Genomic DNA, 175,355 nt, shown 5'->3' with positions numbered 1-175,355 from the left:
ATCAGGTTCCCAGGTATTCATCACACAGCGATCGCAAAACTTTTCGGTCTACTGAAAGTTGTAGACATATTTACTTAGTGGACAACAAAAATCAGAAAGAATTTATCTAATTAGTTGTGCTGAGATTCAAGACGTTTTTCAGATGTTTGTTTTTTGTGGAATTTCTATGATAAATGCAGTTCACAAAACACACAAATTTGCAATTTTAAAGAATAACAGCTATGGCAAATATTGTTGGAAATGACGCGAATAATATCTTGTCTGGTAAAGTCTCCAATGACTTTATTGATGGCAAAGGAGGAAATGACTTTCTCTACGGAAATGCGGGTAATGACACTCTTGAAGGCAGAAATGGAAACGATAACCTTTATGGTCATACAGGCAATGATGTTTTAAGAGGCGGTAATGGCAGTGATTTCTTAGACGGTGGTACTGGTGTTGATATACTAACGGGCGGAGCTGGCCTACTTTTGGCTATTACGATCCCCCATTTGCTAATGGTTCCCCAGTACAAAGCCCCAACGGTATTAGAGTGTTGAATCAGCCAGATAAAATCACTGACTACCAAATCGGTGTAGATAATTTCGTCTTTGAAACTGGCAAGCTTGGACTTGATTTTAATGCCCAAGTTAAATACAAAGAAAGGGTTAGCTCTAAACTATCGGGTAATGCCAATGTACTAGTGTTGCTCGATGCATTTCCAAATGCTGCTGCTGCCAAAGCTATTGCTAATAACAATAAGATTACATCTGATGAAGGATTATTTGTCTATTACAACTCTACACTTGGCTTTTCAAGAGTTGTCTATTCTACTGATTTAGGTGACGGCGGCCCTATTAGTGTCCTGGCTAATCTGACTAATCTAACAAGCTTGTCTAACCAAGCTAAGTTTTCGCCCCAAGATTTCACTTTTTATACCCTAACTTAATATCAACTACCTCTATTTGAAACAAACTAAGGAGAGCTTTATAAGCCTCTCAACAAACTATATAAAAGCCAATTAGATAGAGTAATAACTCAGTTTTTTACTTTATCTAACTGGCTAATTTTCGCTAAGTTTTGATGATCTATTTTTCTGGTGGTAAATCTACGCTGTAAATAATTTTTCCTACCAAGTTACGCAGTGTTACCGTCATCACTTTTGTATTTCCATTAATTTTAACTCCTCCAAAGAATTGCAAACCTTCACTTGGGGGGCGATTTGCTTTCGTACCTGGAGGAAGGCTTTGAAATATTAATTGTGGGCCAAAGGTATTTTCTAATTCGTTTGGCCCAAATGTGCCAGAGTTAAGAGGCCCGGCGACGAACTCCCAAAAAGGCTTAAAGTCGGTAAACTGTGCTTTAGCCGGGTCATAATAATGGGCTGCTGCATAATGTACATCAGCAGTTAACCAAACAACATTCTGGATATTTTTATTTTTGATAAATCGTAGTAAATCGGCAAGTTCTAGTTCTCTTCCTAAAGCTGGGCCATTTCCATTAGCCCAAGCTTCAAAATCAGTGCTACCGTCTTTAACTATCAGCCCTAAAGGCATATCACTTGCAATCACTTTCCATGTTGCTTTTGATGACAGCAATTGGCTTTTCAACCATTCCACTTGTTTTTTGCTCAAAAAGTCTGTTTTTTTACTTGGTACTGGCTGATTATTGGGAGAGTTGGGCCCCCGGTAAGTGCGCTCATCCAGCATGAAAATGTCTAATAATGGGCCATAGTTGAAGGAGCGATAAATTTTTGCTTTATCTGGATTATTTGTTTCATATCCAATAGGCAAATATTCCAAAAATGCTTGTCTTGCCCTTTGGGCTAGTAAGTTAACATCCTTAACTGTGTAGCGGTCATCATTCTGGATAGTTTGCCCAGGATACCAATTGTTCCTTGTTTCGTGGTCGTCCCACTGTGCCAATATGGGAACTTCAGCGTAGAAACGCTTGATGTTTTGATCCAGTAAATTGTAGATATAGTTACCACGATATTCTGTGAGAGTTTCTGCTACTTTGGATTTTTCTGGTGTGGTGATGTTTTTCCAAATAGTGCCGTCGTCTAAAGTTACTTCTGATTGAATGGGGCCATCGGCGTAAATATTATCCCCAGAATGAATAAAAAAGTCGGGGTGAAGTTGCCGCATAGTTTCGTAAATTTTCATTCCACCAAACTCAGGATTAATTCCCCATCCCTGACCGGCGGTGTCACCACCCCATACAAAGAATACATCTCGCCCAGATTTGGGAGGAGTTCGGAAAGTGCCTTTGACAGGAGCGCTGTAAGTGCCTTTATAGTTTAAATCTTGGAAAATTACCCGATAAAATAATTGTTGGTCTGGTGGCAGGTTCGTTAAATAAAGTCGTGTTGTAAAGTCGCTATTTTTTAAAGCATTGGGCCCCACAACTCGCTGCACATTTTTAAAAGATTCACTAGTAGAGTATTCTACGATCATTTTGGCGGAGCGATCGCTACGGCTCCAAATAACAATACTGTCTTTAGAAATATCTCCGCTAGCTACACCATAAGGTATAGCAGGACGCATTTTGTCAGAGGTAATAATTGCAGGCGCTTGGGCAAAAACTTTTGATTTCCATACAAGATTTGTGGCAATAATTCCACCTGCTGTGATAGTTGAACGGAGCAAAAACTGACGGCGATTTAACTGTGATGGGCGATTAGATTCCATGATAAATAATGGCAAGCTTAAAAAGTATTACAAGATAACCTTTTAGCACACTCTCTTATATCAAAAAGTAAAGATTGGGTTATCTAATGGTTAATATAAAACTATTTTTTAAGAAAACTTAAGTAAAACGTCTTAAATAATTAAAGGTTTGTAGTAATGACTTTAGTCTTTTTTTAGGGCTGAAGTCCCTACTAAAAACTCCATGATGAAACCACATAAAAAGTACGCATAATTTTTATTGGATAAATTACAAATGACTAATGATAAATAACTAATAAAGTACTCTATATTCCTGCATCTACCTTGTGAATTTTGGGTAGCAATCTGGGAAAGATAAGTTTGTCAGGATTAAAAACTTTAAAATTATTGAGACGGATATTCAGAATGTTACCAGAAATATTACCTCAGCAGCCAAGGTTTGAGAGTATGCTGGCTATGCATGACGTGACAAATGCTAATAAGCCAAACTTGCGATTAAAGTCAACTTTGCAAGAATTACCCTTTTGGCAGGTTCACATCGAAATAGAGCGTCCCGGCAATGATTTGGCTATGCTCTTTAAGGAAGAGCCTTTATTACCGGGAATTATCTTAACTAATAATCAACAGTATGTAGGAATAATTTCACGGCGGAAATTTTTTGAGTATATGAGCCAAACCTATAGCTTGGCATTATTTTCTATAAGACCGATTAAAATTCTTTACAAGTTTTTTCAGCAAGAGGTATTAACACTTTCGGAAGATATGCTTATTGTCAATGCTACTCAGTCAACTTTACAACAACCACCTGAAATTGCTTATGAGCCAATTTTAGTTAAAACTACGTCTGGAAAATATAAGCTCGTCGATTTTCATCAATTACTTTTAGCCTACTCCCAAATTCATGCCTTAACACTTATTGAACTACAGCAGGTAGAGGAACAATCTAGAGTTGCTAAAGCAGGCTTTCGCGATCTTCAACAAAACTATACGCAATTGATCCAGAATGAAAAAATGGCTGCTTTAGGACAACTCGTTGCTGGTATTGCACACGAAATCAATAATCCCGTAAACTTTATTTCTGGTAATATTGTCCACGCCATTGAATACAGCCAAAATTTACTCGCTCTGATTAGATTGTACCAACAATGTTATCCTGAGCCAAAAGCGGAAATTCAAACTGCGATCGCACAAATTGAACTAGACTTTTTAAGTACCGATCTCCCTCGTCTTCTCACCTCTATGAAAGTTGGTACTAAGCGAATCAAGGAAATCATTCTTTCTTTAAGAAATTTTTCTCGTCTTGATGAATCTGATAAAAAATTAGTTGATATTCATGAAGGAATTGATAGCACTCTGGTAATTTTACAAAGTCGTTTCGACCAATTAGGTGAAAGCATAAATATAATTAAAGAATATGGTGATCTTCCCAAAGTTGAGTGCTACGCTGGGTTACTCAATCAGGTATTTATGAATATATTAGTGAATGCTATTGACGCTATAGAAGAGTCATTAGTTATTACTCATCCTTCATTGGTAAAGGATAAAGCAAAAATTTGCATTCGGACTGAACTCACTGATGACAAACAAGTAATTATCCGCATTTGCGATAATGGGATGGGAATTCCAGAAAGTCACCAAAACCGATTGTTTGATCCCTTTTTCACCACTAAACCTGTTGGCAAAGGAACTGGATTAGGTTTATCTATTAGCTATCAAATTGTTGTGGAAAAACACGGTGGTCAACTGCAATGCATATCGGTTTTGGGCGAAGGGACTGAGTTTATTATTAAAATTCCGGTTCAAATGAATTCTTAATAAATTTATGACACCTTACCGTAATTGAGGTTACAAAACAAGCAACAAACAAAGAGTAGACATTTTTCTAAATACTCAACATTGCCAATTTGCCTTAACTTAAAAATTGAATTTTAACTATAGGTTCCTGCTGTCTTACTTGTAATCTTTATTGGCTCTGTCACGATATCATCTATCTTGTTAAACTCTCCAGCCCTCCAGCTATCTGTTATATCCTTGATAAAACTGGCAATAGGAATCGCAATTAACAAACCCAAAACTCCCCCCAACTTTGCTCCCAAAAGCAAAGAAATTACTACCCAGACTGGGTTTAGTCCAGTTAAGTTGCCAAGAATTCTCGGTGCTATAAAATTAGAATTAACTTGGTCGATCGCAACAGCTACACCTAAGACTTCAACTCCTAACCAAAAGTTTTGCAAAGCTACCAATAAACTTACTATAGCGATACCTACTCCAGTACCAAAGGGGAAGAGAGAAAATAAACCAATACCGATACCAAAAAGTAGAGCTAAGGGAACTTGCAACGCCAAAAACGCTAGTGTAATTGTTACTCCTAACACTGCTCCTAATGTTGCTTGACCGATGAAGTAATTGTGGAAATCCTCTCGCAGTAATTCGCGCACTCTTAACCCAATATTAGGGGGAAGCCACTGAAAAATTCCGTCCCAAAGACGTTCACCGTTCAATATTAGGTAAATAGTCAGCACTACCGCCAGCAGCACGTTCAGCACAATACCAATGGTATCGACAGCAAAACCAAGAATTCTACCAGTGAAGGACTGAAGCTGGTTAGATAATCTCTCCAGAACTTGGGTAAATAAACCACTTAAATTAATCGGAAGTTGTTGCTGACTTAATGCCCAATCTTGAAAAGTTTGCAACTGTTGAGTCCCAGAATCAATCCAACTGGGCAATATATTAGCTAGCTCAACGAGCTGTTGGATAATCAAGGGAACCAAAGTGATGCCTAAAGCCACTAAAACCACTAGAGTCAAAAGTAATACCCCTGCGATCGCCAGGTTGCGTTTTACCCCCTGTTCCTGAAGAAACTGAATTGGATAGTTTAAGACAAAAGCTAGCAGGATGGCGGCGGCGATAACGCTGACTAAGGGTTGAAAATATTGTATAACCTGGAGCAATAGCCAGCCGTTAAGAATAATAATCGGAAATGCCAATCCTATAGTTAACCATCGCGGTAGTTTATTTGCTGATTGCATTAGTTATGACTCCACAAGAGTTCTAACTCTATTTTGGCTTTGATTTTGATTCATGAAAAAGCATATAATTATTTACGAGATCGTGCTGCAATTGCAGTATACCCAAGTAGGGTAAACTAGTACGCCACAGCGTAAATATAGCAAGCATTTAAAATCTTTCAAAATCCCATCTCATAATACTTTTGACTTTTAAATTTTGACTTTTGACTTCCCCCAAGGGGCTGATTTCCGCCTTGCGGCACTATGTTTGTTGGTATGTCTGAATAAAATCCAACATAATTTTTTGATGCATATTTCCCAAAGGTCGCACTTCACCCGCGTTTTGCGAATAACAATTACCTTGGTGAATATTTTCTAAGGTCAATAATCCCATATCCCAGCCTTCATTCAAAACCAGTTGATTTAATTCCACCAAGAGTGGTGCATGAAAGACATGACGAACAACTCTTTCGTCGGGATAACAGCCAAATTCAACAAAGGGTGGTAGATTATAGCCGATTTCTTCTAAAATTTCTCGCTTCACCGCTACCTCTGGTGTTTCTCCAGGTTCGATATGACCGCCAAATAGCGCCCAGTAACCAGGGTAGAGAATACCGGGGATGTTGTCTCGCAGTTGCATGAGAAACTTGTTTTTTTGGTAGAGAATGGCGATCGCTACATGTATCGGTTGATTGTTCATGTCTTATTTTTAATTGCCAATTACTGTTCTTCTAGATAAACTTCCCCCAATTCTTTCCCAGCTAAAGGGATACTTCGGTAGCGAATTTTACCTTTAATCACCACTTGTGCCCCCTCGTTCAGATTTTTTTGATTGGTGACAACCCAAATTTGGCCAGTTGAGTCACTAATTTGATAAGCCCACTGCTTCATCAAAGGAGCTTTCTTTTCCACCTTACCTTGGATGTAAACTGTAGCCTTATTGTCTTGTTCTGGTTTAATTTCTCTAATTGGGGTGACATTAGTACCAATTGTCAAATTAGTCCCATTCAAGCCAGACGAGGTTAAACTACCACAACTACAAAGTCCCACCACCAATAAAAAAACTAACCCCAGGCGGTAGGGAACAATACTGCGTCCGTACAACAGACCTCTTGCAATCAAAAATAAGAATCCCACCCCGCCAAAGCTACGCTTTGTCTCCTCTCCCCCTGCTAAGGCTACGGTGTACACACAAGTCTGAAGTAGTTTAAGAGGCTGGTTTTTACCCCACCCTAACCCTCCCCTTATAAAGGGGAGCCACTGCGTTGGGCGGCTTTGCCGACTTGAAGCATGTGGCGTGAAGGAATTAGATTTTCGGCTTCCCCCCTTTCCAAGACCGTCAGCTTCAGGAAGTGCCCATAACAATCCCAGGAGGGAACTAGATTTTCGGCTTCCCCCCTTTCCAAGGGGGGATTGAGGGGGGTAATTCGACTTGTGTGTACACTCTCCCCTTGCTAAGGGGTGGGGTATTGGGGACTTTTGCAAGAGGTCTAAGAATGAAAGAGACATTCTCGTTTGTTGCATGAAAGCCACCAATTGAGCAAATTTTTGCTTCACTGCTTGTGTCGCCAGTTTCATCATGTCTGTTCCCATCTATACTATTCTCTGCACTTTCAGAAACACACTCTTAACTGAGCAAAAAATGTTCTGAATTTCATCCTTAACTCTTTATTCTTCAGATAACGCCATTGATCTGAGAAAATAAAAATTATGGATTCACTGTGAGAAAAACGCTACGACACCAATTAAAAGGCAGGGGGCAGAGGGAAAGACTTGTTGCAAGTGTTTTGACAAAAGGCGAATATAGCTAGGAATTCTCATGGAAACAAAAACTGCCAAACTCCTTGATGGTAAAACAATAGCCGCAAAAATTCAGCAAGAACTTTCTGTTGCCATTACACAATTACAACCAAAAATTGGGCGATCGCCTGGTTTAGCAGTACTGATGGTTGGCGATAATCCAGCCTCAGCTGCTTATGTTCGTAACAAAGAAAAAGCTTGCGCTAAAGTTGGGATCGCCTCTTTTGGAAAGCATTTTCCCGCCCAAACAACCTTTGAAGAGTTAGAAAAAGTCATAGCTGCACTAAACCACGATGAACGAGTGGATGGCATTCTCGTGCAGCTGCCCTTACCTAACCACTTGGATGCTGTAGCTCTGCTACATCAAATTGATCCCGATAAAGACGCTGATGGACTGCACCCAGTTAACTTGGGGCGATTAGTCCGGGGAGAAACCGGTTTACGTAGCTGCACCCCGGCTGGTGTGATGCGGCTTTTAGAAGAATATGAAATTTCTTTGCAGGGAAAACAGGCAGTAGTGGTGGGACGTAGTATTTTGGTGGGTAAACCAATGGCGCTGATGCTATTAGAAGCTGATGCCACAGTCACGATCGCTCATTCGCGATCGCATGACCTCAAAAGCATCACCCAAAATGCTGATATTCTAATTGCAGCAGCAGGTCGTCCCGGACTAATCACTGCTGATATGGTAAAACCGGGCGCTGTTGTGGTAGATGTGGGAATGAATCGCGTCACTGATGCTAATGGCAAAAGTCGCTTAATTGGCGATGTCCACTTTGAGTCAGCAGCTGCTGTAGCAGAATTTATCACCCCCGTTCCTGGTGGTGTTGGCCCTATGACTGTCGCCATATTGTTGCAAAATACATTTGCCAGCTATTCTAGGGCGGCAAGAGAAAAAAGTGAGGAGTGATGAGTTAAAAGTTAAGAGTTATTAATCCTAACTCCTCTACAGACGCGATTGATCGCGTCTCTGCTAATTCTTCATTTTTTCAGCGCCACAGCACCTTAAAATTGTGACGTATAAGACAAAAATCGCAAAATGTCAGGAATTTAAGAATGGTAGCAACTGATAACGTTCAAAAGACACCACCAGAGGAAGCCACGTTTAACTTAGCAGCTTATCTGAAAGAGCGCCAAAAGCTTTGTGATACTGCTTTAGATCAGGCTATCCCCATCATTTATCCAGAAAAGATTTATGAGGCGATGCGCTACTCGTTATTAGCTGGAGGCAAGCGTGTACGTCCCATTCTTTGCCTTGCTACCTGTGAAATGATGGGTGGCACTATCGAAATGGCTATGCCAACAGCTTGTGCTGTGGAGATGATCCACACAATGTCATTGATTCATGACGACCTACCGGCGATGGATAATGACGATTACCGTCGTGGGAAGCTGACGAATCATAAAGTCTATGGCGAAGATGTGGCGATTTTGGCTGGCGATGGCTTGTTGGCTCTCGCTTTTGAGTTTGTTGCCATTGCAACCCCTCAAAGCGTTAAGAGAGAGCTAGTCTTGCAGGTTATTGCCCGTCTTGGTCGGGCGCTGGGGGCAGCTGGTTTGGTCGGCGGTCAAGTTGTCGATTTAGAGTCGGAAGGTAAATCAGATATTTCCCTAGAAACGCTAAATTTCATTCATAGACACAAAACATCTGCCCTTTTGGAAGCTTGTGTAGTTTGTGGCGGCATCATCGCTGGAGCATCACCCGAAGATGTACAACGACTGACCCGTTATGCTGAAAATATTGGGCTAGCATTCCAAATCATAGATGATATTTTGGATATCACTTCTACAAAAGAGCAATTAGGCAAAACTGCGGGTAAAGACCAACAAGCGCAGAAAGTCACCTATCCTAGCCTTTGGGGACTTGAAGAATCTCGCTCAAAAGCCCAAGAGTTAGTTAAAGCAGCTTGTACAGAACTAGAACCATTTGGAGAAAGAGCCAAATCACTCCAAGCGATCGCTCATTTTATCATCAGCCGCAATAACTAGTGGCGCTTTGGATAATTCCTAATTCCTAAGCGATTGATTTGGAATGGGTGGTTAATTGACACCATGCTATACTACACCGTCTAGCGAAATTCAAAATTCACTCATATCAAAATCCAAATAGCTTTTAAGTAAGCTTTTGGGTGAATTTGAATAGTTAGTCTGTTTCTACCGTAATGTACTAGGTTAATTTTGGATTTTGGGTTGAATCTAGATGTTTCCTCAACCAACAACTGCTGCTAATATTTACTAACCTAACCAAAATACCATGCAGGACATAGGCAACATTTTAGACAACCGGGTGCTGCTGGTTGCTCTGATAGCTTGTTTAATTGCTCAAGCCCTAAAGCTCGTAGTCGAGATCGTCAAACATCGCAAACTGAATATACGTGTTTTGGTGACAACCGGAGGTATGCCCAGTGCCCATTCAGCTTTAGTTACAGCTCTAGCCGCAGGTGTAGGGCAAACACTCGGTTGGGCATCTCCTGATTTTGCCGTTGCAATGATTTTTGCCATCATCGTCATGTATGATGCAGCCGGAGTTCGCCAAGCAGCTGGTAAGCAAGCTCGTATCCTAAATCAAATGATTGATGAATTATTTCATGAAAAACCAGACTTTAGCCAAGACCGTCTGAAGGAATTACTTGGACATACACCAGTTCAAGTAATAGCTGGGTCGGCTTTGGGTATAACCATCTATTGGTTAGCTAGGTCTGCTTATTAGTCAATAGTCTACAGTCTACAGTTTATTAACGAATGACTAATGACTAATGACTAATGATTAATGACTAATGACTACAACCGTACAGTTGAACGCAGCAGAATTACCTTACGACTATCTACTATGCTGGCAACAAAACCGCCATTGTTCAGCTTCTGTAAGGTATTGTATGCTTCAGTTTGGTTAGTCGTATAAACTGCCAACAAGTAAGGGCGTTGTCCATAAGAAACAAAACCTACGTTCCCTCCCACTACTTGTTGCACACTATTTACTAGTTCTGGACGGTTGTAATAATCTACCAGCACTGCATAACCTTCTCCTAATGCTTGAGGATTATAGTTAACTGTTTGCTGAGGTTGCTGTAGCTGTTGCTGTGGCTGCTGTAGCTGTGCTTGTTGCTGTGGCTGCACATCCGGCGTTGTTGGTCGAGTGGTGATAATGGCAGACAAGCCAACAATATTGCTGACATACCTTGCCCATCGATTGGCATCATCAATTTTATTAAAGCCCCCTATCCGCGTCACAGTTTCGTTCAAATATTTACAGGTAATCGTTTTCAGTTCCGGCGGTAAAGCACTACGCAACTGTTTTTGATTATCTGCTGTGGGACTGACTACTAATAAAAGATACTCACCAGCAGTTGGTGGTTGACAAGGGGGAGTGGTTTGTTGGGCAAAAACAGGACTCATGCCATCAATAAACCCTGCGTAAGCGAAGCTCATCGTAGACATCGCTAATCCTAAAACACTTGGTAAAATCTGAAATCTATGCACAAAAGTTAGATTATGTAAATCAAGGTGTCTTAGAAGATTTTATAAGAAAAAAGCTAAAAACCCAGTTACTTCAGTATGGAGATAAAATGAGTGTCAAAAAATATATTTTTTCGCTCAAAAATAAAATTAGGGAGTGGGGAAGAGGCAGAGGGGCAGGGAGCAGGGAGCATGGGAGTAGAGGAGAATAATAAATAATCAATACCCAATGCTCAATGCCCAATACTCAATGCCTAAGAGACGGTAGCAAGGGATGCCAATGCATCGGGTATTGTCTCAGAAGGAGCTTGGAATTCACCAGTGATGACGTACTCTAAACGCAGTTTTAACCAAGTAATAAATTGAGGATTAGTAGAAATAATTGCTACTGCTGGTTGAGGACACTTCGCCTTTAGCTCTGTAAACTGCGGTGTTTCTAAGAAAGCTGGTTGCTCAACCAACCAAAAATCTATTTGTTTTTCTTGTTCGTGGTAGTGGCGGGTGCGTTCTTTGAGAACTTCGTGTGTCGGTTCTTCTTCGAGAAGAAATTTTTTACTAGCCAAAACGTAATAATATGTTTGCATTTTCATCCTCTGGTTACTATGTGAATAATTTAAGGGCACAGTACTGCACTCTGTACCCCTAAAAACTAACTCTTGTGCTTCTTGAACCAAGAACTGAACGGACAAGCACTTCCCTGCTTTTGAGCATTTATCTGTTTGCCACCAGATGTTAGCTTTTCCAAGAACAAATTATTGTCGAAGTAATGTTCCAAGGAAATAACCTTCAAGTCATCGGTAACTTTTGCAATGCTCATGCCGATAATTTCTACTGTCTCCCCAGTAGGTGCATGTCCTTTGTATTCTCCTTTAAAATGTCCCCAATGCCGCCATTTGAATGTGACATTTGGTGGCCCTGAGAAAACTTCCAGCACTTCCCAAGGAAATCCTTGAGGAAATGTTGTGTGGAAGACTTTTGCGGATGATTCAAAGCTTTCTTCTGAAGCCTTGTAGTGTTCTGAATCAGCCATAAATAAATTGTAAGTACCTTGGGCTGATACATCTGCTGCTGTGTACTCGACTCCGCCATTAGTACTTACACGAAACTTGTCATTCACAATAGATAACCACTCTTGCGGGTTAGCTTTAAAAGATACCTCCATCTCGAAGGTTCGCACCAAGTTTTGCACGATCGCTTCTAGTGTACCTTCAAGGTGATTATAGGTACTTTCTTGAGCGAGATTCTCTTTGGAACGGGAATAATCAGGCGGTGTCTGATAGCGCCACTCGACATCAGTGCTTTCTGCTATCACCTTATCTCTATCCTGTACCCAAAGTGGCAGGTCGTTAGACTGTGTTGCGCTCATAGAAGTTTTTGCTGAAGGTTTGCTCTCAATTTCTAGATTTCGCAGTAGACAACCCTCTTTTAAGATGTGGGAGTGGGGAGTGGTGAGTGAGGGCAGGGGGAGCAGAGGAGAATATTTAATTATCAATGCCCATTCCCCATTCCCTACTCCCTATTCCCTCTTATAGCTTCTTTCATCTCGCGGACTGCCCTTTCCATACCTACTAATGCTGCCCGGCTGATGATGGTATGACCAATGTTCAGTTCTTCCATACCTGGAAGCGCAGCTACCGGATAGACGTTCCAGTAGGTGAGTCCATGACCAGCGTTGACTCGCAATCCAGCTTGAATCGCTTGCTCACACCCTTTAGCTAATATGGCTAATTCTCGCTGGCGATTTGTTTCATCTTTAGCCTCAGCATATTGTCCGGTGTGCAATTCAATAAATTTTGCCTGCACCTTGACAGATGCTTCGATTTGTGCTGACTCTGCGTCGATAAATAAACTAACTGGAATGTTAGCGCTTTGCAATTTATTGACTATCTCACCTATTCTAGCAATTTGCCCGATAATATCTAATCCGCCTTCTGTTGTGACTTCTTCGCGCTTTTCGGGGACTAAAGTTACATAATCTGGTTTGATATCGAGAGCGATCGCTAGCATTTCATCTGTAGCGGCCATTTCTAAATTAAGATGCGATCGCACTGTTTCTCGCAATATACGCACATCCCTATCTTGGATATGCCGCCGATCTTCCCGCAGATGCACCGTAATGCCATCTGCACCCCCTAATTCTGCCAGTACCGCCGCCGCTACAGGGTCAGGTTCCACTGTCCGCCGTGCTTGCCGGATGGTGGCGATGTGGTCAATGTTAACGCCAAGTGTAGCCACCCAAAATTTCTCCCAAATCCACAGTCCTCAGAATTTGATTTTACCGGAAATACTGGTCTTAGGGACTTCTAACTAAAAAAATATCCCATTGCATTTAGGGCAGGGGGAAGAAACTAATCGTGTTGAGTCCAGGAATTGGGATAATTTATTTTTTGGAGTTCTCTTACATAGCAAAGTGGTTAGTATAATTCATTATTTGGTCAAATCAAAGGCTAAATATAGCAGAAAGCACAAGAGTTAAAGTTATGCTTTGCGTTGGTAAAGTATCAAAGACTTAATGAAGTTCTAATAGGATTTAAACACGACTTAAAACAATGTCTGCAACAATATAATAATTCTGGGACGATCGCACTTCTAGAATGCACAAATTTGCTCACTTTTCTGTTGAACATTATTACTAGATTCTTTTTTTACTTTGTACACTGTATAAATGCTAGAATCCTCAAGTAGACAGTTAGGATACTTAGATGCCAGTTGTAACTAACTCAATCAAGTTTGGTACAGACGGCTGGCGGGGCATTATTGGTGACGAGTTCACCTTTGAACGCCTAGCCCTGGTCGCACCAGTTGCCGCAAAAGTATTATATGATACATATTTTTCTACGGTGGGTAGCCGGACAATAATTGTCGGTTACGATCGCCGATTCATGGCCGAAGATTTTGCTCGTGCTGTTGCTGATACTGTCACCTCTGTCGGATTTGATGTGCTACTGAGCGAAAACTTTGCCCCAACCCCAGCTTATAGTTGGGCAGCAAAACAACTCAACGCTTTAGGGGCGCTAGTCATTACAGCTAGCCATAATCCTGGTAAATATTTGGGGTTAAAAGTCAAGGGTTGTTTTGGTGGTTCGGTGCCGCCAGAAGTCACAAAAGAGATCGAAGAGCAGTTGTCGGTTGGAGTCCCATTAGCAGCTACTCCAGGCAAGCAAGAGAAATTTGATCCTTGGCCCAGTTATACTCAAGCATTAGAACGTAAAGTTGATATTGCCAAAATTCGAGAAGCGATCGCCTCTGGCAAATTGACATTGTTTGCCGATGTTATGCATGGCGCGGCGGCTGGCGGATTGGCGAGACTACTAGGTAATCAAGTCAAAGAAATCAACTCAGAACGCGATCCCCTATTTGGTGGTGGTGCGCCAGAACCCCTGCCCAAATACCTTTCAAAGCTATTTGAAGTCATTAAAACTCATCGAGACACAGATAAATCAGCTTTAACGGTGGGGTTAGTATTTGATGGAGATTGCGATCGCATTGCGGCTGTAGATGGAGAAGCCAACTTCTTAAGTTCCCAAGTCTTAATTCCAATATTAATCGACCATTTAACTTTGCGGCGCGGCTTTAGTGGTGAAATAGTCAAAACTGTTAGTGGTTCCGACTTAATGCCCCTGGTAGCAGCACTACATAACCTGTCGGTATTTGAGACAGCAGTTGGTTATAAATACATTGCTGACAGAATGTTAGTCGCAAAAGTGTTGCTGGGTGGCGAAGAGTCGGGAGGGATTGGCTATGGTAGTCATATTCCCGAACGCGATGCACTGCTGTCAGCATTATACGTTCTAGAGGCGATTGTAGAATCTGGTTTTGATTTAGGTGAGTATTATCGCTACTTGCAGAAACAAACAGGGTTTATTTCAGCTTATGATCGCATTGATTTACCCTTAGCAAGTATGGAAGTGCGATCGCGTCTTCTGCAACAACTACAAACTCAACCCTTAACCGAAATTGCTGGGTTAGCAGTGATTGATTGCCAGACAATTGACGGCTACAAGTATCGCCTCGCTGATAAAAGCTGGTTAATGATTCGATTTAGCGGTACTGAGCCAGTTTTACGCCTCTACTGCGAAGCCCCGACAATTGAGCAAGTGCATCAAACTCTTGCTTGGGCGAAACACTGGGCAGAGTAAAATTAATTATTAGTCATTAGTCCTTTGTCCTTAGTAAATGACCAATGACTAATGACCAATGACCTAATGACTAATGACCAAATTACTCGTAGTAGCTACAGGGAATCCAGGTAAGTTGCGGGAAATGCAAGCTTATCTGGAAAATTCTGGTTGGGAATTAACCCTCAAACCTGAAGAATTGGAAATTGAAGAAACGGGCGAAACCTTTGCCGCTAATGCTTGTTTGAAAGCATCACAAATTGCTAAAGCGACAGGAAACTGGGCAATTGCTGATGATTCAGGCTTGCAAGTAGATGCTCTAAATGGCGCACCAGGGGTATATTCTGCACGTTATGCCAAAACCGACTCAGAACGCATTGCTAGGCTATTGAAAGAATTAGACAACGAGGTAAATCGACAAGCTCAATTTGTTTGTGCAGTAGCGATCGCTCGTCCTGATGGTGCGATCATATTAGAATCTGAAGGTATTTGTCGCGGCGAAATTCTCCATGCACCGCGTGGTGAGGGTGGTTTCGGCTACGATCCAATTTTTTATGTCCAAGAGTTGCAATTGACCTTTGCGGAGATGACACGGGAGATGAAAGGGTCAATTAGCCATAGAGGCAAGGCTTTTACAGCTTTACTTCCACAGCTAGAGAAAATTAAGAGTTAGAAATTGGGAGTTTAGATTTATGAATTGTACTAAATCATCACTCATTTAGTCTTGACTCACAAATCATAACTCCTGTACAGACGCGATTAATCGCGTCTCTACTCATAACTTTTTTAAACTGCTTCTGTGTTCTTTTCGCCGGTGCGAATCCGAATCACTTGCTCAACAGGCGAGATGAAAATTTTACCATCGCCGATTTCACCAGTGCGGGCAGCAGCAATAATTTTGTCTACCACCATATCAACTTGATTATCATCAACGACGATTTCCACTTTGAGTTTCTGTAGAAACTCAACGGTGTACTCAGAACCACGATACCGTTCAGTTTGACCTTTCTGCCGTCCGAATCCCCGGACTTCAGAAACAGTCATGCCGACAATACCAGCGTTAACCAAGGCAATTTTTACCTCATCTAGCTTGAATGGGCGAATGATAGCTTCTACTTTTTTCATCTTTTTGACTCCTGACTTCTAGTAGCTTCGTTTATATATCTAACCAGATCCGTTGTCTGAAGCTGTAACTAGCAGTGCTTTTCCTAAAATATATGTAATAATTACCACTTTTTTAAAGTGTAGAGGGTTTGGGACATAAAAAGCGGCAAGGATTTATTAATTAGATAATCTTTAAGGTCGTAACATAAAGAAGTTGCTGTAAATTAAGCATTTTATGTAGCTTTTATAACCTAAAAATAAATAAATTCCGCCATTTAGCAAATATGCTCAGATATTTTAGAAAATGATTGCAGAGGAATTGCTTGGTAGCTCGAAAGCTTGGTGCTGCTGACTGTGAGAGTGTCAACTAACGTTTCTGATGTTCAAATAAGGGACGCACAACGAAATATCCAGCACTAAAGGCAGTAAGCATGATTAACAATATGGTGATAATTAGCCACCAGCCATTGAGTTCCTTGGCATCTGGCTCGGTAGTAGGATAATAACTTACTTGTTGCTCTTCTATATAAACTGGTTGTGGTATTGGGAAATTTATTTCCATTACAGGTGGAGAAAAATCTTGGCGACGGCTTTTTTCGGGTGGCGTTTTGAGAGTAACGGGTGAATGAGAACGAGACTGCTGAGGTGGACGCGCTTGTGTTCCTGGCACTTGAGCGGCATTTTTGTCATTAGAGGCTTGGGGAACTTGGTAATAACCAGGCGCAGTATGGGAATCCACAAACTTTTGCAAATGAGAAAAAGACTCAACAACTTTGGTAATTTCTTGGCGTAATAGTTGATTTTCTTGTGCTAATTGCTGATTTTTGGTGGTAAGTGCATGTAACTTCGCCTGTGTTGCTTGTAACTCTGTTGACAATTCCCTATATACAGAAAGTGGTACAGAGGGAGGGGAAGCTTGAGTAGTCGGTGTTGGCGAATTCCTGTGAACTGAACCTATGGTTGTTCGCATCGGGGACTTGGTATTAAAAATCAAAGTAAGTAGGTCGTACAGAGATGCTAACAAAGATAGTCAGCCCTGAAACTATGCCCAAGAATAATAGAAAAATGCCGAAAGAGCAAAGATTTATTATTGAGAATTGAGAATTGAGAATTGGGAATTGGGCATGGGGCATGGGGCATTCATTGGGCATTGGGCATTAGTTATTCTTTCTCCCCCTGCTCCCCCTACCTCCCCACTCTCTACTCCCTACTCCCTACTCCCCATAATGGGAAGAAATGTCCTACAGGGCCTTGCCCTTCGCCAATATCTAAGGCGTAAGTGAGTGCAGTAGTCACATACTTCTTTGCCTCTTGCACTGCCTGCCACAAGCCTTGTCCCTTGGCCAGATTAGCAGCGATCGCAGCCGATAGTGTACAGCCAGTACCGTGGGTATTTTTTGTCTCTACCTGTTGGCAAGTCAAAACTTCCAACTTGTCCCCATCAAACCAGATATCAACACCACGTAAATCTCCTTGCATACCTCCGCCTTTGACTAAAACAGCCTTCGTCCGTAAAGTCTTGTGAATAACTTCAGCAGCAGCTTGCATATCCTCTAAAGAATTAATTTGTAAACCGCTTAAAATCTGGGCTTCGTAGCGATTCGGCGTGATCATAAGTGCCTTTGGAATCAGGGCATGGCATAGAGTCTTCACAGCATCATCATCAATCAATTGTGCCCCTGTACGTGACACCATTACCGGATCAACTACTAAATTATTGATTTGTAAAGCTTCCACCTGCTGGGCAACAGCAAAGATAATTTCCTGATTAAGCAACATTCCGGTTTTGGCAGCTTGTACGCCAATATCCTCAACTACTGCCTGAATTTGCGCCACGACAGCCTCTATTGGCATGGCATCAACCCTTTTCACTCCTAAAGTGTTTTGTGCCGTAATGCAGGTTATAGCACTAGTACCGTGGACACAGTGAAAAGCAAAGGTACGTAAATCAGCTTGAATTCCTGCACCGCCACCACTATCTGAACCAGCAATAGTCAAAGCGACGGGTATTCTGGAGTTTATTTCAGTTTTCATATTATGAAGATTAAGTAAGTTGGCACCATCAAACCAAACTATCTCAAAGATTGATCAACTAGACCAAAACCTTGTTCTTTCCAGCCTCCTTTGCGATCGCAACCACAAAGATTTACGATAACCTGACTTAAAAGTGCTGTTAGGGGTAGCGGGGCGTTTAGTAAAGAGGGCATCGCTTCTTCAAGAATTTTTAGAGAAACTTCATCAAAACCTTGCACAAAGCGCTCTTTGCTCCCATATTACTCTCAAAATTAACAGAACTTCAGCACGACATCTCCATAAAAATTTCGCTTTTGCTGTAAAAAAAAATACTAAATTCAGAATATTTACTGATTCTTGTCTTCTGTGTAAAGGTTAGTTTTAATACATGAGTTCACAAGCCTCAGTTACACCGCTTACAACAAGTTCGACCAAGTTGTTACATTAGTTCCCTTTAAGTTAAAGGTAAACCTACTAAAGTTTCAACCAATTCAACTTTGATCACTCAATAAAACGCAGAGATGACAGAAAACTGCTTTGGCTTTGCGCTGCCTTGTCTGCGTGCAAATTGTCCGATTACCCTCAATAAAACAGTGACGATTGACGGTATCGACATCCCTACTTTAACCATCCACGGTTAATAGGATAAAGATTTTCAGTTTTATAACTGTCTTTCTACAAAAAATGCAATTTAAAGTTGCGATCGCCTACGCCATCGCATAACTGCAACTGTCTTTAAAAGTACAGATAAATCATCCATTCAAATAACTACTTAGCAACTTAGTTTATTGCTGAGAACTTACTAACAATTCCCCTTATAAACATTAGGAGTTAATCTTATGGCTGGCAACATATACTACGTTTCTGGAACAGGCAATGATAAAAATAATGGTTTGAACGAAGGATCTGCATTTCGTACCCTCCAAAAAGCTGGGGACTTAGTGAAGGCAGGTGATACCGTCTACGTCATGAATGGTACTTACACAAATATTTACCCTAATATTCTGAGTATTTCAGATAAGCACGGTACCGCTAGTGCGCCAATCACATTTACTGCTTATCCCGGGCACACACCTGTTCTAGAAGCACACAAAAACAATTGGAATGCTATCTCAATTACAGGGTCTTCTTATGTAGTTATTAATGGGCTGACGCTGGTAGGAGCACGAGATGAAACTACATTAGAATATGCGCTAGAACATAAAGACAACCCAAATTCAGAAACATCTGGGAACGGTATTAATATTACATATATCGATGGCAACGAAAAGGAACGTTCACATCACATCACAATTAGCAATAACAACGTTTCTAAGTTTCCAGGAGGCGGGATTGCAACAATGGAAGCAGACTACATTACAGTAAAAAACAATGTGGTTTCTGGAAATGCTTGGTACTCACCTCATGGAACCCAAGGAATTACAATGCTTAACCTTTGGAATTCCGATCAAAACGTAACAGATTATAAAGTAATTATTAAAGATAACATTGTCTTTAATAACAAACAATTAGTTCCTTGGGTTACTGTAGGAAAAATAACAGAAGGTCATGGAATAATGCTTGACACTTCTTTTATTGGAGATGTTGCTTACACCGGCAAAGCTTTAATCAGTAAGAACTTAATTTATAACAATGGTGGTGCAGGTGTTCAGATTTTCAAAGGAGAAAATCCTGTCGATATAGTAAATAATACAATTTACCAGAACTCTCAAGAACTCTCATCTGGAGAAGTTTTCCTTAACAGAGCTAACAATGTTAGGGTTTCTAACAATATTTTGTATGCAAAGGACGGAGAGTCTGCTAGTTCTATTGTTAGTTCTAGTAATACTTCATTTGATAATAACCTTGCTTATAACGGAACTTTTAAAGGCACAGGAACAGGAAATGTTTTAAATAAAGACCCGTTGTTTGTTGATGCAGCAAATGGTGACTTTAGGCTTAAATCTGGAAGTCCTGCGATCGATGCTGGTTCCAATACCTTCAATAGCATCACCAAGATTCTTCCCCTAGATGGCGATGGCAACGGCAGTGTATTGACTGATATTGGTGCATACGAAGCCCCCACTATTAAGACTCCTACCCCCGAAATTGAAGTTCTTGATGGCACAGTTGACATTGCAGATAACAGCACTACTGCCATTAACTTTGGTGAGGTCGTTGTTGGCAGCACCGTGACCAAAACTTTTACCATTAAGAACACAGGTATAGCTGCACTCACTCTGAGTAATCTTAAACTCCCCGACGGTTTTAGTTTGGTAGGAACTCTTCCAGCTAGTGTGGCTGCTAAGACTTCGGCGAATATAACAGTGGCACTAAATACGACTATTGGCGCAACCTACACTGGCAACTTCAGTTTAACCAACAACGATAGTAACGAAAGCCCTTTTGACTTTGCTATTAGTGGTAAGGTTAACGCTCCCGAAATCCACGTTTTCGATGGCACTGTTGATATTGTAGATGGCAGCACTAATGCTATTGACTTTGGCGAAGCCGCTTTTGGCAGCACTGTAACTAAAACTTTCACCATTAAAAATACGGGTAAAGCTCCACTCAATCTGAGTAATTTAGAACTCCCCAAGGGCTTTAGTTTAGTAGGAACTCTTCCAACTAGCTTGGCTATCAACAATTGGACGAATATAAGGGTGGCACTCGATACGAAAACACCCGGAACATATTCTGGCAGATTCAATTTGATCAACAACGATCCTAACGAAAGCTCCTTCGACTTTGCCATTAGCGGTAAAGTTCAGCCCGCTCCTACCCCTGAAATTCAAGTTCTCAATGGCACAGTTGACATTGCAGATGGCAGCACTACTGCCATCGACTTTGGCAACGTCGCTTTCGGTAGTACCGTAACCAAAACTTTCACCATAAAGAACATCGGTACAGCTACGCTCAACCTGAGTAATCTTAAACTCCCTAACGGCTTTAGTTTAGTAGGAGATTTTCCATATACTGTGGCTGCCAACGATTCAAGAAATATAACGGTGGCACTCAATACGAATACACCTACACCTGGAACATATTCTGGCAGTTTCAGTTTGACCACCAACGATAGTGACGAAGGTCTCTTTGACTTTGCTATCAGTGGCACAGTTAAACCCCCTGTTGCTAGCGAAATTTATCTTCTTAATGGCACTGAAAATTCTGAGTACTTAAAAGGCAATGCCCCATCTAACAAGATTTATGGGTTTGGGGGTGCAGACACCATCGTAGGTAATCTAGGAAATGACCAAATTTCAGGAGGCGATGGAAACGATACTCTCTGGGCAGGTGATGGTGATGACCTGCTCTATGGCGATAGCGGCAATGACAAGCTTTCGGCTAGCAACGGTAACGATACGCTATTTGGTGGTGTCGGTGATGACCAACTATTAGGGGAGTCAGGTAATGACTGGCTTTATGGGGGCACAGGCAATGATGTACTTACAGGGGGTTATGGCGCTGACACCTTTGTGTTCGCTTCTGGTGACGGCACGGACTCCATTACTGACTTTGAAATAGGTAAGGATAGAATTGCCTTGTCAGGAGGTCTCAAGTTCGGTCAATTATTGATACAGCAACAAGGAAGTCAAACTTTCATTATGGATAGTTCTGACAATCAAGTGTTGGCGAAGTTGGACAATGTTACTGCAAGTATACTTTCGGCTCAACCTTCCGCTTTTATCACTATTTAGTTATCTCTTTTGATAACCAAGTCTCTTCTCTTTTCTTCTTAGGCTACGCCAACGGAGCAGGTGTAGAGGAATAACTACACAAAGAAGATTTAATATTGAGTAACTAAATTCTTTGCTCGGCTTCCTTACACCTTATGCTTGTAAGGGGTTGTGTTCAAAAACTGGCATTAGTCTGTTGATCCCTGACCTTGAGGTACAGGGATTTTAATTATCACTTTCATTGAGTTCCCTTGTAAGGATAGGCTTCACCGATTGAGGGCTAGTCTCTACAGAGGATATGTTTTCACTCCTACGTCTGGAGACAAGGCTTAACTTTTTCTAGGGTAATTACGCTCACCTGTAAGGTTATGAAGTTGTCATCTACAAGGGATTAAAGTGCGAACTCAATCCTAATGGATTACCCTGTAGAAGCCAGTCATCTTCCGATTATTCGGTTTCGACTGAACAAATCGCACTTCAATGCTGTGTTTACTTCTCGGTTTTTGCTTGCACAACTAAGGTGAATCAAACACGCCCATTGGCCCAAGCCTAATCGTGAATATTTCTACATCCGTGATGGCTATGTGAGGCCCTTGTTGGGTGTGGGCTGGCGTAAACCAAAAAATTCCAGCAGAACAACTCTTTCCTCCAGTTTCCACAACTCCCTTCATCACATAAACATACTCATCACAAGGATGAGTATGAATGGGAATTGTTGTACCCGCTTTCATCGTTAACAAGTGTATTGAACCCTGAGATACAGGCTCGGCTAGAGGGAAAAACTTAGCACCAGGAAACTGCTCAATGTCCAGCATTCGCTCAGAGTCAGTTTGAATAAAGGTCTGTTCTAGCATGTTCTTTACCTATTTAAAACTGATAAGTGTTCTAGCATTATGTAAATGTAAGACAAAAAACACTCTTTGCAAGAGAATGATGAATCAAGAACTTGATCTAAATGAATACAAGCAACAGATTGCCGATTTATACAGTCGCAGAGGCCAAACTTATGATCAGGGCGATTGGCATCCTCGAATTGCTCATCGTCTGGTTGAACAGGCACACATTAGCCAAGGACAGCATGTTTTAGACATTGCAACGGGAACAGGTATGGTGGCGATTGAAGCAGCACAGCTTGTCGGTTTTGCAGGTCGAGTTGTTGGAGTGGACATTTCAACTGGGATGCTTGAGCAGGCAAAACGCAAGATTGAGGCGTTAGGGCTGAATAATATTGAGTTTGTACTCGCGGATGCCGAGGAACTGAATTTTCCAGCCAACAGTTTTGATGTTGTCCTATGTTCCTCAGCCCTAATTTGGATGTCTGACATTCCCAAGACATTACGCCTTTGGTATCAATTGCTTAAACCTGGTGGGCTAATTGGCTTTCATGCATTCGCAGACACCGCTTTTGTGGAAGGTGTGACTATGCAAAAAGTCGCCGAAAAATATGGTGTTTCACTTGCGTTCAGTAAACCAACAGGCACTATTGAAAAGTGCCATGACCTAATAATAACAGCAGGCTTTGAGGCGATTGAAATTAAGTCTGAGCAAGATGGTAGCTACATTAGCATAGAACAGGCAAAGCAAATGTGGGCTAGAAGTTCTCATCCAGCACCTGGGCAATTTCCAAATCCTATGAAGCAACTCTCATCTGGGCAACTCGAGGAAGTTAAGGCGGAATTTGAAGCAGAATTGGCAGCATTAGTTACGGAACAAGGCATTTGGAACGATCTGACAATTTTTTATACCTTTGGTCGCAAGCCAATAGGCTAATACAGTTGAGATCAATAAATTCTCTTTTGGTAGAAAAAACTTGACAGCGAAATTTTTTATTAGTATATTTGTACTAATAAACTACTTACATGTTGTATAAAACTTTAAACACTCGACTACGCCAACAAGAGAGTACAAAATTAATGAAGCTATCTAAGGTAGACTTGAGCAGTTTAGTCGCGATCGCTCACTCTGATGGATATTTGCAGTTATTGCTTGATCGAGGTGACGAACTAGAGTTTTTGGAAATTCCAGCACCAGTACAGGCTTATGAAGGATTGCAAGAACTGAACGAGGCGATAGCTGAACCGACTGCATTACTTTTTGAAGAAGAACCAATTGCGATGTTACCAGTTAGCTCATCAATGGCGATCGCTGTAGGCTATGATCGCGACGAACAAATTTTGCAAGTTGAGTTTCAAAATGGAGGTGTTTATCAGTACTTAGGCGTAAACGAGGATACTTGGGAAGATTTACATTCCTCTGACTCAATTGGCAGCTTTTTCAATCAAGCGATTAAAGGTAGATATGACTGCGATCGTCTAGATCATGCAGATTATACTATTGACGAATAACTGCATGTAAGGTTTTTAATAATTCTTGCGTCGTGTAGGGTTTGGGTAAAAAGGCTGTATGTTCATCTATTTTGTCAATTGATACTTGATCACTTGTTACAAGTCCACTCACAACAATAATCGGCAATAATGGATTGATATTTTGCAATTTCCGAATAGTAGTTTCTCCATCCATCTTAGACATCATCATATCGATAATTGCAGCACTAATTTTATCTTTATGCTGGGCATAAATTACTAATGCTTCGATGCCATCACCAGCAGTCATTGCCGTGTAATTATAATTTTCTAAAGATGTTTTAGTAATTTCCTGAATGGCAGTTTCATCATCTACAACCAAAATACATTCTCCACATCCAGTTAGTATTTCCGTATCTTCTAACAACTGAATTGGCACTTGATTAACTGCTGGTAAGTACACCTTAAACTTTGTTCCCTTGCCTACAAAACTTGATACAGTGATAAAACCACCGTATTCTTTAATAATTCTCATTACTGTTGATAACCCAAGTCCTGTACCTTGACCCAACTCTTTTGTTGTAAAAAATGGTTCAAAAATTCTATTTAATATTTCACTATTAATTCCAAGCCCGGTATCAGCAACTGTCAGAACAATGTAAGCACCAACCGTAGCTTCTATATGCATCCTGACATAAGTTTCATCAATCCAAATATTCTCGGCAGATATTGTTAAAGTTCCGCCTGTAGGCATGGCATCCCGCGCGTTGAGACACAGATTAATCAGTACCTGATGGAGTTGGGTACTATTGGCACAAATAGGTAACAAGTTCTCCTGAATTTCTGTGTCCACTGTGATTGATTTCGGAAATGTTTGTGAGATAATTTGCTGTATTTCTAAAATCAGGTGTTTAACTTGAAGCACCGTGCATGGGCGTGCAGCGGTTTGTCCTTGAATATTGCTTTCAATTCCCCGAGAAAAAGACAGCACTTGTTTTACCAAATCAGCACCACGTTTGGCATTACTTTCTATTATTGACAGCATCTGATCCATCTGTTGATTGCAGCTTTTAGATTTGAGCAGATGCACTGCCATCAAAATTGGTGACAACACATTATTTAAATCGTGAGCAATACCACTAGCAAGAGTGCCTATACTTTCCATGCGTTGAGCACGTAAAAATTCTTGTTCTAGTTGTTTTTTTTGGGTAATATCAGTATCAACAACAAAGATTGATTTAGCTTGAGAATGTTCATCATTTATCAGCGTCCAGCGACTTTCAACGATGAGTTTTTTACCAGATTTGCTGGTTTTCTGTAACTCACCTTGCCAAGATCCATCCTTTAATAGAGTCTGATAAATTTCTAGGTTTTGCGACAAAGGTTCAGTGGAAAAAAGTTCATCTGACTGCTTACCAATAGCTTCTTTTGACTTCCAACCGTAAAGTTCTTCAGAATTTTTGTTCCATAATAAAATTTTGTTGTCCAAATCTTGCACGACAATTGCATCAGTGACAAAATCCAGCAATGCTTCTTGTTCCTGCTTGTACTCCTGTTTAAGGCTTGCTAGTTCAGCTAAGTTCCGCCGGATTTCTAGTTGTCTAACTACTAGGCGGCTAAGAGTTTCCAATGCTTCCACTTGTTTGGGACTGATTTGACGTGGTATGCGATCGCTTATACACAGAGTCCCGATCGCTTCTCCTCCTGGTGCTAACAAAGGTACGTCTGCATAAAATCTTACGCAAAGTCCTTCATAAGTAACTATAGGATTCGTAGCAAAACGTTCATCAGCTAAGGTATCGGGAATAATTAAAACTTCGCCACTTTCTATACAAATCAATCCGAACCCTGTATCTCGTGGCATTTCCTGTACATCTAACCCCACTCTGGCTTTAAACCATTGACGGTTAGCGTCAATTAGATTAATCAAAGCGATCGGTGTGTTACAAATCTGTGCGGCTAAGAATGCTAGATCGTCGAATGCTTCTTCTGATGGAGTATCGAGAATCTGGTACTGATGCAGAGCCTTAAGCCTTACTGCTTCATTGTTACACACTAAAGATTTCATTAAATCGTTCCTAACTATTGTTGAATGACAACTTACCCTCGTGTTACTAAAAAACGTCGATTTACAGCGCTTTCTGTAGAGGATTTATCTGTCACTGCACTTGATAGCTCAATGAAGTCACTATCAGATAATTTAAATAACCGACCAAGCATATAGCTTGATGATTTTAATTATACTAATATGCCTTAAGAAAGATGAACAAGAATTTTTGTAATTTTAAGTAAATTTTAGAAGATTTACAGTCTTATAATTTTTTGTTAACAGATAAAATTACTTCTACTTAGATTAAGTATGCGGTAATATATGCAACTAATGCCACAAGGAGTATAGCTCACATATAACGATAAGCGCTATAGGGCATTGCTGAATTGAGGCATGAATCCGGATGTAGAGACGTAGCACTGCTACATCTCTACAAGGATTTTGGTATTATGCAAAATTATTTTGATACATGGAATCAGCAACGCCCGTTATAGCAAGAGCAACTAAACATACACCAGCAGTGTTTTGTTCAGGGACAATAGAAAAAGCCCACATAATACAATCGCAGTTATGACGACTACACTTAACTCTGCTGTTAAACCAAAAGCCGAAGATAGTTTTGCTATCAGCTTTGCACCATTGTCTCTTGAAGAAATCTATGCTTTGTCTAACGATCCAGCCAACGGTGCTGTGGTTATCATGAGTGGCGTAGTTCGTAATCAAACTGATGGTAAACCTGTAGTTGCTCTAGAGTATCAAGCTTACGAACCTATGGCATTGCGGATATTTTATCAAATTGCTGCTGATATTCGCTTATCTACGCCTGATGTGAATCGGGTAGTGATTCATCACCGCACTGGACGTTTGCAAGTTGGAGAAATTAGCGTTTTAGTCGCAGTAGGTTGTCCTCATCGAAGCGAAGCTTTTGAAGCTTGCCAGTATGCTATTGATACCCTCAAACATAATGCCCCCATTTGGAAAAAAGAACATTGGGAAGATGGTTCTAGCCGTTGGGTAAGTATTGCTGCTTGCGAAACATCAGGAGAAAATTGTTAAAATTTCTGAGATTATTAAACACGCTTGATTTATCCAGCAATTAGCGAACTATAACGTATGCCGCAGCTATGCCTGTCTTAGGGACTTCCAACTAAAAAAATATCCTATTGGTGTATAGGCAGAGGGGCAGGGAGCAGGGGGCAGGGGGAGAAAGAAGAATATTATCTGAGTAAATTGGATAATTTATTTTCTGCAAGTCCCTTAGACATTGCTAAGTGCTGGATGGCATCAACCAGTACATCACTATTTGAGCTTTAACTTTCCCAAATAGTAAAAAATACACGAGTTTTTTATTTGTTCAAAATTTAAACCAATCGGTAATACCAATTCGCAATGGGCAACTCTTGGAGACACTAAAAGCGAACGCCCCGCTACGCTAACGCAATGATGCTCGTTCCTGGCTAACGCAATTAAGAAACTTATATCCAGCAAGACTTTCCTGATTTACATCTATTGTGTTGCCCTTTTTTGAAGAATTGGCATAATCTCTAATTCCCAAACCTACTTAACAGAAATATTTAATCTTTAATAAAAATATTTCTATTTGCAAAAAAACAATTTATGTTGCATTTGTTTACAGAAAATGCATGACTCTATTGAGGTTTGTAAATAATTTGTATTTCTAGAAGGAATATTCCTTTAGACTGATCTTCAACAGAAAAATGTGGGGACAAACACAAATGCATTCGTTAAATATATTTTGTCACGAATTTGTAGTTGCTGTTTCCTTTCTAGCTTGCATTGTTGGGCTGGTGTTACTGTGGGACAGTAAGCAGCAAAAAAATGATGTAGAAGAAACAGAGCGGATTTTATTTAGAATGAGCTTTACTTACTGGCTAGTTTATTGTGTAGCCTTTGGTATAGAAAAAATAGTTTTACCCGACTGGGAATCTGTACTCATGACTTTGAGAATAACTACGGCTCTGTCATATTTCTTAACTTTTTCTTGCATTGTTAGTCTGCCACTACACAAATTTGCAGTACACCGTGTTGAAGAATAGTTATAGGGCATGGGAAATTGGGAATTAGGCATGATTATTTCATAGCGATCGCTAATGCCGTTTCTAATTCTGACTGCGCCAAAGAAGTTAAAATAAAGACCTCTTGTACAGTCTTTCCCTGCCGTGCAATTACTTTATAGCCGCCGCGAATCGGTACTGAAACGCGCAGTTGCATTTTCGGGCAATGGCCTTTTGCCCGCCCAATCACTCCGGGCGTCACAGTTTGAATATTGTCCTGCTGACAAAGACGTTCTAAAATGGGGATGAGACCATCAAGGTGAGTCGAGTGATTCCAAACCAGTCTGCCAGCTTTTTGCGTTCGCGTAGCGTCTCGTAGAGAAGCCGATCGGAGGGAATCTGGGGTGGGTTTGCCCATGATAATTAAGCTGCTTCTAGAGGTGCCATTGTCAAACCTGCTCGATGCAGCTGCTGGTGATAGAGTTCCGCAGGTTCTTGGGGCCCGACCCAGACGATCGCTTGACCTTCATAGTGTACCTGATTAGTTAAATCCCATGCGCGATCGCCAGTCATTCCTGGAATATATTTCATCAAACATTCACTCACATGTTGAAATGTATTAAAATCATCGTTTAATACAATCACTTTGTAATTCGGATAAGTCTTACGGGTAACTTGATTAGACCGTTCAGGAGCTTTAGTTGGTGCTGTGGCCATCCCGTAAACATCTGCTGAAAGTGTCATAACCATAGAACAATTAAGCAAGATAATTTTACAAAACTACACTACAAACAACTAGTTTAGTCGATTGTCAGTTGTCATTTGTCATTTGTGCATTGTCTGTTGCCCTCAACAAATGACCAATGACAAATGACCAATAACTATCTATCGCCAATTATCCCAGTTTTCGTTAAAAATGGATGTATCGGGGAAGGCTGTGGGGTTGCCATTTTGTTCCAAAAGCCGTTTGAGTGCTTCTAGTTGTAGCTCTTGTTTGGGTAAGTCATCGACTAGTTGGTAGGGTGCGATCGCATTTTTTAGGGCAAAACTAGCCACAGTTCCCGCAGCTGCGCCAGACGACCATTCAAAGGAATGGACTCGATAAGCAGCAGCAGCAATATGACTACTAGCAATGCTTTTGCCTCCTACTAGCAAATTATCAATTTTTTGGGGAATCATTGCCCTCAAAGCAATTTGGAAGGGATAAGCTTGGCCTGCACCACGTCTTTCACCTGGACGTTCTGTATTACCAGGAGCTTCTGGGGGGCTATTCACCATGCAAGGATGGAAATCTATAGCGTAGTGACCAATACCTACAGCATCGGGGAAGATGGTAGAACGAGTCCGTCGCATTGCTTTTTCTGGTGAGACTTTACCTTCAATTACTGATACTGCTTCCAAACCTGCAAGTGCTGCTCGTAGCCTCCGATACATATCTGCTGGCAGAGTCTGGGAGTAATACTTATCATTGTAATCTCGGCGAGAAATATCAATTTCCCAAATACCAAAGCCACCAGGTTGTCCCCAACTAGGGCGTCCAATAATCCGCCGTGCTTCGCGCATATAGGGATATTTCGATAAGCCATGTACTGTCCCCATCGGGGAATTTAAACCTGAGACAAAGCGGTTATTGCTTTGCTGCTGCTTTACACCTTCCCCCAGTTGGGAATCTGTAGTCCCAGCTACTAACCAATAATAGAAAGATAGGGCATTTTCCTCAGCTTTGCGGAGGGTTTCTGTTCGCAATCCCCCCATCCAACCCCCTGGTTTTAACTGTCCAGTACTTTCTAACTGTTGGCGACTATAAATCAGGTTATCTTGGGCTGTTCCAGGGCGGTAATCGTTACCCCAAGTCCAGTTTTGCATCGAGATATCCCCTGGTGTAGGAGCATCAAAACTTACACCACCGAATTTTTCTGTTTTCCCTTTTTTTGGACTTAAAATGCGACGATAGGTGAAAACTAAGTCAAAGTTAGCCAGTCGTTTTAATTCATAGCTGAAATATGGAGCGTATTGTGGATAAAATGCTGGCATCGTCTGCGGTTGCGGTTCCTTAGTTGCCTCCATTGCAAAGGTGTAGGTAAAGCCTTGAGGGCAATAAGGGTCGTTGTTGGTGCTAGACGCAGAAGGTTCTAGGTAAGAAAGGGCATCAATACCCAATCGGTAGGGGACATCAGCAAGGGCGATAATTTCTCCAGTTTCGCTCGCGTCTACGACGTACCATTTAGGAGCATCCCCTTTATCTGCCTTGGGAAGGAAACGGATAATAGTTTTGGTAAACCGAGATGAGTTTTCGTAGCTATAAGAATCTTCAATACTTTGAGATAAAGTAAAGGTATTGAGTGGTGGTGCGCCTTTTGCTGGTTGATGTTGGATTGCGATCGCACTATCAATTATTTTGCCATCAGCAGCGATTTCCAAATCCTTAATTACCGTGTTGGGAAACCATTGCAACTTCCCTTTGCCAAGCTTTTCGGCATCTTTGAGCATCTGGACTAAAATGTTGTGAGCATCGTGGGGAAGAAAGCAAGATTCACTTACCCAACAGTCACCGGGGTTAAGTTTACCGTATTTGCGCCCAATCCGCTTTCGCAATTCTAGATAGCCGCGAGAATAGAATTTTAGGGCACGCTGAGTTGGGCGTTCATCTAACGCAGATGTCCCTTGAGAAGAAATTTGTCCTCCCAGCCAATCAGTAATTTCCGTAAGGCAAACTGTTCGTCCTGCGAGTAACCCCTCGTAAGCGGTGGCGACACCCGATAGTCCACCACCTACAACTAAAATCTCGCAATTGACAGTTTTATCTGGGGTTCTTGGTACTGTGGCGATCGCCTTTGATGTTGGCGCTGCGATCGCTCCATCAAATCCAATTAAGGTAAATATTAAATTGAGACTGAACAGCGATGTCAAGCTATAGGCTACTTTGTGTCTGCGCTTCATGGTAAAAAAAACTGCTCCAAATCCTGTGTCATCTTGTAGAAGGTAGCATCCAGGAAATGATCATCACAAGTTTATAAGAGTAAATATATTTAAATACAATTTTTACACTTCAAATACTGAGTATGTATGCTAAATTCACCCTGAAGTTATTAAAAGCTCTTATCTGTGGTTTATAGTAGGAACGTTGCTCAACCGATCGCCAGTAACGCGCCGCTAGTTGGCGTACTTTTTCAGCACGTTGTACAATTCCGTCTCCTTGTTGCCATGCTAAAAAGTCTGCTTTATCCGCCCAGTCTAAAGCGCGACGGTTCATTTCTTGGGCGATCACTTGTGTATCATGTGGATGTGGATATGGGCGAGTCAGAAAGTAAATAGCACCAAATGCCGCTTTACCGTTGGCATTCAAAATATTGAAACCACGCCCGATCGCACTCATCGGAGCAACAAGAATCTTTCCCTTAGCCTGCTCAAAAGTTTCAACATCTGCACGATTGGTTTTAGAGATAGTCAGCAAATTAGAACCACATTGACAACTTTAGTAGTCAATAAGCGGCAAAAAGTTACATTTTTGACAAAATATAGTTCAGATGTATTATTATCTATAGTTCAAACGTATTAACACTGAGTTATGACTGATTCTCCGCCAAGATCCTGGTTTGATTCCAAAACAATTTATGAACAAATCAAATACTACTTTCCAAAGTGCCAATCAAAAATACGTATTGCATCTGGCTATTTTACTATAAACGGCTGGGATCAGATTCGGGATGTTGTAAAAGGAAAGTATGTTGATCTGTTGGTTGGAATTAACGAACGAACTCAAAGACAAGACGAAAGATACGCACAACATCTTCTAATCCAAGAAATCAAGAAAGATTTAGCAACAGGATCATCACCAGGTAATCGCCGTCAAGCTGTAGCAGATTTAGTTAATAAAATTCGGACGGGTCAATTGCGGATTGTTGATGCACGCGCTATGAAACATCATGCAAAACTTTACTTTGTTGACTGTAAGGTTGTCATAGTTACCTCAGCCAATTTAACGAAACATGGCTTAATGCAACAGGTTGAAGCTGGTAATCCACTGAGTCGGAAGAAGGAAATTGTAAAACTTGTCAAGAAATTTGATGGATATTTTGCTGAAGCAGTAGATTTAACTCAGAGACTACTTAAAGCTCTCGAAGATTGGTTGAAACTTGCTTCTCCGTGGGATATTTACCTCAAAACCTTACTTGCTTTTGAGGATCTAGAAATTGATAACAGATATACTCCGCCAACGAATTATCAAAGAGCAATGATTGCTGAAGCTTTACAGAAAATAAGCGATCATAGCGGAGTCATGTTGGTTGCTTCAACAGGACTTGGAAAGACGGTTGTTGCTACTCACCTCGCCTTGAAACTTTTTAGAGCAGATAAAATTATACATGTAATGATTATTGGTCCCAAATTAGTAAAAAGGCAATGGAAGTCTGAATTTATGGATGCGGGTATCCCTCAGACCTATATCGGCTATCAAGCTTTAGATAAAGAAGATCCAAGCCATGATCGTAATCTTGAACACTTTATCGAAATAGAAGAAAAAATAAATAAGCAATGGCTCATTATTATTGATGAATGCCATCTATTCCGAAATTGCCATGATAGTGCAGAAGGTCCTAGAAGGCGCTCATTCCAAAGATTGATTTCACGAATTAAAGAAAGTGGCTGTAAAGTCTTACTTCTTACTGGTTCACCTTATTCTAAAGATATTAGGAATCTCAATCACCAAATTTTGCTTCTACCTCACACTGCGGAAATTGAAACTTTTTCGGATAAACAAAACAAGAAAAATTTCAATTGGCATACAGATAGTATAAAAGGATTTATTAACTTACCTGTTGTGTCTCAATTAACTACACCTTATGTTGCACAACAGTATGGACAGAAGCTAGAGAATGGCGTATTAATTGAGTTTGGACAGCAAAAGCGATATATTCCGCTTGTCAAGTTATATCGAGTTAATTTCCATCTATTCATGGAAAGCGAAATCTCTCAAGTTTTTAGGGATGGTTGCTTTACCGTTACAGATCCTCCAGAGTCACGCAAGTTTATAGAAACGCAAGCAGAAGTTGCCTGGGCCAGTTCACCGTGGGCACTTCGTGAAATTATCAAAAAAGTTATAAACACCCCAGGCAAGCGAAACTTGTCATATGATTTTGAGTTTGAAATGCCTCAATCTCAGCGCCGTGAAATATTAGAGCCGCTCCTAAGTCGATTAAACCAAATGCAGTTTACTGATGATCAGAAGCTTGCATCTCTATGTAGCTTTCTCCAAGAAGTTCACTCTAATAATAAAAAAGTTATCATTTTTTGTGAGCGTCGTGCAACAGTGGTCTATTTGGTGAGAGCCGTTAATGCTTTACTTCCCTATCTAAGAGTATTTGGCACAATGAAGCGCATAAGTAAGCAAGGAAAAAGTCAATACGTACCTAAAAGTGAGCGAGAGATTTTACAAGCAATTAAAAAATTTGCCCCAGTCGCAAACCGAGCCGAAGGAAAGTACGAAGAGACTTACGATGTTTTTATTTCAACTGATGCTCATGGTGTTGGCATTAACCTACAAGATGCACCTGTAGTTATCAATTACGATTTAGCTTGGACAGCAATTGAGCCTACACAAAGAGCAGGTCGTGTTCTAAGACCCTGGATTGAACCGCGTACTGTGGAGCTTTACACTTTTGTTCCACCGCTAGAAGGTGATGCTTTACGAGATTTAGGCATTGCAAAACGTTATAGTAACCTGGCAAATCGCCACAGTCAATCTCAAGAAATTATGGAGCTTCCTGTTCTCTCTATAAATGAAAAAGAAGAAGTTAATTTTTTCAAAAATGCATCCAAAGTAACAATTCAATCAGGTGTACTTGATTTAGAGGCTTTAGTCGATGATAATATATCACCATTTTATCACCATGCATCTAAGCTATATAATAACCGCGACTACGCCCGTAATATTCGTGACGATATTATTAGTGCAAAAATTTATTCAGGGCGAACAATTTTAATTTATGTGTTGTTTAAACACGAAGATGAATACAAATGGGCTGTTTATGAACCTAAGTCAAAAAGCTTGCGGAACATATTACGTAATCAATTACTTGATTTGCTAGAATGTGAGGAACATACTGAGCGTGCCCTTGTTAATGCTGATGAAATTGAAGAACTTAGCTATGCTTGCATAAAAGAGTGGTCTAAACAAAATAATGCTAATTTAGATGATGTTGTCAGAAAATGTGCAATGTATCTCAAGCCAGCACATCAGCCTGATGATGTTGAAAGTTTAGCTAGATATTAGTACTTTATATCTACTGGCTAGAAGTGCCACCAGCTAAGTTGTTTAGAACCACACAAGAGGATCAACTGGATACACTTGAAGCGATCGCTATTCAACTACGCGCTGACAAAAATCTTGATCCAGCGATCGCTAATGCTTTAGCATCTTTAGTTAAAGCAGCGTATCGTGATCTCTCTCAAAATGATGGCGAATTGAAGCAAGATCCTTAAAGATATGTCATTAATTCAAAGTCTATCGCCGGAATTTAGGCAACGCTGTGAAGCGATCGCAACTGAACAACGAAGCTTACTTCGAGTGCGATCGTTTGAACCGTTACCCGCAGACATTCTAGCAACCCAGTTAGGAGCAAGACTTTTTACGCCCGATCGGGTTCCAAATTTAGAGCCAGAGCAAGTAGCAGTATTACTTGCTAGCGATGGGTGGTCAGCAGGGATTATACACTATAACCCACTATGGATTGTATACAACCCACGTCATGCACCTACACGGTATGAATCAAATCTGATGCATGAAATAGCTCATGTGTTGTTCAATCATAAGGCTGTTGGCTTTGATTCGGTAACTGGACTACCAAAACGTAAACAAAACAACGAAGATGAAGCAACTTATCTAGGGGGATGCCTGCAAATTCCCAAACGTGGTTTATTATGGGCGACACAACGAAAGATGCTGTTACCTCAGATTGCAGCATATTTTGGCGCTAGTGAAGCGATGGTGAAGTTTCATAGCAATGTAACTGAAGTGTCTGTCAAATGCTAATGTATTACAATATTTTCTCTGCCAACAAACAGAACTTATTAATCAATAACTAATAATCTTTAGCTGAAACTGTAGAGATTTCGTCTTTTTTTCTTCAATTAAAAACTGCTCTTGCTGAAAGTAGACAAGAGCAGTTTTTAATAGCAAAGCCCAAAATTAATAATTTAGGCATCTTCAAGTTCAAATTGAGCCACCGTAACAGCGTTAAAAGCGAAAGCCAAAACTAATGGCATTGGTGACTGCAACCAAAAGGTAAAAAGAACAGCTAGGATTGTGCCAATTACTGCGGACATCGACCACAATCGTTCTTCAAAAGTCAATCCCTTCTCGGCTTTAATCACTCTGAGAACGTGAACTGGAATTGGTTCTGGCATTACCCCACCCGGAGGGAAAGCCCAGAAGTTATTACGTCGCTCGACAAATAAATCTGTCCAGCCATTTTCTTGGCACCATGCCTCAATCCATTGAAGTGAGTAATGATTCATCATCGGGTTTGTTTGGGAGTTCGGTTTGTGTAAGTTGTGTACTTGGCGAATGTAAACTCTTGGAGATTCCTGAAAAACTAACTAACCGCTATAAAATTAACGCTAATTATCCAACTTTTAAGCTTTGTTAAGCACTTGAGACGCATATAATTACGCTCAAACCTTGCTTTCATTAATTAAAAGACTAACAGTTGATGGGGTCTGTTGAATTTAAAAGACAATAAACTTTACTTTAAACATTGAAAGTCAAGAATTGTAAATAAGCCCATGAGTATTACTGCTTAAAAAACTCTTTATATCCAGAAATTAAAATTTTAAAATGAAGAATTGTAAACAAATCAACGAGCGTAGGCTCAGTCATAGGGGAAATAGAATTGCGGTTAACAGCAAAAGGTAAATTTTTAATTAATTTTCTTTCTTAAGAAAGATGATTTAAATTTCTAGACCTCTCTGAGGGTAAATAGAATCAAAGTGAAGCTAGAAGTAAAATATCTAAAGAAATAAAAACTTACTTGGTTAAAATCAAATATATGTTGAGTATACTTTGGGGTATTGTTGTTGTACTGATTGCTTTTTGGGGATTAGGACTGGCACTTCATATTGCCGGAAATTTAATTCATGCAGTCTTGCTTATAGCGATCGCTCTTGCTATCTATAATTTTTTCAAAGCGCGTGATGTGTAAATATAGTGGTCGCCGATCTGATAAGGTAGGTTTTCAAAGTTACTAACCTTGTCAAAAAAGATTTGAGTGTACATAAGCTGCTTAGGAAACGCTATATTGCGGTCTACTAGCTACTAAGGGTGAGAAGCAATGTCTACCACAGGCTACGCATCCACCCTTTTTGCGTTACAAAATATTAAGCTAGGAAAATACATGTTCACCAAGTCCAGTAACAAGGCTGGGAGTCTTAATTAAGATGCTCCAATCTTGCTAATATTCAAATGCGGTAATTAAATGCAGCGATTAGACACCAAATTAGCTTTCAATATGTTGTGGCGGCAAGGGTTGGCGTTCCTTCTAGGAATTATTATATGGTGCGTGGCTGACTCCGCACTGGCAGTAGACTGGACTCATCCGCTTTCATTTAGCAATGCAGAGTTGTCAAGGCGTGATTTTTCTGGTGACAGCTTGCAAGCTGCGGAGTTTTCTAATGCCAATATGGAACTGGCTAATTTTTCTAACGCTGACTTGCGGGGAGCAGTTATGAGTGCTTCGGTGATGACAAATGCAAATCTCCACGGAGCAGATTTAACGAATGCAATGGTCGATCAGGTAAACTTGACTAAGGCAGATTTGAGCGATGCAGTTTTCAAAGAAGCTCTTTTGCTCCGCGCCATATTTAATGATGTGAATATAGACGGTGCAGATTTTACAGATGCAATTTTGGATAGAGCGCAAATCAAAGAACTGTGCGGTAAAGCCAGTGGTGTGAATTCCAAAACAGGCGTGCAAACTCGTGATTCTCTAGGATGTCAATGAAACGTGTTGGTGTAATTGGTGGCGGACAACTTGCCTGGATGATGGCGGATGCAGCACAGAAGCTAGGAGTAGAATTAGTAGTACAAACTCCAAGTGTTCACGACCCGGCCGTGTCAATTGCCAAAGAAACTCTTTTTGCCCCAGTTGATGATGCAACTGCTACGGAAATATTAGCTCAAAAATGCGATGTCATCACCTTTGAAAACGAATTTGTTAACTTAGATGCTTTATCTGTTTTAGCATACCAAGGCGTTTGTTTTCGTCCCAGGTTAGAAGCTTTAGCTCCTCTTTTAGATAAATATCATCAGCGTTGCTATTTACGCGACTTGGGCTTACCTGTTCCCCAATTTTTAGCCTTTGACGAGGTAGAAAATCTCAAATCACAAATAGAATATCTAGGTTTTCCAGTAGTTTTAAAATCCCGTCGCCACGGTTATGATGGTCAAGGTACTTTCATAATCCAGGATTTTACTAGTTTAGAGCAAAAGCTAAGTGATGAAACCACAACAAAAACTTTAAATCAATCACTTTTCTTGTTAGAAGAATTTATCCCTTTTGAAAGAGAACTAGCAATAATTGCAGTTCGTTCTGTAGAAGGAGAAATTGTAACTTATCCAGTGGTAGAAACCCAACAAGAACAACAAGTGTGTCGGCGGGTAATTGCGCCTGCTGAAATTACACCCAATCAAGTAGCAGAAATAGAAGCGATCGCACATACTCTATTAAATAGCCTAGAAGTCGTAGGTATTTTTGGAATTGAGCTATTCTTGGGTACTAATGGCAAAATCCTGGTAAATGAAATTGCACCCCGTACCCACAATTCTGGGCATTTTTCTATTGACGCCTGTGAAACTTCGCAGTTTGAGCAGCACCTAAGAGCTGTTTGTGGTTTACCTTTAGGAAATCCGGCTTTGCAGTGCGTCGGCGCTGTAATGGTGAACCTACTGGGGTATGAAAACTCTCATAACGACTACCAAAGCCAGCGTCAACAAATAGCACAGATTCCCCAGGCGCATGTTCACTGGTATGGAAAGACAGAATCACGTCCTGGGCGGAAGTTGGGACATGTTACCGTTTTGCTAGATAATCAGAATCGAGAATCGGTAAGTGCTATCGCCAATGACATCGCCCACAACATAGAATCTATCTGGTATCCCAGGTAAATAGATCGGAAAGTTTCGATATTGAACACACAACATCTTTTGAAAAGCTATAATGAGTGAGTTGCACTACGACGTTGGTGACTGCCATCAAGTTTTTTGATCTATGCCTTTAATGACAAGGGAGTCAACTGTTCTCGTGGCAGTATACCGGGCATGTACCCGGAAACTTTAAACGAGGAATTTAGGTTCCCACCTGGATAAACCCAGGTCATAAACTTAGGTAAAACGGCGTCGCGGTGAACTTAAAATTATCAGCTCCCAAAGTCACTTAGAATTTGGGAGCTTTAATTATTTCAATCAGTTTAAAATGAGCGAACTGACAGTAAAGATTGCCATGTTTTTGGGAAACCTAGATACTGAGGTCTCAAGAATTAAGTCCTATGGTCAGCATTCCCGGATATCACGTTAGCAAAGAACTCTACAACGGTTTTCAAACCTTGGTTTATCGCGCTAATCGAGAAACTGACCAAAAATCTGTAGTGATTAAGCTGATGAAAACTGCTTATCCTAGCTTCAGCGAACTAGTAGAGTTCCGCAACCAGTTCACCATTGCCAAAAATTTGAATCTACCTGGAATCATCCAAACCTATAGTCTGGAACCCTATCAGAATGGCTATATGTTAGTGATGGAAGACTTTGGGGGAATTTCTCTCAAAGATTATTTGACCTCTGTAGAGACACGATATATGGCGTCTCTACAAGAATTTTTACAAGTAGCGATCGCCCTGTGCAATACATTAGATATTCTAATTCGTAATCGGATCATTCACAAAGATATTAAACCCGCCAATATTTTAATTAATCCAGAAACTAAAGAAGTTAAGTTAATTGACTTTAGTATTGCATCTCTGTTGCCACGAGAAACTCAAAGCCTCATGAGTCATAATGTATTAGAAGGAACACTTGGCTATTTGTCTCCAGAGCAAACTGGGCGAATGAATCGGGGGATTGATTACCGGACTGATTTTTATTCTCTGGGTGTAACTTTTTACGAATTGCTAACAGGGCAACTACCATTTCAATCGCTCGACCCGATGGAATTGTTGCATTGTCATATTGCCAAAATTCCGCCTTTAGTACATGAAATTAATCCGCAAATTGCACCTGTACTCTCATCTATTGTCAGCAAATTGATGGCAAAAAATGCCGAAGACCGCTATCAAAGTGCGTTTGGGCTGAAATATGATTTAGAAAATTGTTTAGCTCAACTTAAGGAAACGGGGAAAATTGTCAGTTTCCCAATTGCTCAAAGGGATGTGTGCGATCGCTTTATTATCCCAGAAAAACTCTATGGTCGTGAGCATGAAGTCGAAACTCTGCTTAAAGCTTTTGATCGCGTTGCCAACCCCCCTGAGTCCCCCCTTACCAAGGGGGGACTCAGGGGGGTAGAACTAATGCTGGTGGCTGGTTTTTCTGGTATTGGTAAAACTGCTTTGGTCAACGAGGTTCACAAACCCATTGTCCGGCAGAGGGGCTACTTCATTAAAGGTAAATATGACCAATTTAATCGTAATATTCCTTTCTCGGCTTTTGTACAGGCATTTCGAGGCTTAATAGAACAATTGCTTAGTGAAAGTGATACTCAATTGTCAACTTGGAAAAATAAAATTTTCCAAGTGCTGGGTGATCAGGGGCAAGTCATTCTTGAGGTAATCCCCGAACTAGAACAAATTATTGGTCAACAACCACCTGCAACGGAACTTTCACCAAGTGCATCACAAAATCGCTTCAATTTACTCTTCCAAAAATTCATTCAGGTATTCACCACAAAAGAACATCCATTAGTAATATTCCTCGATGATTTACAGTGGGCTGATTCTGCATCGCTCAAATTGATGCAGTTGCTGATGAGCGAATCAGGAAATGGATATTTACTTTTAATTGGGGCTTATCGAGATAATGAAGTATCTACCACGCATCCGTTAATGTTGACTTTAGCAGATGCTCGCAAAGCCAATGCCACAATTAACTCTATTACTTTAGCTCCATTAACTACAGCTAGTTTAAATCAATTATTAGTTGATACATTGAGTTGTTCAGCCAAAATTGCCCAACCTCTAACGCGGCTCGTCTATCAAAAAACTCAGGGAAATCCATTTTTTACGACGCAATTTATTAAAGCTATATATGAAGATAGACTGATTACTTTTAATTCTGAGCAAAGATACTGGCAATGTGATATTGCTGCTGTTAAAGCACTTGCTCTTACTGATGATGTAGTAGAGTTTGTAGCACTACAGTTACAAAAGTTGCCAGAAGCAACGCAAAATATGTTGAAATTAGCCGCGTGTATTGGCAATTCTTTTGATTTGTTAACCTTAGCAATTGTTTCTGAACAATCTGAAGGCGAAACCGCAGCATCTTTATGGAAAGCTTTGCAAGAAGGATTAGTTTTACCTACTACTGAAGTTTATAAATTATTTCAAACTAATGGGCATGATGCTTATTTAAATCCCTTAAATCCCAATTTCCAAGTTCCTATCTACAAATTTTTACACGACCGAGTACAACAAGCTGCTTACTCTCTAATTCCGGATGAGGAGAAACAATTTACTCATTTTAAAATCGGTCAATTACTTTTAAAAAATACGTCTGATTCTCAGCAAGAAGAGCGAATTTTTGAAATTGTCAGTCAGTTAAATTGTGGAATAGCACTAATTACCCTACCAAGTGAACGTCAAAGATTAGCTTATTTAAATCTGAATGCTGGTCAAAAAGCAAAAGAAGCTACCGCTTATAGTGCAGCAATTCATTACCTAAATTATGGAATACAGTTGCTGACAATCAATAGTTGGGAAATTGCCTACAAACTAACTCAAAAATTATACGAAGAAGCCGCCGAAGCTAGCTTTCTCAACAATGAGTTTGAGCAGATGGAATCTCTTATCCAGGTTGTTATTCAAAAAACAACTACCTTACTGGATAGAGTGAAAGTTTATGAAATCCAACTCCAAGCTTATCAGGTTCAGGGTCAAGCATTCCGAGCGATCGCAACTGGGCGTGAACTTCTGGCTCAACTTGGGGTAACATTACCTGAATCAGTAACACCTTCAGATATTCAGCAATATGTAGTAAACACACTCTCCACCTTAGCAGGTAGAAGTATTGAGGGCTTAGTTGATTTGCCATTGATGGATGATACCAAAGCTTTAGCTGCCTTGCGGATTATGGCTTGCATTGCTCCCGCCATCCATCAGGATTGCTCGTATCTGTTTCCAATTTTGGCCTGCGAAGAAGTAAATTTATCTCTTAAATACGGCAATGCAACACTTTCTGCACCAGGTTATGCAGATTTTGGAATTGTACTTAATGCTTGTAACCAACTAGAGTCAGGCTACGAATTTGGTAAGCTAGCTTTAATGCTTTTAGATAGATTTCAAGCAAAATCTGTTCAAAGCATGACTATATTTAAGGTAGCTGCATTAAATCAATATAATAAACAACATATTCGCACCTCTATAAGTTTATTACAGGAATCCCATAATATTGGATTAGAGACAGGCGATTTTTTTCATGTGATTACATCCATGATTTTCAAGTTCTTCTATGTCTATTTAAGTGGGACAGAAATTTTGGAAATCTTGTTAGCAGATATTAAAGCCTACGAGTCTAATTTTGCCAAAAATCAGCGCTTATTAAATTGGTCGATCATAATCTGTCAAAGCATTAAAAATCTAACCGAATATAGCAATACTCCAGAGTTCATCATTGGTGAATATTGTCAAGGGAAACAGCTATTATCTACACTCCTTAAAGAAAACGATGAATTTACACTCCATATATTTTTCCTAAGTAAATTAACACTCAGTTATCTGTTTGAGAATTTTCCGGCGGCAGTTGAGAATGCAAATCAAGGAGAGCAATACCTCAACGGTCGCGCTGGAATGCTATCTGTGCCTGTTTTCTACTATTACGATTCTTTATCTCGTCTGGCTGTCTATCCAACGGCTGAACCATCTCAACAGGAGCAATTACTTTTAAAGGTTGGCGAAAACCAAGAAAAATTGCAGTTTCAAGCCAAATTCGCACCAATGAATTTCCAGCACAAATTTGATTTGGTGGAAGCAGAACGCCATCGAGTTTTAGGCGAAAAAATAGCAGCAATAGAATTGTACGATCGCGCCATCACTCTAGCGAAAGAAAACCAATACATCCAAGAAGAAGCCTTGAGCAATGAGCTAGCTGCCAAGTTCTACCTCGACTGGGGCAAAGAAAAAATCGCCCAAGCTTATATGCAAGAAGCTTATTACTGCTACGCTCGTTGGGGCGCTAAAGCCAAAACTGAAGATTTAGAAAAACGCTATCCTCAACTCCTTGCTCCCATCTTACTAGCGCAACTTAATCACTTTCAACTGAGTTCAACCGTCGATGGATCATCATTTCCACATCAAACCATCCACACAAATCTTTCTAGCAACAGTATTTCTCAAGCCCTCGATTTTGCCACCATCTTTAAAGTCTCGCAAGCTCTTTCTAGTGAAATTCAATTAGAGCAATTGCTCACTACCCTCTTGCAAGTGGTGATGGAAAATGCTGGAGCGAAAAAAGCTGCCCTACTTGTACTCGAACAGAGCAACTTAGTGGTTAAAGCTGTAGGCACCATCCATGAAGGGGTGACTCTAGTATCTGTACCATTGTCAAGCAGCCAAAATATTCCGATCGCATTGATAAACTATGTCAAACACAGCTTAAAAACTGTGGTGCTGGATGATGCAACAGCAAAAAACGATTTTATTACTGACCAATATTTGATGCAGCAACAGCCCAAAAGTGTGTTGTGTACGCCGATTTTGCGTCATGGCCAATTAATCGGGTTACTATATCTGGAAAATAAGTTGACCATTGGCGCATTTACGAGCGATCGCCTAGAAGTTATCCAACTGCTATGCGCTCAAGCTGCCATTTCTCTAGAAAATGCCCATCTTTATCAAGAATCTCAAAATTATACCCAAGAGTTAGAGCGATCGCTACAAAAACTTGAGCATACCCAATTACAAATGGTGCAAAATGAAAAAATGGCAACCTTGGGTAATTTGGTTGCTGGGGTGGCACATGAAATTAATAATCCGATTGGATTTCTCAAAGGCAGCCTTAACAATGCCGAAGAGTATATTCAAGACTTACTCGCACATATCCAATGCTACCAAGAACATTATCTCAATCCGGCGATCGGAGTCATTGAGCATAGCGAAAAAATTGAACTAGAATTTCTGACTGAAGACTTACCAAAGCTAGTAAATTCGATGAAGGTAGCAAGCGATCGGATTGAAGACATTAGTACCAGCCTCCGCACCTTCTCTAGAGCCGATACAGCTGAAAAAGTTGCTTGTAACCTCCATGAAGGGATTGAGAGTACGCTGTTGATTTTGAAGTATCGCCTCAAAGCTAACGAAAAACGTCCAGCAATTGAAGTCATCACGGAATACGGAAAATTGCCATCAGTTAAGTGCTTTTTAGGACAGCTAAATCAAGTATTTATGAACATCCTGGCTAACGCAATTGATGTCTTAGATACTTGCTGCGAGGGGCTTTCTTTTGCCCAAGTGAAAGCTGAACGTCAGCAAATATTAATTCACACCGAAGTATCCAGTGACCAAAGTATGGTGACAATTCGCATCAAAGATAACGGTCAGGGGATGCTAGAGGAGGTAAGAGTTAGGATCTTCGACCACCTATTTACAACAAAAGAGGTTGGAAAAGGAACAGGATTAGGACTAGCGATCGCTCGTCAAATTGTCGAAGAAACCCATGATGGACGGTTGAGTTGCAATTCTGTGCTTGGTGAAGGAACAGAATTTGTTATTGAGATTCCAGTCTTTTAAGTAATTTACGATTTTCCTCGCAATGCATAACGCTTCTAATTTTTCGGTAATGTGGAGAACAGCAATAGCATAATTCTACTAAATCTGTATACCTTGATTCTAAATGAGGTATCATTCAGAGTTAAAATGACACAATTGCCTTAAATTGTGGTTAAAACTACAAAAAATTGTTAAAACAACTAACTAATACCGTATTTCCAGCCTCGGTCTTCCGACTAGAGAGTGGTTTAACTTTTATTCATCAAGAAATTCCCACAACTCCTGTAGTTGTGGCGGATGTTTGGGTGCGTGCTGGAGCCAGCTTAGAGCCAGAACCGTGGTTTGGCATGGCGCACTTTTTAGAACACATGATTTTTAAAGGTACAGCGACGCTACCCCCTGGAATGTTCGATTCCAAAGTTGAAAACCGGGGAGGCGTGAGTAATGCGGCGACAAGCTATGATTATGCTCATTATTCACTCACCACAGCTGCCCCTTACTTAAAAGATACTCTGCCCTATTTGGGAGAACTCTTGCTCAATGCGGCAATTCCAGAAGATGAATTTAGCCGCGAACGAGACGTAGTGCTAGAAGAAATTCGCTCTTGTCAAGACGATTCCGATTGGATAGGCTTTCAAGCACTGATTCAAAGCATTTATCCGCATCACCCTTATGGACGTTCGGTGTTGGGTACTGAGCAAGAACTGATGCAGCAATCGCCAGAAGCAATGCGTTGTTTTCACCGCACTCACTATCAGCCGGAAAACATGACGGTGGTAATTGCAGGGGGTATAGCCCAGCAACCAGCTTGGGAAATGGTAAATCATTCATTTGCTGATTTTGCTGAACGCTCTAATTGTCCGCAGTTTGAGAAAGTGACAAAGCCAGTAATAACGGGTATTCACCGTCAAGAACTCTATTTACCACGCATAGAACAAGCGCGATTATTGATGGCGTGGCTGGTTCCTGGAGTAGAAGAAATCCGCGCTGGCTTTGGTTTAGATTTGTTGTCAGTGTTATTAGCAGAAGGGCGGACTTCGCGTTTAGTGCGTGATTTACGAGAAGATTTGCAATTGGTACAGGGGATTTACAGTAATTTTTCTCTACAACGGGAATCGAGTTTATTTACAATTACTGCCTGGTTGGAACCAGAAAATTTGCAGGAAGTTGAGTCCTTAATTTGCGCTCATTTGGATGATTTGCAGACTACAGGAATTAGCGAACAGGAACTTGCTCGTACACGCAGACTGCTATGTAATGAGTATGCATTTTCTACTGAAACGCCAAATCAGCTTACAGGGCTTTATGGATATTACAATACCATCGCCCAAGCTGAATTAGCTGTGACATATCCCCAGCAGATTCAGTCTTTTGATGCCAAAGAACTACAAAAATTAGCTAAACAATATCTCTCGCTGGAGAATTACGCGGTTACTGTACTTAAACCGTGTTAGTTATCGGGCATTGGGGAGCCAGTGCGGTCTTGGGGTTCCCCCAAGTGGAGCATCTGGCGTCATTGGGCGGGGCATTAGTTTTTGACAAAGGACAAATGACAAATAACAAAGGACAAATAATAAATGACAACCTTGCTGCAAAAATCGCCTATCCATCGTACTGTATTGAATAATGGTATTGTCGTGCTGGTGGCAGAAAATCCTGCTGCGGATATTATTGCAGCGCGAATCTTTGTACGTGCCGGTAGTTCTAACGAAAACCGGGAGCAAGCAGGGTTAGCACATTTGCTCTCAGCAGTGATGACCAAGGGATGCGATGGTCTTTCTAGTTTGGAAATTGCAGAAAAAGTCGAGTCTGTAGGAGCGAGTTTGAGTGCAGATGCCGGCACTGATTATTTTTTGCTATCTTTCAAAACTGTAACATCCGATTTTGGAGAAATTTTAACATTAGCAGGGCGAATTTTGCGATCGCCTACTTTCCCCGAAACTCAAGTGGAACTAGAACGGCGTTTAGCACTCCAAGATATTCGTTCCCAAAAAGAGCAACCGTTCAATGTCGCCTTTGAACAAATGCGGCAGGTAATATATCAAAATCATCCATACTCCATGTCGGTGCTGGGAGATGAAACCACTATGAGCCGCTTAACTCGTGCGGATTTAGTGGATTATCACCAAACTTATTTTCGTCCAGATAATGTAGTAATTAGTATTGCTGGTAGAGTCACAGCCACAGATGCAGCTGCGTTGGTAGAAGAAGTTTTTGCTGATTGGCAAGCACCAGCCCAAGCACTACCAATACTTAACTTACCTGAGATTAAGGTGGAACCACAGGTAAGGCTGAAGCCAGTACAAACACAACAATCAATTGTGATGCTTGGGTATTTAGGAACATCGGTGAGTTCTGTTGACTACGCCGCACTGAAGTTGCTGTGTACCTACTTGGGAAATGGGCTTTCTAGCCGCTTGTTTGTCGAATTGCGGGAAAAGCGCGGTTTAGCTTACGAAGTATCCGCCTTTTACTCCACAAGGCTATTTCCAGCCTCGTTTGTGGTTTACATGGGTACAGCACCAGAAAATACCAGCATTGCTTTAGAAGGACTGCGTACAGAAGTAGATTTATTGTCTACCACCGAAATAACCGAAAGCGCACTCAAAGCTGCTAAAAACAAGATACTAGGGCAGTACGCCTTAGGTAAACAAACGAACGGACAAATTGCTCAGATATACGGTTGGTATGAAATTTTGGGATTAGGAATTGATTTTGATACAAAGTTCCAAGAATTGATTGCGGCTGTGAGTGCTAAGGATGCCATCGCTTCAGCTCGTAAGTATTTAAAAGAGCCTTACTTGTCTTTAGTTGGTCAAGAAGAAGCAATTAATCGAGCGATCGCATAACTGAAAATGTAGAATCGTAAAATGCAGCAGCTGTTTTTTAAACCAAGCGGCTGTACTATTAGCATGAGAATATTCTGGGAGTAAATTCCATGCAAAGCAGCCTGACAGCAAGTATTTTGAGTTACTTAAAATTACTAGACCCAACTGTAAATCGCTGTAGAATGGAAAAACGGCCAAAGGGTCGGTGGCCACAGAGGTCTAAATCTTTATTAGCCATTGAAATACTCTTGTTCTCCACTACGCCTCTAATTATTGCCTCAACGGCTGTAGTATCAATAGCAGCGCCACAAAAAATTGCCCAAGTAAATCCTCAAGATAGCATCAACCGCCCTATCCTCAAACTTGGTAGCCAAGGCGAACGTGTATCTGAGCTTCAAGCAGCTCTGAAACTTTTGGGTTTTTATTCTGGTGCCGTAGATGGTACATATAGTCAGAATACAGCCAATGCTGTTTCCCGGTTTAAACAAGCTGCTGGTTTGAATCCAGACGGCATTGTGGATGCCAGCACTTGGCAACGACTTTTCCCTAATCAACCAGTAGCAGCATCAACCATCCCTTCATCTCAGCCAAGATTTAACTCAGCTAACAATTTTCCTGTTCCAACCCAGGCTAGCAACCTTACTAACGTTGCAAATCCCAACCCTCCAAGACAAGCTGTAACACAAGTTCCAACGACTAACCCTGAACCAAGACCTACTACCCCGAAAAAAGCTGTAACAAGAGTTGCAACTAGCCCTGAGCCAAGACCTGCTACCCCAAAAAAAGCTACAACTTCAAGCACACAAAAAACGCCGAATCGTAATACATCAACTACTCGAAAGTCAACTACACGCACTGGACAAACTACTCGAACTCAGCCAAACACAACTACTAAGCGAACCCCTGGTATTCAATACACCTCTGAAGGAATGCCAATTTTGCGTATAGGATTACGTGGTTCTGAAGTTGTTAAGTTGCAACAACAACTGAAAAAGCTTGGTTTCTTAAAAGGTGATGCCGATGGAGACTTTGGCGAGACAACCGAAGCAGCTGTGAAAGCTGCACAAAAGCGCTATGGTTTAGAAGCTGACGGTGTAGTTGGTGGCTCTACCTGGGAGGTTCTTTTGCGGCGTTAGTCCCAACAGCATTAGGCTGATATTAAAGTTGCCATCCCCTATAGTGCAATTTTGGCAGTTCCCTAAATGAATGACTTTGGAACTTGCTAGTGGTAAATACCCTCTTTTAGGTACAGAGGTTTCTCGACCGAGAGAAACCTCTATAAAATTTTTGCTGCTCTATTAGTTTTTGATGAATTTAATTCATGGTACATCCTGCAATAGGATAAAGATACACCGATTAAAACTATCTGTCTATGCCAGCACTGAAAAATTACATTGCTTTTGGGCTGACAAAAAATGATGGCAACTTTAAGAGTCAAGCACAACGACACCTGATAGTGTTACAGATCACAACTGTAAATAGTGAAATTAATTAAACTTACTGCTAATTCTTCTAAAAAACTTATGCAACACTTTTTATTAACTTGGCTCGGTACTGCGGTGGCGTTATTTCTGACTGCTAATATCGTTCCGGGATTCTTTATCAAGAATTTTGTGACTGCCTTGATAGCTGCCCTTGTTATTGGTCTAGTTAATGCATTTGTTAGACCAATTTTACAGATTTTGACGTTTCCGATTACCTTACTCACCTTTGGTTTATTTACATTGGTAATCAATGCTTTAACCCTTTGGTTAGCAAGTGCCTTGACTCCTGGTTCTGGTTTTGAGATTCAGGGCTTTTTACCTGCTTTATTAGGTTCCATTGTGCTGGCTATTGTTTCTAGCGTAATTAACTATTTTTTGAGAGTTGTTGACTAGAAAAATTAGTAAATTGTAATATTCATATTTGAGGCTTGGGCAACAGCTAGCGTTACCGCTCCTGGTTGCCCTTGTAGCGAGAAAATCTGTTTAGGAACTAAGAACCTTACTCCCAATCCTTCTGTGCTGTTAAAAGGGGAAGCAGTCAACAATGGAGTTTGAGTAGCTGCAAGAATAGCAGCTGCTTCTGCTACGCTAGGTGTACCTACTTTGTGGTCTGTAATTGTCGCAGGGTTGGGGACACAAACACAGCGAAGGATTTGGGCAGAAAAGGTTTTTAGGGACAAATTGCGTAGGTTGCAAAGTTCTATTAAACCAACTTCCGAAGCTTTAGTGTCAATGGTAGCAAAACCTGCGATCGCACTTTGAAAAAGTTGATTTTCTCGAAACACTTGCTCAATTGCTTGATCAATCAACTGCCATGAGGTTCCACGTTTACAACCGATTCCTACCCATAAAACCTGTTGCACTTGGTGTATTTCCTTGTTCAATTCGTTAGGATTTGGTTTACTCCAACAGCCAGCCAAATAAATCTCCCACCGTCAGCCTCAACTCATTTGCAAAATCTGGGACAGGGAGTAAAGCTTCTAATTCATCCAACATAAGTGGCTGTTGATTGCGGATGTACACAAATACCGTTTGTTCTTCTGGGTCAATCAGCCAACCCATTTGTGTTTCATAATTCAGGCAATGCAGAATATTTTTTGTAACTTTCGTTTGTCTTTGATCAGGTGATAGAATCTCGATAGTCCAATCAGGAGATGCTTTGAATACATTGGCAACTTGACCATTTTCGTCACGAGGAATTCTTTGCCAAGTAAACACGGAAACATCTGGTACTATTGACCTTCCACCAAAAGTACACCGCAGTTCTGGATACGCTCGTGCAACGCGCTTGGGCTTTACCGTTAAGTTAATAGTGCTAACCATTTCACCTTGAATTGTACTATGCTTTCCCTGTGCCATTGGTTTTTGAATAATTTGGCCATTGATGTATTCACTAGCAGGCTTTGTTTCTGGTAGCTTCAGAAACTCTGCCAAAGTTATGCTTTTTGATGGTGTCTGTACCATTTGCGATCGCCTCCAAGTCCAGCAATTCTAATTAAAAAACCGCAAAGTACACAAAGAAAAAATCAGTTTAACTCTTACTCTGCGTACCTTTGCGCTACCTTAGCGTTCCTTTGCGTTAAAAAAAATTACATCCTCTCCAATACCTGAATTCCCAACAACTCCAATCCCAACTTCAAAGTTCTAGCAGTCAAATCACATAAAACCAAACGTGATGTCCGTTGCGGTTCCTCCGCCTCCAAAACCTGAACTCCCTGATTACGGTCATAAAACTGATTAAACTTTTTACTCAGTTCATACAAATACTCACATAAACGATTGGGCAGCAAATCTTGCTCTACACTACTAATAACTTCATCCAATTGAAGTAAATATTTTGCTAGTGCTAATTCTGTCTCATGCTGTAACAAAACAGCATTGTTTCCCAACTCCTTAAAGTTAATATCACCCTTGCGGCTAATCCCCTGAATCCGCGCATAAGCATATAGCATATATGGCGCAGTATTACCTTTGAAATCCAGCATTTTGTCGTAGCTGAAAATGTAGTTACTAGTGCGGTTTTGGCTCAAGTCTGCATACTTAACTGCACTGATCCCAACTACCCTAGCAACTTCATTAATAAATTCTTTAGTTTCTTGGCGTTCTTCTTCTTGTAATCTAGTTTTTAGATCAGCATGGGCACGAGCGATCGCTTCATCTAATAAATCCCGTAACCGCACAGTATCACCAGAACGAGTTTTGAATTTCTTCCCATCTTCTCCTAACACCAACCCAAAGGGAACATGCACTAATTCCACATCATCAGGAATCCATCCAGCTTTGCGTGCAACTTGGAAAACTTGAGCAAAGTGATTTCCTTGTCCAGCATCTGTTACATAAATTATCCGCTTTGCCTGATCCTGCTGAATCCGGTAGCGGAGAGATGCTAAATCTGTTGTGGCGTAGTTATAGCCGCCATCTGATTTCTGCACAATTAAAGGTAAAGGTTCACCTTCTCTATTTGTAAACCCTTCTAAGAAAACGCATTTTGCCCCTTGATTTTCTACCAGTAAGCCAGATTTTTCTAAATCTTCCACAACTTGTGGTAGTAAGGGATTATAGAAAGATTCGCCCCGTTCAGTTAACTTGATATCTAGCAACTCATAAATTATTTGAAACTCATGCCGTGATTGTTCACACAGCAGTTTCCAAGCATGAAGTGTATCCTCTGCACCTGCTTGTAATCTGACGACTTCTTGACGTGCTGTTTCTTGAAAAGCTTCATCGGCATCAAAGCGCAATTTGGCTTTGCGGTAAAAAGAGACTAAATCACCAATATCTAAAGCATTAGCGGTGGTAAGTGCGTCTGGGTAAACTTCCCGCAGATAAGCAATTAACATCCCAAACTGCGTACCCCAATCACCTATATGATTTAACCGTAAAACATCATGTCCTTGAAATTCTAAAATCCGAGCGATGGAATCACCAATAATCGTAGAACGCAAGTGTCCAACGTGCATTTCTTTAGCAATATTCGGACTGGAAAAATCGACAATTTCCCGCTTGAGTGTTTTCGCGGCTGGAACTCCTAACCTGGGATCGGCTTGAATCTCGTTCAGTTGTGCTTCCAGATAGGCCGTTTTCAGTTTCAGATTGATAAATCCCGGCCCAGCAATTTCTGGCGGTTCGCAGATTTCGGATACATCTAGTTTCTCAACGATCGCACCTGCGATCGCTCTTGGTTGCTTTCCTAACTTTTTACTCAGGGATAAAGCCACATTCGCCTGATAATCACCAAATTTAGGATTGCTAGCAGAAACCAAAATTGGATCTACTCCAGCAAAATCAGCGCCAAAAGCCGCAACTATTGCGGTTCTTAGCTGAACTTTTAGTTTTTCTTGTGTAGCGTTCATATATAAATTTTATCTGGGAGAGAGAATGTAGCTCTAGAAAAGCTTGATTATTAACTTTAGCATTTCATTTTGAGCCACTCGATTCATGAAGTGATTTTGACTATATTGAGTGATTGCTTTAAAAATGATTCAGTAATGACTTTTTACTATCACTATACTACATATCAACTACAAAGCTGATTCTAATTTTTCAGAGGGTTTTGGAGTGTATGTCGGCGAAGCCCCAAGTTTTATCTCGCCAGGGATCTAGTTTCGGCATAGCTCCAAAAACTGCAACCATTCAGCGAGGGCATATAAAAGCCAGTAGTTGGTAACACTTTAAATCCTGTGAACCGCTAGGTTGTGTGTAGGTCATTTCGTTGCTTACACTACCTATCCATAGCTTGTATCGGCTCAATAAGTAGGGGTAAGATAAAAAATTTGTATCTCATAGGTACAGGCTGCATCATAATAATATCAAAATATGCAAAACACTATTATTTTCCGTTCTACTTGAGGAGTAATATGTCTACTCATTTTTTAGTACAGCAGATTAAAAAAACTAGTAGTAGCTTTTTTGTAGGTGTATCAATAGCAATAGGAATGATTACTCCTATTCTCTTAACTTCTTCACGGGCTTTGGCTGGTTATGCTTACACAAATATTCCTATCAATGCAGGTAACGAAATTAAGACTCTAAATAATCAAAGCATATATCCTAAAATTATTGCGTTCACTCCTAATGGAGGGTATGCAATTCTCTATGGCAAGAATAATTATTATACAAGTAATATTCCACAAAAGGCTCTTAACGCACTTTCCACTCTAAACAAACAAGGTTCAATTATCAATACTATCGCATTTACTCCGAAGGGAGAGTGGGTGATTATCTATAACAACAATGGTGTTTATTGGAGTCCTAATCTTCCGCAAGATGTTAAAGATGAACTTGTGAAAATAAATCAACAAAATTTGAATATCAACAATGTTGCGTTTACACCTAATGGAGCGTGGGTAATTATTGCGAACAATGGTTATAATGCTTATTGGAGTTACAATTTACCACTTGTGGTTATTAACGAAATTAAAACCATATTTAAAAAATATTCTATCCAGAGTGTTACCTTCGCTCCAAATGGAGGATGGGGAATTATCTATAATGCTGGCAGTAATTTTTCTTCGAGTAATATTCCACCACAGCTTGCTCAGATAATCAATCAAAATCTTCAACTATCGAACCATCCATTAGATGTCGCTTTTACCCTTACAAATGGTTGGGTGTTAGTCTATGCATTGATCTACTATAAACCAGCATACAACCCTCAGCAATTCCCATTTTGAAAACAAAAAAAGATAAAGTACTCTTCTTCACCTAGAGAACTTATGTCTAATTATGATTTATTTGAAAGATAATCATGATAATTAACTGGAGAGAAACAATTTAAAAAATCTACCCATGAAAAATATATTTCAACTTATAAATATAGCTGAAACTTCGACCTACTTTGTTTAGTTACAGTTCCAGGTAAATTGTCTGACGACTTAGCCCCTGGTACTCTTAGTAGTATTTGGAGGCAAGCACAGTTATAAGGAGAACGGCAATGCATTACGTAGTGGTGATTGAAAAGGCGGATAGTAATTACTCTGCTTATGTCCCTGATTTACCAGGTTGTGTAACTACAGGTGCAACCTTAGAAGAAGTCAAACAGATGATTGCAGAAGCTATTGAATTTCATCTAGAAGGAATGTTAGAAGATGGTTTACCTATTCCTAAACCTACAAGCATCGCTCATGAGGTTGAAGTTGTAAACTACATCAAAACATAATTATAGGAAACCACGAAATTAGTTCTAAACAATCCTTCTAGAATATTGAAGTCTATATGATGATGCGATCGCACCGCACTTTTAACTTACAATTTTACACCGGATACACAGCAGCTATTTGGTGTTGATGCTGGTGCTATAGTTTTTAAATAACAAACAGCACTAGCACCTTGCACTCCTGGCCGAACATAGGTATAAGCACTACACCTACTATCATTAACACAAGACTGCTGACAAACTGAAGCGAATGGTTCAATAGGAAATCGAGAGTAATCGCTACCTGCTCTATCTCTACCAAATTCAGCAGTTACGGTAAAACGTGAAATAGTGGTTGAGAGTGGACTCACTTGAGCTATAGCAGGTTGACCCAATGGGATCAAGTTTACAGCTGTGCTAAAACCTAAAATTAGCAAAAGTACCAACCCAAAAAATATAATATTTCTTGGGAAAACAAAATTTTTCTTTGCATATCGCCAAGCTGTGACCATTTTGAATTTCATAAATCTCTCCTGGCTGCACAGTATTATTATCATCTGTGTATAGTACAGTTATTTGCTATAAAATACCAAAATTGTTAATAATTTTACATAATAAATTCACTGTGTGATTTGTAGCTACACAGTGAATTAGTGGCGTTTCTAAATTGAGGTATGAAAATGATTTTGCGTGATTTCAAAACTTTTGTAAAAACGTTATGTTGCAACGTCTCTACACCCAGATTCATACATTGTAATCAGCAACGCCTGAATTAATTAGCTAGAGGAGATGAAAGAATCGAATTGTATTGAACCTTCTCTACTTCCGCCCAAGCAAGGCACAACTGACGGAAACGATCGCCCCGCACCTCAAAATTCGGGTACTGATCGAAACTCGCGCAAGCCGGAGATAGCAACACCACAGGCGCTTCATACTCCCTAGCTAATTCCGCCGCTTTAGGAACTGCCCTTTCCATTGTTTCTACAATATGGTAAGAATAATACCCCACCTCTTGGAGACGTTGGGCAAATTTGGGTGCAGCAGAGCCAATCAATAACACAGCAGCAGCTTTGGTTTGAATCTGTGCTAGCCAGCCAGTATCATCACCTGCTTTAGCTTCTCCACCAGCAATTAAAATCGCTGGACTTTTCACGGATGCTAAACCAACTTCGGCAGCATCATAGTTAGTAGCTTTGCTGTCGTTAATGAAATCAATACCTTCCCAAGTGCAGATATGCTCCAAACGATGAGCAACGCCAGGAAATTCCCGAATTGCAAGTGCGATCACATCACGATTAATTCCCGCTAATCGTGCCGTTGCTACTGCCATCAAGAGATTTTGTTGGTTATGTTCTCCCACCATCCGCAAAGTAGATACTTTCACAATCGGTTCTGGTGCAGAGGTTGCAGTCAATTTTTCCACAACCCAGTCATCCTCGATGTAAAAGCCTTTTTCGCTAATCAGGAAATCTTTTCCTTTAACACTTGTCCAATAAGCATCAGGCCAAGCACTTAAACCTTGCTGCCTCAAGTAGGCATCGTCACCATTGAACACTTGCAATTCGGACTGACGCAACAGCTTGGCTTTGATGTTGTAATAGTTTTCTAAAGTCTTATGTCGACTGAGATGATCCGGTGTGAAAGTCGTCCAAACACCGATACGCGGCGCAAGAGAACTCGAAGACTCTACTTGATAGCTGCTAATTTCCGCAATCACCCAATCGAGTGAAGGGTTAGGAGTAGAGACGCGATTAATCGCGTCTGTACAGGAATTATCAAATGCTCCCCCTGCTCCCTGCTCCCTGCTCCCTGCCCCTTTCCCCGTCCAAGATAGGGCTACATCACAAGCGGCGTAGCCAATATTACCGCAGGCGGGTGCATTTAAGCCTGCTGCTTGGAAAATGGCAGCAATTAAAGCTGTGGTAGTAGTTTTACCATTAGTGCCTGTAATTCCTACCCAAGGTAGCGAGCGCAAATTTCGCCAAGCAAGTTCCATTTCCCCAATGGTTTCAATACCTAATTGGCGTGCCTTGATTAATACCGGAATATCCCAAGGTACGCCAGGACTAACAACTATTAATTGGGGTAAATTAGCACCATTCAATTCTAGGGATTGGCCTAGTTTTACGGTTATTTGCTCGGCAGCGAGTTCTTGTTGTTGTAGTAGGAGGGTTTCGGAGGTGTTGCTATCAGTTAGCTCTACCTCCCAACCTTCCCGTTTCAACAATCTCGCCGCAGCAATACCGGACTTTCCCAATCCAATTACAGTAGCTCTGGACATAGATTGCAGCAGAGTGTCCCTGGTTAAGCACTCCCTATACTAGCGTCTATTGGCAAAAATTACACAACTTTTTGTTGACTTACGCTACAGATTTTTGACGATCGCCCCAAAGTCAGCTAAAACACGGGCATGATTGCGAACTAATCCAAGTAAGTGCAATCGATTACGTTTAACTTCTGGATCTGAGTCCATAACTAATACGCTATCTGGGCCATCAAAAAAGTTATTAACTGTCGGAGCAATTTTTCCTAGTGCTGCTAATAACAGTTGATAATTTCGTGTCTGCTGTGCTGCTGAGGAAAGCGGTACTGATTCGATTAAGGCATTATACAAAGCGAGTTCAGAGGGCTTTTGGAATAATTCTTGACGGACTACGGTTGTCGGTTCTAGCTCTTTTGTATCCAAATCACCTTGAGCGGCTAATCGTGTGGAACGGTTAACGGTTTCGTAGATGTTATCTAAGCTACTGTCGTTGCGGATTTGTTGTAAGTATAAGGCGCGATCGCGTACATCCAATAAATCTTTTAACGCCCGTTCTGTATATTCTGGATCGTTTTCTCCCAAAACGGCATTTACTAGATCGTAATCAATCTGCTTTTCTTCTTGTAGTAAAGTGCGGATGCGTTGTAAGAAAAACTCTTGCAATGCTGCGGTTAATGATGCTTGATCTTTGTGATATTTCGCTGCAAAATCTGTGGATATTTGCGCTAATAAATCATCTAGATTTATCGGCAAATTATAAAACCAAGTAATTTTAACTACAGCATTAGCCGCACGACGCAAGGCGAAGGGATCAGAGGAACCAGAGGGAATTAAACCTAAACCAAAGATACTTACTAAAGTATCTAATCTATCTGCCAAAGCGACAATTTGACCCGTGAGCGTTTCGGGGAAATTATCACTGGCTCCTGTGGGCAAATAATGTTGATAAATTGCCTTTGCTACTTCGGCGTCTTCACCACTGGCTAAGGCATATTTTTCGCCCATAATGCCTTGCAATTCAGGGAATTCATACACCATTTGAGTAACCAAATCTGCTTTACATAATAAAGCAGCACGTTGGATTCTTTGGCTTTGATTTTGGGCTAATTCTAATTGGGTGGCTATTAGCTCGGCGATTTTAACTATCCTATCTACCTTGGTACGCACCGAACCCAATTCTTCTTGGAAAGTGACTTTTTCCAGTTGCGGTAAAAAGCTATCTATTGGCTTAGTTAAATCAGCTTCGTAGAAAAATCTACCATCAGCTAATCTAGCACGAATTACTCTTTCATTCCCAACACCAACAATATCTGATTTCTGGGGATCAGCGTTAGAAATAGTGATGAAATTGGGCAATAACTCTTGCTCAAAACTATCAGGTTTGAATACAGGGAAATAACGCTGATGAGTAACCATGACTTCAGTAATTACCTCAGTTGGTAATTCCAAAAATTCTGGTTCAAATTTACCGACAACTGCGGAAGGATATTCTACAAGGTTGGTTACTTCCTCTAATAAATCGGGGTAAATTACTGTATACCCGCCTAAATTCCCTGCTACTGTCTTTACTTGCTCTTTGATAATATTTGCCCGTTCTTCTGGGTCAACGGTAACATAAGCAGACTTGAGAGTGGTAACATAATCAGTAGCTTGAGCAATTGTCACAGGATCAGGATGTAAGACCCGATGACCTTGAGAAGTGCGATCGCTCTGAATCGTTTTAGAACCATTCACTAATTCTAGAGGTAGCACTGTTTGATCTAACAAAGCTACCAACCAGCGAATTGGTCGGGAAAACCTGGCATCTCCATTTCCCCAACGCATCAACCGCTTACCTTCTAAACCCCAAATCCATTGGGGAATAAGTTCTGTCAAAATTTCCGCCACAGGACGACCGGGGATTTTTTTTTGTACAAAAACAAATTCTCCTTTGTCAGTGGGACGAAGGAACAGCGCATCTATTTCCACACCTTGCTTTTTGGCAAAGCCGATAGCAGCAGCAGTAGGCTGACCATCTTTAAAGGCGGCTTGGGCGGGGGGCCCTTTAATTTCTTCTTCTCGGTCTACTTGCTGGGGTGGTAGACCTTTAATCACTACCGCCAAACGCCGGGGAGTACCGTACACCTGGACACTTTCGCCCTTAAGGCTGTTCGCTTCCAGGCTTTGGGGAATACGTTCCTGCCATTGCACTAAAGCATCACTGAGAAAACTTGCAGGTAGTTCTTCTGTACCAACTTCTAATAGAAACGCAGGCATATAACACTGTTTTCAACTTTGCGTAGCTCAACTTTATCAGTTATTCTCAAGCGATCGCTCGTGATTTTTAGTCAGCCTTGCCAGATATATCTTGCTTGATAAAGTCGAGCTTAGGTTTGTTAGATAGATTTGGTATTTTATCCAAAACTTCATAAAAAAGTGTTGAGCTTCATGAATTTATTACATTTGTTACCTTACTTTTATGCGGTATTTACGGATAAATATTTATATCGTAAGCTTAATTGTGTTTAATGCATTGATATTTGCATTATTTCAACAAATTTTGGAGTTATGACCATGAAAAACATTTTCACCAAAATCACTGCGATCGCAGCCACCAGTGCTGCTTTTAGTGTTGCGATTGCTGCTAACAACCCAGCCCAAGCTATTGAGTTAAACTTTAATTGGCAAGGTGATGCTGGTTATTCAGCAATAGGTTCATTTAGCTACGACGAAACTACAGCGCCTACAATTATTTCAGAAAGTGGTAGTGGAGCAACCAACTTTTTACAATCCTTGAATGTCTCCTTCTTAGACCCATCTAATAATCCTCTAGGAACTTATAGCACCGTTAGTGGTGGGGTGTCACAATCTGATTTCTTCGCTTTCAACTTTGATACTTCCACTCAAACACTGTTCGGCCCGTTTGATGTAGCAGGAGGGACGGGTGTAATTGGAGAATATTTCCTTCAGGGAACTATTGGCGACTCTTTGGTCTTCCGTCAGGATGTCGATCAACAGGGAACGTCAATCACACTAGATCAAAATTCTGGCTCTATTCAGGTATCCAAAGTTCCTGAACCTGCTTCTATGTTAGGTTTGCTAGCATTTGCTGCCTTGGGTGTAGGTTCATCTTTAAAGAAAAAGCAAGCCTCTTGCTAGAAATTAGGGCTTTCTAGTCAGAGCTTGCTCAATTTACTGAATCTCTATTCTAGCCCTACTAGTTCACTGAACTGGTAGGGCTATCATTAAAACTATTAATTCTCATCAAGGCTATGTGCCAGTTTAAAGGGCGGAATGTGGGTTATATGCACGAGCTTGAATATGATGGTAGAATCCCCCAAGTGTAAATTTACGCATTAATTAAGAAACAACCAGGACAAATATTCTCATAAATAACTAGAAACTAAAAACTATGCCTTGAAGAGGATGTTTTAAAAGGGTATTTTACTCTCATGGTGAACACAGCGAAGCATTTCAGTACATAACTGAAAGTTGATGTTTTCGTTATAGTTTATCCAGACCAGAACCAGAAATTATACTTTCTGGAACTTTTAAAACAACTTCTAAAAACCTAAGCTGTTTACACACAAAGATATTAGAATTTTTAATTGCATTATGCAGTATAAAAATTGTCTTTTAAAAGCAAAAAAAATTCATCAACAATGTTTAACGCACTGTTAATGAAGCAAATTTAAAAACTTAAATCATAAAAGTAGCAGCCTATACTGACTGACTATTAAGGAATAAATCCGATTATATCCGGGTATCTTCACAAAATTCATAAATAGCTCATGCACATACTGATTTATTCCTATAACTATCATCCAGAGCCGATTGGTATTGCTCCGTTGATGACTGAATTAGCAGAAGGACTAGTAAAGCGAGGTCACCAAGTGCGCGTGATTACGGGAATGCCCAACTATCCTCAGCGCGAAATTTATGATGAGTATCGGGGTAAGTGGTACACTACTGAACAAATAAATGGCGTCATCATTCAACGAAGTTATTTACGAATTAAGTCTAAACCTAATCTCCTAGATCGGCTGTTGCTGGAGTTGAGTTTTGTTTTCACAAGCTTACCCCAAATCTTTAAAGACAGACGCCCTGACGTGATTATTTTAACAGTTCCACCTCTTTTCGGTACTTTACCAGTAACAATATTTAGTTGGTTATATAACTGTCCAGTAGTTTTGAATGTGCAAGATATTCTACCAGATGCTGCGGTACGTATCGGGCTATTGAAGAACAAGTGGATGATCCGAACTCTTGCAGGTCTAGAAAAATTTGCATATCGGTCTGCACATACTATTAGTGTCATTGCCGATGGGTTTCGTGAGAATTTGGTGAATAAGGGAGTACCTACTAATAAAATCGTTTGTATTCCCAATTGGGTAAATGTAAATTTCATCTGCCCTGTACCAAAACAGAACAACTCCTGGATATCTAGCCATCAACTTAATGGAAAATTTGTAGTACTTTATTCGGGCAATATTGCTCTAACACAAGGTTTGGAAACAGTAATAGAAGCAGCAGTTTGCTTGCGTCATATAAAGGAGATTGTCTTTGTTATCGTTGGCGAAGCAACAGCATTGCAAAGGTTGCAGAAATATTGTCTTTTAAATGAAGCAGATAATGTTTTGCTGCTACCGTTGCAGCCGCGAGAAAAACTACCCGAAATGCTAGCAGCATCTGATGTAGGGTTGATTGTGCAAAAACGCAATGTGATTTCGTTCAATATGCCTTCAAAAATACCACTATTGTTGGCGAGTGGCCGCCCGATTGTGGGTTCAGTTCCCGCTACTGGTACTGCCGCAAAAGCAATAAAACTTAGTGGTGGTGGGATAATTGTTGAGCCAGAATCACCCGATGCAATGGCTGCTGCGGTGCATGATTTATATACTAATCCTACTCTAGGGACGAATCTAGGTAACGCAGGAAGACAGTTTGCCGAAGAAAACTATTCCTTGGAACAAGCACTTAATCGATATGAAGGGCTGCTTTCTCATATTGTTACTAACCAAAAGTCACTTCTAGGTATCTTGCCAAAATTAAACTCCAAGAAATCAGTTGTAGATGGTTGATATGGCTGGATAGTGGAGATTTTTTTCCAAAATGAGATGCTTCTGAATTAGCAAACATTAAGTAAGTCGGTACAATAGAACCAAACTATGTAAACAAAAGTAAATAAAGCTCAAACTCTTTCTCCCCCTGCTCCCTGCCCCCAGCAATAACTGCCTTATTGCAACAATAATTATTTACGCGCCGACCTACTTAAGCGGTTGAGAAAACAAAACCATAATTATGAAAAATTAAATCACCCATTCGGGTGAGTTGAAAATCAACCGATCGGGTGACCTAAGTGTAGGAAGTTGAGACTGCTCAAAAATAGGAATCTAGACAACACTGGTTAAATTGCACGTCGTTTCTTGATGAGGATAACTCGATGAAACTTGCAACGTTACTTAATAAAGCTGAGTTAATAGCATTGGCGTACTATTAGGTCGAAGCAAGCTACGCGCAGCGTGTTGCAGACAAGCTTCTCCAAGAGTTGGCATTGGTTCATACTTTTTTCTTCCTTAAGATCAGTATTCACTACTACTTAAGAGCGATAAACTCATCTGTAACTTATGCTAGTCTCGTGTTCTATGTGATTATAATGCAAGCAAGCACTTGCAAACGCTTATGGAAAACTTAGCATCAAGGACGGCACAAACTCATGCACGCTTGATCAAAGCAGCAACTCAAGTGTTTGCAAGAGCAGGTTTAACAAGAGTGATAACGCAAGAAATTGCTCGTGTTGCTGTGGTCAATGAGGTAACTTTATTTCGTCATTTCCAGACCAAAGAGCAGCTATTAGCTGCTGTGATTACGAAAGCGATGCCTTCGGCGGGCTACGCCTACGCTTTACAGACAGAAGCTGTAGCCCATCACAACAATTGGACTCAAGAGCTACACATTGAACTCAAGAATTATGCAAAGCTTTGCAACCAAATGATAGAGGAGCATGAAGACCTGATTCGGACATTTATTGAGGAAGCAAAGCGACATCCCCAAGCCACCCGTCTAATTTTATACAAGAATGACACATCGCTGCGCGAACAGCTAGTTGGGTACTTACAAAAGAATCAAGAGAAAGGCACGATGCCCTCAGATATAGATTTGAAAGCATCTGTGGATAGTTTTAAGGGTATGTTGCTTCACGGTATGTTGCGTTTTAGCCATATCCCCACTGCACTAGAATACAGTCGTGAATGCTACATAGAAACTTGTGTGAATTTATTTGTGCGTTACAGGAAGATAGCAAGTTCAGTTGATTCTTTTGTAACAAGATCAACCCTGTTTTATCTTTGAACTAAGGCACTGGGTTTATACTATCTAAAAAAGTTTTATAAATTACACCTTGAAAATGATTTTAGCTAAGTAATGTACAAAATATTCACAATATGCTGTGGAGCATTTATTCCAGGTGCTAGACAACGTAAGCGATCGCCCAGATATCCAAATATATATTTGTTACCAAAATCAAGAAAAAAAGGTTAAAAAGCTATTCAAATAATGCTTTTTTAGCGAAGAGTAGATTGCCCAAGTCTAAATCCACAAGACGAGAAACCAAATATTATGTCCAATTCTGAGTTCCCTGATTCTACCCTACCTATTGAAACACAACAGGATTCTGTTACTGATTCTAATCAAGAGTCGCAACCATTGTCAGAGCAATCGCCTAAGCCACCTAAAAAGCGGCGTTGGCCCTTGCTGTTGGGAATCATACTGTTAGTTGCAGGTGTTGGTATTGGTTGGCGCTGGTGGCAAACTAGTAATGCTAGCAATGCACCACCGGGCGGGCCTGCTGCTGGTCAACCGATGGCAATTCCCGTTAAGCTAGCAACTGTGCAAACTGAAACTGTGCAGGAAAGCTCAGAGTTTATTGGCTCCTTAGAGGCTCCACGGGCAGTAATCATCAAGCCGCAGGTTGATGGACGAATAACCCAGATTTTCATCCAAGAAGGCAACCGTGTTCAACAAGGGCAAGTTATTATTAGCTTAGAAAGTGATAATGTCCTAGCTCAATTATCACAAGCAAAAGCCGGATTACAACAAGCCCAAGCAAAGCTTGCTGAACTTATTGCAGGTACACGAAAAGAAGAAGTTGCCCAAGCTAGAGCGCAGTTAGCCCAAGCCCAAGCTAAATTTAGAGATGCCCAATCGGGATCACAACCACAAGAAATTGCTCAAGCTGAGGCTCAAATTCAGTCAGCTAAATCTGATGTAGAACTAGCACAGTCAAGAGCCAAGCGATACACACAATTGAGAAAAGAGGGTGCTGTTTCCCAAGATACCTTAGAAGGATATGTCAAAGAACAGCAAAGTGCTGAAGCTGCCCTTGTCGTAGCTCAGAAACGCCTAGATCAACTCCGCCAAAGCAGAAATTCTAGTATCAATGAGCTAGCTGGCGCCCTAGAACAACAGAAACAAAACTTAAGGCAATTAGAAAATGGTTCGCGTCCAGAAGAAATTGCCCAAGCGCGATCGCAAGTAAGTCAAGCAGCAGCCCAAGTCCAAGCAGCCCAAGTGCAAGTGCAATACACTAAAGTCCTTGCACCTTTCACTGGCATTGTTGGTGATATTCCAGCAAAGGTGGGAGATTATGTGGAAAAAGCAGACCAGCTTACTACACTGACTAGAAATGACTCTTTAGAACTGAATATTTCCGTTCCCCTAGAAGAAGCCAAAAAGCTGCGCTTGGGATTACCAGTGCAAATGCTGAATGCCCAAGGCAAACCCGTAGCAAGGGGTAAGGTGAACTTCATCTCTCCAAATGCCAGTTCAGATTCGCAAACAGTTTTGGTAAAAGCCAACTTTGGTAATAATTCTAGAAGTCAACTGATCAATCGCCAGTCAGTTCAAACCAGAGTGATTTGGAACCAACGTCCAGGAATTTTAATTCCCGTTACAGCAGTATCTCGCCTGGGTGGAGAGACTTTTGTGTTTGTAGCTGAAGCACCAAAAGAAGAGAAAGCTGAAGCACCAGCAGAAAAGAAAACTGAAGTGCCAGCAGAAAAGAAAGCTGAAACACCGTCTTTAGTTGCTCAACAAAAACCTGTGAAATTAGGAGTTATTGAAGGGAATAATTATCAAGTTATCGAAGGATTAAAAGCTGGAGATAAAATTGTTGTTTCCGGTATTCTCAGTCTAACCAATGGCGCTCCCATTACTCCTGCACCGGAAGAAGTAGGTAGTCGCAAGCTTTAGTTGAAGATGGGAGATGAGAGAGTAAGGGGGCAAAGGGAGCAGGGGAGGCAGGGGAGGCAGGGGAGACAAGGGGACAAGGGGACTTAAATCAGAACTTGCAACAAGTGTTTCCCCTTGCGCCCAATGCCCAATGCCCCATGCCTAATACCAAATACCCAATGCCCAATTTTTTAAGCTATGTTTGTTGACTTCTTTAATTAAGCGGCCAATCTTTGCATCGGTCTGTGCGATCATCATCCTTTTAATAGGATTAATTAGTATTCCCTCACTACCGATCGCTAGGTTTCCAGAAATTAGTCCCACCCAAATCAGTGTAACTTCCAACTATAGCGGAGCTAGTGCTGAAGTTGTAGAAAGTGGGGTGACAAATATTTTAGAAAGGCAAATCAACGGGGTTGAGGGACTAAGATATCTTACTTATAGTAGCAGTAACGATGGTACTAGTACCATTACAGCCACCTTTGATTCATCACGGGATAAAGATATTGCGGCTGGTCAAGTTATGAGCGATCGCTTACCTTTCTAACATGCATCAACAATTGCAGACAGAGGCAGTTCCCTTGGATGGAAAAACTGTTGCATATTCAACAAAATCTGAGGATTGAGTCTCTATTTTTGCTAGTTAATTTTATCCAATTGTAGCGGTAGTTTATCACCCTTTATAACTGCCGCTACATATCATATCGTGTCCGGTTAAAGACTTATCATTTAAACCGCAGGAGGAAAGAGGCTTTTGCGCTTTTTGCATAGATGCGGGAATTATAACTAATTAGGCGGACATGATATTAGACATCTCCATAAATTAATTATGCGTTACTCAAACCCTTGTAGAGACGTTGCAATACAACGTCTCTACATTCATTGTCGCAGATGTCTATTGTAAAATAAAGTTTTAATTGTTGTGCCGCCGCTTTTGTAATTAGCTTAGTACAGCTGTGAAGGTATTAATAATTCAGGTAAAATCCCTTTCTATACAGAGCTTATAGATGACAGTGGTAAGACCATCAGGGGTGTTTTCTGTGCCGACCCAGTTTCTCAATCAATTCCCGAATCTACTTCTATATTCGGTCTACTAGCTTTTGGCGCTTTAGGCACTGGTTTAAATCTTAGGAATGAGGATTAAATAAGATCCAGAAATAGGTTATGCAATAATTAGCTGAATCTGTACTAAGCTATCTATCTTTAAACGTATATTGAAAGTTTGAGATTACACACGATATACTTTTATATTACAAAACCATCTATTGTTTTAAAAGGACTCTGACAATACTCTGATAGATTTCTGAAATAAGGAACCACTGGCTAGGAAATGTGTTGAGTGCGATCGCAATAAAGCAGATGACAAAAACGCTGTTGCTGGTGTATTGCCTAGCTTACATCCAAGAGTAGGAGCATCATACTCTGCGGCAAAATTATCACCAATCAAACACCAGAGTTATCAAGGAGTCAAAGCCAAGTGAATCCCAATGACAGCAACATTAACAAACCATCTCTAGAAATCAACGCTTCTCGCCAGTTTACCCCTTGGCTGTATGAGCAAAACCTGAGTTTGTCCTTCACTACCTATCAAGCGGGGAAGTTATTCTTTATCGGCTTGCAACCAAACGGCAAATTATCTGTATTTGAACGTAGCTTTGAGCGGTGCATGGGATTATATGCCAATGGCAATAGCCTCTACATGAGTTCCCTGTATCAACTGTGGCGATTTGAAAACATCATCCAACCCGGACAAAACCACCAAGGCTACGATGCTCTTTATTTGCCTCAGCTGAGTTATGTGACGGGAGATTTGGATATTCACGACATCGCTTTGAGTAAAGCAGAAGAAAAAGATTTAGATTCACAAAAATTAGTATTTGTCAATACCTTATTTAGTTGTTTGGCAACAGTTAGCGAAACCCACAGTTTCGTTCCCTTGTGGAAGCCAAACTTTCTCAGCAAGCTAGCGGCGGAGGATAGATGTCACCTGAATGGGTTGGCAATGCAACAAGGAAAACCTAAATACGTCACCGTCGTTAGCCAGTCAGATGTAGCAGAAGGCTGGCGGGAACATCGGGCAAATGGCGGCTGTGTCATTGACGTAGAAAGCAATGAAATTGTATTGCGCGGATTATCCATGCCCCACTCCCCACGATGGCATCAGGAAAAACTCTGGCTGCTCAACTCAGGCGCGGGAGAGTTTGGCTTTGTCGATTTAAAGCGGGGAGTGTTTGAGCCAGTGGCTTTCTGTCCGGGATATCTGCGCGGTTGTGCATTTCATGGCGACTTTGCAATAGTGGGAATTTCGCAACCCAGGCATAATAAGACCTTTAGCGGCTTGCCTCTAGACGATAAATTGCAACAAAAAAACGTTGAGCCTCGCTGTGGGTTACTAGTGATTGATCTAAGAAGCGGCGATATTGTCCATTCCTTGCGAATGGAGGGGGTAGTTCTGGAATTGTACGACGTAGTAGCACTTTTGGGGGTACGTCGTCCAATGGCGATCGGGTTTCGCAGCGACGAAGTTCGGCGGGTAGTAACGGTGGGATGAGAAGTAATTCAAAATTCACAATTTAAGAGGAATCATAAACAATGGCACCTAATCCAGCAGTTTTCAACCTTTCTGACATTAACGGGAACAATGGTTTTGCGATCGCTGGCTCTAATCTTGGAAAATCTGTTAGTAGTGCCGGAGACATCAATGGTGACGGTTTCGATGACCTGATTATTGGGGCAGAGTATGCCGGCGATTTGAGTAGGCAGGGGCAGACCTATGTGGTGTTTGGCAAGAGCAGTGACTTTGAAGCAAGCTTCAACCTGTCCACCCTCAACGGCAGCAACGGCTTCATACTCAACGGCGTTTATGCATATAACTTTTCAGGTTTCTCCGTCGATAGTGGCAAAGATGTCAACGGTGACGGCTTCGATGACTTAATTATTGGGGCATTCTCTGCCTCCTCTAACAACAACGCTGGTTCTGGACAGAGCTATGTGGTATTTGGCAGCAGCAGTGGCTTTGAAGCAAGCCTCAACCTGTCCACCCTCAACGGCAGCAATGGCTTCATCCTCAACGGCGTTAATATAAATGACTACTCAGGCAGCTCAGTTAGTAATGTTGGAGATATCAACGGTGATGGCTTGGATGACCTGATTATTGGGGCAGACCTTCAATCAACTAAGTTTCGCTGGTAACAACATCATAGTGACTGCTACTGATGAAATCTTGGCAACGCTAACTGGCATTAGTACCACAACGCTCACTGCCGCTAATTTCACTATTCTCTAATATTAAGGGAAGCAAGACCTTGCTCCCCTTAAAAACTAATAATTACTAGATAGCAATACGTTTGAGTTAAGGCTAAAACTCTTTATCAAAGTCAAATTTTTTAACGAACCGCAGAGGCACATAAAGAACAGAGAGAAGAAAAAATACTTATAAATATCACAGTTAGTAACAGAAACTACAAATCTTTTATAAGCTATAATTCGACACCTCAATGCCATACTACCCGATTTACTAATAAGCTACCGAGTTAAGATTTTGGATGGTAATGCGATCGCTTCTAAAAATCTTTGTAACAGATGAATTGACTGTAAAGGCGCAGATTTGTACGCTTTTAATCAATGTGTACCATGAATATTGTGAAATCGTATAACTTCTCACGAGATGGGAAATCAGAAAAATGGTGTGTGCAATTTCAGTATTAAAGCGGAAATAACATAAACTTACTTACTGAAATTCCGCAATTGCCACCAGGACAAGTGCAAAAACGCAGTGTAGCCTTTAACTAGAAAAACAACATCAGGCAATTGTTAAACAAAATGCCAACTCTCACCACTAAACTTTTATAATATTTGTTGTTCTTATGACTCCAAATCCAAAATACACCAAAATTCAATTTCCCCTTTGGCAGTATCTAAATCAGCCTTTATTTAGTCAGGATACTAAATTAGTATTGAATCCCCAACGCTTTGCATTAATCTGGCGTCTTCGACTTCTAGAACGCTGCTGGGCTAAAGAATGTGATGCTAAAGGGCCTCAACAGCATTAGATATTTCAAAAGCCATAAAACTAAGCCTCGTCTACAGAACGAGGCTTTTTACCATCAAGTAAAGCACTGACAGTCATATCTCCCATAACATTAATTGCAGTGCGGCAGCGATCCAGAAACCAGTCTACAGTAACTAGCAAAGCAATGTATTGGGTAGGTAAGCCTACAGAAGTGAACACCAGTGTCATCGTTACCAGTCCAGCATTGGGAATATTCGCCGCACCTACAGATGCAAAAATTGAGGTAAGGATAACAATTAACTGCTGTCCCAGACTCAGATGTTGCCCAATCAGTTGGGAAATATACAACGCAGACATTGCTTCATAAAGGGCAGTGCCATCATTATTGAAATTTGCCCCTACTAATGACCCCAAGGCAGCAGAAGATTCCCTTAAACCGACTTTTGTTTGCAAAACCTCAAAGGTTACTGGCATTGCCGCCGCAGAGGAAGAAGTCGAAAAAGCTGTCAAAAAGGCATCAGAACCGCCAGCGAGGAATTTTAGCGGGTGTACCCAAGAACCAAATTTTACTCTGGTGAGGTAGTAGCACGCCTGCAATACCAACGCTAACAGCACCGCCACGATAAATGCACCCAAAGATTTAAAAGGTGTAAATCCTTGCATCGCAACTGTTTTAGCAACAATCCCAAAGACTGCAAACGGCACTAAGGCAATTACCCAGTTGAGAATGCGGACTACTGCTTCAAATAAGATTCCTATGACATCCTCTATAGGCTGGTATCCATTCTTGCCTTGAGCAATTTGTTCAGATTTTAATGCCCGCAGAACGATGCCAAAACTCAGGGCAATCACAATTAGTTGAATGACATTATTATCAACTAACGGCTTTAGAACAGCTTCCGGTACAGCATCTTTGACTATTCCCCAAGGATCAAGACTTTGAGTAGTTACTTCTGTAGTTGTTGAGGTGGCTACATTGCCCCAAGTTCCAGGACGCAGCACATTCGCTACGAGAAGCCCCACTAAAATAGCTACGGTAGTATTAGTTAAAAGTAGTACTGCTAACCGCCGTCCGGCTGTACCAGGTATATTCGTAGTCATTAAGGTATGCAGCACCGCTACCAAAATCAGGGGCGTAGCTAGGGCGCGGAGAGCCTTTAGCACTAACTCGGCTGGAATTGCTAAATTATTGATTAAGGTGGCATTGCTGGGATTGGGATTCCCCGCACCAAGGGCAATTCCAACGCTGACTGCGGCTACTAGGGCGATGAGAATTTGCAATGTGAGAGGGATACGCTGCCACCAAGGGCTAGCTTTGGTTTTAGCCGAACTAGTACTCTCTGTTTGACTCATTAGTTAGATGCTGATTAACTGCTGTAACTATTAAAACAACACTTATGACAGTGATAATTTCGGAAAAAGAACAGCTTTAATTTTAGGTAAAAACTGTTAATCTAAGATTCCATTGGTTTGCAAAATCTAGCTCGAAAGGGTACACCACAAGGTAGGCCCCTAGAGATATCTTGGCTTGTGGTTGGAGATGCTTATGTCTTTTGTGCCTTTACATATTCATAGTGACTACAGTTTACTTGATGGAGCAAGTCAGCTACCAGAGTTGGTAGATCAAGCGATCGCACTAGGAATGAAAGCGATCGCCCTTACCGATCATGGTGTCATGTATGGAGCTGTTGAACTGATCAAAATCTGCCGTAGTCAAAATATTAAGCCGATTATCGGCAATGAAATGTATGTAATTAACGGCGATATTGAAAAACAAGAACGCCGTCCCAAATATCATCAAGTCGTTTTAGCTAAAAATACTAAAGGTTACAAAAATTTAGTCAAATTAACTACAATTTCTCACCTCAAAGGTGTTCAAGGTAAAGGAATTTTTTCTCGTCCTTGTATCAATAAAGATTTACTAAAACAATATCATGAAGGTTTGATTGTTACCAGCGCTTGTTTGGGTGGAGAAATTCCTCAAGCGATTCTCAGTAATAGACCAGATGCAGCCCGAAAAGTTGCTCAGTGGTATAAAGATGTATTTGGTGATGATTATTATCTAGAAATTCAAGATCACGGTTCCCAAGAAGACCGGATTGTGAATGTTGAAATTGTCAAGATTGCGCGAGAGCTAGGGATTAAAATCGTTGCTACCAATGATTCGCATTTTATTTCTTGTTTTGACGTTGAAGCCCACGACGCTTTGCTATGTATTCAAACTGGCAAGTTAATTATTGAAGATAAGCGGATGCGTTATAGCGGCACAGAGTATCTCAAATCGGGTGAGGAGATGCAACAGCTATTTCGTGACCATTTGCCGGATGATGTAATTGCCGAAGCTGTAGCCACTACTGAAGAAGTCGCTGATAAAGTCGAGCCTTACCATATCATGGGTGAGCCTCAGATTCCTACACCCCCAATTCCCTCCGGCCATACTGCTGACACTTACGCCGAAGATGTTGCATGGAGTGGACTTTTAGAACGCTTAAATCGCAAATCTCGCCAAGAAGTCGATTCCGTCTATAAAGAAAGATTGGAATACGAACTAAAAATGATTCAACAGATGGGTTTTTCCAAATACTTTTTAGTTGTATGGGACTACATCAAATTTGCTAGAGATAATAACATTCCTGTGGGGCCAGGTCGCGGTTCTGCGGCTGGTTCATTAGTTGCTTATGCAATGCGAATTACTAATATTGATCCTGTGCATCATGGACTACTATTTGAGCGCTTTTTGAACCCAGAGCGTAAATCCATGCCTGATATTGATACGGATTTCTGTATTGAACAACGCGATAAAGTAATTGATTACGTTACTGAGAAATATGGTGCAGATAGAGTTGCCCAAATTATTACTTTTAACCGCCTAACTTCTAAAGCTGTTTTGAAAGATGTCGCCAGAGTATTAAATATCCCTTATGGGGAAGCTGATAAAATGGCGAAATTAATTCCTGTGGTGCGGGGGAAACCAACGAAGCTCAAAGTAATGGTTTCCGATCAAACCCCAGAACCAGAGTTTAAACAGAAATATGATAAAGAACCCCATATTCGCCATTGGCTTGATATGGCGATGCGAATTGAAGGAACTAATAAAACCTTTGGTGTTCATGCAGCAGGCGTGGTAATTTCAGATGAACCACTTGATGAAATTGTGCCGCTACAGAAGAATAATGACGGTTCCGTAATTACCCAATACTTCATGGAAGACTTGGAATCAATGGGTTTGTTGAAAATGGATTTTTTAGGTTTACGGAATCTGACATTGATTCAAAAAACCCTTGATTTGATTCAAGAAACTAAAGGATATCGTGTTGATCCTGATGAAATTACTCACCAGGAAAGAAAAGCCCAGAAGATATTAGCTAAAGGTGAACATAGTAATCTGCCAAAAGATGTACAAAAAACTTATGAATTATTAGAAGCAGGTGAGTTAGAAGGGATATTTCAATTAGAATCCTCTGGAATGCGTCAGATAGTGCGAGATTTGAAGCCTTCTAATATAGAAGATATTTCTTCAATTTTGGCACTTTATCGACCGGGGCCATTAGATGCAGGGCTGATTCCTAAGTTTATTAACCGCAAGCATGGTCGAGAAAATATTGATTATCAACACACTGTTTTAGAACCAATTTTAGACGAAACCTATGGAATTATGGTCTATCAAGAGCAAATCATGAAAATTGCTCAGGATATGGCTGGATATTCCTTAGGACAAGCTGATTTGCTGCGTCGGGCGATGGGTAAAAAGAAAGTTTCTGAAATGCAAAAGCAGCGAGAAAAATTTGTGGATGGCGCAGCGAAAAATGGTGTTCCGAAAAAAGTTGCGGATGAATTATTTGAGCAAATGTTAAAGTTTGCTGAATATTGTTTAAGCTATGATACGGAAATATTGACAGTAGAATATGGATTGTTGCCGATTGGGAAAATTGTAGAAAAACGCATTGAATGTACTGTGTACAGCGTTGATAATAATGGAAATATTTATACGCAACCTGTAGCACAGTGGCACGATCGCGGACAACAAGAAGTGTTTGAGTATTGTTTAGAGGATGGGTCATTGATTCGGGCAACAAAAGACCATAAATTTATGACTGTTGATGGTCAAATGTTGCCAATTGATGAAATATTTGAACGAGAATTGGATTTGATGCGGGTTGATGGTTTGCCGAGTTAGTTAGAATAAAACTTTAGTAGTATGAGATTATGCTGTTGAATTAGCAGCGATCGTATTTGCAAGACAAATACTTTTATTTTTATGGTTGCTGAAAGCCTCAAACAAAACCCATTGCCTGAGCAGTTACTTTGGTCGGGTGAAGTGCATCGAACAAAGTGGAAAGTCTACTGCATAGAGGTGAATCATCCCGTTAGGGAAGAATTTGATGAGCAGAAGCTTGGCGAATATAAATTAGCAGATTCAAGCGATCCATTCTGGCGGTTACGGTTTGAGAGCCAAGATGGTGAATCTTTTGAAACAACTTGGTCTTCAAAAAATTGAATTATCTTCGGCACATTAAGTGGATGGTCGAAGTCAGCAATTGGGGATTTGAAAAATGCTCTCATTCAACACCGATGGCAGGGTTCTAAACAGTTTTTTGGGTGCGATCGCTCCATTGATGGGTGTTCATGACGCTGATTTTTCTAGAGAAAGGGTGATGCTATGCTTGCTATAAAAAGGATTGAGGATACAGTACGATGAAAACTCGCAGCTTTGCAGTCCTTATTTATAAAGAGGACGATATGTATATAGCTGAGTGTCCCGAAGTTGGTACGGTTGATCAGGGAGAGACTATTGAACAGGCAATTGCTAGCTTGAGAGAGGCGACGCAGCTTTACTTAGAAGAATTTCCTCTACCTGAAACATCTCCAAGGTATATGACCAGCATTGAGATCACCTATGCCTAAGTTGCCACGAATCTCAAGTAGAGAGGCCATTCGAGCACTGGAGCGTTTGGGTTTTGAACAAATTCGACAAACAGGTAGTCATGTTGTAACGAAGAAGCAAACGCCGGAAGGCACAACTGGCTGTGTTGTACCCCTACATCAAGAATTGAAGGTAGGGACATTGAGTGGCATTCTTAAGCAAGCGCAAGTTACACCGGAAAAGTTCATAGAAAATCTGTGAGCGATCGCTTTGAAAAATGATTCAACAAAATTTTAGCGATGGAAGCGTACCTTTGCTACATATTATGCCTATAGGGTAGAAGCATAAAGTTACACTTGCTGACATGATCAAAAGAGGTCATGTTTTTATGTTGTCGTATGAAAATATTGGTGCTGAATGCCGGATCGAGCAGCCAAAAGAGTTGTCTGTATGAAATTGCAGATGAGGCTTTCTCCACCGAAGCAGCCCAACCTCTATGGGAAGGGAAAATCAACTGGACTCAAGATCAAGGTGTGGCAGAAATTGAAGTAAAAACTGGTACGGGTGCAACACTACAAGAATCAATCTCTGGTGATTCCCCACAGGCACACCTCAGTTATATGCTCAATACACTTAGTGAAGGTGCTACCAAGGTAATTGATCAGTTGTCAGAAATTGATGTAGTGGGGCATCGGATAGTACATGGTGGACAGGATTATCGAGATAGTGTAGTAATTACTGAGGATGTTAAAAAGGCGATCGCTCGTTCATCTAACCTAGCTCCAGCACATAATCCAGCCGCTTTATCAGGCATAGAAGCAATTGAAAAAATCTTAAAAGATGTCACCCAAATAGCAGTTTTTGATACCGGATTTCATGCCACTCTACCCGATGCAGCAGCAATTTATCCCGGCCCCTATGAGTGGGTAGAGCAAGGAATCCGTCGCTATGGGTTTCATGGTATCAGTCACCAATACTGTTCTCAACGTGCTGCCCAAATTCTCGGTCAAGATGTTCCCCCTGAGCGCTTAATTACTTGTCATCTGGGCAATGGCTGCTCTTTGGCGGCGATTAAAAACGGTCGTAGCATTGATACCACAATGGGATTCACGCCCCTAGAAGGATTAATGATGGGTAGTCGTTCTGGTTCACTCGATCCAGGAATTCTGATTTATCTGTTGCGTTACTGCAATTACTCTGTTGAAAAATTAGATCATATATTAAATAAAGCTTCTGGGTTAAAGGGAATTTCAGGTGTATCTAGCGATATGCGTGAGGTGAGAGAAGCGATAGCTCAAGGTAATTCCCGCGCTCAACTGGCATGGGATATCTACGTCCATCACCTACGTTCTGGTATAGGTGCAATGCTTGCTAGTTTAGGCGGATTAGATGCTTTATTATTCACAGCAGGCGTAGGTGAAAATTCCCCAGAAATTCGCCAAGCCGCCTGTGAAGCTTTTGGATTTATAGGACTGAAACTTGACATTGAAAAAAATCAGCAGCAGCCTGTGGATGAGGATATTGCCACACCCGATTCAGCAGTACGGATATTAGTTATTCATACTCAAGAAGATTGGGCGATCGCTGGGCAATGTTGGCAGTTATTAAATGAAAAGTTATGAATACTCATAACGAGAGGAACCTACGTATAATAAATTTCCAAACTCGCGGCCCGATAAAACTTAAAATGTACTCTGCAAGTTTTGGTGCGATCAAAGAAAGGATTAATAATAAAGCATTAACTTTACTAAAGCTATTAGTAGCACCAGCAATAACACTAGGAATGACACAAATTAGTGTCCATATAAAACTATTTATAAATTTAGAGTTGATAGAAGTATTTTTTTGAAGTTGATTAACAAGTACATAGCGGGTAGTAGCAAATAATACAGTTAATCCTAACCAAGCAAATATTAATATCATCCAATTTGCCAGATAGAGATTCCAAACTACAAAACCAGCAGGAAACAACGAAGCTAGTTCCCAAGCTAATAGATTTAATTTAGCCCGAAGACCGCTTAATATTTGTTCAATAAGCCAATAATGTACATAAACAATATTTAAGCACTCAGGAACTTGGATAAAATCACTCCTGATTTTGTGAATTATGTCGCCATAAAATAAGACATTGCTTTGTAAGACAATATCCTGCTCTTTCCAAAAATATAAAGCTGATGCATCTTTTTTATAATAAGAATTAAAAGTAAGTCCATACTGTAATCTCGATTTATTTTGTAATGCTTTACTCCATAATAATTTAATAAAACTTACTATGAAAATATTATCAAAAATTTGAAACTTTTTTTTAGTAATCACTAATTTAGTGGATTCTATAGTATTATTATTAAAGCAAATCTTATCGTTAAAGCAGTTGTAGTACCAAATATAAGCTAATAATTTTGGCGGTATATACAGAGAGCAGCCTATTTCTCTTGCTTGCTCAATTTGTTTTAAAATTGCCTGATTTAAATAAAAAGTATACTGTCCGGGATCAACTTTAATTCCAAGTTCAATAGGAGTACCTTGAGGGATTTGCAGAAACAAAGATAGCTGAACATCAGCTTGAGGATATGTGTGTGTTTTATAAGCGTTCATTGTCGGGATAATTTTGCAATATTTTGTATAATATTAATCAGAAAATCTAGTGTTCCACGCCACTGTTTTTCTCCAGCAACTATCCCTTCATTATGTATTTTTAGGATTAAATCTCTATCTCCTTCAGGTAATTCAAATACTTTTTTATGGTAACGGCTGATAATATCTCCGTCTAACTGCATAACCGTTTGAGCATAAATAATATCAATATCTACACTGGTAATATCACCACCATTTAGTGCAGCTTTCAGTTCAGACATTTTCCGCAATGTACGAATAAATTTATCATTATTCAAAAGTTCTTCAATTTCTTGCCACCTTTGCCGTAATGTTTTTTGATCATTATTTTCTTGATCTGGAACAGGAGTCGGAGCAGGCAATATTGGTCGAGCTAATTTTATGTATTCCTCATCAGTTGGAACAATATTTGATTTATGTTCTACCTGATATTTAAGACGTTGCTGATATTGTATTATTCTGGGGTCTGGCTCACTAGTATCATTACTTCGTTCAAGAAGAATGTAAAAATATTCTCTTTCAAGTTGCGAAAATAGACTTATATAACGTTCGCGTAGCTCTTGAGCTTGAGTTTTTTGAGGTTCTGGCAAATCGTCTGGATTTGGAATTTTTTTAACATCAAAGTAGTCTTTGTCATGTATTGAATAAATATCTTCATAGGCTTGCCAAGCATTAAACTTTGCACCAGTAATTTGCTCTACAACCATTGTATTTACTTCTAAAGCTGTAATGTCATCGACTAATCCGTGTACAGATGAGACTAGTTTCTCTAGTAAATCTTTGGCTTGTTCTTGAATGTTAGGCATAGTAATAACTTTCTTAATTTACCTAAAGCAAATTTACCTACAGGTTTGGACAGATTCATATTCTGTAGGTATTTTAGTGTAACTATTAATAAATAAAAACTACTATGGACGGGATGGGGATTGTTGTGAGGTTTTACGAGATTTCATAATCTCTATAAAAAATCCATATAACTTCTGCAAACTTTCTATATTTTTTTGCATAATTTCCCGACTTTCTTTGATTTGACTTAGATGAAATTCACGAAGTTCTGTATATGAACCACTCCCAACAAATTGACTACCAACTTCATTATTTATATCACCATCAATTAAATTAATTATTGTATACATTCGATTACCTGGTTGAGCAACTTGTTGCTCTTGTGGTTGTTCTACCTGAATAGAAGAGTCTGGAACCCAAGTGGTTATTTCTAACTCTACAACTTCAACTATTGCTGTTTTAATAGCATCAATAACATCATCAATATTAAATCCTTCTCCTTTAGTATTTAGCTTGTTAACTTTTCTTTTAAATTCACTACTTGGTTTGCTTAATTGACTATTGTTTTCACCATTTTCAATGGATTGTCTATTACTTCCCGTGTTTTCGTTAATAAGATTATTTACCATAGTATTTTAGAGATTACAGAATTTTAACTATAGCAATCCTATCTAATTTGTGAAAATTTGCAGTGTCTAGATCCCCGACTTCTTAGAGAAGTCGGGGATCTAACTTTTCACGAATGATTTAGGATTGCTATATATACAATATACAATCAATTTTAGATCCTTTCCAAAGTTTTGTAACCTTTACTAAAAAAGTAACCAAAGTCAAAATAACTTAATAAATTAATAAAAATTTTATTAAAAAATTTATGATTTTCTAAAGCCAATTTTATTTATAAAAATAATAATATTGTTTTAAATTTTAAAGTTACTGGGTTGCAGTGAGTCTATCACTGCGGTAGCGATTTACCAATTACTTAAGTAGCGTGATTCTGCAAATAATTATTTAATTAGCTTTTAAGTGTTTCGTTTCAATCGGTATAAATTAAATATTATTTTTAGACAAAGAGGGTTAAAGTATATCTCCAAATAAAATAAATTTTAGTATAAATTAATACTTTGTATATAAATAAATTTATTTTAGTCAACCTGTTTTTTATTTTGTCTAGCAAAGCTTAGACACGCAAGTGCAGCCTGAAAATTTTTATACTACTATGTATACAATGATATGACTCTGATGATAAAGACAAGGATAGTATGTTGTTATCTCGTCAAGGTTTTGCTACACCTTTTATAATTTGTGTATGTATATTTGGAGTTGGCTTGATTCAATTCCCTCAATTGCAAAAGCTAATAAATAGCAAGCAATTTACGTCTTTAGAAACTTTAGAAAAAGAAATAAAAGCCGAAAATCTCCGTCTTAATTTTCTTAAAATTACACCTAGTTTTGGTTATAATAACTTAATTGCAGATTTAGTATATCTCAACTTTCTCCAATATTTCGGAGATGATGAAGTTCGAGATAAAACAGGTTACAGTTTAAGTCCAGAATATTTTGAAGTAATCCTAGAACGTGATCCGCGATTTTTAGCAGCGTATCGCAGTCTTTCTATCAGTACTTCATTATATGCTGCTATGCCAGAACGTGCGATCGCATTATCAGAAAAAGGCTTAAAATCATTATCTCCTTCAGTTCCCGAAAAGTCTTATTACGTATGGCGTTATAAAGGAGTTGATGAGTTATTATTTTTAGGCAACGCTAAAGCTGCCGAACAGTCTTTTGCAACGGCGGCGAACTGGGCTAGTAACTTTTCAGATCCAGAAAGTCAGATGATCGCTCATACCTCGCAAAAAACTGCTGAATTTCTGAATCGAAATCCTAACAGCAAATATGCTCAAATTGCTACCTGGGCAATAGTTTTAAATAATCACGTTGATGAAAGGACTCAAAAACGCGCAATTAGGGAAATTGAAACTTTGGGAGGAAAAGTAATTACAACTCCTGAAGGTACTCATAAAATTATATTTCCCCCCAAAGATTAAATTATTAGTCATTTTTCTTGCAAATATATGTAGCGAATTATATTCGCTCAATTTTTCCACACATGATTGAGTAGGTTAACACTGATGTCAATACAATTGGCAGAATCTGACTTTCAAATCTTAGGGTGTTTTCCTGTTATTTCACAGTTGCGCCCTCAACTTGAGCAAGATAAGTTTGTAGAACAAGTTCGATATCAAATGAAAGAAAGATATCAACTTGCATTCTTGAAAATAGAGGAACAAACTCTGGCAGTGGCTGGATTTCGCATTTCTAATTGTTTAGCATTGGGAAAGTTCTTATACATTGATGATTTAGTCGTTGATGAGTTTAATCGCTCACATAACTATGGTCAACAGTTATTTCAATGGTTAGTTCAATACGCAAGAAATCATGAGTGTAAACACCTAAGTCTTGATTCTGGTGTTCAGCGATTTGCAGCCCACAGGTTTTATCTCATGCAGCGTATGAGTATTACAAGTCATCACTTTTCAATGGAATTATAGTGACAAATAATATTTATTGGTATGACGGTAAATTAATTCACTCCCAAACCCTAGAGTTAAACATTAATGATCCGGGCTTACTTTATGGGGCGACTGTTTTTACAACATTGCGGGTTTATCAGAACTCGCTAAATAGTAATTTAACTAATTGGCAAGCACACTGCGATCGCCTACTTTTCTCAGTACAATCTTTTGGTTGGCAACAACCAGATTGGAACCGTCTACGTCAAGGCGCTCAAATTCTCCTCGCCTACTTCCCCATTCTCAGAATTACCCTCTTTCCCGATGGACGGGAGTGGATAACTGGCAGATTATTACCACAAGATTTGACAGAAAAACAAAAGAATGGTGTATACTGCGCTGTTGCAAGTTCGGAATTTTATCGTTCTCTCCCCTCTCATAAAACTGGAAACTATTTGAGTGCTTGGTTAGCAAAAGCTAGTGTAGATGCTCAAGAAGCAATATTAGTTGATGCTCAAGGAAATTGGCTAGAAACCAGCACAGGCAACCTTTGGGGATGGCGCGATCGCAACTGGTACACGCCACCAATAAAGTCCGGAATTTTGCCGGGAATTTTGCGATCGCAACTTGTAAACTGGTTGCAAAACCACCAGATGCCAGTGCAGGAAGAACCTTGGAGCGTGGAGTTAGTGCAGGGGTTTGAAGCGATCGCCTACACTAATAGTGTGGTAGAGATTATTCCCATTCATACCGTTCATCAGCCTTCAGGGTCGCTACAATATAATCCCTACCATCAAAGTTTTCAGCTAATAAAGGAGCTTTTTTTAGCATGACAACCACGCCAAATTTGTTATATCTTAAGATAAGTTAACATAATTCTTAATAATCACCTTTGTGATCAGAGACGCTAGGCGACCGCGCGAAAAATACCGGAGGATAGACCTTAGTGAATAAAAGATGGAGAAATGCAGGGCTGTACGCACTGCTGTTTATTGTCGTCATTGCGCTGGGAACAGCATTTTTTGACAAACAACCCCAAAGTAGAGAGACATGGCGATATAGTCGCTTTATTCAAGAAGTTCAACAAGGCAGAGTAGAAAAAGTCAGTTTGAGTGCAGACCGCTCCACAGCACTGGTTACACCCAAATATGACCCAGCTAAACGGATTGTTACCTTAGTCAACGATCCAGACTTGATTAATACTCTGACTTCTAAAGGCGTTGATATTTCTGTTTTGCCCCAAACCGACGAAGGATTTTGGTTTAAGGCACTAAGCAGCTTATTTTTTCCTGTATTGCTTTTGGTTGGCTTATTCTTCTTGCTACGTCGCGCTCAAAGTGGCCCAGGCAGCCAAGCGATGAACTTTGGCAAATCTAAAGCCAGAGTCCAAATGGAACCACAAACTCAGGTAACATTTGGCGATGTAGCTGGTATTGACCAAGCCAAGTTGGAACTAAACGAAGTTGTAGACTTTCTGAAAAACGCCGATCGCTTTACCGCCGTTGGTGCAAAGATTCCTAAAGGTGTACTGTTAGTTGGCCCTCCTGGTACAGGTAAAACCCTCCTAGCTCGTGCCGTAGCTGGTGAAGCAGGTGTACCCTTCTTCTCAATCTCTGGTTCGGAATTTGTCGAAATGTTCGTTGGTGTGGGTGCATCCCGCGTCCGCGATTTATTTGAACAAGCTAAGACCAATGCTCCTTGTATCGTCTTCATTGATGAAATTGACGCTGTAGGTCGTCAACGTGGTGCAGGTTTAGGTGGTGGTAACGATGAGCGGGAACAAACCCTCAACCAGTTGCTTACAGAAATGGATGGCTTTGAAGGTAATACTGGCATCATCATCATTGCCGCTACCAACCGTCCTGATGTTCTAGATGCAGCCTTATTGCGTCCTGGTCGCTTTGACCGTCAAGTTGTGGTAGACCGTCCCGACTATGCCGGACGCAGCGAAATTCTCAAGGTTCACGCCCGTGGCAAGACCTTGGCGAAAGATGTGGACTTGGATAAAATCGCTCGTCGTACCCCTGGATTCACTGGCGCAGATTTATCTAACTTGCTCAATGAAGCCGCAATTTTGGCAGCCCGTCGGAATTTGACTGAAATTTCGATGGATGAAATCAACGACGCGATCGACCGCGTATTAGCTGGCCCAGAGAAGAAAGACCGGGTAATGAGCGAAAAGCGCAAAACCTTGGTAGCATATCACGAAGCTGGTCACGCTTTGGTTGGTGCTTTGATGCCAGACTACGATCCTGTGCAGAAAATTAGCATTATTCCTCGCGGTCGTGCAGGTGGTTTAACTTGGTTTACCCCCAGTGAAGACCGGATGGATACAGGTTTATACAGCCGCGCTTATCTGGAAAATCAGATGGCTGTAGCTTTGGGTGGTCGAATTGCTGAAGAATTAATCTTTGGTGAAGAAGAAGTTACCACTGGTGCTTCTAATGACTTGCAGCAAGTAGCACGGGTTGCCCGTCAAATGATTACCCGATTTGGCATGAGCGATCGCTTAGGCCCTGTTGCTCTTGGTCGTCAACAAGGTAACATGTTCCTCGGACGAGATATCATGTCAGAGCGTGATTTCTCTGAAGAAACTGCCGCCGCTATCGATGAAGAAGTCCGTAAACTGGTGGATGTAGCCTATACACGCGCTAAAGAAGTGCTAGTGGGCAACCGCCACATTTTAGATCAGATAGCCCAAATGTTGGTTGATAAAGAAACGGTAGACGCTGAAGAGTTGCAAGAGATTCTGTCAAATAACGATGTGAAAACTGCTGCCTTTGCCTAATTTAATGAGAAGTTAGGAGTTAAGAATAATTTCTGACTCGTAATTATCAAAAAAGCCCGGTCATGAAGACCGGGCTTTTAATATGGGGTTATATACCCCGAAGATTTCGTTATAGAGTTTCAGTATAAATCGCTTGTCTGATAGAGACTACCACTTGAGCATAATCAATTCCGGAAAATTAGAAAAATTTTTTTAGATACACCAAAATAAAAAAGCTAGAACTTTGACTTTAAAAGGAAAAAGATACAATCTAGCTGCAATTTAATAAATCTATATGGTTAAAAAAATCACCCTAGTTTACTTAAAAACTTAGTAGCTATGTCCCAGGTAGATCGAATGGATTGGTTTTCAGGGCTGATATGGCTGTTTAGTATGACCCAAATCTATCAGTAATGTCTACGCCTACATGCCAGATGGATTTTTAAGCTTGCGAGTCGAGCAATTTTTTGATGAAAATCTCCGCCTCTGTTATGAAATTTGGGAAGAAGAAAAATTTCCCATATTGTTGCTGGAGATAAGTCTCTGAATCTTGACATGACTAGCGTTAAAAGTGACCCGATACTCAACCATTCGCCGCTCTTAAACTCTAGATGTCGGTTTCAAAAATAGCCACGCCACAAAGAACGTAGCGGCTGTGAATATTTGCGTCAAATCCAAAGCAGATAGATAGCCATCCGCAAATGAAGCAATACTGCGATCGGTAATGCCGAATACCCAGGATGACAAGCCAAACAGCCAGATTCCATTCTTGAGATTTCCGACGAATTCCTTAGAGTCTGATGGTTCTTTGTCTTTCATAATCTTCTGTTCTATTGGTGAAAAATTTAATGATTGATGCAAACTACCTGCCATGAAGAATTTTTTCTGACTCCCGACGCTAAAATTACACTTCCTATTAATAATATTAATAAATATTTCGTCTACTTGACTTCACCGCCCAATGGTACATCTCCTTATGATGACATTCCTCCTTTGGTTGTGTCACCTTCGATAGATGGCAATGTGTTGAGTTATCAGCTTTACAACGTCAGTTTTGAATACTGAAATTACATAATCTTTAAATAACTATATGAACATTTATTAATATTTTATTTAAAATCCTTCATGGGATAGATGCTTTACCGATAAATACTCATATTTAAATTGCCTAAATACATAGTAGTAGCGCACAGATATGTGCTACTACTACGCTATAAGCTAGATTTGAGGGTCAACCAAGCGGGTAGTGGGGCGACTCTGATACAAATCTTGAACGACTTGGACAGCAGAAACTACAGCGACAAGGCCAATGACTGCAACAGGTAACAAACCTTTGCCAAAAATAGCGATCGCTAGCAGCACTACTGCACCCCCAAGTCGATACTGGGAGCGGATTTTGCAATAACGGATTACCCCAAATCTGTGGAGAAGACTGACAGCTAGAGAGCATGATGCTACTGAAGCACAGATGAGCCATCGCTGAGAATCGGGTAACGCTAAAGTTGCCTTACTCAACAAAATTTGTTCTACGCCGACTCCAGCAGCAGCAATCCCAATCACTAGCGGTAGATGAGTGTAGAGCCAAATATAGACAATACCAGCTTTTCCATGAGTCCGCGCCATCTCAATAGGTTTACCACCCAAGTTATCAAAATAGACCCACCACCAGCTAAAGGCGATAATTAGACCAAACACGCCTGAAATTACAGTTAAAGTATCCCATTTTTGCTCAGAAACACCATTGACTACTGCAATAATTGCTTCACCTAAAACAATAATGGTAAACAGCCCGAAACGTTCTGGTAAGTGAGAGGCGTGGGGAAGTAACTCAACCTGAAACTTACGTACTGTTAAGGGTGTAGCAAAATCAATCATGATTCCCAGTGTCCAAAATGCGAACCGCCAAGGGATGGGTACAAATGCTGATATTAACCAAAGCAAGGCTGCGATCGCAAAACCTATAGCGTGGCGAGTAGTCAAAGCACGCGCTATAGGGATATGCCTTCCAGCACGGACATACTCTATTACCAGCACACCTCGACCGAGAGCATAGGAAATTGCAAAACCAGGGGAACTTTCACCCAAACCGTGGTGGATGTTAATAGCCATCGCTGCTGCTGTCAGCATTTGTATAGCAATCAACAGCCTATGTCCCACATCATCGCTGTCAAAGCGGTTGGCATAGAATGTGGTGCCAATCCATGACCACCAAACTGGTATAAATAAAACTACAAACCCAAATAATCCTGATAAAGAGATATCTTCGTTGAGATTATGGGCTAGTTGAGAAACTGCAACTACAAAAACCAAATCATAAAACAGTTCCAGCCAAGTGGCGCGTCGTTCTTCTTCACTGTTTTCACCAATACGTAACCTTGGTGGTTGCAGAAAATTTGCCATAGTGCTAATTGCGAATCGTTAATAGTTTTTACCATTAACTGTGATCTATTAGCGAATGGGTAGGCATTTGTGTGTAAATTTCTAAAAACTTGCTGAAAAATTACCAATAGAAGTATCAGTTTATCAGTAAACCAAAAAGTTTTTCCCAAAGAGCGATCGCTAACGCAATCGACGGAAACCGCCAGACGCTCGCGGACTCGCTAACGCTGCGCTATCGCTTTTAGCGTCTCCCCTTGGGAGAAGACTGCGACCCCTTCACCGCTTTGCGTCTATATGAATTGCTCCTACATTTCCTACTTGATGCGTAAGTTCTAAATTCTATTGCTTTATAGGTAGAGTATGCCCCAATTCTGTATTCTGACCGGAGGCGGAGCGTCTCCGACTTTGCTCCTGTTTATTACGCAAAATGTCCCTCTCCGATAGGCGAGAGGGACAGATTTAAATGAAAGTTTAGATAGTGAGAGGTTTATTGAACTCAGGTTAACTATTCTGTTGTTGGGGTTGTTTACGTGCGCTTCCAAACCTCCTTCCTCTTTTTTTAAGTACCCGTCGTAATCTATCTGCACTCAAGTTGACTTGACGTTCAGATGCTAGTTTACTTGCTAATTGTTTAGAGTTATAAGTCTGTGACTCTTGAGCTAAACAATTTTCTAAATAAGCCAAGTCTGATTCTGAATATCGGGGTTTTCCTCCTCGGCCTGGAGCATCCCACAAACCTGCTAAACCCATCTTTTCCCAGCGATGAAGGGTTTGACGTACTGTTGAAATCGCCCAGTTCAAGCCTTTAGCAATTTGCTCATTTTTTAAGCCGCGAGTATTCAGTAGTAAAACTTGAGCACGATCCTTGGTACGTTGAGGAACATCTTTAGCTTTTCTTAACTCTTCTAAAGTCAGCTTTTGTTCATCAGTTAGAAAGACTTTTAATCGGCATCCCATAAACAATAACCTTTTACACAGTCAATTTTTGCGATTTTTTATGTCTATTCACACCTTTATACTTAATTGCTTAGGTGTTTAATAGCACCCTAGAAAAGCTGAACTATAAGTATCAAGAATGTCGGCGTTTAGAAGGCTGCTACGTGAAAAATATTGGCTTGAGAACACGATCAAAGTTTGCAATTTATCATTGAGAATGGATTTCTATAACAAGTTAGGTACATCATAGATGACACCATTAATCTACATAGGTAAATTTATTAGATAGCTAAAAGCTGTAGCTTTGAGTTATGACAATAAGAGTTTATTGGTGTTGTCCTGATTAATGTTTAAACTCTATGATAAAGGACTGTATCATTAAATTTATTAGATCATTCGCATGGTTAGAGAGATTTATCGAAACTTTAAAAATGATTTTTACGCTGGTTTATACTTGAATGTCCAAAAAAAGGTATACAGACCTAGTTCCTTTTTCTTCTACTCGTATCTAGAAATTTGCCTTGGTTATCTCTATAAAAATATTTTTTCTCATCTTTACATAAAATTTATATTTCCCATGAACATATTTTAGTTGAGACAAAAATCTATTCGCTATCCATTACTAAAAACAGTGCTGACAGATGATTCTAAGCTGGATACAAACAGAATTTATCTTACTTTTCCTACCTTTCCTACCTTTCCTACTTTTCCTACTTAATAATAGAGGGCTTTAAAAAAAGTAACTTTTGATGAGCGACATCTAAATCTATTCTCTTAACACCTCGATTCTGCAACATATAAATATTTTATACCACAATTAAAAAATATACTTGTGAACTCTGTTATTTCTTTGGTATGCATACATTATCTAAAAAAAGGTTACAATAAAAGTTCTGGGTATATTCTTATAATCTTTAATATAATCAAGACGAATCTTTTAAAATTAGGATAAAATCAAATAAGTAGCAAAATCAAATACTCAGTAAACTCTGAAGAATAATATAATAATTAGTAGATTTTTTGAGTCATATTTTTTGCTAAAAAACAGCAATAATTGATACAAGTTAAAAATCTCAAAAACTGATATTTATTACAACTTAAACAAAAAATAATAGGGACAATGGAGGCAGAAGAAAAACCTGTTAATTTGCGCTCGGAGACGGATAATGGTAGCGATCGCAGAGAACGTTCAACATCGGTTAACTATACAAACTGTAGAAATTGCCCCTAACACAACGGCGATTCGCTCTCTTGATTGGGATCGCGATCGCTTCGATATCGAATTCGGACTGCAAAACGGCACAACCTACAATTCATATCTAATTAGGGGTGAACAAACAGTTTTGATCGATACTTCTCACCAGAAGTTTCGTGATCTGTATTTAGAGACTCTAAAAGGTCTTGTTAACCCTAAAACAATTGATTACATAATTGTCAGCCACACAGAGCCAGACCATAGCGGCTTGGTGGAAGATGTTCTTCAATTAGCTCCTAGAGCTACCGTTTTAGCCTCAAAAGTTGCGCTTCAGTTTTTAGAAGGCTTAGTCCACGATCCATTTTCTAAGCGAGTTGTCAAAACTGGCGATCGCATAGATATAGGTAAGGGACACGAAATGGAATTCGTGAGTGCGCCTAACCTGCACTGGCCGGATACGATCTTTAGCTTTGACCGCAAAACCCAAATTCTCTACACCTGTGATGCTTTTGGGATGCACTTCTGTGACGATCGCACCTTCGACGAAGATTTAGAAGCGATCGAAGCTGACTTTAGATTTTACTACGACTGCTTAATGGGCCCTAACGCTCGTTCGCTGCTGAATGCGATGAAGCGGATGGGTGATCTTGGAAAGATTAATATTATCGCCAACGGTCACGGGCCATTATTATACCACCATTTAGATGTTCTAACCGGGTGCTACGAAAATTGGAGCCAAAGACAAGCTAAAGCAGAAACAACAGTTGGCTTATTTTTTGTCTCAGATTATGGATATGGCGAACGCCTTGGTCACGCAATTGCCGAAGGTATATTGAAAACTGGCATTGGCGTAGAAGTACTGGATCTGAGTACTGCTGAGAGCCAAGAAATTCAAGAACTAGCCGGGAGAGCAGCTGGCATCATTATTGGTATGCCCCCGACTACTTCCGCCGCCGCCCAAGCTAGTATCAGTTCGGTGCTAGCTGTCGCCAAGAACAAGCAATTGATTGGGCTGTTTGAATGTTACGGTGGGGATGATGAACCCATTGATACACTCCGCAGACAATTTCTTGACTCTGGCATCAAAGAAGCTTTCCCACCCATTCGGATTAAAGAAGCTCCCAGCGCATCTACATTCCAGTTGTGTGAAGAAGCGGGTAAAGACATTGGACAATTGCTGGTGCGCGATCGCAACATCAAGCAAATCAAGTCCCTTGATGTCAACATGGAAAAGGCATTGGGTCGGATTAGCAGTGGACTATATATAGTCACTACTAAAAAAGATAATGTCTCAAGTGCAATGCTGGCATCCTGGGTAACTCAAGCGAGTTTGCAACCCTTGGGATTGACAATTGCCGTTGCCAAAGACCGCGCCATTGATTCCTTAATGCAAATAGGCGATCGCTTCGTCCTTAACGTTTTGGAAGAAGGAAATTATCAAGAACTCAAAAAGCACTTCCTCAAACGTTTACATCCTGGTGCTGACCGCTTTGCTGGGGTAAAAACTCAAACCGCCAAAAACGGTTCCCCAATTCTAACTGATGCTCTGGCATACATGGAATGTGAAATCCAAAGCAGCATGGAATGCAGCGACCACTGGATTTTATATTGCACCGTCCAAGAAGGTCGTGTCTCCAAAAACGATGGATTGACAGCCGTTCGCCATCGCAAAGTAGGTAATTACTACTAAAAGATTAGGGATTGGGGATTAGGGATTGGGTATTGGGAAAACTTTTCCCAGTCCCCAGTCCTTAGTCCCCATTCCCAGTTCCTAGTCCCCAGTCCCCAGTCTCTGTTCCCCAACTTTTAACAGCTATGACCAATTCCAAGCCACGCGACGTACAAGTTCTACCAATTGCTACAAATACTAAGGCGATCAGAGCACGTAGTTGGTCACGTCTGCGGTTTGAAATTGAATACGCACTTGAAAGAGGTACTACCTCCAATTGCTATTTAATTGAAGCTGATAAAACCGCACTTATTGATCCACCGCCAGAAAGCTTTACCGAAATTTATTTAGAGGCATTGCGGCAGACTTTAGATTTGCAAAGTCTGGATTATATAATCCTGGGTCATTTTAGCCCCAATCGAGTTGCAACTCTCAAAGCAATTTTAGAACTGGCACCACAGGTAACTTTTGTCTGTTCTCTTCCTGGTGCGAACAATTTGCGTGCTGCTTTCTTAGATCAGGATTTGAAAGTTTTGGTGATGCGGGGGAAAGAAACTCTGGATTTAGGCAAGGGTCATGTTTTAAAATTCTTACCCACTCCCAGTCCACGTTGGCCGGAAGGACTTTGTACCTACGATCAGCAAACCCAAATTCTCTACACAGATAAGTTATTTGCAACTCATCTCTGTGGTGATGAAGTGTTTGATGATAACTGGGAAGCGCTTAAAGAAGACCAGCGTTACTACTTTAACTGCTTGATGGCTCCCCAAATTCCTCATGTGCAGGCAGCTTTGGAGAAAATATCAGATTTGCAGGTGAGAATGTATGCTGTGGGTCATGGGCCTTTAGTACGCACCAGCTTAATTGAACTTACTAAAGCTTATGGAGAGTGGAGTCGTTCTCACAACGATCGCGAAATTTCTGTTGCTTTACTTTATGCTTCAGCTTACGGGAATACGGCGACTTTAGCACAAGCGATCGCTCTAGGACTAACTAAAGGTGGAGTCGCAGTCAAATCAATCAACTGCGAATTTGCTACCCCTGATGAAATCCGCATCAACCTAGCACAGTCAGAGGGTTTTATCATTGGTTCTCCTACCATTGGTGGTCATGCGCCAACTCCCATTCATACAGCTTTAGGGATTGTGCTATCAAGCGGTGACAACAGCAAACTCGCTGGAGTTTTTGGTTCCTACGGCTGGAGTGGCGAAGCCTTTGACTTAATTGAAGGTAAACTCCGGGATGCTGGATATCGCTTTGGCTTTGACACCCTGAAGGTGAAATTTAAACCTGATGATGTCACTCTCAAGTTCTGTGAAGAACTAGGTACAGACTTTGCCCAAGTATTGAAAAAGGCTAAAAAGGTACGCGTACCACAACAAGCCGCTACTCCAATGGAACAGGCTGTTGGTCGGATCGTTGGTTCCGTCTGCGTGGTGACAGCTAAACAAGGTGAAGTTTCTACTGCAATGCTAGGCGCTTGGGTTTCTCAAGCCACCTTTAACCCACCCGGACTAACTGTTGCGATCGCCAAAGACCGAGCGATCGAATCTTTGATGTATCCAGGCGGTAAGTTTGCCTTAAATATTCTACCTGAAGGCAATCATCAAGATTACATGAAGCATTTCCGTAAATCTTTCGCGCCTGGAGAAGACCGATTTGCCAACTTTAGTACAGCAGTTGCAGATAACGGTTGCACCGTCCTCACCGACGCCCTAGCATATTTGGAATGCTCAGTCAACCAACGTATGGAATGTGGCGACCATTGGGTTGTGTATGCAACTGTGGATGAAGGTAAATTACTCAAGCCTGATGCTGTGACTGCCATTAACCATCGCAAAACTGGCACTCATTATTAGATAGTGAGAAATTTAACTTAGCAACAAAGGCGGAAGGCAGAAGGTAATTCTGATTCCTACCCTCTGCCCCTACCTTCTTCACGGGAAGCGCTTTAGCTTAAATATAGGCTAATACGCTTGGGTTAAGGCTAAAAAATAAAACTAGTGTAGGTTGGGTTGAGGAACGAAACCCAACATTATCAAGGCTTTGTTAGGTAACACTAAAGTTCAACCCAAGCGTATTGAAATATAGGCAAAGAACTCTTTACCTCCCCTGCTTCCCCTGCTTATCCGAACCGTATTGCCGCAGACCCCATAATTATGGATCTTATTTTATCCTCATTCCTTAAAGGAAAACTAAAACAGATTTGAACAAGAATTCAGGAGTCAGAATAAATACTTTGGCTCCTTTCGACTTCGCTTAGAGAAAAGTGCTTTATTTCAGCAATCTTAGACCACTGAGGGTAACTAAAACTGTAGAACCTTCATGCCCAATGACGCCGATGGGTAGGTTAATATTGCCTAGAAAGTTGCCTACCAAAAGCAACATAATGAAACCCAACGCTACGACTATATTCTGTTTTACTATAACTTGCGATCGCCTGCCCAAATGCATCGCTACAGCAATTTTTTCTAACTTGTCTGCCATCAATACTATGTCTGCGGTTTCTAATGCCACATCACTACCAGATACTCCCATAGCTATACCTACAGATGCTTGGGCTAGAGCTGGTGCATCATTAATTCCATCGCCCACCATTGCTACAGTTTGATATTCTTGCTGTAGACTGCGGATAACATCAAGCTTATCTTCTGGTAAAAGTTGAGCATATACTCGATCAATTCCCACTGCTTTGGCGACACTGTAAGCAGTTTCTTCATTATCCCCAGTTAACATAATAATTTGTTCAACTCCCAGTTTCTTTAACCGGGTAATAGTTGCGGCTGCTTGCGATCTTACTTGATCTGCGATCGCAATTACACCCATCACCTCGCCTCCCCTGCTTCCCTGTGCTACCCAAACCACAGTTTTACCTTGTTGCTCTAAAGATTGAGCCATTTCTCGCAACTCTTCAGGTAAATTTATTACATACCTTTGCACAAAAACGGCATTCCCCACAATTACCTGTTGTTCTTGGGCGATTCCCACAATTCCTTGACCAGGTATGGCTTGCACTTGAATTGCACTAACCCAATTCAAATTACTAGCCGCCTTCACAATTGCCTTACCAATGGGATGTTCTGAATAAGATTCCACACTAGCGGCGGCTTTTAATACATCTGCTTGAGTGTATTCACTACCTGAAATTACCTGGAATACCTGTACTTGCCCTGTTGTTAGAGTACCAGTTTTATCAAATGCGATCGCTCGGACTTTGCCAATTTTCTCCAGCTGCGCCCCATTCTTAAACAAAATCCCCTGTCTTGCACCATTGGCGATTCCCGAAAGCAGGGTGGGCATAATTGCAGCCATCAGCGCACAGGGAGAAGCCACCACAAGGAAGGTAAGAGCGCGATAAATCGTTGTTTCCCAATCCCAACTCCAGAGGAATGGCGGTAAAGTTGCCAGCAATATCCCAACTACTACAATGACTTTGGCATATCCTTTCTCAAAGCGATCAATAAACTCTTGCGAAGGAGGAGCTTGAGTCTTTGCTTGTTCTACCAAGCGAATCACACGCACAATCAAGCTACTTTGGGCTGGTTTGTGTACCTTAATCTGTAATGCACCATAGCCGTTGAGTGTTCCAGCAAATACTTCTTCGCCCACTGTTTTCTCGACAGGTAAAGACTCACCTGTAATTGCAGCTTGATTGAGAGTGCTGTAACCAGATAAAATTATCCCATCAGTAGGAATTAGTTCTCCGGGTTTGACGACAATTTCATCATCGACTTTTAGCTGACTGATAGGAATTTTCTCTTCCTTTCCCTGAAGCAAAATCCTTGCTGTATCTGGTGTCAAACTCATCAAACTCCTGATACTCCGCTCAGTTCGCTGCATTGCATAGCCTTCTAGTGCGCCACTGATGGCAAAGATGAGAATCAAGATTGCCCCATCAATAATTAGATGATATTCTCTTCGCCATAAGCCGAGACTAGCAGCACCAATAGCCGCCACAATCATCAGCAAATCTACATCGAGTTCTTTTTCTTTGAAAAGAGTAGTCAATCCTTCCCGCGCACTTTCGTAACCACCAATTACATAAGCGGCGGGTAGCAGCAAGAAGGCCAATCCGAAAGCGCCGAGATGTAAGGCGAACCATCCGAGAAATAATAAGAATCCACACAAAAGCGCTGCTATGGTATCTGCGTGTTCTCTGGTGAATTGGCTAAAACGTTGGGGGTAGAGCATGAGAGGTGAATTAACAGGGACTCTCTCAGGCTAAACCTTGACATTGATGTTAATGTCAAGGTTTATAATGATTTTGAAACGCTCCAAGGGCGCTGAGGGAGGCGCAAAGGTACGCAAAGCGAAATCTTTATCTGCGTTTTTTGAGTGTTTTTCAAAAGCGAAAAGAAGGTAAATGCGACGATTTAACTGTTACGTTTAAAATTGCACTAGTAGGAAAAAATCTATGCTAAAGCGAATATATATTGATAACTTTCGCGGTTTAGTAAATTTTGAGATGAATTTTGACTCGATTAACTTGTTTCTTGGTGGTAATGGAACAGGTAAATCAACAGTTTTTGAAGTTTTACGAAAAATTCAAATTTTTATAAGTGGTGACGAAAAAGTAGAAGGAATTTTTAAATTTGCTGACTGTACTCGCTGGCAGACTTCACCAATTCAGCGTTTTGAGCTAGAAATTGCTGGAAATGGTGGTAGTTATAAATATGAATTTGCTATTAGACATAATCAAGAAAAAAGTCATGTTGAATATGAACGCTTATGGTTTAATAATCAACTTGTATTGAAAATAGAGAAAAATCAATTTCAACTATCTCAAGAAGATGAAATAATAATGAAATCACCCATTTATGAATCGCAATTTTCTATCCTATCTTTTTTTGTAGGAAATTCAAAGCTAAATTGGTTCAAAAATCGCCTTGAGCGATTTATTATTGTCCAAATTATTCCTAGCTTGATGATTGATGGTAGTGAACATGAAGAAATACAATTGACTTATAGAATGGAGAACTTTGTTTCTTGGTATCGCTACATTTCCCAAGATCACGGTAAAATTGCTGAACTGATGAACGTTTTAAAAAATATATTAGATGGTTTTGTAAGTTTCAAATTTGAAAATTTCGGTGAAAGGTATCGAATTCTAAAATTACGATTTTCAACAGATGAAGATAAAAAAAGGATTATTGATTATCGCTTTAGTGAATTATCCGATGGTCAAAAAGTGGTAATTGCCCTGTACACCATTCTCTATTGCACTGAATCTGAAGACTATACACTTTGCATTGATGAGCCAGAAAGTTTTTTAGCTCTGCCGGAAATTCAACCTTGGCTAATTCAACTTTATGATTTCTGTATTGACGGAAAAATACAAGCTTTACTAATTTCCCATCATCCTGTATTAATTAATTATCTCTTAGCTTCACCTATAGGTTATTGGTTTGAGCGTCAAAGTAATGCACCTGTACGAGTAAAACCAATTAGTAATCAAGAAGCTGAAAATTCAGGATTACCAATTTCAGAATTGATTGCACGGGGCTGGCTGTATGACCCAGAATAGAGTACAGATAGTAATTTTGTGTGAGGATCTACAACAGCAAGTTTTTGCATATCATTTTTTGAAAAAGCGAGGTTTTAATATAAATCCAAAAAACATCACAATTAGGACTTCTCCAAAAGGTAAAGGTGCAGGAGAGCGGTTTGTTATAAAGCATTATGCAGCAGAGGTTAAAGAATACCGGAGAAAAAACCATCGTTCAGGAATGCTAGTAGTGTTGATTGATGCAGATACTGCGACAGTAAAGGCAACACTGAAAGAATTAGATAATGCACTGATAGAAAATTCACAGGAACTCCGTCACCCTGATGAGAAAATAGCAATCTTCGTGCCCAAAAGAAATATCGAAACTTGGATACATTATTTACAAACGGGAGAAGTTGTTGAAGAAGAAGGAGAAAAATCCAAATATCCAAAATTCTCTAAAAATGAGGCAATTTGTAAACCTGGTGTTGAACAATTAGCAAACCAGTGTTCTCAAGGGAGTTTAGATGAAAATGCACCGCCATCTCTTCAGGCGGCTTGTGGGGAATTACAAAGAATTCTGCCGTTGTTGGAGTAAATTATGAACGCTGGTTGCTTAACTATTAAAGAACTTACCGATACAGTGGGTAGCGGTTTAACTCCGCGCATGGTGCGCCATTACCATCAATTGGGGCTGTTACCGCAACCAGTACGATCGCCTAGCAATTACCGTCTCTACACCAAGAAAGATGTTCTTCGCTTGCAAAGGATTGTCGCACTCAAGCAACAAGGGTTTCAGCTAAACCATATCCGCAATATTTTGGAGGTGGAACCAGAAGTTGACACAACGCTTAACCTGATGGGACAACTCCAGCAGCAATATCGGGCGGTGATGCAACAAATTTCTCAACTGCGACAAACTGCATCAGCATTAGAGGGATTATTGGGGCGCGATCGCCATTGTCAAATTATGCAGGCGGAAGTTTTGGCGCAACTCAAGTTACTTGATGTTGAAACTCAAGCTGGATTGGGAGGATTGGAAAATCTCTGGAGTGGTTTGGATGCAGAAATTCATACCCACTCGGAAGCTTTTTCAGAATCGCTACAACGCTTATTACCTGATTTATCTCACCGTTCGGAAATTGAACAACACTTAATTTCTCAGCTGGTTTTAGCTTGTGGCGATGTGAGTTTGGTATCTTTTATCAAGTTGAGCCGAGATGCGATCGCAGCTAGTCGAGAAGCTTTATCTTCAAGCTGTCAAATTGTTGTCGATACCCAAACGGTTGCTGCTACTTTGGATCGAACCCGATTACTTCACTTGGGATGCCACATTGAAACCTTGATTGATAATCCCCATATTACCACCGCCACAGAGGCAGAAGTTGCCTTTTGGCAGCATCAAGAATGGCGAGAAAAATTGCAGCAAGTTAGTAAGGGTTGTGTCTTGGTAATTGGTTATGCTCCCTCAGTGCTTGTAGAAGTTTGTGAGGCGATTACCAACCAGAAAATTCAGCCTGCATTAGTAATTGGAATGCCCATTGGCTTTAGTCATGCTCCCGCAGCCAAACGACAACTGATGCAACAAGAGATACCTTTTATTACAGTTGCAGGCACTTTAGGAGGTGGCGCTTTAGCTGCTACTGCCATGAATGCCTTAGTGGAGTCATTGATTGATAAACCAGATTGTCATTGTTATCTCAATCAAAGTAATTCATAGAATAAATTATCAATTTTTAGTAGCTCTAATCTTACTGTTTTTGATAGAGAACATAAGATTTATTACGGTAAGCAACTGGCAGATATAGTTGATGTTGAATGCGAGTTACTAAATACGAAGCATGATATTTTATGATTAGTGCCTTAGCCTGCTCAGTTGTCAAATTATTGTAGCCGTCTGTAAGTAGTTGTTCATTAAATTTAGTTAATGGATCAACCCCATTAAAGTTACCACTCAAGTCACGCATCCGTGAAAACCATTCTAATGTCCCAGCTTTTGTCTGAGCCATGAGCTTATATTTAGCAATGGTTGGACGCTCTGTCAGCCAAATAAAGTTAGCAAATTCAACCGGTGGAGATATGAATACGGCATTTTTTGGGGTATTTTTTCGCACCCAAGCAGCCATATCTTTCCACTGCGGATCTACCTCCTGCACTTCGTTAGGAAAATTAAGTGTGGACTGAAAATCTTTCTGAAAGTTATCGAATCCTTTGACAATGCTTATACTCAGCACCAGACTACATAGAAATAACAAAACTTTTTGTTGTTTTCTACTTGTGAAGATTTGATCCAAAGCACAGACAAACAAAAAGCAAGCATTTAGGTGCAACATTACGTCACCTACGCGGAAAAGGTAATATTGTAGCAAGCTTCCTTGAGAGTCGAATGGAGCAATGACTACTCCCAGTAAATATGGGATTAGGCTGATCAGCGTGAACTCAAATAGTCCTATACGAGCTTCGTACTGTTCAAACTGTTCAAATAGCGCTTTAGTTGGACGATTGAACCAAAGGACGCCAGCACTGCTCACAAGCATTACAAGAAAAAATATAGGAGTTATCCACCAATGTGCAGGCCATGATAAAGGATTCAGATGGTGGGGCATCCTGAGAAAGACATATATATAAGAAATGGGGATGGAGCTTGTAGGGGTTGGATTGGACAACTCTTCGATTATCGCTTTTAGACCGAATACACTTGCTATCAGGTATAACGGAACAATAAACCCCAATTCTCGCATACTAGGAAAACGAGTTTTTCGTCTTAAAATTACCCACCCTAGTACAAACAGACTTGTATAACCGCCTACCAAAACATGGAATGAAGTTCCTAGCCCTAATAAAAAAGCCGTCAGTCGATAACGTTTTCTTAGCATGAACGCTATGGCCAACAAAACCATAGCATAAGCAAATATTTTTGTTTCTAGCGCTCCTATGATCCTTTCCCCAGCAGCAACACCTTGATTTCCTAAGAGGAATATTGCAACCGCCAACATCAGCAATAGCAAATTCAATCCTAGTTTTCGACCTATGAGTACTAGCCCCCAAGCTATCAAGCTGTAGCAAAATAACCGTCCTATTATCGAACTAGCCAAAAACCCCAATTTTCCTATGATCCAGCCAAATAAAGTTTGGAACAACACTCGATAAACAGGTGGTTGGTTAACAGACCAATCTCCCGGAACCCAGCTATGATCGGCGAACTGTCTTGCTAAAGGTAAAGCGTCAATATCATTTCGTGCCATGATATCAAACAACAAATCCTTAAGACAGATTAATGCCAAGACTGCGATGATTTCTAATACTAGCCTAGTTGGATCTGCCAAAGCTGATTTTTTGTCTAGATTTTTTTGACTTATCTCTGGCAATTTAACCATCTTAAAAAGACCTAAATTGTATGATTATTACACTATTTAAGTAAAGCTAAGTAAACCTTAAACTAGTGAGCATTTAACAGTTATCAAGCGTGTAGTAGAGGGGTTAAAACAGTTATCAATTAACTGTCTACTGATATATTGGGGTACTTAAGCCCAATTATCTTAACTAATAACTGTTTACTGAGAACTGATAACTGTTGAATTTGATACCAAATAGCATATTTAATCTATTTATAGCGATATCTCGTTTCAATGGATACTGGGTAAAGACTCGGCATTGCCGTGTCTTTTATGAGTATGTGTGTTCATTGGTGGTTAATTATTTTTTCTGTACCTTACTCATGCGGGAACCGCTATATACTATCTTTATTATTTATTTAGCTAATTTTTCCAGCATGACTATGATTCACTAATACGTAATCTAAGTATATAAAGTAACCTGTAAGGACAAAACTTATTTAACTAAATTTTGTCTTGTAAAGTAAAAAGAGTTAAAGTCAGACCAAGTATATAATGACACAAATATTTACAATGACTGATAAGAAATATAACAGGGATGTATAATTAGCGCGTCTCCTGCATAATCCATAAAAAGATAATGATTAAGGCTGGCAGGCTTTCTATTTTTTACTTTAATAAAGGGCATATGTGGCAACAAGAAAAAAAAGATATTTCGATAGTGAGACTGGTATTATGGCTTACCTTAGCTACCACGCCTATGGCAGCAAGTTTACTGGTGTCAGAACCCATGCTGGCACAATCTAAACCTGAAGCCCCCTCTTTTACACTGCCGCAAACAGTGCAGAATGGAGCAACAGTGCGGATTGATGGTTCAAGTAGTTTGGGTGCAATCAACCAAAGCCTGAAAGAAAATTTTGAAAAACAGTTTTCTGGTGCAAAGGTTGAAGTTGCTGCTAACGGCACTGATACAGCACTGAAAGAATTGCTAGATGGCAAAATCGACATAGCAGCAATGGGGCGTGGGTTGACGCCAGCAGAAAAAGCCCAAGGATTAGAGCAACTTCGCTTACGCCGTGAGAAGATTGCGATCGTGGTTGGTGCAGATAATCCTTTTAAAGGAAACTTGACTAGTAAGCAATTCGCCCGGATTTTCCGGGGACAAATTACAAATTGGTCACAAGTAGGAGGCCCTTCAGGGAAGATTCGGTTAATCGATCACCCTAACACGAGTGAAACTCGCAATACTTTTCGGACTTATCCAGCCTTCAAGACTGCTGAATTTGCTACAGGGCCCAATGCTACCCAACTAACTGAGGATAATACCGCAGAAATTATCAAACAACTGGGCAAAGACGGCATTAGCTATGTATTAGCTAATGACGTGTCAAAATTGAAAGGTGTGCGAGTTCTGCAATTAGATAAAGCCTTACCAGGTGATGAGAAATATCCCTTTTCGCAACCTTTAGTCTACGTTTACAAAAAAAATCCGAGTTTAAGCACAGTAGATTTTCTCGGCTTTACCCTTGCAGAACCAGGAAAGAAGGCTATAGAACAAGGTAGAACTGCCGAAGCAGAGGCGATCGCAACCAGCGTATTACAACCTGTCACGGCTTCTCCTGCTGCTACGCCTTCCCCAACTGCAACTAGTTCTGTATTTGGAGAACAGCCATTTGTGGCTCCTGCCACTGCACAACCCACTCCGATTGTCAATAGGGAAACACCATTTTGGTTGCTCCTACCTTTGTTTTTTGCTCCTGTAGCTGGAGCCTTCTTATGGTGGATTTTGGGAAAACGCCCATTGTCTAGTGACAAAATAGACAACTTAACAGAATCAGATCCTCGTCCACCCAGCACAGAAGATGGAGAAATGGCAGTGCTCAACGCCAGCACATCTTCCTCCATTAACAAAGCGATGCTTGAGGAGCAACCAGTGCCACACTTCCAAGAGCAAGAAAGCCCCGATCGCACTCCTTTCAACATCTATGCTCAAGAATCTGACCTAACCCAAAATGCCACTCAAGGGACATCAAATTTAGTCCGAGAGGGAACTAATGGCACCTCTAATTCCCATGAAGACACAACATCAGGTGTAGCTAATGGCTCAGAAAATAACAACTTAGGAGCAGCATCTTTAAGTAATGGTGCGGCTCTATCAACGGGCATCGGGGCGGCTAGCTGGTCTGCATTTAATAACAAAGAAACAGAAGCAGATGCAATTTCTGAGACAAATAACCAAAGTAATTATGCTGAGGCGAACAATCCTAAGCCTGATTCTGAGGAAATTGCCTGGGATTCTGATGAAATTGAATGGGACATAGAAGCCCCAGCAGCTGTAGTAAATACTTCATATCCTCACCTGCCTAATATTCCAGAATCTGATGTGGAACTGCCTTTATCTGAAGAGACAGCCTCACTCCCAGAATTACCAGATGTGCCGGAAGTAACATCTGATTTTGGATATTGGGACACAGAAATTAATCAAGATCAGATCGATCAGCAACTTCAGGCAGAATTGAACTGGTTAGAGAGTATTACCTCAACTGAAGATACAGACTCAGTAGATGAATTACCCTCACTAGAGTCTGAAGAAGTGACAGCTAATGTAGAACCATCAACGTCACAAACATCCTCACTGCTCGATTTGCCAGAATTATCAGAAGAAGATGTATTCAATGTGGTAGCGGACGCTGCTGAACCCACTGTCAATTTGCCAGAGGAAGAACCTCAAGCAGAGCCTATTGTTGAAGAAAGTATTGCTGAAAACTCCACAGATTTAGCGGGTGCTGCGGTAGCAGCAGGCGTAGGAATTGCAGGTTGGACTACCATTTCTGGATTAGATGCCCAAAAAGAAACTGATACTACAGTTGAAAATGTCCCAATCGCAGCCGAAACAACTTTTGATTTGATAGATGCAGAAGAAGAAAGCAATATTTTGCTCACCCCGCATACTTCTACATCGGCTCATGTTTCTTGGGAGATATCCGAAACCAAGAAGGCAAGGCTGCTTCAAGAAGGTGGCTCTCAATTGGTAGTGCGGCTTTACGATGTAACTGGCATTGACTTGAGTTATCAAAGTCCTCACCTGGTACAGCAGTATGAATGTGACGAGACAGCACACGATCGCTTGGTGGAAATTCCCATCAGCGATCGCGACTACATAGCTGAAATTGGCTATGTCGCTTATGGCGAGTACTGGTTGTTCATCGCCCGTTCGCCAATTGTCCGTGTCTTCAGTCCTGTGCATCCAGATCCCATAGTTGATCATGTGGCGATTGCAGATGAAACAGATATTCACTTAAAAGACGCCCCAGAAGAGATTAGTGAAGAAGAGAGCAGTATTTTGCTCACCCCCCATACTTCTACATCGGCTAATGTTTCTTGGGAAATATCCGAAACCAAGAAAGCAGCGTTGCGCCAACAGGGTGGCTCTCAATTGGCAGTGCGGCTGTATGATGCAACTGGGATTGACTTGAGTTATCAAAGTCCTCACCTGGTACAGCAATATGAATGTGATGAGACAGCACACGATCGCTTGGTGGAAATTCCCGTTAGCGATCGCGATTATATAGCTGAAATTGGCTATGTCGCTGATGGCAATCGCTGGTTGTTCATCGCCCGTTCGTCAATTGTCCGTGTCTTCAGTCCAGTGCCTACAAATCCTACCGTTGAAGATGTAGCATTAACAAGCGAAACACCTATTGTTCATACAGATTCCACTGTTGAAGATATAGCATTAGCAAGCGAAACACCTATTGGTTTGCTAGATGTCGAAGAAGAGAGTAGTGAAGAGGAGAGCAGTATTTTGCTCACACCCCGCACTCCCAAATGGGCTTATGTCTCTTGGCACATCCCCAAAGCTCAAAACGAAGCACTGCGACAACAGCGCGGCTCTCAATTGGTAGTGCGGCTGTATGATGTGACTGGGGTTGACCTGAGTTATCAAAGTCCCCAGCTTGTACAGCAGTATGAATGTGAAGAGGTAACATGCGATCGCTTTGTGGCTATTCCCGTCAGCGATCGTGACTACATGGTTGAAATTGGCTATATCGCCGATGGCGATCGTTGGTTACTCATAGCTCGTTCACCTAATGTTCGGGTTTTCAGTCGTTCTCACGAAGATTTTTGGTTTGTAGCAGATGCTGAGTTGATTATTCACGGAGCAACTCAACCAAATACAAGCGTAAACATTGGTGGTAATTCCATCAAAATTAAACCCGATGGTACTTTCCACCTACGTCTTCCCTTTTCAGATGGTTTAATGGACTATCTCATAACGGTAGCTGCTGATGGGGAATCCACTAAAACTATCCATAAAAAGTTCTCTCAGGAAACTTCCGAAAGCTAGCAATTTCTTAAATTATTCCCTCGAACCCCAATATGGTTCGGATAAGCAGGGGAGGTAGGGGGTGTAGGGGGGACAGGGAGGGAAGAGAGTTATTATCAAGCAATGTCTCTCCCCCTGCTCAAGAACAGCTAGCCTCAACAGATAACTTTGTTACCCGAACCGTACTGAGAGGTAAGGAAGAGAAATTTAAAACTGATTTACTCCTCATAACTAATGCGATAGACCAGGGTTTATCGCATTAGTTATGAGGGTTGAAAAAGTTCGTAGTAAGGACTTTAGTCTTAGATTTTGAGGTGCTGAAGTGCTTACTACGAACCCAGCAAAATTAATGGGACAGACTGACTACTAGTGGGCAAAGTTCAAAATTTAAAAAGCTTTTGGGGCACACAATGGATGAGATGAGCTTATGGTATCAATTGAAAAAATTAATCACTGCTAATTAGTTTACCGTTAAATACCTGCTAAGAATTTAGCAGAGTTATTTACAGATAGATAATTTTAATTTTGAAATCCTCTTTGCCTTATGACTTTACTGAAACCATCTCCACTTGGCGGGCAAAAAAATACACGTACAGTCGGACGGAGTTTCCAGCCAATATTTTTAATTATATTTACTCTATTCATGCTGACAGGAATCAGCATTCGTTTGGCATATTTGCAAATTACTGAAGGAGCAAGCCACCGAAAACAAGCTGAGTCAAATCGAATTCGGATGATCCCCAAACAACCAGAACGAGGCAATATTTTTGATCGCAATGGCAAACTTTTAGCCAGTACTCGCTATCCCCGCTCTGTATATTTGTGGCCGATGGCACATACCAAGCCAGCATGGTCAGTTGTGGGAGCGCGTCTATCTCAAATTCTCGACGTTCCCCAAGAAGAGATTGAAAAGAAACTAGAAGAGGCAAGTGCTAACTCTTCTTCACTTATACGAATTGCTCGTAACTTGAACGAAGCCCAAATCACAGCATTAAAAGAGTATCAAACCGAACTTAAAGATGTAGAAATTCATACAGAAGCTGTTCGTTACTATCCCCACAGTAAGCAATTAGCTCACGTACTAGGGTATACGCGAGAACTGACCGCCGAGCAGTTAAAAGAAAAGAAGCAGGAAGGCTACAGATTGGGTGATGTGATTGGTCAAATGGGAGTTGAAAAAGCTTATGAGAAAACTCTGCGGGGCGAATGGGGTGGTCAGCAGGTAGAAGTGGATGGTGCAGGTAGGCCACTCCGGGTTTTAGGTGAGAAACAAGCGAAACCTGGTCACGATTTGCACTTGACTATAGATTTAGATATGCAAAAGACAGCAGAAAAAGCTTTAGGCGATCGCGACGGTGCGATCGTGGCACTTGACCCAAAGAATGGTGCTGTTTTAGCAATGGTATCTCACCCCACCTTTGATCCAAATATTTTCTCGAAACAGAAACTTACCCAAAAAGATTGGGAAACTGTACAAGGTGCAGATCATCCCTTGGTTAATCGCGCCCTCAGCGCCTTTCCACCCGCTAGCACCTTCAAAATTGTCACCACCACAGCCGGGTTAGAATCAGGTAAATTTTCTCCTAGCACAGTCCTGCAAACTTACGGTTCCTTAAACTTTGGCGGCACGCAATTTGGTGAATGGAACCACGCCGGATTCGGCCCATTGGGTTTTGTCGGTGCATTACAGTGGAGTAGTGATACCTTCTTCTATCAAATTGGTCGCGGAGTCGGTGGCCCAAGTTTAATTGAATGGACTCGTAAATATGGATTTGGTAAAAAAACTGGTTTTGAGTTTGCCAATGAAGAAGCAAAAGGTTTAGTACCAGATGATGCATGGAAGCAGAAAGCTTGGAAGATGCCTTGGACTGTAGGCGACAGCATTAATATGTCAATTGGTCAAGGTGCTTTACAAACTACACCTTTGCAAGTCGCCATTATGTTTGCTGTGCCTGCTAATGGTGGCTACAAAGTTCAGCCACATTTGCTTAAAGACAATGAAGAAGCAAAAAGCTGGCGAGAATCTTTAAATATGAAGCCGACAACCATAAGTATTCTCCGTCAGGGACTACGGAAAGTAGTAGCTGAAGGTACGGGTAAGGCTTTGAAGCAGCCAACAGTTCCCCCAGTCGCTGGTAAGAGTGGCACTGCTGAAGCGTGGAAGGGGCGTGTTAAGCAAAATCACGCTTGGTTTGGAGCCTATGCACCTGCCCAACAGCCAGAAGTTCTAATTGTGGCATTTGCTGAACATTCTGGTGGCGGTGGTGGTAGCATTGCTGCACCGATGATCTTACAAATTATGGAAGAATATTTTCAGCGCAAATATCCAGGTAAGTATCAGAAACCAGCGCCTAAAAGTCCAGAAAACAGCAGACGAAACTAGGCGTGGGGGGCATTGTACACTTGTACTGAGTGTTGCCGATTATGATTGACGACTATATTCGAACCATAATGACTCAAAACCAGATTCCTGGCCTTTCTGTTGCAGTGGTGCAGTCAGGTGTACCTGTTTTAGTTAAGGGCTATGGACTGGCGAATATTGAACACTCTGTTCCAGCGACTGAACATACAGTTTATGAAATTGCGTCTGTCGGTAAAACTTTCACCGCTACAACCATAATGATGCTGGTGGAACAAGGGGTAATTTTGCTGGATGATGCGATGCCTGCGGCGGTAAACTACGCAGACTATCTCGATTATCTACCCCTAACCTGGCAAAATGTCACAATTGGGCATATTCTGTCTCATCAGTCTGGAATTCCTAGCTATACCGATGCCCCAAACTACTGGGAAATTACTCATCTTGATTTATCTAAATCTGAAATTTTGGCTCTAGTTATTCATCTACCCCTCAAGTTCCAACCGGGTGAGTTTAGCGCCTATGACAATACAGGCTACTATCTACTGGGTTTGATCCTAGAAAAGGTAACTGGACAATCTTATGGAGATTTGTTATAAGAGCGGATTTTTGCTCCTTTGGGAATGAATGCAACCGTGATGAATGATCCCAAAGACATAGTGCCACACCGGGCTGCTGGCTATCGGTTGCCAAACAGCAAACTCGTTAACAAACCTTACTACAGTCCTTCTGTTACCTATTCTGCTGGAGGCCAACTTTCCAGCGTAAAAGACATGGTGAAGTGGGAACAGGCGCTTTGTAGTGGAACTCCATTAAAGCAATCAACCCTTAATAAAATGTGGACTCCTCATTTTCCCGATAAAGGAGATGATTGGGAAAAATTAAGGTATGTTGCAGGTTTAGGTTGGTGGGTATTTAATTATGGCGATCGCCGAGTAGTTGGTCATAATGGTTCAATTTTAGGATTTGCAAGTAACATTACCCGCTTTATTGATGACAAAATTACCGTGATTTTACTTTGCAATCTAGATAAAATTTCTCGACCAGATGCGATCGCTAAGAAAATTGCTGAATACTACTGTCCAGTTCTTACGGAACTAGTGCTTCAGCCTCCATTAAAAGAGAGGGAGTAAAACCAATTACTTTTGAGCGAATTATTTTGACTCCTGTCGCCTATGGTGAAATCTTAGCGGGTTTCAGATTTCTGGCTTTGTAAAACATCTCCAAACTATCGCGATCGCCGACAAAACGCCAGTGCCACGGCTCATAACTCACGCCTTGAGCATTATCTTTAGGAAATGACATTTCAAAGCCAAAACGCGCTGCATTAGCTTGCAGCCACTGATAAGCCTTAGTATGGTCAAAGTTAGTTTGGGTATCAGTTGCTGGTACTGCTCCGTCTCCAACATCCACAGCATAACCTGTGTGATGTTCGCTATGACCAGGAGGAGCGCTGAGGGCGGCTCGTTGTGCTGGCGTTTGATTTCGTTGGGCACCGACAGCAAAAAATAACTGCTCCTGGTCTTTGACTGAGCGAAAGCCAGAAAGTGGCACTATTATTACACCTGAACGCCGCGCTGCTGCTACCATCTCCTCAAACTTTTGGGCAGCAGGTTTTCGCATTCTAATGCCCCTGTTTGCGGAGATAGTTACTAGTTCTGACTCAGGCGCTTCTGGGTATAGAAAATGCCCTAACACAGTATCGCTGGAATTATTAGCTGCTGCTGGACTTGCAGGAGCAGAAGTGGCTGGTAAAGGTTGAGAATCGACGGTTTTTTTAGGCGCACTGACGAAATACAAAAAACCGCTAATTAAAGACAGGAGGATAAATCCTGCAACTCCCCCAATCAGCCAAATTCGGGGTTGCAACCAAAATTTAGGTGTTGCATCAGGGGTATCGCGTACAGCCACTGGAATATCATCGTCAAAATCATTCGATGAGTTTTGCGGTTTTCCAGAAAACCCAGCCTTATTCAAGGGTAAACTCCTGTTTTTGTGGGATAACCATAACAGATTTTGCACTGGACAAAAGTAAACGTAACAGGTAGCATTTTACATCTGTGGTTCTTAGGCGCAATCTTGACAAACCTCTTAGAACTATACGTCAAGCTGGGTGGATTAGTCCTGGTAGGTTTTATTCTGGGACGCAAACTTCCTGTGACAGTTCCTACACGTTTGGGACAGTTTCTTTTTTGGGTTGGAGTACCCATCAGCATAGTATCGTTTTTGCGTCAATCTAGCTTGTCGGGGCAAATTTGGATTGCACCTGCCTTCGCTTACCTCGCCATTTTATTGGGAGCATTTTTAGCTTGGTTAGGGATTAAAGGACAAGCCTATTTTAGAAATACTGTCCCTCAAGCACCAACTCAGGCTAGCTTGATATTAGCAGCAATGTTGGGTAATACAGGTTATCTTGGCTTTCCGATTACTTTAGCAATACTAGGCAAGGAATACTTTGCTTGGGCGCTATTTTATGATTTGTTAGGTTCATTCCCAGGAGCTTATGGCTTGGGTGTTCTAATAGCAGCCCGTTTTGGCGGCGGTGTCCAGAATCGTTGGCAGATTATTAAGGCCATTTTAATTAATCCTGCCCTATGGAGTTTCGGATTTGGCTTGCTGGTTCGAGAAGCGACAATTCCCACAGTAGTAGAATTCTGTTTGGAGAAATTTGCTTGGAGTAGTGTAGCTTTATCTCTAGTGTTAATAGGAATGCGACTAGGGCTGCTCAAATCTTGGCGTAGTTTACCACAAGCAGGGATGAGCTTGGGAATCAAAATGCTGCTAGTTCCCTTGATATTGGGGAGTATTTTACCACTGTTTGGATTAACTGGTTCTACAGCAAAGGTAATTGTCTTACAAATGGCAATGCCTCCAGCTTTCGGCACACTGGTAATTGCTGAGACATTCAATCTTGATCGCGATCTGGCAGTTACTGCCTTAGCCGTTGGCGCTATATTATTGCTGCTTACTCTCCCACTTTGGCTGTGGCTATTTTGATTTTAGATTTATGGATTTTCAGAAATTAAATTATTCAATTTTGGGAGTGAAGATGATTGTTAGATTCTTCCTCCCCTGCAACGCCAGCTCGCCAAAGTAATGGGATATTTTTTTAGTTGAAAGTTCATTAGAAGTATTATGTATCTTGTACTGGATGCTGCCCATAATATGGTAGAGCCTCTGACCAATTAGGACACTTGCCCTCTTGCCAATCGAGATTAGCTAGTTCTAAAATACTTATCACCGTCTCTGCTAACCCAGATTGAGCTTGAATTAACTGATAATTAGTGTTCCAATTAGCTAAAGTTTCCTGCCATGCTTCTGGTGTCAACACTCTATCTGACAAACACGCTTTTAGTTTAGAAACATCTGGCTCAAACTGATAAATAGCAGCAAAAATTTGACCTCGTTGTGCTGGCATTTCCACAGCAATAGTTTTTATATTTTGACTTTTGCCTGCTTCTGACCAAGCTACCGCAGCCAAAGTTGAAATTGCAAACACGGGGATATCTAACTGTTGCCCTAAAGTCCGAGCAGTGACAACACCAATTCGAGTTCCTGTAAAGCCGCCAGGCCCTTTTGCAACTGCGATAAAGGACAAATCTGCCCAAGTTTGCGGTTTGATAAATTCAATTAAATATTGATGCACTAAGCTTGATAATTCACGCCCTAAATTCCAAATTTGAGAGCGATTTTCACCAGCAAAGTTACTAATTGCCAAACCTAATTCTGGTGTGGTGGTATGTAGTCCTAAAGCGTATTTATTTATTGCAAGGTCTTTTAGTTCCGTTGTCAAAATTATTTAAAATATCTATTTTTATAAAGTTAACCTTATTTATTTAAATATATAACATAGCGGTTCTTAATTAAATAGACTACAGAAAGAAGTCTCATGGCAAAGGTCTTACTATTTCAACAAAATTAGAAGACAATGGAGCAAACACCCGTCGAAAACGATCGCAAATATTCACTTGCTGTTCACTTTCTAATAGCGATCGCTTTCCTGACATCTCCTCCCTTTACCATAAATTCGCTGATAAATAAAATTTCATTACAGTAGTTTTCATGTATTTGAACCACATCTGACATAAGAGCACAGCATTGCTGTGCCCCTACCGCCTGTCTATTTACCTGAAAATAGCTGTAAGATACACCAATCATTTTCTGTCAAGTCGGCACTAATTCACCAGGACGCAACTTCGACCATTTACCCGTTTCTCGCTTAAAGCTCAGACAACCAACAACATCCCATTCCATTTCAATGACATCATCTTTAGTCCGAATGTTGACATTGATGGAAGGTTCATTCGGATCAAAACTTGGTGTTTCGGTCAAATGAGGCTGTTGGTGCTGCCCTTCTACAGCATGATAGGTAACACATCGGTCTACATAGTGGCAATTCACGCAAATACACATAATAGAACCAACTCCAGGGGCCTTTATTGTTAATCTAACGTAAGCCCAACTGTTATTCATGAGTTGCTGGGTTGATTTTTATTACAATGCTTGAAGAAGAATTCAGAATTCAGAAGTCAGAATTCAGGAGTAGAGCAAGGAAAGTCCGCCTTTGGTCAAAATCAACAGCGTGGGGGATCTAAACCTGCCACTGACAGCGTAGCCTCTACTCTTCTCTACAAGATGCTACTCTTAGCTTGCTTTACCGTAGGAGTACACAATCTAAAATCTAAAATCCAAAATGGTATTAGCTCCCGAAAATTGGCCTTTCAGCTTGGAATTTTTACCACAACCAGCTTACATGGTAGGTGGCGCTGTCCGAGATGCTATCCTTGGCAGAACTCGCGCATATCTGGATTTAGATTTTGTTATACCATCTAAGGCGGTAAAGGTAGCGAGAGCGATCGCTCATCATTACAAAGCTGGTTTTGTGTTACTCGATGCAGAACGACAAATTGCGCGTGTGGTTTTTCCCCACGCTACGGCTGACTTTGCCCAGCAGGAAGGAGATAGTATAGATGTTGATTTGCACAGACGGGATTTTACAGTAAATGCGATCGCTTATAATCCCCATACCCAAGAAATCATCGATCCTCTGCAAGGTTGTGCAGACTTGCAACAGGGCATTTTGCGAATGGTATCACCTGCAAACCTAGAAGATGACCCTTTACGGCTAATGCGAGGTTATCGCCAAGCCGCCCAACTAGGTTTTACTATTGAGCCAGCTACCCAAGCCGCAATTCGTTCTTTAGCATCACATATCAGCCAAGTTGCAGCCGAACGAGTTAGGGTAGAAATTGGCTATCTGCTGGCAAATTCTCAGGGTACTCCTTGGATTACAAGTGCTTGGGAAGATGGTTTACTTGCGCCTTTCTTCAAAAATGCCACTCGTGAAAGCTTGATAAAACTAGCAGCAGTTGACGAAGCAGCAGCTTTACTCAGCCAAAATTGGCAACAATTAGGGGAAAAACTGCAAGAATATGTCCGCGATAGTGTTAAAACTACTTGGTTAGGTATTGCCAAACTTGCTTGTCTTGTCAACCCAGCGCCAGAGTTAGCAGAAATAGAACTACAGGAACTAACTTATAGTCGTGCCGAAATTCGGGGTGTAACCACTGCCTTGAAACTGTTACCACAGCTTCAAGTAGTTGATATGTCCTTGCGAGAACAATATTTTTTCTTTCATGACGCAGATATTGTGTTTCCCGCTATGGCAGTCTTAGCTGTAGCACTTGATATTTTGGTAGAGGCGATGTCTGGTGACAAGCCACTACACACAGCAGTGGAAACCAAAGCAAAATGCTGCCAAGTTTTAGCACCTTTGATCAACCGCTACCTGAACCCTGATGATCTGGTCGCTCATCCCACTCCACTAGTGAGCGGGAAGGAGTTGATTATAGCATTAGATATTCCAGCTTCGCCAATTATCGGCCAACTGTTGAGAGAAATTGGCGTAGCACAAGCTGAGGGGAAAGTTTCAACAGCAACAGAGGCGATCGCTTATGCACGTCAGTTATGTAAACTACCCCACTTGCCTAGCAGCTGAGTAGCGACTGAGGTGCGATCGCCTCTGTTGCCCTGAGAATAATATCAAGTAACGTTAGTTGCACCAACCGCCATAACTTCAGACCATTGACTTACATGGTTATCATCTAAGACCGCTCGGACTCGATAACCAAGCTGAATTTTATGCATCAACAAGATTAATTCACGGTTGAGAAGTCCTTGTGATTTTTGGTTTTCATTAGATGCAGCTTGGATACGAAAGCAGCGATCGCTTTGACGTCGCAATTTTGGAGACTTGCCTTCCATAAACACCGCTTGTAGTTCGTACTCTTTAGCTTCGGGATATGGTTGCCAGCAAAGTTGCCAGTAAGTTGACCAGCGAATTAACTCTGTAGGTAATTCCTTGACCTCATCCGACAATGTAGAAGTAAGTCCGGTGATTGGAGGTTCTACCACCTGAACCTGATTAGAAGTGATGTCAGCATTTACAAGGTCAAATCCAGGTTTCCCAACCTTCTGTGCGGCTATAGATGAACCGTCATCAAGACTTAGCATCAGTCCGAATATCAAAGTAAACAGCAGAATCAATCGTAGGCACTGTAATTGCACTAGCGGCAAGATTTTCAAATTCATAATTATGCAAAAGTTATTGCTTACCACTCCACAGATGAAATCTTGCCGTTGTCAGCATAGATTGTTCGAGAACCGATAGCCGTTCTCGGAGCTACTGTAGAATTAAAGACTGCGCTTTTTTCCCCAACTGCTGAGTTGTTGCCAATAACTGAGCGGAATATAACGGAGTTCGGTGCTAGCCCTACGGAATCATCTATCCTGGTTTGAGGGCCATTAGCAACACCATTGACAACTTGTCTACCACCATGAACTAGAACACGAGGCCCGTAGCCAATATTATCACCGAGAGTCAAGCTAGTTGTTGCTAAAGCGTGAAAGACAACATCGTTTGCCATCCCAGCAATTTTCCCGACATTAAAAGGTTGACCCTCATCAGCACGCAGGGAAATTCCATTACCTATTTTGTCAGTCAGGCCTATTTTGTCATTCAGGGTTGCGAAAGAATCTTCCAGAACGACATTACCGATGATGCGATTACGGAAGGTAAAATCGCGAGTTACAACCCCACCTATCTGCGGCAGACCTCCGGGGTTAAAAGATGTGACTGGAGCGAAATTTATGCCTTGTACATTTGACAAGTCTATTCTGGCCAATTCTGTGTAACCTTTGGCAAATGCTTCATTGACTTCAATGATGCCTTCAAGCAATGCAACGTCGGCTTCTGTCAGGTTTGCCACCTTCCCTAAACTACCGCTAGTAGCTTCTAGGTTCGTTGTGACGTTTTTACCTGGCAGGACAACTTTACCAGCAGGTAAGGTAACACCAGGGCCAACCCGCGAGAGAAAGTTGACTACCGTGTTGCTTTCTATAGTTGCACCATCTACTTCACAGTTGAAGCTGAGAAATGTCTCTGGAATATCGTTCTTGAACTGAGCATTGGTAATCGGGTTGCTAAAAGGCCCGGTTGAGCCTTGAGTCCCGATTTTGGCTGCACCTTTGATAGTGGCCATGTGTGCCATAATTACTCGCGGCCCAATATCCACTCCCGTTCCCGAAGCTATAATTCTCACTTGGTCTTGGACGTTAGAATCATCCGCGATGCTAATGGGGGCAATAGTAGCGTCTAACTTGGCAAATGGCGCTACGTAGACTTTTTTACCCAAGCGAATATTTGTTGGATTGATGATTGTCGCAGTAGGATCAAGGAAACTAGCTGACTTTGACGGTGCTGTGCTTGGGCATATAGGTAGGTTATGTGAAGTTGGATTACACCCTCCTCCAGAAGCAACGGCGGGTTGTTTATGCACCTGTGTACCTATGACAAGTGCAAGGATAATTGCAGCTAAGGCGCTAAAAATTGCGCGAGGTTTGAACATGAAAAACTCCTCACGGTGTTTGAAATATTTGGTTACGGCAGAATCGGAGTTAACGAGTTAGAGATATAGTCAGGTGGGGAGCAGGCGTAGGAATTACCAAAAAATCACAATTCCTTACTCTTGATTCTCAAGCTAAATCTACTCAGAACTTTTTCTAGCCAAAGGTCTAAGCATTCCAAAAACCCGCCAAATTGAAAAACTTTAGTGGGCTATAAAGGTCGAAGCTGTAACTGTCGTTGTTGCCGAAGCAACCGCCTGATTGTAGACTGTCTGCCAAGCTTCTGGCCCAGCAGTGGATTGTCCATAGACTTGTGTGCTAAATGCTAACGTTAAGCCAAATGCAAGTAGACCGAATAATATCGTGCGACGTTTAAACACTATTCCTCCATACCTAATAGTTCACCAAGTTACTTTGGCAAGGTAAACCGAAAAGATAAAGGAATAAACCTTTAACTTTTCCTTTTGCCTATAACCGACAATTTTGGCTTGATGAAATATCATTGCTATCAACTAGCATCCTACTATACACCTACTTGCTGTTTCATGCTAGAGCTTTTGATATTGATAAAAATTATGTTGAGCATAAGACTGTTATCCAAGATTAATCAGAAGGAGTCAGAGAATGCGTGAATTACTCAAATGAGAAAGCAAACTGGGGTTTGAGTAACTAAAAGCACCTTTTGAGAAAGTAAAAGCTGCTTTTGTTTGCGGAAAACATTAAAATAAGAAAGCAAACTGGGGTTTGAGAAAGTAAAAGCTGCTTTTGCTTGCGTAAAACACTAAAATGAAAAACCAAAAGCTTCTTTTGTTTGTGGAAAACACTCAAATGCAACATTAAAAGCTGCTTTTGAAGAAGTAAAAGCTGCTTTTGTTTGTGGAAAACACTCAAATGCGACATTAAAAGCTGCTTTTGAAGAAGTAAAAGCTCATATTGAATAAGTAATCAGGCATTTTTACTTATTGAATATGAATTTGAGTATAAGCGATACCTTTGGTGAGCTTCTCTACGAGACGCTCCGCGATCGCTAAGGTGCTTTTCAGTTTTATCACGGTACGCTTTGTACAAAACTAGCTTATTCTGGATTTGGGGGGAGGCGATCGCGCAAATATTTCAGATTTTCACGGAAAGTAATTGTATTGGGATGATTTACCCCTAAACTAAGTTCAGCAATTTCCAAAGCTTGGATGAAAAGGGGTTCAGCTTCGCTATATTTGCCTTGGCAGTTATAGAGTCCCGCTAGGTTGTGGAGGCTAGTAGCGACATAAGGATGTTCTTCTCCTAACAGCTTGCGGTAGAGTGCCAAAGCTTGAATGTAAAGGGTTTCGGCTTCGCTGTATTTGCCGTGAGAACGGTAGAGTCCCGCTAGGTTGTTGAGGCTTTGGGCGACATAAGGATGTTCTTCTGGCAGCATCTGGCGCATAAGTGCCAAAGCTTGGATAAAAAGGGATTCGACTTCGCTGTATCTGCCTTGGCAGGTGTAGAGTTCTGCGAGGTTGTTGAGACTTTGGGCGACATCTGGATGTTCTTCTGGCAGCAGGTTGCGTCTGAGTGCCAAAGCTTGGATAAAAAGGGGTTCGGCTTCGCGGTATCTGCCTTGGGAACAGTAGATTCCCGCAAGGTTGTTGAGGCTTTGGGCGACATAAGGATGTTCTTCTCCTAGCAGCTGGCGCGTAAGTGCCAAATCTTTGATGTAAAGGGGTTCGGCTTCGTCGTATCTGCCTTGGCAGGTGTAGAGTCCCGCTAAATTGTAAAGGCTAGTGGCGACATCTGGATGTTCATCTCCAAGCAGCTTGCGTCTGAGTGCCAAAGCTTGGATGTAAAGGGGTTCGGCTTCGCTGTATCTGTCTTGGCAAGTGTAGAGTAACGCTAGGTTATTGAGGCTTTGGACGACATAAGGATGTTCATCTCCAAGCAGCTGGCGTCTGAGTGCTAAAGCTTGGATAAAAAGGGGTTCGGCTTCGCTGTATCTACCTTGGGAGTTGTAGAGTTCTGCTAGACCGTTGAGGCTAGCAGCGACAGATGGATGTTCATCTCCAAGCAGGTTGCGTCTGAGTACCAAAGCTTGGATAAAAAGGGGTTCAGCTTCGCTGTATCTACCTTGGGAATGGTAGAGTTCTGCGAGGTTGTTGAGGCTAAGTGCGACATCTGGATGTTCTTCTGGCAGTAGCTGGCGCATGAGTGCCAAAGCTTGGATAAAAAGGGGTTCGGCTTCACTGTATCTACCTTGGAAATGGTAAAGTTCTGCGAGGTTGTTGAGGCATCGGGCGACAGATGGATTTTCTTCTGGCAGCAGATGGCGCATGAGTGCCAAAGCTTGGATAAAAAGGGGTTCGGCTTCGCTATATCTGCCTTGGGAACGGTAGAGTAACGCGAGGTTGTTGAGGCTAGCAGCGACAGATAGATGTTCCTCTCCCAGCACCTGGCGCGTGAGTGCCAAAGCTTGGATAAAAAGGGGTTCGGCTTCGCTATATCTGCCTTGGGAACGGTAGAGTCCCGCTAGTTTATCGAGGCTATTAGCGACAGATAGATGTTCATCTCCGAACAACTTACGCGTGAGTGTCAAAGCTTGGATAAAAAGGGGTTCGGCTTCGCTGCATCTGCCTTGAAATTCGTAGAATCCCGCTAGTTTATTGAGGCTAGTAGCGACATCTGGATGTTCCTCTCGGAGCAACTTACGCATAAGTACCAAACCTTGGATGTAAAGGGGTTCAGCTTCGCTGTATCTGCCTTGGGAGTTGTAGAGTTCTGCAAGGTTGTTGAGGCCTTGTGCGACAGATGGATGTTCCTCTCCCAGCACCTGGCGCATAAGTGCCAAAGCTTGGATGTAAAGGGGTTCGGCTTCGCTGTATCTGCCTTGATAACGGTAGAGTTCCCCCAGGTTGTTGAGGCTAAGTGCAACATTTGGATGTTCATCTCCCAGCACCTGGCGCATGAGTGCCAAAGCTTGGATAAAAAGGGGTTCGGCTTCGCTGTATCTGCCTTGGTGATAGTAGAGTCCCGCTAGGTTGTTGAGGCTAGTGGCAACATCTGGATGTTCATCTCCGAGCAGCTTGCGCCTGAGTGCCAAAGCTTGGATAAGAAGGGGTTCGGCTTCGTTGTATCTGCCTTGGGAGTTGTAGAGTTCCGCTAGGTTGTTGAGGCTAGTGGCGACATCTGGATGTGCATCTCCCAGTAGCTGGCGCATAAGTGCCAAAGCTTGGATGTAAAGGGGTTCGGCTTCGCTGTATCTACCTTGGGAACGGTAGAGTTCCGCTAAGTTGTTGAGGGTAACACCGACATCTGGATGTTCATCTCCGAGCAACTTACGCCTGAGTGCCAAAGCTTGGATAAGAAGGGGTTCAGCTTCGCTGTATCTGCCTTGGTAATAGTAGAGTCCCGCAAGGTTGCTGAGGCTAAGTGCGACCTCTGGATGTTCTTCTTCCAGCAACAGCACCTTGAGTACCAAAGCTTGGCTGTGAAGGGATTCGGCTTCACTATATCTGCCTTGGTAACGGTAGAGTTCCGCTAAGTTGTTGAGGCTTTGTGCGACATCTGGATGTAGTTCTCCCAGCAGCTGACGCCTAAGTGCCAAAGCTTGGATGTAAAGGGGTTCGGCTTCACTGTATCTGCCTTGGTTACGGTAGAGTAACGCTAGGTTGTTGAAGCTTTGGGCGACATCTGGATGTTCTTCTCCTAAGCACTTTTTAGTGACTTCTAGACATTGTTTACACCAGAATAAAGCTTGGTTATATAAACCTTGACCCTTGTAAAACCAAACGTTGCCGAGGAAAGGCCAAATTAAATCATCATTGCTGAGGTATTGAATGAGATGATTCGCTACTTCAGCTATATGAGGTATGGTGGGGGAAACAGCAGTGATTTGCTCAAGAGTGGGCGAGTCAGAAATCTTCTTGGCATCTACTATTATTACTCCACAAAGCGATCGCTTTAATTCCTCCACTTGATTGAACTCAGCTTGCTTGAGTTGAAAAAATTCCCGAATGAGTTGATGTAGTTGGTAGCTATCCTCACCTTGAAGCAGATGCAAATCTTCTAAATCAACTCTACTTTTTTCCAACTGTGTAGTATTTTTCCCAGTTTCTACACTTTCTACCAGTCTCCAGGGAATAGGAGCTAAAGCAAATAAACTCAGTAAAACACCTAACTCCTTGGCATAATCATTTAATTCTTCCCAACTTAACTCAAAAGCAGCAGCAACACCTCGTTTAACATTCAGCGTCCAAGCGCGGTCTTTTTCATCCCGTGCTAAAGATTCATGAGTTAACTTTTTTTCTTCTAACCGCCGCAACATTTCTGCTAAAGAGAGTCTCCGCTTTTTCACATACCTCCCCACCAAATTCAGCGCCAAAGGCAAATAACCTAAACGCTGACAGATTTCTTTCGCATCTTCTAATTCCTGTGCAACTTTTTCTGTTCCCACCCACTCTTGTAAAAGTTCTAGTGCTGCGGACTCACTTAAAACATCTAGAGTAAATGACTGGGGAAAATCTAACTGTAACCTGCTGGTAATTAGCAGCTTAAACCGGGGTGATTGTGGTGGTAAATATTGTTCTACTTTGGGGTAATCGTTGACATCATCCAGTACTACCAACACATTCCCATCGTGCCAGCGTGACCAACAGAAATCAACTTGCTGTGGTAAATCCCAATCTTCTGGTGGTTTTAATCCTAACTTAGCTATAGCAAACTGCAATATCTGAAGCCCAATATCTTCATCTCTAGCGCGTAACCAACAGATACCACCGGGGTAAGTGTTGAGTAGTAGGTGAATCAGTGCATACTGAGTTGCTAACTCTGTTTTTCCGACTCCTCCCATACCCTCAATTGCAGCAATCACCACCTGAGAACTGTGTTGTAGCCTTTCGTGCAGATTCACTAAAGTCTCAGCACGTCCGACAAACTTGACTACGCTACCACGAGGAATATTTTGAGGAATTTCCTTTGGTTTGAAAACGTCTGGCTGTTGAATAATAACCAGTAAATTCAGGATTTGGGTAATATCGCCTGTAGTCAGATTGCCGCCTACTTGAACATTTCGGAGAATGCTCTGTAAAATTTCTTCTGGGCTGTGATTTTTGCTCATAATTTTAGGCTTTCATGTCCACATTACCAAGGTCAAGATCGCCGCCAAATTGAGAATCAACCACCGCTTCTTGATTCACTGAACCGTCTCTTGTGGCTGACAAATTTATATTGCCGACTTTAGCCTTACCTTTTACCAGAATTCCTTTTATAACTATTTGATTAATCTGCGTTTGTGCCTCATTAGCTACAGCTTCCACAGCTTGGGCAATTTCAGGATCTTTCTTTGCCGCTTCCTCTACCTGCTGCCCAATGAGATAAGCTTGACCATAATCTAAAGGTTGTGTTTTAGCCTGTTCGATAACCTTCGCCGTGCTAGGTTCCTTGCGCTTCAGCAGAACTAACAACTTTTCGCCTTCATTCCAAGCCTTTTCACCGATGATTTCCCCAGTTTTTTCAAAGGCTTTGACGATTACCAAGGTTGCGATCGCACCTGCTGTCAGCGATACTGGCTCCATAAGTTTGCCAAAGTATACGAGATTTTACTTATGGCTCTCAGTTTAGCAGCCTCTTACCAGTTGTACAAAATTCATTCTTAATTCTGACTCCTGACTCCTGAATTCTGTTTTGATAAAACAATTTAAGGGACGACTCCAACAAGTGAAATCGTCCCTTTAAACTTATAAAAGTGAAATATTCCCTATCTACTTACCCTTGCAGGTTCAACCCACTCATCCCAAGAGCTATCGTAGCCATCATAAGTAATTTTATAAAGATCGTTACTAACTTCTAAAACCTGCCCTGGATACCATTTTCCTTTCCACAAAATTCTCACTGCATCGCCAACTTGAAATGATGCCCGAAAGCGTGTAGTGCCAACCCATTCATTCCAGGAACTATCATAACCATCGTAGGTAATATAGCATTTCTCATTATTAACCTTAAGTACCGTTGCCGGATACCATTTTTCCTTCCAAAGAACCTCAGCCTTTTGTCCTACAGAACAGGGTGAAGCAGCAAAAGCACTTGGAATCAATGTTCCTACCCAAGTTGCCATGAAAATAGCACCAAACAATACTTTATTTTTCATGATTCTTTCTATCCTCAAACAATAAAACGGGATTTTGATGATTTATGGAAATCTAGTTGAAAAATTTTCCCTAACTGTTACTATTGTTATGGGATTAAATTAGCGATCGCCTCAGCAAAAATTATGATTTATCGCTATTCTTTGTGAAGATATCAAAAGGCTCAGATCCCCGACTTATCGAAGAAGTCGGGGATCTTATTGTTCGTACTCATACTGAAACTGAAATTTACTATTTATCAATATTTTTTAAATTACCAACTCTAAATCTAATTTCATAAATTCCTAGCAAACCTGCTGCTACTAGCAAAGGTAAGAAATAGTAGACTCCGCGATAAGCTAACATTGATCCCAAAATTGCCGCAGCCGAAACTTTAGAAGAAAGAATCAGCAAAATTATAGTTTCAAATACTCCCAAACCACCAGGGACATTACTAACCACACCTGCAAACATCGCTAGTAAATAAATTCCCAAGAAGTCTAGATAAGACAAAGATATATTGCTAGGAAGCACAGCATAAAGAACTGCTGCTGCCAAAATCCAGTCAAAACTAGAAATTGCTATTTGAGCCAGGGATATTTTAAAAGAAGGAAATCGAAATTCTTGCCCACGAATTATTAACGGTTGTTTAATAAAAAGACTTCCAATTAAATAAATAGCGACTAATAGCAAAAAAATCACGCCGATGGGACGCACAGTAGTAAAAGGCAAATGTATTTGAGTGGGAATTTTGAGTGGGTTGATGAGAAACAAGAAACCTGCAACGGCAAACATCCCCAACCAAAAAGTAAAATTAGCAAAAGCAATTACTTGAGCGATCGCAACTGCTGAAACTCCCCAACTAGCATAAAATCGATAACGGATAGCACTGCCAGTTAGCAAGGCAAAACCGATGGTATTACTAAATGCAGAGCTAATAAAGCTGGTTAGAGCAATCTTGTTCCAACTTAAGGAGCGATTAATGTAGCTAAAACCTAAGATATCGTAGCCAATCATCACAAGATAACCCAACGCTGTCAGCCAAATTGCCCAGCTTAAGCGACTTTTGGGAATTGTTGCAAGGGAGTTGAGGATATCACGATAATTATACTCATGCAATTCGTTAGCGATCGCCCACACGCAAAGCACCAGCAACAACAAGCCAAACAAAGAACTGAAATTGAGTCGCAGCTTTTTAAGCATCATGAAGAAACTTATCCTAACTCTTGACTTTTAATTTACAACCAGTCGTAAATTTTCCATCCTGTTGACACAGCATTGACATATCATTTGCATAAGCTTTTGTAAAGCAAATATCGGCTACCCAATAAATGAACTACAAACAATCTAAAATTCTCTTACTAGTTTTAGTATTAACTCTTGTTGGCTGTAATTTCTCCCAAAGTACCGTAGCAAAACCACCACAACAGGATTTACAAACAAAGCCTTCCGTTCTTCCAACTCATTCCAATACTAGCGACTCAACTACTCCCCTAACCTACAAAATTGAAACCTACGATAGTCAGGTAATGGGCGCAAGTCGCACCTATGGCGTTTCTTTACCCCCTGGTTATGAAAAAAACCTAAAACAAAGCTATCCTGTAATATTTCTCCTCCACGGTGGACATGGTAATCCCAGTGATTGGTTTATTCAGAGTAAAGGACAAGCTCTTAAAACTGTAGAACAACTTTATACTAAAGGTAAGTTGCCACCCAGCATTATTATCACACCAGATGGTAACGACAAACGTGGCTCTAGCCCTTACCGAGATCCCGAATATATTGATGGCCCTAATGGTAAAGTCTCTACAGCCGTAGGGGATGAATTGGTAAAAGTTGTGCAAAGCCGTTATCGTACAATAAACAATCCAGATTTTTGGGCTATAGGTGGTTTATCTTCTGGTGGTTGGGGAGCAATGAATGTGGGATTACATAACCTAGATCATTTCTCGATTTTATTTAGTCATAGCGGTTATTTTCATGATAAAAGTGGCCCAATGAATAGCCCAATAAGTTATATCAAAACTATTCCTTTACAAACTCAAAAAAAATTGCGAATTTATCTAGATTCTGGTACATCAGATATTGAAGAAATCGACGAAGCTCAAAAGTTTAGCCAAGTACTAGATAAGCTAAAAGTTTATAATTTGTTTCGTCAGTTTCCTGGTAGCCACACTTGGAAATACTGGCGAGAACATTTATCCGATTCGTTGACATTTGTGGGAGAACAATTTCGAGTTTCTGAAATAGCGCATAGAACGGCCTTTGAGAAAGTCAAAAGTCAAAATCATTAGCAATTCGCAGTAAAAATCATATTGTATGTAGCATAGATTTTATAAATCCTTTGATATTTAAACATCAATGTGGAAAACTCAGCTGCAATTTTTCAGCAAATTAACTATAGTAAGTTCTAGTGGGGGTGATTTTTTAAACGTTAAATTAATATGAAGATTTCTAAATTTTTAATTAGTTTAGTAGGAGCGATCGCACTCCTTACTACTGCTGGTTATTATTATGTATTCATCTTAGGTGCGCCACAATTAGACCCACCTCAAGAAGAGGCAAATACTGGGCTAAAGTTTCAATTAGCAAGCTTTAACTCCCAAGCGATGGGTGCAGTCCGCAACTATGGCGTGATTTTGCCGCCTGGTTATAATAAAAATCAACAAAAGCGGTATCCTGTGATATTATTACTACACGGTGGTCATGATGATGCCCGTGCTTACGCTGATAAATATGCCATCTTAGATGTATTGCATGAACTTTATAAAAGTGGAAAATTACCGCCATCGATTGTAATTACACCTGATGGTAATGATAATCGGGGTTCTAGTCCTTTATACGACCCCGATTATTTTGATGGGCCGAATGGTAAAGTTGGGACTTTAATTGGTTCAGAACTAGTGCAAGTTGTCAAGTCACGCTACCGCACTTTAGAAGAACCCCAGTTTTGGGCGTTGGGAGGTCTTTCTTCTGGAGGATGGGGGGCTTTTAATATCGGGTTACGCCATCTCAACAACTTCCACATTCTGTTTAGTCATAGCGGTTATTTTACCGATAATAGCGGTTCGCAAAATAGCCCCCAACAAATCGTGCAACAGCTACCAATTGAAGATAGGAAGCGATTGCGTGTTTACTTAGATGCGGGTTTGAATGATACTAATTTGCTGGCTTCTACCAAAGATTTCAACGATACCTTAAACAAATTAGGTATTGCTCACGTATTTTATGCCTTTCCAGGAGGTCATGGTTTGTCTGGTGCTGATATAGGCTGGAACTACTTCCACAAGCATCTTAAAGATTCCCTCTCTTATGTAGGGGAACAGTTTAAAAAATTCGGAGTTAAGAGTTAAAATTTGAAAACTCAGGTTCTATTGCTCTAACTGTGCTATGGCCTTAAAATTAAGGTGTTATGGAGAAAATTAAAAAAATTAAAACTTAATCTGTATAATTAACACAGCCGATAAAACTTGTCTGTTTATTATTTTAGCCCCTAAAGAGAGTCGTAGAGCCAAAACTCCTAACTCCTAATTAATATTTTTAAAGTTATGACCAATAATTTAAAAACTCAGATTGGACTTTGGAGTGCAGCTTTGCTTACAGGTTTAGTCGGAGTAGTAAATTTGTTATCAGCAGTGACACCTAACTTATATGGGCGAAATCACTGGTTGAAAGAATTTTTACCATTTGAAATCCGAGCCAGTGGTCATATCTTTGCAGCCCTGACTGGGTTTGTTTTACTAGCACTTGCGACTAATTTATTACGTCGCAAAAGAATAGCCTGGTTACTTACCATTGGTTTACTAGTGATTTCCATTTTCAGCCACTTGCTGAAGGGACTGGACTATGAAGAAAGTCTACTCTCTGGAGTTTTGCTGGTGCAATTAATCTTGATGCGCCATTATTTTACGGCGCAATCAGACCGTCCTTCGATCGCACGGGGAGTTCGAGCGCTGATAGGCGCTTTATTATTTACCCTGGCATACGGAACTATTGGATTTTACTTATTAGACGGCAAGTTCTCAGAGAATTTTAACTGGCGTGAAGCCATAGTTCAGACTTTGGCGATGTTCTTCACTGAGGATAATTGGGGACTGCAACCAAAAAGCAAATTTGGAGAATTTTTTGCTAATTCGATATATATTATAGCCGCAGTTACTATTACCTATGCAATGGTAATGCTCTTGCAACCTGTATTTTGGCGGAATCTAGCAACGCCAAATGAGCGAAAAAGAGCTAAAGAAATTGTCGAGCAATATGGATGTTCTTCTTTAGCAGCATTCACACTCTTAAATGATAAAAGTTATTATTTTAGTCCTTCCGGTAATAGTTTAATTGCTTATGTTCCCAAGGGAAGGGGTGCGATCGCATTAGGAGATCCCATCGGCCCCATTGAAGACCGCAAAGAGACAATTGTTGCTTTCCAACAGTTTTGCCAACGTAATGACTGGTATCCCGGTTTTTATCAAACTTTGCCCGATGATGTTGAGCTTTACAAGTCATTGGGGTTTAAGGTACTTAAGATTGGAGAAGAAGCGATCGTTGACCTGAAAAGTTTTACGTTACAAGGTAAAGCTGGTAAGAACTTTAGACCATCAATCAGTCGTTTAACTAAACTAGGATACCAAATCGAGTTTTACCAACCACCCATTGCCAATGATTTATTGCACCAACTCAAATCTGTAAGTGATGAATGGTTGAAGATGGTACAGGGTTCGGAAAAACATTTTTCTTTGGGTTGGTTTGACGAAGCTTACTTGCGAGAGTGTGAGATTGCTGTAGTGCATAATTCTGAAGGTAACATCAGCGCCTTTGCCAACATTCTCCGGGAGTACCAACTTAACGAAGCCACTATTGACATGATGCGACATCGCGCGTCCCTCGAAAATGGCACAATGGACTTTCTATTTATTTCCCTGCTTCAACATTTTAAAGAGGGTGGCTACGACAGCTTTAATTTTGGCCTTTCTGCCCTTGCGGGAGTTGGAGACAACCCAGAATCACGCCGCTTGGAGAAAGTATTGCACTATCTATACGGGCATTTGAATCGCTTCTACAATTTTAAGGGACTGCACGCCTACAGAGAGAAATTCCGCCCCCGTTGGGAACCACGTTATTTGGTTTACCCCAGTTTAACTGCCTTACCAGATGTAGTTGTAGCATTAATTCGCGCAGATTCAGGCGATCGCCTCTTCGATTATTTCAAACCCGGAGCCTAAATTTGAAAAAAATAATGGGTGCAAAGGTTAGAAAGCATCTATTCTGACCTTCAGCAATACCATACACCTCATGGGAGCAACGCGAAAATGTGAGATCATCGCTTTTTGAAGCAGGGGGAGCAGGGAGAGTAAAGAGAGAATTTAGTAACATGCGCTACTATAAATACTTCAAAATACACTTAATTTATTTTTCCTCCCCTGCCTTCCCTGCTTGCCCACCTCACAAAATCGCATTGCTCCCCACCTCATTGCAGGGCGATGTCTATGACAGGCCACGCCTACACAGCTTGGAGTTTTTGTGATACAATTGTACTATCAAAGAATATCTGGTGAGTATGCAACGCAAAGTTTACTAGGCGATGCCCAAAGTTTGTAGTAGATAGGACTTACGCAAAATCATGATAAAACGAACCGCAAAAGACGCAAAGGACACAAAGGAATAAGAGTTTCAGAGAGTTTTTGCGTAAGTCCTGGTAGATAAACTCAATATTAGCTAGTTCGTGAATGCAATCATGAACACACAATAGTTGTGTGGTATATGCCAAATTTAGCATTTTGGCGTCAATTTATTGTGGGTTTGCCCTTCAATTTTGCCCAGTTTAACAGCCTTTAAAAAATTCTTAACCTATATATGGAAGGTAGCAATATGACGAATAATAAAATTTCTCTCGTAGAACTAATCCAAATTTTTGCACAGTATCGCGACAATATTATCGTCAATATCAAGCACCTACAAGAACATTATCAAAGAACAGGTATCAAGCGCGTTAAAGGTGTGAGAAACGAAAATGGAGAACTACTTCAGCCTTGGTTACGAACAGAAAATATCGATAATGTTGAGTATGTTGGTATGGGCGAGTTTCAATTTAATCGCAATACCGCTACTATCAATATGCTTATCAAACGTAAAGTCAAACTAGCAAAATTTGAAGATAAAACCCCCACTATTGAGGTAGCAGGTTTACTAGTAAATGACCTAAATAGCTTTAATAATTACACAATTGTTAGTGACGGCAAAATAAATGTCAAGTCCTTAAAAGTCAAAATCAGCAGTAAAAAAGCCTTTGATTTGCTCAAAGAAAAAGGTGTGTTGGATGCAGAAGATTTTGACTTCCGTGCTGAGTATACCATTGAGTTAAATAACTTGCCGCTTGTAGCTGCAAATAGTCATTATAGCAGTATTGATGGACTATTCAATGAGCTTGCAGAAATTAAAGTACTGACTAGTATTATTTCTGCTTACTTAAGAAAGGAGTCAGATGTATTTGTAGCAGGACAATTAGATGAGTTTAAAAAGCACTATCTCTCTAAAAATGTTTACATCAATTTCCCTACAACGAACGAATATACTGACATCCATGAAGCCTTAGTTAATGGTACTATTGAGTCAAAAATTAGTTATAAAATTGACATCGGCAGTCAAAATATTCTGAATTTGAGTAAGTTGCCTTCTGCTAACAAGTTTTTAAGTAAAATGTATCGTCTTTATGATAAAATTACTGGTGAAATTATCATCAAGCCTAGTTTTGCGATCGCATTGAATGAAAATCTCGCTGTTAGGCACAGGCTACTATCATCACGCACCAAGATTACAAAAGTTGACGAGTTGATGAAACCAATTTTTGATGATTTTCTGGGGCTTGAGCAAAATGGCATAGTCGCAAATATTCTTAAGAAAGTTGATGCTGATAGTTTGGCGCAGTTATTGCAAGATAAACAAGCTGGAAAACAGATCAGCAAGGAGGAAATGATTGCAGCTTTGACAACGGCAAATAATAAGCTAGAACAATATGTAGAAAAAATTTACCATGACAAAATTTCTCCCTTAGTATTTTATATTGGTTGTATTGGAGTATTGCCAAATAAGATGGAAGCAAAATCTATGACTGCTGAAGAAGCTGCTATTAAATATCCCAATTTGCAATTTTCTAAAGATGAGCAACAAGGTAATTTTTTTGCAGTTGGTGATAGTATTATCAGTATCTATGCCAAAACTGAATATTATAGCAAACTTATTTCTGTTGGTGTAGAGAATTAGATTGTATATACAAATTAAATAAGATTGGTATACGCAATAAGTAGAACCCCGACTGCTCAAATAAGTCGGGGTTTTTGTCTCTTACGGATGATTCAGGATTGCTATAGCAATTCTATGGGTTTCCTGAAATAAAGCTAGAGTTTGGGCGTATCGCAGAATTAATTGGACTTGTGTATGAAGACATAGTTCTAATAAAACTGGCTATAATCTGTAAAGACAATAATAAAAAAAGACTGTAGTAAATGGCTTTTAAATTTTTATTAAAAATTTGCCTGAAAATTTACTGTTTACATCCCCAAACCTGACCGGATAAATAAATCAGCGATACTACCAAGCCCTCTTCCCAAACCTGGAATTAAAAATAGGAGCATCATGGCAAAGAGTCCGAATTGACTATATTGTAGTGGCTTTAGTTGAGGAAAAATTTCACTGAAGACATGAAAGCCGTCGAGTGGTGGAATTGGCAGCAGATTAAATAGAAATAACGTTAAATTAATCCGAGCCGCTAGGTAAAGAAATTCGACACTAAAGAGTCCTGAAAGACTAGGGTTAAAGAAAAGTTTGAGCAATACAATAAATAGAATGCCTAAAGCCAGATTCGACAAGGGGCCTGCGGCTGATACCAAAATATTGCCTAGTTTACCAGAACGAAACTTAGATGGGTTGACGGGCATTTGTCCCCAAGCTATACCCATAAGACAGAGAAAGATTAGCGATTCTTTACCCATGTGAACTACAGGATTAAGCGTCAGATGACCAGTTTGTTGGGGAGTGTTATCTCCCTGACTCATCGCAGCCCAGCCGTGAGCAAGTTCATGCAAAGTAATGGAGAATATGACAATTACAACGATTCTGAAAAAATGAATCGGGTTTGTGATTAGTGTTTCGATAAACATACGTTACTAAATTTTGGTAATTCCCTATCTGTGTAATAACAATCTTTTGGTATAAATTTTATTAAAAATATTACTTAGCTATTACTGTAATTTTTGGTATATTTTATAAATTTAAATTTGCTACTTTTATTAATCTCAGTTGATTTGATAGCTTAAAAAAATCGGTTTATAACACTTTAAAAATTTTAAAACCTGGGAATAACTACGTATTTATTTTGTTTTTTAGTATCTAAAAATTTAATTTATTAAATATTAATTTATTGTTAAAGTATAATTAAGCACTATATTTTGTGATTTTCACAAAGCACAGATAGATGAGCCTTTTTTGTGCCTAATTTGTTTCTCTGACTCAAAACAGAGCCGTTATTGTCTTGTTATTTTGGTATATCAGGCAAAGTTAGTTTTATTACTTGATATGGCAATAGATTTACTAATAATCTTTAAGAAAATTATGCAAAAATCAACTTCAATGAGACAATCTGACCTAATCTTCTCAACCTAAAGGAAGACATGAACGATCGCACAAAGGCTCTCCAGGCTCTCGCAGCTGAACGCTGGCGCGTATCCCTGATTCTCAGTGGAGCCATGATGTTTATTTACTTTGGCTTTATCCTATTAATCGCATTCAATAAGCCCCTGTTGGGGTCATTAGTATTTCCTGGTCTTAGCCTGGGAATTTTACTGGGGGCATTGGTAATTGTCTCAGCATGGGTATTAATTTTTATCTATGTGCGTTGGGCAAATAGTAGTTACGATGACCAAATCGCAAGGCTGACACGCAAGTAAATTAGCTATTAGCAATTTCTAGTCCCAAATCCAAAATATTAAACCAAAAAAAGCATGAATAGTGTGTGGTTGGATCTGCCACTAGCGGCGGATATTACCAGTCTTGGTAAGTTTAACCCGTTGGCGATCGCTTTCTTCTTTCTGTTTGTTGTAAGTTCTCTAGGCATTACCTATTGGGCGGCAAAGCTCACCAAAAATACGGCACAGTTCTATACAGCTGGCGGTAAGATTAGCGGTTTCCAAAATGGGCTGGCCCTAGCAGGAGACTTCATGAGTGCAGCTAGCTTTTTAGGTATCGCTGGGCTGGTGGCACTCAACGGCTTTGACGGCTTAATTTATTCTATCGGCTTCTTGGTGGGTTGGCCGATTGTGATGTTCTTAATTGCAGAACCATTACGTAATTTAGGTAAATACACTTTTGCTGATGTAGTAGCTTATCGCTTACAGCAAAAACCTGTACGTATTGCCTCTGCTATTGGAACCTTGGTAGTGATTAGCTTTTACTTAATTGCCCAGATGGTAGGCGCTGGTGAGCTAATCAAACTATTGTTTGGCTTTGATTACGAATTAGCTGTGGTCATCGTCGGTTGTGTGATGATGGCTTATGTGATTTTTGGCGGGATGATTGCCACCACTTGGGTACAAATTATCAAAGCAGTTTTGTTGCTTGGCGGAACGATTTTGCTAGCTATCTTGGTACTGGCACAATTTGGTTTTAACCCGATCGCTCTTTTCGCTGCTGCATCTGAAAAGTATACAGGTGTATTAGCTCCAGGGAAACTAGTTTCTGATCCCTTGGATGCGATCTCTTTAGGGATGTCGTTGATGTTCGGCACTGCTGGATTACCCCACATCCTAATGCGTTTTTACACAGTACCCGATGCCAAAGCAGCGCGGCTTTCTGTTACTTACGCCACAGCTATTATTGGCATTTTTTATCTCCTTACCTTCATCTTAGGCTTTGGAGCAATGGTATTAGTAGGTCAAGATGCCATCAAGCAAATTGGTACTGGTGGTAATATGGCTGCGCCGATGTTGGCAGAATTTCTCGGTGGTGATGCTTTCTTAGGCTTTATTGCTGCTGTTTCCTTTGCGACTATTTTGGCAGTTGTCGCTGGGTTGACACTCTCAGGTGCAGCTGCATTGTCTCACGATTTGTGGGTGAATGTGGTGCGATCAGGTCATGCTGACGAGTCAGAACAGTTGAAGGTGGCTCGCGGTGCAACAATGCTTTTGGGGTTAGTAGCGATATTCCTGGGCATTTTGTTTAAAGGGCAAAACGTGGCTTATATGGTAGGTTTAGCATTTGCGATCGCTGCTAGTGCAAACTTCCCAGCATTGCTCTTATCCATGCTTTGGCGACGCTTCACGACCAACGGTGCGGTTGCGAGTATATTAGTGGGTACTATCTCCTCTTTAGTGCTGATTTATTTGTCACCCAGTATTCAAGTAACGATTCTCAAGCACGCTTCTGCACCCTTTCCGTTGAAAAATCCTGGATTAATCAGTATCCCACTGGCGTTTATTGTAGCGATCGTCGTTTCACTATTGAATACTGAACAGCAGGCACAGGAAAAGTTTGCGGAAGTTGAAGATCGCATCCATATTGGTTCTGGCATGTGATTTTGTCAAAGCATAAACAAGTCTAAGCGGCGAAAGCCGCTCAGAACTACTGTGGAAACTCATTTGTTGGGCTAGGTAAACTTAAGAAGTTACGAGCGATCTTGTGTCCGTAAAATAGTAGTGCCAACAGAATCTGCTAATTCTATATCTTCTAAAAACATTTCATTAACAGTTTTTTGACGGTAAATCATCATTTCCCGCACCCAAGAGCCATGACCTTGCTCCATGTACTTACCAATACAGTAACCAGAGTACTCAATATGCTTAGTTTCATCGAAAATCAACAAATCAGACATTCGAGTTACTTTTGCTAAATCCTTAGGTGTAGAATATGCTTGCAGTACTGGACGCAACAATAATTGTAGGATCAATGCCCGAATTTCTAAGAGATTGATTTGGATAATCTCATCCATCACCAACAAATCATCCATTATTTTAGCTGAAGAAATAGGTACTAGAGGCGGATGCTTGTGGTGATAGTATTGCGGAGAAAAAGCTTTCAACTGTGTGCGGAAATCTGCTTCTATTTTCGTCGGAAAAATAATATTCAACAGTGCTACAAACATTAGTGAGTGTCGTGACTCATCAATCGAGTGATTTCTCACCAACTGGGCAAACTCCTGATTTTTGATCTGCTCAGAGAATTGCCAAACTTGTTTAGAACCAGTTCCTTCTTCAACGACGTTAGTAACCAGGGAATTAGAGAACCACTCAGCATTACGAGCAAACTGACGATAGGAATTACCGTACCATGCCATACCGTGTGGTGGTGGATGAATTTCACAAGCCTGTCTTAAAACACTTTGATAATCTTCAAGAATTTGGCAGTTATAACGTTGTAAATAATTGAGCGCCAATTCACTAACATTGTTCATATATTTTATCTTAAAAAAACTATATTTAGTATAATTACTACCCATGATTGGATAATTATTAGCAGCACATAGCTCTTAAAGCATAAGTGTAAATACAAACCTTAAAGGATATTTGAAGAGTCTTGGGCGAATTTAATTCGCTATTACACAAACGTTCGCGTAGTGGGGAGCAGACAAGTCAGCTTTAAAGTTCTGAACGCCGGAAGTCGGCGCTCAGACTTCTCTCTACGCAAACTAATAAAAATTAAGGGTTTTAAACCCACAGAGGTGAATAAAGTCTCATGTAGCCGGGATTTATAGTCACCAGGGGTAGTAATAAATTAGACTTGTTCATTCATCCTCTTAAACTTAATTTTTTAATTTAATGATTAGTCGTCTTTGGATTTGGATGGTACTGCAACTATTAGAATTCCAAAAGGGTGCTTGGGTGGTACTGCAACTATTAGAATTCCAAAAGGGTGCTTCGGAGGGGATGGACACTTACTACTACTCGATGTATCTACTGGCACGCTTGTACCACCTTTAATTGCCTCCATGTCTTCTGGACTTAAATCAAAACTAATTAGTTCGTTATCCAAATTTTCTAGGTTTAGATTTTCCATCTGTTTAACCTCAATTTAATTAGTATCAAGAAGAAAGAATCTCTAAGTACACAAGCTTCTTTCTGAAGTCAAGAACTTAAACAACGTTTTTAAAATAATTTGTTGTTTAATTTATCTTGAATATTGACTATTTTTTACAAACTAGCATTATTACTGCATAGTTTGGCAATCATTACATAATCTAAAAGGGACATAATTAATTTATTTTTAGTCGAATATTAATGGTAACTAGGTCAAAAGCAAATGGCACGCTTGAAAAGCTAAAAGCTGTAAAAGAAAGGATTGCAGCCTTTCAATGCCATTGAGGAGTAGTAGGATGAATCAGGCGATCGCACTCTCATCTGCGCTAGGGGTAGTTGTAAAATAAAAAATTATTTGTCGTCGTTAATACATTAATGTCGCTCGCTTGATCCACCATTAGTTTAAAAGTTTAACGACATTAATTAATTTGATAACACGACAAATAAATTGTTGTTCGACAAGATAACTCGGCAGGGATATGTTCGCTTTTAACTAAAACCCTGCTTTTGCCTACTGCCCAAGTTCTTTGATATTTTTCATCACTTGTTCATATAAATCGTTGTTACCCTGACTTTGAAAGATGCTTGCTGCTTGTTGTAAGTCTTTAAGCGCTCCCTGCTTGTCTCCATTGGTGGCGCGGGCATTTCCCCGGTTATTATGGGCAGCGCCAAAGTTAGGGTTGAGGCGAATGGCTTGATTGTAATCTTCGATCGCACCCTGTGGCTCTCCATTGGCAGCACGGGCATTTCCTCGGTTATTATAAGCGATCGCATATTGGGGGTTGAGGAGAATTGCTTGGTCAAAATCATCTAGCGCCCCTCTTTTTTCTCCCAAGGTGGCGTGGGCATTTCCTCGGTTATTGTAAGCTTCGGCATAATTGGGATTTAGGCGAATTGCTTCACTGTAATCTTTGACTGCTTCTCTGTTATTTCCTAGTGAGGCGCGGGCATTTCCCAGGTTATTGTAGGCTTCCGCGTCGTTAGGGTTAATTTTAAGTGCTTGATTATAATCTGCGATCGCTTTTTCCTTGTCTCCCAAATCAAAGTAGACTAATCCCCGGCCGTTGTAGGCTGCGCCATATTGAGAGTTTTGAGCAATTGCCTTACCATAAGAAGCGATCGCAGCTTGTAAATCGCCGTTTAAATGCTGATTCTTTCCCTGAAGATAAAATTCCCCACCTTTGAATGCTGTAGCTGAACGACGGCTAGGTTGACTGACTCCTATTTCTGTTACCAAAACATTGTCATTCTTACTACAAGAAACACTGCTAATTGCTGTTAATGTAGTAAAAATAGCTATGGTAAATACTTGATTTACCTTTGTTTGCTTTTGTTTAAATAAACGCCGTCTCATAATTTAATATAAACTGCCATAACACCTGAACGCAATTAGTACCAAAATCTAGATTTTAATTCTTTAACTCAATAGTTATTTTAACTTTGGATAGACATTTAAAACTAAGTTATAAATTTCCTTGATATTCAATAAATTTATTTAATACTTATATTAAGGGAAAATCATAAAATATAAAGTATAAAACTTGTCATTTTGGCTGTTTGCTATTTTCATCTCTGTAATTCTTGACAATTGATTTGTGAGCAGTAACCTACTGTTGTTCATGTTTTTTAGAATACTCTTTGAAAAAAATAAATATTAAGATTTATTCTAAGATAATAACTCTATAAATTTTGGTATTTGTAGCTATCTAAACAATTTACTCCTCCTCAATATCACCTTCTTGATTTTTGGGATTTAGCCGCCAAGAGATGGTTTTTTCAATATCTACAGAGAGGTGTTCCAGATTTTGCCCTAAATCTTTTTGAAGTTTCTGAGTAAGTGTGATTGGAAAATCTAAATTAATACCTTCATTTTGGGTTACCCTTGCTAATTCTGTAAAAGTAGCTTTGACTGTAGTCCGCTCATAACTAGTCAGTTTATAATAGGCAGTTTCAGATATATTTTGAGCTTGCATGGCTTTTTTCATCCGTTCTTGCAAATGCTCAAATTCTGAATTCAACAACTTGTATTGTTGCTCAAGTTGCGAGTATCTGCTACTTAGTGATATTAAGTCTTCCGTTGCGGGATCGGGACTGGCTTGGGCTTGTAAATCTAACAAATTTGAGTGAATTTGAGCAAGATAAATACAATCTAAGTAAGCATACTCTATCTGTTCTTCAGTTAGAGGACGTTTGCTCCAATCGCTTGTTTGCTCTTGTTTCTCGATATTGTTAAAGCTACAAAGTGATGTAGCTATGGTTTTGAGTTGGTAATTAGGTAATGGTAAAAGATAGTAGGGAATTTTTTTTGCTATATCTAAAGTACAAGTAACATTTTTAGCTTTCTTGTTACCGAGAAGTTTTAGATCATAACTTGCGTTGTGAAAAACTTTTTCAATGGCAGAATTTATCATAATTTTTTCAATAAATTCAGCTATAATACTAGGCTGATCTAGGACATCTAAAAGGTAGACGCGATCGCCACTCATATCTTTGGGATTATCTAATACCTGAATCAGCGATAGTCGGGGATTACGGCTTTTATAGTCAGCAACTTCTGTATCTATCCACAGCGTTTTAGCATTGGTATATTCAGCGACAATGGCACTAATTTCGCGGGCGGAAGTAAGGTATGGCATTGGCTAATATTTCCTGATATTTGGAGCATTGTAAGTAAGCCATAGTTTTCTAAAGTAACATTTTGTTGGTAATTTTGCTGCCACAGAATTCCAAAAACGCTGAAGTTTTAAGTTGCATAGGCTTAGATATCGCCAAACTGACTTAAATCTGATAACATCGAGTCACTACTGTCAGGCTGCACAGTCTACCACCGAAAGAGCTACTGGGCATCTACATTAAATTCATAGAGAGCTATAGACTGTATGCAGAGGCATACTGTTTAGCAACCATTAGGAAAATTGAATTGGCGCTTCTCAAGAATGGCTGCAAAATCTTAGCCTCAAGAAATCGTCTAAGTTTCAATTTCCAATAACCTGAGCAATTGCTTAGAGACTTTTGCTACTTCACATTTAATTACTTTTTAACATCTGCTCCTCACTATCACACACACTTCAATTAATCGCTTCTAGTATTCAATTTGGAGAAGATAATGAAAAAGCTAATTCTATTACTAATTAGTAGCATTTTGGTAGTTGGTACTTTTGGCTGTCAAGAGGCTACTAAAACTGGTTCAGAAACTTCTAGCACTACTAATGAAGCCGCTCAATCACCAGCAACACCAGCTTCTCAGATAAATCAAACTGTGGATAAAACTATTGCCAAAATTCCAGGAACACAAACGACTCCTTTAGCGGCTAGTACAGATACTAAAGTTCAAACCGATTTTGGAAAAACCGCAGCAACAAAAGCTAAGGGCAACTTGAAAACTGAAGTGAGCGAAAAGTTGAATAAAGGCTTACCAGGCAATAAGTTACAAGTTGAAAACAAAGAGGGTGAAATCATCCTCAAAGGCACAGCAACTTCTGCTGAAGAACTCAAGAAAGCTGAAACCTTGACTAAAGAAGTTCAAGGTGTGAAGACAGTGAAAGTAGAAGCAAAAGTTGAAGCTGGGAAAAAGCCATAAAAGAATAACTGAAGTTCTCAGTTAACCGTGAACTAGTTAAATCAGCTTACATCATCAGAAAATTTAAACAGGACTTACGCAGATGTAAGTCCTGTTTTTTTGCTTATATAACAATGCGGTTCAGTTAAGCACTACTTGTACAAAATCTTGGGTTTTTAAGACGCGATAAATCGTCGTCTTTACAAGTGTTTTGATCTCAGGCAGCGAAACCCAACAAAGCTTTGATAATGTTAGGTTGAGGAACTAAATCCAACTTACGTCAGTTTGAGTTTTTAGCCTCAAAACTAGCTTAGACATTGTACTATTACCTGATGAGAATCCGTAGCAGCTAATTCTGTGACATTGTTATTAAAGTAGTGGCAAATTAATAATTTGGTTTTGATATTCATCATTAAAAGATGCTTGAGCAATTAGACTTAATTCACTAATAGTCTGACCGATGGTTAATTTCTAATTCAAAATAAAAATACCTGGTATATTACGGCCTTGCGCGATATGTTCAGCTAAATGTACAGGCATAGATGTACGGTTGTTTGTGACTAAAATAAAGTTATATTCTTCACACCAGCATAATATTTCTGGATCTAATGTGCCTCTAGGAGGAGCGCCAGGATCACCAACCACCCACATCATTAAAGTAGGGTTGCGTTGGAGAAACTTGCGGTTATAGACTTTATCAACATTTTCATCAAGAAGATATTTGAGAGTCATGTATTTTTTTCATTGCTTCTCTTTCAGCTTTCAGTTTTAGCAATTTAGTTACAACTGGTGGCGGATTGCGTCGCTGTTCTTCTCGCATTCGATGACTATGTTCTAGCCAATTAGCTATGTAAGCACTTACTGCTTCTTTGTTATGCAGGTAATAAAGAATGGTTGCATATACTTGCTCTAAAGTTACTGATGGATAACTTTGGAAAATTTCCTCTGGAGTCCGACACCGATGAATGAAATCATAAAGGATAGTTTCAATTCCTACTCTTGTACCTTTGAGTCGAATATCATCAGGACGCTGAAAGTCGAAGTAATCTTCTAGTTGCATAATTTACTTTATTATATTTACCCTTAAAATTATCCTACATACTTGTAAAATATTCTTGCAATAAATAGTAATAAATTGATAGCGATCGCTTTGCCAACAACTTGTTAAATTACTTGCTCGTCTTGGCAGTTAGTTATCTCAACTAAAATTGGAATGATTTGATATAGTTGCTTTTGAGCGCCTGCAATGAAATCTCGTGCTTGTGCTAACTTTAGCAGTATTGTTTTTTCTCTAAACCACAATTCTCCTACCCTCTCTGCGTTTCTCTTGTGTGTAGTGTGAAAATCTCTAATTTTCCCCCTACCCTCTTGCGAATTTTTAATTAGTTGATACACTTGTTCTTCATTAGCCCAGCGAACCACGGCCTATGGTGCATATCAAGCGCGTGGAACTTACGAACTTCAAATCCTTCGGTGGCACTACCTCAGTCCCTTTGCTACCGGGGTGTACTGTCATATCTGGGCCAAATGGTTCGGGTAAATCTAATATTCTCGATGCACTGTTATTTTGCCTCGGACTCTCCAGTTCTAAGGGAATGCGAGCCGATCGCCTCCCAGATTTGGTAAATAACACCCAAACCTCTAAAGGACGGGCTTCTATCGAAGCTAGCGTCACAGTGACGTTTGATTTGTCAGGAGAGGACTCACCCAAAGCCGCAAAAGCGCAGAGTGAGGAAGCAGCGCAAGAAGTAGATGAAGAGCAGGAAAATTCCCACTCCCCACTCCCCACTCCCCACTCCCCAACTGAATGGAGTGTCACTAGAAGGCTGCGAGTCACTCACCAAGGAAGTTACACATCGAACTACTACATCAATGGTGTACCTTGCACGCTGACGGAGTTGCATGAACAACTAAGTAACCTGCGGGTTTATCCCGAAGGCTACAATGTCGTGCTGCAAGGAGATGTCACCAGCATTATTTCGATGAATGCACGGGAACGGCGGGAAATTATTGATGAATTGGCTGGGGTGGCAGCATTTGATCGCAAAATTATCCAAGCCAAATCAACTTTAGATGAGGTGAAGGAAAAAGAAGATAGCTGTCGGATTATTGAAACAGAATTAACTGCACAACGCGATCGCCTTTCCCAAGATCGGGCTAAAGCTGAGAAATATCAAAAACTCCGCACGGAATTTCTAGCGAAACAATCCTGGGAAGCTGTATTATCATGGCGATCGCTACAAGCACAACAAGAAAAGTTAGTTCACGAAATTCAAACAGGCGATCGCAATTCTACTGAACTCACTACCCAACTCACAAATCTAAATTCCGAAATCGTCCAAAAAACTGCTGAACTTGAACAACTCAATGCCCACGTCAAAGCGTTGGGAGAAGAGGAGCTTTTGGCAGTACAATCTACCCTCGCCACCCAAGAAGCAGAACGAAAACAACTCCAGCGTCAGCTAACGGAATTACAAACGACTTCCCAAGAAACTGCCAAACGTCTGCTTCAAACTCAGCAAGAGATTCAAAAACATCGCCATTCCCTAGAAGAAATTGCCGAAACCAAAATTGTAGAAACGCGATTCATCGCCTCTTCCCAGCAACAAAGAAATGAAGCACAGCAAGCCTTAGAAACCTCCCGCGAAGCCGCCGCAGAAATCGCCTCAGCCTCGGAAGCCTGGGTGCAGCAACAAACGGCATTCAACCGTCAAATTGAAACTTTGCTGCAAACTCTAGAACCTCAACGCACTGAACAAGCGCAACTCAGGGAACGCAATAATCAGTTACAGCAGTTAATCCAAGAGCAAACCCAGTTAATTGAACGTGACGAACCGCTATTAGCCCAAAAACAAACCGACTATAGTCAAATTGAAACGGAATTTAACGCCTCTAGCGAACCCATCCAAAATTTAGCCCAAAATCTCTCAGCCACTGAACAAGAACTGCAAATCCAACAGGAAACTCAAAAACGGTTACTTTCTGAACAACGAGAAAAACAACGCCAGTTGGATAAAATCGAGGCGCAAGCGCAAGCACAGCAAGAAGTCCAAGGAACCCAAGCCAGTAAAGTCATTTTACAATCGGGAATGCCTGGACTTTGTGGCTTAGTTGTGCAGTTAGCAAAGGTAGAACCCCGCCATCAGCTAGCTTTAGAAATGGCTGCCGGTGGACGCTTGGGACATATTGTAGTGGAAGATGACAGCATCGCCGCCGCAGGGATTGAACTACTCAAACAGAAACGTGCAGGGAGAGCGACTTTTTTACCCCTGAATAAAATTCACGCTCCCAAATTTACTCAAGATGCAACGCTGCGTTTTGCTAGCGGTTTCGTTAATTATGCTGTGAACTTAGTCGATTGCGATCGCCGTTATAAAGATGTATTTAGCTATGTTTTCGGCAACACCGTAGTTTTTGCCAACCTGGAAGCGGCGCGGAAAAATTTAGGGTTATATCGCATCGTTACCTTAGACGGGGAACTTTTAGAAACCAGTGGTGCAATGACTGGTGGTAGCAACACCCAACGTTCAGCGTTGCGGTTTGGCAATGCGGAAGCGGCAGAATCTGATGAAGCGATCGCTTTAAAAACTCGCTTGGTGGATATTGAACGAGTTTTAGAGCGTTGTACAGAAGCGATCGCTACTTTGTCAGCCAGAACCAAAAAACTCACCCAAGAACTCACAGAATCGCGTCAAGCGCGGCGCGAACAGCAGTTGCAATTGGAACAGTTGCAAAAAGATATTAAGAATTTGACAGCGCAACTAGAGGGGACGCGATCGCAACTCACCCAAAACAGCGAAAAATTAGCCACAGTTCAATCCCGATTAGAAATCTTAGAGCGGGAATTACCAGGACAAGAAACCCAGTTGCAACAATTACGACACGCTTTAGCAGAGTTAGAAGCATCCCAAACCCCCAGCGAATGGCAACAAATCCAGGCGACAATTAAAACTCAAGAGCAACAATTGCAACAACGCGAAACAACATTACGCGAAGCTGAACAAAGATTAAAAAATTTAGAAAATCAGCAACAACGTTTACAAGAAAAAATCCAAGAAGCAGAAACGCGAATCACCGAATACGAAACCCAACAAACCTCTTGTAGAGACGCGATTCATCGCGTCTTGAGCCAAACCACAACGCTAGACGACCAAATCACCCAAACCCGCGCCAACCTAAGCCAAATGGAGCAAAATTTAGGAGAAGAAAAACAAAAACGCGACGCTACAGAACAAGAAGTGCGATCGCATCTTTTGCGCCAACAACAATTGCAATGGGAAATCCAAAAACTCCAAGAAACCCAAGAAAAGCGCCGCGAAGAACTAATTGCACTACAAAGCCAGTTGCGGGATGTAGGAGCAGAATTGCCAAATCCCTTGCCGGAAGTTCCAGATAAGGTAGATTTGGAAGAATTGCAGAAAGAATTGCGATCGCTTACCAAACGCTTACAGGCAATGGAACCTGTGAATATGCTGGCGTTGGAAGAATACGAACGCACTCAAAACCGTCTCCAAGAACTGACGCAAAAATTAGAAACATTAGAAGGAGAACGCACCGAACTACTTTTGCGGATTGAAAACTTTACCACATTGCGGCAACTTGCCTTTAAAGAAGCTTTTGATGCTGTTAACGAAAACTTTCAATCGATTTTTGCCATTCTTTCAGACGGCGACGGCTTCTTGCAACTCGAAAACCCCGAAGATCCCTTTAGCAGTGGGCTAAATTTAGTCGCACATCCCAAAGGTAAACCCGTACAGCGCCTAGCTTCCATGTCTGGGGGAGAAAAATCGCTTACAGCCTTGAGCTTTATTTTTGCCCTACAACGCTACCGTCCATCGCCATTTTACGCCTTTGACGAAGTAGATATGTTCCTAGATGGGGCAAACGTAGAGCGATTAGCTAGAATGATTAAACAACAGTCACAACAAGCGCAATTTATAGTTGTGAGTTTGCGTCGTCCGATGATAGAATCAGCCGAACGCACAATTGGCGTTACTCAAGCACGAGGAGCTTACACTCAAGTTTTGGGGATTAAGTTACAATCATCCAATACACCTGCTTGAGTTTTTGTTAATAATAGTGTATAGATAAACCACGTAATGTGCGAGTTTCTCTCAAACCTAACTCCCAAACCCTTCCCTACCAGGGAAAGAGAGCAAAAATTACAGCCTCTCTCCCTGTGGACAAGAGCTTTGGAGAGGGGTTCTAAGAATAAGTTGCACGTCGCGTTAAACCGGATTCGAGATCAGGACTCGGTATAGAATGACCTCCGAACAGATAATTAGGCGTTCCGACATATTAAATACCCAGGTGATTACCCGCGACAACGGCAAGCGGCTAGGCATCATCAGCCAAGTCTGGGTTGATATAGATCAACGAGAGGTTGTGGCTCTTGGTTTGCGAGATAGCCTGATCTCCATTTCGGGCATACCGCGCTATATGTACCTCAACAACATCAGCCAGATTGGTGATGTCATCCTGGTTGATAACGAAGATGTAATAGAAGATATCGAAGTTGAATCTCTCAGTAATTTGATTAACTGGGAAGTAATTACAGAAACAGGTGAGGTCTTAGGCAAAGTTCGGGGCTTCAAGTTCAACGGCGAAAGCGGGAAGCTTAACTCCATAGTTATTGCTTCTTTAGGATTGCCCCAAATTCCCGATCAATTTCTGAGTACTTACGAGTTCTCAGTAGATGAAATTGTCAGCACTGGCCCCAATCGATTGATTGTGTTTGAGGGAGCCGAAGAACGGGTAAACCAGTTGACAGTTGGTTTACTTGAGCGTCTAGGCATCGGCAAAGCACCTTGGGAGCGAGATATAGAAGAAGAATACGGCTATACTCCACCGCGTACAATTGCACCACCCAATCAACTGCCTAGTGGAGTGCCATTGCAGCCACCGAGGCAAAAAGTTCGCGCCCCCGAACCCGTAGCGCGGGAAGAGGAATGGACAGAAGACTATGTGGAAGAAGAAAGGCCACAGCGTCAGGTAATGAAGGCGCGGCAGTATGAATCTATTCAATACGAAGAAGACGAGGAAGAAGATAACTGGAGCGAGGCAACAGGCAGCGACAGGTATCAACAACCGCAGCCGCTAAAGTATGATGCCCAGCCCTATAGCAAGCCTTATGTTGATGAATACGATGATTATGACGACGTAGAGGGCGATGCTTGGGAAGATGCGCCGAAGCCTGTAAATATTCCCAAGAAAGTCAAAGAAAGACAGCCAGAATACGAAGAAGAAGGCGGATATTAGGTTATCCCCACCCTCAACCCCTTCCTTGCGCCAGCGAGGAGGGGGTTTTTTTATGAACGAAAGTAAAACCCATTGTCTAAATAACGTGAGTATTTTGTTAATGCTGCATAATGCCAGGAAAAATTGCAGTTGAAGATAGTACCCTTTAAAGTACTACAAGGAGAGGGCTAATTTTTTAGAACGCAGTAGAGTGTATTAGCGAGTGGAGAATGCGCTATTGGCTTAGGGGTAGATATTCAATTCGATCCTGGTATTCATCCTCAAATGAAGCTGCCACAATGATGATTAATTCTTTAACAGTTTGTCCAATGCTTTGATTTGCATCGATGGTGAATATTCCAGGAATATGGCGACCTGAAGCTAAATGATCAGCCAAATGTCCGGGCATCGATTTACGGTTGTTCGTCACCAAAATAAATTTATTGGTTTCGCACCAAATCAAAATCTCTGGATCTGGAGTACCCTTGGGTGGCACATCTAAATCTCCAATTATTCGCACAACCAATTCAGGGTTGCGCCGCACAAGTTGCGAGCGATATGTAGGACTCAGATGTTCATCCAACAGATACCGGATAGCCATTAGCTTTCCTGTAACTGCTTAGGAGTATTTTCTTCCTGCATCTGCCGAAACCTCATCCTCGCAGGAGACGGATTTCGCTGTTGATATTCGCGCATGGTTCGGGAAAATTCCAACCAATCTACCAGATACGCATCAACCTCTGAACGATGATGCAAGTAATACAAAATCGTGGCGTAAACCTGTTCCAACGTCACTGTATGAAATTGTTCGGCAATTTCTTCTGGTGTTTTGCAGCGATAGATGTATTCGTAAAGAATGCTCTCAATCCCAATCCGGGTTCCTTTGAGTCGGATGTCATCTGGTGCAAGCGCGTTGAAATACTCTTCCAGTTTCATAAAGCAAAACCCCTCGAATGAACGTTCCATTTCAATCATAGAAGAACACCGGGAAACTCTACTCTGAACGCTAAAACTGTTTGTAACTAATTAGTTAACTATTCAAAAACTCACCAAAAACTGCTAGCGTCAAGCAAAGGAAAATATCATTGTGGACTTGCGAGCTTGAAAACGCGTTTTAATTACTGGCAACTTGCTACTTTATTATCCAACTCCAGTCGCAAACTATCATCAAGGGACTTATTGGCATCTTGGGATACGTGCTAGCAACATTAGTGTTGATCAATCTCGTCGGTAAATTAGCAACTCCCTTTGCACAAGGTCTATCACCATTTAGGATTTGTCATAATTAATGCCGTTGCCTGAGAGCTATCTAATGGATAGGAGAAAAAATATCCCTGCCCATATTCACAGCTCAACTTTCTCAACATTGCTACTTGCTCTTCTGTCTCTACCCCTTCGGCGGTAACATCCACGCCTAATTTGTGTGCCAATGTAATAATTGTCTGAACAATATCTAAATTTCCATCATCAAAAATGCTCCCGCTAACAAAAGAGCGGTCTATCTTCAGCTGATTAATTGGAAAGTGGTGGAGACGACCTAATGAAGAATAGCCCGTACCGAAGTCGTCAATTGCTAACTTAATTCCTAAATTTCTCAGTTGCTTTACTCTGATGATGGCTTTATCATGGTTTTCCATAATTACGCCTTCTGTAATCTCCAGCGTCAAATTCGGTGCGGGTAGTCCAGTGTCTTGTAGAACTTTATTGATGTGCGGCAGCAAGTTTTCTTGACTGAACCTAGTAGTACAAAGATTAACATTAATGGTCAAGGGGCACTCAGCCAGATCCCCACAGGTAGAGGAAAATTGCTTTCGCCATTGCTGTATCTGACTACATGCCTCATGCAAGAGCCACTGCTCAATAAGGATAATTAGCCCGGTTTCTTGGGCAGTTGACATGAAATACTCTGGCAAAACAATACCGTGTTTTGGATGTAGCCACCGCACAAGCGCCTCAAAACCAGTTATCCTGCCGTGACTGAGTGACACTATCGGTTGATAATAAACCCGAAACTCCTGAAGCTCAATGGCTCGGCGCAGCTCGTTAACCAACTGCAAGTGTGCCATTGCTTGAATATGCATATCAGTGTTAAAAATCTCATAGCACGCCCTGCCTTGTGCCTTAGCTCGGTACATTGCAATATCGGCGTCACGCAAGTAATCTTCTGGTTGTTTACAACCTGTTATGCTTAAAGCAATGCCAATACTTGCTGTAGTAGACACTTCGTGTCCGTCTAGAACCACAGTTCGTGCGAGATTCTTTTGTATTCGCTCAACAACCGCTACCACTTCAAATACATCTCTAATTCCCACTAGCAAGATGATAAACTCGTCTCCTCCCAGGCGTGCAGCTATATCTGTAGAGCGCAAGCATTCTTGAAGCCTTTGAGCAACCGTAAGCAGTAATTGATCTCCAAATGTGTGTCCCAAGCTGTCATTGATCACCTTGAAGCGATCTAGGTCTAGAAACAAGACAGCAAATAGGTAATCTGAATGCCGTTGGGAATAATTGACGGCATCTTCTAAACGGTTTATAAATAAAGCACGATTTGGGAGTCCCGTCAGTATATCATGAAACGCAAGGTGCATCAGTTGTGACTTGGCTCGTTTATGCTCTGTAATTTCACTCAGCAATTGCTGATTTGCTTTTGCCAGTTCCACTGTGCGTTTTGCTACTTGTTCTTCAGCTTTTTTAGTTTCGCTGATATTACGCAGCAACCAACGCCAGCCTACCAACTTTTCTTGTGAGTCATACACTGGAGAAGTCCTGATACTAGCAGGAAAGGATGTACCCAACCGTGGTTTTAGGTCAATTACGCAGTCCTCTATCTGCTGCGAATTATTTATTAGGGAGCTAAATATCTGGCGGTCTTGTTGAGCAATAAATAGAATTAATGGTTTACCTACCAGATATTTTTGGCGCACAGAGAGCATAGTTGCTGCTGCATAGTTAGCCTCTAGGATCTTGCCTACGGTATTAGTTACTAAGTAACCATCTGGCGCAAAATCGAATAATCCTTTATAACGCTGGCGTTCTATCTCTGCTCGCGCTCTTGTTAGCTCTAACTCCTCTGAGGTAGTCAATAGTTCTTCCAATGCCACTTGGAGTTCATCGAAAGCCGCTATCATTAGCTCTTGTTGTGAGTTTGGTTGAGTTGCAGTACGCCGCCATATTCCTCGTACCCGCGATCGCAATTCTGCTATCTGTTGGCTAAACTCATCTACATCCATATTGCTCAAGCTGCAAAACTATGAAGCGTGGGTGTAAGTAATGATCAAATCTAAATATTAGTATCAATAAATACTAAATAACTGTCATCTATAGCAGGGTATACTTTATATTACTTACGCACTGTGTTCTTAGTTATTTGTTGTATAGCGTGAATATAAATCTTGAATCTGGTATCTTTTTTGTTAACTTGTACCTAACTGAGGGTTGGATATTTTTAATAGGTTGCCACACTTGCTACTATGAAGCCCTATAAAATACCAGTCTATACCGAGAAACTCTACAATGAACGCTGCGCTAAAACAGTTTATAACTAATTAGTGAATATTCAGAAACTCAGCAAAAACTGCTAGCGTCAAACAAAGGAAAATATCATTGTGGACGTTATAGTTTGAAAACCCGTTCTAATTACTGGCAACTGCTGCCTTATATCCGGCTCCAGTGGCGAACCCTCACCAAAGGACTTATTGGTATCTTGGGATACGTGCTGGCAACATTAGTGTTGATAAATATTGCCGGTAAATTGGCAACTCCTTTTGCCCAAGGTAATGTAGTAGCGATCGCTCAAATAACAGGCAGTTGTGCTTTAGTATTTCTTGTTCGAGGCTTGTTTCAGTCTATACAAGATATGTACATGGCAAAAGCTGCTTTGCGAGTTGCTTTTCATCTCCGTCAACAAGTCTACACACATCTTCAAAAGCTAAATCTTAGCTATTTTGAAACGGCAAAAGCTGGTGATTTATCTTACCGCCTCACCGAAGATGTTGATCGAGTTGGCGAAGTGGTAAATAAAGTATTTCACGACTTTATCCCCTGCATTTTGCAGTTGCTAGCAATTCCGATTTACATGATTTATCTGAATTGGCAACTGACATTAGCAACAGTGATAGTTGCACCATTGATAGGTATTTTAATTGGCTGGTTTGGGGAACGCTTGGGCAAATATTCCTTAAAAAGTCAAAATCGCGTATCGGGTTTATCAGCCATCCTAGCGGAAGTTTTCAACGGTATTCGTTTGGTACAGGCTTTTGCTGCCGAAAATTACGAAATTGCTCGCTTTGGCCATGAAGCAGAATGCAGTCTGAAAGCCAAATACTCAGCCGAACGCCTGAAAGCGATTCAGATTCCTATTGTTGGATTTCTGGAAGCCTTAAGTGCATTATTGTTACTGATTGTAGGAGCGTGGCAAATTTCCCAAGGTAATTTGACAGTGGCGAATTTTTTCAGTTATCTGGCGGCGGCGGCGCTGTTAATTGATCCTATTGGTCATACTACTAATAACTACAACGAATTTAAACAGGGTGAAGCATCTGTTGATCGTGTTTTTGAATTGATGGCAATTCAGCCGACGGTGATCGAAAAGGTAAATGCGATCGCTCTCCCGCAAGTTAAAGGCAAAATAGAATATCGTCATATTTCCTTCGCCTATAAACCGGGTGAAGCTGTATTAAAAGATATCAGTTTATTGGTATCACCAGGTGAAGCGATCGCTCTTGTGGGTGCTTCTGGTGCTGGTAAAAGCACATTCGTGAATCTTTTACCCCGTTTTTACGACCCGGAAGTTGGTCAAATATTAATTGACGGCGTTGATATTCGAGATGTCAAGCTGCATAGTCTGCGGCGACAAATTGGGATTGTTCCTCAAGAAACCATCATGTTTTCCGGGACAATTGCTCAAAATATCGCCTTTGGACAAGATGTTTTTGATATAGAAGCAGTTGAAGAAGCGGCAAAAATTGCTAATGCCCATCAGTTTATTACCAAACTGCCAGAAGGTTATCAGACTTGGGTGGGTGAACGTGGGGTAAACTTATCAGGTGGACAAAGACAAAGAATTGCGATCGCTCGTGCTGTTCTGCTTAATCCCCAAATCTTGATTCTTGATGAAGCGACATCAGCATTAGATTCTGAGTCAGAAGCACTGGTACAGGAAGCACTGGAAAGACTGATGGAAAAACGGACAGTATTTATTATTGCTCACCGTTTATCGACAGTTAGGAGGTGCGATCGTATTTTAGTTCTCGAACAGGGTCAAATTGTCGAATCGGGAACTCATGAAGAATTATTAGCCCTAGAGCGTTGCTATGCGCGGTTTTATGCCCAGCAGTTTAGTTAGCCAGATTAAATACTCGTTAGCTTATTACCCAAATCTAACAATCCTCGCTTCGTTGCTATACCGTCTCGGAATAAAATTCCAAGGCTAATAGCTAAAGCTCTCTAAAGCGGACTGAGTAGATGATTCTAGTCTACTGAAGTGGACTTAAGCTATCAGCCTGGAACTTCAGTTCCGGGCGGGATGTCAGTAAACACGACTATTTAACTTTGACTACCCTTTAGACTGAATTGCCTTAATTAAGTCATAAAAAGGTTGCCAATTATCTTCCTGAGCAATTGATTCCCAAATAGATTCAATCACAGGTCTTAATAATGCCGTTTTGGGATTATTAACAGCTAGAGTTTGGGTAATTATATCGATGCAATTGCTCTCCAAATCATTCAAAATTTTATGATACAGTATGCACCAATCATCAAAAAATCCTGACGCACCCGGTACTGGCACAATATCTGAACTATTCATTACAAAACCTGGATCATCTCGCCATTTCGATGAAAAAGTCCGAGCCATTTCATAAAAGAATTGGTGATAACCAACTTGGCTATCTTTCAAAAATTCAACAGTTAGATTCAACAGTTCCCCAGCTTCTGGATGTGGTAAATTTTCAAAACCTAACTTTTTCAACATCAAAGAACTGTATTCAGCTTGATAATATTCATCAAACATTGCTAATCCAGCTTCCATTTCCTCTTTATCGATAATCGCCTTTAAAGGTTCTTGGAGCATTTGTAAATTTAACTGACAAATACTTGGTTGATTACCGTAACAATAGCGCCCATAATAGTCAAAATATGCAGCTATAAAGGATGGGTTATAAGTTGGGATAAACGCGTAAGGGCCATAGTCAAAACTCTCTCCCGTAATTGACATATTGTCAGTATTTAGAACTGCATGACAAAAGCCAGCCGCCATCCACTGCGCTACTAGTTTTGCAACTCGTTTCACTAGTTCGGCGTAAAACAAGGCATATTTATTTTGTTCAGCACTTAAGTGTCGATAATACTGCTCAATTACATGGTCTAATAACTTCTTAGTTAAATCTGGACGCTGGAAAAAATGCAGTCGCTCAAAAGTGCCAAACCGAATATGAGAGCTGCTCATTCTAATCATCACACATGAGCGAGTAGGCGAAGGTTCGTCGCCTCGCCAGAGGGGTAAACCTGTTTCAATCATGCTCAGACAGCGCGAGGTACGTACACCCAATTGGTGTAATGCTTCCGCAGCCAGAACTTCCCGTACCCCACCTTTAAGCGTCAGCATACCATCGCCACCACGAGAGTAAGGCGTTCTTCCAGAACCTTTCGTGCCAAAATCGTACAATTCGCCATCAGTGGCGCGTACTTGCCCGTAAAGGAAGCCTCTACCATCACCTAACTGTCTGTTATATTCACCAAATTGATAGCCGTGGTAACGCAGCGCCAACAAGGGTTTACGCCCCTGAAATTTGCCAAAAGCTGTGATAAAATCATCATCTTTGACTAGTTGGGGATCTAAACCCAAGCGGGGTAGTAGTGCATCGTTGCGCCAACGCAAGAGGTGTTGAGGAAATTCCTCTGCTGCAACCTCATCGTAGTAGTCATCGCCTAGAGATTCCAAGGCGCTTTCGTAGTTGAGGGAGAGAAAAGGATTGCTAGAATTTTTGTAGTTTGTAGTTTCAGCCAGAGTCATTACGAGCAAAGCTTAATTCATTCTTCCCTTAATACTAGCTCTGGCTTTGGCATCAGCATAGACGCAAAAAGCGACCCATATCTAAAATATGGCAGCGCCCCCGTTAAAATCTAGAGCGCATAATGGATAAAGTTTTGCAATTAAAAAAAAACTTAACTCAATTAGCTATTTTAGACGCTACATTTGAGGTTTTTGGCTCAGAATCACACCAATATCAATTTAAACCTTGCTTGAGTGACAAGAATATTCAAGTGTTTGAATCTAAATATAATATTACGTTACCAAGTGAATATCGAAACTTTCTCTTAGAAATTGGTAATGGTGGTGCAGGGCCAGGATACGGCTTATCTGGACTATCGGCAATTGAATCTAAAGATGTCATCTCAGAAAAACTATACCCTGAAAACTACGAAATTCTCTCTAAATCATTTCCTTTCACAAAAGCATGGAATGATTTGGATTTAATTGTTAAGAATAATACAGATTTTGTTACCAATAATGATGACTACTTCGACAAGAAATTTATCCAGGGTACTCTCACCATTACAAATTATGGTTGTGGAATTTATGCGGTGTTAGTCGTTACTGGGGAGCAGTCAGGAAAAATTTGGATAGATGACCGTACTAATGATAACGGGATATATCCTGCTTCTTTGAGCTTTTGTCATGCTTTCCATGACATCAACCCTGATGATTCTTATCCAAATAGCAATGAGGAGCAGCCTTTAAGTTTTTATGATTGGTATGAAGACTGGCTCAACCGAAGTTTGGATCAAATCCGCCAGTCTTCCGAAACTTAACCTTAATTAAATAAAAACTCCGTTTTATTTTTTAGTTTGTGGTGCTGGTGCAGTAACTGCTGTTGGATTTGATGTTGGTTGTGATGCTTGTGAAGATATAATTTGTTTCACTTGCTGGTTATAAGTTTGCAAAATTGATTGAACCTGTTTCTGTTGATCTGGATTCAGATTCAAAGATGTTAACACTGTTCTGATTCTCTGACGAGATTGTAGCCCTGCCTTAAATTTAGTAGTTTGGGACGGGTTTAATAGAGCCTGAATATCCTTATCTCTTTGCTGACGGGCCGCTTGGATTTGTAGGCGCTGTTGACTTGTTAGTTTGATTTTTTGATGTGATGCAGGACTAGTCTGAGTTTTTAAGGCTGGTGGTGTAGTGGTGGGATTTGAAACTGGTTGTGCTAAGACACTTCCGTGTAAGATGGTAGCAAAAGTAAAGATAGCAGAAAGGACAGATAAGCGCTTTATAGAATTAATAGACATCTTGAAAAACTCCTCAATCATTTAATAGAATCGGGCACATCGGCTTCAGCAAACCTTGATAACTGATCCAATTAGCGAATAAAGATTACTATTGCATTTGGTTGTGGAGTTGTTGTGTATTTATTATGAATTTTCTATGAATTGATAGATGCTTATAGCTAATTTAATAAACTCATGAGAACGAAGCTATTGCATAATTGTAAATACTGTAGTTTGAACAATTTTCACCAAGCAAAAATGAGAATTTTAGCAAATTTTAAGCATTATTCACCCTATATAATTGCCTAATTGTCGTTTACAAGTAATATTTACAAATAAGTAAATTCTTAATTATTTATAGTAATTTAAATATTTTCACAATATATAGCAGTTTTTAAAATTTAGGTACTTGCCAATTAGGATTGATAAGACTTGTCATAATATGATCTTCCCATTGCCCATTAATCAATAAATAATCTCTAGCATATCCTTCAATGACAAAACCTAGTCTTTTGAGTACATTGCCACTACGTCGATTGTGAGGCATGTAATTAGCCATGACTCGATGAAAATTTAACTCCTCAAAAAGATATTGAATGGCGGCTTTTAGCCCTTCTGTCATATATCCTTTCCCTTGTTTACTCTCAGCAAGGCTATATCCCACATAGCAAAAATGAGCGGCTCCCCGGACAAAATTACTAAAATTTACAGTTCCAATAATTACGGTAGGATTTTTTTTGGTAAAAATAAATAACTTTAACGATTGACCATTAATAAATTCTAGAAAATTGCTCTCTATCTGATACTGCCAATACTCTTCAGTGAAAAACCCATCAACCCAAAGAGGGTAAAATGGAGTGAGATAGGTTTTGTTATGAATAAAGTATTTAAGAATTTGGGGTATATCTTCATGGATAGCCGCTCGTAAGAACAGGCGATCGCTTGTAATTAATGGCAGTTCGGATATCATAAATTACTTAATCGGCAAAATCTCTTCCTAAAACATTCTCTAGATTTTAAATTCTCTCATACCGTGGTTTAGCAGCAGCCAAGGCAAATAGAATTCGCACACCAATTGCATTGCTTAATGCCCAATGCTTAATCTATGAGTATTTTTACTGGTAATCTGCCATTCAACCAAAATATTGATAAGCTGATGTCTAATATCTAGAGCGGAAGGATTGAGAGCCAATGGGTGATAAAGCACAGTAAACGGCATAACTTCGATAAAATCGCTTTGCCCAAACGCTGTACCGCAGGAAATTCAACCAAAATACAGCTCAAGATTTAACCCAGTCTACAAGAAGGATAGTGATGTGGTGGGAATACGCTACGATTGGCAGGAATTAGAGATTCGGGCGATATACAACACGCCATTGCTAGAGCTGATTTATCAAGCTGCTAGCGTGCATCGCCAATATCATGACCCAACAAAAATACAAGTTTGTAAGCTTATATCTATCAAAACCGGGGGTTGCCCAGAAGATTGCAGTTACTGTGCCCAATCTTCCCGCTATAAAACAGAGGTAAAGCCGGAAGCACTCCTTGAAAAGGAAACGGTAGTTAACATTGCTCAGAAAGCGAAAGAAACTGGTGTTAGTCGCATCTGCATGGGTGCTGCTTGGCGCGAAGTGCGGGATAACTCCCAATTTGAGGAAGTCCTGGAAATGGTCAAGGATGTAACCGCAATGGGTTTAGAAGTGTGCTGCACTCTGGGTATGTTGACAGCAAATCAAGCCAGGAAATTGGAAGAAGCGGGACTTTACGCCTACAACCATAACTTAGATACCTCGCAGGAATATTACAGCACAATTATTACCACGAGAACTTATAGCGATCGCTTGAACACAATTGAGAATGTCCGTCAGACAAATGTTACTGTATGTTCCGGCGGTATCCTGGGTTTGGGCGAAACTGTTGATGACCGAGTTGGGATGTTACAAACTCTGGCAAACTTACATCCGCATCCAGAGTCTGTGCCAATTAATATTCTTTCACAAGTACCAGGCACACCTTTAGAAAATCAGCCTGATGTCCCCATTTGGGATATTGTACGGATGATTGCCACAGCCAGAATTTTAATGCCAGCTTCCGATGTGCGTCTGAGTGCAGGTAGGGCTAGACTTTCTCAAGTTGAACAAGCTTTCTGCTTTATGGCAGGAGCCAATTCTATCTTTTCTAGCGACGACAACAAAATGTTGACAGTGACTACTCCCTGTCCAGATTATGATAGCGATCAAGAAATGCTGAATTTACTCGGTTTGGGAATGCGTCCACCTTCCCAAAGACAAGAGAAGGTGGCAAGTCCGGCTGTTGTGGGATAAATCTCTTTTTGTAGGATGGGTGTCTAGCCCGTCCTTAGTAAACTGAGGGCAGGCAAGATGCCCGCCCCACAAGGGCCTTGGTTAAATTATCTTGGCAGTCCGTAGACCGAACAGCAGACCGACAGCCAAACCAAAGAACAAAGCTAAAAATCCGATGTAAGCTGCAATCGCAAACATTTATTTTTCTCCACAATACTTCCTAAATCTATTGAATCATTAGTCATTGGTCATTGGTCATTAGTTATTCTCCCCACACTCTCCACTCCCCACTCCCCACTAGCCAGATTGCGATACAATACAGCCCACGGGCGCTTGTTTAGGGGTTGGGCAATGACTTCTGTAATTAATGTAAATTTACCAGAGCAGTCTTATGAGATTGCGATTTCACCTTCGAGTTTAGATCAACTGGGTCAGCAGATGGCCAGTCTGAAGCTAGGAAAGAAGGTATTACTTGTTTCTAATCCTACTATTTTTAAGCATTTTGGGGAACGAGCAATTACATCTCTAACATCTGCTGGATTTGAAGTTGCTAGCTGTACCCTACCACCAGGGGAACGCTACAAAACCCTCAATTCCATCCAAAAACTTTACGATATCGCCTTAGAAAACCGCCTAGAACGTTCCTCTACAATGGTGGCTTTGGGCGGAGGTGTAATTGGCGATATGACTGGCTTTGCAGCCGCAACTTGGCTGCGCGGCATTAATGTTGTCCAAGTTCCTACCACTCTCTTAGCGATGGTGGATTCGGCAATTGGTGGCAAAACTGGCGTGAATCATCCCCACGGCAAAAACTTGATTGGGGCATTCCATCAACCGCGTTTGGTTTTGATTGACCCAGAAGTATTGAAAACTCTACCTATGCGTGAATTTCGCGCCGGAATGGCAGAAGTTATTAAATATGGTGTAATTTGGGATGCCGAATTATTTGCCCAGTTGGAAGCAAGTAAACGCCTCGACCAACTCCGCTATGTAAAACCTGAACTGATACACGCCATATTAACGCGCTCTTGTCAAGCTAAAGCTGATGTTGTTAGCAAAGATGAGAGAGAAGGCGGATTACGGGCGATTCTCAACTATGGACATACTATCGGTCATGCAGTGGAAAGTTTGACTGGTTATCGTTTAGTAAATCACGGTGAAGCGGTGGCCATTGGTATGGTAGCAGCCGGTCAAATTGCTGTGGAATTGGGAATGTGGCAAAATGTTGACACGGAACGTCAAAATTCTTTAATTCAAAAAGCAGGTTTACCGACTAAGTTACCGACTGGGGTAGATATTGAAGCAATTATTGACGCGTTGCAGTTAGATAAGAAAGTCAAAGCGGGGAAAGTGCGGTTCGTTTTACCAACAGAGATTGGTGTAGTAACAGTTACCGATGAAGTGCCATCAGATATCATTCGGCAAGTGTTGCAGGGAATGTGAAAAATTTGAAGAAGAATTCAGGAGTCAGAATAAAAATTAGTTACTCTGTGCTTCAAATTACGAATTACGAATTAATGAATCATGATACTCCAAGCCAAGAATCAATTAACCTTGCAAGAGTTTTTAAATCTTTCACCAGGTGAGGGAGATATAACTTATGAACTTGTTGATGGGCAAGCAATTCCTAAAATGTCACCAAAAAAATTCCACTCTAAACTTACCCGTGCCCTTCTGAATTTAATTGAGCAATGCTGTGAGGGTCAAGGAGAAGTTTGCCCAGAATTAGCTGTCGCATTAACCCGTCGAGGGCGAGACTGGATGCCAATACCAGATATTTTATATATTTCTAATGGACGTTTACCCCTTGACTGGGATCAAGAAGGAGCATGTTCTGTTCCTCCTGATTTAGTGATTGAGATTATTTCCCCAGGGCAAACCTTTGGACAAATGGCAGCTAAAGCCAAAGACTATTTAGATGCCAAGGTGTTGCGGGTGTGGGTGGTAGATAGTAAAGCGAGAAGCATTACTGTTTTTTATCCAGATGCAGCACCACAAACTTATATGGGAGAAGAATTACTTAAAGATTCTTTATTTGAGGGATTGGAATTTACTGTTGAGCAAGTGTTTCAAAAGGCAAAAATACCATTAGACACCGAATAGTAAACTTTTTACATTTACCATAATTCTTTATCATCTCAAAGCCCATCAAAATTTTAATCGGCGGTTACTACTCAAACTTTTATATCTTTAGTCAGCAACGCCCTATTTTTGAGGCTGCGGTTCTTTCTGCGATCGCTGCTGGCTATTTGTTGGTTGCAGTTTGTAAAATAAAGCTGGTAGCGTAGCTTTGCGGAAAGCACCGCAGTAGTGCATAGTCATAACCGCCTTAAAAGCCCAATGGTCTGATGGCACATCAGTAAAGGGATTTGGCAAAGTTTCTGCTTGATTATGAACACAAGCATTTAAAACTTGATTCGATTTTGCTGGAGTGTCGGTAGTAGGTTCTTGAGATTTAACAGGGGTTACAAAGCTACTAGTAGCTAGCACTACAAGTGTTGCCAAAAGTTTGGAGTTCATAATTTGAGTTTTCTAGGGATGAAAGTCTACCCTATGTTAGTTCCCAGGCTATTGCCCAGGAACTAGAATAAACTTGCTAAGATTAAGCATTAGAAAACATAGTAAGCATTACTAACATAACAACTAATGCACTAATCCAAAGAGCTAACGATCCCCAACTAACTGAATCTTTTTGTACTCTTTGCCAGAAATTGGTAACTAAGTTATTCCGAATTGCCATTTTATAACCTCCAATTTTGATTAAACTTGCACTGATTCAATTAATTAAGTCTGGATTGAGTAAATAAAAGTTAATTTTTAGGGATATCAACCTTTATTTACTGAATCCCAGAGATTAACCAACAGAGATTGAAATTAATTCATGCAGCCAGTGCCAATGCATTTATCTCAACGCATTACTAAAATCTAAAAAACGAACAAAAATTTACAAAAAGATATTTGTTGATGCTTAAATTAATTTTCCCATACGTAACTGTTTACACTCCAAAATTTGGTAATTTTGAGAAAATTCTTAACGTTATCTTAACTATGTATAAAAGTTAATGTTTTCAATCACAAACTACTTAAGTATTGACAATGTTTCGCTTTGACTCGTGATTTATCTAGACTTGAAAATATATAACTAACAGGAAAAAGGCAGGTAAATAATGGTGCAACAAATAAGACATAATGAACCGCAATATATCTGTATAATTCCAGTTGAGAGAATTACAGCCAACCAAGACGAAGAAATCATGACCTTTGGTGCATCAGCTAACGAGGCAAAAAAACATGGTGAAGAATTGTTAGCATCTACCTATGGTTGTAATCAATCACAAGTTTTAGAATTAATCCAGCAAGCACGAATTGAAGCAATAGCTCAGTGGTGTGCCCCTCAAGAGCGCAGAGCCATATAAAATCAAGGTGGTAATACCAATTCACAATGGGCTTCGCCCCGCTACGCTAACGCAATGGGCAACTCTTGGAGACGCTAAAAGCGAACGCCCCGCTATGCTAACGCAATTAAAAAACTTAGATACAGCAATGCTTTCAAGGTTTACATCTGTATCAGATTTTTCGTTAAATGATATAACTCGCACTGAACGTGAACAGGCGATGTCTACAACAAGCTATGCCTACGCATGAGGTAGTAAAGGCACTGAAATAGAAAAATTAATATAGAGAAGTGTAAAAAACAGCGCTGCACTACTAACTATATGCTACCTTTCAAAACTCTGCTACGTGTCCGACACTATGAGATGGACGCCCTTGGACATGTAAATAACGCCGTATACCAAAATTATCTAGAACAAGCGGCCATTGAGCATTCAGAATACCTGGGCTTAACTTTGGATGTATATCGGCAAGTAGGTGGCGTATTTGTCATGCGGCGAGTGGAAATTGACTATTTACGCCCAGCTGTAGCAGGCGATACCCTAGAAGTCACTACCTGGTTGAAGGAAATGCGTGGGACTCGTGCCTTGCGATGCTACGAAATTCGTAAACAAAACCAAGATAATTTGTTAGTTACGGCAGAGGCTCTATGGGTTTGGGTAGATGCACAGACAATGCGCCCACGACCAATTCCCAGTGTCATGTTAGACAAATTTTTGCAAATCCAAAACCCAGGTGTTACAAACTAAAAATGGTTTGTTATTCGCCATTTAATGAATCTTAATTCTTCTAATGAAAACAAATGATTGATTTTTTACCCAGGTAATGATGACGAGCAAGAATGCACAACTATGATGTTATAAGTGCAAAATTTAAATTTGTAGAAACTGCAATCAAAATTAGCTTAGTAAATCAGGATTTTCAAGTCAATATTATGGAGCAAAGTCAGCCACAACAGCGCCGTGTCGCCGATCAAGTATTTCAAGAATCCCTCAACCAGTTGGAGGATATTTTACAAGAAAGTTCAACTGAGGATGAAGAAATCCCCCAAGCACAACTGCATACTAGTAGTCTCAGTGAAGTCGAACTCGATCAAGACTTGACAGATATTGATTTAGCGGCTCTTGAGGACGCAGTTGCTGATATTGAACAATATCTCGAAGAAATAACAAACCCTAAAGAAAAGTTATGAGTTTTAACTCCTGTATAGACGCGATTAATCGTGTCTCTCCAAACTATTGACTTATTTGCCGCCGAGCTTCGTACAACATTAAAGCAGCTGCGATCGCCACATTCAATGATTCCACCCCAGGACTCAAAGGAATTTTTACTTGCCTGTCTGCGATCGCTGCTAATTCTGGCGACAATCCAGCACCCTCATTTCCCAGTAAAATCAGACTGGGTTTGCGCCAATCCACCTCCCAATAAGTCAAAGTCGCACTGGGTAAGGTTGCCACTACCTGCATTCCTGCCTGCTGACTTTGTTGCACTGTAGCTTTTAAATCTTCGGTTACAGCTGTTGGTAGGCGAAACCATTGCCCTGCTGAAGCCCGGATAACTTTGGGGCTGTCTAAATCTACACTATCTGCACTTACCCACAACCCGGATGCTCCAGCAGCAGCAGCAGTGCGGATCATCGTACCCAAGTTACCGGGATCTTGCACCGTTTCTAAAGCTAAGATTATACCAGTAAATGGTAGTTGAGTTTGGCATTCGCTTCGTTTTGCCGTTGCAACCACACCATCTGGTTGGACTGTGGTAGCGATCGCATCCAAGACTTCTTTACTCACAATTTCGGCGCGATCGCATCGGCTACAAGCTTCTTCCCAGAGTGAGGAGTGGGCTGCTTGCCATTCTGGAGTACAACACACTGTTTCTAGTGGGTAATTAACCGCACAGGCTTCTTCTAACAGGTGTGTTCCTTCTAGTAAAAATAACTGCTGTTTGTGCCGCTCCTTGGTGGAGTGAAGTTTGCGGATTTGCTTGACTAGGGAATTTTGTAAACTGGTCAACACGATTTTGGATTTTGGATTTTGGATTTTTGGATTAATCTAAAATCCAAACTATTGATATGCGGAACCCGGGACTTGAACCCGGAAGCCTTGCGGCACTAGAACCTGAATCTAGCGCGTCTGCCAATTCCGCCAGTTCCGCTGGCAATTTTTTATTATTACGTATTTTTCTATCTCTGTCAAGTTAAAGCATAACGCCTCGTTTAACAGGCTCAGACTAGAAAAAACTTTTTCAAGGTATTAGGTTGAATCAAAATATTAACTGAACAGTACAGCATTGATTTTTAGAAAACACTTAAGTTATTTTACTGAGTATTTAATTTAGCTTAAAACTACTACTTGCTCATTCATCTTTGCTAATTTGCTTAAATTCTCAAAATGCCTGCTGTTGCTGATTTACAGCCTGTATTTCTCACAAAAAAACAATTTTTTTATGCAATATGCCGCTCTAAAATGTGGACATTTTGAATCTTTACTGTAGAATCAAAACCAACTTCAAACATATAAAATACGTATTACTTTTGGAGGTAGGCTTATCAATCCTTCTACCAGCTTACCAGATGTCAAAATTGCTCCAGAAGCAGACTCCTCAGTCTTGCAAATCTGGGGTGGGCATCCTTTGCGAGGTCATGTGAAAATTAGCGGGGCAAAAAATGCAGCACTGGTAATCATGGCTGGAGCCTTGCTGTGTCCGGGCGATTGTCGTATCCGCAATGTTCCCTTATTGGCGGATGTAGACCGGATGGGTCAGGTATTGTCAGCTTTGGGTGTAAGCTTAACGCGGCAAGGCGATATTTTAGACATCAACGCCAGCGAAATTAAAACATCAAAAGCTCCCTACGAACTAGTTACCCAACTGAGGGCGAGTTTCTTCGCCATTGGTGCGATTCTGGCAAGATTGGGAGTAGCGCAGATGCCCTTACCAGGCGGTTGTGCTATTGGGGCAAGACCAGTTGACTTGCATGTTCGAGGACTGCAAGCAATGGGAGCGGAAGTACAAATTGAGCATGGCATTTGTAATGCCTACGTCCCTGGCAGCAGCCGGAGATTACAAGGTGCGAAGATTTATTTAGACATCGCTAGTGTCGGAGCTACGGAAAACTTGATGATGGCGGCTACCCTAGCAGAGGGCGAAACGATCATCGAAAATGCGGCCAGAGAACCGGAAGTAGTTGATTTAGCTAACTTCTGTAACGCGATGGGAGCGAAGATTAAGGGCGCGGGGACTAGCAGGATTATTATCGAAGGAGTCCCCAAGTTGCATTCTGTTGACTACAGTATCATTCCCGATCGCATTGAGGCTGGGACGTTTTTGCTGGCAGCAGCAATTACCCGTTCCGAACTTCTTCTCTCGCCAGTGGCTCCAGAACACCTTATACCAGTGATTGCCAAGCTGCGAGATATTGGGGTAACGATAATTGAGGACAAGCCTGAACACTTACGTATTCTATCGGCGGAAACTCTTAAGGCAACGGATATTGAAACTCAATATCATCCAGGTTTTCCCACAGATATGCAAGCGCCGTTCATGTCTTTGCTGACATTGGCCGAAGGCGACAGCGTAATTAACGAATCTGTCTTTGAAAATCGCTTGCGTCATGCCTCAGAGTTAAATCGCTTGGGGGCAGACATTCGTGTTAAAGGCAATGCTGCTTTCGTTCGGGGAGTACCGAAATTGTCTGGCGCACCAGTATTAGGTACAGACTTGCGAGCATCGGCAGCGCTAGTCATAGCAGGACTGGCGGCAGAAGGAAAAACCACAATTCAAGGATTACAGCACCTTGATCGCGGCTATGATCGACTTGATGTGAAGTTGCAGCAACTGGGCGCTAAAGTCCTCCGCGTGGGCGAAGTATCAGCAGATGCAGAAGTCGCTTCCACCATCAGTAGTCTGTCAACTTGAAATTGATAGGTAAAAGAAGAGGCAAGGGAGCAGAGGGGCAGAGGGGATTGAACTTGGCACATTGAACTCTCCTCTGCTCCCCTGCTCCCCTGCTCAAGGTTTTGAGAGATTTGGTGAGAAATCCGGGCTACTTCTTCATTTCCCCCTGCCCCCTGCCTCTTGGTTGAGACTGAGGCAAGAACAAGGCGAATGAGGGAGACAAGGTAAAATTTTCTCCCCTTGTTCCTTCTGACCAGCTTAGTTAAATCGTTATACTAACTGTGGGAGGCTGTTTATCTAACTAGCCAGATTCCATAGTTGTGTTTTTTTATAGCTTGCTGCACTATGTCCTTCTTTAAAACCCCGCTAATTGGTTTAAAAGCTGACTCATTTCGTCATCCATTAGACCTGGAAGCTACCAAAACGCTTAAGCAAATACCAGGCATAGATATGTTGGTGCGAAATTGGCTTGGGCCAATGGCAGAGCAGGTTTTCTATGTAGAAAATATTGCCTCCAGTATTCTAGTAGGTGAAAAGCAACTGCCCGATTTATACAAGCTGTTGTTAGATGCCTGTAAAATCCTGGATATAGAGCCTCCCCAGTTGTACGTCCGGCAACATCCGGCTCCTAACGCCTATACTTTTGCTGTGCGCGGTAAGCAGCCGTTTGTTGTATTACACACATCCCTAATTGATATTCTTACACCAGAGGAAATACAGGCAGTAATTGCCCACGAGTTGGGACATCTTAAGTGTGACCATAGTGTTTATTTGACGCCTGTAAATTTATTAATATTAGCTGCGGCGATTGTGCCCAATGTCGGAACCTTCGTTGCTCAAGCGATACAGGCACAACTTTTAGAATGGGTACGCTGTGCTGAGTTTACCTGCGATCGCGCTGCATTACTAGCAACCCAAGATCCCAAAGTTGTCATGTCAGTGCTGATGAAGCTAGCGGGTGGTTCCCCTACCTTAGCGCCACAACTGAATCTTGATGCCTTTGTTGCCCAAGCCCGCGCTTACGATGATATTAGCAAGACCGAACTAGGTGAAATGGTCAAAGCTGCCCGTACAGCCCAATTAACCCATCCAGTGCCAGTGCTACGGGCGCGAGAAATCGACCGTTGGGCAAGCAGTACAGAATATCAATCTTTAATCCAAAGTCATGGATTGAAGTCTACAAGTAATGAAGTTGCACCCAAAGGCGGATGGCGAAACTGGTAGAGCGAGTAATGAAATTTGGTTGTTTAAATTGGTTGTTTAAATTAGATGTGTTTTAGCTGACAATACTTCAGATGATTCGCTCATGAGTTGGCGCAGCCCGTCGTAGACATCGCACTTGCTAAAGTTTTTAGCCAAGCTGTGAGAGATTCACTGTAATGTAAAATACTGGTACAGCCCAAAAATCAGCTAATGACCAGGTTTCCTTACGACCAGTTCGCCAAAGACTATCTTAAAGAATTGTTACAACCATTGGGAGAAGTGGAAACAATTCGGAAAGTTCCGGCTCAAATCCGAGAGATTGATGTTTATTTTGTACCTTCGCCCCAACTGACAAATACAATAGAATTGGGGTTGTTAGGAAAATTTGCGGCTGAACCTGCATTAATTGAACCATTTAGAAATGCAGCTACAATTGCGGAAATCCGCAGTTGCATAAATAAATTGTTTGATATCTTTGCTGAATTAAAACGTCAAGCTAAAATTGATAAAAATCGGCTTGTAGAATCAGAATTACCACGTTTATGGATTTTATCACCCACGGCTTCTGAATCTATATTGGATGGTTTTAGAACTAACCTAGATGAAGAAAATTGGGGCATAGGAGTAAATTTTTTAGGGGATCATTTTAGAACAGCAATTGTGGTAATTCACCAATTACCATGTACAGAAGAAACACTATGGTTGAGAATTTTAGGTAAGGGAAGAGTCCAGCAACAAGCGATAGACGAACTAGAAACACTTCCTCAAGATAATCCCTTACGTTCCAAAGCAATTGATTTATTATTGAATTTAAAGACTACTTTAGAATTCAATCAAAATATAGACGAGGAGGACAGAGATTTAATTATGCGTTTATCACCTATTTACGAGCAGAAATTAGCAGAAGTTAAACAAGAAGGAATTCAAGAAGGAATTCAAGAAGGAATCCAAGAAGGAATTCAAGAAGGAATTCAAGCAGAACGTCGTAATGTTATAGAGAATTTGTTGAGAGTTCGTTTTGGCTCTTTAGATGCAGAACTACAAGAAATTACTGAAGCTTTATTGGCATTATCTCCAGAGGAATTTACTCCTTTATTACTGCAACTATCTAAAGAAGAATTATTAAATAGATTCCTTTAGAAGAACTCAGTCGGAGATACTGGGTTTTACAGCTTTACTAATTGGATTAAAAAACATCCCATTGCTTAACCCACAGCCTCTACCATGACAGTTGTACCCAACGACCATCGTTTTCTTCAACCCATAAATCTGTTTGAGTACGAAAAGCTAGCAAAAGAGCATCTGTCTCAAATGACGCTTGATTACTATAGTAGTGGTGCTTGGGACGAAATCACACTACAGGATAATCGTGCTGCTTTTGAGAGGCTCAAGTTGCGACCTCGTGTACTAGTCGATGTAAGCGATCGCAATCTCACTACCTCCATTTTAGGACAACCCCTGCAACTACCTTTATTAATTGCGCCGATGGCTTTTCAATGTCTAGCTCATCCAGATGGAGAAATTGCCACGGCTTTAGCTGCGGCATCAGCTGGTGTGGGCATGGTGTTAAGTACAATGGCCACAAAGAGCATTGAAGAAGTAGCCAGTGCATGTGATAAATTTCCAGATTCTCTGCGATGGTTCCAGCTTTACATCCATAAAGATCGAGGATTAACTCGTGCTTTAGTAGAAAAAGCTTATAAAGGAGGCTACAAAGCACTTTGTCTAACTGTAGATGCACCTGTTCTCGGACAGCGAGAAAGAGATAGACGTAACGAGTTTGCCTTACCCTCAGACTTACATCTGGCTAATCTCGCCACCATCTCAGGACTAGATATTTCCCATGAAAAAGGCGAGTCTGGATTATTTACCTATTTTGCCCAACAGCTAAACCCAGCAGTAACTTGGGACGATTTGGAATGGTTACAATCTTTATCTCCATTACCTTTAGTCATCAAAGGAATTTTACGGGGAGATGATGCTGTTCGGGCTGTAGAATATGGAGCCAAAGCAATTGTTGTTTCCAATCATGGTGGCAGACAACTTGATGGTGCGATCGCTTCTTTAGATGCTCTAGCTGAAATAGTAGCAGCAGTGGATGGTAAAGTAGAAGTACTGTTGGACGGAGGTATCCGTAGAGGCACAGACATTCTCAAAGCTCTGGCATTAGGAGCAAAAGCCATACTAATCGGACGACCTATTTTATGGGGACTAGCAGTAGCAGGGCAAGTTGGCGTATCTCATGTCATATCACTGCTACAAGATGAGTTAAATTTGGGAATGGCACTTAGTGGCTGCGCCAAACTACAGGATATTGACCTTAGTTTATTGGCCCTGCCACGCCTGTAAGCCTAAAAATTCTTAGACCTACATTATTCCAGCAAAACTTTGAAAATTAATTTTCAGACTTGTTACAAAATCACTTAATTAGAGTATACTAGTTAAGGTTAGATATATGGGCGGGTGGCGAAATTGGTAGACGCACCACACTCAAAATGTGGCGGCCTTGCGGTCATAGGAGTTCGATTCTCCTCCTGCCCACTAGCAAACAAGTACGAGAAAGATAAAAAACTTATGCGGCTGAAAAGATGGGAGTCTCCCCGTAAAGAAGGCAGGAATGAGAAAGGTAGAGGCGGTTCTGCAAGAAAGAGGCAACTCAAAAAACAAAGGCAAATGTTACGGCAAAGACTCAAAGAAGCTAACAAGCCAGAAAATAACAAAAACAATAAAGCAGGGGAAGATAAGTTTATCTTCCCCTTGTTTTTTGGGCTTTTATTTCAGAAAAAAAGAAAATTTAGGGATTTTTCAATATATAGACTAAAGGAAATCCAACAAATAAATTATCCAATCTTGTGGAGTGAGCCGAAAAGCACGCCTAGCTTATATGGCGATCGTGTCGCCACCCCACAATAAAATTATTGAATATTTTCTATTTGTCAGTCCCTAAATTAAATTTGTAATAAGTTTGGAAAGTCACAATAAAAAACTATTAGCCATTCTTTAAAATATACTAATTTGAATTAAACCTCTTAAGCGCATATTTACATATCCAATCGGCAAGCTGAGTGTCTGGTATTTCACCTTATGTAGTTAAAGCGAGTATAAAGCACTACGAATCTTTGTAGAAATTTCTCGCAATTGTAATGCTTGGATGAACAAACTAAAAATTAATTATGAAGGAAGTATGAATTTTGTCAGGTAGCGTCTGAAATCCCTAGCTTAAAACAGTAAACTAGGACACAGCAGCAAAATAGTTCTAATTTAACAGTTAAGTCAAAAAAAAGTATATTAAGAAAGCAATTGCATCTCCATGTGTTAACTTCCAACGATCACACAAGGCTACAAAAAGTCAGGAGTAATTTCATCTGAATTATTAAATATTCGGAATGGTCTAGGTAATCTATGGATTTTTTTCTTGGACACAGGAGTTATTGATGGTGGCAAGAGTGCTTCTACCTACTAAAAAAGTACTGGATTTTCCCATTACTGCTTTACGCTTTGACGCTCAAGTACAAACAATGCTGAAGTGGGCAAGGAGACGTGAAAGTAAAACTGTATATGTAGCCAATGTACACATGCTCATTGAAGCTCATTGGAATCCAGCGTTTGCTAGCGTACTACGAAATGCAGACATAGTTACTCCTGATGGTATGCCTCTGGTATGGATGATGCGAAAGATGGGAGCGCTTCATCAAGACCGTGTGGCAGGAATGGATATCTTTCTAGCATTGTGTCACCTAACTCAAACACAAAATCTTAGTATTTTCTTTGTGGGTTCCCAAACAGAAGTTCTTTCTCGGATGCGAAAAAGGTTAGAACAGGAATTTCCGCAGATGAATATTGCGGCGATGGAACCTCTACCCTTTCGCCCTCTGACAGAAATTGAAGACGAAGCTTTGGTTCAAAAGATTAACTCTAGTGGTGCTAGCGCTGTATTAGTATCTCTAGGATGCCCTAAGCAAGAAAATTGGATAGCTCAACATAAAGGTAAAATACAAGCTGTAATGATTGGACTGGGTGGAGTTTTCCCAGTTTATGCAGGAATTCACAAGCGGGCACCCCGCGTAGTTCGAGACTTAGGCCTTGAATGGCTGTATCGATGGATTCAAGAACCACGCCGACTTTGCGGCCGCTACGCTAAAACTATTCCACTATTTATATGGCTAGCGATGAAGCAACTATTATCATCAAGTCGTATTGCAGCAGTCTTCCTTCACGAGACTGGGGATTAAGAAAAAGCAAAGCTAACATGTATTCTGTGGAACACAACATTATTAAGATACATATAAACTCAGTAACCAAAAAAGCAAAAATTTGATGTTGTCTTAACCACTGATTAGCAAACTTATATACCACTCAAAACTATAAAGTATAAGTAACATGTCGTTTTATATAAAAATTCAATAGGCTGGCTTATGAGTAAATTTTATGCTAATAGTTTCTTGAATTACTGCAAATTTAGGAGAAGATTGTGGTAGACTCTTCTATGAAGAATTACTTAAGCTAAAAAATATTTTCTTCACGATAATCATTGCCTTACTTAGTTTTTATGTTATTTTCTGAGTAAAAAATCTTGATTATAACTAAAACCTAAATAAAATAAGGTGTAGTTGATTAGCGTGAAAATAAATAACTCACATGCTCATAGCTAGCAATATCAAAGCTATATACTCTAGGTTCTTTCATCGGTAAACTAGGTAATGGAATCATCTAAAGATTCATCAAACTTACGACAGAAAGCTGTCAAAAGCGTAATTTGGACAGTTATAGAAAGTTGGGGACGCCAAGGAGTCTCTTTAGTTGTTTTCTTTATTCTAGCTCGTTTACTTAATCCAGAAACTTTTGGTTTAATTGCTTTAGCATCTATATTTATTGAATTTGTACAAATTTTTGTCGATCAAGGATTCTCTGTAGCAATTATCCAACGTCAAGAGATAGATTCAGAGCATTTAGACACTGCTTTCTGGACAACTTTAGGAATCAGTGTACTTTTAACTGTATTAAGTGTTGCTGGTGCTGGATTAACAGCAGATTTCTTTAAACAGCCGCAGTTAGTACCAATTATTCAATGCTTATCTATAAGTTTTATATTTAATGGACTAAGCAGCGTACAGCAAGCGGTTCTTGAACGTAAGTTTGCCTTTAAAAGTTTAGCAATCCGCTCACTATTGGCAGTAATAATAGGTGGAATAGTTGGCGTTTGGATGGCTTTTTTAGGCTTCGGCGTTTGGAGCCTTGTAGGTCAACAACTATCAGGTAGTTTTATACAGGTTATAGTCTTGTGGCGAGTTAGCGATTGGCGACCAGGATTCCAATTTTCTAACATACATGTTAAAGAACTTTTTAACTTTGGAATTAATATATCTGCGTTTAATATAATTAACTTTTTTAATCGTCGAGCCGATGACTTACTAATTGGCTACTATCTAGGACTAGTTGCATTAGGTTATTACTCGGTTGCCTATAAATTGCTGCTAGTAATGATGCAGGTTTTAATCAGTACTACAACTAAAGTTGCACTACCAATATTTTCTAGGTTACAGGCAGAACCAGAACGATTACTAAATGCTTTCTATACAGCTACTCAGTTCACAAGTCTCATTGCCTTCCCAATATTTCTTTGTGTACCAGTATTAGCAACTGAGTTTATAAAAGTATTTTTTGGTGAGCAGTGGATTCAGAGCATTCCAGTATTGCAAATACTATCTCTTATTGGTCCTGTTCATCTAATTTTCTTTTATAACAACTCTGTAATTCTAGCACTAGGCAAACCTTCATGGAGGCTATGGATACAAGTGATAAATACAGTTACTAATGTTATTGGTTTTGCTTTGGTAGTAAGATTAGGTATTGTAGCAGTTGCTTCTGCTTATGTAGTTCGTGGTTACCTCATATTACCTATTTCGTTATTAGCTATTAATAAACTTGTTAAGATAAACTTAAACAACTATCTGCGTTTATACATAGTACCTTTAGTAGCTTCTGGAGCAATGGTCATAACTATATTAACTACTAAATATTTCTTAGGAAAATTTCTTGAAGCATGGATGTTACTAGCTATTGCAGGGATATTCGGAATGTCTATTTATATTCTTACTCTCTCAGTAATATCGCCTAAACTTTTCAGACGTATACTTGAATTAGGAGAAAGTTTGAATATCAAAATCAAAACAAAAGTATAAATTTATTGTGTATAATAACGATTTCAATATATATTTATGAATTAATTTAATATATTTCAAGCTATGTTAATTTAATGAAAAAATTAAATCTATCTAATCTTAATTCATAGTTTATCAAAGGGAGGAAAAATGAAAATAGGAATCATAACTTTTCACCATGTAGACAATTATGGAGCAACACTCCAGGCTTGTGCTCTTTGGAGTTTTCTTAACAGTCAAGGTTATGATGTTGAAATAATAGATTATCGACCTTTTAAAATAGCATGGATGTATTTCAGAGCTTTACTTCCGATCAAAAGCGTAAAATCTAGCACTAGCAAAAGTAAAAAGATTCGGATTAATGAAAAATCTTTAATTTATATTTCAAGAAAATGGAAAATGAGACGCTTCCTGCTTTCTCATGTTAAGTTAAGTCATAAGAAAATTTATGATAAAAAAGGCTTGAAATACTATCATGATAAATATGATGTAGTAATATGTGGCAGTGACCAAATATGGTGTATAGATTCCTTTAGAGGTTATAATTCTTCTTTCTTTTTAGATTTTGTTAGCAATAAAACTACTCGTAAAATAAGTTATGCAGCAAGCTTTGGTAATACGACAAAATTAGGGCCTTATCAAAAAGAAATATATACATTGATTAATGAGTTTCAAACCATTTTAGTTCGTGATTCTAATAGTATAGAAATTATTGCTAATGAATGCAATAAAAAAGCGATAAAAGTTTTAGATCCTACTTTTTTAATTAAATATGACACACTTAAAGATTATCCAAAAATAAAAAATAAATATCTTCTATTGTATGTTCAAGCTGACATACAAGAAGAGGAACAAGAGTTTATAAAATTTCTAGCAGAAGAACAAAATCTAACTATAGTTTCAGTCGGTAGAGATGAACCGTTAGCACAAATAAATTTAGAAAGTGCTAGTCCAAAAAAGTGGATTGGATTACATAGTGAAGCATCTTACATAATAACTAATACTTTTCACGGCACTGTATTTTCTATTATTTTCCATAAACCTTTTACAGTATTTCTTCCTAGTGATAAATCGAATAAGGTAAGAGATTTGCTTAATGATTTTGGTTTAACAAACCGGATATTTTCGGAGAAGTTAAAATCTCAATTATTCAGTAAGGAAATCTTTGATATTAACTATGAATCAGTATCTAGTATAGTGGAATCGAAAATTATAGAATCAAAAAAGCATTTAATTGAAGCTATTTTACAAAAGAGCGATGAATAGTAAAAGTAATTTTGAAGGAAAGCAAAATAAAGAATAATAAATCTTTTAAAAATAAAGTATTTTATGGCTGTACCGTGTTTGCAACAATGACAAGCAAACTGTTTTGTTTATCTTTATGAAAAATTAAAAAGGAGTAGAAAGAGTTAAGATGTCTAATTTAAAGATTGAGTCTTTAACATCAAATAGTCTTTCGCACTACAGAACACAACATTACTTTGAGCGAGTAGGAGAGATCAATAGCGTAGATGACCTTCAGGAGTACTGTAATTGGGCCAAAGAAAACAAAGTAAAAGTTTATATAATTGGAAATGGTTCTAACACGTTGTTTGTTAAAAAGAATATCCAATCATTGATACTGAAAAATAAACTACCTAAGTACACAAATCTTTTACCTAATAACAGACTTGAAGTATCTTCTTCTACTTCAGTGATGGAAGTATTAAAGTATTGCTATCAAAACTCCCTAAATTCTTTCTATTATCTTGCATCTGTACCAGCAACTATTGGTGGTGCGTTAGCAATGAATGCTGGGAGAGGAAAACAACATGGATGTACAATATACGACTTTGTTGAAAGTGTAACCTTTTTTGAGGATGGATGTATAAAAACACTTGAAAATAGTCAAATAATACGAGACTATCGAGAAACTATGTTTACTGGTATACACTCAAAACTGATATTGAGTGCAATTTTCAAGTTTGAACCAACAAAATTCACCGAAAATCCTTTAACTTCAAGGCAAATTTGGGCAAAAGAACATCAAGATAATACAGCACCTAACTGTGGCTCAGTATTCAAAGCTGCTAACTTTGCAATACTTGAAAAGCTCAAAGGTCTATCTATAGGTAAAGCTATGTTTTCAGCTAAAACTAGTAACTGGATACTCGCTAAATCACAAAGTAGCTATCCAATAATTATGCTGATTAAAATAGCTAAAATTTTGCATTTTATAACTCGACAAAAAATTGCTCTTGAACTAATTATCATTGATTAATTAATTGCTGTCAAAATACTACATAATGCTTAAACTTTGAGTTTTTTGCGAAAGTTAAGTTATATCTATAACTTTAACTATCGCTGAAGCTTTTGCCTGTGGTCTAGCTGTACTGATATTCATATATAGGTAACATCGTAGAAATTGTAGAGGATGAAGTAATTGCTTTACCTTCTAAAGCAAGTCTAAATATGTTACTGAAGCAAATATATTAGCAGCTAATGGCACTTTAGCAACAAGCTCTGGATAAGATAAGAGAAATCAAAAAATTAATTTTTAGTATAAGTATATACTGTTGTTACCTTCCCAAAGGCTTTTATACTTAAACAGAGCAGATTTAGATGCAAAGGTATCATAGGTATTATCCTCGTTAAATTTCCTGCCTTTGCCTGTTTGCGTAAACTTAACTTGAACGTAGGAATTTAAACTAATCAATCTTCTGCTGCAAAAATCCTTTGTCTGAAATTAATTATAAAAGTACTTGACAATAACCTATATCTAACTGCTATATTAAGTAGGGTAAAGTCGTTGGGGCGTAGCCAAGTGGTAAGGCAGCGGGTTTTGGTCCCGCCATCCCTAGGTTCGAATCCTAGCGCCCCAGTAAACCAAAAGACAGGCATAACAACCTGTCTTTTAGATGTTTAATTAAATTTTTAAGATGCATCTCAATGCATCTAAGTTTGTAAATGTTACTTGTCAGGCGATTTGAGAGCTTGATCCAGAGTCTGCCGAGCCTGTTCTGCTTTAGATCGTGCTTCTTGGTAACGCACATTAGCTTGGGCAAAATTTTTGAGGACTTTAAAACCTTCCTTGAGTCGAGTAATTTCCTCCTCTGTCACCGATTCGTCGGTGAACAGAACATCAACCGCTTTGCGAATTTCCAAAGCTTCAGATCGTGATTCCTGAACTTTCAGCTTGAGTGTGGCCAAGTTACTTAGAACCTGGACAGCTTGTGTAATTGTATCCTCACCGCTAGCAGTATCAATAGTTGACTCTTTAACCTCAATTAATTGTTGAGGGCCAAATCCTTCTTCTAGTTCCGTAGGTAGCTTTCCTGAATCCATGAGTTCCATCAGCTGATCCATTGCTTTATCACGGGCTTTTGCTGAATCTTTTCCAGAAACAGTAAGGATAATTTCTGGGCTTTGAGCGAGAGTATAGTGAACCATATTTGAGCAGAAAATTTGCTGGTTAACCAAGCTGAGGCATGTAATTATAACATACTGCGTGTCCGATTATTTATTGGTAAATATACTTGTCGGTTTTCCTCATTTATGTATTTTCTGTATTTAATAATTCATGCTTCATCCCTGCTCCTGGCAAGTCACTTCAAATAAAACTTTATACTTAAGAAAAGGCAATTAAGTTTCAACAGGAGGGAGAGCAATGGCTCCTAGTCCCACCATCATGCAAGCTGTGGAAAAACTGGGCTATCGTGTCACCGTTGGTGATGTGGCAACCCAGGCAGGATTGAACGTCACTGAAGCTAATCAAAGCTTACTAGCCTTGGCATCTGATGCTGGGGGACATTTGCAAGTAGCAGATTCAGGTGATATCGTTTACCTTTTTCCACAAAATTTTCGAGCAATTTTGCGTAATAAATACTTCCGGTTACGATTGCAGGAATGGTGGAAAAAGGTCTGGAGTGTTTTGTTTTACCTGATTCGCATTTCTTTTGGGATTTTCTTAATTCTTTCCATCACCCTGATAACTATAGCCATCTACATTATCATTACCTCTACCAATTCAGACCGTAACGGGGACAATCGGGGCAGTAGTTACGGCGGTGGGGGGTTCTTCTATTTTCCAAATTTATTTTGGTATTTTAGTCCAAATTATGATGCCCACTATCAGGAACGGCGACGTGAAAGGCGAGAAGAAAGCAATCTGAATTTCTTTGAAGCTGTGTTTTCGTTTTTGTTTGGCGATGGTAATCCTAACGCCAACTTAGAAGAACGTCGGTGGCAAGAAATTGCTACGGTGATTCGGAATAACCGTGGTGCAGTGGTAGCAGAACAAATTGCCCCATATTTGGATGACATTGGCGAAGGATATACAAGAGAGTACGAAGATTATATGCTGCCTGTTCTGACACGATTTAATGGGCAACCATCGGTAAGTCCAGAGGGGCAAATTGTTTATTATTTCCCGGAGTTGCAGGTAAGTGCAGTTAAAAAGCCTCGTTATGCAATATCAGATCATTTGGAAGAATTTCCCTGGCGTTTTAGTGCTGCAAGTTCAGGACAAATTATGCTCAGTGCTGGGTTGGGTGTACTAAATTTTGTTGGTGCTTTAGTACTAAAAAGTTTGTTGGGAGATGGCACTATTGCTGTGCAATTAGGTGGACTAGTAGCTTTTGTGCAAGGAATTTATTGGTTGCTATTGGCTTATGGAGTAGGTTTTTTAGTTATACCGCTATTGCGTTATTTCTGGATTCAATGGCGTAATCGCAAAATAGGCGATCGCAATCGCGATCGCCTTTCCAGAGCAAGGATATTGGCAAGTCCTGATGCAGCTTTGCAACAAAAAATCGACTATACCCAACAATTTGCAGGAGAAAAAGTCATCGGCAACGAAGATTTAGTGTATTCTAGCGAAACTGACTTACTTGACCAAGAAGTTAAGCGTTCCGCAAAAATTGACGCTGAATGGAAAAAACGCTTGGAACGCGGGAGTGGGGAATAGACTGAAGAGTTGAGAGTGAGGAGTGAATAATTAAGATTTATTTAAACTCCTGACTCTTGTACAGACGCGATTAATCGCGTCTGTACTCTTAACTTTTTCTTTACTTCGCCTGAATTGGTGTTAAGGCTACACCTTGATAATAATGCCCCAAGATTTGCAAGTGGTTCACTCCCTGTCGAGCTAGATTGTATGCCCCCCATTGACTCATGCCCAAAGCATGACCGAAGCCAAGCCCTTGAAGTACAAAACTACCATCGGCTCCCTTTGTGACGTTAAAGCGGGTACTTTTTAACTTGAGGGCTGTTCGCACTTCTTCGCCCTGTAGTACCTTTGTGCCTCTGTTGCCGACAATTTTCAAGACTTTAACACTGCCAAAAGGTGAGTATGTCCCTGGAATCATCGCCGTCACACTGCCAACTTCAGGAAATTTAGCGCTAATCTCACTGGGGGAGAAAGTTTTTACCCAATTACACTCGCGGATATTTTGATCGTAGTCTTGAACAGCACGTAGATAAGGTTCGCTGCTTCCCCAAACGTCTTCAACGTTTTCGGTATGCCCTCCAGAACAAGCGTGGAAAACTGAGAGAATAATCCGGTTTTTGTAAGTTAGTACCTGTCCTGCTGTTTCATCAACTGCTTTGTAAGTTGCAGGAGCTTCGCTAATGACGCCTTTGTAAATTTGCCAGCGATCGGGGGTATTACCTAAATCGTAAACGGGATTATTCCGTTGTTTTTCTCGCTCATAGAGGGCGTAGGTGCGAGCTGCGATCGCCTGGGCTTTTAAAGCTTCTTGGGGCCAGCTAGCATCCATTTCGCCACCGAGAACGCTGTAGAGATACTCTTGATCGTCAACCCAATTAACAGCCGTTAAGCCTTTGTCTGTGGGAACAACCAGAGTTCTACCCCGATACCAGCGATCGCCAATATAAACGAATCCTTTACCTGTTGGCTCAATCCAAAATAAACCAGATTGCCACTTATCTAAAGCAACTCCGCCAGGAATAGCCTGGGCATAATATGCACTCATCGCTGGCAACTGCCCGAGAGTCCGGCCAGTACTATCCTTGACAATCCCAGTGGTTGAACTACCCACTTTTACCTGATTAACGCCCCTCTCAATTGCCACGCGCAGAATTACAGACGCTTGAGCTGGGGCAACCAAAGCAATCCACAAGAGGACACTTACCCACCAATGACGTACTTTAACCTGGGAAAATAAAAAGCCTAAGTAAAGTTGGAACTTCATGCTGATCATCTAATCACATTAGTATCTAATTGACGCTCCGAACTATGGCGTCTACTACTTTAAGATGAGACAGTTCTCCAACGTAGGAGGTTGCCACCTCCTACTAATTATGCATTTTGCTTAAGCTATAGGGTAATTTTGTTTCACAAACAAATTTGCTTGCCCTTAGACCTAAGTTAAATTTTGAATCTTCAATCCAAAACTTAAAATTAGCTAAAGAAGTCAGTGATCTTACCCTTGAGCAACTGTTGTCAGCAGCCTGCGATCGCAATTTTGTATCAGTATTTAGCAGACTTGTTGCGTAATTAAGAAGTCTCATTTTTTAAGGGGAATTATCGGAGAGAAAACCATATTTAGGCGATCGCATTGAAGAAAAGGCAGAGATGTATCTGTCTGGTTTTATTCTTGTTTAACTTTTCTATTTCAGTAAATACCGATTATGACACTTCACGGTGCAGGCATCCTCTAAAAGAGGACATAAAGACTAATTTCCCTGAGTCTTCTTCAGCCTAGGATGCCAATAAATTTTTAGAATTGCTCACTTCATTTGCGATAATTCCAATTAAATTCAATTTACTCAAAATTTCTGTTGCTTGAATTAGTTCAGTTTGTGTCACTTTCCCCATGCGTTCTACCATTACGATCCCATTGCAAAAAGCTGCCACAATTCTGGCATCAACTGTACTTAAAATACATGATGTATCTATTAATACTAAATCATAATTTTGCTCAAACAACTCAATTAGTTCTTTCATCCGTTGAGAACTGAGCAACTTCACCGTGTCCTCTGCTTCAGGCCCAGCAGTCAAAATATCAATGCAAGGGTGAATAGGCTGGATGTAATCTTGAAAATGAGTTGTCGTCTCATCAAGTAATAACAAAGATAGTCCCCAGTCATTGGATAGTTCTAGGATTTTGTGCAAGCTAGGATTATGTAAATTAGCATCAATAACTAATACCCGTCGATGCATTCGGGTAGCGCTAGCTACAAGCCCTAATACTAAAGTTGTCTTCCCTTCCCCTGGTAGTGCTGAAGTCAACATTAATGACTTGAAGGGTAAGGGATATTTTAATATTTGAATATTTTGGTAGATCATGTCCAGGGTTTCATGGACAGGTAATCTAGTACTGGCTTCTACTATAGAGTAATCTGAAGTTCGTCGCTCATTCCAAGGCAGGGACAGCCGTCGCTTTTTAACATTACATGACGGTAGTTTTGGTACTGACCCCAATACACGTAGATTTGTCAGTTTCTTTAAATCTCCAACACAATAAATAGCGTCATTAAACTTTTCTAAAATCAGGGCTGCTAAAATACCTAGAATCGGCCCAATTATCGCCCCTCCAACCAAAAATAATAATTTTTTGCTCCCTATGTAATTACCCAGAGCAGGTTCTGTCAAAATTTGCCAGCTATATCCTTCCTGAGAAATTTTCAAACCCAAAGACTGTTGTGCTTGGAGTAATTGTTCAAGGGTTTTACGACTAGTTTCCACCTTTGGCAGCAGACGGTTATACTCTGCTATTAAGCTTGGGTATTTGTTTAACTCAGAGCGAAGTCGCTGTTCTGACTCGGTTAGATTCTTTTCATTAGCAGTCAGTCCTAAGATAGTTGTCCGTAGTAAAATTAGCTCGTCTACTAGCTTTGGCTCAACCCCTAGCATTTGATCTTTTAAAAGCGGTTCTCCCTTACTGCTAGTAGTAATAGTTTTCACTTCTTGTCGTAATAGCAACAGTTGACTTTGGCGCTGCTGCTTGAGTTTCTGTACTGATGGGTAATCGTCTGTATAGCGCAGCCGTTCTTTAGCCAAAGCTAGTTCAGTTTTTTGAATTTCACTTAATAATGTTTGGTAACGACTTGACTGATTTAAACGAGAAGAAAATAGTGCATTTTGCTGAGACGAAGAGGCTATTTGTTGATCTAGATTATCGTAACGGGCGTTTACATCCTGAAGGTGAGCACGAGTACTTTGTAGTTGTTGTTGAATATCAGCTAGAGATTCTAGCAGGATTTTACTTTGGATTTCGGGATCGAGTAATTTATGTTTTTTGCGAAACTGTTCCAAATTTTTATCAGCTTTACTCACTTCTTTTTTTATTTCAGGTAGGCGAGCATTTACAAAAGCCAATCCTTGATTTAGACGTTCTTTTTGTTGTTCTTTATTGTAGTTTTGATAGACTTTTTGTAGAGCTTGAAGTACTCTCTGTGTTTTGAGTGGATCGTCATCATTGAAAGAAACTTTAAATACTTGACTATAAACTTTATTAGCTCCTATACCTCCCTCTTCTGGAGCCACTTGTAGAGGTGATTTTTTGCTCTGTTCTGTTTGACCATTGATATACTCTAAGGTAACATCAGGATAATCAGGATTAATTAAATCTACGGCTTTCTGAAGCAACTTAGAACTCAGCATGAGTTTCATCTGAGTAGTGGAATCAACAACTTGAGAATTGCGATCGGTAACGTTGGTGTCTTCTATTGGTGGGATATTATTTGACTGTGTGCCTTCAGATAAATTGGAATTCACCAATATCTGCATATTGCTCTGGTAAGTAGGTTTGGCAATGAAAGCTAAGAGGCTAGCAGCTGACATAACTACACAAGAAACCCCCAAGATCAGCAAACGTCGGCGAAGCAAAATAGTAGATAGTTGTCTGATGTCAACTGCGCCTTGTGCTGAAGTAGTAATTTGTTGCTCTTGATCCAGACTAGTCTTAGCCACTATCAAACTCCTCTAATATCGAAACACTATATTGATTTGGAAGATTTATAAGAAATGTTAAATGTTTTTACATCTATAGCCGCAATAGCATACTTAACTATTCTTCCAAGAATGACAAGCTCACTTGGCACAATATTATGCCAACTGGTGCTTTCATGCTGATCAATTCATGCATGTGAATTCTTAATCAGTGTTAGAAGAATAAATTTTTAATGAATATTTTATTTAAGGAGGAAAAGTTTTTACTAAAAATTGATTATTTTACCTAAGCATTTAAGTAGAAAGCTCTCTGATATACAACATTAATATACTATTAAAGTTATTTAAATAACTTGTAATACAAGAAAAACATTAAGAAGAATATCTAAACCATAGTATTTGTAGATCATTAATACACTTGGTATACCGTAAATTACTGACTAACTAATTGACATTCTCCTCAAACTAAACTGCTATCTATTTGCTGGACGTTATGAGTTAGACTATTAAACTTCAAGATAGAGCCTGGTTAATCTTAGATTAGAAGGATTTAATCTAAAATCTAAAATTTAAACGCCTACCTTAGTTAACTCTACTTCGCGCCGCCTGGGGACTTCATGAATCATGAAATCATAAGCCATGTCAGTACAAGGAAAAATAGCACGGGCTTCCTGAAGAAGATCCTTCAATTCCAAGGTATTGCCAGGGGCGTAGCGGGGACTGAAATGACTCATAATCAGTCGATGTGCCCCAGCGGTCAAAGCTGTTTGCGCTGCCATTGTGGTTGTGGAATGCAACCTCTGAAAAGCCATGTCTGCATCTTGATGAGCAAAGGTTGCTTCGTGAATTAATACATCTGCATCTTTTGCCAATTCCACTGCCCCATCACAATAAATTGTGTCTGTGCAATAGGCAATTTTTCGACCAATTTCTGTAGGGCCACATAATTGAGTGCCATCAATCACTCGTCCATCCGCAAGCGTCACTCTTTCACCGCGCTTAAGTTGACCATAAACCCGACCAGGAGGAATTTGCAACGCCTTGGCTTTTTCTACATCAAAGCGTCCTGATCGGTCTTTTTCGGCTACGCGGTAGCCGAAAGCTGTAATGCGATGATGCAAATTACCGCAGCTTACGGTAAAGTCATTGTCCTCATAAATTACCCCTGGACGGATGGCATGGACTTTAATAGGATAAGAAAAGTGTGTGTAAGAGTAACGAGAGGCGGCTTGAATGTAATCATTTAATCCAGGTGGGCCATATATATCAATTCGTTCTACATTCCCAGCTAAACCGCAAGTAGCAAGAAGTCCCATCAAGCCAAAGATGTGGTCGCCGTGCATGTGAGTAATAAAAATTCGCGAGAGTTGGCTAATTTTCAGTTCACTCCGGATAATTTGATGTTGTGTGCCTTCGCCACAGTCGAATAACCACAGTTCTGCCCTTTGGGGTAATCTCAAAGCGACACTCGAAACATTACGCGATCGCGTGGGTACACCGGAACTCGTGCCTAAGAATGTTATCTGCACAGCGTTTTTTAATCTTCCTATTGCTCAATTTGCTGCTCTATAGTCTATAGTGACACGCTTAATAAGCAAAATACTTTTAAGAGGAAGTCGCTTTTTTAAAACTAACACCTAATAAAGATTATAGGGCTTACGCAAAAATCCCTAAAAAGCTTAATTTGTCCCTCTTTTGTCACTCTCCGAAAACTTTTGCCATTTATGAATTCTAAAGCTTTTGTATAGCCTGCGATGACTCCGCCCTCTGTAGGCATCGCGCGATTATTTTCTAATAAAAAATACAAGACCGATTTTTTTCTAATAAATATAGGACTTACGCACTGTACAAATTAACCATAATATAAATTACGGTTTTTGGTCGTTTCAGGCGCTTCGGATAACCCCGATTTATTTGCATATTTGCGACGTCGAATAGCCCGTCGTAGACATCGCTGAGTGCTAAACACGGTTAAAATACCCAAATTGCGTGTAGTACTTATGTACGGTGCGTAAGTCCTATATTTTTATCCCAATGATTTTCCGGAAAACAAAAGCCATCTCAAAGTTATTTGAGAAGGCTTTAGTTTAAGAA

General features: G+C 40.6%; 148 protein-coding genes, 3 tRNA genes, 1 other RNA gene and 2 pseudogenes. 87 read left to right on the top strand and 67 right to left on the bottom strand.

Annotated elements, in window-relative coordinates; all coding sequences use genetic code 11:
* Positions 1 to 221 precede the first annotated feature (221 nt).
* Positions 222 to 539: a hypothetical protein gene (locus RMY00_RS22025; RefSeq protein ID WP_322649569.1), complete on the top strand. Its 318-nt coding sequence runs from the start codon at positions 222 to 224 to the stop codon at positions 537 to 539.
* Positions 536 to 928 carry a hypothetical protein gene (locus tag RMY00_RS22020; RefSeq protein WP_322649568.1) on the top strand — a complete coding sequence of 131 codons (393 nt, stop codon included), beginning with the start codon at positions 536 to 538 and terminating at the stop codon, positions 926 to 928. The genes RMY00_RS22025 and RMY00_RS22020 overlap by 4 nt, the downstream gene beginning before the upstream one ends.
* 139 nt (positions 929 to 1,067) lie before the next feature.
* Here the strand turns inward: RMY00_RS22020 and RMY00_RS22015 are convergent, their stop codons facing one another.
* Positions 1,068 to 2,669: an alkaline phosphatase D family protein gene (locus RMY00_RS22015; protein ID WP_322649567.1), complete on the bottom strand. Its 1,602-nt coding sequence runs from the start codon at positions 2,667 to 2,669 to the stop codon at positions 1,068 to 1,070.
* Between the two features lie 426 nt (positions 2,670 to 3,095).
* Here RMY00_RS22015 and RMY00_RS22010 point away from each other — a divergent pair, with 426 nt between their 5' ends.
* A complete protein-coding gene (locus tag RMY00_RS22010; protein WP_322649577.1) occupies positions 3,096 to 4,463 on the top strand; it encodes a sensor histidine kinase in 1,368 nt (455 codons plus the stop codon).
* A gap of 113 nt (positions 4,464 to 4,576) precedes the next feature.
* On the opposite strand, the gene RMY00_RS22005 is transcribed toward RMY00_RS22010, so the two are convergent.
* The 3 genes from RMY00_RS22005 to RMY00_RS21995 form a co-directional block, all read right to left on the bottom strand.
* On the bottom strand, positions 4,577 to 5,680 hold the full coding sequence (locus tag RMY00_RS22005; protein WP_322649566.1) for an AI-2E family transporter: 1,104 nt from the start codon (positions 5,678 to 5,680) through the stop codon (positions 4,577 to 4,579).
* A gap of 241 nt (positions 5,681 to 5,921) precedes the next feature.
* Entirely contained in the window at positions 5,922 to 6,359 is a 438-nt protein-coding gene (locus RMY00_RS22000; RefSeq protein ID WP_322649565.1) for an NUDIX hydrolase, read from the bottom strand.
* Positions 6,360 to 6,379: 20 nt separating this feature from the next.
* Positions 6,380 to 6,781: a hypothetical protein gene (locus RMY00_RS21995; protein WP_416212088.1), complete on the bottom strand. Its 402-nt coding sequence runs from the start codon at positions 6,779 to 6,781 to the stop codon at positions 6,380 to 6,382.
* 697 nt (positions 6,782 to 7,478) lie between these two features.
* On the opposite strand from RMY00_RS21995, the gene folD reads away from it, so the two are divergent.
* The 3 genes from folD (at position 7,479) to RMY00_RS21980 (ending at position 10,169) form a co-directional block, all read left to right on the top strand.
* A complete protein-coding gene (folD, locus tag RMY00_RS21990) occupies positions 7,479 to 8,369 on the top strand; it encodes a bifunctional methylenetetrahydrofolate dehydrogenase/methenyltetrahydrofolate cyclohydrolase FolD (RefSeq protein WP_322649564.1) in 891 nt (296 codons plus the stop codon).
* A gap of 146 nt (positions 8,370 to 8,515) precedes the next feature.
* Positions 8,516 to 9,448, top strand: a complete 933-nt coding sequence (gene crtE / locus RMY00_RS21985) for a geranylgeranyl diphosphate synthase CrtE (protein ID WP_322649563.1) — start codon at positions 8,516 to 8,518, stop codon at positions 9,446 to 9,448.
* A gap of 265 nt (positions 9,449 to 9,713) precedes the next feature.
* Complete coding sequence (locus tag RMY00_RS21980; RefSeq protein WP_109007520.1) at positions 9,714 to 10,169, top strand: divergent PAP2 family protein; 456 nt, start codon at positions 9,714 to 9,716, stop codon at positions 10,167 to 10,169.
* 71 nt (positions 10,170 to 10,240) lie between these two features.
* Here RMY00_RS21980 and RMY00_RS21975 read toward each other — a convergent pair whose 3' ends face one another.
* Positions 10,241 to 10,897 (bottom strand): hypothetical protein, encoded by a 657-nt coding sequence (locus RMY00_RS21975; RefSeq protein ID WP_322649562.1) that lies wholly within the window; start codon positions 10,895 to 10,897, stop codon positions 10,241 to 10,243.
* A 17-nt stretch (positions 10,898 to 10,914) separates the two neighbouring features.
* Here RMY00_RS21975 and RMY00_RS21970 point away from each other — a divergent pair, with 17 nt between their 5' ends.
* Positions 10,915 to 11,127, top strand: a complete 213-nt coding sequence (locus RMY00_RS21970) for a hypothetical protein (RefSeq protein WP_322649561.1) — start codon at positions 10,915 to 10,917, stop codon at positions 11,125 to 11,127.
* A gap of 42 nt (positions 11,128 to 11,169) precedes the next feature.
* Here the strand turns inward: RMY00_RS21970 and RMY00_RS21965 are convergent, their stop codons facing one another.
* The 3 genes from RMY00_RS21965 to RMY00_RS21955 form a co-directional block, all read right to left on the bottom strand.
* Complete coding sequence (locus tag RMY00_RS21965; RefSeq protein ID WP_322649560.1) at positions 11,170 to 11,499, bottom strand: MgPME-cyclase complex family protein; 330 nt, start codon at positions 11,497 to 11,499, stop codon at positions 11,170 to 11,172.
* 65 nt (positions 11,500 to 11,564) lie between these two features.
* Positions 11,565 to 12,281 (bottom strand): SnoaL-like polyketide cyclase, encoded by a 717-nt coding sequence (locus RMY00_RS21960; RefSeq protein WP_322649559.1) that lies wholly within the window; start codon positions 12,279 to 12,281, stop codon positions 11,565 to 11,567.
* A 143-nt stretch (positions 12,282 to 12,424) separates the two neighbouring features.
* Positions 12,425 to 13,150, bottom strand: coding sequence for a pyridoxine 5'-phosphate synthase (locus RMY00_RS21955; protein WP_322649558.1), 726 nt, complete (start codon positions 13,148 to 13,150; stop codon positions 12,425 to 12,427).
* Positions 13,151 to 13,617: 467 nt separating this feature from the next.
* Between RMY00_RS21955 and RMY00_RS21950 the strand changes: the two genes are divergently transcribed.
* Both RMY00_RS21950 and rdgB read left to right on the top strand, forming a co-directional pair.
* Positions 13,618 to 15,054 (top strand): phosphoglucomutase/phosphomannomutase family protein, encoded by a 1,437-nt coding sequence (locus RMY00_RS21950; RefSeq protein WP_322649557.1) that lies wholly within the window; start codon positions 13,618 to 13,620, stop codon positions 15,052 to 15,054.
* A gap of 73 nt (positions 15,055 to 15,127) precedes the next feature.
* A complete protein-coding gene (gene rdgB / locus RMY00_RS21945) occupies positions 15,128 to 15,706 on the top strand; it encodes an RdgB/HAM1 family non-canonical purine NTP pyrophosphatase (protein ID WP_322649556.1) in 579 nt (192 codons plus the stop codon).
* Between the two features lie 113 nt (positions 15,707 to 15,819).
* On the opposite strand, the gene RMY00_RS21940 is transcribed toward rdgB, so the two are convergent.
* The 4 genes from RMY00_RS21940 to RMY00_RS21925 all read right to left on the bottom strand — a co-directional run bounded on the left by RMY00_RS21940 (position 15,820) and on the right by RMY00_RS21925 (position 18,389).
* On the bottom strand, positions 15,820 to 16,158 hold the full coding sequence (locus RMY00_RS21940; protein WP_012410794.1) for a P-II family nitrogen regulator: 339 nt from the start codon (positions 16,156 to 16,158) through the stop codon (positions 15,820 to 15,822).
* A gap of 346 nt (positions 16,159 to 16,504) precedes the next feature.
* Positions 16,505 to 17,107 carry a hypothetical protein gene (locus RMY00_RS21935; RefSeq protein ID WP_322649555.1) on the bottom strand — a complete coding sequence of 201 codons (603 nt, stop codon included), beginning with the start codon at positions 17,105 to 17,107 and terminating at the stop codon, positions 16,505 to 16,507.
* A gap of 230 nt (positions 17,108 to 17,337) precedes the next feature.
* Positions 17,338 to 18,171, bottom strand: coding sequence for a bifunctional hydroxymethylpyrimidine kinase/phosphomethylpyrimidine kinase (gene thiD, locus RMY00_RS21930; protein WP_322649554.1), 834 nt, complete (start codon positions 18,169 to 18,171; stop codon positions 17,338 to 17,340).
* Between the two features lie 38 nt (positions 18,172 to 18,209).
* Positions 18,210 to 18,389, bottom strand: a complete 180-nt coding sequence (locus tag RMY00_RS21925) for a hypothetical protein (RefSeq protein WP_322649553.1) — start codon at positions 18,387 to 18,389, stop codon at positions 18,210 to 18,212.
* Between the two features lie 600 nt (positions 18,390 to 18,989).
* Between RMY00_RS21925 and RMY00_RS21920 the strand changes: the two genes are divergently transcribed.
* Entirely contained in the window at positions 18,990 to 21,827 is a 2,838-nt protein-coding gene (locus RMY00_RS21920; protein WP_322649552.1) for a choice-of-anchor D domain-containing protein, read from the top strand.
* 494 nt (positions 21,828 to 22,321) lie between these two features.
* Here the strand turns inward: RMY00_RS21920 and RMY00_RS21915 are convergent, their stop codons facing one another.
* Positions 22,322 to 22,660, bottom strand: coding sequence for a cupin domain-containing protein (locus RMY00_RS21915; RefSeq protein WP_322649551.1), 339 nt, complete (start codon positions 22,658 to 22,660; stop codon positions 22,322 to 22,324).
* 76 nt (positions 22,661 to 22,736) lie between these two features.
* Here RMY00_RS21915 and RMY00_RS21910 point away from each other — a divergent pair, with 76 nt between their 5' ends.
* Positions 22,737 to 23,576 (top strand): class I SAM-dependent methyltransferase, encoded by an 840-nt coding sequence (locus RMY00_RS21910; RefSeq protein WP_322649550.1) that lies wholly within the window; start codon positions 22,737 to 22,739, stop codon positions 23,574 to 23,576.
* A 143-nt stretch (positions 23,577 to 23,719) separates the two neighbouring features.
* Positions 23,720 to 24,151: a KTSC domain-containing protein gene (locus tag RMY00_RS21905; RefSeq protein ID WP_322649549.1), complete on the top strand. Its 432-nt coding sequence runs from the start codon at positions 23,720 to 23,722 to the stop codon at positions 24,149 to 24,151.
* On the opposite strand, the gene RMY00_RS21900 is transcribed toward RMY00_RS21905, so the two are convergent.
* Positions 24,138 to 26,177, bottom strand: coding sequence for an ATP-binding protein (locus RMY00_RS21900; protein ID WP_322649548.1), 2,040 nt, complete (start codon positions 26,175 to 26,177; stop codon positions 24,138 to 24,140). The genes RMY00_RS21905 and RMY00_RS21900 overlap by 14 nt on opposite strands.
* Before the next feature lie 552 nt (positions 26,178 to 26,729).
* Between RMY00_RS21900 and RMY00_RS21895 the strand changes: the two genes are divergently transcribed.
* Positions 26,730 to 27,215, top strand: coding sequence for a molybdenum cofactor biosynthesis protein MoaE (locus RMY00_RS21895; RefSeq protein ID WP_322649547.1), 486 nt, complete (start codon positions 26,730 to 26,732; stop codon positions 27,213 to 27,215).
* A gap of 680 nt (positions 27,216 to 27,895) precedes the next feature.
* Positions 27,896 to 28,216, top strand: coding sequence for a hypothetical protein (locus tag RMY00_RS21890; protein ID WP_322649546.1), 321 nt, complete (start codon positions 27,896 to 27,898; stop codon positions 28,214 to 28,216).
* A 34-nt stretch (positions 28,217 to 28,250) separates the two neighbouring features.
* On the opposite strand, the gene RMY00_RS21885 is transcribed toward RMY00_RS21890, so the two are convergent.
* The 4 genes from RMY00_RS21885 to RMY00_RS21870 form a co-directional block, all read right to left on the bottom strand.
* Positions 28,251 to 28,592 carry a DUF2103 domain-containing protein gene (locus RMY00_RS21885; protein WP_322649545.1) on the bottom strand — a complete coding sequence of 114 codons (342 nt, stop codon included), beginning with the start codon at positions 28,590 to 28,592 and terminating at the stop codon, positions 28,251 to 28,253.
* A gap of 5 nt (positions 28,593 to 28,597) precedes the next feature.
* The gene (clpS, locus tag RMY00_RS21880) at positions 28,598 to 28,924 is read right to left on the bottom strand and encodes an ATP-dependent Clp protease adapter ClpS (protein WP_306423312.1); all 327 of its coding nucleotides are present in this window, start codon (positions 28,922 to 28,924) and stop codon (positions 28,598 to 28,600) included.
* Positions 28,925 to 29,059: 135 nt separating this feature from the next.
* Complete coding sequence (locus tag RMY00_RS21875) at positions 29,060 to 31,114, bottom strand: FAD-dependent oxidoreductase (RefSeq protein ID WP_322649544.1); 2,055 nt, start codon at positions 31,112 to 31,114, stop codon at positions 29,060 to 29,062.
* A gap of 109 nt (positions 31,115 to 31,223) precedes the next feature.
* Positions 31,224 to 31,628, bottom strand: a complete 405-nt coding sequence (locus RMY00_RS21870) for a hypothetical protein (RefSeq protein WP_322649543.1) — start codon at positions 31,626 to 31,628, stop codon at positions 31,224 to 31,226.
* Positions 31,629 to 31,742: 114 nt separating this feature from the next.
* Here RMY00_RS21870 and RMY00_RS21865 point away from each other — a divergent pair, with 114 nt between their 5' ends.
* The 3 genes from RMY00_RS21865 to RMY00_RS21855 are packed head-to-tail and all read left to right on the top strand — an operon-like array spanning position 31,743 to position 35,204.
* Positions 31,743 to 34,445, top strand: coding sequence for a helicase-related protein (locus RMY00_RS21865; RefSeq protein ID WP_322649542.1), 2,703 nt, complete (start codon positions 31,743 to 31,745; stop codon positions 34,443 to 34,445).
* 38 nt (positions 34,446 to 34,483) lie between these two features.
* Complete coding sequence (locus RMY00_RS21860) at positions 34,484 to 34,654, top strand: hypothetical protein (RefSeq protein ID WP_322649541.1); 171 nt, start codon at positions 34,484 to 34,486, stop codon at positions 34,652 to 34,654.
* Positions 34,655 to 34,658: 4 nt separating this feature from the next.
* Positions 34,659 to 35,204: an ImmA/IrrE family metallo-endopeptidase gene (locus tag RMY00_RS21855; protein WP_322649540.1), complete on the top strand. Its 546-nt coding sequence runs from the start codon at positions 34,659 to 34,661 to the stop codon at positions 35,202 to 35,204.
* A 164-nt stretch (positions 35,205 to 35,368) separates the two neighbouring features.
* Here RMY00_RS21855 and RMY00_RS21850 read toward each other — a convergent pair whose 3' ends face one another.
* Positions 35,369 to 35,692, bottom strand: a complete 324-nt coding sequence (locus RMY00_RS21850; RefSeq protein WP_229462178.1) for a hypothetical protein — start codon at positions 35,690 to 35,692, stop codon at positions 35,369 to 35,371.
* A gap of 527 nt (positions 35,693 to 36,219) precedes the next feature.
* Here RMY00_RS21850 and RMY00_RS21845 point away from each other — a divergent pair.
* From RMY00_RS21845 to RMY00_RS21805, 9 genes are all read left to right on the top strand, one after another.
* Entirely contained in the window at positions 36,220 to 36,372 is a 153-nt protein-coding gene (locus RMY00_RS21845) for a lmo0937 family membrane protein (RefSeq protein WP_322649539.1), read from the top strand.
* Between the two features lie 306 nt (positions 36,373 to 36,678).
* Positions 36,679 to 37,170 carry a pentapeptide repeat-containing protein gene (locus RMY00_RS21840; protein ID WP_322649575.1) on the top strand — a complete coding sequence of 164 codons (492 nt, stop codon included), beginning with the start codon at positions 36,679 to 36,681 and terminating at the stop codon, positions 37,168 to 37,170.
* Entirely contained in the window at positions 37,167 to 38,333 is a 1,167-nt protein-coding gene (locus RMY00_RS21835; RefSeq protein WP_322649574.1) for a 5-(carboxyamino)imidazole ribonucleotide synthase, read from the top strand. The genes RMY00_RS21840 and RMY00_RS21835 overlap by 4 nt, the downstream gene beginning before the upstream one ends.
* A 60-nt stretch (positions 38,334 to 38,393) precedes the next feature.
* Positions 38,394 to 38,577: non-coding RNA, 6S RNA (gene ssrS / locus RMY00_RS21830), on the top strand.
* 136 nt (positions 38,578 to 38,713) lie between these two features.
* Entirely contained in the window at positions 38,714 to 44,155 is a 5,442-nt protein-coding gene (locus RMY00_RS21825; RefSeq protein ID WP_322649538.1) for an AAA family ATPase, read from the top strand.
* A 167-nt stretch (positions 44,156 to 44,322) separates the two neighbouring features.
* Positions 44,323 to 45,588 carry a pitrilysin family protein gene (locus RMY00_RS21820; protein WP_322649537.1) on the top strand — a complete coding sequence of 422 codons (1,266 nt, stop codon included), beginning with the start codon at positions 44,323 to 44,325 and terminating at the stop codon, positions 45,586 to 45,588.
* Between the two features lie 123 nt (positions 45,589 to 45,711).
* Positions 45,712 to 46,983 (top strand): pitrilysin family protein, encoded by a 1,272-nt coding sequence (locus RMY00_RS21815; RefSeq protein ID WP_322649536.1) that lies wholly within the window; start codon positions 45,712 to 45,714, stop codon positions 46,981 to 46,983.
* An 89-nt stretch (positions 46,984 to 47,072) separates the two neighbouring features.
* The gene (locus RMY00_RS21810; protein WP_322649535.1) at positions 47,073 to 48,098 is read left to right on the top strand and encodes a peptidoglycan-binding domain-containing protein; all 1,026 of its coding nucleotides are present in this window, start codon (positions 47,073 to 47,075) and stop codon (positions 48,096 to 48,098) included.
* A gap of 387 nt (positions 48,099 to 48,485) precedes the next feature.
* A complete protein-coding gene (locus RMY00_RS21805; protein ID WP_229554549.1) occupies positions 48,486 to 48,839 on the top strand; it encodes a phage holin family protein in 354 nt (117 codons plus the stop codon).
* Positions 48,840 to 48,844: 5 nt separating this feature from the next.
* Here RMY00_RS21805 and RMY00_RS21800 read toward each other — a convergent pair whose 3' ends face one another.
* From RMY00_RS21800 to argS, 3 genes are all read right to left on the bottom strand, one after another.
* A complete protein-coding gene (locus RMY00_RS21800; protein WP_322649534.1) occupies positions 48,845 to 49,309 on the bottom strand; it encodes a cobalamin biosynthesis protein in 465 nt (154 codons plus the stop codon).
* 37 nt (positions 49,310 to 49,346) lie between these two features.
* The gene (locus RMY00_RS21795) at positions 49,347 to 49,910 is read right to left on the bottom strand and encodes a Uma2 family endonuclease (RefSeq protein ID WP_322649533.1); all 564 of its coding nucleotides are present in this window, start codon (positions 49,908 to 49,910) and stop codon (positions 49,347 to 49,349) included.
* A 125-nt stretch (positions 49,911 to 50,035) separates the two neighbouring features.
* Complete coding sequence (gene argS, locus RMY00_RS21790) at positions 50,036 to 51,799, bottom strand: arginine--tRNA ligase (protein WP_322649532.1); 1,764 nt, start codon at positions 51,797 to 51,799, stop codon at positions 50,036 to 50,038.
* A gap of 504 nt (positions 51,800 to 52,303) precedes the next feature.
* Between argS and RMY00_RS21785 the strand changes: the two genes are divergently transcribed.
* Together RMY00_RS21785 and RMY00_RS21780 are read left to right on the top strand one after the other, a co-directional pair.
* The gene (locus tag RMY00_RS21785) at positions 52,304 to 53,119 is read left to right on the top strand and encodes a PepSY-like domain-containing protein (protein ID WP_322649531.1); all 816 of its coding nucleotides are present in this window, start codon (positions 52,304 to 52,306) and stop codon (positions 53,117 to 53,119) included.
* Between the two features lie 260 nt (positions 53,120 to 53,379).
* A complete protein-coding gene (locus RMY00_RS21780) occupies positions 53,380 to 53,604 on the top strand; it encodes a type II toxin-antitoxin system HicB family antitoxin (protein ID WP_322649530.1) in 225 nt (74 codons plus the stop codon).
* 86 nt (positions 53,605 to 53,690) lie between these two features.
* On the opposite strand, the gene RMY00_RS21775 is transcribed toward RMY00_RS21780, so the two are convergent.
* From RMY00_RS21775 to glyS, 3 genes are all read right to left on the bottom strand, one after another.
* Complete coding sequence (locus RMY00_RS21775) at positions 53,691 to 54,104, bottom strand: PAN domain-containing protein (RefSeq protein ID WP_322649529.1); 414 nt, start codon at positions 54,102 to 54,104, stop codon at positions 53,691 to 53,693.
* A 248-nt stretch (positions 54,105 to 54,352) separates the two neighbouring features.
* The gene (gene murD / locus RMY00_RS21770; RefSeq protein ID WP_322649528.1) at positions 54,353 to 55,861 is read right to left on the bottom strand and encodes a UDP-N-acetylmuramoyl-L-alanine--D-glutamate ligase; all 1,509 of its coding nucleotides are present in this window, start codon (positions 55,859 to 55,861) and stop codon (positions 54,353 to 54,355) included.
* A gap of 84 nt (positions 55,862 to 55,945) precedes the next feature.
* Positions 55,946 to 58,099 (bottom strand): glycine--tRNA ligase subunit beta, encoded by a 2,154-nt coding sequence (gene glyS / locus RMY00_RS21765; RefSeq protein WP_322649527.1) that lies wholly within the window; start codon positions 58,097 to 58,099, stop codon positions 55,946 to 55,948.
* A 297-nt stretch (positions 58,100 to 58,396) separates the two neighbouring features.
* Here glyS and RMY00_RS21760 point away from each other — a divergent pair, with 297 nt between their 5' ends.
* The 5 genes and pseudogenes from RMY00_RS21760 to RMY00_RS21740 all read left to right on the top strand — a co-directional run.
* Entirely contained in the window at positions 58,397 to 58,981 is a 585-nt protein-coding gene (locus RMY00_RS21760; RefSeq protein WP_322649526.1) for a PEP-CTERM sorting domain-containing protein, read from the top strand.
* Positions 58,982 to 59,613: 632 nt separating this feature from the next.
* On the top strand, positions 59,614 to 60,903 hold the full coding sequence (locus tag RMY00_RS21755; RefSeq protein WP_322649525.1) for a glycosyltransferase family 4 protein: 1,290 nt from the start codon (positions 59,614 to 59,616) through the stop codon (positions 60,901 to 60,903).
* Positions 60,904 to 61,504: 601 nt separating this feature from the next.
* Positions 61,505 to 62,173, top strand: coding sequence for a helix-turn-helix domain-containing protein (locus RMY00_RS21750; protein WP_322649524.1), 669 nt, complete (start codon positions 61,505 to 61,507; stop codon positions 62,171 to 62,173).
* 267 nt (positions 62,174 to 62,440) lie between these two features.
* Complete coding sequence (locus RMY00_RS21745; RefSeq protein ID WP_322649523.1) at positions 62,441 to 64,072, top strand: efflux RND transporter periplasmic adaptor subunit; 1,632 nt, start codon at positions 62,441 to 62,443, stop codon at positions 64,070 to 64,072.
* Positions 64,073 to 64,249: 177 nt separating this feature from the next.
* A pseudogene (locus RMY00_RS21740) lies at positions 64,250 to 64,580 on the top strand (efflux RND transporter permease subunit); the annotation flags it as partial.
* Between the two features lie 741 nt (positions 64,581 to 65,321).
* Here the strand turns inward: RMY00_RS21740 and RMY00_RS21735 are convergent.
* Positions 65,322 to 65,498 (bottom strand): hypothetical protein, encoded by a 177-nt coding sequence (locus RMY00_RS21735; RefSeq protein WP_322649522.1) that lies wholly within the window; start codon positions 65,496 to 65,498, stop codon positions 65,322 to 65,324.
* 30 nt (positions 65,499 to 65,528) lie between these two features.
* On the opposite strand from RMY00_RS21735, the gene RMY00_RS21730 reads away from it, so the two are divergent.
* The 3 genes from RMY00_RS21730 to RMY00_RS21720 all read left to right on the top strand — a co-directional run bounded on the left by RMY00_RS21730 (position 65,529) and on the right by RMY00_RS21720 (position 68,103).
* The gene (locus RMY00_RS21730; protein ID WP_322649521.1) at positions 65,529 to 66,602 is read left to right on the top strand and encodes a TIGR03032 family protein; all 1,074 of its coding nucleotides are present in this window, start codon (positions 65,529 to 65,531) and stop codon (positions 66,600 to 66,602) included.
* A 41-nt stretch (positions 66,603 to 66,643) separates the two neighbouring features.
* Positions 66,644 to 67,243, top strand: a complete 600-nt coding sequence (locus RMY00_RS21725) for an integrin alpha (RefSeq protein WP_322649520.1) — start codon at positions 66,644 to 66,646, stop codon at positions 67,241 to 67,243.
* 674 nt (positions 67,244 to 67,917) lie between these two features.
* Positions 67,918 to 68,103, top strand: coding sequence for a hypothetical protein (locus RMY00_RS21720; protein WP_322649519.1), 186 nt, complete (start codon positions 67,918 to 67,920; stop codon positions 68,101 to 68,103).
* Positions 68,104 to 68,123: 20 nt separating this feature from the next.
* Here RMY00_RS21720 and RMY00_RS21715 read toward each other — a convergent pair whose 3' ends face one another.
* Positions 68,124 to 69,416 (bottom strand): dicarboxylate/amino acid:cation symporter, encoded by a 1,293-nt coding sequence (locus RMY00_RS21715; RefSeq protein WP_322649518.1) that lies wholly within the window; start codon positions 69,414 to 69,416, stop codon positions 68,124 to 68,126.
* Between the two features lie 193 nt (positions 69,417 to 69,609).
* Between RMY00_RS21715 and RMY00_RS21710 the strand changes: the two genes are divergently transcribed.
* The 5 genes from RMY00_RS21710 (at position 69,610) to RMY00_RS21690 (ending at position 74,549) form a co-directional block, all read left to right on the top strand.
* Entirely contained in the window at positions 69,610 to 72,240 is a 2,631-nt protein-coding gene (locus tag RMY00_RS21710; protein ID WP_322649517.1) for a DNA polymerase III subunit alpha, read from the top strand.
* Positions 72,241 to 72,321: 81 nt separating this feature from the next.
* The gene (locus RMY00_RS21705) at positions 72,322 to 72,561 is read left to right on the top strand and encodes a hypothetical protein (protein ID WP_322649516.1); all 240 of its coding nucleotides are present in this window, start codon (positions 72,322 to 72,324) and stop codon (positions 72,559 to 72,561) included.
* 197 nt (positions 72,562 to 72,758) lie between these two features.
* Complete coding sequence (locus RMY00_RS21700; protein ID WP_094330857.1) at positions 72,759 to 72,968, top strand: type II toxin-antitoxin system HicB family antitoxin; 210 nt, start codon at positions 72,759 to 72,761, stop codon at positions 72,966 to 72,968.
* Entirely contained in the window at positions 72,961 to 73,188 is a 228-nt protein-coding gene (locus RMY00_RS21695; RefSeq protein ID WP_322649515.1) for a type II toxin-antitoxin system HicA family toxin, read from the top strand. Before RMY00_RS21700 ends, RMY00_RS21695 begins: the two co-directional genes overlap by 8 nt.
* A 137-nt stretch (positions 73,189 to 73,325) precedes the next feature.
* On the top strand, positions 73,326 to 74,549 hold the full coding sequence (locus tag RMY00_RS21690; RefSeq protein ID WP_322649573.1) for an acetate kinase: 1,224 nt from the start codon (positions 73,326 to 73,328) through the stop codon (positions 74,547 to 74,549).
* 4 nt (positions 74,550 to 74,553) lie between these two features.
* Here RMY00_RS21690 and RMY00_RS21685 read toward each other — a convergent pair whose 3' ends face one another.
* The 3 genes from RMY00_RS21685 to RMY00_RS21675 form a co-directional block, all read right to left on the bottom strand.
* Positions 74,554 to 75,522 (bottom strand): hypothetical protein, encoded by a 969-nt coding sequence (locus tag RMY00_RS21685; RefSeq protein ID WP_322649514.1) that lies wholly within the window; start codon positions 75,520 to 75,522, stop codon positions 74,554 to 74,556.
* Entirely contained in the window at positions 75,519 to 76,346 is an 828-nt protein-coding gene (locus RMY00_RS21680; protein ID WP_322649513.1) for a hypothetical protein, read from the bottom strand. The genes RMY00_RS21685 and RMY00_RS21680 overlap by 4 nt, the downstream gene beginning before the upstream one ends.
* 102 nt (positions 76,347 to 76,448) lie before the next feature.
* A complete protein-coding gene (locus tag RMY00_RS21675) occupies positions 76,449 to 76,955 on the bottom strand; it encodes a hypothetical protein (protein WP_322649512.1) in 507 nt (168 codons plus the stop codon).
* A 633-nt stretch (positions 76,956 to 77,588) separates the two neighbouring features.
* Here RMY00_RS21675 and RMY00_RS21670 point away from each other — a divergent pair.
* From RMY00_RS21670 to ftsH3, 4 genes are all read left to right on the top strand, one after another.
* Positions 77,589 to 78,374, top strand: a complete 786-nt coding sequence (locus RMY00_RS21670) for a hypothetical protein (protein ID WP_322649511.1) — start codon at positions 77,589 to 77,591, stop codon at positions 78,372 to 78,374.
* Positions 78,375 to 78,458: 84 nt separating this feature from the next.
* Entirely contained in the window at positions 78,459 to 78,878 is a 420-nt protein-coding gene (locus tag RMY00_RS21665) for a GNAT family N-acetyltransferase (protein WP_322649510.1), read from the top strand.
* On the top strand, positions 78,878 to 79,672 hold the full coding sequence (locus RMY00_RS21660; protein WP_322649509.1) for an aminotransferase class IV: 795 nt from the start codon (positions 78,878 to 78,880) through the stop codon (positions 79,670 to 79,672). Before RMY00_RS21665 ends, RMY00_RS21660 begins: the two co-directional genes overlap by 1 nt.
* Positions 79,673 to 79,785: 113 nt before the next feature.
* Positions 79,786 to 81,627: an ATP-dependent zinc metalloprotease FtsH3 gene (gene ftsH3, locus RMY00_RS21655; RefSeq protein WP_322649508.1), complete on the top strand. Its 1,842-nt coding sequence runs from the start codon at positions 79,786 to 79,788 to the stop codon at positions 81,625 to 81,627.
* Between the two features lie 579 nt (positions 81,628 to 82,206).
* Here ftsH3 and RMY00_RS21650 read toward each other — a convergent pair.
* A complete protein-coding gene (locus tag RMY00_RS21650) occupies positions 82,207 to 82,425 on the bottom strand; it encodes a hypothetical protein (protein ID WP_100902982.1) in 219 nt (72 codons plus the stop codon).
* Positions 82,426 to 82,461: 36 nt separating this feature from the next.
* Between RMY00_RS21650 and RMY00_RS21645 the strand changes: the two genes are divergently transcribed.
* On the top strand, positions 82,462 to 82,671 hold the full coding sequence (locus RMY00_RS21645) for a hypothetical protein (RefSeq protein WP_322649507.1): 210 nt from the start codon (positions 82,462 to 82,464) through the stop codon (positions 82,669 to 82,671).
* Positions 82,672 to 82,824: 153 nt separating this feature from the next.
* Here RMY00_RS21645 and RMY00_RS21640 read toward each other — a convergent pair whose 3' ends face one another.
* Together RMY00_RS21640 and RMY00_RS21635 are read right to left on the bottom strand one after the other, a co-directional pair.
* Positions 82,825 to 84,006 (bottom strand): low temperature requirement protein A, encoded by a 1,182-nt coding sequence (locus RMY00_RS21640; RefSeq protein ID WP_322649506.1) that lies wholly within the window; start codon positions 84,004 to 84,006, stop codon positions 82,825 to 82,827.
* Between the two features lie 480 nt (positions 84,007 to 84,486).
* Positions 84,487 to 84,942 (bottom strand): helix-turn-helix domain-containing protein, encoded by a 456-nt coding sequence (locus RMY00_RS21635; RefSeq protein ID WP_322649505.1) that lies wholly within the window; start codon positions 84,940 to 84,942, stop codon positions 84,487 to 84,489.
* Between the two features lie 1,145 nt (positions 84,943 to 86,087).
* On the opposite strand from RMY00_RS21635, the gene RMY00_RS21630 reads away from it, so the two are divergent.
* Together RMY00_RS21630 and RMY00_RS21625 are read left to right on the top strand one after the other, a co-directional pair.
* Positions 86,088 to 87,806 carry a diflavin flavoprotein gene (locus tag RMY00_RS21630; protein ID WP_322649504.1) on the top strand — a complete coding sequence of 573 codons (1,719 nt, stop codon included), beginning with the start codon at positions 86,088 to 86,090 and terminating at the stop codon, positions 87,804 to 87,806.
* A 125-nt stretch (positions 87,807 to 87,931) separates the two neighbouring features.
* Entirely contained in the window at positions 87,932 to 89,644 is a 1,713-nt protein-coding gene (locus RMY00_RS21625; protein ID WP_322649503.1) for a diflavin flavoprotein, read from the top strand.
* 415 nt (positions 89,645 to 90,059) lie between these two features.
* Here RMY00_RS21625 and RMY00_RS21620 read toward each other — a convergent pair whose 3' ends face one another.
* Positions 90,060 to 91,976, bottom strand: a complete 1,917-nt coding sequence (locus RMY00_RS21620; RefSeq protein ID WP_322649502.1) for a heavy metal translocating P-type ATPase — start codon at positions 91,974 to 91,976, stop codon at positions 90,060 to 90,062.
* A gap of 223 nt (positions 91,977 to 92,199) precedes the next feature.
* Between RMY00_RS21620 and RMY00_RS21615 the strand changes: the two genes are divergently transcribed.
* The 3 genes from RMY00_RS21615 to RMY00_RS21605 are packed head-to-tail and all read left to right on the top strand — an operon-like array spanning position 92,200 to position 94,990.
* Positions 92,200 to 93,309, top strand: coding sequence for an ATP-binding protein (locus RMY00_RS21615; protein ID WP_322649501.1), 1,110 nt, complete (start codon positions 92,200 to 92,202; stop codon positions 93,307 to 93,309).
* Positions 93,310 to 93,325: 16 nt separating this feature from the next.
* A complete protein-coding gene (locus tag RMY00_RS21610) occupies positions 93,326 to 93,868 on the top strand; it encodes a hypothetical protein (protein WP_322649500.1) in 543 nt (180 codons plus the stop codon).
* A gap of 3 nt (positions 93,869 to 93,871) precedes the next feature.
* Positions 93,872 to 94,990, top strand: a complete 1,119-nt coding sequence (locus tag RMY00_RS21605) for a precorrin-8X methylmutase (protein WP_322649499.1) — start codon at positions 93,872 to 93,874, stop codon at positions 94,988 to 94,990.
* A 31-nt stretch (positions 94,991 to 95,021) separates the two neighbouring features.
* On the opposite strand, the gene RMY00_RS21600 is transcribed toward RMY00_RS21605, so the two are convergent.
* Positions 95,022 to 96,647, bottom strand: coding sequence for a DUF6798 domain-containing protein (locus RMY00_RS21600; RefSeq protein ID WP_322649498.1), 1,626 nt, complete (start codon positions 96,645 to 96,647; stop codon positions 95,022 to 95,024).
* Between the two features lie 646 nt (positions 96,648 to 97,293).
* On the opposite strand from RMY00_RS21600, the gene RMY00_RS21595 reads away from it, so the two are divergent.
* The 3 genes and pseudogenes from RMY00_RS21595 to RMY00_RS21585 all read left to right on the top strand — a co-directional run bounded on the left by RMY00_RS21595 (position 97,294) and on the right by RMY00_RS21585 (position 104,424).
* A complete protein-coding gene (locus tag RMY00_RS21595) occupies positions 97,294 to 100,953 on the top strand; it encodes a DUF4912 domain-containing protein (RefSeq protein ID WP_416212087.1) in 3,660 nt (1,219 codons plus the stop codon).
* Positions 100,954 to 101,476: 523 nt separating this feature from the next.
* Positions 101,477 to 103,315, top strand: coding sequence for a penicillin-binding protein 2 (gene mrdA / locus RMY00_RS21590; RefSeq protein ID WP_322649496.1), 1,839 nt, complete (start codon positions 101,477 to 101,479; stop codon positions 103,313 to 103,315).
* Between the two features lie 41 nt (positions 103,316 to 103,356).
* Positions 103,357 to 104,424: pseudogene (locus tag RMY00_RS21585) on the top strand (serine hydrolase domain-containing protein).
* A 40-nt stretch (positions 104,425 to 104,464) separates the two neighbouring features.
* Here the strand turns inward: RMY00_RS21585 and RMY00_RS21580 are convergent.
* On the bottom strand, positions 104,465 to 105,268 hold the full coding sequence (locus RMY00_RS21580; protein WP_322649495.1) for a M15 family metallopeptidase: 804 nt from the start codon (positions 105,266 to 105,268) through the stop codon (positions 104,465 to 104,467).
* Positions 105,269 to 105,370: 102 nt separating this feature from the next.
* Between RMY00_RS21580 and RMY00_RS21575 the strand changes: the two genes are divergently transcribed.
* The gene (locus RMY00_RS21575) at positions 105,371 to 106,288 is read left to right on the top strand and encodes an AEC family transporter (protein WP_322649572.1); all 918 of its coding nucleotides are present in this window, start codon (positions 105,371 to 105,373) and stop codon (positions 106,286 to 106,288) included.
* A gap of 136 nt (positions 106,289 to 106,424) precedes the next feature.
* On the opposite strand, the gene tsaB is transcribed toward RMY00_RS21575, so the two are convergent.
* Positions 106,425 to 107,084 (bottom strand): tRNA (adenosine(37)-N6)-threonylcarbamoyltransferase complex dimerization subunit type 1 TsaB, encoded by a 660-nt coding sequence (tsaB, locus tag RMY00_RS21570; protein ID WP_322649494.1) that lies wholly within the window; start codon positions 107,082 to 107,084, stop codon positions 106,425 to 106,427.
* 135 nt (positions 107,085 to 107,219) lie between these two features.
* On the opposite strand from tsaB, the gene RMY00_RS21565 reads away from it, so the two are divergent.
* Positions 107,220 to 107,348: a hypothetical protein gene (locus RMY00_RS21565; RefSeq protein ID WP_322649493.1), complete on the top strand. Its 129-nt coding sequence runs from the start codon at positions 107,220 to 107,222 to the stop codon at positions 107,346 to 107,348.
* 107 nt (positions 107,349 to 107,455) lie between these two features.
* Here RMY00_RS21565 and RMY00_RS21560 read toward each other — a convergent pair whose 3' ends face one another.
* Positions 107,456 to 107,704 (bottom strand): Ycf34 family protein, encoded by a 249-nt coding sequence (locus RMY00_RS21560; protein WP_109012457.1) that lies wholly within the window; start codon positions 107,702 to 107,704, stop codon positions 107,456 to 107,458.
* A gap of 280 nt (positions 107,705 to 107,984) precedes the next feature.
* Between RMY00_RS21560 and RMY00_RS21555 the strand changes: the two genes are divergently transcribed.
* Entirely contained in the window at positions 107,985 to 109,289 is a 1,305-nt protein-coding gene (locus RMY00_RS21555) for a CCA tRNA nucleotidyltransferase (protein ID WP_322649492.1), read from the top strand.
* A gap of 44 nt (positions 109,290 to 109,333) precedes the next feature.
* Here the strand turns inward: RMY00_RS21555 and RMY00_RS21550 are convergent, their stop codons facing one another.
* The 7 genes from RMY00_RS21550 to RMY00_RS21520 form a co-directional block, all read right to left on the bottom strand.
* Positions 109,334 to 109,882 (bottom strand): hypothetical protein, encoded by a 549-nt coding sequence (locus RMY00_RS21550; protein WP_322649491.1) that lies wholly within the window; start codon positions 109,880 to 109,882, stop codon positions 109,334 to 109,336.
* A 20-nt stretch (positions 109,883 to 109,902) separates the two neighbouring features.
* Positions 109,903 to 111,198 carry an acetyltransferase gene (locus RMY00_RS21545; protein ID WP_322649490.1) on the bottom strand — a complete coding sequence of 432 codons (1,296 nt, stop codon included), beginning with the start codon at positions 111,196 to 111,198 and terminating at the stop codon, positions 109,903 to 109,905.
* A gap of 201 nt (positions 111,199 to 111,399) precedes the next feature.
* Positions 111,400 to 111,576, bottom strand: coding sequence for a hypothetical protein (locus tag RMY00_RS21540; RefSeq protein ID WP_322649489.1), 177 nt, complete (start codon positions 111,574 to 111,576; stop codon positions 111,400 to 111,402).
* Positions 111,577 to 112,271: 695 nt separating this feature from the next.
* Positions 112,272 to 116,282, bottom strand: coding sequence for a tetratricopeptide repeat protein (locus RMY00_RS21535; protein WP_322649488.1), 4,011 nt, complete (start codon positions 116,280 to 116,282; stop codon positions 112,272 to 112,274).
* 4 nt (positions 116,283 to 116,286) lie between these two features.
* Positions 116,287 to 116,739 carry a hypothetical protein gene (locus RMY00_RS21530; protein WP_322649487.1) on the bottom strand — a complete coding sequence of 151 codons (453 nt, stop codon included), beginning with the start codon at positions 116,737 to 116,739 and terminating at the stop codon, positions 116,287 to 116,289.
* A 182-nt stretch (positions 116,740 to 116,921) separates the two neighbouring features.
* The gene (locus RMY00_RS21525; protein ID WP_322649486.1) at positions 116,922 to 117,311 is read right to left on the bottom strand and encodes an agenet domain-containing protein; all 390 of its coding nucleotides are present in this window, start codon (positions 117,309 to 117,311) and stop codon (positions 116,922 to 116,924) included.
* A 229-nt stretch (positions 117,312 to 117,540) separates the two neighbouring features.
* Positions 117,541 to 118,491 carry a lysylphosphatidylglycerol synthase domain-containing protein gene (locus RMY00_RS21520; protein WP_322649571.1) on the bottom strand — a complete coding sequence of 317 codons (951 nt, stop codon included), beginning with the start codon at positions 118,489 to 118,491 and terminating at the stop codon, positions 117,541 to 117,543.
* 128 nt (positions 118,492 to 118,619) lie between these two features.
* Between RMY00_RS21520 and RMY00_RS21515 the strand changes: the two genes are divergently transcribed.
* The 4 genes from RMY00_RS21515 to RMY00_RS21500 all read left to right on the top strand — a co-directional run bounded on the left by RMY00_RS21515 (position 118,620) and on the right by RMY00_RS21500 (position 124,545).
* Entirely contained in the window at positions 118,620 to 119,582 is a 963-nt protein-coding gene (locus tag RMY00_RS21515) for an alpha/beta hydrolase (protein WP_322649485.1), read from the top strand.
* A 150-nt stretch (positions 119,583 to 119,732) separates the two neighbouring features.
* Positions 119,733 to 120,641, top strand: coding sequence for an alpha/beta hydrolase (locus tag RMY00_RS21510; protein ID WP_322649484.1), 909 nt, complete (start codon positions 119,733 to 119,735; stop codon positions 120,639 to 120,641).
* Between the two features lie 195 nt (positions 120,642 to 120,836).
* Entirely contained in the window at positions 120,837 to 122,507 is a 1,671-nt protein-coding gene (locus RMY00_RS21505; protein ID WP_322649483.1) for a phosphatidylglycerol lysyltransferase domain-containing protein, read from the top strand.
* A gap of 646 nt (positions 122,508 to 123,153) precedes the next feature.
* The gene (locus RMY00_RS21500) at positions 123,154 to 124,545 is read left to right on the top strand and encodes a hypothetical protein (RefSeq protein WP_322649482.1); all 1,392 of its coding nucleotides are present in this window, start codon (positions 123,154 to 123,156) and stop codon (positions 124,543 to 124,545) included.
* 287 nt (positions 124,546 to 124,832) lie between these two features.
* Here the strand turns inward: RMY00_RS21500 and RMY00_RS21495 are convergent, their stop codons facing one another.
* Positions 124,833 to 125,441 (bottom strand): site-2 protease family protein, encoded by a 609-nt coding sequence (locus tag RMY00_RS21495; RefSeq protein ID WP_322649481.1) that lies wholly within the window; start codon positions 125,439 to 125,441, stop codon positions 124,833 to 124,835.
* Positions 125,442 to 125,951: 510 nt separating this feature from the next.
* Between RMY00_RS21495 and RMY00_RS21490 the strand changes: the two genes are divergently transcribed.
* Entirely contained in the window at positions 125,952 to 126,227 is a 276-nt protein-coding gene (locus RMY00_RS21490) for a DUF485 domain-containing protein (RefSeq protein WP_292719479.1), read from the top strand.
* Between the two features lie 54 nt (positions 126,228 to 126,281).
* Positions 126,282 to 127,850 (top strand): sodium:solute symporter family transporter, encoded by a 1,569-nt coding sequence (locus RMY00_RS21485; RefSeq protein WP_322649480.1) that lies wholly within the window; start codon positions 126,282 to 126,284, stop codon positions 127,848 to 127,850.
* A gap of 89 nt (positions 127,851 to 127,939) precedes the next feature.
* Here the strand turns inward: RMY00_RS21485 and RMY00_RS21480 are convergent, their stop codons facing one another.
* The 4 genes from RMY00_RS21480 to RMY00_RS21465 all read right to left on the bottom strand — a co-directional run bounded on the left by RMY00_RS21480 (position 127,940) and on the right by RMY00_RS21465 (position 131,983).
* A complete protein-coding gene (locus RMY00_RS21480; protein ID WP_322649479.1) occupies positions 127,940 to 128,725 on the bottom strand; it encodes a hypothetical protein in 786 nt (261 codons plus the stop codon).
* Positions 128,726 to 129,093: 368 nt separating this feature from the next.
* Positions 129,094 to 129,327 carry a hypothetical protein gene (locus tag RMY00_RS21475; RefSeq protein WP_322649478.1) on the bottom strand — a complete coding sequence of 78 codons (234 nt, stop codon included), beginning with the start codon at positions 129,325 to 129,327 and terminating at the stop codon, positions 129,094 to 129,096.
* 531 nt (positions 129,328 to 129,858) lie between these two features.
* Positions 129,859 to 130,701: a tetratricopeptide repeat protein gene (locus RMY00_RS21470; RefSeq protein WP_322649477.1), complete on the bottom strand. Its 843-nt coding sequence runs from the start codon at positions 130,699 to 130,701 to the stop codon at positions 129,859 to 129,861.
* A gap of 361 nt (positions 130,702 to 131,062) precedes the next feature.
* Positions 131,063 to 131,983, bottom strand: coding sequence for a ribonuclease D (locus RMY00_RS21465; protein ID WP_322649476.1), 921 nt, complete (start codon positions 131,981 to 131,983; stop codon positions 131,063 to 131,065).
* Between the two features lie 470 nt (positions 131,984 to 132,453).
* Between RMY00_RS21465 and RMY00_RS21460 the strand changes: the two genes are divergently transcribed.
* A complete protein-coding gene (locus RMY00_RS21460) occupies positions 132,454 to 132,927 on the top strand; it encodes a BON domain-containing protein (RefSeq protein ID WP_322649475.1) in 474 nt (157 codons plus the stop codon).
* A gap of 450 nt (positions 132,928 to 133,377) precedes the next feature.
* Here the strand turns inward: RMY00_RS21460 and RMY00_RS21455 are convergent, their stop codons facing one another.
* The 3 genes from RMY00_RS21455 to RMY00_RS21445 form a co-directional block, all read right to left on the bottom strand.
* A complete protein-coding gene (locus RMY00_RS21455) occupies positions 133,378 to 133,638 on the bottom strand; it encodes a DUF5615 family PIN-like protein (RefSeq protein ID WP_322649474.1) in 261 nt (86 codons plus the stop codon).
* Positions 133,616 to 133,966 carry a DUF433 domain-containing protein gene (locus RMY00_RS21450; RefSeq protein ID WP_322649473.1) on the bottom strand — a complete coding sequence of 117 codons (351 nt, stop codon included), beginning with the start codon at positions 133,964 to 133,966 and terminating at the stop codon, positions 133,616 to 133,618. The genes RMY00_RS21455 and RMY00_RS21450 overlap by 23 nt, the downstream gene beginning before the upstream one ends.
* Positions 133,967 to 134,070: 104 nt before the next feature.
* Complete coding sequence (locus tag RMY00_RS21445) at positions 134,071 to 134,328, bottom strand: hypothetical protein (protein WP_322649472.1); 258 nt, start codon at positions 134,326 to 134,328, stop codon at positions 134,071 to 134,073.
* A 5-nt stretch (positions 134,329 to 134,333) separates the two neighbouring features.
* On the opposite strand from RMY00_RS21445, the gene smc reads away from it, so the two are divergent.
* Positions 134,334 to 137,969 carry a chromosome segregation protein SMC gene (gene smc / locus RMY00_RS21440; protein ID WP_322649471.1) on the top strand — a complete coding sequence of 1,212 codons (3,636 nt, stop codon included), beginning with the start codon at positions 134,334 to 134,336 and terminating at the stop codon, positions 137,967 to 137,969.
* Positions 137,970 to 138,168: 199 nt separating this feature from the next.
* Positions 138,169 to 139,164: a PRC-barrel domain-containing protein gene (locus RMY00_RS21435; protein WP_322649470.1), complete on the top strand. Its 996-nt coding sequence runs from the start codon at positions 138,169 to 138,171 to the stop codon at positions 139,162 to 139,164.
* A 214-nt stretch (positions 139,165 to 139,378) separates the two neighbouring features.
* Here the strand turns inward: RMY00_RS21435 and RMY00_RS21430 are convergent, their stop codons facing one another.
* The 3 genes from RMY00_RS21430 to RMY00_RS21420 all read right to left on the bottom strand — a co-directional run bounded on the left by RMY00_RS21430 (position 139,379) and on the right by RMY00_RS21420 (position 142,373).
* Positions 139,379 to 139,744 carry a DUF5615 family PIN-like protein gene (locus tag RMY00_RS21430; RefSeq protein ID WP_322649469.1) on the bottom strand — a complete coding sequence of 122 codons (366 nt, stop codon included), beginning with the start codon at positions 139,742 to 139,744 and terminating at the stop codon, positions 139,379 to 139,381.
* Positions 139,744 to 140,079: a DUF433 domain-containing protein gene (locus tag RMY00_RS21425; RefSeq protein ID WP_322649468.1), complete on the bottom strand. Its 336-nt coding sequence runs from the start codon at positions 140,077 to 140,079 to the stop codon at positions 139,744 to 139,746. Before RMY00_RS21425 ends, RMY00_RS21430 begins: the two co-directional genes overlap by 1 nt.
* A 326-nt stretch (positions 140,080 to 140,405) precedes the next feature.
* Positions 140,406 to 142,373, bottom strand: coding sequence for a putative bifunctional diguanylate cyclase/phosphodiesterase (locus RMY00_RS21420; protein ID WP_322649467.1), 1,968 nt, complete (start codon positions 142,371 to 142,373; stop codon positions 140,406 to 140,408).
* Positions 142,374 to 142,762: 389 nt separating this feature from the next.
* Between RMY00_RS21420 and RMY00_RS21415 the strand changes: the two genes are divergently transcribed.
* Entirely contained in the window at positions 142,763 to 144,487 is a 1,725-nt protein-coding gene (locus tag RMY00_RS21415; RefSeq protein ID WP_322649466.1) for an ABC transporter ATP-binding protein, read from the top strand.
* A gap of 210 nt (positions 144,488 to 144,697) precedes the next feature.
* Here the strand turns inward: RMY00_RS21415 and RMY00_RS21410 are convergent, their stop codons facing one another.
* Positions 144,698 to 146,155 (bottom strand): protein adenylyltransferase SelO, encoded by a 1,458-nt coding sequence (locus RMY00_RS21410; RefSeq protein WP_322649465.1) that lies wholly within the window; start codon positions 146,153 to 146,155, stop codon positions 144,698 to 144,700.
* Between the two features lie 122 nt (positions 146,156 to 146,277).
* On the opposite strand from RMY00_RS21410, the gene RMY00_RS21405 reads away from it, so the two are divergent.
* Complete coding sequence (locus RMY00_RS21405; RefSeq protein ID WP_322649464.1) at positions 146,278 to 146,955, top strand: SMI1/KNR4 family protein; 678 nt, start codon at positions 146,278 to 146,280, stop codon at positions 146,953 to 146,955.
* Positions 146,956 to 146,979: 24 nt separating this feature from the next.
* Here the strand turns inward: RMY00_RS21405 and RMY00_RS21400 are convergent, their stop codons facing one another.
* Together RMY00_RS21400 and RMY00_RS21395 are read right to left on the bottom strand one after the other, a co-directional pair.
* A complete protein-coding gene (locus RMY00_RS21400; RefSeq protein WP_322649463.1) occupies positions 146,980 to 147,435 on the bottom strand; it encodes a hypothetical protein in 456 nt (151 codons plus the stop codon).
* A gap of 373 nt (positions 147,436 to 147,808) precedes the next feature.
* Entirely contained in the window at positions 147,809 to 148,384 is a 576-nt protein-coding gene (locus RMY00_RS21395) for a GNAT family N-acetyltransferase (RefSeq protein WP_322649462.1), read from the bottom strand.
* 346 nt (positions 148,385 to 148,730) lie between these two features.
* On the opposite strand from RMY00_RS21395, the gene bioB reads away from it, so the two are divergent.
* Positions 148,731 to 149,738 carry a biotin synthase BioB gene (bioB, locus tag RMY00_RS21390; protein ID WP_322649461.1) on the top strand — a complete coding sequence of 336 codons (1,008 nt, stop codon included), beginning with the start codon at positions 148,731 to 148,733 and terminating at the stop codon, positions 149,736 to 149,738.
* Positions 149,739 to 149,819: 81 nt separating this feature from the next.
* Here the strand turns inward: bioB and petL are convergent, their stop codons facing one another.
* On the bottom strand, positions 149,820 to 149,915 hold the full coding sequence (petL, locus tag RMY00_RS21385; protein ID WP_109007553.1) for a cytochrome b6-f complex subunit PetL: 96 nt from the start codon (positions 149,913 to 149,915) through the stop codon (positions 149,820 to 149,822).
* 153 nt (positions 149,916 to 150,068) lie between these two features.
* Here petL and aroB point away from each other — a divergent pair, with 153 nt between their 5' ends.
* Both aroB and RMY00_RS21375 read left to right on the top strand, forming a co-directional pair.
* On the top strand, positions 150,069 to 151,160 hold the full coding sequence (aroB, locus tag RMY00_RS21380; RefSeq protein WP_322649460.1) for a 3-dehydroquinate synthase: 1,092 nt from the start codon (positions 150,069 to 150,071) through the stop codon (positions 151,158 to 151,160).
* Between the two features lie 81 nt (positions 151,161 to 151,241).
* Positions 151,242 to 151,820 (top strand): Uma2 family endonuclease, encoded by a 579-nt coding sequence (locus tag RMY00_RS21375; protein ID WP_322649459.1) that lies wholly within the window; start codon positions 151,242 to 151,244, stop codon positions 151,818 to 151,820.
* A gap of 102 nt (positions 151,821 to 151,922) precedes the next feature.
* Here the strand turns inward: RMY00_RS21375 and RMY00_RS21370 are convergent, their stop codons facing one another.
* Positions 151,923 to 152,237, bottom strand: a complete 315-nt coding sequence (locus RMY00_RS21370; RefSeq protein ID WP_322649458.1) for an S-layer protein — start codon at positions 152,235 to 152,237, stop codon at positions 151,923 to 151,925.
* Between the two features lie 647 nt (positions 152,238 to 152,884).
* On the opposite strand from RMY00_RS21370, the gene RMY00_RS21365 reads away from it, so the two are divergent.
* From RMY00_RS21365 to RMY00_RS21350, 4 genes are all read left to right on the top strand, one after another.
* The gene (locus RMY00_RS21365) at positions 152,885 to 153,133 is read left to right on the top strand and encodes a hypothetical protein (RefSeq protein ID WP_322649457.1); all 249 of its coding nucleotides are present in this window, start codon (positions 152,885 to 152,887) and stop codon (positions 153,131 to 153,133) included.
* 7 nt (positions 153,134 to 153,140) lie between these two features.
* Positions 153,141 to 153,362, top strand: coding sequence for a hypothetical protein (locus RMY00_RS21360; protein WP_322649456.1), 222 nt, complete (start codon positions 153,141 to 153,143; stop codon positions 153,360 to 153,362).
* Positions 153,363 to 153,433: 71 nt separating this feature from the next.
* A complete protein-coding gene (locus RMY00_RS21355; RefSeq protein ID WP_196529058.1) occupies positions 153,434 to 153,859 on the top strand; it encodes an acyl-CoA thioesterase in 426 nt (141 codons plus the stop codon).
* A gap of 92 nt (positions 153,860 to 153,951) precedes the next feature.
* Positions 153,952 to 154,302, top strand: a complete 351-nt coding sequence (locus RMY00_RS21350; protein ID WP_322649455.1) for a hypothetical protein — start codon at positions 153,952 to 153,954, stop codon at positions 154,300 to 154,302.
* A gap of 43 nt (positions 154,303 to 154,345) precedes the next feature.
* On the opposite strand, the gene RMY00_RS21345 is transcribed toward RMY00_RS21350, so the two are convergent.
* Together RMY00_RS21345 and RMY00_RS21340 are read right to left on the bottom strand one after the other, a co-directional pair.
* The gene (locus RMY00_RS21345) at positions 154,346 to 155,125 is read right to left on the bottom strand and encodes an RNA methyltransferase (RefSeq protein WP_322649454.1); all 780 of its coding nucleotides are present in this window, start codon (positions 155,123 to 155,125) and stop codon (positions 154,346 to 154,348) included.
* A 57-nt stretch (positions 155,126 to 155,182) separates the two neighbouring features.
* Positions 155,183 to 155,264 (bottom strand) — tRNA-Leu (locus RMY00_RS21340).
* Positions 155,265 to 155,657: 393 nt separating this feature from the next.
* On the opposite strand from RMY00_RS21340, the gene murA reads away from it, so the two are divergent.
* From murA to RMY00_RS21285, 11 genes are all read left to right on the top strand, one after another.
* Complete coding sequence (gene murA / locus RMY00_RS21335) at positions 155,658 to 157,025, top strand: UDP-N-acetylglucosamine 1-carboxyvinyltransferase (RefSeq protein ID WP_322649570.1); 1,368 nt, start codon at positions 155,658 to 155,660, stop codon at positions 157,023 to 157,025.
* A gap of 324 nt (positions 157,026 to 157,349) precedes the next feature.
* On the top strand, positions 157,350 to 158,228 hold the full coding sequence (locus RMY00_RS21330; RefSeq protein WP_190733027.1) for a M48 family metallopeptidase: 879 nt from the start codon (positions 157,350 to 157,352) through the stop codon (positions 158,226 to 158,228).
* Between the two features lie 189 nt (positions 158,229 to 158,417).
* Complete coding sequence (locus RMY00_RS21325) at positions 158,418 to 159,347, top strand: hypothetical protein (protein ID WP_322649453.1); 930 nt, start codon at positions 158,418 to 158,420, stop codon at positions 159,345 to 159,347.
* An 84-nt stretch (positions 159,348 to 159,431) separates the two neighbouring features.
* Entirely contained in the window at positions 159,432 to 160,556 is a 1,125-nt protein-coding gene (locus RMY00_RS21320) for an alpha-hydroxy acid oxidase (protein WP_322649452.1), read from the top strand.
* A gap of 108 nt (positions 160,557 to 160,664) precedes the next feature.
* Positions 160,665 to 160,748, top strand: a tRNA-Leu gene (locus RMY00_RS21315).
* Positions 160,749 to 160,781: 33 nt separating this feature from the next.
* Entirely contained in the window at positions 160,782 to 161,120 is a 339-nt protein-coding gene (locus tag RMY00_RS21310; protein WP_322649451.1) for a hypothetical protein, read from the top strand.
* A gap of 521 nt (positions 161,121 to 161,641) precedes the next feature.
* Positions 161,642 to 162,439 carry a WecB/TagA/CpsF family glycosyltransferase gene (locus RMY00_RS21305; RefSeq protein ID WP_322649450.1) on the top strand — a complete coding sequence of 266 codons (798 nt, stop codon included), beginning with the start codon at positions 161,642 to 161,644 and terminating at the stop codon, positions 162,437 to 162,439.
* A gap of 468 nt (positions 162,440 to 162,907) precedes the next feature.
* On the top strand, positions 162,908 to 164,389 hold the full coding sequence (locus RMY00_RS21300) for a lipopolysaccharide biosynthesis protein (RefSeq protein ID WP_322649449.1): 1,482 nt from the start codon (positions 162,908 to 162,910) through the stop codon (positions 164,387 to 164,389).
* 129 nt (positions 164,390 to 164,518) lie between these two features.
* Positions 164,519 to 165,634: a polysaccharide pyruvyl transferase family protein gene (locus tag RMY00_RS21295; protein ID WP_322649448.1), complete on the top strand. Its 1,116-nt coding sequence runs from the start codon at positions 164,519 to 164,521 to the stop codon at positions 165,632 to 165,634.
* Between the two features lie 148 nt (positions 165,635 to 165,782).
* Complete coding sequence (locus RMY00_RS21290) at positions 165,783 to 166,628, top strand: FAD-binding protein (protein ID WP_322649447.1); 846 nt, start codon at positions 165,783 to 165,785, stop codon at positions 166,626 to 166,628.
* A 529-nt stretch (positions 166,629 to 167,157) separates the two neighbouring features.
* Positions 167,158 to 167,229: transfer RNA gene (locus tag RMY00_RS21285), tRNA-Gln, on the top strand.
* Between the two features lie 88 nt (positions 167,230 to 167,317).
* Here RMY00_RS21285 and RMY00_RS21280 read toward each other — a convergent pair.
* Positions 167,318 to 167,797 (bottom strand): hypothetical protein, encoded by a 480-nt coding sequence (locus tag RMY00_RS21280; protein WP_322649446.1) that lies wholly within the window; start codon positions 167,795 to 167,797, stop codon positions 167,318 to 167,320.
* Positions 167,798 to 168,014: 217 nt separating this feature from the next.
* Between RMY00_RS21280 and RMY00_RS21275 the strand changes: the two genes are divergently transcribed.
* Positions 168,015 to 169,313, top strand: coding sequence for a hypothetical protein (locus RMY00_RS21275; RefSeq protein ID WP_322649445.1), 1,299 nt, complete (start codon positions 168,015 to 168,017; stop codon positions 169,311 to 169,313).
* A gap of 100 nt (positions 169,314 to 169,413) precedes the next feature.
* Here RMY00_RS21275 and RMY00_RS21270 read toward each other — a convergent pair whose 3' ends face one another.
* From RMY00_RS21270 to RMY00_RS21260, 3 genes are all read right to left on the bottom strand, one after another.
* Positions 169,414 to 170,559, bottom strand: coding sequence for a SpoIID/LytB domain-containing protein (locus RMY00_RS21270; protein ID WP_322649444.1), 1,146 nt, complete (start codon positions 170,557 to 170,559; stop codon positions 169,414 to 169,416).
* Positions 170,560 to 171,068: 509 nt separating this feature from the next.
* A complete protein-coding gene (locus RMY00_RS21265; protein ID WP_322649443.1) occupies positions 171,069 to 173,282 on the bottom strand; it encodes a polysaccharide biosynthesis tyrosine autokinase in 2,214 nt (737 codons plus the stop codon).
* A gap of 548 nt (positions 173,283 to 173,830) precedes the next feature.
* Entirely contained in the window at positions 173,831 to 174,790 is a 960-nt protein-coding gene (locus tag RMY00_RS21260) for a ribonuclease Z (protein ID WP_322649442.1), read from the bottom strand.
* Positions 174,791 to 175,355: the final 565 nt, after the last annotated feature.

The sequence above is a fragment of the Nostoc sp. ChiVER01 genome (genome assembly GCF_034531155.1).
Classification (GTDB): Bacteria; Cyanobacteriota; Cyanobacteriia; order Cyanobacteriales; family Nostocaceae; genus Nostoc.
Note: the sequence above shows the minus strand (reverse complement) of the source record. Positions and strands in the feature narration are given on the sequence as shown.

Excerpts from the sequence above, each read along its gene's own strand:
- RMY00_RS21470 (WP_322649477.1), bottom strand. The coding sequence starts at position 130,701 with ATGAGACGGCGTTTATTTAAACAAAAGCAAACAAAGGTAAATCAAGTA.
- RMY00_RS21355 (WP_196529058.1), top strand. The coding sequence starts at position 153,434 with ATGCTACCTTTCAAAACTCTGCTACGTGTCCGACACTATGAGATGGAC.
- RMY00_RS21855 (WP_322649540.1), top strand. The coding sequence starts at position 34,659 with ATGTCATTAATTCAAAGTCTATCGCCGGAATTTAGGCAACGCTGTGAA.
- RMY00_RS21965 (WP_322649560.1), bottom strand. The coding sequence starts at position 11,499 with ATGCAAACATATTATTACGTTTTGGCTAGTAAAAAATTTCTTCTCGAA.
- RMY00_RS21450 (WP_322649473.1), bottom strand. The coding sequence starts at position 133,966 with ATGCAACTAGAAGATTACTTCGACTTTCAGCGTCCTGATGATATTCGA.
- RMY00_RS21555 (WP_322649492.1), top strand. The coding sequence starts at position 107,985 with ATGGTATTAGCTCCCGAAAATTGGCCTTTCAGCTTGGAATTTTTACCA.
- RMY00_RS21650 (WP_100902982.1), bottom strand. The coding sequence starts at position 82,425 with ATGAAAGACAAAGAACCATCAGACTCTAAGGAATTCGTCGGAAATCTC.
- RMY00_RS21940 (WP_012410794.1), bottom strand. The coding sequence starts at position 16,158 with ATGAAAAAAGTAGAAGCTATCATTCGCCCATTCAAGCTAGATGAGGTA.
- RMY00_RS21290 (WP_322649447.1), top strand. The coding sequence starts at position 165,783 with ATGTCTAATTTAAAGATTGAGTCTTTAACATCAAATAGTCTTTCGCAC.
- RMY00_RS21600 (WP_322649498.1), bottom strand. The coding sequence starts at position 96,647 with ATGGTTAAATTGCCAGAGATAAGTCAAAAAAATCTAGACAAAAAATCA.
- RMY00_RS21330 (WP_190733027.1), top strand. The coding sequence starts at position 157,350 with ATGTCCTTCTTTAAAACCCCGCTAATTGGTTTAAAAGCTGACTCATTT.
- RMY00_RS21310 (WP_322649451.1), top strand. The coding sequence starts at position 160,782 with ATGCGGCTGAAAAGATGGGAGTCTCCCCGTAAAGAAGGCAGGAATGAG.
- RMY00_RS21455 (WP_322649474.1), bottom strand. The coding sequence starts at position 133,638 with ATGACTCTCAAATATCTTCTTGATGAAAATGTTGATAAAGTCTATAAC.
- RMY00_RS21395 (WP_322649462.1), bottom strand. The coding sequence starts at position 148,384 with ATGATATCCGAACTGCCATTAATTACAAGCGATCGCCTGTTCTTACGA.
- RMY00_RS21640 (WP_322649506.1), bottom strand. The coding sequence starts at position 84,006 with ATGGCAAATTTTCTGCAACCACCAAGGTTACGTATTGGTGAAAACAGT.
- crtE (WP_322649563.1), top strand. The coding sequence starts at position 8,516 with ATGGTAGCAACTGATAACGTTCAAAAGACACCACCAGAGGAAGCCACG.
- RMY00_RS21805 (WP_229554549.1), top strand. The coding sequence starts at position 48,486 with ATGCAACACTTTTTATTAACTTGGCTCGGTACTGCGGTGGCGTTATTT.
- RMY00_RS21910 (WP_322649550.1), top strand. The coding sequence starts at position 22,737 with ATGATGAATCAAGAACTTGATCTAAATGAATACAAGCAACAGATTGCC.
- RMY00_RS21950 (WP_322649557.1), top strand. The coding sequence starts at position 13,618 with ATGCCAGTTGTAACTAACTCAATCAAGTTTGGTACAGACGGCTGGCGG.
- RMY00_RS22005 (WP_322649566.1), bottom strand. The coding sequence starts at position 5,680 with ATGCAATCAGCAAATAAACTACCGCGATGGTTAACTATAGGATTGGCA.
- RMY00_RS21615 (WP_322649501.1), top strand. The coding sequence starts at position 92,200 with ATGCTAAAGCGAATATATATTGATAACTTTCGCGGTTTAGTAAATTTT.
- RMY00_RS21400 (WP_322649463.1), bottom strand. The coding sequence starts at position 147,435 with ATGTCTATTAATTCTATAAAGCGCTTATCTGTCCTTTCTGCTATCTTT.
- RMY00_RS21745 (WP_322649523.1), top strand. The coding sequence starts at position 62,441 with ATGTCCAATTCTGAGTTCCCTGATTCTACCCTACCTATTGAAACACAA.
- RMY00_RS21485 (WP_322649480.1), top strand. The coding sequence starts at position 126,282 with ATGAATAGTGTGTGGTTGGATCTGCCACTAGCGGCGGATATTACCAGT.
- RMY00_RS21960 (WP_322649559.1), bottom strand. The coding sequence starts at position 12,281 with ATGAGCGCAACACAGTCTAACGACCTGCCACTTTGGGTACAGGATAGA.
- RMY00_RS21920 (WP_322649552.1), top strand. The coding sequence starts at position 18,990 with ATGGCTGGCAACATATACTACGTTTCTGGAACAGGCAATGATAAAAAT.
- RMY00_RS21760 (WP_322649526.1), top strand. The coding sequence starts at position 58,397 with ATGAAAAACATTTTCACCAAAATCACTGCGATCGCAGCCACCAGTGCT.
- RMY00_RS21890 (WP_322649546.1), top strand. The coding sequence starts at position 27,896 with ATGCATTCGTTAAATATATTTTGTCACGAATTTGTAGTTGCTGTTTCC.
- RMY00_RS22015 (WP_322649567.1), bottom strand. The coding sequence starts at position 2,669 with ATGGAATCTAATCGCCCATCACAGTTAAATCGCCGTCAGTTTTTGCTC.
- RMY00_RS21605 (WP_322649499.1), top strand. The coding sequence starts at position 93,872 with ATGAACGCTGGTTGCTTAACTATTAAAGAACTTACCGATACAGTGGGT.
- smc (WP_322649471.1), top strand. The coding sequence starts at position 134,334 with ATGGTGCATATCAAGCGCGTGGAACTTACGAACTTCAAATCCTTCGGT.
- RMY00_RS21435 (WP_322649470.1), top strand. The coding sequence starts at position 138,169 with ATGACCTCCGAACAGATAATTAGGCGTTCCGACATATTAAATACCCAG.
- RMY00_RS21715 (WP_322649518.1), bottom strand. The coding sequence starts at position 69,416 with ATGAGTCAAACAGAGAGTACTAGTTCGGCTAAAACCAAAGCTAGCCCT.
- mrdA (WP_322649496.1), top strand. The coding sequence starts at position 101,477 with ATGACTTTACTGAAACCATCTCCACTTGGCGGGCAAAAAAATACACGT.
- RMY00_RS21835 (WP_322649574.1), top strand. The coding sequence starts at position 37,167 with ATGAAACGTGTTGGTGTAATTGGTGGCGGACAACTTGCCTGGATGATG.
- RMY00_RS21980 (WP_109007520.1), top strand. The coding sequence starts at position 9,714 with ATGCAGGACATAGGCAACATTTTAGACAACCGGGTGCTGCTGGTTGCT.
- RMY00_RS21675 (WP_322649512.1), bottom strand. The coding sequence starts at position 76,955 with ATGGTAAATAATCTTATTAACGAAAACACGGGAAGTAATAGACAATCC.
- RMY00_RS21665 (WP_322649510.1), top strand. The coding sequence starts at position 78,459 with ATGTCAATACAATTGGCAGAATCTGACTTTCAAATCTTAGGGTGTTTT.
- RMY00_RS21480 (WP_322649479.1), bottom strand. The coding sequence starts at position 128,725 with ATGAACAATGTTAGTGAATTGGCGCTCAATTATTTACAACGTTATAAC.
- RMY00_RS21680 (WP_322649513.1), bottom strand. The coding sequence starts at position 76,346 with ATGCCTAACATTCAAGAACAAGCCAAAGATTTACTAGAGAAACTAGTC.
- RMY00_RS21460 (WP_322649475.1), top strand. The coding sequence starts at position 132,454 with ATGAAAAAGCTAATTCTATTACTAATTAGTAGCATTTTGGTAGTTGGT.
- RMY00_RS21505 (WP_322649483.1), top strand. The coding sequence starts at position 120,837 with ATGACCAATAATTTAAAAACTCAGATTGGACTTTGGAGTGCAGCTTTG.
- RMY00_RS21810 (WP_322649535.1), top strand. The coding sequence starts at position 47,073 with ATGCAAAGCAGCCTGACAGCAAGTATTTTGAGTTACTTAAAATTACTA.
- RMY00_RS21535 (WP_322649488.1), bottom strand. The coding sequence starts at position 116,282 with ATGAGCAAAAATCACAGCCCAGAAGAAATTTTACAGAGCATTCTCCGA.
- RMY00_RS21755 (WP_322649525.1), top strand. The coding sequence starts at position 59,614 with ATGCACATACTGATTTATTCCTATAACTATCATCCAGAGCCGATTGGT.
- RMY00_RS21840 (WP_322649575.1), top strand. The coding sequence starts at position 36,679 with ATGTTGTGGCGGCAAGGGTTGGCGTTCCTTCTAGGAATTATTATATGG.
- RMY00_RS21975 (WP_322649562.1), bottom strand. The coding sequence starts at position 10,897 with ATGTCTACGATGAGCTTCGCTTACGCAGGGTTTATTGATGGCATGAGT.
- RMY00_RS21350 (WP_322649455.1), top strand. The coding sequence starts at position 153,952 with ATGCACAACTATGATGTTATAAGTGCAAAATTTAAATTTGTAGAAACT.
- aroB (WP_322649460.1), top strand. The coding sequence starts at position 150,069 with ATGACTTCTGTAATTAATGTAAATTTACCAGAGCAGTCTTATGAGATT.
- RMY00_RS21630 (WP_322649504.1), top strand. The coding sequence starts at position 86,088 with ATGGTAGCGATCGCAGAGAACGTTCAACATCGGTTAACTATACAAACT.
- RMY00_RS21905 (WP_322649549.1), top strand. The coding sequence starts at position 23,720 with ATGAAGCTATCTAAGGTAGACTTGAGCAGTTTAGTCGCGATCGCTCAC.
- thiD (WP_322649554.1), bottom strand. The coding sequence starts at position 18,171 with ATGAAAACTGAAATAAACTCCAGAATACCCGTCGCTTTGACTATTGCT.
- RMY00_RS21705 (WP_322649516.1), top strand. The coding sequence starts at position 72,322 with ATGGTTGCTGAAAGCCTCAAACAAAACCCATTGCCTGAGCAGTTACTT.
- RMY00_RS21690 (WP_322649573.1), top strand. The coding sequence starts at position 73,326 with ATGAAAATATTGGTGCTGAATGCCGGATCGAGCAGCCAAAAGAGTTGT.
- murD (WP_322649528.1), bottom strand. The coding sequence starts at position 55,861 with ATGTCCAGAGCTACTGTAATTGGATTGGGAAAGTCCGGTATTGCTGCG.
- RMY00_RS21465 (WP_322649476.1), bottom strand. The coding sequence starts at position 131,983 with ATGCCATACCTTACTTCCGCCCGCGAAATTAGTGCCATTGTCGCTGAA.
- argS (WP_322649532.1), bottom strand. The coding sequence starts at position 51,799 with ATGAACGCTACACAAGAAAAACTAAAAGTTCAGCTAAGAACCGCAATA.
- RMY00_RS21915 (WP_322649551.1), bottom strand. The coding sequence starts at position 22,660 with ATGCTAGAACAGACCTTTATTCAAACTGACTCTGAGCGAATGCTGGAC.
- RMY00_RS21430 (WP_322649469.1), bottom strand. The coding sequence starts at position 139,744 with ATGGCTATCCGGTATCTGTTGGATGAACATCTGAGTCCTACATATCGC.
- rdgB (WP_322649556.1), top strand. The coding sequence starts at position 15,128 with ATGACCAAATTACTCGTAGTAGCTACAGGGAATCCAGGTAAGTTGCGG.
- RMY00_RS21625 (WP_322649503.1), top strand. The coding sequence starts at position 87,932 with ATGACCAATTCCAAGCCACGCGACGTACAAGTTCTACCAATTGCTACA.
- RMY00_RS21670 (WP_322649511.1), top strand. The coding sequence starts at position 77,589 with ATGTTGTTATCTCGTCAAGGTTTTGCTACACCTTTTATAATTTGTGTA.
- RMY00_RS21720 (WP_322649519.1), top strand. The coding sequence starts at position 67,918 with ATGACTCCAAATCCAAAATACACCAAAATTCAATTTCCCCTTTGGCAG.
- RMY00_RS21560 (WP_109012457.1), bottom strand. The coding sequence starts at position 107,704 with ATGTGTATTTGCGTGAATTGCCACTATGTAGACCGATGTGTTACCTAT.
- RMY00_RS21695 (WP_322649515.1), top strand. The coding sequence starts at position 72,961 with ATGCCTAAGTTGCCACGAATCTCAAGTAGAGAGGCCATTCGAGCACTG.
- RMY00_RS21750 (WP_322649524.1), top strand. The coding sequence starts at position 61,505 with ATGGAAAACTTAGCATCAAGGACGGCACAAACTCATGCACGCTTGATC.
- RMY00_RS21935 (WP_322649555.1), bottom strand. The coding sequence starts at position 17,107 with ATGCGAACAACCATAGGTTCAGTTCACAGGAATTCGCCAACACCGACT.
- RMY00_RS21320 (WP_322649452.1), top strand. The coding sequence starts at position 159,432 with ATGACAGTTGTACCCAACGACCATCGTTTTCTTCAACCCATAAATCTG.
- RMY00_RS21375 (WP_322649459.1), top strand. The coding sequence starts at position 151,242 with ATGATACTCCAAGCCAAGAATCAATTAACCTTGCAAGAGTTTTTAAAT.
- RMY00_RS21900 (WP_322649548.1), bottom strand. The coding sequence starts at position 26,177 with ATGAAATCTTTAGTGTGTAACAATGAAGCAGTAAGGCTTAAGGCTCTG.
- glyS (WP_322649527.1), bottom strand. The coding sequence starts at position 58,099 with ATGCCTGCGTTTCTATTAGAAGTTGGTACAGAAGAACTACCTGCAAGT.
- RMY00_RS21785 (WP_322649531.1), top strand. The coding sequence starts at position 52,304 with ATGTCTACTCATTTTTTAGTACAGCAGATTAAAAAAACTAGTAGTAGC.
- RMY00_RS21685 (WP_322649514.1), bottom strand. The coding sequence starts at position 75,522 with ATGAACGCTTATAAAACACACACATATCCTCAAGCTGATGTTCAGCTA.
- RMY00_RS21595 (WP_416212087.1), top strand. The coding sequence starts at position 97,294 with ATGTGGCAACAAGAAAAAAAAGATATTTCGATAGTGAGACTGGTATTA.
- RMY00_RS21780 (WP_322649530.1), top strand. The coding sequence starts at position 53,380 with ATGCATTACGTAGTGGTGATTGAAAAGGCGGATAGTAATTACTCTGCT.
- petL (WP_109007553.1), bottom strand. The coding sequence starts at position 149,915 with ATGTTTGCGATTGCAGCTTACATCGGATTTTTAGCTTTGTTCTTTGGT.
- RMY00_RS21700 (WP_094330857.1), top strand. The coding sequence starts at position 72,759 with ATGAAAACTCGCAGCTTTGCAGTCCTTATTTATAAAGAGGACGATATG.
- RMY00_RS21295 (WP_322649448.1), top strand. The coding sequence starts at position 164,519 with ATGAAAATAGGAATCATAACTTTTCACCATGTAGACAATTATGGAGCA.
- RMY00_RS21545 (WP_322649490.1), bottom strand. The coding sequence starts at position 111,198 with ATGTTCAAACCTCGCGCAATTTTTAGCGCCTTAGCTGCAATTATCCTT.
- RMY00_RS21865 (WP_322649542.1), top strand. The coding sequence starts at position 31,743 with ATGACTGATTCTCCGCCAAGATCCTGGTTTGATTCCAAAACAATTTAT.
- RMY00_RS21635 (WP_322649505.1), bottom strand. The coding sequence starts at position 84,942 with ATGGGATGCCGATTAAAAGTCTTTCTAACTGATGAACAAAAGCTGACT.
- RMY00_RS21775 (WP_322649529.1), bottom strand. The coding sequence starts at position 54,104 with ATGAAATTCAAAATGGTCACAGCTTGGCGATATGCAAAGAAAAATTTT.
- RMY00_RS21405 (WP_322649464.1), top strand. The coding sequence starts at position 146,278 with ATGGATAAAGTTTTGCAATTAAAAAAAAACTTAACTCAATTAGCTATT.
- RMY00_RS21275 (WP_322649445.1), top strand. The coding sequence starts at position 168,015 with ATGGCTCCTAGTCCCACCATCATGCAAGCTGTGGAAAAACTGGGCTAT.
- folD (WP_322649564.1), top strand. The coding sequence starts at position 7,479 with ATGGAAACAAAAACTGCCAAACTCCTTGATGGTAAAACAATAGCCGCA.
- RMY00_RS21410 (WP_322649465.1), bottom strand. The coding sequence starts at position 146,155 with ATGACTCTGGCTGAAACTACAAACTACAAAAATTCTAGCAATCCTTTT.
- RMY00_RS21475 (WP_322649478.1), bottom strand. The coding sequence starts at position 129,327 with ATGGAAAATCTAAACCTAGAAAATTTGGATAACGAACTAATTAGTTTT.
- RMY00_RS22025 (WP_322649569.1), top strand. The coding sequence starts at position 222 with ATGGCAAATATTGTTGGAAATGACGCGAATAATATCTTGTCTGGTAAA.
- RMY00_RS21490 (WP_292719479.1), top strand. The coding sequence starts at position 125,952 with ATGAACGATCGCACAAAGGCTCTCCAGGCTCTCGCAGCTGAACGCTGG.
- RMY00_RS21845 (WP_322649539.1), top strand. The coding sequence starts at position 36,220 with ATGTTGAGTATACTTTGGGGTATTGTTGTTGTACTGATTGCTTTTTGG.
- RMY00_RS21710 (WP_322649517.1), top strand. The coding sequence starts at position 69,610 with ATGTCTTTTGTGCCTTTACATATTCATAGTGACTACAGTTTACTTGAT.
- RMY00_RS21365 (WP_322649457.1), top strand. The coding sequence starts at position 152,885 with ATGGTGCAACAAATAAGACATAATGAACCGCAATATATCTGTATAATT.
- RMY00_RS22010 (WP_322649577.1), top strand. The coding sequence starts at position 3,096 with ATGCTGGCTATGCATGACGTGACAAATGCTAATAAGCCAAACTTGCGA.
- RMY00_RS21500 (WP_322649482.1), top strand. The coding sequence starts at position 123,154 with ATGACGAATAATAAAATTTCTCTCGTAGAACTAATCCAAATTTTTGCA.
- RMY00_RS21725 (WP_322649520.1), top strand. The coding sequence starts at position 66,644 with ATGGCACCTAATCCAGCAGTTTTCAACCTTTCTGACATTAACGGGAAC.
- RMY00_RS21620 (WP_322649502.1), bottom strand. The coding sequence starts at position 91,976 with ATGCTCTACCCCCAACGTTTTAGCCAATTCACCAGAGAACACGCAGAT.
- RMY00_RS21520 (WP_322649571.1), bottom strand. The coding sequence starts at position 118,491 with ATGCTTAAAAAGCTGCGACTCAATTTCAGTTCTTTGTTTGGCTTGTTG.
- RMY00_RS21270 (WP_322649444.1), bottom strand. The coding sequence starts at position 170,559 with ATGAAGTTCCAACTTTACTTAGGCTTTTTATTTTCCCAGGTTAAAGTA.
- clpS (WP_306423312.1), bottom strand. The coding sequence starts at position 28,924 with ATGGTTATGACACTTTCAGCAGATGTTTACGGGATGGCCACAGCACCA.
- RMY00_RS21495 (WP_322649481.1), bottom strand. The coding sequence starts at position 125,441 with ATGTTTATCGAAACACTAATCACAAACCCGATTCATTTTTTCAGAATC.
- RMY00_RS21370 (WP_322649458.1), bottom strand. The coding sequence starts at position 152,237 with ATGAACTCCAAACTTTTGGCAACACTTGTAGTGCTAGCTACTAGTAGC.
- RMY00_RS21815 (WP_322649536.1), top strand. The coding sequence starts at position 45,712 with ATGACAACCTTGCTGCAAAAATCGCCTATCCATCGTACTGTATTGAAT.
- RMY00_RS21825 (WP_322649538.1), top strand. The coding sequence starts at position 38,714 with ATGGTCAGCATTCCCGGATATCACGTTAGCAAAGAACTCTACAACGGT.
- RMY00_RS21645 (WP_322649507.1), top strand. The coding sequence starts at position 82,462 with ATGCAAACTACCTGCCATGAAGAATTTTTTCTGACTCCCGACGCTAAA.
- RMY00_RS21850 (WP_229462178.1), bottom strand. The coding sequence starts at position 35,692 with ATGATGAATCATTACTCACTTCAATGGATTGAGGCATGGTGCCAAGAA.
- RMY00_RS21280 (WP_322649446.1), bottom strand. The coding sequence starts at position 167,797 with ATGGTTCACTATACTCTCGCTCAAAGCCCAGAAATTATCCTTACTGTT.
- RMY00_RS21300 (WP_322649449.1), top strand. The coding sequence starts at position 162,908 with ATGGAATCATCTAAAGATTCATCAAACTTACGACAGAAAGCTGTCAAA.
- RMY00_RS21885 (WP_322649545.1), bottom strand. The coding sequence starts at position 28,592 with ATGGGCAAACCCACCCCAGATTCCCTCCGATCGGCTTCTCTACGAGAC.
- RMY00_RS21425 (WP_322649468.1), bottom strand. The coding sequence starts at position 140,079 with ATGAAACTGGAAGAGTATTTCAACGCGCTTGCACCAGATGACATCCGA.
- RMY00_RS21875 (WP_322649544.1), bottom strand. The coding sequence starts at position 31,114 with ATGAAGCGCAGACACAAAGTAGCCTATAGCTTGACATCGCTGTTCAGT.
- RMY00_RS21895 (WP_322649547.1), top strand. The coding sequence starts at position 26,730 with ATGACGACTACACTTAACTCTGCTGTTAAACCAAAAGCCGAAGATAGT.
- RMY00_RS21325 (WP_322649453.1), top strand. The coding sequence starts at position 158,418 with ATGACCAGGTTTCCTTACGACCAGTTCGCCAAAGACTATCTTAAAGAA.
- RMY00_RS22000 (WP_322649565.1), bottom strand. The coding sequence starts at position 6,359 with ATGAACAATCAACCGATACATGTAGCGATCGCCATTCTCTACCAAAAA.
- RMY00_RS21420 (WP_322649467.1), bottom strand. The coding sequence starts at position 142,373 with ATGGATGTAGATGAGTTTAGCCAACAGATAGCAGAATTGCGATCGCGG.
- RMY00_RS21305 (WP_322649450.1), top strand. The coding sequence starts at position 161,642 with ATGGTGGCAAGAGTGCTTCTACCTACTAAAAAAGTACTGGATTTTCCC.
- RMY00_RS21525 (WP_322649486.1), bottom strand. The coding sequence starts at position 117,311 with ATGAAAAATAAAGTATTGTTTGGTGCTATTTTCATGGCAACTTGGGTA.
- RMY00_RS21565 (WP_322649493.1), top strand. The coding sequence starts at position 107,220 with ATGGAGCAAACACCCGTCGAAAACGATCGCAAATATTCACTTGCTGTT.
- RMY00_RS21530 (WP_322649487.1), bottom strand. The coding sequence starts at position 116,739 with ATGGAGCCAGTATCGCTGACAGCAGGTGCGATCGCAACCTTGGTAATC.
- RMY00_RS21795 (WP_322649533.1), bottom strand. The coding sequence starts at position 49,910 with ATGGTACAGACACCATCAAAAAGCATAACTTTGGCAGAGTTTCTGAAG.
- RMY00_RS21510 (WP_322649484.1), top strand. The coding sequence starts at position 119,733 with ATGAAGATTTCTAAATTTTTAATTAGTTTAGTAGGAGCGATCGCACTC.
- RMY00_RS21515 (WP_322649485.1), top strand. The coding sequence starts at position 118,620 with ATGAACTACAAACAATCTAAAATTCTCTTACTAGTTTTAGTATTAACT.
- RMY00_RS21550 (WP_322649491.1), bottom strand. The coding sequence starts at position 109,882 with ATGAATTTGAAAATCTTGCCGCTAGTGCAATTACAGTGCCTACGATTG.